The organism is Bartonella sp. OD88NMGDW (assembly GCF_042193775.1).
Taxonomy (GTDB): Bacteria; Pseudomonadota; Alphaproteobacteria; order Rhizobiales; family Rhizobiaceae; genus Bartonella; species Bartonella grahamii.
In genome coordinates this window covers 1-230686 of sequence record NZ_JBHIMA010000001.1, presented here as the reverse complement: position 1 = coordinate 230686, position 230686 = coordinate 1, and the positions used below count along the sequence as shown (strand labels likewise).

Sequence of the window (230686 nt, the reverse complement as noted above, 5' to 3'; positions counted from 1 at the left end):
ATATTGTATCAAATGATACAAAAATTATCCCTAAATAAAGAGTTTATATTCCATAGTAAAAAATCGGGTGGGGTCAATAAAAACTTATTAACTAGCCTCAAGTAGAGTACATTAATTGAAATCAAAATTCTTTCATGATTTTATTTTACTGTACCTGCAATGGGTTTAACTAAATGAATTTTCTTTTGTTTTGTCACAATAAAGTCCAAAATTGTTCAGGCTCTATTCAGTTTGAAATGTGTAAGATGTGAAAAATACGAATTTACACAAGGAGCATCATTATGAAAAAGGTGATCAAGCTAGCGGTATTATCAGCAATGTCAACTGCAACCGTTTTCATGCCGCTAAATACAACGCTTGCGGATATGGCATGGGATGTTACTCACTCTATCACGAGAGAAATAGATGATATGATGAGGAAGATGCGTAAAGAAAGAGATGATGCGACAAGGGAAATGGATAAGGAAATTGATATGTGGCGTTCCAGTTTTTCTAGCTCCCGTTGTTCTGATAGCAAAAATGTCTGTCATTCTGATGATTTCCAAAAGTTTGTTGATGATTTCCGCAAGCGTTCTGAAGAAAACTCTAGAAGATTTGAAGCCAAACATAATAGGACAGAACAACAACAACATCATCATCATTATCATCATTATCATCATGTTGAAAACAAAACATATCATCACATTGAGCGCAAAAAGACAAAACACAGTAATATTCATATAGACAACTCAGGAGATGCTTTAGCAGTGGGTATTCTTGGTACAATTTTAAAAAAACCAGAACAGCCACAAGTGGTTTATCAAATAGTACCAAAAAATCAGGTGATTTATCAAAAAGTTCCGCAAAATCAAAGAGTTTATCAAGTGCAGCAAACGGTGGAATATGAGCCACTCCAGAAATCATTAGAATCTGATTGGCTTAACTATTGCAAGAAAAAATACCGTTCCTTCAACCCTAAAACAGGGACTTTTCGAGACCGTAATGGTTTGGAACACATTTGTTATGCCCCAATAAATTAACTTCTGTTCTACTAAAAAAGTCTTAAATGGCACAAAAAAACGCTTCAAAGCGTTTTTTTGTTTGTTCATATATTAAAATCTTGAAGAAAAGGATTATTTTGGCGCTCATAGCCTATGCTACTTTTAGGACCATGCCCACAGATAAAACAAACATCATCGCCTAAGGGTAAAACTTTTTCTCGAAGAGAGTGCATCAATTTTTCATGAGAACAGAAGGGGAAATCAGTGCGTCCAATAGAACCACGAAAGAGCACATCACCCAAGAGAGCTAAGCGTTCTTTTTCATTGAAATAAATAACATGACCAGGAGAATGTCCTGGGGTGTGAAAAACCTTAAACACATGTCCAGCAAAATGAACGCACTCACCATCTTCTAACCATTGGTCAGGAATACAGATGCATGCATCAGTGATGCCGTAATTTTTTGCGCTTTCGCTCACGGCATCCATCACAGGCTTATCATCGCAATGTGAACCGATAATTTTTACATTAAGCGCCTCTTTCGCTTGCATTGCTGCTCCCACATGATCAAAATGACCATGTGTTATCCAAATAGCCTCAACGATAACGCCATTCTTTTCGATTACGTCTTGAATCCGCGGCCAATCACCACCGGGATCAACGAGAACCCCCGTTTTACATTCACTATCAAAAAGCAAAGTGCAATTTTGTTGGAATGTCGTAACTGGAATAATATGTATATTAAGACTACCCATAATATCCTTTTCAAAAATAACTTTTTTAAATTTATAAATAAAACTTTCTCTCCTTTAAGGTAAAGGTGCTGCTCGACAGCTTTATACAACTTATGTAAACTTGCATTTTGTGTAAACTAAATTTTTATCAAGGTTTTTAAGAATGTCCGATCATGTTCAAGTTTTGTGTGATGACGCACCTCACCTTCTTGTGATTGATGACGACACTCGTATCCGCAATCTTTTATTTCAGTTTCTCATTAAAAATGGATTTCGTGTTTCAGTTTCAGCCAATGCTAATGAAGCAAGACGACTGTTGGCAAGTTTAGATTTTGATCTTCTTATTGTTGATGTCATGATGCCTGGTGAAAACGGTATTGATCTTACTCATTCACTCCGGCAAACAAAGGATGTTCCTATCTTCATGCTAACAGCTTTATCAGAAATAGACAATCGTATCCATGGCTTAGAAGCGGGTGCAGATGATTATCTTGCTAAGCCTTTTGACCCTCGTGAACTTCTTCTTCGTATCAATGCCATTTTACGGCGTGGTTTTCCCCCTCACCAACCCAAAATTGAGCAGATCGTTTTTGGACCTTATATATTTTCAATTTCACGGCGCGAACTCAAAAAAGGGGGAGAAATTATTAAATTAACAGATAAAGAACAAGAAATGATGGTCATTTTTGCCGAAAATGCAGGCAATACAATTCCGCGCCATAAATTCGCGACCGATGACAGCAATATAAGTGAACGTACCATTGATGTACAAATCAACCGCCTTCGTCGTAAAATCGAAAAAAACCCACCACTGCCTATATGGCTCCAAACCGTGCGAGGAATAGGGTATAAACTCTCTATTGAATAGGCACAAGAATGATCAAACCTTTAAGATTTTTTCTTCGATGGTTAACGAAAAAAATGCCTAAACGGCTTTATGCCCGCTCTTTGATCATTATTATCGCTCCTATGGTGCTTCTGCAAACAGTCATTGCTTACGTTTTTATGGAACGCCATTGGCAAATGGTAACCGAGCGTCTTTCAATAGCTGTCGTGCATGACATTTCAGCTATTATCGATATCATTGAAACATATCCGCAACAAGATAACTATGAAGATATCAAGCGTATTGCACAACAACGCATGGGATTAAATATTTCTATCCTGCCCCCTTCCCCTCTTCCCCCTCCAGGACCTAAACCATTTTTCGCAATTCTTGATTATTTTCTGAGTGAAGAAATCACCCGCCAAATTAACCGCTCCTTCTGGATTGATACAGTAGGCGATTCTAATCTTGTTGAAATCCGTATCCACCTTGGTCACAACATCTTACGCGTCTTTGCTCCACGCAGCCAAGCCTACGCTTCCAATACTGCTATTTTTTTAAGCTGGATGGTAGGAACAGCGCTTGTTTTATTGCTGATAGCAATTTACTTTTTGCGCAACCAAATCAAACCCATTCAACAATTGGCTGAAGCAGCAGAAAGCTTTGGACGCGGTCGTCCTTTACCAAAAGGATTTCAACCACAAGGAGCTGATGAAGTCCGTCGTGCTGGCATTGCTTTTTTACGTATGCGAGAACGTATTGAACGCCAAATCGAACAACGCACCATGATGCTCTCAGGAGTAAGTCATGATTTAAGAACCATTCTTACACGCTTTAAACTTCAGCTAGCATTAGTAAATACTGACTTTGATATTAAACCGCTTGAGCAAGATGTAAGTGACATGCAAAATATGTTAGAAGATTATCTTGCTTTTGCTCGTGGTGAAGGAAGTGAAAGTGTCAAGACTTTTGATTTAAATGCTCTTATGCAAAAATTCTCCGCCGATGCTCATCTTCACAAACGTCAATTTTCTTACACCATTGAAGGTCCTACAGAAATACAAGTACGTCCCCGTGCTTTCATACGCTTGGTCAGCAATCTTGTATCAAATGCATTTTGTTATGGCACAACCGTTACACTAACAGCTAACTCTCAACAAGAATCTTTTATATTAATAATCGATGATAATGGACCTGGAATTCATGAAAATATGCGCACAGAAGTTTTTAAGCCATTCTTTCGACTTGATAAAGCGCGAAATCAAGATGCAAGTGGAACAGGACTTGGTCTTTCTATTGCTCAAGACATAGCACGCAGCCATGGTGGCAATATACAATTAGATGAGAGCCCACTCGGAGGATTACGCGCTATTCTTGATATCCCCCTATGAGCAATATTTCAGCAAACCATCTGTAAAAATAACAGACTGTGTATTTTAGGCATTCCCTACAGTTTCAAACAAAGTGTACTGCAGTGCCTTGTAAGCACTTTCTCCCGACAAAGCAACCATCTGAAATGCAACATAATGGCTTTCACAGACTTTAAGTGCATGTATCAACAATGTTTCAACCTGTATATGAGATGGATGCATCCCACCAGCCAAAAGAAGACCTTGCCGATAAATAACTGAACTATTCCTTTGCCAGTAATCAAAATGTCCCAACAACAACTTTTCATTAATTGCTAGCAATAAGCGCTGTATTTCAGCTGTTCGAGCATTTTTAATAAAAAGATCAAACGAACAAGCCAAATGAAGTGCTTCATGCTCTTCCATCCATGAAAAAGCAAGACGATAATTTGCGCGCTTTCCTTCCACACAAACGCTAATTTCATCTTGCGCATCCCGCTCAAACGACCAATCATATTCACAGGCAATCTGTTCGATAAAGTCAACAGGGTGCTCTTTTCTCTCTGTGGCCCAAAATGCAAGCCTCATCACAATCCTCAATCATCTTAAAAACATTGTCAACAGAATATAAACCGCCTAAACTGTAACAATATTTTGCTACAATCAGAACCTTTACAACAAACAAATACACATAAAAACATCGACAGTACACAAACACCCAGAACACAATCGCGCTGTTTAGGGCAACCTGATAGTCATAAAACGAATCATCAAGTCTTTTCAGTGTATTGATACAATTTCATAGCGCCAGCCCCCTGATTCAAAAAAATGTATTTTACCCAAAAAAAAATCAAAAATAGACAAATGCTCCGCTCTAACAGACTCAAGATTAAGCATTTTTTAGTTTCACGCATCATATTGAAAAATTGGGGATATTTTTTTGAAGATTCCTTTTTTAAGAACCTATTGTACTTTTTTGTGTCTGCGTTCTTTTTCAATCATCTTTTTCTAAATCATCAAGGCGCCTTTTCAAATCAGCATTATCAGCATGGATTTTCAGCACCATCTCCTTAAAAGTCTCAAACTCTTCGCGAGAAACAAGATCAAGTTTGTTTGCTATCTTTTCAGCCTGCACACGAAAAGCTGTTCCAGCTTCACGTCGTATACCTTGCGCAACGTCAGCAGCATCTGTTGCTAATTTTGCTAATTCATCAAGAATACGATTTGATCCATTACGCATAACATTTTTCCTTAAATTTTAATTATTGACGCACGCATTATAGCGTATTCTCATAACATTTAGATACTGTAATTTGTTCCTTTTACCCTATATTTTATATACTGTGCCGATTTTTCATGACTATTTTGTTTAAGATTTTTTAATATTCCTTTTATCACCATATTTTTTTTACCGCGATAAACCAGTGGAAATCTATCCCCCTTTCTGACTAGCCTCCCTACTGACTTGACCATTGCGCATTCATCTGTCATTTCTGACCATCAGAGTCACTTCATATTCATCTCGTATAATGTAAGATGCTTAATTCATGAACAATCTTTCTTGTCCAGCCATTGCTTTTCCGTCTTTTCTTGATCCTGTCATTATCCAGCTAGGTCCCATAGCACTTCATTGGTATGGACTTGGTTACGTGGTGGGGATTCTTTTTGCTTGGTGGTATGCGCAAAAATTATTAAAAAAAACATCTCTATGGTATAGAGACCACCCTCCTATGGATAAAGAAAAGATCGGAGATTTTGTTGTCTGGTCTGCCATAAGTGTTGTTGTCGGAGGGCGTTTAGGACAAGTTCTTGTATGGGATCCCATTTACTATTTTAACCATCCAAGTGCTATCATTGCCGTATGGGATGGGGGAATGTCCTTTCATGGCGGACTTATTGGTATTATCATTGCTATGGTCTGGTTTGCCCGCAAAAATCATATTAACATACGAGCCATGTTTGATATCATTGCTGCAGGTGCTCCTATTGGTATCGGCATTGTACGAATTTGCAACTTCATTAACCAAGAGTTATGGGGCAATATTACTACACGTCCTTGGGCTGTTTGTTTTCCTCTCGATCCTCACTATCTACCGCGCCATCCAAGCCAACTTTACGAAGCTTTCATGGAAGGATTTCTTCTCTTCATCATCTTATGCCTTATCATTTTTGCCTTCAAGGCATTAAAGCGCCCTGGAGCTGTTGCAGGAACATTTATTATAGGCTACGCAGTAGCACGCAGCATTTCTGAAGTTTACCGTGCGCCTCAAGAAGATCCAGAATGGTTTTCGACTCTTTTCCATTCTACTGGTTTTACCTATGGCATGGCTTTATCTCTTCCCATGCTTCTTTTAGGGTTTTATCTTCTTCTCCACGCCTTTAAATATAAATCGACAGAAAATGACCAATCTAAAAGAAAAAATTAAAGAAATTATTGCCCTTAATGGACCAATCACTGTTAGCCAATATATGACGTTGGCACTTACCGATCCTCAATTTGGTTATTATCAAACACAAACACCTTTTGGACGTGCTGGTGATTTCATTACAGCACCCGAAATAAGCCAATTATTTGGAGAGATGATTGGGATTTGGACTCTCGCAAGCTGGAACGCTCATGGTTGTCCTCACCCTTTTATCCTCGCTGAAATAGGTCCAGGACGTGGAACTCTCATGGATGATGTTTTGCGTACCATTCAAAAATTATCTACGACAGCATTTAATGCAGCTGAGGTTTTTCTCCTTGAAATAAGTGAAAAACTCGCAAAAGAACAAAAAAAGCGCCTTTGCCCTTATCAAAAACAAATCCATAGCATTGAAAATTTTAATCAAATTCCTTCAAAACCTCTCTTCCTCATAGCTAATGAATTCTTCGATACACTCCCTATCAACCAATATATTAAAGTCAATGGAGAATGGAGAGAACGCTGCATCACAGTCAATCAAGATGGAGATTTCATCTTTATTGCTGCCCCACATAAACTTCCCTCTTCTTGTCTACAAACCTATTGTTCTAAAGTGCCTGACGGAACAATTTTTGAATATTCCCCCTTACGGCATCAATTCATGCAACAAATCAGCCACCATTTAGTACAAGTGACAGGTTCTGCTTTACTTATCGACTATGGTGCTGCTGATCTTGCATTTGGCGATACACTGCAAGCACTGTCAAAACATAGATTCCGTGATATTTTTGATGCCCCTGGTGAACATGATTTAACATCCCATGTTGATTTTTCTTTTTTAAAAAACACAGCCCTTGAACAAGGTTGTTTTGCTGAAATCTTCGAGCAAGGAGATTTTCTTTTAAAAATGGGGCTACTGGAGCGCGCAAAACAGCTTGGAGTTGGCAAAAGTGCTACACTACAAGACAAAATCCGCCAAGACATCGAACGGCTTGCTGGTCAAGATCAAATGGGAAAATTATTTAAAGTTTTACATGTTTGTGATAAAAACATCTCCATACCTCCCCAATTTTGATAACCGGCGCTTTTGTCAATAAGCACATCAGTATCTGAAATATTCATTGACTAAAATAAACATCTCCACCCTCGCTTCCAATAATCTCCATAAGGAACTTTTATGAAATCTATCCCTCATCCCATTCTTGCAAAAAATCTTTCTACTTTACAAACCCATGGGATAGAACATGGTTTTTTTACTCGTCAAGGTGGTGTTTCAAAAAGCCTTTACCAAAGCCTTAATGTTGGCCAAAGCTCAAATGATCACCCTGAACATATTACACAAAACCGCACTTTGGTCGCTCATTATTTTGATGTTGAGATACAAAATTTAGTCACTGTCAATCAAATACACTCTTGTGAAGTCGTTGTCGTTGATAAAGCTTTTATCGGCTCCCCTCCTAAAGCCGATGCTCTCGTTACCACCACACAAGAACTCGTAATCGGCATTCTTACAGCAGATTGCGGACCCATTCTGTTTGCTGATCCACAAGCAGGTGTCATCGCTGCAACTCATGCTGGCTGGCGCGGAAGCTTAAATGGAATTATCGAGAAAACAATTGCTGTTATGGAAAAACAAGGAGCCAAAAGACAATCAATAACAGCAGTCCTTGGACCTTGTATTGGTCCTTGCCACTATGAAGTAACAAGCGAATTTTACGACCAATTTATTGATTGCCACAGTAAATACCAAAAATATTTTATAAAAAAAGACAAAATAAATCACTTTTACTTTAATCTGTGGGCATTCATTATGCATCAACTCATAGAAGCAGGCGTTAATGCTTCTTGTGTAGAGCTTTGCACCTACAAAGATGAACAGCGTTTTTTCTCCTATCGCCGTGCAATACACCGTAGTGAACCTGATTACGGACGGCAAATTTCTACTATTATGCTAAAAAATAAAAGATGATCCCCTTTTATTTTTTAAAACAATACCAAAACTGCAAAACTAAACTTTTTACCCAAATGTAAAAATAAATCCTATTGTACTTTGCTTTGCTTTTTTTACAAAATCATTTACCAGCCCATAAAATATGATAGCATTTGCTCTGAATCATTTTCAATGTTTAGTTATAATGATTGAAAGCAAGATTATACTTCTTTGTTATTTACTCCCCTTCATTCATCTTAAATATGAAACATTCCCCATATTGAAAGCATTTTTTTATAAAGTAATAACCAAAAAGCTTAATCAATACGTATTTCTTTGTCGCATGGAGAAAAAACTTTGCTCTAAAAGCAACAAACTTTTGGAAAAAGAGAAAACATACCGCATAGCTCTTTAACAATAATCGATAAAATTGTAAGGCTTTTGTAATCGTTCTCTTGCAATTTAATAAAAAGAAATTAAAAACCGTGTCGCATTCCCACCATGATGATTTAGAGGTTCTACTATGAAACTTTTCTGCGGAAATTCTAATCCACGCCTAGCTGAAGATGTTGCAAATTATTTGAACATCCCCTTAGGCAAAGCAACTGTAAAGCGCTTTGCTGATCAAGAAATTTTTGTAGAACTGCATGAAAATGTACGTGGACAGGACGTGTTTGTTTTGCAATCTACATCCTATCCTGCCAATGATCATTTGATGGAATTGCTCATCATGATTGATGCGCTTCGCCGTTCTTCGGCACGTCGCATCACAGCTGTTATCCCTTATTTTGGCTATGCACGCCAAGACCGTAAACCTGGTCCGCGTACTCCCATTTCCGCAAAACTTGTTGCCAACCTGATTACTGAAGCAGGGGCCCATCGTGTTTTAACATTAGACCTTCATGCAGGACAAATTCAAGGTTTTTTTGATATCCCTACGGATAATCTTTATGCTGTTCCTGTCATTTCTCGCGATGTCAAAGTGCATTATTCTCTTGAAAATGTTATTGTTGTTTCACCTGATGTGGGTGGTGTTGTACGCGCACGCTCGCTCGCCAAGCGTTTGAACAGCTTGCTTGCTATTGTAGATAAACGTCGTGAACGTCCCGGTGAATCAGAGGTTATGAATATCATTGGAGATGTATCGGGAAAAGATTGCCTTTTGCTTGATGATATTGTTGATTCAGGTGGAACTTTATGCAATGCAGCAAGTGCTCTGCTTAAACATGGTGCCAATAGTGTCACGGCTTATATCACGCACGGTGTTCTTTCTGGTAATGCAATCGAACGAATTACCAATTCAGAGATGAAAGAATTGGTTATTACAGATTCAATTATGCCAACACAAGCTATTGAGAACGCCCATAATATTCGTGTTTTGCCCATTGCCGACCTTATTGGGGAAGCAATAGCAAGGACAGCAGCAGAACAATCGGTTTCCAGCTTATTTGGTTAAAGTGGTTCCTTGGGGTCTCCGGGTGCTGTTTCAACACCAAGATCAGGAAATGCAACAATACGTTGACCACTAAAATGCGTGTGAATAACAATAAGTCCACGCTCTTCAAAGTAGGTTAAAAGTCGGCGTGCACGGCTTAAAGAATGAGTTCCATAAAGACGTGCTAAAAATGCATCCGATGGACATGGCTTTCCCCCTAATGCAGCCTGTGCTACATTCAAGAACACTCCTTGGACATCTTCTTCTAAACTTTCTGATATCTGCAAAATATGTTTCCAATGTTCACTGACAGCCGTTTGTTCATCAACAAAAGCCTGAGCAATAGCCAATTTACGCCGAAACTGTGAAAGATTAAAAGGAACCTTTGACATACCATGGATACGACAACGAACTGAAAAATCTTGATAAAGCACCGCTGTTGAACGATAAAAAGCCTCAGAATCTTCAAGAATTTCCCGAATAATATGTTCTGCTTGGCCGTCACGCTCAACATCAGAAAGTTCAGGAAATAAACTCGGGGTTTCTTCCAACAACTCTTGTTTTTTATGCACTACCTCCTCTAACATCTCGTGCATTGATTTTTCCCTCATCGGCTCTCGTATTTGTTTAAATGGCTTTAAAATTTCCTCTGGTGAAGCAGTAAAAACGAGCTCTTGCACATCATCCCGCTCTGTTGGAAGTGGCATTAATTTAGGGCTAGAAGAGCGTGCCAAAGTTTCAACAGAACCGATAATGATTGGTAAGGGACGTCGTGATAAAGCGGGACCTAAAGCTATAAAATTCCCCCGCTCAAGATCTCTAAACATTTCCGCTTGGCGGCGCTCCATTCCCAAAAGATCAGCAGCGCGCACCATATCAATATCTAAAAAAGTCCGCCCTATTAAAAAGTTTGAAGCTTCAGCAGCAACATTTTTGGCCAACTTAGCCAAACGTTGTGTCGCAATAACACCAGCAAGACCACGTTTACGCCCTCGACACATAAGATTGGTCATAGCACTAAGAGAAATCTTACGTGCTTCATCAGAAACTTCTCCTGCCGCAGTTGGAGCAAACAATTGTGCTTCATCGACAACGACAAGCATAGGATACCAATAATCACGTTCCACATCAAACAGTGCCCCAAGAAAAGCCCCTACAGCACGCATCTGTTGTTCAGTATCCAAACCTTCAAGATTAAATACCACTGAAACCCGATGTTGGCGAATGCGATGAGCAATACGAGTCAATTCTAATTCACTACGTTGAGCCTCTACAATAACATGACCGAATTTATCTGCCAAAGTTACAAAATCGCCTTCTGGATCAATTACACAATGCTGCACCCACTTAGCACTTTGCTCCAAAAGACGGCGTAAAAGATGTGATTTCCCTGAACCGGAATTACCTTGTACAAGAAGACGTGTCGCCAATAATTCTTCCAGATCAAGAAGTGCTGGCATCGATTTATGCAAAGCACGACTCTCTGACATCTCACCCAAGGCAATCTCAACCTTCATAACATCTCCAGTGTTTGATTTTGAACATATCAGTGCCAGCGCATATTGGTTGATTCTCCATCCACACCGTAATTTGTAACATTTCCTCCTTTTTAACGGTAGAAATCATCGATTTTTCCCACAACTCTTGCATCTATGAATAGTTTGAATTATAGAACAAGCTTCTGCGTAGACACCCTTGGAGGCAACGCAGAATGGAGCGATCGCTGTTGGTTAGCGCATATCTTCATATCCATGCAAAAACTATTATTGTTTTTGAAGGATCTCCAATCATGTAAAAAGGACTTAAATTATGAGCAAAAGCTACACTCTTAAGGCCGAAAAACGCGAGCGGGTTGGTAAGGGGTCCTCCCGTGAACTTCGCCGCAACGGTCTTATTCCTGCTGTCATTTATGGTGAAAAACAACCCCCTTTGGCAATAACAGTTCCCTATAAAGAAATTTTCTACAAAATTCATGCCGGTGGTTTTCGTACCACCATTGCAACGATTATTCTTGACAAGCAAAAAATTATGGTTTTGCCAAAAGATTATCAATTAGATCCCGTGCGTGACTTTCCCCTCCATGTAGATTTCTTACGCATTTCAGCAAAATCCGTTGTAGAAGTGAATATTCCTGTCCACTTCCTCAATGAAGATACAGCACCTGGACTTAAAAAGGGTGGTGTCCTCAATATTGTTCGGCACGAAATTGAATGTACTGCTCCAGCAAGTGCTATTCCTGAAGCTATTGAAATTGATCTCGCCAGCTACTCTATTGGTGATTCTATTCACATTTCAGCAGTGCAACTGCCAAAAGATGTGACTCCCATCATCCAAGATCGAGATTTTACCATTGCAACCATTTCAGCTCCTGCTGGCATGGATGTCAGTGATGAAACTTCTGAACAAGAAGACGATGAAGAAAACACGCAAACTTCATAAAACTCAAAAGGCGGGAATTTTTTCCGCCTTAATTTATGAGACATTATCTTACTCATACTTTGACTGAAGATGCACATGTGGCTTATTGCTGGTCTTGGCAATCCTGGTTTACAATATCAAAATAACCGCCATAATATCGGTTTTATGGCTGTTGATGCCATTTATCAGTCCTTCTCTTTTTCTCCATGGTCGAAGAAGTTTCAAGCAGAAATCTCCAATGGTTTCATAAATAATGAGAAAATTTTTCTTATAAAACCGCAAACTTTTATGAATCTTTCTGGTCAAGCTATCGGTGAAGCTTTGCGATTTTATAAATTAGATTTGAAGAATTTGATCATCATTTATGATGAGTTAGACCTGTCACCGGGAAAAGTTCGTATAAAAATTGGTGGAGGAAATAATGGGCATAATGGTATTAAGTCTATTGATGCCCATTGTGGTACTAACTATTGTCGTATACGCATAGGAATTGGTCATCCTGGAAAAAAAGAACTTGTTCATCAGCATGTTCTGGGAAATTTTACCAAATCTGATCAAGAATGGTTATCCCCTCTCTTAGAGGCAATTGCAAAAAATATCGCTCTCCTTATAAAAGATGATAAATCCCTCTTTATGAATGAAATTTCACAAACGATAAAAAACAATCAAAGCCATTGACTTGCGTATCACAGTCGCGTGAAGCATATGGATAAGAACTCTTGAAAAAAGAAAAAAATGCCTCTTATAAACTTTCTCAAAGGCAAAATCTGTTGGCAACGTGAGAAGCTAGAAAACAGAATAAGAATACAAGCTTATGTACACTTTTGAAAAAGAAAGGCTTATCTTCTCTTTTGAGAGAAAGAGAAGATTGAACAGCAAACCAAAAGATTCAAATGGCTCTCTCCAATCTTCTCCCCTAAATTAAAAAAATTCATTTGGCTGAATGGTCGACTGTAGCGGATCATAGCCATTTGATTGTTGACTATAAACTGTAGGAATACTCCTATTGTTTTGTAAGACCACAACACGCGAACCAACGGGAACACGATCATAAAGATCAATAATATCTTGATTAAGCAAACGAATACACCCACTTGAAATAGCACGCCCAATTGACCACGATTCGTGTGAGCCATGAATACGGAAAAGTGTATCTTTCCCATTTTTGAACAAATAAAGTGCCCGCGCACCTAATGGATTATCGGGTCCTGGTGGCATTCCTTTCCCAAGATGACCATAACGTTCTGGTTCTCGAGCCATCATAGCTGCAGTAGGAGCCCAATTTGGCCACCGACGCTTGCGCTGTACAACCCCTTCACCATCAAATGCTAAACCTTCCTTACCGACCCCAATCCCATAACGCAAAGCCTTTCCATTTTCACCAATAAGGTAAAGAAAACACTCTTGCGTATCGATAACCAATGTTCCAGGTGGATAAGATGTATAATAAATCACTTCTTGTCGCCAAAACTTTGGATCAATTGTCGCAAGATCAACAGCAGGTAACAAATAGGTCTCATTCGTTACAGGACCGTACAAAGCCTGTATTTCTGGTGGAATGTATCGAACTTGTTGAAAAGGAACCGATGACATATCTGACTGATGTGTAGCACATCCAGCTAAAGCCAAAAGTGCTGCAATTAAAAAGGCACAACGAGATAACACTCTTCTATTTTCTCCGATTAATTATTTATGCAGATTTGCATATCATGAAAAACTTAGCACATTATTAACATTAATTCGAAGTTTTCTTATCCTTGAGACTAAGGAGAGCATTAAGATAAGAAGAACTAAGGTAAAAAAGCAGATTATCTGTTACTTTAGACTTTTTTCTCACTTATCGCAACACAAAGACTATAACTCTTCTGAAAATATGCTATAAAAAAGAAGCTATCTTGACTATAAAATCAAAAGAAAAGAAAGACTCTCATGGGCTTTAAATGCGGTATTGTCGGATTACCTAATGTTGGGAAATCAACTCTTTTTAATGCATTAACAAAAACAGCCACTGCACAGGCTGCCAATTATCCTTTTTGTACCATTGAACCCAATACCGGTGAAGTTGCTGTTCCAGATTTACGAATGGAAAAAATTGCATCAATCGCTGGTTCAAAAGAAATAATTCCTACACGCATTAACTTCGTCGATATTGCGGGGCTTGTACGAGGAGCTTCAAAAGGCGAAGGTTTAGGAAACAAATTTTTAGCCAATATTCGCGAAGTCGATGCCATTGTCCACGTTTTACGATGTTTTCAAAATGAAGATATTACCCATGTAGAAGGGCGTATTGATCCTGTTTCTGATGCCACAACCGTTGAAACCGAACTCATGCTTGCCGATCTTGAGAGCCTTGAGCGAAGAATCGTACAAATCCGTAAACGTGCAACAGGAAAAGATAAAGAAGCTCTCACAATTTTACCCCTTATGGAAAAAGCATTAAACATACTGCAACAGGGAAACCCTGTCCGGTTATTACTCAAAGATATCTCTTCCGATGAACACCCCATTCTTAAGAGTTTGAATCTTTTAACCTCCAAGCCTGTACTTTATGTTTGTAACGTAAGCGAAAATGACGCCGCTCATGGAAATAGCTTTACCCAAACAGTTGAAAAAATGGCAACAGAGCAAAATGCGCAAAGCATTATCATTTCTGCTTCTATCGAAGCGGAAATCACACAACTGAGTGATGCTGAAGCATCAGAATATCTCAATGCTCTAGGACTCTTCGAACCAAGTTTAAATCGCCTTATTCGTGCTGGCTACTCTTTGCTTGATCTCATTACTTACTTCACCTGTGGGCCTAAGGAAACACGAGCATGGACAATTACGCGTGGTACAAAAGCTCCCCAAGCAGCTGGCGTTATTCACTCAGATTTTGAGCGCGGTTTCATTCGTGCCCAAACCATCAGTTACAATGACTATATTGCTCTGGGTGGAGAAAGTGGTGCAAAAGAAGCAGGAAAAGCCCGCGATGAAGGAAAAGAATACATTGTACAAGATGGCGATGTCATGTTATTTAAACATAATACTTAAATCTTCACTCTGTCTTAATAGTTTATCTTGAAAACTTTGTAATAGGTCCTTGGAATCTTGTAGCAAAAGCTGCCAAGAATTTTTTGAACAAAAAAATGTTGCTAGCATATTATTATGATAGCAACAGTTTTATCCATTAAAGAATGGACATATAAAATTAGCGCGCCCAACGCCCTTCGTATTTAAATGTTGGAGCGTCCTTTAAAGAATCCTTTGTCGCATTTGTAATGAGTTTCCATTTACCATAATCATTTGTCATCTGGATTGTTTCTGGAGAAACGACTACATAACTCTCGCCTATGCCAAGAAAACCACCAACAGCAACAACAAACCCTGCAATATTATTTTCACGCAAAATAATATCTTTTACTTCACCAATATTTTCATCTTCTATATTATAGACATTGGCGCCTATAAGGCTGGAAGCAACAAAATCCGTTGCTAAAGGTGTCACATAACGCACAGACTTATCTACCCCCACCTGTACAATACCCGTAGAAGAGATCATTTCAGGTTTTGAAGGCACTTCAAAAGACTGGGCGTAAGTACTAGAAACCATCAAAATTGACATAAGAGTAGTACATGCAATTTTTTTCATTTTAACATCTCCGTTTTTACTTTGCTTTTACTTTATAAAATCTCAATGCATCATAAACAGATTTGTTCCTTATGCTCTTTATACTCTATACTCTTTCAAGCCTTGTCGCTTTATCATTTTCTCTTTATTTCGTCTTTTGTTTCTTTCTCTAACTCTTCTTCTAAACCACACCAAATACGATTTTTTAAAATATAAACAAGCCCTGCAAAAATGATTAAAAATAAAATAACACGAAAACCGGTTTTTTTACGAATTTCCATATGAGGATCGGCAGCCCACATCAAAAAAGCAGAAACATCGCGCGCGTAATGTTCAATGATTTCTGGAGTTCCATCTTCATAAGCAACCATACCATCACTCAAAGGAGGAGCCATAGTTAAAGAATTCCCGCCAATAAAATAAGGATTATACCAATAACCATCCGCAACTTTTATCTCCTTCGGTGCCTTCTGATATCCTGTTAAAAGAGCTGTAATATAATCTGGACCAGCTGTATCATAATGAGTCAATGCATCAGTAATTAAAGCAGGAAAAGGCAAAGATACACTACGTGCACGTACCATCAATGACAAATCTGGAGGATAAGCACTATTCAAAATAAATCTTGCTTCTTCTTCATGCGCAAAGGGAGAAGGGAAATAATCCGTTGCAACCCCAGCACGTTTAAAAAATTTTCCTTCTCGATTAGGACCATCGCGCACTTCATATTGCCCCGCCAAAGCTTTAATCTGTTCTTGATCATACCCAAGAGCTTTTAAATTGCGAAAAGCCACATATTTTAGCCCATGGCAGCTGGAACAAACTTGTTTATAAACCTTTAACCCACGCCTCAATTGCGCCTTATCATAAAGCCCAAATGGACCTGAAAAACTCCATTCTTGTTTTTTAGGAATCCTTAAAGGAAAAGAAATAAATTCCTCCTCCTGATCAGAGGCATCTCTCGCTAAACTCTGAGCAGAAAAGCTCATAGCAACGATAACAATCAGTCCGACAAAAACATTTACCATAGTCTCTTTTTTTTCTGTTTTAAATCTTGCATAATTGAAGAAGGAAGAGAACAATTTTTTTCAAAGGCTGGCAAAGTAGGCAAAATAACCAAAAAGAATATAAAATAATAAACCGTAGCCAATTGCGTCCATAAAAGGATTTTGTCATTTATTTCTCTTGACCCCAACCAACCAAGGAAAACGACATCAATAACCAACGCCCAAAAGAAAATTTTATAAACAGGTCGATATCTTGCTGAACATATTTTAGAGCGGTCTAACCATGGCACAAAAATTAAAATGCAAATCGAACTGACGAATAAAACAAAGCCCACAAAAGTGGAAGGGAAAATACCAATATCAAAAGTTATAGCACGAAGTATCGCATAAAAAGGCAAAAAATACCATTCTGGAACCACACGAAGAGGTGCTTTTAAAGGATCTGCCACATTATAATTTTCAGCCTGCCCCATATAATCGGGCATATAAAACAAAAACCAGGCAAAGAAGATCAGAAAAACAGTAATAGCAAAAATATCTTTGATAAGCGCATAAGGTGAAAATGGAACCGTTTCCTTATCTGATTGTATAGCAAGACCCGTTGGATTGCCTTGCCCAACACAATGGATTGCCCAAATATGCAGCCCCACAAAAAGAAGCAAAACAAATGATAAAACATAATGGAAAACATAAAAACGATTCAACGTTGGTTGTCCTACGCCATAACCACCCAGAAGTGTCTCATGCAACCATGTCCCCACCAAAGGTATCGTTTTTAAAAGCCCTGCAATCACTGAAGCCGCTGAAATAGACATCATCCCCCAAACAAGCACATAACCAAAAAATGCTATTGCCATCATGATGATATAAATAAAAATACCTGTAACCCACACCATTTCTCGCATATTTTTATAAGAACCATAATAAAGTCCACGTGCCAAATGGATATAAACAGCAATAAAAAAAAACGAAGATCCTACAGAATGCCATGGACGAAAAAGCCAACCAAACTGCCCTTCACGCCGAAATCGTTCACTAGTTTCAAAAGCCAAATGAATATCTGGAACATAATGCATAGCCAAGACAATACCAGTCAAGAGCTGTGATAAAAGCATAATGGTCAAAATACCGCCAAATGTGTAAAAGTAATTAAGATTACGCGGAACAGGAAAAATTATAAATGTATTATAAAAAAAACGAGGAAGAGGAAAACGCTTATCAAACCAACGAGCAAGAGCATTTTTAGGACAATAAGGAGGAAAGCTTGTCATAACCTTATCCTATTTTGAGCAAAGTATCAGAAAGAAATTGGTAAGGTGGAATAGCCAAATTATAGTTAGCTGGACCTGACCGCACTCTTCCAGCAGTATCATAAACAGACCCATGACAAGGACACAACCATCCTCCAAATTTACCCGATTGCCCAAGTGTTACACAGCCTAGATGCGTACAAAGATTAATAACAATAAGCCAATTTTCACGTCCTTTACCTGCTGAACGCGCAAAATCTGTTGCTTCTTTTTCACCTTCAAGATTAGGATTTCGCGCTTGACGGTCTTTTAGAAGACTTAATTTAGTAGCGCGCGCATCAGCAATTTCTTTTGTCGTACGATTTCGAATAACAACAGGCTGTCCTCGCCACTTTACCGTCACCGACATCCCCTCTTCAATACCAGAAAGATCAACCTCAACAGAGGAAGATGCCAAAATAGCTTCATCTGGACGCAACTGACGGATAAAAGGCCACGCAACCGCTCCCATTCCAACTGCTCCTGCAACAGCTGTTACCAAAAACAGAAAATCCCGCCTCGTTTGCTCAACCATGGCCTTAACTTAAAGAGACTATTTGCTAAAACATTCTTCTACCATACCCTCTCCCATTGTACAATGCTTGATCACTGAGTTGCCTCAACCATAACAACATGCCTGTAAAAAACTTCTGCCATTTGTATGGTCTATACAAAAAACTGCTTTATAATGATAATTCATCGTTTTACAGAGTGAATGAAATACTGAAACACCGTAAACTTCTTTCATTTCAAACCTATTCATATTAATCAATCAAAATTACTCCCCCGCCTGTGAAAAATGGAGATAGCGTGTAAATAAACACTCCTAAAGAAAGAAACATAGTCTTGTTATGACCAGGTCTCAGTAAATAAGTTGAGCTTATCGATTATTTCTTTAACACATTTACAGCACCTCTCCCTCCCTCAATTCCAACTGGTTGAATGAGTATTTTTTCCGCTTCTGCTTTTGCATAAAAAGCATATTTTGTTGATTTTCATTAAAATGGATGATCTAACCTTATTAAATATCCCACTTTTCAACATAATGAGCCAATCCATTTCATGTATCGCTCAATATAAAGGAAGTCCCTAATAGGGAGATTCTCTCTTATCCCAAACAAACCTGTGTACATAACTTTTTCCCTGAAATTTAAAGTGAATAAAAATTAAACGTAAAAAAACATGTATTTCTCAAAGCATATTTTTCGAATAAATTGTGGCGCTTCTTTACAAAGTCGAAAGAAAAATCATATTACAGAGAACATGACACTTCATATAGCTCTTTTCCAACCTGATATCGCTGGTAATACTGGAACGATTTTACGTCTCAGCGCTTGTTTTGGTTTACATGTGCACATTATTGAACCCGCAGGCTTTAATCTGTCGGATCGTAATCTCAAACGCGCAGGATTGGATTATCTCGAATATGCTTCCTTAGAACGACACATCGATTGGCAACATTTTATAAGCTCCATGAAACACTTTAACCGCCGTCTGTTGCTTTTAAGTACAAAAGCAAAAACATGCTATACGCAGATATGCTATCAAAAAAATGATGTTTTACTTTTTGGTCGTGAAACAGCTGGGGTTCCCGATTATGTTCATGAAGCTGCCGATTACACATTGAAAATTCCCATGCAACCACAGGCACGCTCTCTAAATCTCGCCATGTGCGTAGCCATAACAACGGGAGAAGCATTACGACAAATTGGTTATCATGAAAGAAACTGTAATCTATAAAAACACAACAATTCCATTAAAATCTTTAGTAGAATATAATGAGTAATTAAAAGCGCATAAAGTTCAATAATACTTTTGGAATAACTTACAGAATGCCTATAAAAACCCATAAATTATCACGAAAACAATATACAACATATAAAGAACAGTTAGAGCGTATAACGCTTATCATTTTCCAACAATCAAGTGCTGATAAAATAAATATTTCTTAGTGCTCATCACATCCATTTCATATCACCACCTATGAATGATTAAATACTCCTCATAGTAAAAATCCATTGGACATCCCCCTCTTTATGCTCATACAAAGTGCAAACCGCTATCATTATTCTTTTTATCCGTTTTCACTTTCAAAATCCTTATCTTTGAAATGGTTCATACGAGACTTTTTTTCTCTCTGTAATCATTTTTCCTCACACGGATTTCCCCACTTGTAATGTGTAAGGCTATAATTTTGATTGATGTAATAAGAACAGGTTTGAAATAACCTTACAATATTCAGAGCTCTTGTTTCACATGACGAATAATGAATTATTATTATAAATCAATTTTTTCTAATAATACATGACGATCCATTAAAAATCCGCTTTCAACCCATATCATTTCTAACTCTTTAAGCTTTTTTCCTAAAAGCACACCTTTAGCAAAACCTTTCTTTATTAAATCGTTACCATTAATGGGAAAAGTTGGAATCTGCCATTTTTTGGCAAGTTGATGAAGCTTGACATAATCCTCTGCTTTTTGCAAAGCATCACTTTTTTCCAGATTATCGAGATGTGATGCAGCGACAGACAACGATAATTGATCTAAAACTGGCTGTCGTCCATGAAAATAAATCAGTTTTTGCACAAAATGATCAGAACTGTTTTGGTTTATTATTTCTAACTCTGCCCATTCTTTTAATCGCGTTCTTTCTTTATGGGAAAAATGCAAGCGCTGTGCCATTTCATGAAGACGTATGGGGTCAGGAGGAAGAAGGCTTTCTAGCCGTAACAATGGATCAACTTTCCAACCAAGAGCGTGTTCTGTCTTCACCAATGCGTGAATTGCATCAATACCCCATCGTTCTGTTTCAGGAAAAATGAGTGCCAAAATTCTGCTTTGTCGCATCCATAACAGAGCACGCGTTGGATCAAACGCCGTAAGAAGCTTTTTCATTTCTGCCCAAATACGTTCAGAAGAAAGTTTTTTTAAACCGTCTTTTAAACGAACACATGCCTTCAATCCTTGTACATCAGGTCGCCCTGCTCCATACCATGCAAAAAAGCGAAAAAAACGTAAAATACGCAAATAATCTTCGCAAATACGATCTTCTGCAATCCCAATAAAACGAACTGTTCGGCTAGCAATATCACTCAAACCTCCCACATCATCATAAAGATTGCCAGCAGCATCACAATAAAGCGCATTTATCGTAAAATCCCGCCGTTCAGCATCTTTTTTCCAATCACGACCAAATGCCACTTTTGCATGACGACCATCTGTTTCAATATCGCAGCGAAGCGTTGTAACCTCATAGGAACATGAATGAGCAACTACTGTTATTGTACCAAAAGTAATCCCTGTAGGAATAGCTTTAAATCCTGCTTCTTCTACACGTGCAATAACCTGTTGCGGCAAACAGGTTGTTGCAATATCAATATCACTAATAGGCTGCCCTAGCAGTTGATTGCGCACTGCTCCCCCTACAATACGCGCCTCTTCTCCCTCCAAAGACAAAACACGAAGAAGTGTTTGGATATCCCTTTGTTGTAACCACGCAACCTGTTTGAAGTCCTGTCTTATGTTCACCCTTTAACCTTTCAAAAAAGTTGTCTTCATTGCTTTAAAGAACTCTCTTCATACAACAAAATTTTTAAGACATCCCTTATAAAACACGTCTATTCCTTCCAAAAAACTTTTCTCTTCTTGTATACGAATATGAAAAAATGGCATATGATACTTCATTTCTTCTCATTTTCTGTTACAAACAATAAGATATCCATTATCATGCAGAGAAAATTACCATTTTTGCGACAAACGCCTTAAGGAAGAAATATGAGTCAACATGATCCATCATCCAATTCTGTAAAAAAGGTCAATATCAATCATGAGGCTCAAGTCATTATTGATGATATTGATACGGCACACAAAGAATTGGATATTTTACAACAAGAAATTGACAAAGTTATTTTTGGGCAAAATCAGGTAATCGAATATGCTTTAATCGCTATTTTTGCTGGTGGTCACGCCCTTCTTGTTGGTGCTCCAGGACTTGCAAAAACACGTCTTGTTGAAACATTGGGAACAGTCTTAGGGCTTGACGAAAAACGCATCCAATTTACTCCTGACTTAATGCCATCGGATATTATTGGTTCTGAAATTATGGATTCCGATAAAGACGGTAAACGTTCTTTTCGATACATTCAAGGTCCTATTTTCACGCAACTTCTCATGGCCGATGAAATCAATCGTGCTTCTCCACGGACACAGTCAGCCCTTTTACAAGCTATGCAAGAATATCATGTTACTGTTGCAGGTAACCGTTATGATTTGCCACAACCTTTTCATGTTCTTGCAACGCAAAATCCTCTCGAACAAGAAGGAACCTATCCACTTCCTGAAGCGCAACTAGATCGCTTTTTGATGCAAATCGATATTGACTATCCTGACCTCACAACAGAGCGACGGATCATTTTAGAAACAACAAAAGAAAAGAAATCAAATGCAAAACCAATTTTATCTGCCAAAAAATTGCAAAAAATTCAAAATATCGTTCGCAAAATGCCTCTTTCAGAAAATGTGATCGAAGCTATTTTAAAAATTGTCCGCTCAACTCGCCCTCATAAAGACAATAGCCTTGCTAATACTTATGTTTCTTGGGGACCTGGTCCACGGGCATCACAAGCCCTTTCACTTTGTGTTCGCGCCCGTGCTCTTTATTATGGACGCTTAGCCCCCTCACTTGATGATGTTGAAGCATTGGCCTATCCCGTATTACAACACCGCATGGCTCTTAATTTTTCTGCCCGTGCTGAAGATATAACCGTAAAAGATATTATCAATAATCTTGTGAAAGATGCTCTTTGAATGGCTATTGGCAAAAAAGTTTTACAAAAGCCTCCATTGTCGCTGGCAAATGAACTCCATAAGGATATTGGCAAAATGCCATATTTCCTTTTACAAGCGCGTCATATCGCTAATACACTGATAACCGGATGGCATGGACAACGTAAACGCGGTAATGGGGAAAACTTTTGGCAATTTCGTCCCTATATGGAAGGAGAATCCATTACCCGCATTGATTGGCGTCGCTCAGCGCGTGATGAAAATACGTATCTCCGCGAACACGAATGGCAAATGACACAAATCGTTTGGCTCTGTCTCGATCAGAGCGCATCAATGCATTACTGTTCGCGCTTTTCTAAAATCTCTAAAGGTAATCATGCCATTATTCTTACCCTTACCCTAGCATCACTTCTTGCTCGCAGTGGCGAACATATTGCTATTCCAAACTTAATGTCCCCCACAATGACATCAAATGTCGTAGAGCGAATAGCCTTTGCTTTAGAAAATCATTCAGATGAAAATTCATTTCCGGATTTTTCAACGATTACACGCTTTTCACATGTCGTTATAATGAGTGATTTTCTCGACTATCCTGAAAAAATCATCCAACATTTAACTGTTTTAACTACAAAACAGGTGACAGCTCATTTAATTGAAATTTCTGATCCCGCAGAAGAAAGCTTTCCCTACACAGGCCACACAGAATTTTTTGATCCTGAAACGAAAGAGAAACATGTTTCCACAAAAGCAGAAGATCTTCGTAAGAACTATTGTAAACTATATCACGCAAGGCGACAAGAATTGGCAAATTTTTGCGCACGCCAAGGATGGTCTTATCATGTTAGTACAACGGATCAACCTTTAACAGAGACCATTTTTTATCTTGCAAATACAATGGGCGGCTCTCCATTGCAAAAAAGGGGGGCGCTTTGAGTTTTTCTGCTCCCTTTCTGTTACTAGGGCTTTTATTCCTACCGGTCATTTGGTGGCTGTTGCGGATAACTCCTCCATCTCCGCGTAAAGAGCTTTTCCCTCCGTTACGCTTCTTACCCAAACCGACTCATCAGCAGGAAACAGCAAAACATACACCTTGGTGGTTGCTCTTGTTGCGTTTAACCATAGCGGCACTTGTTATCATAGCTTTAGCACGCCCCACGTGGAATCAAAAACCAATCAGCTTTTCGGGATCTCAACCCCTTGCACTCATTATTGATAATGGTTGGGCTTCTGTAAAAGAATGGAAAAAGCGCATCTCTATCGCTGAAATGCTCCTTACACAGGCAGAAAAACAGCAAAAAAATATTTACCTTGTTGCAACGGCTGAAAATGATATCTCCAATATAGAGCCCCAACCAGCTAAGATTATAAAACAGCATTTAATGCATTTGCAACCGCGTCCTTGGTCTGTCAACCGTGTGCATGTCTTAAAAAAACTCAGAAAAATAACCAAAGGAAAACCTCTTGATATTGCTTATTTAAGTGATGGATTACAAACAAATGAAGATGAGCAAACTTTTGCTTTGCTTGAAGAATTAAAACCTGAAAAATTCTTATGGTATTTGGCGGATATTTCCGATTTAATCGGTATAACATCCGTAGAAAATAATGATGGAAGTATGGTCGCGCGTATTATCCGCTCAACAACACACGGCAAAACTTCCGCTACACTCAACCTCTACGATTCAAACAATCAACTTCTCGGTCAATTTACGAAAAATTTTTCTGAAGGAGAAACAACAGCTCTTGTCCCTTTTGATGTACCACTTGAACTACGCAATGACATCGCTTGGATAAAAATGAATAATCAAAACCATGCTGCTGCAACTTTCTTGGTAGACAGCCATAATAGGATAAGCCGTGTTGCTCTTCTATCACCCGATACCAATGAAATGGCACAGCCTTTACTTTCTCCATTTTATTACATTATCAAAGCATTACAGGAATATACACAGCTTATAACCGCCGGTGGAAGAGAGCTTTCAACGGATATTGATTATTTGCTTAAACAAAATCCATCTGTTTTCATTATGAGCGACATGGTTAACATGCCTGAAAAAGCAGAAAAAAAACTTTCTGATTTTGTGAATAAAGGGGGAACACTCATCCGCTTTGCAGGAGAAAAACTCAGTAGTGCAGAACATTATGATAGTCTCCTTCCGATACCGCTGCGTCAGGGTCAACGTTTCCTTGGAAGTATTATGTCTTGGACGAAACCACAAAAGCTTGCTCCTTTTGCAAAAAATAGTTTTTTCTTTGATCTCCCTTTTCCAGAAGATGTCTCTGTCTCGCGCCAAATCCTCGCAGAACCAGCCCCAGATCTTTTTGAAAAAACGTGGCTTAGCCTTGCGGATGGAACCCCTCTTATTACCGCAGCAAAACGTGGTAAAGGAACCCTCATTCTCATTCATGTTGCTCCTGACCCAACATGGTCTAATCTTCCTCTTTCTGGCTTTTTTGCACAAATGTTGCAAAAACTAATCACATTAGGGTCTCACGAAAACACCAACCTAACACATAGAGAAAAAAGAACAATGGTACAAAACCCGTGGCGAACCATAGCCGCTGACGGACAATTACAAGTACCGCCCTCTCATGTTGTTCCACTGGTCTTTGACTCTCAAAATCCACCCCATCCTTCCTATAATACTCCCCCAGGACTTTATGGTGTCAAAAGCGATTTTTATGCACTCAATCTCTTAACTCATTCGTCGCACTTGATGAAACAATCATCATTGCCAACTTCTCTTAATAAAAGCCCTTTATCTTACGATACAAAAGAAAAAAATCTTATCGGTCCACTTTTAGGATTAGCCATCTTATTATTCGCCTTTGACAATTTTCTCATTTTATGGATGGGAGATATTTTTTCTTTCATGAAACGGCGTAATATATTTCTCCTCCCTTTTATAAGTCTTATTGCCTTATTTTCATATGATCCAACACTTCATGCACAAACGAAAGAAAATCATCATGATAGTGTACAAGCTGCTGGTGCAACACATCTTGCCTATGTTATAACCAATAATCATGAAATTGATACAACGAGTAAAAGTGGTCTAGAAGCGTTAAGTCAATTTATCGCAGAACGTACAATGCTTACCCCAGGCTCTGTTACAGCACTTGATCTCGATAAAGATGAACTCTCTTTTTATCCTCTTATTTACTGGCCAATTGATGTTAAGAGTCCTATACCTACCCCCAAAAGTCTTGAAAAAATAAATAACTTTATGAAACATGGGGGAACAATTTTATTTGACACACGCGATCAGATAAAGAGTAATCTTAATCTTGAAGGAGATGCCACTCCAGAAACGCAACGATTACGAGATATCTTAAAAGAGTTAAATATTCCATCCATTGAGCCAGCATCAACGGATCATGTTGTTGCACGTTCTTTTTATATTATGCCAGATTTTCCTGGTCTCTACCGTGGTTCACCTTTATGGATTGAATCCTCATCAACAAACAAAAAAAATAAAAATTCTCTTGCTAGCGGTGATAATGTAAGTTCTCTTCTCATCACCGCCAATAACTTTGCCGGGGCTTGGGCACTCGATGAAAAAGGGACATGGAAATATCCCCTTGTTCCCAATGATCCAATGCAACGTCTATGGGCATTTCGTGCAGGTTTAAATATTGTCCTTTATGTTCTTACAGGAAACTATAAAGCGGACCAAGTTCATGTTCCAGCACTCTTGGAACGCTTTAAAAGAGAAAGAAGGCAATGATATCATTTTTCACTTTTCAGCCTTTTTTACCACTCATTTGGATTCTGTTCTTAAGTGGAATATCAATGCTTTTTGTCGTTGTTGGTCTTGTTACGCAACGTCAAGGTTCTTTATTTCGTCTGATGGCATTAAGCGCCCTCATCCTTGCTTTGCTCAATCCAATGATCATAAAAGAACAGCGCGAACCACTGAAAAGCACCGTAGGTATTGTTATTGACCGCAGCAAAAGCCAAACATTTGGAACACGTACAAACGACAGTGATGAAGCGCGCGCGCAATTAACGCAAGCATTAGCGCATTATCCACAATTTGAACCACGCTTTATTGAAGCTGGAAAACTTGCTGATAATCAGTATGCGCCCTCAACGAATTTGTTTGAGGCTTTAAAACAAGCAGTATCTGATGTACCGCCCTCTCGTTATGCAGGAACCATTTTTATCACCGATGGACAAGTGCATGACATTCCTGACCTATCAGACCTTCATCATGAAGCCCCTCTCAATGCCCTGATTACAGGGCACTCAGATGAATTTGATCGCCAAATCAAGTTTATTTCTCCTCCACGCTTTGCCCTTGTCAACAAACCACAAACGCTCTCCATTTTGGTAGAAGATAAAGGGCCAGCCCAAAAAACAATACCACAGAAAGCAAATATTACATTAAGCGTCAATGGGCAAGACATTGGCCATTATTCTGTAACTCCTGGCGTGATTTTTCAAACTGAAATTACCCTTCCTCATGCTGAAAAAAATATTATCCAAGTGATAACCGATCCACACAAAGGTGAACTAAGCTTTGAAAACAACCGCGCCATAACAATCATTGAAGGAATCAGAGAAAATTTACGCGTTCTTCTTATTTCAGGTGCTCCTTATAATGGAGAACGGACATGGCGAGACCTTTTGAAAGGTGACTCCAATATTGATCTTGTTCACTTTACTATTTTACGTCCTCCCACCAAAGCAGATAATACGCCCTTAAGCCAATTATCCTTGGTGGTCTTTCCGACAAGAAAACTCTTTGTTGAAGAGATTAATAACTTTGATCTCATCATCCTTGATGGCTACCAGCACTCTGCTGCTCTACCCTTAATCTATTATGATTATATCGCCCAATATGTACAAAAGGGGGGGGCATTGCTGATGGTAACAGGACCTGAATTTACAAAAAACAACTCACTTGCGAAAACACCTTTAATAAGCATTCTACCGGCATTGCCCAATGGAACTATTATTGAAAAGCCTTTTCGCCCCACATTAACCAAAGAAGGTGAGCGCCATCCTGTCACAAGGGGACTTGCAACACTTAACCTTCCAGCTTCTCAATGGGGGCAATGGTTGCGACAAATTGCTATTCAAAACATAAATAACGGAATCGCCCTCATGAAAGGAGCCGATGAACAACCACTTTTACTTCTCGCGCATGTTGATAAAGGACGTGTAGGCATGTTGCTCTCCGATGAAAGTTGGCTTTGGGCACGAGGTTTCGAAGGCGGCGGTCCTTATGCAGCTCTTTATCGTCGTATTGCCCATTGGCTCATGAAAGAACCAGAGCTTGAGGAAGAAAAATTAAGTGCAACCAGCAGCCATCATCATTTAACAATTCGCCGCCAAACTCTAAAAGACCATCCAGAACCCGCTGAAATAACCTTTCCTTCTGGAAAAAAAGAAAATATCACTCTCACCAAAGAGCAAGAAGGTCTCTTCAGCGCAACCGGGACCACTGATGAAACAGGAATTTTTACCATTAAAAATGGCGATTTAACAATACTTTCTTCTGTAGGGATACTCGATAATCTTGAATTGTTTGACTTAATTTCAACACAAGAAAAACTAGCTCCCATTATTAAGCACACCGGTGGTTACATCGGACGGTTACACCCTGAGGGAAAAGAAAACATTCATCTTCCTCCATTCAAGCTGATTCAATCAAAAATAAACCCGTCTTCTTCCCCAGCACATTCAATTGTTCTGAAAGAAGCGACAGAAACCCGTTTAATTAATACCTTTTATTTTTCGATATTTTCTGGTTTCTTGGCGCTGCTTGCTTGCCTTTTACTGTTGAGCAGCATGTGGTATCGTGAAAGCCGTTGAAAAATCTGAAATTTCATATAATAGTCTTAAAATTCAGCTTATTTTTTTGTGTATTTTCTTGTCTTTTACAATTAGATAAAAACATTGATCTATAATGATAATTTATCATTATTGTCATATTGAGTTATTATTCCCTGTAGGGTTTTTCTTTTTTGTAATACTTTCTATATTAAATTAATTAAAATCACTCGCTTGCACATCATTAAAAGAGATCTGTATGAATAAACACCATTGAAGAAAAGAGTAAAGTACCTCTTATGAATCCTCTTAAAGCAAGGATTTTCACAAAATTGGGAGGGAATAGTATGATGGTTTTACTTTGCACCTTGTATAAATGTAAAATGGTGGCGCATAATAAGCCTTATAAACGAGACTTTTCATAGAATTGAGAACTTTCGTGAAATGCGATCAAGCGCACTGGGAAATATCTCTTCAAAACAAATATATGAATGTACAACACAATGATATTTTATTTGGGATCTTCTTCTTGAATCGTTCTGTTTTGCGTGAAAAAATCTCCCGTTAAAAGCAATACATGGCAGCCAAAAACCGTAAAAATTCCTGATAAATACAATACATTCTTTTGCATTTTATACTGAATAATTAGATTTTTTATGATAATGTGTGGTCGTATGAAAGCTGTTTAAAAGTCTTAAAACTTTATGACCATCATTTTAAAGTCTATCCCATCATAGAAAAAACATATCGGCTACCAAGAATGATATGTTGTATTATGTTGTTCTTTTCATAAAAAATACAATACAGCGTTAATTCTTAAAAGAATTTTCTCATATTTTCAACAAGCTATTTTTCATTTTACAATCCTTCTTGCCTTTAAGTATCAACTTATCTTATGCTTATTATCTAAATCATTTTTAATACTCTACGAGCTTTTATGTTTTATCTTGCCCATATATCGGATGTACATCTTTCCCCTCTCCCGCAACCTTCCCTTTTTGAACTTTCTGGAAAGCGTCTTACCGGTTATCTGAATTGGCAAAGAAAACGTAAGAGTCAAATGGTAACAAATGTCCTAGAAACTTTAATAGATGTCTTGAACAAAAAAAAACCTGATCATCTTGTGATCTCTGGTGATCTTGTTAATCTTGCTCTAGATAAGGAATTTGAACAAGCACATCGTTGGCTACTTAACTTAGGACAACCTCAAGATATTTCCTTGACATTTGGAAATCATGACGCCTATGTCCGCGGTGCTTTCCAAAAAGCATGTACTCTTTTTAAACCTTGGATCACAGGTGATGTCCCTCAAAAAAGCGCCTTTCTTTTTCCTTATATGCGCATTCGCAAAAATGTCGCCATCATAGCAACTTCTTCAGCCATCGCGACACCACCTTTTCAAGCTTCTGGTTATTTTGGTAAAATGCAAGCGCAAACTTTACCGCTCTTTTTAAAGGAAGCAGCACAGCGTAACCTTTTTCGTGTCGTCATGATTCACCATCCCCCCTTTCCCAAGGCAACATCTTGGCATAAAAAACTACGAGATATAAAACGTTTTCTAGACGTTATCAAATATCACGGTTGCGAACTTATTCTTCACGGACATACTCATTTACCCACATTGAATTACATTGAAGGACCAATTAAAAAAATTCCTATTGTTGGTGTTCCTTCCGCATCACAAGCTTTTGGTGATAAAAAACCACCCGCAGGCTTTAATTTATTTTCCATTGAACACTTACAAAATCAATGGCACTGCCAATTGCAACGTTATAGCATTATCAACCCTCAAAACGAGATTGCATGTATTGAAACAATTAATCTTTAAACACCTTCATAGTTGCCAAAACAACCAAAAACGAAAATATTTTTATTTCATATCCCTTTGGAAATCATAATTCTTATTTCCCTTTTTCTCCTTAAAAGACAAAGTTTCACTTTCTCTGTCGATAAATTAATTTCTCTCAGAGAATTCTATCTGCTACCCCTCTTATATGACTGGCTTTACAAGCTCATCGGTCTACTTCCTTCCCGTCCTAAAGGACGAAAACTTCTACCACACCTGATCTATAAATAATCCAGATTCTTGTCGCACAGATTCCACCTGCTAATTGTGCATGTGATTGACTTCACAAAGTTCTACACACAAATCATGCCTTGAATTTTATCATACACTCCTCCAAAAGCATCTAATGCGCAAAATCCTTATACCACTACAGTGATGTATCTTCTATAGAATAATAGAGAACCTCATTCAGATTCTATACCTGAAAATCAATAACTAAAGTATATAATTTTAATAACCAAACATACTTGTAGTTCATGAACAAATGATGTTGATTGATTTATCGTCAATACAGATTTATCGTAAATATATTTGAAATAATCCCCTACTATTTCATTCGACATTTATTATCGTACATTTAAAAGATTTATAAAAATAATAGATTCTATTTCTATAATAGGCATAGTTAATAATGTTTTTTATGTCTCGATAAATTCATAATTTGCTATCTATTTTTTCCTATAAATCACTTTATAATAATCTTTATAGATATTTTATTAATATAAATTATTATTATTAAGTTTTATTGCGGATGTAGTTTTACGTGCTTTAACGATTTTTTGTTATTAAATAAATATCTTACGACAATGAAAAACAGAAACGTCGATTGTATGAGAGGTATTTCAAATAAAACAAAACGCAATTAAGTTGCCAATTCATGTGTTTGTTTTAAAAAAGCATCTTTTAAAGCACCCAAATCCATTTCCCACAGCACCTATGAATAATGTAATGATAAGTCCATTTAGCAGCACCATCTTTACGTTTATGAAAAAGCCAGCTAGTATCAAAATCTCACACTTTGCCAAGTCCCAATGCAGCGACAGCCTTTGGCACTTGAGAAGGTTCATAAGGAGTATTTTTATTCTTTCTTTCATGTTTTTTATCTCACGGCTCTCCCTCCTTTTGACGTGCAAAAGACATGGTTTTCACTGGTTCAACATGGTATAGGTTTAAAATGAGAAAATCTTATGATACTTGGGTCTCTCACTCAACATGAAAAAGTAAATTATATTTATAAATAAACGTATTGTTCGAATAAAATAGTAACTCTTTTGAGTGAAGGATATTTCACTGCACATATCTAAAAAATAAAAGCCTCATTCTAAAATGAGACTTTTGAATTTTTAATTCGGCAAAAACTAAAATTTATAAGCTACACCCACGCGGAAATCGTTTGTCTTGTAGCCCATTTCAAATTTATCATGCACGAACTTCTTCTTACCAAAATCTGAATAACGGTATTCTGCACGCACAATAACATTATCAGCCATTGCAAAATCAACACCACCTCCGAGGGTATAACCAATCATGGTCTTTTTTTCATCATGCAACCAATCAGAAAAATTAACTGCTCTGTTGTTGCTGTCAGCAACTAACCCAAAAATATTCTGAAGTTGCGTATAAGCAATCCCTCCAGAAACATAAGGCATTACACGCTCAATCGCAAAACCAACTCTCACCCGCGTAGCACCAGCCCATTTTTGTTTTAAAGTATGACGTACAGCTTCAATAGGTATTGTCGAATCCTCCTCATGAGAATCTCTTGTTAGATTTGCTTCTTCTGAAGAATCTTCTTCAGTTTGACTTTTTTTGGGTCGATTAATATCTTTTGTACCCTTTTTATCAGACCACATAATATCCGTATCAATACCTATAATAAAACCATTATCGATATCAATATTGGAACCTGCATAAACTCCCCCTATAAAACCAGAAAGTTTAGGTAAATCCTCCTTTCCAATTGGATTCCATATCCCCGTCTCATCTTTTAAATAACTTGCAGTTGTTTTACCTGAAAAGCTACCAATCTGTCCTCCAAGATAAAATCCTGTCCAAGAAAAAGCAGGAGCTGCAATAACAGGAACGGGCTGTTCAGGAGTAACCATATCCGCCGCCTGTACTACAGAAATTGAAATTAAAGAAAAGATAGATGTTGAGACTAAATACTTTGTAATCATAATTGCTCCCCTAAAAGCTAATGTGATACATAAATAATAGCAAATCGTTTCACATTTTTTTTAAAAAATCTATAGCAAAAATGACACATTTACAAAAAAAATAAATTTTATATTTAAAAATAAAAGTAGTTTTAATAAATTATATTATATAAAAAATTAAATATGCTTTATATTTCCATTAATTATTACATATTATTTTTTATGTCTTCATATTAATCATTATTATCCATAATTATACAAATAATTATAATGTCAATTTTTTGAAAAAATGAGATATGTCATCAATAAAGCTTTTTATCATATTGATTTCAATATTTTGGTATTATTAGTGTAATGAGACATAATCTCTATAAGTTTTTATATAAATATGTACGATAAAAACACTCTTGCATATATTTTTGTGTTGAATATCCCTTAATTCATAAATGTATCTGATATACCGCTGCTTAATAAATGCCCCATATGCTTTTATCATACACATGAGATAAGGCTCATAAAGAATATCATTCACAAAACTCGTCACTCATCGCTTTTTGTATAAAGAATGACACATCTAACAGAAATTTTTTTTCATCACACTTGAGAAACCAGTAGAGAACTTCACTCTAACCCTCTCAAGTGTGTAATGAAATAAAAGACAAAAATTAATATATAAAAACGGAATTAATAATTTTTATTATTCTTATAAAATTATTTTAATGTTTCATGATTTTTGTAAAAACTGAACAGACCAATTGCCCAGTTTCTGCAATTAGTTTTTCAACACGAAGCAAATCAGGTTCCCCAACACTATTTAACAAAAGGTCACTTAATCCAGGTGGCATATCATTGGGATCAAGAGAATCATTTAAGCAAAGCCGTATAATTTGACTCAAATTTGTATAAAGATGATAGGCATAATGTAAATCAGCAATACATGACTGATTAAGAAAACTGTCTGGTAAGTGATCTAAAATATCAGCTGTTGTTGCTCCAATTTGAAACTCAATGACATGCGTAATAAGAGAAAATTGAGCAATAAACTCCAAATCCATAATGCCACCAGACATCGTTTTTAAATCCCATTGATTTTTTGGCGGCTTTTCTTTTGCAATCAAGGAACGCATTTCACATACTTCTTTTGCAACTTCCTTCTTATCACGAGAAATAGCAATAATTGCACACACTTCATTTTCTAGCTTTTGTAAAAAATCAGGATCTCCTGCAATGCCTCGAGCCCTTGTTAAAGCAAGATATTCCCATATCCATGCTTCTTGGCGATAATACTTTTTAAAAAATGGAAAAGAAACAGCAACAGGTCCTTTATTGCCTAACGGCCGTAACCTTAAATCAACGACATAAAGAACACCTTGGCTTGTAAGAGTGGATAAAGCAGAAATGAGGCGCTGTGCTAAACGCGTATAATATTGAGAGATATAAAGAGGCTTTTCTCCATCAGATATTTCTGCATCATCATCGTGTTCATAAAGCAAAACGAGGTCAACATCGGAATCTGCTGTTAATTCGCGACTTCCAAGCTTCCCCATACCCAATATGCCAACACGCCCCCCTTTAATACTACCATGAAGACGAGAAAATTCCTCTTGAACGGCAGCAAATGTTTTTGTAATCATAAGATCAGCAAGCGCAGTAAAAGCAAAACCCGCTCTTTCTCCTGTAATTGCACCATTCAAAATTCGAATACCAATTAAAAAACGTTGTTCATCTGCAAAAATTCTTAAATGGTCGAGAATTTCCTCATAAGAAAGAATATTTTCAAGAAAATATTCAAGCCGTTTTTCTAAATACGCTTTTGTTGGTAATTCTGAAAGAATATTCGGATCTAACATTCCATCAAAAACATGGGATCTGCGTGTAATAATTTCTGCAAGACGTGGAGCAGCACCCATAATAAGGACAAGCATATCCAAAAGAGAGGGATTAGACTGTAAAAGACTAAAAAGCTGAATTCCTGAAGGTAAGCCCTGTAAAAAACTATCAAAACGCAACATCGCCTCATCAGCTCGTTTTGTCCCACCAAAAGCTTTCAAAAGAGCTGGTGTTAATTCCGTTAATCTCTCGCGTGCTTCGGCTGATTGCGTTGCTTTATAACGACCACAATGGAGAGTGCGCATAATACGACAAATATCACTTGCTCTTTCAAAGCCTAAACGGCTTAACGTTATTAATGTCTCCGGATCATCTTCTTCACCTGTAAAAACTAAATTACCAATTTCTAAACCAAGTTCTTGCTCATTCTCAAACAGTGCTGCATAATGTTTTTCAACAACCTGAAGTGTTTTTAATAAATCACGGATAAAACTGTTACTGTCTTGATAACCCATTAAATAGGCAACACTCGTGAATTGAGCAATATCATTTGGAAGAAGGTGTGTTTGTTCATCGAAAAGCATCTGAATCCGATGTTCCACATTTCGAAGAAAAGCATAACTTTTTATAAGACTATTTCTTGTTTTCTCACTAATCCAACCAAGCGTGTGAAGTTCTGCTAACATTGCAACTGTCTGACGTCCACGTAATTGAGGAAAACGCCCACCGGCAATAAGCTGTTGTGTCTGAACAAAAAACTCAATCTCACGAATACCACCACGACCTAACTTTATATTATGCCCATAAGCTGCAATTTGACCGTAATTTTTATGCGCATGAATTTGACGTTTGATCGAATGAATATCAGCAATAGCAGCGTAATCTAAATATTTCCGCCACACATAGGGAAAAAGCTCTTTAAGAAAGTTAAAACCTGCCCTCTTATCGCCAGCAACTGGACGTGCTTTAATCATGGCTGCTCGTTCCCAATTTTGTCCACGCCCTTCGTAATACCGCAAGGCAGTCCTTACTGGTAAGGCCAAAGGGGTTGATCCTGGATCTGGACGAAGCCGAAAATCAAGACGAAAAACATATCCTTCCGCAGTGCGTTCTTGAATGATACGGATTAATCGGCGTACCATTTTAGAAAATACGTCAACACTTTCAGAAAGATTACCAATATGAGGTGATGTTTCATCAATGAAAACAATAAGATCAATATCAGAAGAATAATTAAGTTCCCCTGCTCCTAATTTTCCCATCCCTAAAATAATTAAACCACAGTCTTTTTCTGGATTCTCACGGCTTAATAAATTGATCTTACCATGATCATGCGCTTCTCTTAATAGAAAACGCAGCGCTACACTTAATGCTGCTTCGCCCAAACGTGTCAACCAAGCACATGAAACTTCGTAAGTAAAAACACCACTCAAATCAGCTAAAGCAATGAGAACATGCGCTTCTCTTTTTTTGCGCCTTAAAGCAGCCATTAATGAAGTTTCATTTATAGATTCATCCTTATCAATAGCCGTAATATCATCTATAATTTCGCTCAGCCTTGTTTCTATATCAACATTTAATAAAGCACTAAGATATGATGGATTGGCAATTAAAACCTCACGCAAAAAAGGAGATAAGGTCATAACTGAACTGATAAAATCAATCTGCGTTCCACTCTCTAAGATAAGGGAAATAAGAGATTCTAAACCTTCTTCCCTTGCTTGTTCTTCCATGTCTTTTAACCATTGGGAACCACTTTTATCGAGAGGGCATAAAGGGAGAAGCTGTGTTTTTAAAAAAGCTTGTTTCGTCTGCGCTCCCTTGAAAAGCATTTTGCCTTCCTTTCTATTGCTTTATACTTTTAAAATAGTTGTTACGTATGAAAAGAGAAAAGTGAAGAAAAATATCTTTAAGGAAATAACAAAACAGCCCTAAGCCCTGGATTTGCATTTTCAAGTAACAACTCACCCCCGTGAAGCTTCATAACTGCTTTTGCTATACTTAAACCAATCCCAAACCCAGGTTGTGTGCGGCTTTCTTCAAGACGAACAAATCGTTCTGTCACTTTTTCACGTTTATCCTCTGCTATTCCTGGTCCATTATCGCTCACAACAACTAATAAATGTTCATCACGATATTCCATTGATAAGCAAACCTCCGCTTTCCTTTCACCTTTAGACGCATATTTAATGGCATTATCTATAAGGTTAAAAATTGATTGTGCAACAAGCTCACGATTCAACTTAAGCTCTTTATCAAATATATTCCCCAACCGAAGTAAAACACCTGACTCTTCAGCAAAAGGTTCGTAAATCTCAACAGCATCTTCAAGGATCAGTTTCATATTCATCATTTCAAGATGCTCAATCGCACTGCTGGCCTCAATACGTGAAATCATTAAAATCGCATTGAACGTACAAATAAGTTGATCTGATTCTGCAATAACCCTATCAAGGACCTGACGATATTCAAGCTTTGTCTTATTTCCTGAAAGCGCCTCTTCAGCGCGATTTCTAAGACGCGTTAACGGCGTTTTCAGATCATGAGCAATGTTATCTGATACTTGACGTAAACCAATATTTAACTCTTCAATGCGGTCTAACATAACATTAAGATTAGCTGACAATCGATCAAACTCATCCCCTACTCCAGAGACAGGTAAACGCCCACTGAAATCACCATCCATCAAGCGCTGTGATGCAGCCGTTACATGATCAATCCTTTGTAAAGCTCTCCTGCCAACAAAAAACCATATGAGTAAAGCGCCTCCAACCATTGCAGCAAGTGCAATGACCACAGCTTTACGAATAACCACTGCAAAACGTTCTGGCTCATCCAAATCGCGTCCTATAAGAATCTTCATAGCATTAGGTAAATCAACAATAACCGCCAAAGCGCGATGTTCACTTGTTTTGCCATGTTCTCCAAAACGGGAGTATAAAAAAGAGGTAGAAATAAAACCACTCTGATTCAAAAGACCTAATTCAATACGTGCTACATTTCCTGCTAAAATACGCCCCATAGAATCCGTGACAAGATAAAGAAATGCTCCTGGTTGTCTTGAACGATAATCAATAGTGCGCATTAATAAGGATAATCCTCCATAATTATAAGCATTTTCAATATACTTTAATTCTTCATGTAAAGCCTGTTCAGTTTGCTCTGTTAACAATGAAGCAGAAAATGCCGTCATATAAATAGAAAGCCCTGTTGCCACCAATCCAAACAATAAAATGTAAAGTGCTGAAAGCCTTAGCGCCGTCGTGCGCATTATATTAATCAAACGATTCATGCTTTGTTATCTGGTGCTTTCAGCATATATCCAGCTCCACGCACGGTATGGAGAAGGGGAACATCAAAATCTTTTTCAATTTTGGCTCTCAAACGGGAGATATGGACATCAATGACATTCGTTTGTGGATCAAAATGGTAATCCCAAACATTTTCCAAAAGCATAGTGCGTGTAACAACCTGCCCCGCATAGCGCATCAAATATTCAAGTAAACGAAACTCTCGTGGTTGCAATAGAATGTTTCTATCACCCCGTTTTACCGTATGTGCTAGCCGATCAAGCTCAAGATTACCTACACAATAAACAGTTTCTGCTTCTTTAGGATTTTTCCGCCGTTGTAAAACTTCAACACGCGCAAGAAGTTCAGAAAAAGCATAAGGCTTTGTCAAATAATCATCTCCCCCTGCACGCAACCCCGTTACACGATCATTGACTTGCCCTAAAGCAGACAGAATAAGAACCGGTGTTTCATTGCCTTTAGCGCGCAATTCAGCAATAATAGAAAGACCATCACGATGCAAAAGCATTCGATCAACAACCATAACGTCATAATTTTCCGTGGTCGCTAAAGCGTATCCCGTATCCCCATCATAAGCAACATCAACGGAATGCCCTACTTCCAAAAAAGCCTTTTCGAGATAATGCCCCGTCTCATGATCATCTTCAATAACGAGTATCTTCATAAAACGTATCTCCATTACTTTATTATGTTGTAGGACAAATGTTTAATAAACATTTGTCCTACAACTAAAGCCTTATTTTTTCAAAATTGGTAGAGCAACAAAACGATTTTGATCATTTGTTCGCACTTGTAAGAGTATAGCCTTTCGTCCTAACTGCTGAGCATTTTTGATTGTACTAACAATATCAGAGACTCGTTTAACCGGTTTATTATTTACTGTCACAATGATATCACCAGGGCGTATCCCTTTATCTGCAGCATCTGAATCGGTATCGACCTCCGTTACGACAACCCCTACACCATCATCAGAGGGTATAACAATCAGACCATAATCTTCCAATGTTTCATCTAAATCACCCCGTTCATTTGAATATTTTGAAGCCTCTTTCTTACTTTCATCTTCAGACATTGAAGCGAGCTTAACCTTGATACTCTCCTCCTTACCTGATCTCCAAATCCCTATAGTTACCGTTTCTCCTGGTTTAATATTTGCAATACGTTTCGCCAGCTCACGCGTATCAGCAACCTTTTCATTATTCACTGAAATAATTACATCACCCGCTTTAATACCAGCCTTTTCTGCCGGTCCTTTTAACGGATCAGTAACCAAAGCACCTTTGGCTTCTTTCAAACCTATTGAATCGGAAATCTCCTTTGTTACCGGCTGAATCTGAACACCTAACCAACCACGTTGAACTGAACCTTTTTCAATAAGTTGTTGTACAACCTGTTTTACAGTCGCTGCCGGAATAGCAAAAGCAATCCCAACATTTCCTCCAGAAGGAGAAAAAATTGCTGTATTAACCCCAACAACCTTTCCATTAAGATCAAACGTTGGACCACCAGAGTTTCCTCTATTAACAGCAGCATCAATCTGAATAAAATCATCGTACACACCAGTGCCAATATCACGTCCACGTGCAGAAACAATACCTGCTGTCACAGTTCCACCAAGGCCGAATGGGTTCCCAATGGCAACAACCCAATCCCCAACACGAAGCTTTGAATCATCACCAAAATCAACATAGGAAAATTTTCTTTTATCACTCACTTTTAATACGGCAAGGTCGGTTTTGGGGTCTTTCCCAATGAGCTTTGCATTCAATTCTGTACCATCATCAAGAACAACAGTATAACTTGTTCCATCAGAAATCACATGATCATTGGTCACGATGTACCCATCAGACGAAATAAAAAAACCCGATCCAAAAGCAACAGGACGGAGTCTTTGCGATTGGTGGGGAAATTTATTTTTAGGTTTATCAAAATCATAAAACTCTTTAAAAAATCTTTTTAAAGGATGCTGGTCTGGTAATTGATCAAGTCCTGGACCACTAAAAAAGTTGCTAAAGAACCTATCTTCTTTCTTTTTATTGCTCTTTACTTGTACTGCTACAACGGCTGGTTTCACTTGAGCAACAATATCGGCAAATCCCTGTTGTTGTATTAACGAAGTAAATACAGAACTTGCATGAGCCTTTGTTATCCACAAGCTTGATGTACATCCACTAAAAAACAGTGCACTTTCCAATATCGCAGAAAAACTCACTGCGACAAATGTTTTAAAGAAAGCCTTTTTAACCATTTACTCTATGCTCCTATTCAATCATACCTTTATTCCAATTTCGATCACTTATAAAACACCAGACCTTACCATTTTCTGTCTAAATTATTAAAGTTTTGTAAGGTTTCAGTATTCCCTAATATAATTACAATAAGATTGTATGCTCATTGCAGATGATCTGATTTTTTTCTTTTATATAACATCTTTTTTAATGCAATGGCATTTTTGGCTGTTCTTCTTCATTCACATAACTCATTATTTTCTCATGATTGTTCCGTTTGAAGTGGAAAAATATGATACTTGCGCCAATGATGATAATGATCAAAGGCGAAAACCATAAAAACCAAGTTATTTTATTCAATGGTGGCTTCAAGAGAATAAATTCACCATATCGCTCAACAAGAAAGTCAGTGACTTGCTGATTACTATAGCCCATTTTTAGCCTTTCCCGAATTAAAAGCCGTAAATCACGTGCTAAAGCAGCATCTGAATCATCAATTGATTGATTTTGACAAACCGGACAACGTAAATGCGATGAAATATGGCGTGCTCGCGCTTCAAGAATCTTATCCTTTAAAATCTCATCCGGCTCTACTGCTATTGCTAATTGAAAAGGAAACGTTGCAATTAAAAAAAATACAATCCAAAGAATTTTTTTCATCTCAATGTCTTTTCCAAAAATTTAAAGCAGGCATTACCCTATTGTACATACCAATGCGAAACCAATACCCCAGAAGAGAAAGACATCCCCCCATAGCCATCATGAATGCCCCTAACCAAATACATATTACATAAGGCTTCCACCATACATGCACAACAAGACCCCGATTATCGATATGTCCTGGTACAATATATAGCTGCGATAAGCCATGATTTTTCAGACCAACTTCTGTTGTTGATGTATTTTGGCTCGAGTAAAATCGCTTTGAGGCTGTTACATGACCCACAATGTTTTTATTTTCATATATTTTAAAATAAAACTCCATTGCCGAATAATTCGAACCAACATCATCATACACTGCATCAAAATGAAGCGTTTTATCCGCTATCGTCACCCTATCCCCTACGTTCATGATTAAAATACGTTCTTGCCCAAAACTTGCCACACAAACAATACCAAATAATGTAACACCTAATCCCATATGTGCTATTGCTGCACCAAAAGTAGACCATGGCAATCCAAAAAATCTCTTAACGCGTACTGAAAAAGCTCTCTTGCCATATCCACTCTTTCCCCATAGATCCGCTAAACTGCCTAAAAAAACAAACGCTGAAAGCCCAATCCCTAAAACGGCAAAAATATCACGCACAGATGTCGCATAAAATATTATAAAACAGACGATACCAACCAATACAAAAACAAACCATAACCGTTCAAAAACTGCAAGAAAATCACCGCGTTTCCATGCCATCATTGTCCCAAACGGAACAAACAACAACAGCAAAACCATTAGCGGTCCACAGGTAAGGTTAAAAAAAGCAGCCCCTACAGAAATTTTTTGTCCTGTTAATATCTCAATAAAATAAGGATAAAGCGTACCAATCAATACTGTTGCTGTTATTGTTGTTAGTAACAAGTTATTTAAAACAATAAACCCTTCACGTGAAATTGGTTGAAAAAAATTTCCTGTTTTTAAAATAGGGGTGCGCAAAGCAAAAAGAAGAAAAGCCGCTCCTGTAAAAAACAATAAAAGTGCAAGAATTGCTTGCCCCCGTGCTGGATCAACAGCAAAACTATGAACAGAAACTAAAAGCCCCGAACGCACAAGAAAAGTTCCCATCAGAGAAAGGGAAAAAGTAAGCAGCGCTAAAAACAAAGTCCAACTTTTTAATATTTCTCGTTTTTCGAGAACAAGAGCAGAATGTAAAAGAGCCGTTCCTGAAAGCCAAGGCATAAACGAAACATTTTCAACAGGATCCCAAAACCAATACCCCCCCCATCCTAGCTCATAATAAGCCCAATAGGAGCCAACCATAATACCCAATGTCAAAAAACACCAAGAAAGTAAAAGCCACGGACGAATCCCACGCGCCCAAATTCTATCAACACGTCCCATAATCAATGCCGCAACGGCAAAAGAAAAACAAAGTGAAAAACCGACATAACCTAAATAAAGTAGCGGTGGATGAATTGCTAATGCGATATCTTGTAAAAGAGGACTGAGACCATTTCCCTGTAATGCTGGTGGATTCACACGTAAAAATGGGTTGGATACAAAAAGAATAAATAAAAGAAAAGCAGTTGTAATCCAACTTTGGCAAATTAAAACAAGCGTCTTAAAATCTTCTGGCAAATGTTGGCTAAAAAAGGCCATCAATGCGCTAAAAAAAGCAAGACTTAAAACCCATAACAACATAGAGCCTTCGTGGTTGCCCCAAACACCGGTAATTTTATAGAGCATCGGTTTTTCTGAATGAGAATTCTCAACAACGTTCAAAACAGAAAAATCAGATACGACATAAGCATAAATTATCACTAAAAAAGATAAAAGTAGTAATGTAAAAGTGATATATGCTAGAGGAACAGCTGTTTGCATTAACAAACGCTCTCTCCACCAAACACCTAAAGCAGGTAAGAACGCCCCTAATAAGCTTACTGAAAATGCTGCAGCTAAAAAAATATGACCCAGTTCGACAAGCACAATCGAATTATTTCTCCATACTGTAATATTTTTTCAAACGATCAGCTGTTTCTTTAGGCATATAAGTTTCATCATGTTTTGCTAAAATACGCATCCCTATAAAAAAACCCTGTTTATCAAAATGCCCTTCTACAATCACTCCCTGACCTTCACGAAAAAGATCCGGTAAGGCACCGTTGAAAACTACTTTTTCATGTTTTTTGTTATCCGTTACAAAAAAAATAACGCCTCTCTCTCCAACATATTGAACGGTTCCCTTTTCAACAAAGCCACCCAAACGCAAAGGGCGCTCCGTTAAAATATCTTCTCTTGTAATTTCAGAGGGCATTCTAAAAAAACTGACCGCATGACGCATTGCATACACTATGAGACTTGCTGCAATTGTCATAACCAAACAACATAATAATATGATCAGTAAGCGCCTTTTTTTTCGCTGCTCTAAAATAACCTTCCATGAGGCAGAACTCTTTAAAGATTGACTGTTCATAGACACTCTGCGAAAAAAGTTTAAATACGTTATAATTAAGTATCAATATTTTATTTCTTAAGAGCTTTGCACATCTTCTACACAGGTGCAAGATTTCTTTTCTCTGTATGCTCACGCGATAAATCACGTAACTGAATCATCATTTTTTTAACACGTGATTGTCCTGAAAAATTTTCAGGCATTGTATCAAGAAAGCTTTGTAAAAATTGCACTGCCTGCGCAGTTTTTCCTGCTTGATGCAATGCATCGGCCAACAACAAACGTGGATAAAAATCTGTTGGCGCTAAATCTGCTGCTTTTTGAAAAGCATTTTGTGCTTCTTGTGTTATCACTCCCCCTTCATAACCAACCAATGCTAAACCATATCCTACAAGCCTTGGAGCTGTTTCTCCATTCAAACGAAGTGCGTCTAAATAAGTATTCACAGCCTCTTGAAAAAGGCTTTCTTCGAGATACCCTACCGCTAACGCATCTGCTAGCTTGCCATCATGAGGTGCACGGAAAAAAAGCACTTGTAAACGAATAAGCTTTTCTTGCTTACTAAGAGTTTTAGGATCCTTATCCATTAATTCGCTAAAAAAATAACTTTTCACTTCTGGACTGCCTGTCAGACCATAAATATTCCATGTCATAAGAAGAACAAATAAAATACTTAAAGCCTTAAGAATATTTCTTTTTTTATAATGCATATAAAGCTTGTTAAACTCAATCGTATGCTTATGACTTCTATAGCCATCCACGGTTTGAACTTTCCATTCTTTCTTTATATCATCGTCAAAACGTAGTGAAAGAAAAAGAATACTTGCCAGAAAAGTCAGAAAAAATGCTGCAAAAATTAATAAAAGCATATCATTTTTTTCCAATACGCACAGAGAATGACTCGCTTACATTTTACCATCTTCATGAGAAGAGTGATGTGAATTGATAAAAATTCATTTTTTCATGGAAAATATTATAAAATCTATTGTCCATTTTTCTTATATATATCAATTAAACAAAGAAACTCAAAACAATGTCTCCTTACTCTTTATGTATTATCTGAAAATACTGCTTTACAGACTTTATAGACATTTCTTGCTTAAGGAAAAAATGTGTTATTCTCCCATCTTAGGTAATAAAACTTTTGCATACAACCCACCCAAATCAGAACGTGATAAAAAGAGCTTGCCACCATATTCACTGACCATATCTGAAACAATTGCTAGCCCTAAACCTGCCCCTAGTTTACTTTCATTAAACCGCCGCCCTCTTTTTAATGCTTCCTCCATTTTGTCTTCTGTTAAACCAGGGCCATCATCTTCTACAAAGATACTAAAATATTCTGTTTCTTCAACATTTTCTTCTAAACAACAAGAGATCAAAACCTTTGCTCGAGACCACTGAGTAGCATTTTCAATCAAATTCCCTATAATTTCTTCTAAATCTTCCTTCTCTCCAGAAAAAACAATATCATCAACATCCATAATAAATTGAATTTGTTTTTCAGGATTAAGCTTTTTCATAACCCGCACTAAACGTTCAAGCACACTGCGAACAGACGTATGATAGACAATACTATCGCATTGTGCTGCAATCCGCGCACGCTGAAGATAATGATTGATTTGAGCTTGCATTATTTGCGTTTGCTCTCTCAACAAACAAGCCTTTTCTCCGCGCATCTTATCTGTCTCATTCATAATCACGGATAGAGGCGTTTTCAATGAATGAGCAAGATTACCAACCTGTGTGCGAAATCGCTCAATAATACGCTGATTATTATTAATGAGAGCATTCATCTCTTGTACAAGCGGCATTACTTCGCTTACTAAATCCGTATTCACATAGTGAACTTTTCCTTCGCGAATATCATTCAATGCGCGTCGAATAAGCTTCAACGGTTGAAAACTAAAGAAAATAATAGCAATATTAATAAGGACACTCCCGATACCAAAACTCCAAAGAAAAATTTGCAAAGTTCGCTTAAATTCCTTTACCTGGGCATGAGCTTCATCGATATTCCCAACAAGCCGAAAACGTGCAATATGATTTTCATTATCAAGAACAACATCACTCTCAATCACTTGTAGCTTTTGACCATTGTTCCCCTTTATCCGATAAGAGCGAAAGAACTTATTGTCAAAAGGTATATCAACATCACTTGGTGTAAATATCTCGCCTGTTCCCAATGAGGGGGATGTCAATCTTCCTTTTAAATTATGGGATATCGCAACAACTTCCCAATACCATCCTGTTGTTGGATCAGAATAACGAATATCATCAATCCCAGCCCCTCCTCTCAAAGTACCTTCCGATGACACCGTCACTGTTGCAATAAGACTGTAGAGTTGAGCAGAAAGAATACGCTCTAGGCTTTGTTCAGTTGAACGTTTATAAAATAAAATACTTACTGCAGAAATCGATAAAAGAGAAATAACAACCCATAATGTTGATAAGACCATAACACGTAAACTGAGAGATCGAGTAATTACAAAAAAGAACCTCCTACACCAATTATTCTCTTCGAAAGTATTCATTAATCACCTAGCGTTCTCACGCGATACCCCATTCCTCGAATAGTTTCAATCAAATCCACTCCAAGCTTTTTCCGTAACCGACCTACAAAGACTTCCACCGTATTCGAGTCCTTATCAAAATCCTGATCATAAAGATGTTCAGTAAGCTCTGTTCTTGAAATGACCCTATCACAATGATGCATGAGATACGAAAGTAGTCTGAATTCATAAGATGTTAGTTTAATCAACTGACCATCCACAAAAACACGAGACGTCTTCGTATCCAACAAAACATTTCCGCAACATAATGCACTTGTCGCATGTCCCGTAGCGCGACGAATTAATGCCCGTAAACGCGCCATCACTTCCTCCAAATGAAATGGCTTCACAACATAATCGTCAGCCCCAGCATCAATACCGTGCACCTTATCAGACCAACGGTCTCGCGCTGTTAGCATTAAAACAGGCATGGAGTGCCCTTCTTGACGCCATTTTTCAACAACACGAATACCATCAATCTGCGGTAAACCTATATCAAGTATCACCGCGTCGTAAGACTCTGTGCTACCTAAAAAATAAGCCTCTTCACCATCGAAAGCACTATCGGAAACATATCCTGCACGTCTTACAGCTTCTACTAATTGATGGTGAAGATTCCGATCATCTTCAACGATTAAGATACGCATCACAACACCATCTGCCAAAAACTAATCAGCAGGAACAAAAAACTCAACACGACGTAACTTTTCACCATTACGGGCTGGTACAACAACTACAATTGCACACATGTCCTTTCCGTCCTGAACTACCGATTTTGAACGGACGAGAACCCCGCTCTCTTGCGCGGCAACCTTCTTACCTACTTCAGCACACCCAGAAGCTAGAACAGAATCTGCTCCTAAAAAAGCTGCTATTATTACAAACAAGAATTTTTTTTTCATCATAAATATTTCAATAACCCATCTCTTCTTTTCCTTGATAAAGAATAAAAGAAATAATGTTTTTTTTGGGTCGACTTAAAAATCACAAATGGAAATAATTTATCCTCTATCTTACAGAAGAACACATTAATATTATTCCAAATTTTTAAAAACTCAAAATAAAATATTTTTAATAATGAGAATAAAATTTATTCAATAAAATAATAAAATCTTAATACACTATCTTACGAAAAATGAATAATTCTAAAATAAACTCTTTCTCTGTTAGCACTATAGCAAAAAAATACTTCTACTCCATATAATTATTGTAGATTTGTTTGGTTGTATTTCTTTGCCATAGGCTCTCTTTAAATGTTTGATTTTTTTAAAAAAAAGAAAAGGCAACATCGTAAGCCATTTCACAGTCCTGCTCTCATTGAATTAGACGCACGATTAGACACAGCGCTTTATCACATTCGTTCTGCTAACAGTTTTTTCTGGAAAAAGGCAAAAATCGTCTCACAAAATTTTCATCTTCAAGGATGGAAACGTTTTATCGTTGAAGTTCTCGATGAAATACTGACATTAGGGTTGATGGGATTTACTCTTTTCACTATTTTAGGCATTTCTATTTTTGAACTGACCAAAACAGATTGGTCTTCTCCTAAAAACTTTTCCATTCTTTTTCTAGATCGCTATGGAAATTCCATTGGGCACCGTGGTGCATTGCCAGCGATCTCTGTCCCCGTTGAAGAAATGCCTGACACTGTCATTAAAGCGGTTCTTGCTACAGAAGACCGTCGTTTTTTTGATCATTGGGGTATTGATTTTCAAGGACTTACACGGGCAATTTCACAAAATATGCAAGCTAACGGTGTGGTGCAAGGTGGCTCAACTCTCACACAACAATTGGCTAAAAATTTATTCTTAACAAACGAGAGAACCATAACACGTAAAATCAAAGAAGCTTATCTTGCTCTTTGGCTAGAAGCAAATTTTAGCAAAAAACAGATTTTACAACTTTATCTTGACCGGGCCTATATGGGAGGAAATAATTTTGGTATTGCCGCAGCGGCAAAATTTTATTTTGGAAAAAACATACGTCATATATCCTTAAGTGAATCTGCTATGTTAGCAGGACTCTTTAAAGCTCCAACAAAATATGCTCCTCATAGTCATCTCTTTGCGGCTCAAACACGTGCCAATGTAGTCCTTTCTAATCTTGTTAATAGTGGCTTTATGACGAAGAGCCAGATTATCAATGCGCATCGCCACCCTGCTAGGGCACTTCCCCAAATAGAAAATAATCAGGCTGATTATTTTCTTGATTGGGCATTCGAGGAAGTCAAAAAAATGCGTAATCAACTTCCAAGCCATAGTTTAATTATTCAAACGACCCTTGATCCGAATATTCAAAAAGCAGCAGAAGAATCAATTGCATATCATTTACATCAATATGGTCAACAATATCGCGTAACACAAGCTGCCACTGTTATACTCGATAATAACGGTGCCGTATGCGCAATTGTTGGAGGACTAGATTATAAAAAGAGTCAATTTAACAGAGCAACACAAGGCGGACGGCAAACTGGTTCTTCATTCAAACCCTATGTTTACGCAACCGCACTGGAACACGGACTGTCTCCCTCAACAATCGTTCTAGATGCTCCCATCAATTGGGGGGGGTGGACACCAAAAAATAATTCTGGTCGTTATTTGGGGAAAATTGATTTAGCAACAGCTTTAGCTTTTTCCATTAATACAGTCCCTGTGTATCTCACCTATCAATATCTTCACCGCGATACCCAACCCATCATAGATCTCATCAAGAATATGGGGATTAACGCGCATATTTTATCACACAAAACGATGGTTCTTGGCACTTCCAACATGACCCCCATGGATCAAGCTACAGGCTTTAATGTCTTTGCGAATGGCGGGATAGCTGGTAATCGTCATGGGTTTACACAAATCAAAACAATTGATGGTCGTGTCGTGTGGGATCTCGAACATAACGGAAAAAAATTACACCGAGTTCTGAGTGAACAATCAACAGCTTATATGAACCAAATGATGGTGGGTGTCACAACACGAGGGTCTGGTAAGCGTGCTGCTCTGCCTATGACTCTTGTCGCTGGGAAAACTGGAACATCACAATCCTATCGTGATGCTTGGTTTGTTGGCTTTACTGGTAATTATACTGGAGCGGTATGGATGGGAAATGATAACTTTTCACCGATGAATCGTGCTTTTGGGGGTGGAGTCCCTGCCATGATATGGCAACGCATCATGCTTGCTGCACACCAAAATATTATGCTCAAACAACTCTATGGTGTTAAAGATTCTCTTCTTCCTTATCATCCCCCAATACTTTCCTCCCATGTAGATTCTGAATTTTTTCCCCCAACACCCTCTACGCTTTCTCCTGAAACATTGAATATTGTGCGATTGATTAACAAAGATCTGAAAAAACCATCTGCAATTTCTTTGAAGATGAAAACAACTGGAGATTCAACATTTTGAATTCAAGATATTCACTGATGTTTTTTAATATCACCATTTTCTTTTTTATCTTCGCTTTTTCTATTTTATGTGGAAAATTGAGTGTCGATTATGTGCTCAATTCCTTTCATCATTTTGGACTCTTTAGAATTGGAAAATGGAGTGCTTATCCACAAATGGGAACCGCCAATATGGATCCCTATACCCGCGCCCGCACCGCTAAACAAGGCATTGTTTCACTCGGACGTACTGAAGGTATACAATTCCAGATTTGGCAAGATAACCAAGGGCGTCCACTCCACCCTCGCTGTGATTATTTGCTCAAAGGCACCATTCCTGAAACCCGTCTTTTTACCCTTTATACAGCTGACAAATCCCTAAAGCCCTATACTTCATCCAAAGAAATACCTTTTGAACTCCACACGAACGCTATTACTTATGAGCATGATGGCTCATTGCGCATCAATATTTCACCTACACCGCAAGCCGGCAATTGGCTTGCAACAGTTAGTCAAAAAGAATTCGGGCTTATTCTTACCTTATACGATACCCCAATCATCTCTGCAACGGCATTACAAAAGCTTACAATGCCATCAATAGAACAAATTCCATCAGGACAAATAAATTGTGACTAGATTCATTTATATCGCACTTCTTGCAATCATTGGCGCTATTATCGTTCATATTTGCGTTCTCTTTCTCATCCCCTATTGGGCACAAAATAATATATGGACAGCACTTAAAAAATCCGGCGCCCCTTATCAATTTGTTGCTTTTACTCCCGATAATCCTATTCAACAATCTGCTGATCCACTCTTTCTTCTTAAAGTCTGCAGATTTAATCTTGAAAATGGACCTGTTCATTTAAAAGCTTTGAAAACACGACAATTTTGGTCACTCGCTGCTTACACACACAAAGGAATTATTTTCTATAGCCTTAATGACCGAACAGCCCCTGATAATACACTCGATCTTATTATTGGAAAACCAATACAAATAATAGAACTCAAAAAATCAAAACCTAAAATAAATGCTAATTCAGTTTTGGTTGCTAAAAATTTGAATGAAGGTTTTGTCATTTTACGTATTTTTGCCCCTTCTTCACTTGCAAAACAAGAAAGTGAAGCTTTCCTTTCATCTGCGACCTGCCGCATATTTTATGAATAAAAACGGACTAATCTCTCATTTGTACAACACCTTACTTTCTATACAAAATCAACAAAGCATATAAAAATGGTTATCTTTTTTCTCTATTAATCGAATACTCGAATTCAAGTTTGTCTGATTGTAGATCCCTCAATTTTTTATTGAGGTAGAATGAAATCTCTATTGCACATCATCATATCCTATTTGATACGCATTATCTGACAGAAAAAACTCCCCGCAATCAGAAGAGAAAAATCAAGAGTAAAGTTCTAGAAAAATATGCTGTTAACGACTGTAAGCTTGCTATTTGAATTTATTTCTTTTTATTTACAAACGTTTCCATAAAGTTCGCATCAATGACATGATAAACTATAGAAGAAATACTGATTACCTTCCATGAAGTGCGAAAATAATCGCTGGAAACTTATAAGACATTATGCATCCTTGACCTCAAAAATAAGTGCTTTATTTTTCTCTTATAAGCAGAAGCTTTTTGTAAGATAGGCACTCTGAAAAAACTTGGCTTATAGTTTACAATTGAGGGGAAAAAACTTCATGAAGAAGAGATATGTTCGGTTCGTTTCAAGAGCAGCAGTATGGTCCCCTCGATTTGGTGGATTAGCGTTCTTTATTTTATTATTTTCAGTCATTTTACAACGTTTTTCCGTCATTAACGTAACCGACTTCATAATTTTGATCGGAATCTCTACCGGCTGTGTGATTATTTCTCTTTTTCTTGCTTTAAAAGCACTTTACAGCTTATGGGTCTATGGAGCCCTAGGGGGAATGAAAGCTTTAAAAGGGATCATTTATTCGGTAATAACGGCTACACCACTGATGTTATTTTTTGGACTTTGGTTTACCTTACCGGCTCTTTACGATATTTCTACCGATACACAAAGCCCGCCGGCTTTTTTTCGCACAATACGTCCCAGCGATGCTTTACCGCTCAAAAGTGTTTTGACTGAACAAGAAACATTACAGATGTCACAATGGCCAGAACTATCGGGGCGCCGTTATGATGGTTCACCTGACCGTATTCGCGAATCTGTTCTTAATGTTTTAGCAGACTATGATTGGCCTGTTGTGGCTCAACGAGAGTTTAAAGGTGAAGAAAATGCGCTTTATATTGAAACGAGAGCTAAAACTTTTTACCTTGGGTTTATTTCGGATATCGTGATACGCTTAACTGATGAAGGGGATACCACTTTTGTTGATATGCGTTCTGCTTCTCGTTATTTGCCAAGAGATTTGGGAACGAATGCTGCTTTTATTATCGATTTTATGGATGCCCTTGATACGGAAATCGCTTCCCTTCCTCTTTCACAAGACGATGAATAACGATCAAGAGCGAGAGAGAAGACACTTTATTTCACAAAAATTGCTTATTTTTCAATAAATCATGATACATAAGCAAACAATCACTTTTCAAAAACTATAAACTGACAATGCTTATACAAAAGACAATAATCTCAAAACAACTCATTCTTTAAATAATTAAAAAGATTCAAAAATAGGAAATAAAAAACAGAACTCTTGATGACAATACTGATTTAAAGTATCTATCCCAATGTAATCAGTAAAAATTTTTTAAAGATAAATATTATATAAAAATAATAACTTATTTTTTATAAATAACTCTACAAATAACACCTTATAATTATATTTTAAAATAATATAACAAATTGATTTTATATTATTTTAAAATTCCCATATATTTAACTAATAAACTTCCAGAATAATATATTATAAAAAATATAATTGTTGATAATATTATTCTTTTTATACTCCAGTTCTCACCTTTAAATCTATTGAAAAAAAACATGAAAAATCCAAATGCAATTGCTGTCACTAAGGAACTAATAAAAGTATACATGACAAAGAATCCAAAATAAAATATCTATTATCATAAACAAAAATATCCCTGAAATCAGTTTAGCCATAGCTTTAAAGTATGTTTACAATATTAACTGATCTCAGAAATATCTTTATAGCTATTTTCTAAATAAATTAGAAACAGCCTCCCTCTACTTTACGGATGACATTGATTGTACTTATCTATCAAACCGTTAGCAGTTCCTCCTAATCCGCCTCCTACTGCTCTAGGTAGACCAGCTACTGCACCCAAGCCCCTCCTCCTAATTACGGGGGGCTCCCACGAGACCGTCTGTGCCTACTGTTGAGCATAAGAGCCTGCGCTACAATCATCTTCTTCTGGAAAAAGCCAACTGTTTGGATGTGAGTTACTACTTTAATCATTTGATAAGCATGCTATTTAGCAAAAAATCAAATATAATTTGTAAAAATATATAAATTATAATAAATAATAAAATAATGATAATAACGTAATTCTATATTATTTTAAAATTCCTATATATTTAACTAATAAAATTCCAAAATAATATAATATAAAAAACGTAATTGTTGATAATATTTTCCTTTTTATACTCCAGTTCTTACCTTTAGATCTATTGTAAAAAAAAATTGAAAATCCATATATAAACGTTACCAATAAGGCGCCAGTAAAATTATTCATAACAAAAAAATCCAAAATAAAATATCTATTGTCTTAAACAAAAATATCCCTGAAATCAATTACCATAGCTTTAAAGTATGTTTACAATATCACTGATCTCAGAAATATCTTTATCGTTATTTTCTAAATAAATTAGAAACAGTGTTCTTCCACTTTACGGATAGCATTGATTGTACTTATCTTTAAAACCGATAGCAGCTCCTAATAATCCGCCTCCTACTGCTCTAGGTAGACCAGCTACTGCACCCAGCCCCTCCTCCTAATACGGCTCCCACGAGACCGCCTGCACCTGCTGCTTGGGCATGAGCGCCTGCGCTACAACCATCTTATTCTGGAAAAAGCCAACTTTTGGGATGTGAGTTACTACTTTAATCATCTGATGATGCATGCTATTTAGCAAAAAAATCAAATATAATTTGTAAAATGTATAAATTATGATAAATAATAAAATGCTGATAATAACGTAATTCTATATTATTTTAAAATTCCCGTATATTCAATTAATAAATTTGCAGCATAATATAGTATAAAAAACCTAATTGTTGATAATATTTCCATTTTTATACTCCAATTCCCACCTTTAAGCATATTATAAAGAATCATTAAAAATTCGTATATAAACGTTGCCATTAAGGAGCTAGTAAAAGTATTCATAACAAAAAAATCCAAAATAAAATATCTATTATCATATACAAAAATATCCCTGAAATCAGTTTAGCCATAGCTTTAAAGTATGTTTATAATATCACTGATCTCAGAAATATCTTTATTGTTATTTTCTAAATAAATTAGAAACAGTGTTCTTCCACTTTACGGATGGCATTGATTGTACTTATCTATTAAACCTGTAGCAACTCCTCCTAATCCGCCTGTGGCTATTCCACCTGGCCCCCTTAATACACCAATTAATGCTCCTGCGCTTCCCTTTATGGCAGCTGCTTCAACATAATCGATTGTTTCACAACTTGGATTCGGATGGCATTCATTGTACTTATTTATAAAACCGTTAGCAGCTCCTCCTAATCCGCTTGCTACTACACCTGCACCAGTTACGAAACCAGCTGCTGCTCCTATGCCTCCGTGTATGGCAGCTGCTTCAACATAATCGATTGTTTCACAACTTGGTGCCGTATGGCATGCATTGTATTTATCTACCACAGCGTCACCAGCTCCTGCTAGTCCACCTCCTATTGCTCCATTGACAAAGCCAGAACCGACACCTTTCGGTCCAGAAAAAAGACCTCCAACTGCACCAGCAATACCTCCTATTATTTCTCCTATGATGCTGCCTGCACCTGCTGCTTGGGCATGAGCTCCTGGGCTACAATCATCTTCTTCTGGAAAAAGCCAACTTTTTGGATGTGAGTTACTACTTGAATCACCAGCTCCTCCTATTCCGCCGCTTACTGCTCCACCGAGTAAGCCAGAACTGACACCTCCCGGTCCAGCAATACCTCCTATTACGTCTCCTATGATGCCACCTGTACCTGCTGCTTGGGCATGAGCGCCTGTACTATAATCATCTTCTGGAAAAAGCCAACTTTTTGGATGTGAGTTACTACTTGAATCATTTGATGAGCTTGAACTACCCATTTAAATCCTCCTTTTATTATTAAAAATAACTGTATCACAACGATACAGTGGGAATTTCATTATTATTCATTTTATAATAAGTCAAACATAATTTGTATAAATAACAATAAAATACTGTATAAAAAATAAATACATTATGTTTATATTATATTCACACAAAATGTATATTTTGTATAAATATAATACTATTTACAATACTGTTTAAATATGCGACATCAATCGCTCTTTCTCTTAAATAAAATCATAAATTCAAATGAGTCATTCACAAGAAAAACCTGTATCATTCTCTTGGTTTACAAGAACAACAAAGAAATATATCTATTATGTCATCGAACTCAGTTGCGTTGCTGTTGTTTTGCGTTTGCTGGGCTTGGTGAATCCTTTTATTTTTCAAGCGATTATCGACCGTATTCTCCCTTTTCAGCGTATTGAAAGTCTCTATGCTATCGTTGTCTTGATGGTTGCTATCATGCTGTTTAGCACAGCTCTTAGCACTCTATCAGGCTACTTAGGTGCCTATTTAGCCAATCGGCTTACGCTAGAATTTGGACGGCGCATTTACACCCATCTTTTAAGTCTCTCCTTGCCCACTTTACGCCGTTGGCAAGTGGGAGAATTGTTTTCACGTATTGGAGAAGTTGATACAATTCGCGGTTTTTTAACAGGAACCATCGCCACAACTGTGCTAAATGTTCTGTTTGCCATTATTTATATTGCTGCACTCTTTTCCATTAGTCCGAAACTGACCTTCATTGTCCTTATCATTTTACCTTTACAAATGGGTTCTTTAGCGTTGGTCGGTCCCTTCTTGCGCCGCCAATTACGCCGTGCTTTCACTCTGCAAGCTGTCCATAAATCGCGCCTTATTGAAAGTTTTACCAATCTTGAAGCCATTAAAGCACACGTAAAAGAATCTGCTCATACAATACGCATGCAAGAAACTTTAGCCCGTAGTTTAGATCAAAGCCTTACAACCAGTAAATTGCATCTTCTCAATGGAGCCATGAGCCATATTTTTGGTGATCTTTTCACTATTTTTATTATCTTTTTTGGTGCTCAGGCAGTTCTTCAAAACCAGATTACACTAGGGCAACTTATTGCCTTTCATCTCCTCGCTGGAAATGTTTCTGGTCCTATCTTAAGCCTTGCATCCCTATGGGAAGAATGGCAGCATTTGAAAATCTCTCGTCTTCGTTTGGGCGATATTCTTAACTCCCCTTCAGAATGGGAAGAAGAAAAGCCGCCTCTTCAACTCAGCGCTCCTCCTCATCTTGAAGCCAACGATCTCTGTTTTTCTTATGGAGATAAGTCCATTATCAATCATCTTGATGTCTGTTTACAACCTGGGCAACCAATTATGTTACTTGGTCCTTCAGGGTGCGGAAAAACAACCTTGGCGAAGCTCCTTTGTGGACTCTACCCCCCAACAAGCGGAAAGATATTGATTAACGCCCAACCTTTACAGAATTTTGATGTCCGTAGCGTGCGTAAAACAATCGCGTATTTTCCTCAAAATCCTTGCCTTTTTTCCGGAACTATTCTTGAGAATATGCTTCTTGCTAAACCAGATGCCACTAAAGATGAAATCGACGCTGCACTATATGTTAGTGCTTGCCATGATTTGATTGCTCAGTTGCCTTTAGGACTTAATACTCAAGTAGGAGAGCAAGGTGGTTTTTTATCAGGTGGTCAGCGCCAACGCTTGGCTTTAGCTTGTTTCTTTCTGATAAACCCAAGCCTTCTTATTTTGGATGAACCTACTTCCGCATTGGATGACACTGTCAGTGCACAAATTGTTGAGCATTTATATAAACTTTCGCAAGAACATATTGTTCTTGTTATTACCCACAAAAGTGACCTCTTTCCTCAGCATGCAACCGTCTTAAACTTTACTGATTTGGAGGCAAAAAATGGCAGATAAAGCTCCCTATTTGCGCCCTTTGTCACCAACGCTTCATATGGTTGTTGCTGTTTTGGTCACCTTATTTCTCTTTATTGTGATCGGCAGCTTTATCGCAAAAACAGAGATTGTTGCACGAGGACAAGGAAGTGTTATTCCCACCACCTATGTTCAGCTGGTCCAAGCGCAAAATACAGGACGCATTGAGAAAATCCTTGTAAAAGAAGGGCAATTTGTTCATCAAGGTGATCTCCTTATTCAATTAGATCCTCGTGAAGCCCTCAATGAGTGCGCACGTGTTCAAGCAGATATCGCGCAACAAACCCTTCAAGCACAAATCGCAACAGCTATTTTAACAGCTTTGCATGAAAGTGATCCTTTGGATAAAGATTTTGTGACCAAAGGGCTTGCCTATCTGCCAGCTCCTCCTTCTGGCAATCAGACTGCAAGAATAGAAGGGGAAAAACTCATTAGCGCTACCCTTCAATCTCTCCAAGATAAATTAAGAGCGCTAAAAGCACAAGCGGACCGCGTCGAGCGCAGCGGTGCAACACAACATGCGCAATTAGATAGGTTGGAAGATGATCGTCAATTAAGCCAAGGAAAATTAAAAGCTGCAAAAAGCCTAATGGAAACAAAAGTCATTAGCCAAGCCTTTTATTTAGAGCGTTTACATGACTTTAAAAATGTCGAGCATGAAATTTTAACCAATCAAAGACGTTTGGAAGAAAATGCCGCCGAAATAAACACCCTCCGCCAACAACGGAAAAGTCTCATTTCCGATGAAATCGCCCGCTATCGGCAACTTTCGCGTGAAACAGAACTGAATCTTCAAGGATTAAAAGCAAAGCTTGATAGCACTCAATACCATCTTGACCACTTATCACTTTATGCACCTGTTGATGGACGTATCGATGATTTAAGTATCCATACTTTGGGCGGCTTTGTAGAAGCTGGTAAAACTCTCATGCGCATTGTCCCTGGTGCGGGCGGTCTCATTGTTGAAGCGTTTTTTGATAATCGAGATATTGGTTTTTTAGAAAAGGGCCAACGTGCTTACATCAAGTTTTCTGCCTTTCCACCTGAACGTTTCGGTGTTATCCACGGTACAGTCGTTAATGTAGGCGCTACAGCGCGCTATAATAAAGAAATTAATGGTGTCTATGCTGTTTTAATCAAAATTGACCAAGATCACATCACTTTGAATAACAAACATCTTAAATTTATCCCTGGCATGACTGTGACAACGGATGTCATTACCTCAAAACGGCGTCTCATTTCCTATTTCTTTGAACCTATTACCAAAGTTTTAGAACAATCTCTAAAGGAAAGATAATGTCTGTAAATGAAAATTCATCACCATCACTCATAGATCCTCTTACGGCTTTGGGTGCCATGATTGTTTTAATGCTTACATCTCCCTTATACCGCCGCTGGCGAATCTGGGATATTGAACGCAACATAGGACCCGCCTTACAGACTGGGCAATATAAACTCTATAAAAATGAACGTGGAGAATTTTGTGCCTTTATCACTTGGGCTTTTTTAGATGAAAAAAATCATCAATCTATGCTTGAAAAGGGAGAATTTTTATCCGATGCCAATTGGCAGAATGGAAAATACGTATGGTTTATTGATTGTGTAGCACCCTATGGACATGCTGCTGGTATGGTACGTGACATGCAGCGGTATGTGTTTCCTAATCAGCATTATTGCTACGCTGTTCGACGTAATGAAGATGGTGAAATACGAAAAATTGCGCGCTGGTGTTGCTACAGAGCACAAAATCCAGCCAAATAGTTTTTCTAAAGCAAGTGCGGATAAACCATTTCCCCTCCCTCTTATAAAAAAGAAGCTTTTAAAAGAGCTCTTTAAGCGATAGCTATAGTAAAAGAAAGCCTTTCCATATTTAGAGCTAATCCGCTACAAATGGGTATTTTTCAGCTTACCAGACTTGCTATGAATAGCAACAGACGGTTAAGGGGATTGATCCACTCTCAAGCCGAAATTTGATTAACTAATTTTACTAGAATTGGCTGGGGTACCTGGATTCGAACCAGGGAATGCCGGTACCAAAAACCGGTGCCTTACCGCTTGGCTATACCCCAAAAAAACATGCTTTATAGCAACTCTTGCACCTTATAGCGATTCCTGTGATTGGACGCAATATCTGAAAATCAAAGACCTTACTTTTTTATCATAAAGTGCCTGAGTCTTGTATGGCATTGCATCAATACAAATTCGTAGCAGAAACTGATATACGGTTGTGCTTTTAACACAAATAGAAACCATTTATCCACCAATTATTTTGCTCTTTGTATTGATGTCCTAGGAACAGAAAATGAAAATCTTGTAGTTTACTCATGTATCTAATAAATTAGCATATGATTTGCTTTTCTTGATATATTCAAATCTCATCTTGCTTCATTAAGATAAAAGCTGTCACCATTGGGGACCGGTAAAGTATGTGATAGTGCTGCTGTGCTCTTTTATTAAGCGTAAAGATGGTAATGTCCACTGGCTTTTACATTATATTATTCATGGGTAGCGCCATAAAATGAAATCAAGCACATTGAAAAATATCTCCTAAAAAATAACACTTAATATTCTGTTGAAAACACTATGATACACCTATAGGTTAGAAGAGTTTTGCAAAAATTAAAAACATTTTATATGGTATTTGAAAAAATATAGATACAAAAACAAGGAATAATAGCTATTTCCATTTACTTTTTATTCAAAAGATAATGATATTTATTACCCATTCATAGATGTAAAAAATCTTCAGAAGCAATCTTTATATAGACCGAGGACCTTTTGATTAATGAGCATGCATTTCCTAAAAGCTTCTTTTACAAAAAGAGAGACATTAAAACTAATTTCATACAAATAGGTATTCAACATTTGCTTTTAAATTCGGTAAATGGCAAATTAGGCTTATGAAGTAAGCTTAACAATTAGAATCGAGGAGATTTTTAAATGGCTTTTGAATTGCCCCCGTTGCCTTATGATTACGATGCCCTTTCACCTTATATGTCACGCGAAACGCTTGAATATCATCATGATAAGCATCACCTCGCTTATCTTAACAACACCAATAATTTTGTGAAAGAGTTAGGCTTAGAAAATGAAAGCCTTGAAGATATTGTTAAAAAAAGTTTTGGAAAAAATATTGGTTTGTTTAATAATGCAGCACAGTATTACAATCATAACCACTTTTGGCTTTGGATGAAAAAAGATGGTGGTGGCCAAAAACTTCCTGAAAAGTTAGCAAAAGCTATTGACGCTGATCTAGGTGGTTACGACAAATTCCGCGCTGATTTTATTGCTGCTGCTAGTGCCCAATTTGGTTCTGGATGGGCGTGGGTTGCTGTTAAAGATGGCAAGCTTGAAATTATGAAAACGCCTAATGGCGAAAATCCCTTAATTCACAATGCTCGGCCTATTTTAGGTGTCGATGTGTGGGAACATTCCTATTACATTGATTACCGCAATACTCGACCGAAGTACCTCGAATCCTTTGTAGACCATTTAATTAATTGGGACTATGTTTTGAAACTTTATGAAGAATGTGAACTTTAAGCTATCTAGATAATTTTTTAGTGTATGAAAGTCCCTATAAACCAATAAATTATGAGGGACTTTCAAACAAAGATATTATGGATTAGCAACAGTCTTTCCCTGTTATCTTTAGAATATATGCATAGATATAGGCAATTTCTTCTAGCTTTGAAAAACGTCCAGCTGCACCAGCGTGCCCTGAATCCATATTAATACGTAATAAAATTGCATTATCGTCTGTTTTTAAGTCTCGTAATTTTGCCACCCATTTTGCAGGCTCCCAGTAAGTTACACGAGGATCTGTTAATCCTGCCATCACAAGTATAGGGGGATAGTTTTGAGCTTTGACATTATCGTAGGGCGAATAGGAAGCAATAAGCTTATAATCTTCTTCTGATTCAAGAGGATTCCCCCATTCGGCCCATTCTGGAGGTGTGAGTGGCAATGAAGCATCTAACATTGTCGCTAAGACATCAACAAAAGGCACATTCGCTACGATTCCAGCAAAATCCTGTGGAGCTATATTGGCAATGGCTCCCATCAACATGCCCCCTGCTGAACCACCATGAGCAATAAGCCGGTCGTGAGAAGTGAATTTATTGTTTACGAGGTAACGCCCACAAGCAATAAAATCTGTAAATGTATTGTGCTTAAAGAGATGTTTTCCTTTCTCATACCATTCTACTCCCTTTTCTTTTCCTCCGCGAATATGAGCAATCGCGTAAATAAAACCTCTGTTTACTAGAGAAAGTATATTACTATTGAAACTGGCAGGAATAGAGATCCCATAAGCACCATAACCGTAAAGCAGACAAGGCGCACCACCATCAAGAGGAGTGTTTTTGTGATAAAAAAGTGAAATAGGAATCTTCTCACCATCGTCTGCTATTGCTGTAATACGTCGTGTTACATATGCATCTTTATTATGCCCAGAGGGAATTATTTGCGTTTTTAAAAGCATTCGTTTACGACTTTTCATCTCATAATCAAACACTTGATCAGGTGTTGTCATAGACGAATAGGAAAAACGAATAGTTGGACTGTTATATTCTGCAACCCCTTGTAGACCTAAAGAATAAGCCTCTTCAGTAAAAGCAATGGAATTAACTTGTTTAGTGGTACGTTCCATTACCTTTATACGTGGAAGCCCCTCAAACCGTTCGATCCAGACAAGAAAATCTTGATAAGCATCATGGGATAAGATTAGGCACCCAAGCTGATGTGGGACAAACTCAGACCAATTTTCTGATTGTGGGGATGTATATGGCGCTACCATAATTTTGAAATCTTTTGCATTATCTAGATTGGTCAGAATATAGAAGACATCACCACCTGCTGTAAGTGAATATTCAATACCTTTTTGTCGTTTCCGTACACATTGGGGATTAGTAAAAGGCGCCTCAGCAGGAATCAACCAGATCTCTGATGTTTCATGATCATGAATATTAATATAAATAATATCGTTAAGCTTAGAGCCGCTTACATCTAAGAAAAAACTTGGATTGTCTTCGCGAAAAATAAGCTTATCTTGTGATTGATCAGTGTTTAATCGGTGATAATAGAGCTCTGAAGGTCGGTGATTTTTATCCATTTTAGTATAGAAAAAACCTTCAGATTTAGCATCCCATACAATTTGACCAGATGTATCAGTAATTGTGTCCATACAGTCAGACAATGTCTCAAAATTACGAATTTTAGCTGTATAGAATTCTGATCCTTTGTCATCATAGGTCCATACCACATGTATATGGTCAGGAGATTCTTGAACTGAACCAAATTTGAAATATTCTTTGCCTTCTGCCAAGACATCACCATTAAGGTACACGTTTTTTTCTCCGCCATTCCTTGGTGTCCGAAAATAATGTGGTTGTTGGCCTCCGGTAACATAAGAGAATCCGTAAGCAAAAGGACCATGTTTTATAGGAACAGAACTATCATTCTCGTGGATCCTGTTTTTCATTTCGGTAAAAAGCAAATCTCGTAATGGTTTTGTATCAGCCATTTGAGCTGATTGATAAGCATTTTCTTTTTCAAGATAATGTCGAATATTTGGATCAAGACAGTTAGGATCTTTAAAAACATCTTGCCAGTTAGACGCACGTAACCAATGATAGGGATCATCACGAAAAATACCATGATATATTTCCTTATGAGTGATTCTAGATGCTTTGGGAGGAATTGCAAAAGTGCGGGTCATACACAATCCTATATTAAAATATGTTAACAGCTTCGTTTATATGTTAGAATCACAATTATTGATGCAAGTGTAAAAATCTATAAGTTCTATTCACTTGTAAAAATAGCGCCATGATAATTTTTAAAACTAATATCTTTCTGTCCATTACATATCACAGCTATTGTTTTCTAGGGATATAATACCATTTTTATAACGAAAGTGACTGGTAAGACAATTAAACTATGAGAAAAAGAATTGATTTTTTTTGAAACAGTATAATCTTATAACTTTATAGAAAGCAATAAGTATATTTAAAGTGTTTTCGTTTGTGTATAAAACATAAAAATATTATATGTCGTTTTAATGAATAGTTTTATATTATAAGTAATTCCACTGTGTCTTATTTATAATATAGATTGTTATTTATTATTAAATTTAATAAGTATAAATAATAAAAATAAATTTAAAATTTATTAAAAATAAAATTACTCAATTATAAATATTCAAAATAAAAAATACTAATTTATATATTATATTTTTATAATTAGTAATTTTATTTTTACATTATCAAAAAAAATAAATAAATTTTATCCTATATTTTTTTATATTTGTAATGTATTGTATATTATGTATGATATGTTATAGGGTAAAAATATATTTTAGCATGTAATAATTTCGTTTTTCTTATTTTATATTATGACAAAAAAGAGGTATTTATTTGATTTTTTTGTGTTTTGGCAATTTTATAGAATAATTGAATTGACAAAAAAGATTTTTGTACAATATGAAACTCTTGTGCATGAGATCTTTATATCATGAGTATATGCACTATATCTCGATTTTGAATTACTCAATTTTAAATTAAAGGAAACAAGAATGGAACATCGTGCAGTCTTAGAGACTGAAAGCAATTTAGTTATTACATTGGTTGCTGATATTGTTGCTGCCTACGTGAGTAATAATTCTATTCGACCGACTGAAGTGCCAAGTTTAATTGCTGATGTCCATGCTGCTTTTCGTAAAGCAGGAAATCTAGAGTTAACAGAAGTCGAAGTTGAAAAACAAAGGCCTGCCGTTAATCCAAAGCGTTCAGTATTTCCTGATTATCTCATTTGCCTTGAAGATGGAAAGAAATTTAAATCTCTAAAGCGTCATCTCATGACACATTATGGAATGTTGCCAGAGGAATATCGTGAAAAATGGCAGTTAGATAGTTCTTATCCTATGGTGGCGCCTAATTATGCAAAAACACGATCAGCTTTGGCCAAAGAAATGGGTCTTGGACGCAAAAGTAAACGGAAAAAAACTAAATAATCTTATTTTGCGAAAATAATGGTTTTGTGTATAAATTTGATTTTAGTATACATGTTTTGTGTGAAGTTTTTGTATATATAATAATTTCTACCAAGGGGATTATATATAGCTTTCGTTACGAATCCGTTTAATCATTGATTTCAGACCATTTGATCGTTGTGGTGTAAGATTTTCATTTAAACCAAGTTTTTCAAAGAGCTCTTGAGCATCAGAATTGCGAATTTCAGAAGCTTTTTTGCCTGAATAAAAAGCAAGAAGTATGTAAATAAGTCCACGCACAATATGAGCATCGGAATCACCTTGAAACGTCAATATTGGATCTTCTGAGTTATTACGTGAAGATAAAAGCCACACTTGGCTAACACAACCAGGAACTTTGTGAGCATCGTTTCTAGCGCTTTCCGGAAAAGGTGGCAATTCATGACCAAGCTCAATGACATAACGATAACGATCTTCCCAATTATCCAAAAGCGAAAAGTTCTCTATGATATTACCGATTGTTTCCGCCATTATTTTAGTCCTGTTTCGTTTGAATAATCATTCTTAAATACACTTATAAAAAATAAATATTTATTCTTCCTAACATAAATAACACAAAGAACGTTAAAAATCCTTATTTCAAGATAACATTGTATGGCTTTATAAGAACTCTTGTATTGCGATTTTGCAAGAAACATTAGGGGAAATCTCTGATATTATTGTTGTTCCCTAATATGTTGCCTAAATATTCATAAGCAGCTCTCGCACCGTAATATGCGCGTTCACCAAGTGAACTTAAAAATGATTTTCCTACTTTGCAGGTTTCTATATTACGGTCACAAAATGCTCCTAAGTCATTTAAAGCTTTCTTAAAAGCAATAATCACATCGCTCGTTGTTGTCTCATTATTTTTGGGGCTAGAAGAATGGTTACTGTTTGGATCTGCTACAAAAAATGAAATAATGACAAAAATAAAAAATAAAAAAAATGATAATTTGATTAAAAAACGTATCATGGGCAATCAATGTACCGCAGTGGTAAATACAATAAAAGAAGCATTTTATACACTGTTTCTTTATAAACAATTTATAAAATTTGTTTTTTATAAAATTGAGTATTCATTTATTGGATCTATATCATTGGCTTTTTTATAAATATGGCACAATGCCGCTGTATAAAATGGGATACATTGTCTATTCAGTAAAAATTTAACATCCCAATTATACACTTACAGGCTGATCATATTAATGAACATACCATGATAAAAAGTGAGAGATATAACCATGATCGTGCATAAGAGTTAAGAAATGTACCCCCCACATTTATAACCTTTTATTCCACAAGAAAGTGTAGCAATTATTCCACAAGAAAGTGTAGCAATGAGATAAGGATTAAACACAGAGTCCAATTTCTTTTCCATATTGTGTACATACTTATTTTAAATAATAGTTCATCATCTTAGCTTAGTTGAAAAGGCTAAAAAGAGTCAGACTCTGTTATTCTGACTCTAGTAGTGATAAAATATTTATATTATCTATAAAACTTTTACTAGAACATCACCAACATGATCAATATGTCGATCAAAAGATCAAACAATAGCTTCATCTCTTATAACTCCATCTCAATATCTCAAGACAAGTTTTTCTATAACATTGTAAACATCAATTTAATTGATACAAAAGTAGCTCCACTAAAATATAATAACCTTAAGAGACCAGTATTCTCACCAAACCGTTTACAGAAAAGTAACCCTATATATGTAAATTGTAAAGAATATAATGACTCTTATCTTTTTAACGTTATAGAAAAATAGTCTCTAACTTGTTTTTAAATGATAGGCAAACACCTGCGCCAAAAATGAAGAATAACGTGATATTATTATTGAGATGATTATATGTGATAATGCAGTTTGCAAACACTAAAATGCTCTTGAACGTTAATCATTCGATGTTCTCTTTATACATATTGAAAGATTTGTAAAATCTGAAATTAATGAAAATTGATAAGAGCTCTTGTTGATTGATCAACTTATACATTCATAGAATGAAGCTGCTTATTCTAGGAGTTTGAAAGGAAAAAACAATAATGTAAATGCATTTCTCTCTAGCGAAAAGTAAGAACTAATTTGCATTCGTTTCTTTGTGAAACATAAACGCAACTGAAAATAAAAATGATGACAAAAAAACGAAAGACGACCCGAAAAAAAACTGTAAAACACCGTAAATACTCTAGTAGTATTGTTATAACACTTCTTCTTATAATTTTTCATTTTATTTTTTGGATAGCAAAAACTATTTATTTCTATACACGAAAAAATACTTTATTTTTTGTTGGATCTCTTCTTTTTAGCATTAGTTTTTTATTTATTTCATTTAATGCTTTATTTTCGCAAATGACAACGCATCAAAATATTTTAACTCAAATGAAATTTTCCTCCGTTCAAAGTATAGGAAAGAGCTCTACTTTATTGGAAAAAGAAGCAAAATCACAAGAACTCTCTCGTGTAACTTCTCTACATTCTCCAAGTCATCACCATACAAATTCACCTTTACCTCCTCAATCAGCAAGCATGCTGGAAAAGCAAAAAGAACTAGCAAAATTAGGACTTTATGATGGACCTTTAGATGGACTGGAAGGACCTAAAACACGCCGTGCCATCACTTTATGGAAACAACAAGCTGCTCAGAGAATGCAAAAGAATGTTCTATCTAATCCCGCAACAGATGAAATTGCGATATTAATTAAGCAGAGCGAAATAGAAACAAAAAATATGACGCACTTAAAAGAAGCTATTTCAGAGCCTTCTGTCGAAGATATTATACAAGTGCAAAAAGCTTTACATATTTTTGGGAATGAAGAGGTTATTGTCACAGGAATAGAAGATCAAAAGACGATAGAAGCCTTAAAACAATTTCAAAAAATGTTTGATCTTCCTGTAACAGGTAAAATTAATCACACAATTTTAATGAAAATGCGTGAAATTGGTTTATTAAATTGAAGCTAATCATCTATACTATAAAAATAATCTCTTAATTTATAATGATAATTCATCTTTCGCTTGTTTAATGCCCTCAAACATTCCTTCATCTCAAGCCCTCTTATATTCAATCGATCAGAATGGTTTTCTTACACATTACATATTGAGCCATACAACTTGCTGTAAGAAAACCACAACCGATTGCAGAAAAAAGAAATATTGCAAAATAGCAAACGCGGTCGTTCTAGAATTTTTATTGCTTCTGATGATAAAAGGACACGAAATTTTTGTAGTATCACGTAAACCTTTCATATTATCGAGCCACTAATTGTCCATATCTTATCGTCAATTTGATCTTTATAAATATGATGCAAAGAATTTGTGCAAACATCTGTAAGGATAAGTAGACGTAAAGCTAGTTGTATTATGGTTGTTGTTTCGCAAAGTGTCTGATAAAAAATCGGCAATTCTCTCCAATCTATTGCTGGAAAGTTTTGTGTTTTATGACGTTGTTTTCTAAGAGAACGTGTGCTTTTGGTGTCGCCTATAAATTAACATCTAAACCTAACGCAGCAGCATGTTTGAAGCAAATGTTAAGACAGTTTAGTACTTTCTCAACTGCTATAGCTTTTGTATGCCAAATAGGAGGCAAGGGCATTACGTATCTCTGTTTGTATACTCTCTGAAACAGAGAGACAGTCTAATTTGGGAAGAATATGAAATTTTAAGGGGAGAAACCAATTTTCATCTTTGCCATTTCCTTTTAATTCAGCTTTACGACTTTCAAAGACATCTAAAGCAATGTCTTTAAAATAATGGAGATTACCTATTGCCTCATGCTTTTTTTAGCTCGTATCTTTTTGGGCCCACGCCTCCTCACGTAAAACAAAATGTCCTAAACGGAATATATGTGGATTGCCATTCACGGGCTTTCTTAAAAAAACATTTCTAAAGCACCCAAGCCCATTTCGCAACAACGGCCCGTGAATAATAATAGCAACCCCACTTGTGCGCTATCATCTTTATGCTTGTGACGAAGCAAGCCGGGCACCATTACAACACTATACCTACCTTCAATTTGTGACAGCTCTTGACACTTGAGATGATTCATAAGAAGCATATCCTTGCTTTATTTTTATTCACAGACGCTAATTCCGCCTGTAACATGCAAAAAACATGGTTTTGATTGATTCATTATAAAAGAAGTTGAAATGATAAATTATCATTATAAATCAACATATTGTATAACTTTGATATTCCTTCATAAATGTAAAGATGGTAGTGCATAGTAGAGTTTATATACTTTGGGAAGATTTTTATAAACTTACGGGAAATTTTACACAATCCCCATTCCACGAATGTCAATGTGAAATGGGGCATCCACTGAGAAATGTCTATCTCAAACAGCATGATGTGCAAAAAAATGCATTTGTTTGGAGCATTCTATTTTGCGTGAGGAATTCATTCCCCTATAAAAAAGCAAACGTGTAAATTGACTGCACAATAACACATTTCTCTCTATCAAGAGGTTCGTCAATAGAAAGTGTATTAATAATACATCTTTGTCTATCCTGCTTCATATTTTCTCTCATAAACTTCTCAAAAAAACACTTTCTCGTGTAACATAACTTATCGTGCATTTTAGAAGCACTTTATTTCCTTTATTAAAGAAAATAAAAGAATATATAAAAATTTATTTTAGTAATAACTATACAACAAAAAAATATTAACCCATTATACCCTTTTTTGCTATTGCGGCTTGAGCTGCTGCTAAACGAGCAATTGGTACTCGAAAAGGAGAACACGAAACATAATCTAGGTTATTTTCTTCACATAAAGCAATAGAGGCAGGATCGCCTCCATGTTCACCGCAAATTCCCAATTTTATTTTTGCACGCTTTGATCGTCCACGCTGTGCAGCAATGGTAATAAGTTCTCCTACTCCATCACGGTCAATAGACACGAAAGGATCTTGCTCTAAAAGACCTTTTTGAAAATAGGTTGCCAAAAAAGGAGCAGCATCATCACGGGAAATCCCAAAAGTAGTTTGTGTCAAATCGTTTGTTCCAAATGAAAAAAATTCAGCAGTTTCAGCAATTTCATCTGCTCGAAGCGCCGCCCTTGGAAGCTCAATCATCGTCCCAACCATATATTGAATAGTGCTTCCCTTTTCTTTCATCACTTCCTCAGCAACCTGATCAATACGCGCTTTTACAAAATCAAGTTCAGATTTAAGCGCAACAAGTGGCACCATAATTTCAAGCATAACAGGAGATCCAGATTTTTGGGCAGCTTCTGCTGCTGCTTCAAAAATCGCCCGCGCTTGCATTTCTGCAATTTCAGGATAAGTAATAGCTAAACGGCATCCACGTAATCCAAGCATAGGATTAAATTCGTGCAACTGCTGAGCGCGTTCAGCAAGAACTTCAGCAGAAACACCCATAGCTGTTGCAACATCAAGAATTTCTGCTTTCGTTTTAGGTAAAAATTCATGTAATGGTGGATCTAGCAAGCGGATAGTAACAGGTAAACCACACATAATTTCAAATAATTCAATAAAATCTGAACGCTGCATTGGCAAAAGCTTATCTAGTGCTTTACGACGACCATTTTCATCATGGCTTAAAATCATTTCACGCATGGCCACGATACGTTCATCAGAAAAAAACATATGCTCCGTACGGCAAAGACCTATACCCTCAGCCCCAAAAGAGCGCCCCATACGGGCATCAGATGGTGTATCAGCATTAGCGCGAACTCTTATACGTCGCATCCCATCAGCCCATTCCATTAATTTTGCAAAGTCTCCGCAAAGCTGAGGCTGCAACATTGCAACTTTCCCTTTGAAAATTTCTCCACTTCCACCATCAATTGTGATAACATCACCTTTTTTAAAGCTTTCTCCTGAAGCAAACAGCGTATTTGTGTTATAATCAATCCGCACACTGCCAGCACCAGAAATACATGGTTTTCCCATCCCCCGCGCAACAACAGCAGCGTGACTTGTCATACCGCCGCGCGTTGTTAAAATTCCTTCCGCAGCATGCATACCATGAATATCTTCTGGGCTTGTTTCTATACGGACCAAAATAACTTTGCGACCTTCTGCCGACACAGTTTCTGCCTCTTCTGAAGTAAAAACAATTTCACCAGTTGCGGCTCCAGGAGAAGCAGGTAAACCACGTCCTATAACAAAACGTTCTGCTTTGGGATCAAGTGTTGGATGCAAAAGTTGGTCAAGCGACTTTGCATCAATACGCATCACAGCCTCTTCACGGTTTATTAACCCCTCCTCAACCATTTCAATTGCTATCTTGAGAGCCGCACGAGCCGTGCGTTTTCCTGAACGAGTCTGAAGCATCCATAATTTACCTTTTTCAATGGTAAATTCGAGATCTTGCATATCCCGATAATGCTGCTCAAGCTTCTGCGCTATCTGACATAATTTCAAAAAAGCCTCAGGCATAATTTTTTCTAATGACGGCCTATTTGAGCCAGCAACAATACGCGCATTTTCTGTAATATTTTGAGGCGTTCGAATGCCCGCCACAACATCTTCCCCTTGCGCATTAACTAAAAATTCACCATAAAGCTCTTTTTTCCCTGTTGATGGATTGCGTGTAAAAGCAACACCTGTTGCCGAATCTTCACCCATGTTGCCAAAAACCATAGCTTGCACATTAACTGCCGTTCCCCAACTTTCAGGAATATTATGTAAACGGCGATAGGTAACTGCACGTGCTGTCATCCAACTTGAAAAAACGGCTCCAATTGCTCCCCATAACTGCTGTTCAGGATTTTGTGGAAAAGGTTTTCCTAATTTTTCTTCAACATATGCTTTATAAGAAGTAATAATGTTCTTCCAATCATCTGCTGTCATTTCTGTATCAATAGTGTAACCATTGCGTACTTTTGCTTCATCAAGAATTTCTTCAAAATACGAATGATCTAACCCCAAAACAACGTTAGAATACATTTGGATAAAACGCCGATAACTATCATAAGCAAAACGTTCATTATTAGCTTGTAAAGCAATGGCTTTTACAGTCTCATCATTCATGCCAAGGTTAAGCACTGTATCCATCATCCCTGGCATAGAAGCCCTAGCTCCTGAACGAACAGAAAGCAAAAGTGGCTTTTGCTCACTTCCAAATTCACGTCCTGTTTGTTCACCAACGCGTTTTAGTGCTTTCTTAACAGATTCCTGTAGCTCTTCTGGATATGATTTGTCATGGGCATAATAAAAATTACAAACTTCTGTTGTCAGCGTAAATCCGGGTGGTACGGGTAAACCAAGATTACTCATTTCTGCCAAATTAGCCCCTTTACCTCCGAGAAGGTTACGCTCACTTGCACTTCCTTCTGCCTTTCCATCTCCAAAACTATAAACCCATTTTTTCACTGTACAAATCCTCCCATATCAGCATCAAAACATCATTCAACCTAGGCTCACTTAAAAGCAATGATTTGATTCAAAATCGGCTTAACAAAAAATATTGCTTCATAAATGCATACTATTAATCCTTCCAAAAGCGATAATGACAAAAAGTATCACTATCCATCTTCTGGAAGATTAAGATTCATTTTTTAAGAAAACTATCAATCACCGAAAAAAAGTCTTCTACTTTCATGGCACCTTCATATTTACTACCATTAATAAAGAAAGTAGGCGTTGCTGTAACACCAAGCTCTTTACCACGCTCAAAGGATGCATTCACTTCATCTAAAATGGCTTGATTTTTCAAACATGCAGTAAAACTTTCATCTGTAAAACCAGCCATTAAGCCAATTTTTTTCAATGGTGTTAGAGCATCTTTTCCGAAAGCCCATTCATTTTGTTTTTGAAATAAAACTTCTATCAAAGGAAAATAGCGATCTTCTGGTGCACACCGTGCCAACATAAAACCTGCTGTTGCGCGAGGATCAAAAGCATAATCGCGGAAAATCAGTTTTACTTTTCCTGTTTTGATATATTTTTTACGAATTTGAGGAAGTATATCATTATAAAAATGCGCACAATGGGCACATGTCAACGAAGCATACTCAACAATGATGACCGGTGCATCCGCCTCTCCCTCAAAGCGATCCTTTACTTTATCCGATTGGAGAAGCTCTTCCATATCAACAGTTGCCACTGGTTTTGGATCACGCGCTAAAGCAACTGTTACACTGTTTTGTACAATCGTTATGAAGAGAAAAATTATCCCGAAAGATAAAAAAGAACGATATTTTACCATAAATAATACTTTTCTGTTGTTATTAACGAATAAGAATCCAATGCTTTCTCATATATTAAAGAAAAATATATAAAATATCTTTCTATTTATTATTTTTTTCCAAGAAAATGCAACAGCCAAGTTTATAAAGTGATTGGCGCAAGCTTTTATCTTCAATTCCTTCAAGCATTTCTCCCACGCATTTTTTGTCTTGTTCACTCAAAGATGATTTTAGAGGCAAGTGATTCATAAAAACCGACATACTCCTTTGCTCAATCTTGATGCGATCAATAGCAATATAGCCAAAAAATCCGTTAATTCTATGAAGTAACTCCTCTGTTTCATGCATCAATTTTAACGCAGCAAATCCTTCACATGCGACAACAAGTGTTGCTGGCTGAAAAACATCATCTTGATCTGCACGACGTTTCCAAATAATTTTAAGCGGCATTGTATGTTCACTGATATCATAGCCCGCAATTTGTGGCCAATGTTCTATAAGCGCTACATTAAGCCCTGTCCGTTTGCGTAAAACTGGATCAAGTATTTTGTATACCGTCTCAGAAAGAGAATAAAAGATATGTTTTTTAAGTTGTTTTCTCATTTTTAGATCATTGTTCAATCGCTTACTAAATTAAAATCATTTGTTTCATCTAAAAATTATTGCCTCCTCAATTTATGAAATATCAACAAAATAAATAATTTTTTCTTTTGCATTTTATATCTTCCTATGCTTGAAAACAATCATGTATGAAATTTCTTCGCACCTCCTTGCTTGGTACGATCAAAATCACAGACATCTCCCATGGCGGATTACCCCCGAAAAGCAAAAACAAGGTATCCGTCCTGATCCTTATCAAGTTTGGCTTTCTGAAATCATGCTTCAACAAACAACCGTTGAAACAGTTAAGCCTTATTTTAAAAAGTTTCTGAAACTATGGCCTGATCTTTCCTCTTTAGCAAAAGCCTCACAAGATGACATCATGAAAGCATGGGCTGGACTTGGTTATTATTCACGCGCACGTAATCTTAAAAAATGTGCGCAACAACTTGTTGAAAACTACGCAGGACAATTTCCACAATCTGTAAAAGAATTGCGAACTCTAGCCGGTATTGGAGATTATACTGCCGCAGCCATTGCTGCGATTGCTTTTAACCACCCTGTAGCAGTGGTTGATGGTAATGTCGAACGTGTGGTAGCGCGCCTTTTTGCTATCACTTCAATATTACAAAAAGCAAAAGTTGAAATTAAAGAAAAAACACAAAAAATTACTGCTTTAAATCGTCCTGGTGACTTTGCTCAAGCAATGATGGATTTAGGAGCAACAATTTGTACTCCACGCAAACCATCTTGTTATATCTGCCCTCTTCAATGTTTATGTAAAGCAGCAAAGACGCAACAACCGGAATCTTTTCCAGTCAAAGCCCCTAAAAAAGAACGCCCTTTAAAAACAGGTATTGCTTTTGTGGTCCTTAATAAAAAGAGACAAATTTATTTGGAAAAACGACAGACGCAAAAGCTCCTTGGTGGAATGACCCAAATTCCTAACAATATTGGCTTAAACAACGAAAATGGGCTCCAAAACGCACCCTTTACTGCCAATTGGCAATTCAAAGGACAAATTACGCATGTTTTTACTCACTTTTCTCTAAAACTCGATGTTTACTATACTGAGGATGTTCATGAAATGAATTGTGAAAATGGTTGGTGGTGTAACATTCAACATCTTGCCGAAGAAGCACTACCTACTGTTATGAAAAAAGCCATTTCTGTAGCACTTCCCAATTCTTTCAGATTTAAATAACCTTCCCTATTCGTAAAAATGTTTTCTAACAGAGACTTTTGTATCTCTAGCAACCATTTCTTAATCTGTAAAAGAAAAATTTAAAAAAATGAAATAACCAATTTTTCCTACAGATAAGAATTAAGGAGGGATAGAAAAGCTTAGATTTAAATTTCAGGATCTATCCTTTTTTCGCTTATGAAGGAGCAAATCCGTACCATCATTATATTTACCAGTCCCCTAATATTTACCAGTCCCCTAAAACAACCCTTGGCACTTGAAACGGTTCATAAAAGGTACTTTTAATTTTTTCTTTAACAATTTTTATTCACACGCCAACTCCGCTGATGACATGTAAGCAAGTAAATTTCATTGATTCAATATGGAACATGTTTGAAATAAGAAAATTTGACGATATTCGGGGAAACTCAATGTGAGTAACACTAAATTATCTTTATAAATAAATTACATCATACACACTTTACAGATGTACGTATTATCTCAAAAAAGCACTTAATTTTGAACTTCTGAATGAGCCTTTTAATTCTAGTCTTTCATTTTCATAAAATTATATTGAAATTTTACTGTTTTGGAACTCAAATTAGAACATAGAGTGAAAGTTTCTCATTTTAATTTCTTCTACAAGAAGCATAAAAATACTCGCTTGCCGCTTACAAGCGAAATTAGTGTGTCAATAAAAAACATCTAAGAAAGGCATAAAACGGCTCCACCTCCATCTCAATCAAGATCAGGTACATTGGTGATCAATAGAATGAAGCGATCAGCTTAGTTCATAAAACACCCGTTTTTAACATTTGTGAACGTATGATCATTCTTAAATGATCTATGGACTTCAAGCGTCCATTTTCCTCATAATACCAAAAAGTCCAACCATTACAACTCTGCGAATCTTGAGCCTTTCTTCCCATTGCGTGAATTGAACCCGCTTCACCACCATGCATAATCGTACCATCAGCTCTTACAATAGCAGATACTTGCTTCTTGCGATCATAAAGAACTTCTCCGGGATAGAGTAAACCTGCTTCAAGCAAACTGTTGAATGCTACGCGCGGTTCTGCTTTTTTTCTATCCAAAATCGCTAGTTCTGGTTGCGCTAAAGGTTTAACCGATGCAATTCTCTCACATGCTGCATCAATGTAATCTTGCTCGCGTTCAATCCCAACAAAATCACGCCCTAAAAGCTTGGCAACAGCACCTGTTGTTCCCGAACCAAAAAACGGATCAAGAATAACATCACCAGGTTTACTAGAAGCCATAATAATACGCGCTAATAACGCTTGCGGTTTTTGTGTTGGATGTAATTTACGCCCTGAATCATCCTTTAAACGTTCAGCTCCAGTGCAGAGAGGGAAAAGCCAATCTGAACGCATTTGTAGATCTTCATTTGCCGCTTTTAAGGCATCATAATTAAATGTGTACTTTTTATCTTTTTGATCTCGTACGGCCCAAATAAGCGTCTCATGAGCATTTTGAAAACGGCGTCCTCGAAAATTAGGCATCGGATTATTTTTGCGCCAAATAATATCATTAAGCATCCAAAAACCTAAATCTTGTAATGCCGTCCCAACTCGAAAAATATTATGGTAAGATCCGATAACCCAAAGTGTTCCGTTGGGTTTTAATACACGACGACAAGCAAGCAACCATGCGCGGGTAAAAGCATCATACGCAGCAAAACTCTCAAACTGATCCCATGCATCATCAACCGCATCAACAAGCGAATGATCTGGACGGTATAAAGCTCCGTCCAATTGCAAATTATAGGGTGGATCCGCAAAAATCATATCAATGGAATGTTTTGGAAGTTTTTCTAGAACTGAAACACAATCTCCTTTAAAAATTTTATTGCGCCATGGCATCTGTGAGGGGGTACGAAGAAAATCTTTTTGAAGCTGAATAACTGTCATGAAAAACCCAACAAAATTAACTGAATTTGCCCTATAATCAACCAAAATAGTTTATAGGCCCGCATTACCAATCCATATTTACAAAATAGCGTAAACGTATCGTTAAAATTATACAAAATTGATAATTGTTTTTGTTTTTTTAAGTAAAAAAACTTTCATATGAATGAAACCTTATTTTTCTTTTTTTCAATGTACTGTTCCCATATCTTTTATTTCGTAAAAGAATTAAGAATCATTTTCAAAGCAGATTTTTATGAAATAAGATCCTCTCAATATCGTTTTCATAAAAGTTGTCCATCTCGTAACATGTAAAGGAATATCTTATGCCTCAGATAGATCTTATTATTTTTGATTGTGACGGAGTTCTCGTCGACTCTGAATATCTTGCAGCAAAAATTGGATCTCAATTGCTCAAACAAACAGGATATGAAATATCACCCGAAGAATTAAGTGAGCGTTTTGCAGGACTTATCTTTCGCGATATTCTTAAACACGTTGAACAGGAAACAGAAAAACCAATTTCTGCTCATCTCATAGATCAAATGACTAATATTTTTCGTACACAAATAAAAACTAAATTACGGGCTATTGATGATGTAAGAGAAGCTGTAGAAATTATTCAAACACGCTATCCCTACTGTATCTGCTCTAATGCAAAAAGCGTAGATATAAAAGAGATGCTCACCACGGTTGATCTCTATGACCTTTTTGAAGGTAAAATATTTTCAGCACCTGAAGTTGGAACAAAAAGAACGAAACCGGCCCCTGATATTTTCCTTTTTGCCGCACAACAATTACAGGCAGAGCCCCAAAACACTATCGTTATAGAAGATTCACTTCATGGTGTACACGCAGCCATAGCAGCAGGCATGCGTGTCATCGGCTTTACGGGAGGATCACATAGCTATCTTGGTCACTCTAATGCACTTGCAGAAGCTGGCGCAGAAACAGTTATCGCAAAACATGCTCATTTAGGAGAAGTCTTAGAAGCAATGGCAGTATGGCGAGATCTATTATAAAAAATCTCTTGAATATATCAGTTTGTAAACTCTTGTAAGAAGCATTTTTACTCAAATGCCCTTCTCTTCTCGCTACTTCTTTTATAATAACTTCAATAAATGCGTAATTCACAACACGGGTGAATTGTATCTCAATGTGAAGGAAAAAAATATAGCACCTCGTTGAGTAATCATAAGTCAGTTAACCATTGCACGTGCTTTAAAAAAGCAAAAAACAGGGGTGCAAGCTCATAACAATCAAACCCTGCTTATCTATCTCAACTCCGATATCCACTCCCAACCTCAGCAGCCCATCCGGATAAATTATTATATTTGTCAAAAAAGGAATATTACGATGCCTTGCTCGATAAGATATGAAAATTGCTAGCCTTTTTCATCTGATCAAAAAAATCACACACTATAGTAAAATTGTAGGGTATGTGCGTATTGATTATGGAAAAAAATATTAAAATTCCCAGAATCTATGGAACACAAGAGTTTATTGAAAACAATAAAAGTGTCCTTGTTGAGTTAGAATGTCTTATATTTACTCAATCCAAATCTCGTAAACTTGTTGAAGGCTTATTTACTTTACTGCTTAAACAGTATTTAAACAGCATCAATTGGTACAACCTCCCTAAGATTACAAAAGATAAAAAGAATACATTCTTATGAAGATGTGCATTTTATAAAAAACATTTCATAGCAAGTAATTTACAGGCAAAAACATTGATTTATAATCATAATTTATCATTATTCAAATTAAATGAAAAAACCGAATATTGTGAGATTCTCTCATTTCAAATCTGGATATGCTGAATTAAATAAAGAAATAAAAATGCCTCTTAATAAATCATCTCAAGAGGCAAAGATCTGTAGCAACATTAGGAGCGAGCAAAGTGTATGGCGGTGCCATCTTTCTTCTTTGTAAACGTCAAAGATTCTGATGCCCTAAGAATTTTATATCATGGGGCTTTATCATCATATCTATTATTGCAAAATAGGCTTGAGTACCTTGAGACGGATTTCTTAAAAAAGCACATAAATATGAAACATATAATAACCTTAAACAACGTAAAGAGATACCAGTAGTTGCTCAAATTTTTCCGAAAGCACTTACATAGACTTTTTAAATAAGCAATGAAATCAGATCTTTTCAAAAGTAATCCAACTTTAGGAAAGACACCCCTTCTAAAAATAAAAGCGGATTTTCAGTTTGGAAAGAAGAAAATGTTAAAAATATTATCTAATGCCGATCTTTCAGCACTCATAAATGTGTCTGAATTGATATTCTTCTATACACTGCTTTACATCACAGTAATATGCTGTTCACATTGGCGAGACAAAGATAATATCATTTATCTCTATCCAATTCGAGCTCTACTTTATACTATGAGATAATTGTATATTTTTTAGTATCTATAAATGTATTTAAAAAATAATATTAATATCATTTTATAAAAATTATACGATGACCACATGTTATTTATATATAACACATAACAAAACAATTCATAAAATTTTAAAAAATATTTTTGTAATTATTACTGTTACTTTTTTACAATAATGTTTATAAAAAATTATATTTATATTTTTATATGTATTTTTATTATTGACTAAAAATACATATTGAAATATCAAAATTGTATATAGTGTGAGATATATAAACATTATGTATATTTTCTTACATCTATAAATTAAAAATATTTGAGGTAAAGTTATGGTCAAAATATTTAAAAATTATATCTTAAGCATTTTTATAGCGAGCACTTTTTTTATTTCACAAACTGTAAATGTTAATGCAAACTATTTGAAAAACGATACTCCAAAAGAGGAACTTTCTGTTTTCCCAATGGAACAAGTAAAGTATGCAAAATCTGATGTAGTTTCTACGACTTCTTTCTATGTTCCATCTGTAAATTATCAAACAGAAAATGGAACAACAGGTGAAGGGAAAATTGAAAAGGTCGTTGAGCCTATGACTATAGGAGTGGGACTATTGTTTGCTGGATATGCAATGAGCTTTATAGGATCGATAATAAGTTGGATAAAGGACATAGTGTTAATGTTCAAATAATTCAGCCTCGTCTAGAACTCTAGAATAATAGCTTCATTATGAATCTATTATTTGTTGTAAATAATTACATAATGAAGCTTCTCTTGATACAAGAGATAAATGTTGTAGATTATATCCAAATATCCAAAGTATAAATTTACGCATATATATATATTGAATATTATAAAATATTTGAGGTAAATTATGATTAAATTGTTAAAAAATCATATGTTAAGTATTTTCATTATGTCTGCCTTTTTTCTTTCACAGATTGTAAATGTGCATGCAAACTATTTGCAAAATAATACTCATCGTGAGAATATTTTTGTTTCTGCCATAGAGCAGAAAAGACAGGATGCAGTCCATACCGTTTCTCTCTATAGCCCCATTCTAAATCTTGGAGTGGATAATGAAACTACTCTTGAAGGAAAATTTGAAAAGGTCGTTGAACCTCTTACACTTGGAACCTTTGGTGTTGGGATGGCACTTGGATATGCATCAAGTACGATAGGCATGTTTTTAGCATGGATAATAGGTAAAATAATATCGTATTTTAAATCTCGTTAAAATTGAAATTTTATCAGAATAAAACCTTCTCATACGAAATATAAACTATGGATATATTCTGTATTTATCCATTGTTGATGACAAAAAACTAGTGAATTATCACATTAAGAATGAAAAAGCTTTAAATGCTTCTGTTTCTCTCAATGTGCACTAATTCTGCCGATGCATCTATTCAATTTAAATTAAAATAAAAGTAAAAGTATTGGTGATAAATTATGATTAAAGTATTGAAAACTTACATATTAAATATTTTTATAGCAGTTGTTTTTTTGCTTTCACAAGTTATAAATGTTCATGCCAATCATTTGAAAAATGATATTCAATGGGAAACTGTCTCTCTAATAGAACAGGGAAAGAAAAAAGCTATCGATATAGCTTCTCTTTATGTCCCAAGTTTCACTCATGGAGCAAAAAGTGAAACTGCCATTGAAGGAAAATTTGAGAAAGTATTTGAACCAATTACGCTAGGAGTTTTTTCTACAGTAGGAGCTTTGGGTTTTGGATTCTTGACTGGATTTTTTATGTCCATATTTAGCGGGACAATCGGATGGGCAATAGGAAAACTTAAAGGCAAATAATTCAAAGATACTTAGTTATTTTTTTCTATTTAAAATGAGAATACTTTACAGCCTGCTTCACATCATGTAGCAGGCTGTCGTATGTTTTCTATGGATAAAATTTAGGTTACCATACTGTATAGAACAAATATAATATCTATTAGTATACAAAATAATAAATTAAGCTAAACAAAAATTATTCAAAGTATAAATTTGCGCACGAAATGCCATAAAATTACCTTATAAATCTTTCAGTATGAATTTTGATTTATATCATTTCAACATTCATTTTAGCAGATTTAATTGTTACAAAGTATAAGAGCATAAAATAAATATGAATGATTGAGTTTTACAAAAAAAATTCTTCAATAAATACCATTCTATCTATTTGATTTTATTATTTAAGAAGGTGCACAAATGAAGATATATTGCAAAATTTAAGTGAATGAATAATAGAGAAAAAAATTTCGACTTTAACAGATTTTCTGTGAACTTTTGACGTTTATATCTCAAAAATAAAAATGCTTTAGACTATTGCCTTTCATTATTGAGTAAAAAAACTATCCATTTAATAATTTAAATATTATGAAAAACGTGAAATAAATAACTTCACCAATTTTCCAGAAATAAAAAAAGGATAAAATTTATGGAATATATCAGCACGAGAGGTGAAGCTCCTGCTTTAAGCTTTACGGAAACGATCATGACAGGATTGGCAAGTGATGGAGGACTTTATCTGCCAGATAAATTTCCTCAGCTCTCATTTGATGCGTTACGGGCACTTCGTGGCCAATCCTATACAACAATTGCTAAAACTATTTTGTGGCCCTTTGTAAATAACGAAATCGAATATACAGCTTTTGAAAGTATGATCGCTGAATCTTATGCAACCTTTCACCATCCAGCAATCTGTCCGTTACGACAAACTGGAGCAGATGAATTTATCCTTGAACTCTTTCATGGTCCTACTTTAGCTTTTAAAGATGTTGCAATGCAGTTTCTTTCTCGGCTGATGGATTATGTTTTGACTAAAAAAAATAGATCTGCAACGATTATTGCTGCAACATCAGGTGATACAGGAGGGGCTGCGATACAAGCTTTTGCTGGAAAAGAACACTCAGATATTTTTATTTTATTTCCCAAAGGACGTGTATCACCTGTTCAACAACGGCAAATGACAACCAATCAATGTTCAAATGTTCATGCCATTGCCATTGAAGGAAATTTTGATAATTGTCAAGCTCTTGTCAAAGCAATGTTTAATGACCACAATTTTCGTAAAAAAAGAGCGCTTTCAGGTGTTAATTCTATAAATTGGGCACGTATCATGGCGCAAATTGTTTACTATTTTTCATCTGCGCTTTCCTTAGGAGCTCCTGATAGAGCTGTTTCATTTACTGTTCCTACTGGAAATTTTGGTGATATTTTTGCAGGTTATGTTGCAGCCCGTATGGGATTACCCATTGCTCAACTGGTCATCGCAACGAATGATAATGACATCCTTGCACGTACATTGACCAGTGGTATTTACGAAACACAACCAATAGTTCATACAACATCACCTTCTATGGATATTCAGGTCTCTTCTAATTTTGAACGTTTGCTCTTTGAAAGTGGCAATCGTGATCCAATGTGGATTCGCAATGCAATGGACAACTTGAAACAATCAGGACGTTTTACTCTTGATGAAAAGCAACTCAAAAATATTCGTTCCCTATTTTCCGCTGGGAAAAGCAACATGGCTGCAACAGCTCAAACAATTGATAGTGTCTATAAGGAAAGTGGCTATCTTGTTGATCCACATACAGCCGTCGCTCTTCAAGTAGCGCGTAAAAACAAAAAACCGCATATTCCAATGATCGTCCTTGCCACGGCTCATCCAGCTAAATTTCCTGATACTATTAAAAGTGCTTGTGGCCTTCATGCCCCATGGCCATCTCATCTCAATGATGTAATGAAACGCGAAGAACACTTTATAAGTCTTGCTAATGATGAAAAAATAGTAAAAGATTATATTTCTTTAAAATCGCGTGCATCTTATTAAAGTTAGCTGCATTAATTTAAATCAAGAATATTCTAATACCCTTACAATGAGGTATTTAGCTTATTTAATGGAGTTGTAAATACATGGATGTAGATATATGTCGCCTTAGTAATGGCTTGACTATCGCCACACATACAATGCAACAAATTGATAGTGTTGCCCTCGGAATATGGGTTAAAGTGGGCTCACGCAATGAAACCTCCACACAGCATGGTATAGCTCATCTTCTTGAGCATATGGCTTTTAAAGGAACCGAAAACCGCACTGCTTTTCAAATTGCAACCGATATTGAAGATGTTGGCGGTGAAATCAATGCCACAACCAGTATTGAAACAACAGCTTACTTTGCACGTGTACTTAAAAGCGATATCCCACTTGCTATAGACATTTTAGCCGATATTTTAATGCATTCAAAATTTGACGACAATGAACTAGAACGAGAAAAACAAGTAATATTTCAGGAAATTGGTGCCGCTCATGACACTCCTGATGATATTGTTTTTGATCACTTTACAGAAACAGCCTTTCGTCATCAATCCCTTGGACGCTCTATTTTAGGAACAGCTAAAACTATTCAATCATTTACATCTACTGATCTCCATGATTTCATCAATAAACAATATAGTGCAGATCGTATGATTGTCGTTGCTGCAGGAGCTGTAAAACACGAAAGTTTCTTGCGAGAAGTTGAAAGTCGTCTTGGTACTTTTCGCTCCCATTCAACCGCACCTCTTACTAATCTTGCAAATTATGTCGGTGGCGACTTTCGTGAATATCGCGATTTAATGGATACACAAGTTGTTCTAGGGTTTGAAGGGCGTGCTTATCACGCGCGTGATTTTTATGCGGCCCAAATTCTTTCAATCATTCTTGGTGGTGGTATGTCTTCACGTCTTTTTCAAGAGGTAAGAGAGAAACGTGGATTATGCTATTCTATTTATGCTTTTCATTGGGGATTTTCAGATACTGGGCTTTTTGGTGTTCACGCAGCTACCGGACAAGAAGGGCTCAAAGAACTTATTCCCGTGATTCTTGATGAACTTTCCAAGGTCAGTAAAAACATTCACGCCAATGAACTGCAACGAGCACAAACGCAATATCGTGCGAATCTGACAATGTCACAGGAAAATCCCTCTAGTCAAGCACATCTCATTGCTCGCCAAATACTCCTTTATGGTCGACCAATTCCAATATCGGAAACAATTGAACGCCTCAATCTCATCACTCCTAAAAGATTAACTGACTTAGCACATCGTCTTTTTACAAATTCCACTCCAACACTAACTGCTGTCGGACCTGTAGGACCCCTCATAAATTTTGATGATTTAACGTCAACTCTTTCATCCAAGCTAAAGTAAAAAACTTCTTTTCAAAACAGCATCACAATAACATACACATATTTTATCGTAAAATTTACCACAAAAGCTCTTCTCATTAAATAAGTTTTGGAAATATTGGGCAAAGAAGCGTACAAAACTACCCAATTCATACTTCATGTGATAAAGATTCTAATGAGTGAAGGTATATCCGTGAAATCTGGAAATTCATGGTTTAACTTTGCCCTTTTAAAATATAAAACTTCATTCGCTTCAAGTTCCATTGAAGCAAATGGACATGTGGTCTATTTGTATATAAAACCACATAACTTAAGAAAAAGTGATAACAATTTATTATGTAAATAAATTATAAAAGGTGGACGTTTTTTCTCAAAAATCGAAATGAAAGTTAAACATCCTAAAATATTGAGAGTGGGACATTGTGAAGAGTTTGCGTAAAATAATTGACATCATTTTCATTGTAGTCGTTAGTTCTCTTGTCCATCTTACATCAGCACAAGCAATTGAGCCAGTTAAAATTTCTTCTCAGGATGCTGCTCTTGATCTCTCACAAGCAATTGAAATTCACCATACAAACAGCTCTATTTTTCAAACAAGTACAGCGCCAGGACCAGATGGTATTGTTTGGCGTATTGAAGTGCAGGCAAAAAATGAAAAATTTTCCGGAAATTGGGCAGTTTTTTCTCTTGCAAATCCAACAGATGAACAAATCGATCGTCTCATCGTTGCCCCCCACTACCGCATGGCGCGTTCTGGATTTTTTTGGCCAGACCTTGGATCAGCAAGGATTCAATCCATAACGCCAAGCGAAGGTTTTTCCCTCGATCGTCAACTTAGTGCAAACTCTGATATCTTTCGTATTACCCTTAACCCTGGTGCTGTTGTTACATTTGTGGCCGAACTTAACTCTGCAAATCTACCGCAAATCTATTTATGGCAACCTGAAGCTTATAAAGATGCAATTAATTCTTATACGCTTTATCATGGTATTCTTCTTGGGATATCAGGTCTCTTAGCGCTTTTGTTAACTGTACTCTTTGTTGTCCGTGGAACAGGACTGTTTCCTGCAACAGCTGCTGTTGCTTGGGCAGTGCTTTTTTATATTGGTATTGACTTCAACTTTTTAAATAAATTCTTTGCAGTTACACTCACAACACAACCAATCTGGCGTGCTGGTACAGAAGTAGCACTTACTGCTACACTCTTCATTTTTCTTTTTACCTATCTCAGCCTTAACCGCTGGCATTATCATTTTAGTTACGGTGCTATCGCTTGGACCATTGCCTTTTGCAGTCTAGGAGCCTTTGCTATTTATGATCCAATCAGAGCAGCTGGAATTGCGCGTTTGTCTTTTGGCCTTACCGCTGTGCTTGGTATAATATTAATCATCTATTTCTCGATCAGAAGCTATGACCGCGCCATTATGCTTATTCCAACATGGTTGCTCATTAGCTTTTGGTGTGTTGGAGCCTATGCCTGCATAGCTGGATATTTAAACAATGATATTATCCAGCCGGCATTAGCGGGGGGATTAGTGCTCATTGTTCTTCTCATCAGCTTTACTGTCCTGCAACAAACTTTTTCTAATGACGCTTTCCATGAAGGAATATTTTCCGATCTTGAACAACAAGTACTCGCAGCAAAGGGAGCTGGAAATATTATTTGGGATTGGAATATTGAGCGTGACCGTATTGTTGTACATCCAAACATGGCTACCCTTTTTGGTACTGAAATTCATAACCTCAATGGACCTATGCGCAACTGGATTTCAGCCTTGCACCATGATGATCGTGAACGCTTTCAAGGCGTATTAGATATCATTCTTAAAAATAAAAAAGGGCGCATTGATCAAATTTTTCGGCTTTCTTCCGGTGGTGGTTATTATCATTGGTTTTCTCTTCGTGCACGCCCGGCTATGCAAAAAGATGGGAAAATCACACGTGTCATTGGAACCATTGTCAATATTACTAACCACAAAAAATCCGAAGAACGCTTATTGCATGATGCAATCCACGACAGTTTAACCGGCCTTCCTAACCAACAAATTTTCTTTGATAGACTACAAAATTATACCTCTTTGGCGAAAGCAAATATCAAAATTAGACCGACTGTCTTTATGATTGATTTGGACAATTTTCGCAAAATTAATCGCAAATTAGGCATAGCAGTTGGGGATACTGTACTGCTTATAATCGCACGTCGTTTAAACCGTCTCATTAACTTTCAAGACACCTTGTCGCGACTTTCAGCAGACCGCTTTGCAATTATTTTACTCAGTGAAACTGAACCACAAAAAATTGCAGCATTTGCAGATCATTTGCACAAAACAATTTCAGCACCTATTTCACTTTCAGAAAACAAAATAATTCTTTCAACGTCTATCGGATTGGTTACATGGAGTGAAAGCCGATCGACAGCTAAAGATATTTTTAATGACAGTGAATTAGCGATGATTCGCGCAAAACAAATGGGTGGAAACCATATAGAACCTTTTCGTCCTAATTTTCGCACTTTGGGTCTCGAACATAATACTCTGGAAAAAGATGTTCATTATGCCATAAAACGTAATGAGATAAAAATCCTCTACCATCCTATTCTTAATTTATCAGACGGACATATTATTGGTTTTGAAACAATTGTAGAATGGCATCATCCCACTTATGGAAATTTAAATGTCTCTGATTTTATAAAAATCGTAGAAAACGAACAAATTGTTATGAATTTGTCACAATTTATCATCGATAGTGCCATTATCGATCTTATAAATGTACAAGAAAAGTTTTCCCAACAATCTTTCTTTATTTCAATTAATTTACCAAGCGCAGAAATGATTCATCCTCGTTTTATTAGTCAATTGCGCGCCGCTCTGCTTCGTCATCCGCTCCACAAAGGGCGTTTGATGATTGAAATATCTGAATTTGTCTTAAGAAATAATCCTGAACAATCAGCGCACTTTCTCGAACAAATTAAAACACTTGGAATGAATCTCGCACTCGATAATTTTGGAACAGGTTATTCGTCTCTGACCTATCTCGTACGTTATCCATTTGATATGGTTAAACTTGATCGTTCACTTATTTCAATCGACTCCCTTAAGAAGAAAATTGTTCTTAAGTCTATCATTAATATGGCAACAGATCTTAATTTGCAAATTATCGCAGAAGGTGTTGAAAATGAAAAAGAAGCAATCTTCCTCCGTCAAGAAGGCTGTAAATATGTTCAAAGCACACTTGTAACGAAACCGATTGCCATAGAAGAATTAATTACGCTCGTTCAAAGCCATTTCCCTTATAAAATAAAAACATAAGGGATAAAATAACGTGTAAAGTTAAAAAGCTTAGAAAAAACTCTAAGCGTGTCCCATTTCAGAAGCAAGATAAGTTGGATCGATACCCATGCGTGTTAAACTTTTATCATACTTGCAGCTTAAATCACTTTCAAAAAGAAAACTAGGTGATGTAGAACTGATTAGCCAACCATTTGTAGAAATTTCTGCCTCAAGTTGCCCCGCTTTCCATCCAGCATAACCTAACGCTACCAGTGCATGTTGCGGACCTTGTTCGCAACTGATCGCTTTTAATATATCAATAGTCGCAGTAAAACAGACCTTATCTGCAATAAAAACAGTTTCTTCACAAGCATAATCATCTGAATGAAGGACAAAACCACGCGAAGGATCAACAGGACCACCATAGCGAACTGGAAACTGTTTTATTGGTTCAGAAAGACTTTTTTTTTGGCCCCTGTCTATGACTCCCAAGTGAAGCAAAAGATCTGGAAAATCAATATGATGCAATTGATTGAGAATAATGCCCATCGCACCAGCATCAGAATGCGCGCAAATGTAAATAACAGAACGAATAAAGCGTTTGTCATTCATCCCAGGCATTGCTATGAGTAATTGTCCACCTAAAAAGCCATTACACCGCTTCATTAATTTGTTATTCTCCATAATTTACATGGTAAAAGTTTGTTCATTTAGTACACTAGGAAAATAAAAATCCAATGAAAAAAAGTCATGTATTTACAAATTTACAAAATATCGCAACTTTCTTTTATAAAAATCTTTTAGTTACTTTAAGCTTAACATTCATAGTTTTAGAATTACTTAACATTCCTGTAAATGCTCAAAAAGAACAAAAACTCCAGCTTTTCGCAACATCTTGGTATGAATCAGATGGTGGTCGTATCCGATTAGCAATCACCGAACCTTCTCTTTCTGGAATAAGAGAAGGCATTATTGAGATTGTGCTTAAACCAGGATGGAAAACTTACTGGCGTAATCCAGGTAATTCTGGCATGGCACCGTTTTTTAATTTCAACCAACAGGTTTCTTATGAAATCTTTTATCCTACCCCACAGCTTTTTGAAACAGAAAATGATTGGTCATTAGGCTATAAAGATAAAGTAATATTGCCCTTCAATCTTTCTGGTTCAAGCAAAAATTTAAGTGGTGCTTTCACTCTTGGATTATGTAATAAAATCTGTCTTCCATTTACTGTTAACTTTGATTTTTCGCCATCTGCTCTTAAAAATAAACATCTTCCTGCTTCCTTCTTAAAAAATGCCCAAGATTCTTTGCCCCGCATGATGCAGAATGCACTAAAAATAAGTGCCGAAAAAAATAACAGTACCCTTCTTATAAAAATACAAAATAACAACAAGACCACTCCTTCCTCTCTCTTTTTAGATGGAGGAGAAATGCAAATTGGAGCAGCAAAAAAAGTCAGTGATAACGCAGAATATACACTCTTCAGTGCTCCACTCTATTTCGCACCAGAAGAAATAAACCAAAAAATTTTTTATACAGTTTCTTTTAAAGATTACGCCTTAAGTGGAACATTCATATTCCATACGCAGCCAACCCCTCTTGCGACTCCGCGATAAAAGAAAAAACTCTCAAACAGTAATTATACTGGAAAACATCCATTTTCGCGATATTGAGAAATTGCTTTGCGAGCAAGGGCATCTGCGCGTTCATTTTCTGGATGTCCCGCATGTCCTTTTACCCAGTGCCATCTGACTGTATGACAAGAACAAGCATCCTCAAGAGCTTGCCATAGCTCCATATTTTTAACAGGATTTTTTGATGCAGTGCGCCAATTATTCTTTTTCCAATCTTCAATCCACTTAGATATACCGTTACGCACATAAACTGAGTCTGTATAAAGGTCGACCAAACAGGGCTCTTTAAGTGCCTTTAATGCACAAATTGCCGCCATGAGTTCCATTTGATTGTTTGTCGTATGGACCTTACCGCCATAAAGCTCACGTTCATGACCATTCCAGCGTAAAATTGCTCCCCATCCTCCAATTCCAGGATTCCCTGAGCAAGCACCATCTGTATAAATTTCAACGACTTTTTGTTGAGTTGCCATAAAATTTAAAAACCTAATTCACTTAGCGAATTTACATTACTGAAAAAACAAAGCTTGTGCCAATACTCCCATGGATCTTTCTTAATAACAAAGCTATTAGGCGGTGTATTAAACCAATCATAAAGACGTGTGAGTAAGAAACGTAAAGACGCACCACGAGCTAACAAAACAATCTTGTCCAATTCTAAAGGGATCAATGGTCTTATTTTTTGATAATTTTCCAATAACTTACGTGCTTTGGCCAGATTATAAGAATGATCAAGCTCAAAGCACCAAGCATTTAAACAGATCGCTAAATCATAAGCAAAAAAGTCATTACAAGCAAAATAGAAATCTATTATCCCAGAAAGACGATGATTCACAAAAAAGACGTTATCATTAAATAAATCTGCATGAATAATGCCTATTGGTAAATTGAGCGGCCAATTTTCCTGTAAAAAAGCTAATTCTAACTCAATTTTTTGCCCAAATTCTTTTAATAATGCATCTTCTTTTGTTTGACAACGTTGCCACAATACCTGCCAATCCATAACAGAAAGAGTATTTTTACGACTAAGTGTAAAATCCTGTCCTGCTAAATGTAATTGTGCGAGCCCCATCCCCACTTCGCCACAATGATCTATAGTGGGCTGGCGGACCCACTCTCCTTCCAGAAAAGTAATAATAGCAGCAGGGCGTCCTGCTAATTCACAGATCATCATTCCATCATTTTGAATAACAGGTTGAGGGCAAGGCATTCCACGCTGTCCTAAATGCTGCATCAAGCGACAAAAAAAAGGTAAATCATCTTTTGAAATACGCTTTTCATAAAGTGTTAAAATAAATCGCCCTTGTGTTGTCTCTAACAGAAAATTAGAATTTTCAATCCCCTCCTCTATACCTTGATAAGACAAAAGTGACCCTATTGCATAACGTGTTAAAAACACTTTTAAATCATTTGAATGAATATCTGTATAAACGGCCATTATTCTGCTTTCGTTGTAGACATGTCTGTATTCTGATTTTCATTTTTTGCATTATTTGCTTGACCATTGACGAAAGCCATATCTTGCGACGTTAAAATGACGTCACGTAATTCGCGACTCACTAAAAATTTTTCCGTTTCTACTGCTGTTTCAGCTAATTCTATTGTGACATTATAACGCTCACGAAACGCTGAAATAATTTCATCAATAATAATTTCAGGAGCCGAAGCCCCTGCTGAAAGACTGACAATAGAAAGAGCTTTTAGGTTTTCAAAATTAATTTCATCAGCGCGCTGAACTAAAATAGCTTGCCGCGCACCAGACTTTTCGGCAACCTCTACTAAACGTCGTGAATTAGAAGAATTTGGCGCTCCAACAATCAAAAACAAATCACTCCCCTTTGCTGCTGCCTTAACCGCATCTTGTCGATTCGTTGTAGCATAGCAAATTGACTCAGCCGCTGGGGCTGCTAATGTAGGGAAACGTTGTTGTAATATATCGAGAATTCCTGCCGTATCTTCAACAGAAAGCGTTGTTTGTGTAACAAATCCTAATTTATCTGGATCATTGGGGAGATAATGCAAAGCATCTTCTATCGTTTCAATAAGCGTCACAGCCCCTTCTTCAAGCTGTCCCATTGTCCCTATCACCTCAGGATGACCAGCATGACCAATCAATATAACATGACGACCATGACGTTGATGTCGTATCGCTTGTTTATGAACTTTCGAGACCAACGGACATGTTGCATCGAGATAAAACAAATTATAGCATCGTGCTTCTTCTGAAACAGATTTTGGTACACCATGAGCAGAAAAAACAACCGGTTGATTGCGATGTTCTTCTGGAATCTCATCAAGTTCTTCAACAAAAATAGCTCCCCGTTGCTGTAATCCCTCAACCACGTAGCGGTTGTGTACAATTTCATGACGAACATATACTGGAACACCATATTTTTTTAATGCAAGGAGAACAATCTGGATAGCACGATCAACCCCTGCACAAAATCCACGTGGACCACAAAGACGTATCGTTAAAGGGGGAAGTCCAGACATAAATCATCCTTAATCTCTATAGTTTTAGCTATATATTCAAACAACTTATCATTATACACGAATAAGCAATGTAAAAAAACTGGCAATAGCATCTTTTGCATAAGAACACACTCTATCGTGTTTTCTTACGAGATTTTCTTGCAGCAAAGCTCTTTTTAAATTTGCTTTTTCATTTTATTTGCCTAAAGAGCGATAAAATACCAAACAAGAGATTCAATCAAAAGAACTCCAAAGATAGCTGCCAAATAAAGTAACGAAAAGAAAAACAGTTTTTTTGCCATCAAAATAGTTTCATTATGTGTATCAGCTTTCCACAAACGATAGGCAAAATAAACAAAGATAATGCTTAAAATTGTTGAAAAAATACCATAAAAAATTCCGCCAAGACCAGTAAAGCAAGGAGCAGCAGCGCACAATGCCATCAAAATAGTATAAAATAAAATCTGCTTTTTTGTTGAATGTTCACCTCGAACATTAGGCATCATAGGAATACCTGCAGCCTCATAATCAAGGGATGAAAATAAAGAAAGAGCCCAAAAATGAGGGGGGGTCCACATAAAAATGATTAAAAATAATAAAAAGCTATCAATACTCACTGTCCCTGTTGTCACGGACCATCCAATCATTGGTGGGAAAGCCCCAGAAGCACCACCAATAACAATATTTTGTGGTGTGATACGTTTTAACCAAATTGTATAAATAACGACATAAAAGAAAATCGTAAACGCAAGAAAAAATGCTGCAAACCAATTAATGAAGCTCCCCATAACCAATACCGAAAGCATAGAAAGAACTATGCCAAAAATAAATGCTTTTCGGGAACTGATTTTACCCATAGGAATAGGACGCTTTTTGGTCCGTTCCATCACGGCATCAATGTCAGCATCATACCACATATTCAGTGCTCCCGCACCGCCACCACCGATGGCAATACATAAAATCGCTAAAAAACCATACAACGGATTGATAGAAACTGGCGATACAAGCAAACCAACTAGAGCCGTAAAGACCACAAGAGACATAACACGTGGCTTTAATAGTGTGATATAATCACTAATACCGGATTTTGGTGGCGTTGATTTACTATTCACGACCGATAACTCTCCTGAAACTGACATTCCGCTCAAAGCCCTTTTCCATTTCTGTCATTCACAAACCAATATTATCTAGCGTATGGAAATGATCAATTAAGACCAATCGTATTTTTGAGAAAATATGAAATACCTCGTTCGCACGTATCCCCTAAAAATAGATGGAATATTGGCAACAAAAATACATTTTTTCAATCAACATTCTCTCCTACATTACAAATGTATCATAAAAATATATCCTATGGATTAATATATTTGGGTAAATACTGATTTTGTGTTATAGTTTTTATGTGGGGAATTCATTTTTTTATGTAAATCTATGTATGGTTGTATGTGTGTTGAGTCGGGTAGGATTTTCTGTGATACTTTATAAATTACTCAAAAAAACTTTTTTTATTGGTGCTGTTCTTTACACACTTTATAGTAGTTTTATCAATCATGCATTTGCACAAACACCTTATGCGCAAAATGTCCCTGCTCCACAAACCTATGGTGCATGGACAAAAGTTTGTGCTCTACCGCCAGGTACACCTAACATGCAGTGTGAAGTTGTACAAAACGTTCATACACAAGGTCGTCATGATATTACTTTGCGTGTTACATTTTATAAACTTCCTCAAAAGCAAGGTGCTTTGATGCGTGTTTTTGTTCCGATTCGCGTTGAATTACGTCCTGGCGTTGGAATTAAAATTGACGATAAAAATATGGGCAGAATGGAATATCGTCGTTGTCTTGGTGATAATTGTGTTGCTGAAGCCTTTCTTAAAGAAGACATATTGCAGCTCTTTTTAAAAGGAAAAATGGCAACCTATTTTATCTTTACAACTCCTGAACAAGGGATTGGAGGTTTTGTTGACCTTCATGGTCTTGCCGACGCCTATGCAACCTTACCTACATGAATGAAATCGATACACTTTAGACGATTAAAATCTCATCGTATATTTTGAAAGCTTCTTAAATTAGATTAATAAAAATCTTCTAAGTTCCCATAAAAATAGGATAATTCTTATGAAATCGCTGATAGATCATTTTGATATTACTTCCTCTAAAGTGCAATCACTTGTACAAGAAACGCTTCATCATGCTGATGATGGTGAGCTTTACCTTGAGTATACAGAAAGCGAAGCTCTTTTATTTGATAATGGACAGCTTAAAAACGGCTCTTTCCATCAAGATATGGGGTTTGGGCTGCGTGTCGTTGCTGGAGAAGCTACCGGATATGCATATTCTAGTGAATTATCAGCTGCTGCACTCAAACGTGCTAGTGAAGCAGCTAAAGCTATTACCTATAATAATCATGCGGGAACTTATAGCATAGCACCTCAACAAACAAACAAAAAACTTTATCAACCGCATAATCCCCTTGATGCTCCATCATTTGAGGAAAAAAGTGCTCTTTTGCAAAAAATTGATGCCTATTTACGTGCTAAAAATGATAAATTGCATCAAGTGACTGCTTCTCTTTCCGGCTCGCTACAACATGTTGAAATTTTACGTGCAGATGGTTATTTGGTTCGTGATATTCGTCCCCTTGTGCGACTTTCTATATCTGTGGTCGCAGCTGAAGGCAATCGACGTGAAAATGGTTTTTATGGATGTGGAGGGCGACAAGCATTTGACCAATTTATTCATGAAGACAATTGGAAAAAAGCTGCGGATGAAGCCTTACGTATGGCTTTAACAAATTTAGAAGCAGAAGCAGCACCTGCAGGATCTTTTGATGTTGTCTTAGCCAATGGATGGCCTGGCGTTATGCTCCATGAAGCCGTAGGTCATGGTTTAGAAGGTGACTTTAACCGTAAAAAAACATCCGCTTTTGCTGGACTTTTAGGACAACAAGTTGCGGCAAAAGGTGTTACAGTTGTTGATGATGGAACAATTCCACAATGCCGTGGCTCTCTCACTGTCGATGATGAGGGGACCCCTTCAGGATATAACGTTCTCATTGAAGATGGAAAGCTCGTTGGTTTTATGCAAGACAGGCTTAATGCACGGCTTATGGGAGGTAAATCAACTGGAAATGGACGGCGTGAATCTTATGCTTATGCACCAATGCCACGAATGACCAATACAATCATGCTAGGAGGAGATAAAACACCTGAAGAAATCCTTTCTTCACTCAAACATGGTATCTATGCTGTTTCATTTGGTGGAGGACAAGTTGATATTACTTCTGGAAAATTCGTCTTTGAATGTACTGAAGCATACCGAGTAGAAAATGGTAAAATTGTAGCACCAATCAGAGGCGCAACTCTTATTGGAAATGGACCGGATGCTATGAAACGTATTACAATGATTGGTAATGATAGTAAACTTGATAATGGTATCGGTATGTGTGGAAAAGCTGGCCAAAATGTCCCTGTTGGTGTTGGTCAACCTCATCTTCGAATCAATAATATGACAATCGGTGGAACTGCGCTTATAAAAGAATAAGCTTTCTCATTCCTTCCCAATATTGCCTCCTTATCATCTATCACGACCATTTTGTGAGGAGGTTACAATACATTGATTTATAAAGATAATCTATCGTTGTTCATATTAAATTAGAACCTTGAATACCATAAGATTCTCTCATTTCAAATCTGTTCCATATTGAATCAATCAAAATCATTCGTTTGTACGTTACAGATGGGGAGAGTCATATGAATAAAACCTGTACAAGAAAGGACCAAAGATTCCTCTTATGGACCGTCTCAAGTAACAAGAGTTATAGCCACATTGGAAGATGACAAATATAACACTGGCACCGGCTTGTTCAGACACATCTTCTTCTTAATACATTAGTCTTTTGTGTGGGATAATTTGCCTTTTATATTTCATAATAAAAAGTTCAAAATAAAAAACACTTTCTACATTCAGTGCTCTTAATTCAACGAGAAAAAGGTTATTATTATAGATAATTTTTGGAGAGATTTTATAATAATACTCAAGTAAACTTTAAAAAAAATCTTCATGGCATTAAAAAATTTTTAAGCTAAAGCTTCCAACCTTTCTTTTTTTTCTTTTTGCTCAAAACAGCAACAATTTCGACATGTGGTGACCATAAAAATTGATCAATCGGTATGATTTTTTCTACTGTATACCCCCCTGCAACAAGAAGAGATAAATCACGAGCAAATGTAGTAGGATTACAGGAAATTGCCACAACACGTGATACTGTCGTCTTAGCTAATTCACGTACTTGTTGCTCTGCACCAGCACGGGGAGGATCAAAAACAACACTCTCAAAACACTCAAGTTCCTTTACAGAAAGGGGATGTCGGAAAAGATCACGTTTTTCACAAGTGACCGTTTTTAAACCAGTCGCAAAACGTGCTGCTGTATTTAGATTTCTTAATGCATCTTCATTATTTTCTACTGCATGAACATTCATCTTTTTTGCCATACGCAAAGTAAATGTTCCTATCCCTGAAAACAAATCAACAGCATTCTTTGCTTTTTTTAAATGAGTCAAAATAATATTGCCCATTATATTTTCAGCTTCGCAGGTTGCTTGAAGAAAACCACCAGAAGGAAATTCAACACGGACATCTCCAAAGTAAATCTCTGGTTTTTCTCGTTCAACCAAAACTTCACCATCAACAGATAAACGTATAATCCCATATGAAAGAGCAGCACTGATCATTTTCTGACGAAGTGATTCATGGTGTACAATGCAACCGCTTAAAGCAACATCTAAACCATTTTCAACACGTGTTATTGTAACATGAAACCGTTTGGCAGAGCTGCTTAGAAAAGCACAGAGCTCTCTGATATTATGCAACTGAGAAATAAGCTCTGGACAGCTTACTGGACATTCCTCAAGAGCTACAATCTCATGAGAGAGATAACGGTTAAAACCAACTTTTTGCCCCTGTGGGGTCATAGATGCTGTTAGAGTAATCCGCCGTCGGCTATAAGGTTTACATTCTATTAAAGGCGCAACAACATTATTAAGTCCATACTTTTTAAGCGCATCAACAACCAATTGTTGTTTCCATACGCGATAAGCATCCATATGCCAATGCTGAAGAGTACACCCTCCACATTCTCCAAAATGCTGACAAAGAGTATCAATGCGTTCTAATGATTTTTCTTTTAATGCTATACATGTTGCATATTTTCCATGAACAGTAATTTCAGCACACTCTCCTGGTAAAGTAAAAGGAACATAAACGAAGCCGCGAGACGTCCTAGAAGTACCATACCCATTTGCTCCGATATGGTCGATTATGACATTGTCACTCACTCTTGTTTTTCTCCGAATAGTAAATATTCCACGTTGCCATCACCACCTGTAATAGGGGAAGGAATTAAACCTCTTGCGCTCCACCCTGTTTGTGTATTTAACCAAACAAAAAGCGCCTCAGCAGTTTCTTTAGCTATTGATGGATTTAATATTCCCCTCTTACTAAAGTGTTTACGACCAACCTCAAACTGAGGCTTTACCAGTAAAACAGCTTGAGCGCCCTTCTTGGCTAAAGACAAAACGGGAGGCAATGCAAGTTTGAGAGAAATAAAGCTAACATCTGAAACGATAAGATCAATTTCTCGCCCACCTAAATGGTTATGTTGAAAATCTCTAACATTCAAGCCTTCTAATAACGTTATAGCACTGTTGCCCAATAAACGTTTATCAAATTGATGATGCCCAACATCAACGGCAATTACATGAGCCGATCCACGTTCTAAGAGAACTTGTGTAAAACCACCTGTTGATGCACCAACATCAATGGCCGTCACTTTATCTGTTATAATCGGAAATGCATCAAGTGCAGCAATCAATTTTAACGCTGCCCGAGAAACATAATTCTGCGCTGGATCACAAACAGCAATCTCTGCATCACCAAAAACAATTTGCCCAGCTTTAAAAACGATTTCGCCGTTAACTTTAACAGTTTGACGCATGACAGCATCACGTGCGCGTGAACGTGTCGTAAAAAAGTTTTTTTCAACTAAGAGAATATCGAGCCTTTTTCTGGCAGCCATATCATACTCGAATTTTTTATCCTGTTCGAATCTCGCGGCCTAAAGCAGCAAAAACCGTGTTGACAATACCCATAGCATCAAGCCCGATAGTTGAGAGAACTTTTTCTGGTGCACCATGATTCAAATACTCATCAGGAAGTTTTAGTGTACGAACTTTCAAACCATGCTCTAAGAGCCCTTCTTGCGCTAAAAATTGTAATATGTGCGCTCCAAAACCACCGATTGCCCCTTCTTCAATTGTCACCAATACTTCATGCTCACGTGCCAAACGACACATCAAATCCTTATCTAAAGGTTTCGCAAACCGTGCATCTGCAACCGTTGTAGATAATCCTTCAGCCTCTAACGCATCAGCAGCTTGCAACACTTCTGACATCCGCGTTCCAAAACAAACCAAAGCGATCCTATTTCCTTCACGCAGAACACGCCCCTTTCCAATTTCTAATAACTCACCACGTTGCGGTAAATCTATACCAATACCCTCACCACGTGGATAACGAAAAGAAATTGGTCCCTGATCATAAGCTGCAGCTGTACGCACCATATGCATCAGTTCAAGCTCATCAGAAGGTGCCATAACAACAAACCCAGGAAGAGTGGACAAAAAAACAATATCAAAACTTCCAGCATGTGTTGCACCATCTGCCCCCACAAAACCTGCGCGGTCAATAGCAAAACGTACCGGTAATTTTTGAATTGATACATCATGAATAATTTGATCATAAGCACGCTGTAAAAAAGTAGAATAAATTGCAACAAAAGGCTTGTACCCTTCACAAGCAAGTCCTGCCGCAAAAGTTACGGCATGTTGCTCAGCGATACCAACATCAAACATTTTTTCAGGAAATTTTTTCGCAAAAGAATCAAGACCTGTCCCTGTTGGCATCGCTGCTGTTATGCCAACAATCTTATCATCATGGCGAGCTTCTTCTATTAAAGCTTTAGAAAATACCTTGGTATAGGGTAGAATATTACTTGATGCTTTAACCTGTTTTCCTGTCGTGACATCAAAACGATTAACACCATGATATTTATCAGGTGATGCTTCTGCAGGTGGATATCCCTTTCCCTTATGTGTGACAACATGCACCAAAACAGGACCACTAGGATATTCACGAACATTTTTTAAAACAGGCAATAAATGCCCCAAATTGTGCCCATCTATGGGTCCAAGGTAATAAAAGCCAAGCTCATCAAATAAAGTTCCCCCAACCAAAAGTCCACGCGCAAATTCCTCTGAACGACGCGCCTTATCCAAAAAAAACTTTGGCAATTTTTCGCTCAACATCTTTACGCGTTCACGCAAATGACGATAAGAAGGACGAGATACTAATCGTGCAAGATGTGCACTCATAGCACCTGTAGGTGGTGCGATAGACATATCGTTATCATTAAGAACAACAATCAAGCGTGCATCCAAAGCGCCAGCATTATTCATTGCTTCATAAGCCATGCCCGCAGACATTGCACCATCACCGATGACAGCTATGATATTGCGTCTTGTCTCTGCTTTCAAAGCACTTGCCACCGCCATGCCAAGCCCCGCTGAAATAGAAGTAGACGAATGACCCGCTCCAAATGAATCATACACACTTTCTGAACGTTTTGTAAAACCTGATAATCCGCCCTCTTGACGTAATGTGCGAATTTTTTCTCTACGCCCCGTTAAAATCTTGTGTGGATAGGTTTGATGACCAACATCCCAAATAATCCTATCCTCTGGTGTATTAAAAATATAATGTAATGCAACAGTGAGCTCAACAACACCAAGTCCTGCCCCAAGATGACCACCTGTTACAGAAACCGCATCAATTGTTGCGGTCCGCAACTCATCAGCCAACTGTACCAAATCAGACTCAGGCAATGCCCGCAAATCTTGCGGAAAACAAATACGGTCAAGCAATGGTGTTAAAACCTGAGACAAAAAAACCTTCCTATTATCTTAACTCAAGAAAACGCAACGATAAAAATGTATCTTCTCTACTCTTATTTATAGTTTTGCATCTTTTTTACTCAAAAATGTTCTTTTCTATTTGAGATGAGCTATAACTTCCTCATTTTTAACTTATTTTATAAAAAAGAAATCAATCGATTTAATTTTCTATAAAAAAGGTTATTATATCTCCTCGTTTCACAATAAATATCCAAAATATTTAATATTATTTAGCATCAAGTGGTTCTACTCCTTCTGGAGAACCTTCTTCTGAAAGTTGTATTTTTTCAATTTTAGCTTCAGCAACTCTTAAGAGTTTTTCACAATGCTTTTTAAGCGCTTCACCGCGTTCATAAATATCAATGGATTGTTCCAAAGGCACATCGCCACGTTCCAAATTTTCGACAATAACTTCAAGTTGCTGAAGCGCTTGCTCAAAGCTTAAAGTCGTAATATCCCCCTCTTGTATCTCTTTTTTCATATGAACCTCAAAAAATATCTGTTCTGGATATACGAATTCCAAAACCTTCTAAACCTACATAATGATGTTCTTTAGCTGCATAAACAATAACAGAGCCTATTCCTAGATATTTTAAAATTTGTGATCCTAAACCAATTTTGCGCCATTCTTCTTCGCGTTCAATCGCCTGCACATGGTTTTCTGAACTGTCTCTTGCCATATTTTGAATATCAATAGTTGATTGCATAACAGAGCCTTTACGCAAATAAATAAATACGCCACGTTTTTCTTTTTCCATCATACGCCGCATCATCACCATAATATCTGAAGCTTGACAAAAAACGTCATTTATAATGTTTTCATGATGTAAATACACAGGAATATCACCACCCTCACGGACATCACCAAAAACAATTGCAATATGCTGAACGGCTTCCCAAGGGAGTTGATAACTATGAACAATAGCGGGACCTACAGATGTTTCAATAGGCATTTCTCCAACATGCTTGATCAATATTTCCTTACGTTGGCGGTAAGCAATTAAATCTGCAACCGTTATCATATGCAACCGGTGTTCTTGCGCAAATTGCATGATCTGATCGCCATGTTTAACGCTGCCATCATCATTGACCAACTCACCAATAACACCAACTGGTGGCAAACCAGCTAATTTACATAAATCAACAGCGGCCTCCGTGTGACCTGAACGCATGAGCACCCCCCCTTCATGCGCAATCAAAGGAAAAATATGTCCTGGACGGACAAAATCGTGAGCACCAGCATTTGGATTAGAAAGATTACGAACTGCCAATGTGCGGTCATGTGCGGAAATACCCGTCGTTATCCCATGTTTAAAATCCACAGTAACAGTAAATTGCGTCCCATGTGCAGATTTATTATCTGGTACCATAGGAGCAAGATTAAACCGTTGTGCTTCTTTTTTTGGCATAGGTGTACACACAATACCTGTTGTGTGACGAAGAATAAACGCCATCTTTTCTTCTGTACAATGCACTGCAGCAAGAGTTAAATCACCCTCATTTTCACGGTCATCATCATCTGTCACCACAACAATTTCACCGCGTTCAAAAGCTTTAAGTGCAGAAACAATTTTTTTTTCATCATACGCCATTGTTCACCTTCTCAATCACCCAATTTGACCGCGATGTCTTAGATAATGGTCAGCAATAGCACAAGCAACCATCGCTTCACCAACAGGAACGGCACGAATCCCAACACATGGATCATGACGTCCCTTCGTTATAACATCTATATCATGACCATCAACATCAATGGAGCGACGAGGCGTTAAAATTGATGAAGTAGGCTTTACAGCAAAACGTGCAACAATTGGCTGTCCACTCGATATTCCCCCTAAAATACCACCAGCATGATTGGATAAAAAAAGCGGTTTTCCATCATTTCCCATTCGCATTTCATCGGCATTTTCTTCTCCCCTCAAGCGGGCTGCCGCAAAACCATCACCAATTTCCACTCCTTTTACCGCATTAATCGACATAAGTAATGATGTAATATCTTGATCAAGCTTTGCGTAAATAGGGGCTCCTAAACCTGCCGGAACATTTTCTGCAACGATCTCAACAACCGCACCAACAGATGTCCCCTCTTTACGGAGTTTACTGATATAATCACTAAAAATGGGAACCATCTCTGCATCAGCTGTAAAAAAAGGATTATTATCAACCTCTGACCAATCCCAACGATCACGATTAATATTATGAGGACCAATTGCTATCACTGCTCCTCGTACAATCAAACCAGGAACGATTTTACGAGCAAATGCACCCGCTGCAACACGTGCGGCCGTCTCCCGTGCTGAAGCACGTCCCCCACCTCGAAAATCACGAATGCCATATTTAATATCATAAGTATAATCCGCATGTCCTGGACGATACTGATGGGCAATCGAGCTATAATCCTTCGAACGCTGATCTGTGTTTCGAATCAACAGAGAAATTGGTGTACCTGTTGTCACCAATGTCGTCCCATCGTCTTGAACAACAACTCCTGAAAGGATCTCTACTTCATCTGGTTCTCGGCGCTGTGTTGTATACTTTGATTGTCCTGGTTTGCGTTTATCAAGATAAGCTTGAACTTCTGCAAGAGTAAAAATAATTCCAGGTGGACAACCATCAATGACACAACCAAGAGCAGCACCGTGACTTTCACCCCATGTTGTTACACGAAACAAATGACCAAATGTATTATGCGACATGAAAAAAGATCCGTTTCTCTGTCAAATATTACAACGACAACGTATGTTGTGTGCCATACACAAGGTAGCTCTTTGCTCCCAAATACTCTTAGCCACTTTAAATTTGGTCAAATTACTGCTGTCCAATAAAATCCTATAAACCAAACTTTATTCTTTAACGACAGAAATGTCTGGTGCATCAACTGCTTTCATACCTATGATATTATAACCCGAATCGACATGATGGACTTCACCGGTAACAGAACGAGACAAATCTGAAAGAAAATAAAGCGCAGAATCACCAACCTCTTCAATTGTTACCGTACGACGTAATGGAGCATTATATTCATTCCATTTTAAAATATAACGAAAATCACCAATACCTGAAGCCGCTAACGTTTTAATTGGTCCAGCAGATATAGCATTAACACGAATATTTTGAGGACCTAAATCTACCGCTAAATATTTCACGCTCGCTTCAAGAGCTGCTTTGGCAACCCCCATTACATTATAATTGGGAACAACCTTTTCTGCACCATAATAGGTCAGTGTCAAGATTGAACCACCATCTGACATCAATTTCTCTGCACGCTTCGTTAGAGCTGTTAGGGAATAAACCGAAATATTCATGGTCATCATAAAATTTGATTCGCTGATATCAATATAACGACCACTTAACTCATCTTTATCAGAAAAACCAATAGCATGAACTAAAAAATCGAGCTTTCCCCATTTCTTCTCTATTTCTCTAAAGACCGTATCAATAGAGACACTGTCAGAAACATCACAATGTCCACAAACAAATCCCTTTAATTCTTCAGCCAAAGGCTCAACACGCTTTTTCATTGCTTCACCCTGATAGGTAAAAGCAAGCTCTGCCCCTGCGCTACTTGCCGCTTTAGCGATTCCCCAAGCGATGGAGCGATTATTGGCCAACCCCAAAATTAAACCACGCTTACCGTACAATAAACCATTACCCTTAGCCATCAGCACTGCCCCATTGTTACTTAAAATTAATATTATTCATCTGCCTATGACACAGGTCAACTTTTTCTTCAAGTAATTGGTTTAAAATCAAACAAAAACTACGCTTTTATATATAAAAAATTTTAAAATTAATCTTGTTGCATTTGCAAAAACTGTTCTAGCGCGGCATTTTTACCTTCTGGCAACATAATGCGAACATGCACATAAAGATCATCTCTTGTACCATTTTTTAAACGAAGCCCTTTCCCTTTCAACCGTAAAACGCGATCAGAACTTGACCAAGCAGGAATCGTTAAAACCACACGTCCCTCCAATGTCTCAACTTCTTCTTTTGCTCCCAAAACAGCATGTTTAAGAGAAACTGGTAAATCAAGATGGAGTGCTCTTCCTTCAACCCGAAAACGAGGATGTTTTTGAATCTGAATGGTTATCAACGCATCTCCTGCTTGCCCAAGAGGTACCTCTTCTCCCTGACCTTTTAATCGAATAGTCTGTCCGTCTTCAATATAATCTGGAAGTTTAATTTTTAACTTTTTTCCATTTGGAAAAACAGCTTCCACCTTTTCTGCGCCAACCATCTGCTCTAATGTTATAGCAAGATTAGCACGAACATGTGCTCCTTGTTGGGGACGGTTATAGTGTGTGGAATTCGAAAAGCTACCACCTCCTCCAAACAGATCCCGAAAAATATCACTCGCATCAAAACCTGCACCACCTGAAGAGGAAAAATCAAATCCCTTTGCTCTTCCTGAAAAGGGATTTTGTTTATTGCTAAAATTTTCACCAGTACCATAGGCTTGATAAAGCGGTTTTCCTTCCATATCAATTTCACCGCGGTCAAATTGTGCCTTTTTATCCTTATCACCTATAATTTCATAAGCTTGATTAATTTCAGCAAATTTTTCTTTAGCCTTTGTATCATCTTTATTATGGTCTGGATGATACTTCTTTGCTAATCTTCTAAATGCCGATTTAATCTCTTGTGATTTTGCGGTACGTGCCACACCCAGAATCGTGTAGGGATCACGCATATTGCCCTCTTTTCAATTTTTTCGGTTTCAAAATATCAACTGATCCGTTGTTCAATATCCCTTATATCTTCATCAGTCTATTCTAGAGAATAATTTCTTCTTTCCTCTTTATATGTCTATCAATAAACTAAAATACCAGATAAAATGAGACATTTATTTAATATAGCTCATTGTAGTCTATGCTAAAGTAAAAATAATTAAACTACCATAGAAATACACAATAGCATTGGCTTTTTGAAAATAAGAAAAAATAGTACTGTAACTTTTTGATGATAAAGTAAATGAGAAAATGTCTTACCCATGCTCACTGATATTTGGAGAAACTATGAGCAACAAAATACCAACAGATGATCATTTTATGAAAATGCAAAAACCTTTTGAACTTTTCGCAAAGTGGCTTGAAGAAGCAACGATAAGTGAAATAAATGATCCAAATGCTATGGCATTAGCAACAGTTGACGAAACAGGACTCCCTAATGTTCGTATGGTTCTCCTCAAAGACTACAGTCCCCAAGGCTTCGTCTTCTATACCAATTATGAAAGCTGTAAAGGACAAGAAATTTTAAAATCAATGAAAGCATCTTTAGGTTTTCATTGGAAATCGCTCCGTCGTCAGGTCAGAATTAGAGGAATTGTTGAAAAAGTAAGTCAACAGGAAGCCGATGCCTATTTCCAATCGCGACCACGTGGTAGTCGAATTGGTGCATGGGCATCTAAACAATCTCAACCTTTAGACAATCGTTTTGTGCTCGAAAAAGCAATTGCTCAATATACTGCACGTTATGCTCTAGGCAATATTCCACGACCACCTTATTGGTCTGGGTTTCGTGTTAAACCCCTTTCTATAGAGTTCTGGTGCGATCGCCCATTTCGTTTACATGATCGTCTGCTTTTTACACGCGATTGTGTTGAACACAGCGATTGGAAAAGACAAAAACTTTATCCCTAATCCTTCAAACTTCATCGTTATAAAGATTTTTTCTTCCCGACAGTTAAAAAAATATTTTTTATTTGAAAAATTCTAAAATAAGATGATTTAGTTTATTTAAATAGAAGAATTTCATTTTCACTGTAAAAGTTGATTGGTAATATTTTCTACTGTATCGCTTAAAACAGATTAGCAACAAACTTATTTAAAAGAAAATACTGTATTCAGCAGAAACTATGATTTTAGCTAACTTATTTTTAGATCGCAGGATAAAATATCGTCCATATACCCCCAAATACCAAACCAGCAAAAATCACAAAACCAATAAGCGAATTAGATTTGAAAAGCCTGAGGCATTGTGAACTGTCATCTATATCAATGACTTTAATTTGAATAAACATATGGATGCTTGCCGCAAAAATCCCCAAAAAACTAAGAACAGGGACTCCAGCTAAATAAAATGCTAGACTAACGAACACCACAAAACCACCATACAAAAATACTAAAGCACGCTTGGTTCCTTTACCAAAGAGAAGAGCCGTAGAACGGACACCAACAGTAGCATCATCTTCTTTATCTTGATGTGCGTAGATTGTATCGTATCCTATGGTCCACAAGATTGATCCCACATAAAGCAAGATTGGGGCCCAACTTAAACTTCCAAAGACAACAGCCCACCCCATTAATGCCCCCCAATTAAACGCAACGCCTAAAAAAAACTGCGGCCAATATGTTACGCGTTTCATAAAAGGATAAAACGCAACAGCTATCAATGACGAAATACCTAGAAAAAAACTAAACCTATTAAATTGTGATAAAACGACTAAACCAACCAAACATTGCATAAGTATAAAAACTCTGGCTTGAAACCGACTCACATGACCTGTCGGCAATGGACGAGAACGTGTCCTTTCTACCTGAGCATCAATTTTATGGTCAATAAGATCATTCCAAGTACATCCTGCCCCTCGCATAGCAATAGATCCCAGAAAAAAAAGAAAAAGATACCAAACCCAATGAAGAAACATTGATAAAAGAGTATCGTAATGCATGTTATAAGAGAAAAAAGCCATTGTTGTTGACCAAAAACAAGGCCACATCAACAATTGCCATCCGATAGGCCGATCCCAACGCGCCAATTGCGCATAAAACCATAAAGAACAGGGAAGGAAATTGTAGACCCATTGTTTGGAAGATGCGTCCATAACCCGTCCCTGACTCTCACAGGATTGAACATGCGCGATATTTTTATTTTTTTTCATCAAATGATTTACCTTTGGTCTTGCGATAGAGACATTTCATTCTTATGAGAAAGAGATGAGATTAATCATCTTTTATGAGAGGAGCAAGCAATGAATATTCTTCTTATTGGCTCAGGTGGACGAGAACATGCTTTAGCATGGAAAATAGCAGCATCACCACTGCTAACAAAGTTATATTGTGCTCCTGGAAACCCTGCAACAACAGAATTTGGTGAAAATATTAATTTAAACATTGATGACCATCCCCTTGTTATTGATTTTTGTAAAAAACATTCTATTGATCTTGTGATTGTAGGACCAGAAGCACCATTGGTTGCGGGTATAACAGACTCTCTTAATAGCGCTAACATCTGTGTATTTGGTCCTACTCAAAAAGCTGCTCAACTAGAAGGTTCAAAAGCTTTTACAAAAGATTTATGTCGTAAGAATAACATTCCTACAGGAAGTTACCAATGCTTTAATGATGCTTCTAAAGCTAAAGCTTACATTCATCAACAAGGTGTTCCCATTGTTATTAAAGCTGATGGCTTAGCAGCTGGCAAAGGTGTCGTGGTTGCAACAACTATGGAAGAAGCATTTAACGCAGTCGATGCCTGCTTCAAAAGTGCATTTGGAGATGCAGGAAACAAAATTGTTGTAGAATCTTTTCTTGAAGGTGAAGAAGCAAGCTTCTTCTGCCTTTGTGATGGTAAAATTGCTCTTCCTTTTGGATCTGCCCAAGATCATAAACGTGTAGGTGATGGGGATATTGGAGCAAACACCGGTGGTATGGGTGCTTATTCACCAGCGCCCATCATGACCCAAGAAATAGTGAATCGTACCCTCAAAGAAATTGTTGAACCAGCTTTAAAAAGCATGAAAGAAATGGGCGCCCCCTTTAAAGGTATTCTCTTCGTCGGATTAATGATAACGCAAAAAGGACCCGAATTAATTGAATTTAACGTACGATTCGGTGATCCTGAATGTCAAGTTTTAATGATGCGTCTCAAAGATGACATTTTGCCAATTTTTCTTGCTGCAGCTCAAGGAAAACTTGAACATAAGCCTCTTCGGTGGTCTGAAAAAACTGCTCTCACCGTTGTTATGGCTGCCAATGGTTATCCAGACTCTCCCCAAAAAGGTACTGTCATCCGTAACGTTGATAAAGTAAACACTCTTCCCGATGTGAAAGTTTTTCAAGCTGGTACAGTATTGCGTGATGGAGAACTCATTGCAAATGGTGGACGTGTTCTCAATATAACAGCAACAGGAAAAACGATTACGCATGCACAAAAACGTGCTTATGAAGCTGTTGATTGTATTGATTGGCCAGAAGGTTTTGTTCGTCGTGATATCGGATGGAGAGCCATTGCGCGAGAAAACTAAATCCTTTGAATATTCTTTTTTACGATTTGATTATTTTATATAAGAGCATGATACACAAATTTTCTTACTGTTTTACGTTGATCATAATTTTGAAAAAATGAGTGTGCTTTCGTTTGAACAATCAAATATTGTAAATAGGATATCTACTCATGATAAAATAGGAAATTTCTCTGAATATGACACTGTCATATAAACTGATCATTTTACTGTTGTATTTACTTTAAACGCATTTTCTCATCACTTTTATAAATACTTTCTTTATTATAAAATCTTGACGAAAAACATATATACTATCATTTCTTTTATTTATCGCGTTTTTTAATGAAATTCCGCTTTTACGAAAAATAAAATGCCAAAAAAAAGATACTGATGTTATTCACGTACAGATTCTTAAACAATACCCCTCATGCTCGTCACTCCCATTTTACGATACTACCTGCAAATAGTATAAATCCATACTGCCATCTTTCTTGAATAAAGATAAAAACCGATACCATCATTGTATTTTCCAACTCTCAATATTACGATAACCCTTTCTATCTAAATGCTTTTGATTATAAGAGAGAGAGATGAAATAAGAATATTTTGTAATATTTAAAGCTCTCATTCAACATGGAGAAATGATTTATAAAAAAAATCAAAAACACTTCCAGCAATCTTCTGGTGTTTTAACGATGTGGCAAAAACCAAAAATTACACCGCCAAAAAGACGGTTTCTATTGTTATGAAAGTCGTTTTACCTCTCCGAGAAAAGCGTTTAACATAACCGATTCCTGCTGCAAATATATGGTGTCAAAAAATTCTCATTTACAATCATTGACTTCCTCTTTGCCTTAAAGAACCAAAAGTCACACCAAATCCCATCTGGAAACATCTGGATTCTCATTGAGCAGGTTCCTCTTGGTTCCCACTCATATGCTTCACTTACACAAAGACCGACATTTAAGAATATTCGCCATGTCCTCTAAAAATACTTCATGTATGAAGTTTACATGCCTTATATTACCGCCCAAACAACGATGTTTTACGGCACAACAAGATAAATGCTTACGGTAGTACAAAAATGAATGCATATTAATATTACTGGAGTGCAACTCGATTCGCAATCACCAAACGCAAGCCTAACGGATTGCTATAACGAAGTAAGAAACGCTTTTGTTTAGAATGTGCTGTTGTACCAAAAAAACGATGTAAATCAGAACGATCTTTTACAACCAGAATGCGATTATCTTCATTGATCATAAGCATGGGGAGGCCATAAGTATCCGCCCATAATCGCCAATCCAGAAGAACATTATTCAAATCTCTGGAAACCAAAAGCGGTATACAAGCTTCCTCATCAGCATGAAGTAATTCTAATGCAACAGCTCTTTCTCCTGAACGCGTTTTTACGGTACGTGCTGCAATTCCTTGGAAATGATAAGGCGGTATTAAATGCGATAAGCTTGAAGGCATATCCGTTTTAAAAGAAACACCACGCTCATTTAACGAACAAATAACCTGATTACCCGTTTTGGATGAAAAATATGTCGTCGTTTGTGGCAAATGGCACGGATCTAACCGAAATTCAAGCACCGCTTTTGCCTGATTAAAGCATTGATTAGCCATATACATATCCCAATTTATCTTAAATAACATACACCCTTTAGCAGCTTTTTCTCATTGGATTATTAAAAGTTTGAATAAAAAACAACTGGTTTCTTTTTTGGTTATTAAAATCTAAACAAAAATACATGATCACTATTCTTGAATTATAATACTTTTCCGGGATTCATTATCCCTAAAGGATCGAGCGTTTTTTTAATCCCTTGCATAATATCCAATGCAACAGGCGATTTAAAAGAACGAAGTTCTTCGCGCTTAAGCTGACCAATTCCATGCTCAGCAGAAAATGCACCTCTATAGTCCATTACTAAACTATGAATGCGATGATTCATTTTTGACCATAACTGCAAGAACACCGTTGTATCAGCTCCTACAGGTTGTGTAATATTATAATGTAAATTTCCATCGCCCATGTGTCCAAAACAAATCACCCGTGCTCCTGGAGAAATATCTTCAACAATAAGCGCTGCCTCAGCAATAAAATCAGGAATAGAAGCAAGTGGAACCGCAATATCATGCTTAATGGACCCTCCTGCTAACTTTTGTGCATAGGATATACTTTCCCGCAACTGCCAAAAAAAATCTTGCTGTTTTAAAGATTGTGCAACAATTGCATCTTCTATCACCGCACTCTTTAAAGCTTCTTCTAAAATAATACTCAGTACTGATAACGCCTCATCATCGCCTTGCAATGATGAAATGTTCATTAATACATACCATTCATGCTCCCGCTGAAGAGGAGGCTTCTCACACATCTTATAATCTAAAGCCATTTGCAAACTGAGATTTCCCATGAGCTCAAAACCTGTCAACATCCCTCCTCCATATTCTTGAGCCAGAGATAAAAACTCTAAAGCCTTCGCCGGACTATATAATCCCACCAAAGCAACAGCTTTTCCTTTTATTTTTGGAAACATCTTCAAAACGGCTGCGGTTATAACACCCAATGTGCCTTCTGCACCAATAAAAAGATTTTTCAAATCGTAACCACTATTGTCTTTTTTAACAAAACGCAAATCATCTAAAATACGGCCATCTGGTAAAACAACTTCCAAACCAAGACAAAGATCACGCATATTGCCATAGGCTAAAACAGCTGTCCCTCCAGCATTCGACGAAAGATTTCCTCCTACTTGACAAGAACCTTCAGATGCCAAAGAAAGAGGGAAAAAACGACCTGATTCATCCACTTTTTTCTGTAAATCCTGTAAAATAACACCAGCCTCTACAACAACAAAATTTCCCTCAATATTTATAGTTCTAATCTTATTTAATCGTTCCATGGATAAAAGAACGCTCCCTCCTCTTTCATCTGGTTGTTGTCCCCCCACAAGCCCTGTATTTCCACCCTGTGGCACAATCGGTGTGCGTGTTTTGCTCGCTAGCTGCATAATCAATGAGACCTGTGCGCAAGAAGATGGACGTAAAAGTAAAGGTGTTTTTCCATGAAAAAGCCCACGCTCTTCAAGCAAATATGGTGCAATCAACGCTTGATCTGTTATAGCATGCTTAGCACCAACAATTTCTCTAAAACCCTCAATTAATTTCTGCTCCATGTTTGTTTCTCCTTTGGAGCCGCAGCCCGTATAAGACGATCATTGATCGCCTCCCCTAATCCGTATGATGGAATAGGTTCTACTGCGATACATCTCACTTTAAATGAATCTAATTCCTTCATATATTGAAATAAATGAAAGGCTGCCTCTTCCAACTTTCCATCTTCGCTAAGATTTAAAATAGAAACGGCATTTTCAGCCCCCATAACGCGCTTTGAACCAAATGCTAAAAGCGCTTCACCATTTTCCACCTTTTCTACATTCAAACGAATCGTGGCATTGGGAGCATAATGCGACTTTAACATCCCTGGAGCTTCAATTGCCGCCCTTTGATCTATCCGTTTTAAAGACTTCCCCACAATTTCTTCAATTTTATCAGCCGCAAGCCCCCCTGGACGCAAAAGATAAATATTTTCATCACAAATCTTAATAATCGTTGATTCAAGCCCTATTTTAGCAGGTCCTCCGTCCAATATCAAAGGAACAGATTCCCCCAAAGATGCAAAAACAGCCTCAGCTGAAGTAGGGCTAAGACGCCCCGACTGATTCGCACTAGGAGCAGCAAGTGGTCGGCCAAAATGTTGTACTACTTCCGCAAAACGACTGTCTGGAAAACGAACAGCCAAGGTATTCAAACCAGAGGTTGTTAAAGGATGGATATTATGCTGTTCCTTTAAAGGCAAAACCAATGTCAAAGGCCCTGGCCAAAATTCCTCCATTAATTGGCGTGAAAGAAAGTCAATTTTAACATAACGTTCCGCCATTTCGATGCCGCTGACATGCGCAATAAGAGGATTAATTTGCGGACGACTCTTTGTAGAAAAAATAGAATAAATTGCCCTCCCATTGGTTGCATCGCCCGCTAATCCATAAACAGTTTCCGTTGGTAATGCTACTAACTTCCCTTGTTCAAGAAGCGCTATTGCCTCTCTTATCGAAGCACTATTAAGTGGTAGAATCGTCATGACACACCATTTCTATAACACTCTTTTAGTGGTGCAAAACTATAACGATGTAATCCTATAATTGGTCCATATTTATCAAGAGCTGTACGATGCGCTAGTGTTGCATAACCTACATGCTTCTCTAAACCATACCCTTTATAAACTTGTCCTGCACACTCCATCATCCGATCACGCGTTACTTTCGCAATAATAGATGCGGCTGCAATTGAAACCGAACGCTGATCGCCCTTAATCAATGCCATTGCAGGACAGGACAACTCAGAAGGAATATCACGTCCATCAACAAGGACATAGTGGGCTGGAATGGCTAACCCCATAATACAGCGACGCATTGCCTCTAAAGTTGCTTTTCTAATATTAGATTGATCAATTGTACGAGCACAAAGACTAGCGATTGAAACCGCTAATGCACTTTGCAAAATTTCATGATAAAGTCTATTTCGTTGGAGAAAAGAAAGTTTTTTTGAATCATTTAACCCATTAGGAATATGGTCTTTATCCAAGATAACTGCTGCCGTTACCACAGGTCCAGCGAGAGGCCCCCGTCCTACTTCATCAACACCTGCTATATGAAAAAAACCCTGTTTTTGCAAATCCAATTCGCACGAAAAATTTGGTTGAAGCGGAACATTAAACATCTTTGATAAATCACAAATACAACAAACATACATCTATTTCTGTAGCCTAATCATTTTTTGCAAGCATTACAGTTTTAAATGGCTCTCCAAACATTCTGCAAATTCTTGCACAAAAGATAAAAAACACATTTCTTTGGTTACCCTTTTTCATTGTGTATAATAAAATCATGACGAAATAAACGCTTTTATATTTATTTATCAGATATTTCCTAAAGTCATGATCGGTTTTACAAACCAATTTGGGTGCATTGATTTGATAAAAAGAGCTGCTTGTTGCGCTGTTTGTTTATTTTTAAAAATGCCAAAGCAAGTTGCTCCCGTTCCAGACATGCGGGAAAAAAGAGCGCCACATTCATCTAATACAGATAACACTTCAGCTAACTGAGGTGCTATTTTTAATGCAGAAGAAAAAAGATCATTACGCGTTTCTTGTAAAGCTTCAACCAATGAATCAACACTCTTTAAAGCGTCTGTATTAATTTTTAAAGAAGGATTATGACGCTTCTCTAACGCTTTAAAAACAGTTTGTGTTGAAATCTCTTGTCCATGATTAACCAATACTATTGCAAGAGAACAGGCTCCCTTTAGTTGTATCATCTCTTGACCAATTCCTTTGACCAAAAGCGGCTGCTGATATTCTAATGCATAAAGACACATGGGAACATCAGCACCAAGAACTAAGCTCATTTTTGCTAATTCTTGGTAAGAGCAATCAAGATTCCACTGTTGACGCAACATGCTTATAACCCCAGCTGCATCACCTGAACCACCACCAATGCCTGAAGCAACAGGTAATGTTTTTACAAGCCGAAAAAAAGCAGGTTGAGCACATTCAGAAAAAGTATTATGCATAAAATCCCGTGCGCGAATAACCAAATTATCTAAATGAGACACAAGGCCTTTTGCAAACGGTCCCGTCAAAACAAACTGATTATTTTCGCAAGGTGCATAGTGTAAACAATCACCGCTAAGACTAAAATAAACCAAGCTTTCTATTAAATGATACCCATCAGCACGTTGCCCCACAACATGTAGAGCTAAATTCAATTTAATAGGTGTAAATAAATAGGAATGTCTTTTGGACGAAGCTTGTACATTTGATATCATATGACGTAATATCCACCTACACAGGGTTCTTTTACAAACTCCTCCCTTTTATCCATATTTTTTATTAGCACAAGCACTATAAACAGTTTGGAATATTCTTAATCGTTTTCTAAACAAACAATAAATATGAAGAGCACTCATACAAAATAAACGACATGTTCTCATTCGTATCATTTCAAGCCTTTTTTCTTCTAAAATCTGTTTTTAGATAAAAATCCCTCTGGCTTGAATGATCCTTTCCATTACAAACCATAACGCTGCCAAAGTGCTCGCTCTTCTGCTGCCATCAATGCACTGTCAACGACTGTATAAACCGTATGTGCCGTCACTCCTGAAGGCGTTTTAGGTCCTAAGAAACTTTTTGGAGGCATAATAAGTCGAAGTTTTGCATCATTACCAAAGCGCTCCTTAATAACAGAACGTACATCATTTAATCCATCAACCAGACCAAGCTCAACGCTTTGTTTTCCACTCCAAAACATTCCTGTAAAGAGATTCGAATCATCTGATAATTTTTCAGCACGCCGTTCTTTAACCAAATCGATAAAAGTTTGATGCACTTCAAGTTGGAGAGATTTCAAATGCTCGATATCCGCCTTTTTTTCTGGCTGAAATGGATCTAATGTAACTTTGTTCTTTCCTGCCGTGTATACACGCCGTTCGATACCAATTTTCTTCAAAAGCTCCGGAAAACCAAAAGAAGCTGAAACCACTCCAATGGAACCAACAATTGAAGAAGGATCTGCAAAAATTTCATCCCCCGCACAAGCAATCATATAACCACCGGATGCTGCAATATCTTCAATAAACACAAGAACCTTTTTATTTTTTTCTTCTGCTAAGTCACGAATACGCTTGAAGATAAAACGCGATTGTACAGGTGAACCACCAGGAGAATTAATAATAAGTGCAACAGCCGGTGACTTTTTGTGTGCGAAAGCCTTCTCTAAAAGATTTGCACACCTACTGAGGGAAAGGGTCCGGGATATAGATGCTGATGAATCCATAATTGCTCCTTGAAGGCGCACCACAGGAATTTCAAGTTTATCGGAAGAAAAACGGCGTGGAATAAAACTTTTAATAAAATCCATCAAAACAAAATCTCCTTATAAATTAAGAACAATTAAATAGGCAAGGACAACAAAAAGGAACAACGTGATACCATCCAAAAGCGCCAATCAATCCCCACATTACAACCAGAAATATAACTTCACCCAAAAGCTAAACCTCCCTAATGACAAAGTGTAGACTTTAAATAATAAACTAAAAAACACAAGATACTATTAGAAAAGTTCCCACAAGCTTATATATCCATTATTAATTGCATCAACTCGGGGTGAAAAAGTATGGTCATTACCTTCATGTATAATCAATGCCGGTAAAATAGATAAAGCTGCTCGGCTTCCTCGTTTTGCGTAAAATAAAAGACGAATTGCTGCTGTTTTCGCACGTGCATGCACAGGAATTATACAAATACCACCAAAACGCCCTTCTAAAGCACGCAAAATATCTGTCAGCGATTGTGGACGTGCAATAAGCCCTAAGTATCCACCTGGCTTAACAATGGCTGCTGCACTCCGCAACCAGTTATCAAACATCGCTTCAGACATAACATGTGCTTCAGATTTTTGTTTATCAGGTGTCTTGCGATCAGTAGGATTATTAAAAGGTGGATTCATAATCGCAAAATCAAAGCTATTATCTATCAAACCTGCTTTTATACGGGCATTCCCTTTGAAGGTAACATCTGCTTCTAGCAAACAAACTCGGCTAGAAAATTGTTTATTTTGTTTTAGCATAAGCGTTTTTTGAGCGTAAGATACCATAAAAGCTGAACGTTCAACTAAGGTAACATGAACTTTCAGACAACGCGAAGCAACAGCCAACCCTGCAGCTCCAGCGCCTGCACCTAAATCAACAACCTTGCCCTTTAAATTACTTGGAACCAAACCAGCTAACAACATCGCATCCATTCCAGAACGATGACCATATTTATGGGGTTGAACCAAATAAAATTTCCCGCGGTGAAAACTGTCAATTGTTTCACCACTCTGATTCGTTGTTTTATCCATTTAAAAGCCTAATGCTCACCTTTATAAACTGCATTTTTGCCATTCAGCTGCTATTTTAAATTTTTTATTATTTCATAACAATAAGATTACACTCGCTAAAGAACATTTCTTGCCAACAACATTCCAAGCTAACACTTTTAAATGACATCAAAAGCTTGAGTCAAAACCAAACCCCCTTTATGCTAGTAAATAAAGTAAATTTTATATATGTCCATTGCAATACTCTAGGAGTAAACACATTGAGCGCAGCTATCAAACCAGAACAAATAAGAAATAATCAAATTTCTCTTCAATCTCTTGTCAACCTTACTCAAAAAGATATGGAGCGCGTAAATCAATTTATTCTCTCTATGGCAAAATCAGAGGTTGAGATGATCCCTGAAATTTCTAACCATCTTATTTTATCAGGTGGAAAGCGATTACGTCCAATGATTACGCTCGCTTCTGCTCATATGTTCGGTTATCAAAGTGACGGGCATATAAAACTCGCAACAGCTGTTGAATTTATGCATACAGCCACATTACTACACGATGATGTGATTGATGAAAGTAATTTGCGACGTGGAAAATCCACGGCACGGATGATTTGGGGAAATCAAGCAAGTGTACTTGTTGGTGATTTCCTGTTGGGTCAGGCTTTTAAAATGATGGTCGATGTCGGTTCCATAGAAGCGCTCTCTGTCCTAGCGAATGCTGCTGCAATTATTGCTGAAGGAGAAGTTATGCAACTTTCTGCTGCAAAAAATATCAAAACCAGCCCTTCAGACTATCTCAAAATCATCAATGCCAAAACAGCCGCCCTTTTTTCAGCAGCCGCTGAAGTAGGACCGATTGTTGCTGGCTATGGACATAAAGAGCGTTCTTCATTACGTGAATATGGAACATCTTTAGGTTTAGCTTTCCAATTGATTGATGATGCACTTGACTATAGCGGTAGTGCTCAAAACTTAGGAAAAAATATAGGGGATGATTTTAGAGAAGGAAAAATAACAATGCCTGTTATTATCGCATATGAACGTGGAAATATAGTAGAAAAAAATTTCTGGAAACAAGCACTTGAAGATGGCAATAACAATAATGAAGCCTTCGCACACGCGCAACACTTAATAGAAAAGTATGATAGTATCACAGATACAATAGAACAAGCACGCATCTACGGAAAACATGCAATTGATGCTCTTGTTCCCATGAACGAAAATCTTGCTTACAATGCTCTCGTTGAAACTGTTGAATTTTGTATTGCGCGCGTAAACTGAATTCTTTGCAAGAATCACAGTATTTCTCAATAAAGTAATGAGATATGACCTATAAACAACACCATCGATTAATTATCTTGAAAAGGATTAGCTCCATGTGCTCTGCAACGGTATCCCGACTTTTTACCCTCTTTATCGTGGGTATCATGCTGATGCCATTCCCCACCTACAGTAAAATAAGCACCGCAATTCATACAAGCTCATTTACAGGTGCTTATTTAGCTGGAAGGGTTGCAAATCATGAAAATAAAACAGAACTTGCTATCAATTACTTTAAACAAGCACTCGTTTATCAACCTGATAACATTGAAACACAAAAAGAGCTCCTTGAAGCTATGCTCTCGGTCGGAAACTTTAAAGAAGCTGTCCAACAAGCCCAAAAACTCAAAGAGCAAGATGTTATAACTCCCTTTGTTTCCTTAACTTTGTCAGTAGAAAGTCTCATCAAAAAAGACTATAAGAATGCCAATTTTCTTCTGCAATCAAAAGAACCTCCGAAATCCAATAATCCAATACCTGAACTCATCGGTGCTTGGATTAAATTTGGATCTGGACAAAAATCTCAGGCAATCGCTGATCTTAAGAAACTCAAAGGTCCCGTCTGGTATGACCTTTTTATATCTTATCATCTAGCACTTATGAGCGATCTCGCAGAACAGCCAAAGGATGCAAAAAAATATTTCATTAAAGCACTTAGTAACAAACAGGGGACTCTTATCGCTCCCAATACCTATGAACGTATTATCATAGCCTATGCCTCATTCCAATTGCGCCATAATATGCGTAACCAAGCTCTTCAAACAATCCAACATGGCGAACAAATGTTGTCAGGTCGAGAAGTCCTTAAAAACTTTCGAGAAAAAATTGAAAAAAATTCTTTCTTAGAGAGAGTTATTAAAACACCTCAACAAGGAGCAGCCGAGGTATTATATAATTTTGGAACTGCCCTCAACCACAAAAACTCAGGACGAATCGCGCGTATTTTTAAGCAATTATCTTTCGCCTTATACCCTCAAAATGACGCAACACTGTTTCAGCTCGCACACATCTCTGCTAAATTGAGTGATCCTCATCAAGCAATTAAACTTTATCGCGCATTATCCCCTAAATCTGCTTATTATAAAGATGGACAACTTCATCTTGCATTCCTTCTTGCCAATAACAACAATTACAAAGAAGCAATAAAATTACTCACATTGTTAAATGAAAAATTTCCCAATGATCGTAATATTTTGATAACGCTCGTTGCTTTTTATATGCAGGACAATAAATTTCTTGAGGCCATTAAAACTCTAGACACCGCTATTGCCCAGATAAAAAACTTTCAGCAGGACGATTGGAAACTCTTTTATCAGCGTGGTATTGCTTTTGAACGTTTAAAGCAATGGCCAAAAGCAGAAATTGACTTGAGAAAATCACTTGATTTTTTTCCAAACCAACCGCAGGTTCTTAATTATTTAGCCTATTCCCTTGTAGAACGTGGTGAAAAGCTTGAAGAATCGCTCCGTATGCTGCAAAAAGCTTCTGCTTTGCAAGCTCACAACAGTCATATTCTCGATTCTTTAGGATGGGCTTATTATAAACTAAAAGAATATAATAAAGCAGTGCAAATATTAGAAAATGCTGTCAGATTACAACCAGAGGACCCAACACTGAATGATCATTTAGGGGATGCCTATTGGAAAGTTGGGCGTAAACGTGAAGCAATCTTTCAATGGAACCACGCAATTGATGGAAAACCAGAAAATTCTGAACAAATTCAAGAAAAGTTGAAATTTGGTTTGCAATAAACGACGCTTAACCATAAACCACATGAAATAATAAACAGAGAAACTAAAATTATTTTGGTTTTTTGTTTAGTCCAATATAAAGAGTATAAAGCGTGAAACTGCCTGAACATCTTAACCCCAAACGTTCTTTTCAGGGACTAATCTTAACTTTGCAAAATTATTGGGCACACTATGGATGTGCAATTTTGCAACCTTACGATATGGAAGTCGGAGCTGGGACTTTTCATCCCGCAACAACATTACGCTCTCTAGGTCCACGTCCTTGGCAAGTTGCTTATGTCCAACCCTCTCGACGTCCAACAGATGGCCGATATGGTAAGAATCCAAATCGTTTACAACACTATTATCAATTCCAAGTGCTTCTCAAACCCTCTCCGCTCAATCTACAAGAACTTTATATAAAGTCGCTACAAGCTATCGGGCTTGATACAAAACTGCATGATATTCGCTTTGTTGAAGATGATTGGGAAAGTCCCACCCTTGGTGCTTGGGGACTTGGATGGGAATGCTGGTGCGATGGGATGGAAGTCTCTCAATTTACTTATTTTCAACAAGTTTGTGGCATTGAATGCGCTCCAGTTTCAGGGGAACTCACATACGGTCTTGAGCGTCTAGCGATGTATATCCAAGGGGTTGATAACGTCTATGACCTTAACTTTAATGGTTTGGAGGGAGAAAACAAAATAAGTTATAGAGATATTTTTTTACAGGCAGAACAGGAATACTCATATTACAACTTCGAATTTGCTGATACAAAACTGCTACATCAGCACTTTATCGATGCAGAACGCGAATGCAGCGCACTTCTTGATGCTGGAAAACCAAATAAAGAAAATATATTACATCGCTGTGTTTTTCCTGCCTATGATCAATGTATTAAAGCGAGCCATATCTTTAATCTTTTGCAAGCACGTGGCGTTATTTCTGTAACCGAACGACAAAACTACATTCTTCGCGTTCGTGATCTCGCGCGCCGTTGTGGGGAAGCCTTCTTACTCACAGAAGCTGGACAAATATATACTGGAGAAGCCTAATGTCTGATCTTCTTCTTGAACTTTTCAGTGAAGAAATACCCGCACGTATGCAACGAAAAGCTGCTGCTGATCTCAAAAAATCTGTTACAGATCAACTTGTGAATGCTGGATTGATCTATGAAGCTGCTCGTGAATATTGGACACCTCGTCGGCTAACATTGGACATACGCGGACTTTCAATACGCTCAAAAGATATCCATGAAGAACGAAGAGGTCCTAGTATAAAATCACCACAGCATGTAATTGATGGTTTTCTACGTGCAACAGGATTAAACGATATTTCTGAAGCACATATTGGACATGATGATAAAAAAGGTCATTTTTATATTGCTAAAATTGTTAAAAAAGGTCGAGCTGCAGAAGAAATTATTGCCGATATTTTACCGAATATTATCCGCAACTTTCCGTGGCCGAAATCTATGCGTTGGGGAAAAGATTCAGCACAAAATGGTGCTCTGAAGTGGATTCGACCTTTACAAAACATTCTTTGCGTCTTCGGACCAGAAATTGGTGAAACACATGTTATTCCGTTTACAATTGGTTCTCTTAAAAGCAATAATTTAACTTATGGTCATCGTTTCTTAAGTGATGGAAAGCCATTTCAAGTGCGCCGCTTTGATGATTATGTTACTCAACTTGAAACCCATAAAGTCATTCTGGATGCCGAGAGACGAAAGAATATTATTTTAGCTGATGCCCAAAATCTCTGCTTTGCCAACGGTTTAGAACTAGTTCAAGACAATCCCCTCCTAGAAGAAGTTGCTGGTCTTGTTGAATGGCCTGTTATCCTGATGGGTGATTTTGACCAATCATTCCTTGATATTCCTCCAGAAATTATTCGCTTGACCATTCGAGCTAATCAAAAATGTTTTGTTACCCGTAAACAAGGAGAAAAAGTAAAACTTTCTCATCATTTTATTCTCGTTTCTAATATTCTTTCAAATGATGAAGGCAAAGAAATTTCAAAAGGAAATAGTAAGGTTGTCCGTGCCCGTCTTTCTGATGCACTTTATTTTTGGCAAACCGATCAGCGTGATTTGCCTGATATTCAACAATTAGAATCTTCTATAAAAAAATTTGATCTTGATATAAAAAAACCTCTCGATCAAAGAATGGCGCGACTTGATCATTTGAATGTAACTTTTCATGCTAAATTAGGTACGCAAGGTGCAAGAGTAGAACGCATTGCTACACTCGCACAAGAAATTGCACCTTTAATACAGACAGATCCTCTTTTAGCAAAACGTGCAGCAATCCTTGCAAAAGCTGATTTGCAAACAGAAATTGTCGGAGAGTTTCCTGAACTACAAGGGGTTATGGGGCAAAAATATGCCCTTCTTCAAGGGGAAGATCCTCGCGTAGCTGTAGCAATCGAGGACCATTATAAACCTCAAGGACCAACAGATCGTCTTCCACAAGAACCGCTTGCTATAACCGTTATGCTCGCCGACAAAATTGACATGCTCGTTGGCTTTTGGCTCATTAATGAAAAACCAACGGGCTCAAAAGATCCCTATGCGTTAAGACGAGCAGCATTGGGAGTTATTAGGCTTGTACTTTCGCGAGATTGGAAAATCAATCTTATGCCACTGTTTCAGTTCGCAATGAATCTTTTCTTACAACAAAAAAATAAATATGAGATTTCTCAAAGAGAAAATTCACAATTACAGAATCTACTTCCAGAAAAAACAAAATATATTTTATCAGACCTGTTATTCTTTTTTCATGACCGTTTAAAAATCTATCTAAAAGAGGAAGGTGCTCGTTATGACGCTCTTGAAGCGATTTTAAATAAAGATTCTGATGATTTTTTATTGGTTGCACGTCGTGTCGAATCGCTTATCGCTTTTATCAATACCCATGATGGAATGAACTTTGTAGCCTCTGTAAAACGTACTGCCAATATTCTTGAAAATGAATTTCAAAAAAGCACGGCAATAGCGAATGAAATTAATCCTGAGCTCTTTGTCGAGAAAGAAGAAAAGCAGCTCTATCATGCAATCTGTGAAGTAGAAAAACAAGCTCTTGCTCCCATCAATGCGACAAATTTATCATTTGCACTCAGTGTGCTAGCGCCACTTGGGAAATTGATTGATATATTTTTTGAAAAGGTATTGGTGAATGATAAAAAACCTGATGTTCGTGCTAACCGTCTTGCTCTTCTCAAACGTACTCACATTGTTACACAATCGGTTGCGGATTTTTCAAAACTTGTCATTTAGAATCAAAATGTCCTATTAACTGGTAAAAATAATGAAGATAAATTTTTCTTTTTTATGACTTTTATTAATTAATCTTGAGAAAATTATGCAACCAAAGAGGCCATTTTTATCTCTCAAATATCATTAATTAAGATATGTTTTCATTTTGATAAATGATTCTTTCTCAAGAGACTCTTTAATAAGTTCATCTGCCTTGTTAGAATCTAATTCCTTTGCAATAAGGATACGTGCTGTAGAAATTGCCAAATCAATAGCCGATGAAGAAACCATGCGTATCGCATCCGCTTCTGCTTGAGCGATTTTTTGCTCTGCCAATTTATTGCGGTTTTTTACATATTCTTCTGCTTTTGTACGAGCCTCAGCAATAACAGATTCAACTTCATGTTTTGCTGCTGCAATAATTTCTTGCGCGTCTTTTTCTGCTTCTGCATGTTTGCGTTGATATTCAGCCAATATTTCCTGTGCTTCTTCACGAAGACGCAGAGCCTCATCCAGCTCATCTTTGATACGCTTCGCGCGTGCATCAAGATGGTGTATAAGCTTCTGTGGAATTTGGAAATAGACTAAAAGAGCTAAAAAAAGAACTAACCCAACAAATGCCCAAAAAGTATCAGTCATTTTTCTCTTCCTCAATAATCCGCAGCTTTAACAACTGAACGAACAGCCTCTTTGCTAATATCAACGTCAATCAATTTTTTCACAATTTCAAGAGCTACTTCTTCAGCAATAGAACCAACATTTTGCATCGCTTTATCCCGAATTTTTGCTATCTGTTTTTCAGCATCTGCGAGTTTTTTTTCTAAACTCTCTTCAATTTCTTTTCGTTCAAGCTCTGCTTTTTCTTTTAATTCTTCACTAGCCACCTGCGCTATAGCATGCGCTTTCAAACGCGCTTCTGCTAATTTCCGCTCATAAGTTTCAACAACAATGTCTGCTTCCTGCTTCATGCGCATTGCCTGATCTAAATCAGATGCGATTCGATCTCGCCGTGTTTCAATAACACCACCAATACGTGGTACAATTACACGAGAGATAAAAAGATAAAAAAGTCCGAAAGAAATTGCCAACCAGAAAAAATGCGAACCAAAATGTACAAAATCAAAAGGTGGAAACACACGATTTGCATGCTCTGCCACCTTTTTAACATGTTCTATCGACGTTTCAGTGTTCTGTGCATAAGCGCTTGAAACAAACATCTTCTTTCACCCTTTAAATAGCTTATTAAAGCCCTCTATAACCGATGATAACTGACTGGCATCTCTCTCTGGTTAAGAGCTAAAAGGGTAAACCTTTCCTCGTGCAAGAACAGATATACCCTTTTGATGATGATTAAACCCCAAAAAGAAGTAGTAAAGCAATGAGCAGTGAAAAAATTCCCAAAGCTTCTGTTACAGCAAAACCAAAGACGAGACGTCCAAACTGACTATCTGCCGCTGATGGATTTCGTAATGCACCAGAAAGATAGCTACCAAAAATATTACCAAGTCCTAAAGCTGTTCCAGCCATACCAAAGCAAGCAAGACCAGCGCCAATATATTTTGCTGCAAGCACCATTTCCATGTTATTCTCCTTTAAAGCGAAATTGCATTATTCGACGGAAAACCGCCAATTCTATTAATGTCCTGGATGAATTGCATCATTAAGATACATACAAGTTAAAACCGTAAAGACGTAAGCCTGAAGAAATGCGACCAAAAACTCAAGAGCAGTAATTGCTACAGTCATAATAAGCGGTAAAATCGAACCACCCACACCTACGAGTCCTACCCCAATCATTGAAACAACAAACCCAGAAAACACTTTAAGCGTAATATGACCAGCAAGCATATTCGCAAAAAGACGAAGAGAAAGACTAATTGGACGGGAGAGAAAAGAAATAACCTCAATCATTGTCACCAAAGGCAAAACCACAACAGGAACTCCACTGGGAACGAACAGTTTCAAAAAACTGACCCCATGCTTATAAAAGCCATAACCAATCACCGTCAAAATTACCACCATTGCTAACGAAAACGTGATCATGATTTGAGACGTAACCGTATAAAAATAAGGAAAGAGACCAATAAAGTTAGCAACCAAAATAAAAGTAAACAGAGAAAAAACTAAAGGAAAAAACTGCATTCCCTGCACACCAGATGATTCCCGCAGAGTCGATGCTACAAATTCATATGCCATTTCCGAAAGAGACTGCATCCGCGTTGGAACCAATCCACGACTCGATGATGAAATAAAGAGAAAAATAGAAGTTATAACAACCGTGAGGACTGTAAACAATGATACATTTGTAAACGATAAATCCATATTTCCTATGGAAATCTTAATCAGCCTTGAAATCTCAAACTGATGAATAGGATCTGGAGCGTGCGCTGTCACTTCAACCTCATTTATCGGACCTCTCATTGGCCCCTTTATCTTGTTTATCTTGGCGCGATACGCCTTTTTTTCCCAATTGACTGGAGGAAACATACCCCACAGACCGAAGAATACTCACTATACCAGCAGCAAATCCAAAGAAGAGGAAAAATACCAATCCCCAAGGATACGAACCTGCTAACTTGTCAAACCCCAACCCCAAAACAACACCAACTATAACACTCGCCAGAAACTCACTGGAAAGCTTAATTGCATCTGCCATCCCTCCTTGTGATTTTTCCCGCTTATTCTTATGCTCCCGCTTCTTTAATGCCTGCTTGCGCACTAAAGCTACGCTTAAGTTCCTACTACGACATTCCAAATCCTCTGAATGAAGACATTCTCCTTGCTTTTCCTCTTCAGCCTCCTTACGGCTTATAACGGGTCTCTCGCCCACCGCCATCATTGGCTCCTTAATTAAAAGCAAAGTAAGAATGCATTTCATAAAACCGTGTGCATCATATTGTTCCCGAATTTATTCGTCAAGATACTAAAAAAAATCTATCACAAATTATCGTATAAATTTTATTGTATAAATAACGTATTTTTCAATTTACATGCTTTCTTAAAAAGATATTCTGAGCACCTAAACCGACTTCACGACAGCTCCCATGAATAATATAAAACTCATAGAATAGCCTTTTTTACACTTAACAAAAGGCGTAAACTGACACCATCTTATTTTCTGGCTCCAAATTTTATATCAATCCTAGTTTTGAAAGAGAACATAAAAAACTAAAAAACATTATGAGAGCGTTGTTTTGCTCCTTTTATTCAAATAAACTTGCACTTTTTATTTTATGAAAATGATAATAATCAATGGTTTTTATATGATCCTATTCGCAAAGTATTTTACATATGCCATCACAGAACCCATCACTCAATGAGCTTGAGGGTATTAAGAGAGGTTTCTTTAAATACGAGATATTAATAAATCTAAAATTTTAAATAGATCACCATACCACTTTATACAATTTTAATCCACTTTTTTGAATTTTGCCCTTTATGATTGAATATCGGTAGATTCAGCAAATATTTTTTCTTTTTATTTAAACAAACTATTGTGAGCAAAAGCGCTTATTCATAGCCTTTATTTTTATGAAGCGATAATTTAATGCTTCTTTTCAAACGAGCATCATAACTATATTCCCCTACCCTCATATTGCATCTATTCTTGCATTTAAATAACCCATTAAGAGGATGATGTACTCTTTCTTAAATACCCCCTATCACACTCTTCTCATAACATACAAATAAATGATCTTTATCAAGATGAGAGAACTCTATTCAATAGCGCTCATGGTAAATGATTATCAATAAAATTAAAACTTTAGCAAATAAAAATTTTTTCTTTTATGAAAAGAAAGATCATTGAAAAAACTTATTTTTAAGATTCTTAAGTATAGATTTCATTCACTTAAAAAATTAAAGAGTTATCATTTCTTTTTGGAACGTGTCGCAAAAGGATTATCAGAGGCTCGTAATGATATGCGAACGGGTATACCAGACATATCAAATGTTTCACGTAACCCATTGACAAGATAGCGCAAATAGGACTGGGGCATACTTTGGGGGCGCGAGCAAGAAATCATAAATCCAGGAGGACGTGTCTTAACCTGTGTGATGTATTTAACCTTAAGTCGACGTCCAGAAACCGCAGGAGGTGGATGATGAGCCACAACAGTTCCAAGCCATTGGTTCAATTTAGCCGTCGAAATGCGACGATTCCATACACGGTGCATCATCATGACATTTTCCATCAGTTTATCGATCCCTTGACCATATTGTCCTGATAAAGGAACAGCTCTCAAACCACGAACTTGAGGAAGAAATCGCGCACATTTTTCATGCAAATCAATCAATGTGGTCTGACTATTTTCAATAAGGTCCCACTTATTGAAAGCAATAACTGGAACACGCCCTTCACGAATCACAAGATCAGCAATTTGTAAATCCTGCTTTTCAAAAGGTATCGTTGCATCAAAAACAATGACCACCACTTCTGCAAAACGAATAGCACGCAAAGTATCTGCAACAGATAATTTTTCTAATTTTTCCTGAATTTTCGATTTTCGACGTAAACCTGCAGTATCAAAAAGTTTAATATGACGACCACGCCATTCCCAATCTACAGAAATAGAATCACGCGTAAGTCCTGCTTCTGGTCCTGTTAACAAGCGCTCTTGTTTCAACATACTATTGATAAGAGTCGATTTTCCTGTATTTGGACGCCCCGCAATTGCAATCCTAATGGGCTTACTTTCATCGTAAATAAGCTCCTCTTCTTCCAAATCGTTTACATCATCACCAACAGATGCAGGCTGTATCGTAATATCTTCTTCTTTGTTGTTGCCAAAAGCATGCTCTGACCCCACAGCATCTATAATTGCATCACGCAGATCACTAAGTCCCAAACCATGTTCAGCCGATATTGGGCACGGCTCCCCCAAACCTAATGACCACGCCTCATACTCTCCTCCTGTTGCCGCTCTTGACTCAGACTTATTAGCAACAAGCACAATTGGCTTTCCTGATTTGCGAACCAATGAAGCAAAATTTAAATCACTTGGTGTTATCCCGCTCTTTGCATCAAATACAAATAAAATAAGATCCGCTTCATCAATCGCAGCTTTTGTATGAGAACGCATTCGCCCCTCAAGTGTATGATCACCTGCTTCTTCCAGCCCAGCTGTATCAATCACATCAAAACGTAGATCTTGAAGTTTTGCCGCATGAATACGTCGATCACGTGTTACACCAGGCTTATCATCAACCAAAGCCAATTTTTGCCCAACCAAACGATTAAATAGTGTTGACTTCCCAACATTAGGACGACCAACGATAGCAATGGTAAGGCTCATCGATTTATTCCTTATTTGCCTTGCCCTCAGCTTGTATCAGCTCAAGCATTATTCGAGCCCGATCTGTTATTTTTGAACCCGAAGCACCTTTTTCAGAAATTTTCTTAAAATAATAAACCGCCTCATCCATTTTATCCGCCTTATAAGCAGCTAAACCTAAAGCCTCTCTTGCAGACATATGCATAGGATCGGTATCACTTGTCATATCTTTGATACGCTTTTCAACATCAGCTAACGTCCCTGTATCAACTAGGATATAAGCCGCCCGAATTTTTGCAACTTTCTGCAAAATCTCTGGTGCTTTCTCATCCGCTGCAACAGAATCAAAGATCTCCACTGACTTAATAATGTCACCCTTCTCCATGAGTAAAGAAGCCTCACGTAAACGAGCAAGAAAAGGATACCCTCCAAAATGAGAGGTTTTAACAGTTTCTAATTGCTTTATCGCTTTATCAAAATGACGTGTATCCGCAAAATCAAGACTTTTTACAAATGCATCACCAATATAACCGGCTTTCTTTATTTGCTGATAATGGTAAATTTGATAAGCAACTATCATGAGTATAAAAAGAATAGCTGCTCCAATAATTGAAAAACCATACCGTCTCCAAAAAGCAAGCGCCTTTTCCTGACGAAATTCTGCATTCACTTCAGCAATAAAACTATCATACGACATATATCATACCTTGAAAAAAGTTACTTTATCTGTGCTTTTACGCATAAATGGACCAAGATGGTAGTCCTAATTAACTAAAAATATTTAAATTGCTCGTTTATTTATTTTAAATCAACATGTAGCCAAATAAATCGGATTTTTGCAACAGTCTTAATCGAAAATGATGTAAACGCCCTGTTTGTTCACATTACAGCTTTTACATATATTGTCTTGAGTCTTATAAAAAATTCACTGTTTTAATATTTATCATGATTGCCTATCATCTCAAGCGGATTTTCTCCACATTATATAGAGAGATAATCTTTTAAAGTCTTCAACGCAATCGTTGATAGTATTGGATTATAGAATTATAATAGAAAAGACAATTCTTTTAAAAACTTGAACAAAAAATAAATTTCCACGAATACCTACTAAAACCAAATAGATAAATCTTATCTGTATCAAAAATACCGAAGTGCCATAATAAAGTGTGGTATAATTTCAAATCTTCAGTTAAAGCTCTTTATACAAAATGTATCCCTTCAACTTATCTTCATACGATTAACAACCTTTTGTAATTGATCCTTAAAGTTTCTAAAAATATCCTATTGTAAGGGCCAAACCCACATAAGCATTGGAACAGCAATAATAACGATCAACACCGCCAATGGAGCACCCAAACGTGGATAATCACTAAAACGATATCCTCCTGGTGCCATCACGAGCATATTACTTTGATGTCCAATAGGTGTAAGAAACTCACAGCCTGCACCAATTGCAACAGCCATCAAAAAAGCTTCAGGCTTATAATGAAGGGAATGAGCAAAACTTGACGCAATTGGTGCTACCATCATCACTGTTGCTGCATTATTCAAAAATGGCGTGACCAACATAGCTGTCACCAACATAAGTGCTAAGGCACCAGATGGCGGAAAAAATATTGCCAATTGGCTCAGCCATTGACCAATGAGATCTGTACATCCTGTTTTCTCTAACGCTTCACTCACTGGAATAAGAGCCGCTAATAGTACCAATATTGGGCCATCTAATGCCTGATACAGATCACGCGCAGGCAAAACGCGAAAGATAACCATTGCAGCAGCAGCAGAAAAGAAAGAAAAAGCAACTGGAACAATATGAAAAGCTGTAAAAATAATGGCTATAAATAAAACAGCTAAAGAGATGAAACCATGTCGTAAATTTCCAAACACAATATTTCGTTTTGCTAGGGGCAAGCATTTCAATTCTCTTAATAAATTTGGAATAACTGCATCCTGTCCTTGCAAAACAATCACATCGCCAAGATGAAAAATAATATCATCGAGTCTTCCCCGCACCCTTTCATGTTGACGACTTAACGCAAGCAAATTTACATTATAGCGATCAAATAGAGAAAACTCTTTCGCACTAATACCAATAAGAGGTGAATTATGGGTAATGACTGCTTCAATAATATCAATGTCACTGTCCTTATCACCTGCAGCGATAGTTCGCCCTTTAGAAAACTCTAAACGAGCAGAGTTCATCACGCTATCTAACCCTGTATGCGACCCTTCCAGCAAAATAATATCATTTTCAGACAAAACAAAATCTGGTAATGGCGAAATAGATACTTTGTTTCGGATGATTTGAATCACCATAACGTCACCACTTGATGGCTTAACCAAATCAACAATATTTTTCCCTATAATCGGTGAATTTATTGGAATATGCACTTCTGCAACATAATTACGAATATCAATGGCATCATCAAATGATGCACCTGAACGCACACGCACAGGCAAAAGCCAATAAAAACAGACCAAATATACAACACCAGCCGTCGCAATAACCGCACCAACTGGTGTAAAATCAAACATAGTAAAAGGTGTTCCTGCTAAACGTTCTTGCATCGCTGAAATAACAACATTGGGAGATGTTCCTATCTGTGTCATAAGCCCCCCCAACAAAGAACCAAAGGCCATGGGCATCAAAAAGACAGAAGGAGAAACCTGAGAACGACGTGCAAACTGAAAAGCTATCGGAAGCATAATCGCCAAAGCACCAATGTTTTTAACAAACATTGATAATACGACAACAGAAAGAACTAAAAAAGCTAATTGAAGACGCACAGATTTCACGTCTGGCCATATCCGTTGAATAATAAATTCCATTATACCAGAGCGCGATACGGCCGTACTGACAACAAACACACTCCCCACGATAATAACAATATCATTACTAAAACCGCCAAAAGCTTCCTTCGGACTGACAAGACCAAGAGCACAAGCTATTAATAACGTACAAATAGCAACAAGATCATAACGAAATCGATCCCAAATAAAAACAACCATCATGAGACCAATGATCGAAAAAGCCATTATTTGATTTTCTGTCATAACACTCACCTCTCCCCATTAAATTATAATGTACAAAAACATATCTTTTATGTTTTAAATATTCCTATAAACAGCAGCAAGATAAAAGCAGACATCGGAATATTTTAGGATAATCTTAAAGTGATAAAAAATTATGATGCGCATAAACTTACCTCTCCTTATTATGCGTTCTTTTCTATAAAGTGCTAAACTCAAAGAAAATTGATAAAAGTTGATCAAGCTATATTGCAAAAAAGATGAGAATAACTCTAATATAGAGAGTAGATAATTGTTGAAACTGGTACACGCTATATTTAAACCTTTGTCGTTGCTTAAAAGAATTTATCTTCACTCTCAATTCAAAGAGTGATAAAAATGAAAGAAGAAAGAATGGTCAATCTTAATAGTGGGTATCAAAGTAACCTCAGATATTGGCTCACTTGTATTATTGGATTTGTTGCTATCTTGGCAATTATAATTGTTGGTGGATTTTATATCGCAAAACCCTATCTTGACAGTTTTGTAAAACAAGAAATAGCCCGTCGTGGTATAAAAGCCCTAACATCTGAAGTAAGCATTCTAGGTAGAGTCAATTTGAAGAATGTGACATTACCCGTCCCAGCTGGTACATCACTTAGAATTGGTGCCATTTCTGCCCGTCCTCCCCTTTCCTTTATTCCCGGAACTTTTACATTTTATAATGTTGATTTAAAGCATAATAATATTCATGTGCAAATTCCCCAAATTTCTCTTCGGAGTGTATCCTTAAAAGAAAAAGATAGAACGATAACATCACGGCTTTTACAATCAATGATGCGTATTGAGCTTTCCTCAATTATTGCTCCCAATATACAACTTTCTATAGAAAATAAAAATAACCGAATAGAAACGGTTGAAGTCAAGAATTTCCAGCTTTCTGATTTTAAAAATGGCCATATCCGTTCAGTTAGTATTAAAAATATGGATCTTAAAACAGTTGCAGTAAATGGTGCCAAACAGATGCAGCTTATGGCTAAAAGTGATACAATAAAAGCTCATGATATCGACATCAACTATGCCTATTCTATCATTTTTGGAAAAAACGACGCTCTTAACCAAGATAAAGCCGTTACTGGCCCCATTTCTCTGAATAATGTAAGTATCGATGTGTTTGAAGAAGCGGGAAAAAGTAGTTCTTTCTTCCTCGGACAGTTTAAAACATCTGGTTTAAAAATGAAGCCGCTTGAACAAACTCCTGAAAAATTAATCAAAGCTTATCTTAATGCAAGAAAAGAGAATAATAAAATCGCTGAAAAAATAGCACAAAATGGTCTTCTTCTAAACATACTGCTCGCCATTACCTCAGCGGATGCCAAAGTTGATAATGTCACCGTTGATATACCGCAGTTGAAAGCAACACTCGAATCACTCCAATTTAAACCAACCTTGTGGAAACAACCTATCCCCAAAAAGCTTTTTCTTTCTCTCAATAACCTTTCCGTTCTACCTAAAAAAATGAATGAAAAAGACTTAGAGTTCTTCAAAAATCTGAACTTTGAGCGCTTTGACATTTCAGGAAAAATTGATATTTCTTACGATGAAAAAAAACGTATGCTCCTTCTTGATGCAATGTCTTTCAATATGAAAGACGTTGGATCTGGTAACATATCGGCTAAGGTTATTGATGTTGATGAAAAGCTTTTTTCTGGTCAGCAAAATGTAATGATTGCTGCTTCTCAAGACTTTGGCATCAATGAAATTGATGTGCAATATAGGGATGCAGGTTTCATTGATAAGCTTTTTTCTTATCTTGCGCAAAATCTTAATGACAGCCAACATGATCTTAAAAAGGAACTCTATGACGATTTCTATCTAATGATGACGCAGACCCCAAAAATGCTGCTAAAAAATCATGACGAAGCAGAAAAAATTTCAAAATCCTTAGGGGAATTTGCTAAAAATCCACAAACATTGATTGTTAAAATTAAAGCAAAAGATAATAAAGGGCTCACAATGGTTGATCTCGAATCAGCTCTACAAAATGATCTATCCAAGGCTTTAAACAAAGTACATCTCACTATTAAAAATGAAGCATCACCTTAAACATTTTGTGCTTTAAATATGATGATCTTGTCTATAAATTAAGAACTTTATTCCTCTTTTTGCTTTTATATGATACAGAAGGTATCATATAAAGTCATTTACACAGAGAATATAGAATCCTAAAATTGTCGATGCTTGGAGTTGTTCATGTCTGATTTATCTTCAAATCGCCTGCCTAATCGCGCTTCTCGTGTCACCAATCAAGCGCTTTCTGCGATCGAGCGTTTTCTCCATATTGAAGCTCTTAGTGGTATTGTTCTTTTATTAGCTGCTGCTGCTGCACTTATTTTTGCCAATTCTAAATATGCTGCTTTCTATGAATCTTTTTGGCATACACCTCTTGGCTTTAATTTGGGTCATTTCACTCTTTCATGGGATTTACATTTCTGGGTTAATGATGCTCTTATGACTATTTTCTTTCTCGTCGCAGGAATGGAAATTCGACGCGAAATTCATGAAGGTGCTCTTGCCGATTTTAAACAGGCAATCTTACCAATTGTTGCCGCAATAGGAGGCGTTTGTGTTCCCGCAATTATTTACTTTATCTTCAACTTTAACGAGGGGCATATACGCGGTTGGGCTGTGCCAACAGCAACAGATATTGCCTTTGCTCTAGGTATTCTTGCTCTTCTTGGAAAAAAAATTCCTTCTAATCTTCATATTATTCTTCTATCATTAGCGATTATTGATGATATTATCGCTGTTCTTATTATTGCTTTTTTCTACTCAACAAACATTGATCCTAGCGGTTTAATGATTGCAGGAGCAGGTATTACTTTAGTGCTATTTTTTCAGTGGATCGGGCTTGCATCAGCATGGCTTTACATTTTACCTGGTGCAATCATTTGGTGGGGTTTAATGGTAACAGGTGTTCACCCATCACTTGCTGGTGTAATCTTAGGGATGATGACTCCCGTTCTTCCTACCCGTACTCTTGTAGCGCCACTCACCATGCTCAGTAACGCTATGCAAATTCTTCAAGAAAAAAATACAAAAACAGATCTGCATCATATTTCAACCGCATTGAAAAAAATGCGCAAAGGACAACGGGCCATGATTGCTCCAGTAACACGCGTTCAAAAAGCGTTGCATCCATGGGTTGCATACGGTATCATGCCAATCTTTGCCTTCGCAAATGCAGGAGTAAGTTTTGCAAACTTTGATCTTTCTTCTGACAAATCATTCTTGATTGTTTTGGGTGTTGTCATTGGTCTTTTCGTTGGTAAGCCTCTTGGTATTATCACAGCCAGTTATATAGCCGTAAAATCAGGGCTATGCCGCCTACCCCCTCATATGACATGGACAGGCGTTTTACTCATTGGTTTTTTAGCAGGAATTGGCTTTACAATGTCTATCTTTGTTTCAATGCTCGCTTTTAAAGATATTGTTCTGCTTGATGCTGCAAAAATTGGGGTCCTTTGTGGCTCTGGTTTATCTGCTCTTATCGGTCTGGGATATGGATTTATTTATATTAAGCGCAATAAAGGAATTTCCCGTAGCTCCTGACGAGCTAATTGAAAATACATTTTTATGCAAAACTTTTAAAAAGTAATTTTGCTCATTTGTTGGATTCGGACAATATTTAATGTGAAATCCGTTGTCTCACCTCATCTTTACACTTATGAAGGAGAAATTTAACATCATCATACTATTTACTAACCTCTAATGTCGCAATACCTTTGACACTTAAGAAGATTCATAAGAAATATTTTTATTCCTTTCTTCAATAATCTTTTATTCATACACCAACTCCACTCGTGATATACACAGGAATGATTTTAATTGTTTCAATATAAAAGGCTTCGTGGTTTCAGAGAAGCTGCCTTTCGTCGGAAAAATTATTCACTATAAATAAAAATTTAATTGTTATAAATCAATATCTTATGTTAAATTATAAGAAACAGATAAGAATAAACAAAATTCCGTAATCAGTTAAGTAATTCCATGGCTTATTTTTCCCAATAAACCACCCTTCTCGTTACTGATTTTATTGCTGGTATTTTAAACAACTTTAATTTTTATCTTCTTAAAAGGCACATTATTTTTGGTAAAAATATTTCTTTAAAACAAGCGCGTAAATTGGCAATATAATAGCGTTTTTGTTTTACGTGAAAGGCATATACGATTTATTTAACGTAATAAACAAAAACGTGAACCAATATGTAATATCCATTATTTAAAAGATATTTCTGTCAATACCTTTGAAAGTTGTAAAGCAGAATTAAAAGGAAATTGTAAAATGGAAACTGGTTTTCACTTTTATGGCTTTATATTCTCCCCCAATTAGCTTTTATCTCCATTTCAGAGATTCCCCCAACAAGTATACGCAACATCCTTGTTCCTATCTGGCATACAAAAACAGGAGTTGCTCGTAGTCCCCTTATTCGTCTCAATATATATCGTCCAACATGCATCTACGCTGACATTAGATATTGATACAGGTAACAAAAAACAAAAGATTTATTTGGAATAACAACGTTATAAAATCACTACTCGATTGACAATGGAGTGGAAAAATATCCTCGTTTTTTATCATAAACACATCGCTTGTCTCACTCCATGAAAGAATTAAACTTGAAGCATGCTTCCATAGGGAGCACTCTCGTTTACGTAATTAACTCGCGGGAAAAAATTAGTCATTTAGACTATTCTAAAACATACGATCAGGAGAAAAATAGAGCGTATATACCGCTGCTCTCCCCTTTTCCCGCTCTTAGTTGATATTTATTTTCTTTTTGTTTACGGAGTTAGCTCTATATTTCTTGATACCATAAAATACTCTTTACAGATAATTTAAAAAACAATATTTCCGAGACTTTCGAATTATACAACGCTACATTAAATATAATAAGAGTAAAATAATATTTATAAAAATATCTTTATTGGGAATAAACGTATTAATTACTGCACTTTGATAACATATCTTATATTCACTTCAAATGGATATCCCCATTCGAATGCATTATGCTATTAAAAAGTAATTACAAAACAAGAGAATACGTTTCGCATTCATATACTGAATAAAAACAAATTGTGGGAAAAATATGTAAACATGATAAGAAACTAGCACGATATACGGCATAAATGAAAGAATGTATTTCATGCGTAATTGGCAGTATGACAAAGAAAATACTTGTAATAGAGTAGTTAAGAGAAGAAAGTTAACCTAAAGAATATACGGAGGTATCGAAAACTCTAAAAATCTTAATCATAATTCAAAAAAAGACAAATAGACATAAGAAAAAATTTAAGTAATGAAAGCAACACGCTATAACATTATCATTTAATTTTGATCTATCGTTACATGATTTTATGAAAAGTGCTTCTGAAGAGCTCTATAAGCCACAAACGCATAAGATATAGTAATTTTATAACTTATAGCGCAACATAAATATTGTCTATAGAGATATATTTTTTATTGCCTCATAATACAGAAAAAATTAAATTTACAAGATATATATAAAGCCATAAACAACCATTTGAGACAAGCTAAATATCTCTAGAAAATACATCTTCAATTCTATTTTTAGTAATGCCGTCACTAATCCAATAAGCTCAAATTTCTCTAAGATTTATAACATTAAATCTGTATTCACGAGGCTGTCCCTCATGCAACATGCATCCTTTGAATAAACGCAGTGCATTATTCCTTCTTCTATTAAAGCTTATTGTAAAGACTTCTCCATCCCTATCTATAGGCTCTAAAACGTTTATAAACGGCATATTTTATATCCATTCTTAAACAGTTTTATCCAAACATCTTTCTCTTGTAATGTATAAGCAACCATTTTTAAATTCATCATGAACAAGTTTAAAATAAGAGAGTTTTGCTGTATTAAATATTCTATTTAAGTTAAAAATATAAATTATCCTTAACAAAAATTATTAATATATATTAAAGCTTTATGTTATTGAAACTTTGTTGAAACTAAAAAATGCTTATCCCTTATCAAGTGCATAAACAGCATGTAATGTTCTAACCGCAAGTTCAGTGTAAGCACTATCAATCAAAATAGAAATTTTAATTTCTGAGGTCGTAATTGCTTGAATGTTAATACCCTTTTCAGCCAAAGCCTTAAATGCTGTAGCGGCAACACCTGCATGGCTACGCATTCCAATACCAATCACAGATACCTTGGCAAGATCACTTTCAAATTGGAGAACATCAAATCCAATTTCTTTGCGATTCTTCTCAAGAAGTGCAACAGCTTTTTCTACATCTGATGATGGTACAGTAAAAGTCATATCCGTTTTTGAGCCATCTTCAGAAATATTTTGCACAATCATATCAACATTAATGCGCTCTTCAGCCAAGGGACCAAAAATTGCTGCCGAAATCCCTGGACGATCGGCAAGCCGACGAAGGGAAATTTGCGCTTCATCCTTAGCAAAAGCAATACCAGTAACATTTTGTTGTTCCACGATTTCATCCTCATCGCAAATAAGTGTTCCAGAAGAACTCTTTGGATCCTCCATGCCTAACGCATCAGGATCCTCAAAACTTGAACGCACAAAGGTACGAACCTTATGAACCATTGCCAATTCAACAGAACGAACCTGTAAAACCTTTGCACCAAGAGAAGCCATTTCCAGCATTTCTTCAAAAGCTACTTTTGGTAAACGACGCGCTTTCGGTTCTATACGTGGATCCGTTGTATAAACACCATCTACATCCGTATAAATATCACAGCGATCAGCTTGTACAGCCGCGGCTATAGCAACAGCACTTGTATCTGATCCCCCACGCCCTAAGGTAGAAATCCGGTTATCTGGAGCTAACCCTTGAAAACCAGCAATAACAGCAACCTGACCTTCCTGAAAACACTCGATTAAAAAAGATCCATCAATATCAGTAATACGTGCACGTCCATGCGCATTGTCTGTATGAATGGGAATTTGCCAACCAAGCCATGAACGTGCATTCACACCCATTTCTTGAAGTGTCAAAGCCAACAAACCTGAAGTAACCTGTTCACCAGAAGCAACCACAACATCATATTCACGAGCATCTCTATGCTTGGAGGAAGCATCACACGTCCACTGAACAAGCTCATTGGTTTTACCAGCCATCGCAGATACGACAACTGCAACCTCATTGCCTGCATCAATCTCTCTTTTGACATGCCGTGCAACATTATGAATACATTCAATATTTGCTACAGATGTTCCACCGAATTTCATGACAATGCGCGCCATTAATAACACTCTTACCTTTACATCTCTTATCTCAAACGGTAATGAGAATTAGATGCTGTATCAACTAACCATTTTCTCGACATAGCGAATATCTATCATTTGTGCAAGTTTCATTATGATTATATTAATTTCTCTTGACTTTGTATAAAATCTACTGGACTTGATCATTAAAAATAAAAGGCAGGCAACATGATAGATGAAACACAAACAACTATTGATCAAAGTGAAATTGATCATTTTTCACGTATTGCTACAGAATGGTGGAATCCACAAGGAAAATTTCGACCTCTTCACCAATTTAACCCAACGCGCCTTGCTTACATCAGAGAAAAAATTTGTTTAGAGTTTAATCGTGACCCTTGTTCATTTACGCCCTTTGACAATTTGAAAATTCTTGATATTGGCTGTGGAGGAGGCTTGTTATCTGAACCAATGGCACGTCTTGGCGCTATGGTCGTAGGCGTTGATGCTGCACAAACAAATATTGAAGTCGCAAAAACCCATGCAGCTCAAAATGATCTTTCCATTGATTACCGCACGATGACAGCAGAAGCTCTTGCCAATGAAGGAGAAAAGTTTGATATTATCCTTAATATGGAAGTTGTTGAACATGTCGCTGATGTTAATCTCTTCATAGCAGCTACAGCAAAAATGTTGAAACCACAAGGGTTAATGTTTGTCTCAACACTCAACCGCACGTGGAAATCATGGGGGCTTGCTATTGTAGGTGCTGAATATATTCTACGTTGGCTTCCTAAAGGAACACATGATTATAAAAAATTCCTAAAACCTCTAGAACTTAAAAATTTCTTATCAAAAAACGCTCTGACTGTCATTGATGAGATAGGTATTACTTATAACCCATTAAATGACAGCTGGAATCGCTCAAAAGACATGAGCGTTAACTATCTCCTTCTCGCAAAACGGTCTTAAGGATATGTAATTTACAAATATTATACGCCTTGTAATAAAGAATTGAGCTTTCCCTCAGCCTCTAAAGCATAAAGATCATCACAACCGCCAACGTGATAATCACCTATAAAAATTTGTGGAAATGTATTACGTCCATTTGCACGCTGTACCATTTCTTGGCGAAGGGATGTGGAAGCATCAATATCTGTATACTTTACGCCTTTTTTATTAAGCAAATCACGTGCTTTTGTGCAATAAGGGCAGTTAGGGCGTGTATAAATTATTATCTCTTTCATAGTATTATCCTCCAATATTTTTTAATAATATTCACTTTAAATTCCTCTTACGAGGAGGGAAAAATAGAATCTTCTTTGAGAACACGCGAAAATGTTAGCACATCAACCTGCCGTGCACCTGCATATTTTAATGCAGCAGCTGCTGCTGTAACTGTTGCACCCGTTGTAAATACATCATCAATCAGCAAAACAGAACATCCTTTGAGATATTTTTTAACCTTATGCGAAACCTTAAAAGCATTTTTTACGTTAAGTTTTCTTTCTCTTGAAGAAAGACTAACCTGCGGACGGGTATGCCGACAACGAACAAGCCAACTTGGTTTTAAAAGCTTTTTTTGTGATGCTGCAATATAACGTGCAAGCTCAGCAGATTGATTATAACGCCTCTCCCAAAAACGACGAAAATGCAATGGAATGGGAATAATAACATCACAATCATCAATAACCTCGCGTCCAGCAAACATCATCCAATTGGCCATAAATGATGCCAATTCTATATGATCACCATATTTTAAGCGCGTTACTAAAGTTCGTGCAAGCCCTTTATGAACAATGACTGAGCGAACACGTGAAAAAGGATGAGTATTACGGAGTGCTTCACCACTAAGAAAACCATCCCCCATATCACAAACAAAGGGAGTCCCCATAACAGGACAATAAGGTTTTGTGATAAATTGAAGGTCTTTCCAACATTCGGAGCAAATCGTGCCATAAGTAGAAACATTTTGCTTACATCCAGGACAAATTGGTGGATAAAGCACAGTTTTCAAGCGTTCAATGAACTTACTTAGTATATCCCCACTACTTAACGCCGCTTCTCGAAAATACAACATTATAAATTTAGGCTTTTACAAGTTTCCCTCAGAACAAAAGTTCCTTTGTATTTCCTCAATTTATAATTTTAATTCCTTTAAAAACTCTTACCTTCTATAAATTTATTTTTCTTTTATATTATAAACTTGACAGAGCTTGCACAAATAATGAACCTTTTCAAAATATATTCTTCCATAGATCGAAAGTGTTCCACAATATGTCGCATCCTTTAATTTTTGATCATAACCGCATTGAACAATTCCGAAAACGTGCCTTTCAAAAAGCAAAAAAAGGATACGACTTTTTACTCTCTCACATGGCAGAAGATCTCTATAAACGTCTTAGCACTGTTGATCGCCTCTTTACATTAGCTCTCGATTTACACAGCCATACAGACCTTGCTGCGCAAGCTTTAATGAAATCTGGAAAAGTTTGTTCTATAGAACGTATTGAGACCGATACGCTTTACCAAAGCCATGATAAAAAATTTCATTTACGTCATCGAGAATTTCTTGATTTACCTCAAAGTTACTGTGACCTTATTATTTCACTTCTTTCATTACAATTGACCAATGATACCCCTGGTGTTCTAAGCCAGATAAAAAATACCCTTAAACCAGATGGCTTATTTCTTGCTGTTATGGCAGGAGCTGGTACATTAAGAGAATTGCGGGAAAGCCTGCTGCAAGCTGAAAGTGAAATTTATGGTGGAGCAAGCCCTAGAATCTATCCTTTTGCCGACATTCGTGATGCAGGCGCTCTCTTACAGCGTGTTGGCTTTGCTCTGCCTGTAGCAGACGTTGAAGATATCACAATACGTTATAATACAATGTTTGACCTTATGCACGATCTTAAAGCTATGGGAATGCAAAATGCACTCATCAATCGTTCACGACGCCCTGTATCTAAACGTTTTTTTCTCCGCGCAGCTGAAATCTATGCACAACGATTTAGTGATCCTGATGGACGTATTCGTGCACATTTTTCTTTCATCTGGCTCTCTGGTTGGGCTCCTCATCCCCATCAACAAAAACCCCTACAACCTGGTTCAGCGCAAATATCTCTTACAGATGTTTTACAGCCCAAAAAAATATAATCTAAAATTATTTTTTAAAAATACTTTTATCTGTTGTCCGTAATATTTGACTGGTAACCGTTCCAGCTATCATTGAATCGCTCACGTTTAGAGCAGTACGTCCCATATCAATTAGCGGTTCGATAGAGATAAGTACAGCAACCAAAGTAACAGGAAGCCCCATAATTGGTAACACAATCAATGCAGCGAAAATAGCGCCTCCCCCCACACCAGCAACACCAATAGAACTCAACGTCACGACCCCAATAAGCGTAGCAATCCAAGTAGGATCAAGAGGATTAATACCCATAGACGGTGCAATCATGGTCGCAAGCATCGCTGGATAAAGACCAGCACAACCATTTTGTCCAATTGTTGCCCCAAAAGAAGCTGCAAAACTCGCAATGGATTGTGGTACACCTATCCACTGTGTTTGCGCTTCAATATTTAAAGGAATACTTGCAGCACTTGAACGACTGCTAAAAGCAAATGTTAAAACCGGTAAAACCTTTTTGAAAAAACGAAAGGGATTAACCCCAGAAATACCAAGCAATACACCATGAATTCCAAAAATTAAAATAATACCGACATAAGATGCAATGATAAAAACCAGTAAATTTAAAATATCTGCAATACGCGATGTTCCTCCTACTTTCGTCATAAGTGCAAAAATACCATAAGGCGTCAAAGCAATCACAATACGGACTAACCGCATAATCCAAGCTTGTCCCACTTGAATAAATAAAAGCGCTTTTTCTCCTTTTTCTGGCTCATCTTTCTTTAAAAGAAGAACCGCTGCACCTAAAAATGACGCAAAAATAACAACACTGATAATTGACGTACGTTTGGCTCCACTCAACTCAGCAAATGGATTTTTAGGAATCATAGACAAAATCATCTTTGGTATATTCATATCTCCAAGTTTAGAAATATGACCTTCAAGAAGAGCAGAAACATTTTGCCCTTCATGCACCAAACCATCAGTTGTTAATCCAAAAAAATTAACCACAAGCACACCAACCAATGCTGAAAGAGCCGTTGTAAAAAGCAATATTGAAATTGTTATTATACTCATCTTTCCAACAGCATAAACAGAATGTAAATGAGCAACTGCTGAAACAATAGAGATAAAAACCAGTGGCATAACAATCATTTGCAACAATAAGATATAGCCCTCACCAACAATGTTAAACCATTCAACGGATTTCAATAAAGTGCTTTCACCCTCTCCATAAACAAACTGCAAAACACTTCCAAAAATCAAGCCAAGGATAAGCCCTAGCATAACACGTAGTGAAAGACTCCATTGCATTCTCTTACTTTGAGAAACCAACAATAAAAAAATAACAAATAGAAATAAATTGACGAAAAAATTAAATGTCATTGTCTATGCTCACTTACTATTATTATGGTTGACATAAATAATCTGCATAATTCAAAATCAATGCATGATATTTAAAATTAACATAAAGCTTACCAGGATTTTACAAAATCATTATTTTTTTAATTTATCGATTAAAAGAGAACTTTTTATCTACTAATAACTGTTTAAAGAAAATAAATAAAATTATTTTCCTATTCTTTAAATTTACGCTCTCATAAAATAGTTAAAAAAGAGAAATATAAACAACATTCATTGCGTCTTAATACTGAATAATTCCAGCATATCTTATCCTATCAATATCCTTACCTCTCTCTTTTTCTATTTGAACTGAAGCGAGCTTTCCAAGAAAGGATGAATTAACAATCGAACATTCATGACTTTTCTAGAAAATACACCAACAAGCTACTTTTGCTAATTTTATGGACTGTACTCTCAACAGCTTTGACCAGCATTTCAAATATAATTATTTTATTGAAAAGACCTTTCATACATTCTTTCTTTGCTCTCAATGAAAGCTTTTTTATTTTTCGAAATTCTTTTTATAGTCATAAAAAAGACTTTGAACGCCACAATACCTATTGAATGACAAAATATTGATTTATAAAAATAATTTACTGTTTTGCATATTAAATGAGAGTCCCGAATAACGTAAGATTCTCTTATTTCAAACCTGTTTATCTTGAATCAATCAAAATCACTTGCTTGCACGTCACAAGCAGGGCTGGCGTGTAAATAAAAAATGTATAAGAAAGGAGTAGAAATACTTCTTATGAAACGTCTTAATTCAAGAGCTATCACAACATTGGAGGGCGGAGCTTGGGCAGAAAATATAAATAATATGATTGCTTTTTATAATAGTGCAGTAAAATGTTTTAATGATACCTATCTATATGCTGATCGAACAACACGTGCACGTACCGTAGATAATTTTATCACTTTAGATGTAAAAAAGATAAGTTGTAGTTATAATGTTAAGCAAGAACTAATCAGAGGAAGGGTTTTTGAATTTGAAGAGACATGTCTCACGCAAAGTTCGTATCGTCCTTTTACACGACTATGGCTTTATTATAATCGTATCTTCAATGACGGAGTTGATCAGATACCACATGTATTCCCTATGGGGCAAGCAGTAGAAAATAGAGTCATAGAAATTACAAGCATAGGAGCACGAAGCTGTTTTTCTGTGTTGATAGCTAAGAATTTACCTAATCTAGATGCAATAGATACAGGCCAATGCTTTCCACAGTATCTTTATAAAAATGTTGAATCTTCTATAACTGATCATGATGAGAAACAATCCCATTTGTTTACAAATTCAATAAAGGAAAGAAAAACATCTGGTTTACAGAGGCGTGATGCCATCACTGATAAAGGATTAACGCATTTTAAGCTGCTTATCCTAGTGAGACCATAACTAAAGATGATCTATTCTATTAAGCTTACGGATTATTGCATTCAAAAGATTACCGTACTCGCTATGCTCATAATTTATGCAAAGAATTGCCTCGTATCCCCTGTGTAAAAAGCGCTGAAGATTTCAGGATATTGTGGACAACAGAGTGTGAGTTTGATCACTTGCACATAAATTATGAAAGTGTGGAGCCTTATCTTGTGACCTTTAAAAAGGATAAATCTACTGTTATTTACAACAGCAATATCATCATGAAAAACATCCCTCTTGAAGCTTATGAGTATATCGTTAATGGCAACCCCACTCTTGAATGGGTTATGGAGCGTCAATGTGTAAAGATAGATAAAAAGAGTGGCATCGTTAATGATGCCAATCGCTATGCTATTGGAACCATTGGTAACCCTGCTTATCCATTAGAGTTGTTTCAAAGGATCATACTATAAGTTTAGAAACAATGAAAATTGTTAAAAAACTACCAAAATTAGAAGTGTGAGAAACCGAATAGACTTATGAGGTTAACACACCTCATAAAGATCTCTTGTGTATTGCTTTAAAACGGCAGTCTATAACTTTAACCATCTTATTAAGTTTATTACCTACAATCTTAAAAGGATAGTTTATATGTGTTATTCTAAAGACAAGGCTTTGCACTTTTAGACACTGTTATTTGGATTGCTTTTAAAAGATTATATCATAATCTAAAATGATAGCTTTATTGTTTTCAAAAGCTCTGTTGAAAAAGAGCTATATGTATTCATTTTACTTATAGATTTTGAAGGTGTCTAAAATCCTCAAAATCTTCAAGAACCTCAAAACTAATAACCATAATGGTCTTAATAGCATTTTTTATGACTAGAACCTATCTTTTGAAATGGCTTTAAAGGATCACATGCTTATCATAAGATATATTTAATCACTCACTAAAATGATCTATTTTGTCGGTTCAATTTACTGACAGAAAAATGACAAAAGTCTATTAAAAGGGAGTTTTCTGACCTCTATAATTATCAGTCTCTCTTTAGATGTCTTTATAACAGGCAATAAAGCGCATTATCATCTTTATTATTTATATTATGAAAATGAAAAATGATGCCACGACTATAAAAAATATAATAGCTATAGAGCATGCGTGAAAAAACAGGTTTTCATAATCACAATGCAAATGAACGCGTTGGTTATAAAGAACGCGGTGCCTATTAAAGTTGTTCAAATTAGAGCCCCTTATAAACAAAATCTACAAAAATCATTAAAATCATTTAGTAAAAAACTGATACGTTATAAAGCTAAAAATACGCATGATGAGAGCGTTTATAAATATTATTAATGTTATAGATAATAAATAACGCAATTGTTTAATAAATTACACAATATATCTTTAAAATACATAATAAAAAATAATCAAGTAATAAGCACATAAACAATATTTACACATAATATATTTAAAAAATATAAAATTGTAAAATATTTATTTACAATAAATACGTATCGTGTTACATAAATTCTAGATATATTAGTTTATATGTTACGAAAAAGCATTTTCCATACCTTTAAAATACTGACTGTCTTTTATGTTTTTGTTAGTATATGAGTACTTTGTCGGATGTAGCTATGCCATACAATACCCTTTTATGGGAAATGCAACGCCACTCGTAATCTACATATCATTCAATATAATTTGAAACACAATACCAACAAAAATATCACATATACCATTGATATAACCAAATTAAATGATATCAACCGTCGTAATAGCCCCGTATTCAATACCGACCTATTTATCGAAGATAAGGAGTTAAATCACTCATGAAACGTACCGTAACATTTATTGTTTTATCTTCTCTATTGATCGTTTTGTTCGCTGTATTAATATCACTTGGATATACCAAAGTAAATGATCTCGATCCGTACAACGAACTTTATCAGTCATACCTCAAATAACAACTATAGAGATTCAGAATATCGCTAAAAAGAGGAAATAGTAAAAGAATAAATTATCTGTATAGAGAAAATGATCTCCTGTAATTTTCCTACCCGTTTTTAAAATACATCTATTGCCTTCATGATGAGTGTATAACTATATCGTATAATGGTACAAAAAGGTATAAAAGCCCCTTGAGATCTGGCTACTAAAAAATGGAAGAAGAAAAATTTAAAAGTGCACTAGATATGTTTAACTAACAAAAAAGTTTTTGTTGCCCGTCTCTACAAAAACCGAAATTTTTTATTTTTATTCCATACTTTACTCTTGTAACAAAAGAATAACACATATTGCTATAATATAATCAAATACATGGAGTGAGAATAATAAGACATAAAGAAATATTCATATTAGCAACATAATTTCAAGAAATTATCCATTAAAAATGATTTTTGGTATATTTCCTCCTTTAAACGCAAATTATATTTTTTTATCCCTTTTAAAAGTGAAAAATATTATTTTCAAACCTATTCATAAGTGGGATGAGCCACGTGAATAAAAATGTTTTATAATAAGCTTAAGTATATCTTTTATGAGCTATCTTTAGCACAAAGGTACAGCATTAAGATTACGGAAATATCGTGATATAATTGAGTATAAAAATCACACTGCCTAAGAGATTTTTGTATTGTACCCTTTATGAGAAATGTTAAAAGCAAGGCAGGATAAGCTCTCTAGAGCAAATGAGTGAATGAGCCACCACGGTGATATGCATTTTTTAAAAAGTAGGAAGCCTCTTTTCTTCAAATTTAATAGGCACATTCTAAAAATAAAGGTTCTACAGATTCATTCCAAATAGAATAGTAGTGAGACAAAAATTTTTCAGCATCTGTTTGTCCCATTGCAACAACCTCTTCTAAAGGATTAAGAAAATTTGTTTCATCAAAACCATTCGTATCATACTGTTTGCGATTTTTTAAGCCTTTGCGGGCAATAGCAAGAGCTTGTCGTGCTAACTCTAAAAGAATAGTTTGACGAAAAGGAGTTCTTAACCCTTCTTTAGGAACGCGTTGGCGCACATCTAAAACTTCTTCAAAACACCAATCTTTTGTCAAAGCTTCTGCCTCATTAAGTGCTTCCCTATCATACAGAAGCCCGACCCAAAAAGCCGACAACGCACAAATGCGCTTCCAAGAACCGCAATCAGCTCCTCTCATTTCTAAAAATCTTTTTAAGCGGACTTCAGGAAATAACGTCGATAAGTGATTAATCCAATCTCCCATGTTTGGAATTGAATTTGCAACTTGTCCTTTTAATGCTCCATTCATAAACTGACGAAATGTTATATGTGTACAATCATAATAACGACCATCCCGCACAACAAAATACATTGGAACATCAAGAGCCCATTCAACATAATCAGCAAAACCAAAACGCTCAGAAAATATAAAGGGAAGAACGCCTGTCCTCTGATTATCCGTATTACGCCAAATTTCAGAACGCCACGACAAAAAGCCATTTGGGCGTCCTTCTGTAAAAGGTGAACTTGCAAATAATGCTGTTGCAATGGACTGTAATTTCATGGACACTTGCATTTTTCGCCGCATATCACTTTCAGATGAAAAATCAAGATTAACCTGAACTGTTGATGTGCGATACATCATATTAAGACCATTATGCCCCACTTTAGGCATATAATCAGTCATAATCTGGTAACGTGATTTAGGCATTCGCGGCGTTTCAGCTAAAGTCCACTTTGGACTAGCTCCAAGACCTAGAAAACCTATACCCAATGGTTCTGCAATTTTTTTGAGAAGAGTTAAATGCTCCATCAACTCGTGATATGTATGGCCTACTGATTTTAATGGTGCACCAGATAATTCAAATTGTCCTCCAGGTTCCAAAGAAATGGCTCCCTGATTAACTGATCCTACGAGCCCAATAATATTCTCATCATCTAAAATAGGTTTCCATCCTAAGGCACTTTGCATCCTCTCTAAAAGCGCTCGGATTCCCCTCTCTCCTTCATATGGAACAGGGTGAAAACCATCTTTATAAAACGGAAATTTTTCATGTTCTGTACCAATACGCCAATCATCTTCTGCTTTATACCCCCCTTGGAAATAACTAACCAAGGAATCTAAGTTATAAATTTCACTTTCATCAGTTATATCAAGCGCCATAACTTATCGTATCCTATCATTGGTATCATCATCTTAAATGAATTGTTTAGAATGATTTTACAGATTTCTCAATCCATTGCCCAATCCCCCACGGTAGCATTAAGAAGAGCCAAAGCAGCAACAGCGGCAGTGTCAGCGCGTAAAATACGCGGACCTAATGATATTGGAACCACAAAAGGATGTTTTTTTAAAAAGCTCCGCTCTTCTTCACTAAAGCCACCTTCCGGTCCAATAAGAATACCAGGTGTTGTAACGTCACGCTTTTTAAAAGAAGGTAATGGATTATGCGATTTATGCTCTTCATCACAAAAGAATAAAGGCTGTGTCTCATCCCATCGTGCTAAAAGTTCTGCTAATGATAGAGCAGATACGCATTCAGGGAGAGATAAAATACCACACTGTTCAGAAGCTTCAATAACATTGGCTTCCATACGCGCCATATTGATACGCGTAACCTGCGTATGATGCGTTATAACAGGCTGCAAAACCGATACCCCCATTTCAACAGCTTTCTGCACCATATAATCCAACCGCGCGTTTTTGAGTGGAGCAAAACAATAGATAAGACTGGAATGCGTCGTTTGTAATCTTTCTTGATGGATAAGCTGAACCACAACAAATTTTTTCTTAACAATGATAAGTTTAGCAAGCCACTCACCATCCTGTCCATTAAAAAGTAAAATTTCTGCTCCTTCTTTCATACGCAAAACATGCACAAGATAAGAAGCTTGTGCCCCCTCTATCTTTATTTCTTCATTCAGAGCCAATGTCTGTCGTATAAATAATCTTTTAAGTTTATAATTTATGCGCATAAAAATTTTGCCAATGCTCACTATCGTCATCGAGAAAATAAAGAAAAATATATAGCAAAAAGAAAAAATTATATCTATAGAACTATAATATATTAAAGAATTATAGAGTTTTTTTAGCTTTATGAGATAATAATAGGAACTTATAGATCCTTAAGTGATTCTACTTTCATAAAAGTTTAAATAATGCACCATTCATCTTTGCATTCAGTCATTGATGCATCCGTGGAGGAAAAATATGTCTGCTAAAAAAGCTACAATTATTACGATTACAACCCTCTTAGCCTTTATTTTGATTACAGTGGGAATTGGTTCTGTTGGAGCAGATGGGAAGCATACAATTACCAAAGATGGCTATGGTATTTCTTCTGGGATTCAGTAAGCACTGGCCGACATCCCTCTTAAAAATTTAATGTTTTTTAGAAACTTTTCTAAGAACTTGCATCAATATTATGAATTTCTTGTATTTGAAAGATTCCATAAGAAGGATTTTTATTTCTCTCTTTAATCATTTATCTGTATCAACCACACTTATGACAGAGAGAACGATTTTTACTGCTTCATCACGAACGGATTTAAAATGAGAAAATCTTCCGATAGTGAGACCTCTGATTTAAATTTAAAAGACAATTTTAAGTTACAAAAAGATGGATTACCATTATAAGATAGAATGTTATATAGATAAAAAACAATTCTCAATCTGCGTCAATGTCTTTTGTAACCCAAAAGTTACCATGATTTTGTCCTTTAGAGCTTAGAGAAAATGTAAAAGGCCATGCAAGGCTATTAGCGAGACATTGGACATCTTTACATAAAGTTTCTGATCTATAATTTTTGCGTAGTTGTGCCTGTAATATCAATTCATTCTGCTTCCCTTGCGTAATAGCAGTTGCAACGGTTCCTTGAATGGATAAGCTCGAGTCTGCTGTACGCATTAATGACTCTGTCACCTTCATCATACCTTCTGAAAAGCTTGTCTGAATATCCCAGTGATCAAATGTTGTTGAAAAAGTATCATTAGTCATTAAAAGAAATTGTTGTTTATTTAAAAGTCTTGTTTGTAATTCGTTCAAATCATACCCTAAGAGCCGACCAGAAGACATCTTCAGTGTTAATTCACCCTGCATTTTTGTAAAAATTTCTCGCCAAGAATCAGCAAGTGTTCGTACCGTTGCAGTAAAATTCGTTTTGCTTTGTATAAATGGAATAAATCCCAAGGTTTCTAAAGTCTCCTGCATATCAATAGAAGCACCTGAAATATTTCCTCCTATACGCACTTTCTGTCCAGCTGGCGTAACTTCAATATTACTTTGCACGGATCCACCAAAAATATTCGCATGTCCAAGATCAAAAATACCATGCCCATTTCTTATTTGTATTGCAGCAGCTAAATTTGTGAGTGAAATATTTCCTATTTTAGCTTGTGGCGCAGAAAGTCGTATATCCACGCCAATACGATGAAAAATTGTCATATCAAAGAAGGAATTTTTCTTTTTACCTGAAAAAAACATTGAACCCAAGAGGCTAAGATCTAGGTTATCAAAGGCTAACGAACCCATAACATTTGGTACATAATCTTGAAAATCGAATTTTAAAGCTCCTCGCGCATTGGCTTTCCCCATCGTAAATGTAACATTGTTCATTTGAATATGCATTGGCTGCGCTAAAAAATGAGATTCCCATACAATGGGTATTTTTAATTTATATCCCCAAAACTGATTTCCACCAACCCAAGACAATGTCTGATTCCATCCCGGAGAACGCATCGATACTTTTCCGTCAAAAATATAATATTCAGATAACCGAGCCTTTCCTGTAAAAGTTATTCCCCCACGTACAGAATTGAGACTTGCCCTAATATGACTTTTTCCTCCTGCAAGAAGCAGCAATGCTTGAGAAGCATCAATTGATAACTTTGTAAATTCTCCGCGCCAACGCGCATCTGCACGTAACCGTACTTCCCGAGTCGATTCCGGCCAATCTAAAGTCGCATTTAATCCTGTTATTTTTTCTGCTAATCCTGAAAAACTATCGTGATACACAAGAACACCATTTTTAATGACAATCCGCCCAAAAGGTTGTTTTAAAAGGTGCTCTATTTCTGGATGTTCAGGATTATGTTTTAATATTTCACGCGTATTGCGTATTGCCAACCCTAATGCACCTTGTGAGCGAGAAAACCGATCAAAAAAATCTGCTATTGTTTTAACAGGCTTTTCCATAACAAATTGAGGACGCATAATCCGCGTCTCTGAAAAAGAAACATGTCCCCAAAGAAGATCGACGACAGAAAGATCAACTTCTATTGATTCAGCTTCCATTAATGGCCCAACATCATCCATTTTAGATGTTAAAGTAACACCAGAAAGAAATGCTTTAGGATAAGGAAAAAGATGTAACCGCGGTGGATCACGCAATTGCACATTGTAACCGGTCCATGCACTCAAATCCTGCGCTAAACGAATGCGAATCGCATCTGTAGAGATAAGATAAGGTAAAACGAGAATCCCCACTCCAAATAAAAAGATAATTGTAATAAAAATTCCGCTCAAAAATTTTATTATTCTGATGCGCACAATATCCCTCTATATTTATCCCCCTATAACAGATTAAAAACAAACTTAAATGATCAAAAAAAGTTTTTATAACCCTATAATTCACTATATCCACTTTGTATCTTAATTATTTTTGTTCTTTATCCAAAATTTATTCAAACAGCAATGTTGCTGCTTCTTTATAAAGCAATTATTTAAAAATCTTCAAAACTATAAATCCACAACATTATAAAACCATTCTTACTGTTCTCATATGAATATTGCTATAAAACTCTATCGTATTATTAGAAAATGCTTTACAAAAAAACAAACAGCCTTACCGAAAGGATCTCTGAATGAATAATATTATCGATGGAAAAAAACTTGCTGAAGAGATTATTGCGAAAGTTAAGGCCGAAACAACAAAGCTCCGCCATCACTATAATATACAACCTAGTATCGCTGTTATTATTGTTGGAGATGATCCCGCAAGTCAAGTATATGTCACCTCAAAAAATAAAAAAGCCGAAGAATGTGGGTTTCTTTCAATCAAACATGTCATTTCCAAAGAAACACAAGAACAAGAACTCCTTCAACTTATTGCAACATTAAATTCTGATCCAAAAATTCATGGTATTTTGGTACAGCTGCCTCTCCCTGCTCATATGAATACAAATCGCATAACACAAGCCGTTGCTTTCCAAAAAGATGTTGATGGTTTTCATTATATTAATGTAGGAAAACTCGCGGCAAATGCACTTGAAGATGCGATTATTCCCTGCACACCAGCTGGTGCCATGATGATGATCGAACAACACTGTGGGCAAGATTTATCTGGACTTGATGCTGTCGTTGTTGGACGCTCTAATATTGTTGGAAAACCTATGGCTGCCCTTTTAACAGCAGCCAATGCCACTGTGACAATTGCCCATAGTCGTACCCGTGACCTTGATGATGTTTGTCGAAGCGCTGATATTTTAGTCGCAGCTGTAGGCCGCCCACAAATGATTAAAAAAGACTGGATCAAAAATGGTGCAATTGTTATTGATGTCGGTATTAACCGCGTTGCTGCACCAGAAAAAGGTGTAGGGAAAACACGTCTTGTTGGTGATGTCGATTTTGAAAACGTAAAAGAAAAAGCTGCCGCGATCACCCCTGTTCCAGGAGGCGTTGGACCAATGACAATTGCCATGCTTATGGTTAATACACTCAAAGCCGCCGCGCGATCACACAATCTGCCTATGCCAAAATTCTAAGAATTATAACAATTCCTTGTATATGGTTTTATTGTACATGATTAAGCTTGTTTATTTTTGCATTTTTCATGTCATAAAAACAGATGCTCCTTGATCTGCACGATTAACGGATTGACGAAAAACATGAAAAAGTTCGCGTCCAAAACCGTGTTCGTTTTTTGAAAGATCAGGAGGTATGATTTTTCGTACGTTAAATTTTGCTAAATCCTCCAAAAGAGTTAATTTACCCTCATGAGCATCAAGAAAAACAATATCACCATCTTGCAAACGTGCAATGGGACCATTATCCACTGCTTCCGGTGTCACATGAATGGCAGCAGGAATTTTTCCTGACGCCCCTGACATACGCCCATCGGTTATCAATGCTACCTTTTGACCGCGATCTTGTAAAACGCCTAAAATGGTCGTTAATTTATGAAGCTCTGGCATACCATTGGCTTTTGGTCCTTGATAGCGAATGACAGCGATAAAATCTTTATCATACAACACTCCAGATTTAAAAGATTTTTGTAGTTCTTCTTGATCATTAAAAACAAAGACTGGTGCTTTAATCTGCCAATACTCTGGTTTAACAGAGGAAACTTTTATAATAGCTGTTCCCAAATCTCCCGATAAAACACGAAGACCACCGTCAGGCTGAAATGGCTTTCTCCACCCTGCTAACACCTTATGATCACCACTTTCCTTGAGAGCCGCTTCACGCACCACATGACCATCAGCAGAAAGCTTTGCTTCAATTGCATAAGCATTGAGATCTTTACCAAAAACCGTTGAAACATCTTCATGTACTAAACCTGCATCGATAAGCTCGCGAATAATAAATCCCATCCCCCCAGCAGCATAAAAATGATTGATATCCGCTAAACCATTAGGATAAATGCGCGCTAAAAGAGGCACATGGCAAGAAATTTCTGCAATATCATGCCATGTCAATTTAATACCGCAAACAGCAGCCATAGCAATCAAATGAATCGTATGATTGGTAGAACCTCCTGTTGCATTTAATCCTACAATGGCATTCACGAAAGAACGCTCATCAATGATCATACCAAGTGGACTATAATGATCACCAAGATCTGTCATTTCAAGTACACGTTTCGTAGCTTCTTTTGTTAAAGCATCACGCAACGGTGTATTCGCATTAACAAAAGAAGCTCCCGGCATATGAAGCCCCATCATCTCCAGTATCACCTGATTAGAGTTAGCGGTTCCATAAAATGTACATGTTCCTGGTCCATGATAAGAACGAGCTTCTGATGCTAGAAGTGTTTGGCGATCTATTTTATTTTCCGCGTAAAGTTGACGTATCTTCGCTTTTTCATCATTACCTTGACCACTTGTCATAGGACCAGCTGGTATAAAAATTCCTGGTAAATGACCAAATGTTAGTGCACCAATCAATAAACCTGGTACAATTTTATCACATACTCCAAGATACAATGCTGCATCAAAGACATCGTGTGATAAGCTTATAGCTGTCGCCATTGCAATTACTTCACGCGAAAAAAGGGAAAGCTCCATCCCCGCATTTCCCTGCGTAACACCATCGCACATCGCGGGAACACCACCTGCAACCTGCGCAACACCACCAACCATACGGGCCGACTCTCTAATTAAGTGAGGAAATTTTTCAAAAGGTTGATGAGCTGAAAGTAAATCGTTATATGCCGTGATAATGCCAATATTCCCAACGATATTTCCCTTCAAACGCTCTTTATCTATTGCACCACAAGCAGCAAAGCCATGCGCCTGATTGGCACATCCTAAAAAACTTCGTTTGGGGCGATGAACTTGTGCTTTTGCAATACGATCTAAGTAAGTTTCTCGTGTTGATCGAGAACGTTCATAAATCCTTCGTGTAACTGTGGCAATTGTCTTGGAAAGTGCCATATTTCTCTCCCCCTTTCATTGTTGCTGCCCCTCATTCATTGAGAGAGATTACGTTTTTATTCACCTTGTGTCGCATATTTTGATTCACTTATTTCATTTTCTGCAGGCGACCAATAAACCTGAACGAGATGAGGGGAATTACGCAAAATTGCCCGAATAGGCATTTCTATTTCAGACCCGTCTTGACAAGCTTTTTCAAAACAATCGCGTTTCTGAAAACCTTCGATATGGAGAATAATACAACGAGACTGCATAATAACTGGCAAAGTTAGTGAGAGTCTTGGCTCAACAGCACTCTTAGCATGAAGGGGCAAAACAAGTGCTTGTGTTCGCAGATCAAGCGCTTGCTTTAAACGATCAGCATCAGGAAAAAAAGAAGCCGTATGTCCATCACCCCCCATTCCTAAAACAACAACATCAAAGGGTTTAGGCAAAGTATTAATACGACTCGCCGCTGAAAAAGCTGAAAGTTCAGCAGTAATCGCTTTATGATAAAGCCCTACAAAACGCGCTTTTTCGGCAAAATTTTGTAACAAATGACACCGTACCATATGCTCATTTGAACGTTCATCGTGTGTAGGAACGAAACGTTCATCGACCAAAGTAATAATGATATTTTTCCAATCAATATCCGCTTTTGACAAATAATGAAAAAACAATTCTGGTGTTTTACCACCAGACACCGCTAAAACTGCTCTCTTACGCTCAAGAACAGATACACTAAGCTCTGCGGCTACTCGATCTGCTAATGCCAAGGCTAAAGTCTGAGGGGTTTCAAAATCTAAACGGTCAATATTCATTCTATACATACTTATTGCTCTAAACTAAATTGTTCCATATACGCCCATCACGTTCCATGAGAATCGCCGAAGCAGATGGCCCCCACGAACCAGCGTTATAACTGTGAAAAGGCTGTTTTATTTCTTCCCACCCCTCAATGATTGGATCAATCCAACGCCAAGCAGCCTCAACTTCATCACGGCGCATAAACAGCGTTTGATCTCCACGAATAACATCCATTAATAAACGTTCATAAGCATCAGGATTACGTTCAGAAAATGCGGAAGCAAAACTCATATCTAATGGAATGTGACGAAACCGCATACCGCCGTAACTTGGATCCTTAATCATCAACCATTGTTTTACACCCTCATCAGGTTGGAGACGAATCACAAGCCGATTAGAAAAAATTTCATCTAAATCCACATTAAAAATATTATAAGGAATAGGTTTAAAAACCACAACAACTTCAGACATTCGCGTGAACATGCGCTTACCTGTTCGTAAATAAAAAGGCGTATTAGCCCAACGCCAGTTATCAATCTTAACCTTAAGCGCTACAAATGTTTCAGTCTTACTCACTCTTCCCAGATCATCAAAATAAGACTCTACAGATATACCATTTGATAGACCAGAAAGATACTGCCCACGTACAGTATGCTGCCCTACATTATGTACATCAAGCGGTGTTAAAGAATGTAAAATTTTAAGTTTTTCATCACGTACAGCATTAGCACTGTTGGTAAATGGTATTTCCATAGCAACTAAACAAAGTAATTGTAGCATATGGTTTTGCACCATATCGCGTAGAGCACCAGTGCTTTCATAATATTCTGTACGCCCCTCTAACCCTAAAGATTCAGCAACGGTTATTTGAACATGATCAATATAGTTGGAGTTCCATAGCGGTTCATAAAGTGTATTAACAAACCGCAATGCCATTAAATTTTGAACAGTTTCCTTCCCAAGATAATGATCAATACGAAAGATCTGCTCTTCATTAAAGGCGCTTGCAAATGCATCATTAAGTGAAACAGCTGTTTTTACATCGCAACCAATTGGTTTTTCAATGATAATCCGTGTTTGTGGTGTCACCAAATCATTTTTTCCCAACTTCATCGCAATATCAGCAAAAAGTGACGAACTAACAGCCAAATAAAAAGCTCGAATATTCGCTGAATCTTGTGACAGAAGGAGAGCTAAATCCTCCCACCCTCGATTTGAGGAAACATCAACAGAAACGTAAGTTAAACGTGCAAGAAAACGATTGAGTTCTGTTGAATTGAGATCTTTTGGATGGATATGTTTTTCTAAAGAAGTGCGGACAAAATTTTGATATTCTTCATGACTTAAGGAAGTGCGGGAAGCCCCAATAATACGTGTTGGCTCACTGAATTGACCAACACACTGACAATGATACAAAGCCGGCAAAAGCTTGCGCGACGCCAAATCACCATTGCCACCAAAAACAATACAATCAAAGGAAGAAACTGGAATAATTTTACGCACCATGAACTTGTTTATTTTTCTATTCGATTATGAAATCCCATATCACTTATAAAAGCTTCCATTATTAAAGCAGACAGATACTAAATAAGCCATTAATTTTCTTCATTTCAAGCAATGTTTCCATTAAAGGCGATCCATTAAAGAAAACCAACGCATTGCTAAAAATATAAGCGGATAACGCAAAACTCCTCCCCCCGGAAAAGATGAAATCTTTAAGTCTTGGAAATAGGAAAAACGTTCATATTTTCCAGTCAACCATTCTGCGTATAATTTTCCTATGAAAGGAGCCAGCATAACGCCATGCCCTGAATAACCACCACAATAAGTCATCCTTGAGAAAAGTTGTCGAACATAGGGCATGCGCTCAACTGTGATGGCAACCGTTGCTCCCCAACAATGGCTTAAATTGATAGAATGTAATTGAGGATAAATTTCAGCAATTTGCCGTTTTATACGTTCATCTAAATTCAAAGGATGTTTATTATCATAACTTTCTACGCCACCAAATAAGAGACGATTATCAATGCTTTTGCGAAAATAGCGAACCATAAAACGGGAATCATCAACCGATTCCCCGCCTGCGAGAATTGAACTGTGCTTTGGTAATGGGTCCGTTGCTCCAATATAAGAACGAATAGAAACAATATTTTTTTCAATAAAACGCTCCAGACCAAGTTTATACCCATTTGTTGCAAGTAAAACATGCTCTGCTGTTACACTGCCTTTTTCTGTTATCACTTTCCAATGGGCTCCCTTGCGCTTTACTGTCGTTACTTGTGACTTCTCATAAAGCTTAGCACCAGCATCTTTAGCTTTTTTTGCCAATCCAACAATCAATTTTAAGGGATTTATATGGCCGGTATCCGCATCATAAATACCACCACAATAAAAAGACGATCCAAGTCGCCTAGATGTTTCTGCCCTATCCATAAAAGTAAGCGCATGATAGCCATAACGCTGCATCACCTCAATATGCCGTTGATAAGAAAGAAGCTCACGCCTTTTATGTGTCACAGAAAGCTGTCCTCCTATCAAATCACACGAACAATTAGGCATCGCGCATAAAGATAAAATATCTCTTTTAGCTTCTTCTGCTAAATCAAACAGAGCCTTACTTCGCTCAAAACCATACTTTTTTTCTAATGTTTCTACCCATTGCCGTTGCCCTGTTCCCAGCTGTCCACCATTGCGCCCTGAAGCACCATCACCAAAACGTGATGCTTCAAATAAAACAACATCTACTCCAGCCTTGACTAAATGATAAGCAGCCGACAGACCCGTAAATCCGCCTCCAATAATGACCACATCACACTGTCTGTTTTCACAAAAAGAAGGATAAGAGGGACGTTCTTTTAAAGTATCTTCATACCAAGAAATTCCTGGAGAAATTGAATTATAATCAATCATCGTCATAAAATTTAAACATTCAGCAGAAGATATTCACGCTCCCACGGACTAATTACTTCCATAAAAGTTTCAAACTCTTGTCGTTTGATTGCAGCATAAGTACTGACAAACACATCCCCTAAAATAGCACGTATTGCTGTATCTTGTTCAAACAAATTGACTGCCTCAATGAGTCCACGCGGTAACTCAATATTATCAGCGTTTACATTATTTGTCGCTGGCTCATCCGGCTCAATTTTTTGTTGCAAACCAATAAGACCACACGCTAAAGAAGCTGCAAGGGCTAAATAAGGATTCGCATCTGATGAAGGAAGTCTATTCTCAACACGCCGCGCTTGAGGAGCAGAACGGGGAACTCGAAAAGCTGTAGTACGATTATCATATCCCCATCGCAAATTAACAGGAGCCGAATTATCAGGGACAAGACGTCGATAAGAATTCACATAAGGCGCAAGCATCACAAGTACCCCTGGCATATGTTTTTGCAATCCACCAATAAAATGGCGAAAACAGATACTTTCTTCACCATTTTCCTGTGTAAAAATATTCATACCGGTTTTCTTATCAACAACCGATTGGTGAATATGCATAGCAGAACTCGGCTGCCCTTGAATGGGTTTTGCCATAAAAGTTGCATACATATTATGTTTTAGAGCTGCTTCACGAATTGTTCGTTTGAACATAAAAACTTGATCCGCTAATTCAATAGGATCACCATGACGTAAGTTAATTTCAAACTGACCTGCTCCTTCTTCATGAATGAGAGTATCAATTTCCAATCCTTGTGCCTCTGAAAATTGATAAATATCATCAATCAAATCATCAAACTCATTAACACCAGCAATGGAATACCCCTGTCCACCACCAATTGAACGCCCAGAACGACCAACCGGTGGAACTAACGGATAATCAGGATCGGGATTTTTCTGTACTAAATAAAACTCAATTTCTGGTGAAACAACAGGGCTTAAACCCATTTTTGTATAAAAATGAACCACCGTTCGTAAAACATTGCGTGGTGTGTAATCCACAATCTGACCATTTTGATACACAAGATCACAAATCACCTGTGCTGTGGGAGCATCTTCCCATGGAACAATGCTTAACGTAGAAAGATCAGGTTCAAGGCGTAAATCACCATCTGCTTTAGGATATTCAAAACCATGACCATCTTCAGGATAATCCCCTGAAATTGTTGCCATAAAAACGGCTGAAGGCAATGCCAATGATGTTTCCGATGTAAATTTTTTAGAAAGCATCATCTTGCCCCGTGGTACCCCTGCTTGATCAGGCGTAATACATTCAATATCCTCTACCTTACGGAAAGCAAGCCATTGTGAAACTTGTTCCCAATTGTGCACACCACGTAAACTTTTGAGAAAACGAGAGACAGGTTTAAAATTTTTACTTTTCGTTTGTTTACCATTTTTTACAGCCATAACATACCAACTTTACAAACAATCAAGTTCTATTCTTATAGTATCAGCCTCTGCATAAACGACACGAAAAAAAATTATCAACTGATATTTTTGAAGAATACTATAAGATCTATCAAGGTAAAAGAACTTTACGCTCAACAAGCTATCCTATCACCATAGTGAAAAAGTTGATATTGCACGCGATACATCGGTGCGAACCTTCTCCTTAATATAAAACAGCGAGAAATACCATGGTGGACGTAACCTAATTCCGATTCAAATAATCATATATAAGAAAACATTGGCGAGAATAATAAAGGCGAGATATTTAATTTTCTTTTGGCCGTAGCAATGCTTAATTAAAAGAAAAGAAACTTTTCTTTTAATATGAAGCAAGTTTTGTAACTCTATTGTTATTCACATAGAAGAAAACAGCCTAGGATAGTGAGTAGCTATGCCTTTACAACTAATGCTTACAAACACTCACCACGCCGTAATATGCGTAAATGTATTTTCAGGATAAGACATACGCTCAGCATTTCCGACATGAAACTTAACCATCCCCTGCATAATAGAGCTATCAACCTTGTTCTGAGCGGATACCTATAGACTCTGCACTTATATAAATTCCCACCGCTTGACATTGCACTTCGCACACAATATTTAGAGCTGAAAATACAGTAGAGCATACCAAATCCAATAGATAGGATTTTTTGCTAATTGCGCCATGCGTGATCCAATATTTGATAGTCTCCAGCCCACTAGGAGATGTGTTATTTATATCTAAAAAGCCCCAAAAATCAGGATATGAGAACACAATAATATCAATTTCCTTTGAACTAACGTCCTTCATCGTCGATCTTCCACCGTCATAAAATCTTTTTTGTATCAGTTGCTTTCACATACTTTGACTTATGACCTAGTGATACTGTGCAGATTGAGTACACATCCCCAAAGCCTAGATTGTAATTAAGTTCGTACCACTCTGCTCTTTTATAAAATAAATAACCATAATCTTCAGATATAATACGCCTAGATTCAATAATTACCGTAAGCTTATGTAAATCATAACCCAATTGTGATAATGCCTCATAAATTTTACGAGGGTATTCGTCATTGATCGTCACGGCATAGCAGAACGCTGTGGAAGTCGGATATCCCCCGCCTAGACTGATAAAACTTTTTTGATCCTTCAATGCGTAAATATCCTTTCCAACCTTAGTTAAGGTGGATACTATTAACTCAGTCGAATTCAAATTAGAGCCCATATGCAAAGGCACCACATTAAGCCTAATCCTATTGGATTCTAGCAAAGATAATGCGGCACGTAACTCCGCCGCAGTCATATCAAAACGCGATCTATCCCCGTTTGCCAGTACATGGCACAATCTCAATGAGATTTTAGGCAATATGTCAAAATGGCGGGCAAGAGCGATGATGTCATGTAATTCGATAATATTATCACACTGGACATTTATATGTTTTCTAATAGATAATTCTATCTCTTCTCGAAGTTTTACAGGGATATTAAAAAATATATCTCTACCTTTAAAACCATCTTTTTGCGCTAATGATATTTCATAACCAGACGCAAATTCCAAGTCCCAGCAACATAACAATGATGCCCCGCACGTCCATTAAAACACCTTGCTTTTTCTCGCTCTAGGCATTCATAGCCCGACCACGTAAAACAGGATACCAATTACAATATCAGACCATAAGGCTGCAAGAGAAAGTTCTTTTATATTTTTATCTTTATATTGCCTCTTAAACAAGCTCGCCTGTTCATATAATAAGTTATATGTATAATACATATAACTTATTAAAAAAGGAGGATTCATTATGTTCCGTGAAAATCTTTGGTAATACACTCGGGTGATTGGGTCACCAGTCGCCCGTCAATAGTACAGTGCAAGTTAAGAAATTGGGGGAGGTAATCTGTGCAACTCGTGGATCATCCTTTTGTAAAATTCGATCAACTCAAGCCGATTTACAACTTCACATATCCGTTATTTCGCACTATTTCAAATGAATTTTACGATTACCTAGACTTTAATAAACTAGCGCAAAGTAAGCAGATTCCACAAGCGCGTACCATTTCTCTTTATTTGCATATTCCCTTTTGCGAAACCATCTGTTCCTTCTGTCCCTTTCAGAAAGGGGCCTACAAGCACGTTAAGCAAATCGAATCTTATATGTCAGCGCTTACCACAGAGAACAGAACCAAAGGAAATTTCATTCGCTCGCTTAGAGGGACCATCCGCAGCATCTATATAGGGGGCGGCACACCGTCGCTTTTGTCCACAGATAATATCCGACACATCGGAAAAGTATTGCATGCCGAATTTGAGCTCTCTTCCTTAACCGAGTTTACACTGGAAAGCGAACCGAAGAGCGTCACACGTGATAAACTTTATGCTGCCCGTGAGATCGGCGTTAACCGGATCAGCTTCGGTATACAGAGTTTCATTGAGCGTTTCCGATCATTGTTTAACCTCACCTCAACACGTGAACAAATCAACAATACCGTGGCTTGGTCACAAGAGATCATTGGACATGTCGGTTTCGACCTACTATATGGCATGCACAGCCAGCAAACTGAAGAACTATTATACGATTTGAAGCAAGCCAGCGAGCTTCATCCTGAAACCATCAACCTCTATGCAATCAACAATCTGGCTATCACGTCGCAACTGCATAAGTCTTACGCACAAAAAGGGCTAAAGCCATCCAGCCTACAGCATCGACAGATGCTTCGCTTATTTAGCGACATCGTTATGCGCAGCTGCGGCTATGCGCCGTGTAATGGGCATTCCTATATCAAAATTGCCAATAACACTCCTCTAACGCTCGCTAAAACGAGTTCAGCTAATTATTTCCGCTATCACAAATATTTGCATGGTTATCATGACGATTATGTGGTTGGCTTCGGGGCGTCAGCAATGTCGATTCTCGGCTCACTCGTCACACGAGCCAATCCTAGTCGAAGCGGATACATTACCGACATACAACTTAAAGGCAAATCCAAAGTATACTACAATTGGGTATCAGCGGAGCAACAAGCCTCCAAGGCTTTGTGTATGCGGCTACCTTATAACGGCTATGCCAAAAAAGAAAGAATTGACTGGACCGCACTCCCCTCTTTCGTTTACAATAACCTACAACAGCTCATAGGCGCAGGTCTCGTCGCAGAAAGTGATAACGATCTCCAGCTGACTCAGCGTGGTTGGCAATGGTATTCCAACCTTATGTATTTTCTTCTACCTCAGGAAAATAGGAATATCTTGGACGGCTATGTCGCAAACATGCTGAATACAACCGCCGTACTTGATGGACCAGCGGAAACCTGTGTGGCATCTTAAGGAGAAAAGAATGTTCACGCTTTTTGCCAATAAGAACATACGCTATTTTTGCCTAACTGTTAGTCTGCTCGCCTTACTCAGCGGTGCTTTGCGTACTGCCATCCCGCTATTAGCAAGACAATCTGGATATGGCGTAGTCGGAGTAAGTTGGGCGCAAGGTCTCTTCTCATTAGCGTGGCCAATTTTCGGCATCCTTGCAGGCGCTTTACTTGATCACTGCGACAAAATAAAACTTGCCACCTCGGCTCTCTTCATCTTCATGCTACTGCATATTGTACTGTTCGTACTGCTCATGATACAGATTGCTCCAGCCGAACAAATTTTCTTCTATGCAACCATTGCTGGATTCATCGTCGTTTCTGCCGAAGCTTATATAATGACGATTCCACCACTTATCATGGAGGGAGAGCGATTGATGACCTTCTACTCAATTGTCTTGTTTTTAGATTTCGGGGTCTCCTATTTTCTTGCCCCTGTTATAACAAGCAGCATTTTAGCGCATAGCACACTGCTATTTCTTGGCCTGTTAATCGTGCTTTTTATCACATTGATTTTTACTGCTCGCCGTGCTGTTCCGACATCGCCAACACCTGATAAAGAAAACATCACTTTCCGTTATATCATTGCCGGCTTTCGTTTCATTTTTTCAAATCGGCATCTTACCTCCCTTACATTACTCACATTCTTTCTATCGGTGGTATTTGGAGCATTCCTAACCTCGTTCATCTTCTTCGTTACCGACAGTCGGTATCTGGGCCTACATAGCAGCCAATATGGCGTGATGTTTGCAGCCTACGCGCTTGGTACAATGGCAGGTGCCCTATTTGCACCACATATACGCTATGCACCGGTGCGCCTAGCTGTTCTCACTGACGGGTTAGGAACGGTTATCTTGCTGCTGGTTCCAGCCTTTTCAAAAAGTGCTGTCGTCGTATGGGGCGTCACCTTTATCGCTGGCGTTGGAGCAAGCTTATGGTTTATTGGTGTTACCGCCTTCAGGCAGCGCCTCACACCAAAGCAACTTCTCGGGCGAGCTAATTCTGCTTTTCGGGTGATCGGCTATGCTGGAATGCCGGTCGGAAGCTTTTTGGTCGGCGTCCTTGGTTCTTTTATATCATTGCAGTTTGCTGCCGCCTTTATCGCTGGACTACTATTGGTGGCTATCGCGATAACGCTTCCATTTCTTTGGCAGGCTGATCATATAGACACACCCAACCCTGCCACGAGGTAACAGCTGCCTTTTAAAAAAGACACGGTCAAAAAAGGCACACATACCCTATTACGCAATCGATTGACCTGTTCTTTGGACGAGGAAATTATAACCGTAATGGCTGATAGAGCCAGCGACACTAATGGAAGCAGCCAAACAAGCGTTAAAGGCAAAATAGCCCCTTTACGTTGCATTGGGCGATGATCTCAACGCCTATATGAAGGATGTAGAGAGCTTATAGCGTACGGAGCGCAATTCTTAACTAAAAACTCCGCCCTAGCAATGCCCACTTATACTCCAGTTAATCCGTCACCCGCTGAATATCAAATGCCTCACCCCTTTACTGCTCCTCAAAATACATTTTGCTGCACTTACGCGCCGTATTCTTCCTTTGGAATTAAAAGAGCAGCCCTCTTTTCCTAATTTAGAATCTCTGCCTACACAACGCAGCAACAGATGCGACCATATATGCAATCACGCCTTAGGATCTGCATAGTAGAAAGCTTAGTTCGAGAGATTCATAAAGCCTATATCCCAATAAATTTTCCACCCAATCCACCTTTTAAAAGGGCGACTTTATATAAACCGTTAGAGCAAGCTATGAAATCCTTAGGTGTATTAGAAATAATTGGCGGTTTTTCCCTCAGACCAATGTTGATTGACTTTTACTCGTGCATATACGCAAGCGGTGCTACTCTTTTCTCAAATAGAAAGGACATAACCGTTACCATCTGGCCTATTATTGTTTGAAAATAAAGAAAAAGTATCAGTGCGACTGATGATATTGAAGAGCTATCTCATTATGTGGCTGTACTTAATTACGGCATTGGGAAGCTAGACACGCAATCACCCATTTCTGCGTGCCTTCTGCATGATATTCATAAGATTTTATTACGCGGTAAACGCGGTACGTCCAAAAGCCTTGGTGAATTTCGCAAAGCACAAAATTAGCTTGGCGGTACGCAACTAAAGACAGCGTCATTCGTGCCGCCCATTCCTACCACAGCCCCCCCACTCTCTCTACCACCATCCCCCGCTTAGAATCGCGCCAACTCATCACCGGTGCCTCGTTAAACACCACACCAGTCTCAAGGGCGGTAAAATGCGCCTTGCCGCATTTAATCTTCAGCATTTCTTTAAGGCGCAAATCAAACTCGCTATTCGTTCCTTTTGATTCCAGTACAAAATAAAGCTTTTGCACGCCATCTCACTCTAAAACACCCAAAAATCCGGCGTGTAAGAGCCTATGAGCACCACGATTTTAAAGCTCCTTGGCAATTTAAAAAATAATTTTATTTCGGAGGCATTATCATTAATTTTGCGCAAATTCTTTCTCAATATTACTCTTATAAACCACATGATCATATACACTCTTCTCACTCACCAGAACTGTACGCTCTAAATTCGCCGAAATTTAGCTACTTGCAAAACATTCTTGCACACTATAGTCTTGGCCAGCTAGTTTTAAATATTTAATACCAGCAATAGTAAGATTGACATACGCTTTATCGAGGATTTCCTCCGCGCACTCTAAAAAAGCTTGCGTTTTTTTTGCAAAATCTAATACGCGCCTACTATTTAGCAAAACATCAATATCATAAGCATCTCTACTAAAAACGATGGACAGCTATTAATTTCAACTCAATCCATATAAGATGACCCACACACTATTTTTTCTTGTGTCTTTATGTAAGTCATAGGCAAGTCCCTATTCAACTGTATTTTCACTTTCAAACCTCCTCGTCTTTTATTAACTTTTTATCAGTATAAAGCCAGGCCAAATTAAGCGGAATAATTAAACATATACAAAGCAAGGTGAAACAAAAAGCTGCTTCTATACAAACATTGTTTGCCAACCAACCAATCAGCACAAGCGCTAAAATACCAAAAATACGTGCAAGAAAACTAACAATGGATAAAACCGTATTTGCATTCTTTTGTTGAATATGTTTAAAAAATTCTGCTTCAAACTGCGTTACGGGGACAGAAAAAAAACTGTGAAATATGGTGAATAAAATAATGGGGGCCCAGCTGTTTGCAATGAGAAGCAGAGCAAGCATCACAACAGCACTCAGGACGAGTGAGCACAAAGTTATCGCCATAGGAGCATATTTTTGCATAAGATATTTAATTACAAAGCGATTAAATAAGTATTTTACGAGAGTATAAGACACAAAGCACAGGCCAAGAATAAGAATTTTAGTCTTTCCTGTTGCATTGTCTAATACTCCTGTTTGTCCCAAAATAAAAGGTTGCCAAAAATGAAATATTGGCTGCAATGCAGCAACAATAAAACCACATATCAATATATAATATAACCCGATTTTTGAGGTAACTAAATAAGCAAAAGCTTCTGTTGCATGCAACAAAGAACCTGAGTCTATTGACTGACTACTCGAAACGGATGCAATAGCTATCCCCGTCACCCGACTAAACAAGAATACAAGTACGAGAAACCCGAAAGAACAAAAATAATATGCTGACTGATAATTATCCATACACAAAACAATAAGAACACCTAGCGCACCAGCAACCGTATTCATGAATGCCGTTAGTTCCCGCTTATAGGCATTTACTTGGTGGTAGATCAAACTACCCTTGTAACCACCGCCGTCGATTAAGCCTTTAATCCATGTGCTATCAGCGCCAGAACATAAAGCAAAGCCTAAAGCATAAATAATTTCTGCCGGAATTAAGACAGAAAGATTAGGCGCGTAGATACATAAAAAGAAGAAGAGCGAAAAAAAGAAACATGATAGGATAACATTTTGTTTAACGCCGATTTTATCTCCTAAAATCCCACAAGGCACTTCAAAAATACAAATAGCGACGCTAAATACAATTTGCAATAAAGCTAACTGTGTTATACTAACGCCCATAGACAAGAAAAAAAAAGCATGGAAGGAACCTGTAATCAGCCGAACCCCGCTCATTGCCGCACAGCCATAGAGCAATTTTTTAACTTCATAATCTATTGTCATTAATATATCCAAAAGCTCTAAAGCTGGCAGCTTTATATATTTTAAAACCTCAATTCAGAAGGGAGCTTCGAGCAGCTATTTTCTGCTCATTTGCTCGGGCTTTGAGCGCAGTAACATCACCCCGCTTAATTTGATTTTTTTCAGTGGTTTATACATATTTTTAGTTTTCATAACTTTACCTCCTGTATTAGAAGTGTGGATTATAGCTACCTTTTGTCAATTTATTATTTTGATATCAAAAGTTTTGCTGTACTCCCCGCGCCAAGGTTTAAGTATTTCATTCACCAATCATTCTGCAACAACCACCGCAGCACTTGGAAACTCATGCGCCGCTTCGGGCAAAGTACGCTTATATTCACGCCAATTTGTCACCGGCTGTGCACCACACTTGAAACCCATCTCAAGCGCTGCAAAATGCGCAAAATAAAGCTTTTGTGCGCCCTCATGCTCTAATACCGACCAATCTGGTGTATAGGAGCCAATTAGCGTTGCAATTTTAAAACTCCTTGGCAATTAAAAAATAATCTTACATCAGGATCATTATCGAGATTTTGCGCAAACTCTTTCTCAATACGGCTCTCACAAATCACATGATCATAAACACTTTTCTCGTTGACCACCGCCAGCCATTGATTGCCTTTTACGATCTAATTTTACAGATGTGGGATCAATCTTATTACGATGCGCACATTCAGCGATTATTTTATCCTCTGCATTAGAGTCAAAAACACGAACAATACGCGGCAGTTTCGGTAATAAATCCAGCCGCTCACTCAACCTACACGAAACGGTATTTCCTATCATCTTTGATCATATTCTACACCCTTATTATTTAAAAATCTATACATTCCATCAGCAAGACATTAACAACGAGCCTGTACATCTTTGCTGTTAAGTCTCCATGTATGGACTTCATCCTCAAAATCATCTTTAGCCGAAGCAACTTGACATTGCGGTGCTTTTATAACACTCACTCCGCCTCAAACATAGGGTTGCGTTTTATTAAATAACCCACACGCATATAATTAAAGATAGAAACAATTAAGCTGGCACTAATCATGCCAAACCAATAGCCAATAAAGCCATATTTTAAAAAATGTGCCATGAGCGCGCCCCCAAATAAGCCTATCCCCCAATAACTTATTGTTACAACAATGGTTGACCAAAACGTATCAAGCAAGCCCACAAGTATGCCATTGAGCATAGCTCCTAAAGTGCCAAAAGCAAAAGACAATAAAACAAACGGAAGCAACTCCCAAGAAAAAACAATAACGCGGACTGAAGAAATATCAAAGATGGTTGTAAGAATAAATTCATAAGAGAAATAAACAACCCCTGATAAAAACAAAACATAAGCGACAGCAAAAACTGTAACACTCATACGCAACTGTTTTAGAGCCATATGATTCCCATCTGCTCTATACCACGCTGCTATTGTTGCGGCTGCGCTGGAAATTCCCAAAGCTACCACAGAAATAAGCATATCGAGACGCATTCCTATCGTATGAGCAGCCAAAGCTTGAACCCCATAAGCCGTAATCATGAAGGCAATGACCGAAGGAAAGCCTTCCGCAATAAAAATACGTACACCAATGGGGAGCCCTACGCGCAGCAATTGTATTATTCGTGAAATCTCTAACTTTGGTCTCAAATAATTAAAGTGGAAGGAATGAAAAGTAGAATTGCGAGATAGAATTATTGCCACTGCAATAACAATCAAAATACGGATCAAACTACTCGCAATTCCAGCACCAAAGACACCGAAGCCGCTTGCAGGACCTATACCAAAAATAAGCAGCCAAGAGATAAGAAAATTCACGAGGATAGCGGTAAGCATAATCCAAGTTAAGGGCTTAGGATTACCAATTGCGGACAGTAATCCGCGGCTATTCACATAAAGATAAAAAAACACCACTCCTATCGCAGCGCCCCTGTTATATTCCTGCGCTATATGAGCAATTGCCTCATCTTGACCAAGAAGACACAAAATATTCCTCGTATTGAGTAAAATAATAGCACTCACCATTCCAATCAAAAGGGAAAGCCATATTCCTTGATCAAACCATGCCTTCAATGCATATTTATCTTGTTTGCGAAAACTTTCCGCAAGTTTTGGTGTAACCGCAGTAATAATCCCTAGTCCCAACAACATAACAAAACTAAACATACTCAGAGCCAACATTGTACCACTTAAGGCTTGAACGCCTAAATGTGCTACAAGCGCTGCATCTGTGAAGGAAATCATCATTTGAGAGATAAACCCAACAGCCAGTGGCATGCCAAGAGAGAGCAATTGCTTCATCACAACAAACATTGTGAAATACCCTTCCATATTGAAGGGGGTATTAAGCCTAGATCTTTTAAACAAAACTGATTGATTTTTTCCGTCAAGTCTTTCCACCGCAAACCTTGTGTAAAGGATGCATAATGAGAACTCATTAAGCTAAGAGGAGATGCCCAGTTCTTAAAGGAGAAGCCAATGCACCTTTGTTCGTTTTTTGGACTTCATGCCATGCATGTTTTGTACAACATTATGCCCCCAAGCACAGCATCATAAATATCATGCCAAGTCTCAACCAGAAGAGGGCTGATTTCCGACGCGTCAAACAACAAAGCTTAGGTAATTGCAACTTCCATAAACACTCTCCACGAATATTAATCTATCTTATTGTTGCTTTAAAAATAGATCCTATCAAGACCTTCACACTTTTAAATTCGTAAAATTTATTTCAAAAAAATATAACGCATTAGCCACAGGCCACTTATTCTCCCCACTTCATTCCGCGGCAACGAGTTCAGTACTTTTGGCGCCCCTGCCACCCCCGTCCGTCGCCGACACCCCACGCTTATATTCACGCCAATTTGTCACCGGCTGGTCATTAAATGCAACGCTCGTTTGCAGTGCAGCAAAATGCGCTTTGCCGCATTTAATTTTCAGCATTTCTTTAAGACGCAAATCAAACTCGCTGTTTGCCCCTTTTGTTTCCAGCACAAAGTAAAGCTTTTGTTCGCCATCACGCTCTAAAAAGACCGCCCAATCAGGTGTATAAGAACCAATGGGTGTGGCTATTTTAAAACTTCTTGGCAATTTAAAAAACAACCTGACTTCAGGATCATTTTCAAGACTTTGTGCAAACTCTTTCTCCACACTGCTTTCATAAACCACATGATCATACACACTCTTCTCACTCACAACAGCTGTACGCTCTAAATTTGCCACAAGTTCTTCACTGGTAAAAAGCTCTTGCACACTATATTCTTGCCCTACCAACTTTAAATATTTAATGCCATCAATTGTAAGATTAACATGGGTTTTATTGAGTATCTCTTCTATGCGCTCTAAAAAAGCTTGTGGATTTTTCACAAACTCATGCTCACGCCCACTCTTTGTCAAAATACCAATAATTGTCTTTGCGGTTAATTTCAGCTTTAAGGTCAAATAATGTACAATATCCGGCAGTGCACACGAGATATAATTAAGCGCACTCTGCTTTAATAACTTCTCTTCATAGGTCACACCAGCACTATCCAGTTCTATTTCTGCTGTCTGATAAACCAAATGCGCGGGCGCAACTGGCGCCATTTTTTCCACTGCATCCACTGCTTTGGCAATAAACTCTGTGCGATCAAGCTTTGCACGATAAGTGGTCTTTTTATTGATCTTCTCCCACAAGGACAAAAACTCGGGCGAAGCCACTGTTTGCTTTTTAAGCTTAACCCGCACCTCGCGCGTAGCATTACGAATAATCGGCATGGCTTGGATCGCCTCTAGCGCCTGCATCACAGCCCGCTTTTGCCCTTTACTAAAACGTTCACTTAAATCCAATGTCCCCGCTGCCCATTGCGCTTTTAATGTATCTGTAATTTTTCCTTCTGATGTAAGCAAGGCTTTTTCACGCAACTCAGCCAATACATCAGCAGCCTCTTGCGAAGACATAAACTTTGTTTCCGTCACAGCTGTCACATACGTCAGATCTTGCAGCGTCTCAACATTAATAAGTGCGCCCGCATCAATTTTTTTCACAATTTCTTGACGCAATTCGCGTGGCATTTCCTCCGCCCCTATAACTTCAAATTCATTCGCTACCAAATCTTGATTTGCTTTAACCATACCCGCCTCGTCAATCAAATCTTTTGCAACAAGCGTTTTAATAATTTTTTGTGCTTGTGACACTTCCACTTTAGCGGCTATATATTTTACATCTTCATAAACACAGCCAACCAACTCCTCCATCTGCAATGTACCAAATTTATAACCAATATCCGCCTCTAATTCTTTTTGCAATGTACTCACAAACTCAGCAAAGCTTTCATTCACCATGACATGCAGCACATTTATATCTTTATCTTCCACCCGCTCACCTTGTTGGTTTACACACAAACGCAAACCGCGACCAATCTTTTGCCGCGCGGTAAAATTCGATTTTTGCTCAATCAACATACACACTTGAAACACATTCGGATTATCCCAGCCTTCTCTTAATGCCGAATGCGAAAAGATAAAACGCAAGGGGCATGCAAAAGATAATAACCACTCCTTATCGCGCATAATCGTGTTATAAGTGTCATCATCAGCTTGGCTGTCGCCCTTTGTATCCTTATACACGCCTTTCTTGTCTTGCGAGAAATAACCGCCGTGTACGTTTCGAACATTTTGCGCAAACTTAGTTCGCAAGGAGGCATATTTCTTTTTCGCCCACAGCTCTTCATAACATTCTTCAAACATACGCTCATAAAGTGCTGGCTCTTCATCATTGCTACGATATTTAGCCACCTCATCAATAAAAAAAAGTGATAAAACTTTAATACCTAAAGGCGCAAGCCGCAATTCTTTATCTAAATGTGTTTCTATAGTGCGATAAATTTGCGCGCGTTTAAGCTCTACTATATTCACATCACCAAGCGCGTGGCCAAACTTGACAATTTCAGTATCAGAAAACTCAACGGCTTCATCCCCCGCCATGCAATTGATACCCGAAACAATATACCCCCTATAAAGCTCACGCCCGCCCGTAACGCGATACAGATCATCGCCTTGTCTCACTGTAACTGTTTTGCGGCTCACAGTGCCATTCTTTCCCGCAATATCCAACTCTAAGCGCGCCTTAAAGCCATGTTTGTGTGATACGGATTTCAAGGCAATATAGGGACGGTTAAAATCTTGCTCTATCTGATTAGAAGAAACACAAATTTGCTTTACCAGTCCTTTTTGATAAGCATCAACAGGTGTTAAACGATATAAAAGATTAATCTCATCTTTATGCGTGGCACTATAGCGGAAAACACAAAGCGGGTTAAGGCTCGCAATAGCCTCCTTCGCTTTTGCTGTATTATCCACCGATTGCGGTTCATCTATGATCACAATCGGTTTTGTATCTTGGATATAACGCATAGCACTTTCGCCATTCAGTCTATCTTGCGGAAGGTTGATAATATTTTCTGCTTTTTTAAATGCATCAATATTGATAATCATAATTTCAATATTGGTAGAGCTTGCAAATTGACGAATTTGCGAAAGATCTTTTGAATTATAAATAAAATAACGATAGGGCAGATTATCAAACTCTGCTTGAAAATGCTCTCTTGTTACCTGAAGTGATTTATATACCCCTTCGCGAATAGCAACACTTGGTACGACAATAATAAATTTGGTAAAGCCATAGCGTTGATTTAACTCAAAAATCGTCTTGCTATAAACATAAGTTTTGCCTGTTCCCGTTTCCATCTCAATAGAAAACTGCTTTTGCTCTAGCGTCTCACTCGCCAAGAGTTTATTGTTCTGTTGCACCTCTTGTAGATTTGCTAATATGCTTTCATCACTAATTAATAATTGATTACCACAACCAAATTCATTTAACGCTAATTGTCCTTGTTCTAAATGCAAGAAAATAGAAGAATTCCGTCGTGGTTGGCCTTTAAATAAATCAATGACGCTTTTAACCGCATCATTTTGAAATTCTTGTTGTTTAAATTTAAGTTTCATATCGCCGCCCCAATCGTCTCTCTATAGTTTAAATTTTATCAAAACTTACTTCATTGTCTTTAAAGATAAAATCGCAATTAATAAGCGCCTCATCACTTTTAAAGGCCGCATCAAGCGCTACGATTTTTACGGGCAAATACTTTATCATCTCTTCCGCATCTTCGGGTTCAAAGGGCGGGTCTATAGCTATAATTACCAAGACATCGCCTTCGCTCTCGCCTATATAATAGAATTTTTTGCCATTGATTGGTAAAGGATAAATTTTTAAATCCAGTGGCCAACCATATTTAAGTATGATTTCGAAGATAATATCTTGATGAGAGCGCTCGGGATTCACCCCCTGCAAAATATGATCCAAGCGCATTTGCAATTTTTCTTTAACATCAAGTGCATTCGGATCAATCGGGCTATCGTCCCATATGGAAAAGTTGGAACTATCGAGCTCTAGAACGCGAAATCCGGTGTCTAGAGGCTGCTCGCTTGTGAGTTCTGCTTCATGCTTTTGCTTGATTTGTGTACCAGCGCGGCGAATACGTTCGCTACCTATATCGCAGATAGTTTTATAACCAGCTTTATAGGCTTCGCTCTTTTCATCACATAATTCAGGCAATTGCACCATGATGAATTTGCGATTACCACCATCTTCGGCATTCAAAGCCATCACTGCATGCGCTGTTGTACTAGAGCCAGCGAAAAAATCGAGAATGATGTCGTTGTCACTGGTCGTCTGTTCAATCAATTGCTTTATAAGACTCACACCCTTGGGATGATCAAAAAATTGGCCGCCTAAAAGTTCTCGTAATTGTTTGGTCGCTATAAAATTCATATCTGTTTCAAGCATTGTACTAAATGGTTTAGTTTGAGATTTAACTTCTGTTTGATGACGTTTATAAGTAGGCGTACCTTGTCCGTTTTTTGGGAAGATCACCTTGCCTTCTTTGATGATGTTTGCCATTCGTCCTTTTTCATAAGCCCATACACGATTGGGATTACACTGGTAAACTACACCCGTTTGTGGATCAGTAATCGGGTAATTAAGATTTGGCCGCTCTGATGCTGTCTTATTACACGTCAGATCACCTTGCGTCCAAGGCCCGCGCGGGTCATTATCGGGGTTGGTATAATTTGCAAAACTCTTTTGTACTCCACTAAAAACAGTGTGCCTGCGACTATAACACAAAATGTAATCATGGTCTGTACTTACATTGTTTTGCGCATCATTAGCACCAGTGCGTTTCCTCCACACCAGCTGCGCAACAAAATTCTCTTCGCCAAACACTTCATCACATACTTTGCGCAAATTATGAACTTCATGATCATCTATTGAGATAAAAATCACCCCATCGTCACGCAATAAAGTCTGTGCCAAACGCAAGCGCGGATAGATCATATTGAGCCACGCAGTGTGAAACCGCCCCATTGTCTCAGGATTCGATTTTGTCGTTTGGCTCGTCACTTCCTTATATCGCGCCAATGGGTCTTTAAAATCATCACCATAGATAAAATCATTCCCCGTATTATAGGGCGGGTCTATATAGATCATCTTCACTTGGCCAAAATAAGCCCGCTGGATAAGTTTTAACACTTCAAGATTATCGCCCTTAATATAAAGATTATGTGTATTATCAAAGTTTACGCTCTCCTCGCGCTTCGGGCGCAATGTCGCAAATGAAGGCTTTTGAGCAAGCTTTAAACTTGCTCCTTTGCCCTTCCATTCAAATTTGAACTTCTCAAAATCATTATCAATATATTCGCCGCATAGATTAAGAAGCTGATCTATATTGAGCTTTCCCTCAGCAAAACATTGCGGAAAGGCTGCTTTTAACTTTTCTATGTCTGGATTAACTGGACTTTGACTCATGCCCTCTATTTTATCTTCACCTGCTATTATACTCATCTTTGCGCTTCTCCGTTACGCTTAGTATAAAATATGTCTATGAATATTTCTTTTGTACGTCGCAATTCCTTTTATCCTATTTATTTCTGTATCCTCTGCAAATTTACTTCCATGCAAAGTGTCGTATAAGCAGTTCTCTTTATTTTTTAAAGTTTCTTGTGCTTGTTTTATTTCTTTTTGCTTACGCAAGTCAGCTAGATCAATTCGCATTACCACATGCGGCGATTTTATATTTTTTCTTGTGTGCTATTATGGCACTTACAAACATTATCAGTAAGCTTATCAATTGGCACAAGCACATCCAAAATATGTCTATCTTTTAGCCTTGTCCTATTTCTGACAAATCGAAGAGCTGTATCGTCAATTTGACGACATGCCACCATAGGTAATTTTAAAATTGCGTCACATGTGGCTTAGTCAAGCACATACAAGTACTATCACTGTCAACTAAAACATAAATTTCTTCATCATTTATTTCGATGCAATAAAAACCAATTTCTCAAGGGATTATGTCGGCATCCACTTCTAGTTCTCCCTTGTCCGTGCAAGCAAGATTTGCTAAAATACCTTTTACGGAGGGTAAAAACACCCTCAAACGTCCGACAACATGTTGAAAATCTTCCCCATGCTATAAAACGCTTTACCTTTATAGGTTTTATACTGTGCGTCAGATTCATAATAAAATATAGCTCTTATCATTTTGTCCCTGAATGATTTGGCCTTACCAATCATATAATTAGGATCGCAAACCATGCTTCTACAATCTGCCATAGGAATGTATTAATCTCTTGCACTCACTCCTTAAATATATTGCGGCATGATTTTTACATTATCAACAACGTTGGTATTCATTGCCAACCTTCATGACAATAAGCTTTAACAAAGCTTTCGCCTGCTTCTTTTTGTCATCCAGTGAGTTAAACTCCTAAGCCTTCTTCGGTGAATTTACGTCTATATATAGCGCCGCGTATTGGTTTTATCGCTTGTTTAAGCACCTTTCTTGTCCCCTGTCATCCTCTCATCCACGCCTTAAAAGGACAAAAAATAAATGGCCATTCCAATTGATGTCGGTAATATGCTTGGCAATAGCTTTCAAGCTTTTGTAAATCTTTCCCTCATATTGATAGCCTTTTGGCACCACAAGCACATGATGCGTTTGTCCTAAATAATCGTCACTGAAATAAGTGTGTCATAAGGCTTTGGACTCCTACATTGACGTATACTTTACAGTGGCTATTTCTTGCTCTAATTGTTTACAACTCATTGTCTAATCCTCTCAACACATGAATGTTCTATTTCCTCGATTAGTCAGAAATAGTGTGTGTTCACAAAGTTAGACCAAAATGCAATTATGTCGAAAAATAACCAACGCTCAGCGCAAAAAAACAATTTATTCTTTTGCATTGGATAGCTCACCCCCCTCCACGCTTAGAACCAATAAACCTAAGCTTATTGATCACGTTTTTCTGTATACCTCAATCGATCAAACACAATTTAAATAAACTCCTCAATAATGACGGTATCTGCTAACTATACGCCTAAGCTTGTTACTGCTATAAGTCTACCGCGCACCCAAAACGAGAAATTTATATCCTATTGAAAAAAATAATAAATTTAGAAGATCCCTTCTTAAACTAAGTCTCGACTAAATAAGATGGTTTGGGCATTTTTAGCAAAAAGAGAGAAAAATTCACTGTCTCAAGGAACTTGAGCTACGTTATCGATCATATGCAAAAAAGGCTGAGAAGTGCAGATTTCTTAAAGAAACAAAAGAAATGAGAATAGTTTTATAAAGGAAAATGGTACTGCACGCGATACATCGGTGCTAACGTTCTCTTTAAAAACACACAGATAATTACAACTAGCTTCAAAAAACAGCCTTACCAATGAAGTACTCGCTAGAGGGTTGCGTGCACAACACAATAATGACACACTGATTCCCGCAAGCGTGCTTCACATATTGTACGCATAGCCTGTACAGAGTCTACCGCTCCTAAATACTCAGACGTAATGCTATTGGATCGTACAGTGACCGCAGTTGCACCCTTAAACACCAGTTCCTACCATATCATAATGCTTGATAAAAGCATCGTGCCATCATAGCAACCGCTTTGCATATGGGTTCCACAACATAGTTCTACAAATTGTTGACGCATTGCCAAGCTAACAGTTTTCTTGCCCACCTACGCCAATGAGACCATCACTATCCTCTTTTTGAATCGTAAAACAAAATGATTTCCCATGAGCGATAAACCATCTGCTCAAAGTCCAGCTAGCTCAAACTCATAGCATTCTAAACCTTTAGGCTCGCTCTTCCCCCAAGGGGGCATAGTCAGATATATCACTTCCCTCACCTCTTCACGCGCTGGGATAAAAAAATCTGAAACTACGAGGCAACGCTGCATTTGTATGCAGCGTTGTTGTTAGGAATAAGCTTCTATTGAGATAGTTCTAATGGGAAGCACCCACAGCTAATGGTATAGGGATTAATTTGGATTCTTTCGAAATGCTATATATAAATTTAATGTGCCGCCCCACAACACACCACCAGTAAACCCACTTAAAAGACCAAAAAGAAGGTTAAAATCAAATGCATATTTCAAATCAGGTACAACCTTGAGAAAAACAATCAATGTGAATTTGATGACAAAAGCGATAAGAATAAATGTCAGCGTCAACGGCGTACCAGGCAGAATAATGAAATCCGTTCCCTCTTTGATTTTTAAACGCGGAGTGGCACGCCAGAGCAACCAGCCAACGCCAAAGCCGATCATCAGCCCTGCCAACATTGAGATTGCTCCCCAGCGCGGGAACGCCAGCTGGTTAATCACATCGCTTGCGCCCAAAAAAAGAAAGACTAACGGCAAGAGAAAAAGGCGGTAAACCTTCATTTCCCTATCTTTCAATGCGATTATTCCCCTCGCGATGAGAAAAATAAGCAAAATCCAAGCCCATAAAGGGGTTCCGGTCAGAATGTTAAACAATGACATATTATGCTCCATGATGTTTGATGCGATAAAAATATTATATGATGTTAGGAAGATATTTAGAAAAAAGAATACCAACCCAAATTAAACCCATAGTGATCAACCAAAGCTGGGGGGAGCATGTAAAAAAAGCCCCTAGAAGACCATTGGCAAAAAAGATGATGACCCAAATCCATGTAATATATTTATTGATGAGATAAAAGAGGATATGTTTGCGTTTTTCTTCAGAAACACCAGCAGGAGCATAAAAAATGGTAAAGGGTTTCTTTACCAGCAAGCTCATCAATGAAACCAGAGCAAGTGACAGATAGCAAAAAACTGTGGGGTAGTTCAGTAAAAGTGTAGACCATCCAGCGAAATAATTAACAAACAGGACAATAAATGCCAGAATGTTCGTAATCATCACGGGTTCTCCCTGTCGGATAAATTTAATATTCAGAGCAATAATTAATAATAAAAGCACAGTCAAGATGAGAGAGCATTCGACCAGAGTTAAAACGTTTCCATTTATAACCTAGGAGTAAATACTCCACGGAATAAAAGAGATTATTATGTTAAACATGGCGCATCCTCCTTTTTATATTTGATAGAAAACTTACCGCAAGTGCTTCGTTTTTTAGTTTCCGTATGAATATAAAAAACGCCACCCGGTTCACCCTCTGTATCCTGTTTAATGGTCAACTGATAGGTATCTCCCGGATAAACTGCTTCAATGAACTTTACTTTTTTCAGCGCAACAGATGCGATATTTGTCGCCCTACCCTGCGTGGCCAAAGCCAGAACCATCTCAATCAATAGTGAACCAGGACATACGGCGCGGGAGGGGAAATGTTCCTCAAAAAGCGGGTGATGCGCATTAAATGAAAAAGTACAAGAATCTCCGGTTACGGAGGAAATCTTACATAAATCGCCTAGTAATGGAAGAGCGGCTTTCTCAGAACACGAGCTAGGGAAGAAGACCTTACTGACAATGATGATTGCCTGCGCAATAACGGCCTTTCCATTGTCATATGTGCTGGCCTTACAGTGAATACGGTAGGCCTCATTAATGCGTTCAATATGTCCTTCAACGCATAACCGATCGCTATCAAAATGGGTGGTAGAGAAAAACTGTTCAACCATAACAGGGAGATAGCGATAAGTGAGATCCGAGTTTTTAGCCACCATGGTGGCGAATCGAACTGAAAACTGATGCAAGGCTTCGAGTAACAAGCCCTGCTTCAAATAGTTATGGGCTAACTCCCAGTGAGAAATATCGATTTGCCCGCAAGCACGCATCGGTGCGGTTAAGGTGATACTCTGACATATACCCAAGAAATTTGGCTCGGTGCGATGCTTTATAGCCATAATTGGGAGACCTTTTTATATTTTTCTCTTAAATCCTTTGATGATAAACCGAAGGAATGAGCGCTAAACCGCGCTTGATAGTGCGCGAGAAGTATCGGCATACGACAAACGAAAAAAGCCAACAATCCCAGCTCATGAGAAGCCCGATATTTACTCATGATGCTTGCAATTAGAAAATCGACATTGGGTTGCAGTCCTGTATTGTCTGAAATAGATCGCACAAGCGAACTGAAGGGGCGCATAGGCACCTGAAAGCGTGAAAAAAAGAAATCAACCCGGACATCCCATTGCATAATCGGATGACCAAACCCTAGCCAGAGTTTATCTTTGCAATAATGCGTTACCGCCGCCTCAAAATTCCCGGCTTCAATCTCATGGAGGACACTAGAAAGTCGCATGATAGCATATTTTTAGGCTCCCATATGCGCGTGGCCAGTAGCACACCCTCCCCCCAATTAGTGCAGAAATGACGTCGCTCTTGGTACTGGACGCGTTACGTCGGTGCTAACCTTCTCTATTTTTTGCAGAACAGAAAGCGCGTATCAGGCTCTCTAGCCATACTTAGAGTACGCAAAGTTATTCATCACTCTACAACACTTTAAGCGCGCAATTTTATGTTTTGTATTAAAGGATTTTTGCTTTCAAAATATACGAACAATATCACACAAAGTAGAATAAACAAGCTGCCCCCAACATTAAACCAAACCTTCTCTGTAACCATCACTGTTGCACCGAAACAGTTAACAATAGCGTGGACAAAAAAAGGCGCACACGCATAAAATTTAGAGCGCGTAACAACACCACGATACGCCAAGCATGTATTGAAAATATGCATAAGTATGACGCTCATTAAAGCACACAAAAAAATACTCGCTTGCGTCCAGGAATAAAAAATTACATATTCACCGGCTAATAACCTAGATCGAATAGGCCAGCCATTATAAACAAGGAAAGGCCCTAGCGCCTTATAAACTAATTCGCATAAACCCCAGCCTATGCCAATATTCAGCGGCAAACGCCACAAAAAACTAGGCGAGCACCGATAAAACTTAGTAACTAACCAACGACGTATGGCTTCTTCTGCTACAACAAAAAAAACCGTAAATGTTAAAAATAAAAAAACAAGCGCCAGCCCCTGCTCTGCACGACTCTTGGTTTCAACAATACTCATCATATAAAGCGTTTTTATTACAGATTGCTCCCAAAAAGCAATAAGCCCGCCAGCAATGCAGCTAGCAACAAACCATCCCACAGCACCAGCGACAACCAATTTGAACTTCAGAAAATGATGAAACACACATAGAAGAAAAACAACGCCAAGCACTTGCAGTAAACGTAAGGCATCAAGTTTATGTTCTGTTTCCGAGTAACGCCATACTAACAGAACAATCACCCCAAAAACTATGCCGCTCAACAGCACATTTATCCAACTAAACGTAGAGCGAAAAAAATTATAAATGACAGCGCCATAAATAAGGCCTGCGAGAAGCGAAGTAATAAATAAAACCAACATTATTATGCCCCCTCATTTACTACAACGTAACTGCTATTTTTCTTCATGGATAATCTGTCTTGCACAAAATCATAAATTTGCCGCATAAGAGCAAACATAAGAATAGTAGCGATTGTATAATGCCCAATTGCAAGAAGTTCTGGCTCAGCGGCCTGCCATGAAAAGCGCGCCCAAGCCGCCAAGCATTGTAAAAGCAGGATAAGAACAAAAAAACGCCATTTCTTGTCAAGGCAAACCACAAGCATTAAGAAAGTTGATAAAAGATTCAGACCTATAATAAACGCATAATATATTACCGTCTCAAGTAAAGAAAGTAAGGCGTCCCTATCAAGACTAAAGGCCCCTTTTAGGATTTTCACAGCTTCTGGTAGAGATGTAAGCAGTACAAGCCCTATAGCAGCCCCCCAAATCCCCATTCCCACGCCCAGTCCTGCCTCTACACCATTGCCATTATCTTCTGCCACCCAATGAGAGAGCAAAAAAAACTGCATAATCGCCATGCCTATAGGGAATAGACCAACAGCAAAAACAATATTAGGCGTACTATAAGCAGAAAAATCTAAAATCAAACTGCCTATCATACTCATAAAGCCGTATAGAAAAAAAATCAAAAGCACATAACAACCAGCGCTTGACCCAATAATCGCCTTCGTGCCTTTAAACGTTTTAACCAAAGAGAATAACCAGCGGTACCCCAATATAAGCGAAAGCGCCAAAACATAATAAGGAAAATAACTCGTAGCGCCATAAACATAAAGAAAAACAAGACACAAAACAACGAGCAAGAAAACCAAATGTTCAACCAATGTTTTTTTCTTCATCAAAGGAAAAATAATCAGCACCAGACAAAAAACGGCGCCGATAACAGATAATGTCAATTTGTCAAGCATTATTGCAAACCTCAAAAATAGAATTTATTAATATTGCATAGCCTGAAGAAATGTCAAACATAAACAAAAGACCAACCGCAAAATGAATTACAAAAGGCAGATAGAAATAGACCTTGCGCTTATCTTGGAAACCAAGATACATAAAACGCGTATTTACAACATGCATCAATACAATCATGCCCGCGGCAATAAGATAGCTGATCGCTTGTGGACAAGATTCAAATGCGACATAGCCCACCATTTGTGGCGCCCTATCAACACGGTAATTCAAGTAAAGAAAAAGAGCTGGGAGGGTCTTATAGCATAAGTCTAGAACACCCCCACAGCCCAGCCCGAAATAAAGGACCTCACGCGCAGCTAATTCTGGCTTATATACGCGAAGCAACCACAAACGCAAAAGCTCTGCAGTTAAAACTGATATCAAAAGGATAAAAAAGGGATAGTTTGCAGCAACCAAACTCATGTAATGCACCACCTGCTGCTGGCTATTATTAGCAGCAGACAAAGCAGGCAATGGCAACAAAGAACTCAAATATATAAAACCTGCCCCAATACACAAGGTAGCAACTGCACCACAGAACCCAAGAACTAAATATTTATATAAGTAGTGCTCGTGCAGAATTAAAAGAATGCCAAAATAACATACCAAAAGCAAAGATAAGTCTGGAAGCCCACTTTCACTATGTGGATAAGCGAAGATGATAGCACAGGAAAGGCCAGCTAGCCCCCCCAAAAAAATGACACGCTCGCCCAACAAGCCATTGTTTTTAAGGAGACAAGGGCTGGAACTTATCCCAAAACTAAGCAGCATTCCAAAAATTAAGTCAGACATATAATTTCCTTAAAGCGCCTTGCCCTCCCAAGCATACCAAGATATTATTGCGGGAGAAAAACTCCCTGCTAAGAGGCTGATAGTGTACCCCTTAGCAAGGCCTTTACCTTGTTAAAAAAGCCAGGTCAAACAACAATTTCACCACTTAGAAGCGAACACAATCCCAACCAGCTTTAGCAATACTCGCGGATGCACCACGGACCCCGCCTACTATTGCTCTAGAAACTGCCCCTCCTGGGGTGGCTGCTCTAGGCTTTAGGATAACCCAAAGAACTATAGCCTCCTGTCTTCTCACTCAGTTTTCTTTTTAAACGGGTTAATCACGCTAAGCTTCACATTCTTTGATTTAATGTAACGCGCGCACACATAAACAACAAACATCAAACAAATCCAACTTCTAACCATTCCATAGTCATCATCTGTATGAACAAACGCTACATAATAAGAAACAAAGAGGCTAAAAAACAGCTCTGCAAGAACATCAAGGAGCAACCAATAATATTTCTTTGTAGTAACAAAGAGAACCATCAAAAATGTCAAAAAAACTTGGCCCGTTAGAATAGCGAAACCAAACACCGCATAATCAAACATTTTTTTCACTGCCTCCCTGTTTGCAAAACCTATCTGTTGATAGATTTCTCGAAGGTCTGATAAAAGCAGTGATGACACAAAAAAGATGCCTATGGCAAACCCACAGCCAATACAAATGCTTAAATCTAGCACTGACATAGATTTTTCCTTCAAAGCTTTAGCAATTAGGACATAGCGAGCCCCCCCTATCATCAACGGAATAATGAAAAGCAGATAAATATAGCCCGAAAGCTGCAGATCAAAAAAATCTAACAGAAGGTCATCACTCATAACAATAAAACCAGCTGCGATGAAAAAAATGGGGCAACTTGCGATAATGGCCAAACTAAAGCATTTTATATTGTTTACTATATTGGGTATAAATTCAATGCAAAAAGAAAGAAAGAACATAATTATAATAACAGGAGGAGATGTTATGGGCACACCGACTATATACTCAAAGGCATACATGAGGGGAGGGGTAACCAATGCCGCCACTATGAATGCAACCATGCTCCTGTATAACATGCTTTTTCCATTAATAGCAATAGTTTTGAAGAATAGATACATGACAAACAATAGACAAAAATAAACGAGCACTATACTAAACTCGCCCATAGCTCCTCCTGTACAATATTTCAAACATAAAGGTGGCACCTTTTACAGTACCACCATTCTAGGCTTTAGGATAACCCAAAGAACTACATCAAAAGCGCATCAACATCCCACACCTGAATGAGCAATAGATCGACCCCAAGATTGTATGCCACACTGGGCAGCAGCCACACCATAACCAACATAACCGCCTATGGTGCCTCCGAACCTATCGCCTACAGATAGCCCCAAGCTTGCTGCGGCCATGCCAGTATTAAAATTAAGCGTTGCCACTCCTACGCCAACACCAACCCCAAGGCCAATCCCAGCACCATACTTGTTACCAAACGCAAAACCAGAGTTATATTTGCTACTAAAATTATCGGCACTGCAATAATCGTACGAACTATTTAAAAATCTCATTTATTTTCTCCAATTTAGTGTATAAATAAATTCCCCCAAGGTTACTTATGTCCCCGCGCCAAAATGGCCTACCCATAATCAACCACCGAAACACCCCTGGAGATATGAATGCATTTTCATGCAAGTTCGCATTTATAATATATAGTTGACAAAATCAAGGATATTGTGTCAAAAATATGGCATATTTTAGTAAATTTATGCTTACTTATTTTATGTGTTTAAACTTAATAGTTTATATTATGAGCAATAATAATGAAAGTTAAATAAGATTCTCTTGGTTTACAAAATATACTAAAAGTATGTAAATATACTGATAGAGATATTTATTGTTGCAATTGCAATCAGAATTATAGATTTAGTTAACCCGTTTATATTTCAAGCGATTATTGATCGTATCATTCCGTTTTGGACAAAATTTGAGAAAAATCATCCGCGCAAGGTCTCTGCTCCGTGACAGCTCACACGCAAAAAAGCCCGCCAAGCACGGCTTTTAACCGCCTCACAAAACGCCAAAAATAAGAATTAGAAAAGTTGTAACAAGACAAATGGTACGGTTGGTGGGATTTGAACCTACGACCTCTGGTGCCACAAACCAGCGCTCTAACCAACTGAGCTACAACCGCATAAAAAGCAAATGTATCATAACTGTTCACGATTTCGTAAACATTTATTCTCCGCTTATGTGACATAAGGAAGATCAACAAAGTTTGCAAGCCCCTTTAAAAAAATCTCGCAATTTTTTGTGAAGAAAAAAGCGTTTTTTTACAAAGAACATTTTGCCCAATGCTCAAGACTATGATCACGATAGTCTTTTATGTTATCAACACCGTCTTGTTGCATCATCTGCAAAATCTCTTGCAGAATAGTTATAGCAAGATTTGGACCTTCATAAACCATCCCACTATATAATTGAATTAAATCTGCACCAGCTTTTACTTTTTCCAAAGCGGTTTGTGCATCCTTTACACCGCCAACACCAATAATTGCAATGTCCTTCCCTAATTTTTTACGCATTTTTGCAAGCACAATAGTAGAACGCTCAAAAAGTGGACGTCCAGAAAGCCCCCCCTCTTCATTACTGAGGTGACTATTGCTAAGACCTTGGCGTGCAAGAGTTGTATTAGAAACAATCAGTCCATTAAAATCAGAAAGTTTTATTTCTTCAGCAACATCATCTAATTCTTTCTCTGATAAATCGGGTGCAATTTTTAAAAAAATAGGAATGGAGAATCCATGCTTGTTCTCTTGCTCATTTCGCGCTTGCGAAACTGCACTCAACAAAAGATGCAAACTGTCATGGGCCTGTAAATCACGTAAACCTGGTGTATTGGGAGAAGAAATATTAACCGTAAAATAATCAGCAACATCATAAAAATGAGCAATACCAACAGTATAATCATCAATCTTATCGACCGTATCCTTATTGGCTCCAATGTTGACTCCTACAACACCAGTTTTTTTACGCGCACGCAATCTGTTGTAAACAACTTGATGTCCATCATTATTAAAGCCCATTCTATTAATAATCGCTTCATCTTCTTTTAAACGAAAAAGCCGTGGTTTAGGATTTCCAATCTGAGGCTTTGGTGTCACTGTCCCAATTTCAGTAAAACCAAATCCTAAACGAAAAATACCATCCACAACCTCTGCATTTTTATCAAATCCCGCTGCTAAACCAATAAAATTTTCAAACTCAAGACCAGAAACAGTTACACACAAACGTTTATCGATAACCTTTTGACAGCCATTTAATCCACTTTTCAGCCCGAGAATCGCTAAACTGTGTGCTTGCTCTGGATCCAACATAAATAAGGCAGAACGGCCAATACAACGAAAAAAACTCATCAATCCTTCTCCACAACATAAAAATGATCCATCGCACCTCACCTATATCTTTTAACACAAAAGATCACCAATCAAAGAGAGCATATTATCCAAATAACATTTCCCTTCTAGAAGAAAATTCATTACACAATAGCCATACATGTTTATTTGATGTATACTGTGTAAAAAATTTTTATTCTTAAAAAACGTTTCTCTTTTTCGACATTTTTTAAAGATTAAAATGTGAATCCTAATCTTATAGAATGCAGCATGAATTGAAACATCAATGGCTCTTCACCATAGCCATGGTTTTGTGACATCTCATGCAGTAAAGCTCATAATTCTCTTAAAAATGCACGCAAATTATCCCTATTCCCACAGTTCCTTTGTGTGATATTGTTGCCAATAGAAACAGAGCTTGCTCTATAAAGCTATTTTTCCTAGCATTTATAGAATACATAGTTCATAAAATTATCTAAATTCATACTATTGTTGCGCTATTTATTAGCAACAGGGTATTCAATCATTTGTACTCTATTGATAAAATTTTAAAGAAACTGCATTGTTTGCTTTGCCATTTCTGATGCGCTAAATATAATTCTGCATCTATAAGTGCTCTGTCTAACATATATTTTAAGTAATGACAGTTGATCATTGAACTCCCACCTATCATACCAACGATTTCCAAACCAAAATGATCTTGCAAACCCTAGAGCTCTGCTATTTATAAACTAATACAATCTTCCAGTAGATGAAATGTGTTTCTTCCATCAGAATTATCGCCATTTTAGCTCATGCACCCCAGTAAAAATAGCTTTTAGATAAGCCATAATGCCCTCCTAATTGCCATTATCGCTTACTAAATTAAGAGGAACTAAATTATAAGTTTTCTCCTGCCTCATCTATCCATTTCTTCCATCAATACTGAAATATATTTTTTATTTAAAAATTATCTTTTTATAACAATATGTTATACCAATATATGCACTTCATCTGAGAAGTGTCCTGATAGCTCAACTTTCAACGCTGCTCATTTTGTGGTATTCTGTGAAAATCTTTTTTTTAATGTTATCATAAAAATCTTGAGGCAATTATATAAATTAAGTTACGGTTTTCTACTTTCTGTTGAAAAAAGCAGATATAGTTTTTATCAAAAAAGCTTTTCTCTCAGAAAGGTTCTATGTACATTCAAATAGAGCCCTAATGCTCGTTATTAAACCTTATAAAGTTCTTTGAAAATAACATTAATATTGTAATATAATCCTAAAAATAAAATCTGCCCTTTCCTTTTTCATCAAAAGCGGTAAGTAAATTACCGTATATCGCTTACATAAAGGGGAAAACGCAATGCTTAAAGAATTCAAAGAATTTGCCCTAAAAGGTAATATGATTGATCTTGCTATCGGTGTGATTATAGGAGGTGCTTTTGGTAACTTGGTTAACTCAATTGTCAATGATATTTTTATGCCAATCATTGGGCTGATTACAGGTGGAATTGATTTTTCTAATATGTTTATTCAACTTGCTGGCGAAAAACAAGCAACATTGAGTGCCGCCAAAGCAACTGGAGCAACCATTAGCTATGGACACTTTATTACTTTACTTATCAATTTTCTCATTATCGCTTGGGTTCTTTTTTTATTCGTTAAAGCTATGAATAAAATCCGTAGAAAAGAAGAAGAAAGCCCAAAAAAAACGTCTTCAGAAGAACAACTTTTAATAGAAATTAGAGATCTTTTGGCTAAGAAAAAATAATTTTATGCAAGATTTACATCATGGAACACGAGGAAAAAACATTTCCACAGTTGTTCCATGATTGGGTTTTGAGAACAATAAAAATTGTCCCCCTCTTTCTTCCACCATTGCTTTACACATTGGGAGGCCTAAACCTGTTCCTATAAAAGCGCTATCACCAGATCGGCCATCTTTGCGCTCTACTTGACCATAAGGCTGCAGTGCCTTTATAATCTCTTCTTCGTTCATCCCTATACCATTATCACTCACTGAAATTTTTACACGTTCTTTTCTATAAGAAACGTGAACAATGATCTGTCCACCCAAAGGTGTAAAACGAATAGCATTGGAAAGAAGATTCCATACAATCTGGCGAAACACTTGTTGTGATACAGGAATAAATGGAACATGAGGTGGAGCAACAATACGCATGATAATGCCGTTCTGATTGGCTTGAGTTTCAAGAAAAGCTATCGTCGCACGTAAACAAGATATCACATCAAATGTTTCAGAAATAATGGAAGAATCAATCTGGTTATTGGAAACAGAATAATTTATCTTCGAGCACTCTAGTAATTGATTAATCAGCAATAATATATGTTTTCCAGAGGAAATAATATCGCGTAAATATCCACGATAGCGCTCATTTTCTATCGAACCAAAACGGCCTTCTCTCATAATTTCTGCAAAACCAATAAGAGCATTCAAAGGTGTTCGTATTTCATGAACAACCCCAACAATTTTATCCTCTTCTGCTTTTTTTCCTCCTGATGGAACTATTTGTGCCCTATCACGCAACATAACAGCATAATTGCCTTGCTGTGCCAAAAATACAATCGTTATCAAAACGGTTATATTTTTATGATTTTTCGTCATTAAATCAGCTGTTTCTCTGCGATTTAAAACCTGATTTTTCCCCTCCACACGGATTGATTTAAAATATTTTTCAACAAAAAATCGGCTTTGCAAAGTAAATAATGAAGAGAGTGGCTGTCCTCGTAGTTCATTTATTTCATAACCCATTAATGCTAAGGCTGCCCTACTTGCTGATTGAATAAAGCCCTCTTCATTCAACCATAAAACACCATCTGTTGCTGTATCCAACAATGATAAAACTGCTGCGGGCTCTTTTACGAGAGCTTGTTCTATAGCATTTACCGGCAATGTTTGTGTATATGGTAACTGAATAGCTGTTTCTTCAACTAATTTTTTTTCTTTTACCGATGAATTCAATTCATCACGTAATTTCTCTGCAATTTCATGAAAAGCTGAACGTTCTATCTCCGTAAGACATGGCATTTCTGTTTCCAGCTTTTCATCTATTTTTTCTTGGACTTCTTTTCGTATTTTTAAAACACCAAAGCCACGAAACCCCTTAAGCTGCTTTTTAACATCAAAAATTGGCAAAGCCGACAACTCAACATCAAGCCATTGTAAGCAACCATCAACAGGCCATTGAACAATCTCTTTACTCCAAGGCATAGCAGCTTCAATAAAATGACTGAGAACCAGATATCGATCATCATTAAATTGATGAGCAAGCTCATGAAAGCTACATCCTAAAATAGAGGAAGAGAGAGGACCAACAACTTCAGCTAGCTCTTTTGAGACTTCACAAAATAAACCATTATGATCGATTTCCCACGTAAAAGGCCGAGGCAAAAGCTCTGGTGTAAAACGAAAAGCTCCTTGCTGACATTTTAATTCATTTGTATTTAACTTCAATTCATCTGCTTTTAATGGCATAACTAAAACTAAAAAGTGTTGGATTTACTCTCAAATAAATAATGCTAATTTGTTTACAATTACCTGTTCTGGTTAAAATAACTTGATATCTCATATCAATTGTCTGTAGCAAAATTTTGACTGTTTCATCAACAAAACAAGAATAAAAGAATCCTCCAACTCCTGTTGCTTATTCACCCATTATTGTAACAAACTTGTTACAATAATGGTAACATCTCCCTCGCATAAATAGTACTCAAAAAGAATACACTTATTTTACGCATTCATGTGCCTGTTTTAAAAAGATATCCCCCAAGCTCCCCAAGCTTATTTTACGACGGCATCCGTAAATGGTAGAATGTAAAGGCCCGCATAACAGATAGCAAGGCATTGTACATTACATTTTTATGCTTATAAAAGAGCTGGTTAGGACCATCATTATACTAATTTTAACCCCTAATGTCACCAATAGTTCTTGGCATTTGAAGGCGTTCATAAGCGGCATTTTTATTTCTTTTTTTTAACTTTTTACCCCTACATTCATTACGATACGCAAGAAAATCGTTTTATTTGTTTCAACAGAAACAGATTTGAAATAAAAAAATCTTACGATATTTGAAACTTTCATTCAATATTTATAATGATAAATTATTATTATAAATCAATAAATTGCATTATAAAAATAGAAATTAAAATTTCTTTTTCAAATAAAGTTTCTCGTAAGAACACCTTTCTTGTACCAATAATATCAAATAATAACAAATTTAGCATAGTGCTTTAAAACACCCAATGCAACAAAACTTGCATATTAGATACTCTTCTTATGATGCTCTCCATAATCCCCAAAAGACCTTTCTTTCATCAGAACCGCTATAGAAGAGAAAACAAAAAAATATACCACTGCATTATTTAACCAAAGAATTTTTCTGCAATCAGAAAAGAGAACAAAAATCATCTGTTCTCATATAAAGATTTGTTTAATTTCTTTACATCCCAGATCATCTAGAAATGTTAAAAATACCTCCCCTTTTGGTATCAGCAGTCAAAAGATCACTTTTGTTTTATTACTCTTCATTCAATTTTTTAATATTATTATAAATACATGGTCACATCTGCTTTAAAAAATAAAACAAGCATTCGCTATTTAAATAATGTCTGTCAAACATTTTAAAAATCGCACATTTTAATGTGCTTTTTTATTTCCCTGTATTGAGTAAAATTTCACGTTTTCCCACATGATTAGCGGCTCCAACAATGCCGTTTTCTTCCATCCTCTCAACAAGAGAAGCTGCTTTATTATAGCCGATTGAAAGTCGGCGCTGAATATAAGATGTTGAACATTTTTTATCACGCATAACAATCTTTACAGCTTGATTATAAAGCTCCTCTCCCTCTTCATCAAAATTTTCTTCCTCAGAAACTTCAACCGTTGAATCGGCAGAAGCATCCTCTTTGTTATCATCTTCGTTATCTGTGACGGTTGCTAAATAATCAGGTTTTCCTTGCAGTTTAAGATGTGCAACAATGGATTCAACTTCTTCATCAGAGACAAAAGGTCCATGAACGCGTACAATACGCCCCCCACCCGCCATATGAAGCATATCTCCTTGACCTAAAAGCGTTTCAGCACCTTGTTCACCTAGGATCGTACGACTGTCAATTTTTGATGTCACTTGAAAAGAAATGCGGGTAGGAAAGTTCGCTTTAATTGTCCCTGTGATAACATCAACAGAAGGGCGCTGCGTTGCCATAATAAGATGAATACCAGCCGCACGCGCCATTTGTGCTAGGCGCTGAATGGCATTCTCTATTTCTTTCCCTGCCACCATCATGAGATCAGCCATCTCATCAACAATCACAACAATATAAGGAAGCTGCGTAAGATCCATGGCTTCTTCATGATAAAGCATTTCCCCTGTTTCCTTATCAAAACCCGACTGTACAGTACACATGATCGTTTCACCTTTTTGAGCCGCAAGTGCAACACGTGCATTAAAACCATCAATATTACGTACACCTAACTTAGCCATTTTGCGATAACGCTCTTCCATTTCACGAACCGCCCATTTTAAAGCTGTTACCGCTTTTTTAGGATCTGTTACAACAGGTGTTAAAAGATGTGGAATGCCATCATAAACAGAGAGCTCTAGCATTTTAGGATCAACCATGATCAAACGACACTGTTTTGGTGTCATACGATAAAGAATCGACAAAATCATTGTATTAATTGCTACAGACTTACCTGATCCTGTTGTTCCTGCAACCAATAAATGAGGCATTTTTGCTAATTCTACAATGACCGGCTCACCACTAATCCCTTTCCCCAAAGCAAGAGCAAGTTTAAATTCACTTTCACGAAAAGAACGTGTTTGAATTAATTCCCGTAGATAAACGGTTTCACGAACCGCATTGGGTAACTCAATCCCTATAACATTCCGTCCAGGAATGACAGCAACGCGTGTAGAAATAGCAGACATAGAACGCGCAATATCATCAGAAAGATTAATAACGCGCGATGATTTTACACCCGCAGCAGGCTCAAATTCATACATTGTAACCACTGGCCCTGGATGTACATGGATAACTTCACCCTTAATGCCAAAATCTTCCAAAACACTTTCCAAAAACCCAGCACCGCGTTCCAATGTTTCCTGAGGAATCATCGTACCTTCATGAAAAACAGGTTCCTGTAATAAATTGATCGGAGGAAACTCATAAGCATCACTGTCAATAGATTGAATATTTTGCATAAAAGCAGAATCATAATTGCTTAATGGCACGCGGGCAGATTGCAATATTTTCGTTTTACCGTTTGTTTGCATCACAGACAAATCTTTTAAATTTGGTGTGACATTCTTTGTTATGCAGTCGACAATATTATTATTGGTTTTTTTCGTCTCTATATTAGACTCAGCGTCGCTTAGTGCCACAGTATCGTTTAACGCCCTTGCATTACTTAACGTATGAGCGGAATCTTCAACAGAAAGCTTAGAATGACATTCTTTAGTAATATCATTATTCGTATGCATTAAATCAGAAATTTGCTCAACGCCTCGCATCCTTTCCGCTAGAGATTCTGATGTAATTGAATCATAGAGTTGCGGAAAGCGGTATTCGAGAACACGGTAAAGAGCAGTTATTGACTCATCAAAGATAGAAGGAATATCGGATGTAATTTCATTTGTCGTGTCAATCGATGTTTGATCCTCTTTTGAAGTTTGAGTATCCATATGTTCAAATATCAAAGATACGCATTCAAAAAATGCATCATCGGAAAGATGCCAAGCAGGATTCATTTTTTGTAGCATATTTTCTACTGGTAATTTATGCTCTTGTTTACCCTCCTCAAGTGGGATATTTTCTGATGGTATACGAGTAACTTGTCGTGACAACTGCTTCAAAACTGTTGAATGACAAACCGACGTTTTATTTTCTATTGATTGAGGATTAATGACTTTTTTTGTCGATGAAACGCTTGTTGTTTTCTTGTTACAACGTGCAATATCTGTATCTGTAATTTTTTTTTGATCTTGCTTCGTAAAAATTTTAAACTGCTTTGCAAAAACTGGATCTGTTTCTATACGACGACGCAAAATCTCAACTTCTGGGGTTCGCGTGAAACGGACATTTTTTCCGAGGGTAAATGCCTTTTTCCATACTTCCGGATAAGGAAATATCTCCGTAATCTTAACAGATAAATCTTCTCTTGATGCACCTTTCGTACCATCATCAGAAAAAGAAGGCGTAGAAATAGATTTTGTTTTCGAATTATGCATGGCACCCAACAAATTTATAGCAATGAGAAAAATAACCTTTTCAAAAAGAATTCGTAGAAACTATCATACGAAGGTTAATAACCTTTTGCTGATGGTTACTTTTTAATGAAAAAAATAATGCCATAATGCATATTCATAATCCCCCTTCTGCATATTTACGATATAAATTGCTCAGTTTATGGTGTCATAGAGCTCGTATTTCATTTTTTTTGAAGAAAACTTCATGATAAAAAAGCTTCAAGAAAATTGTCTATGCCTCTCTTTCTCTCCCTTTTCATAAAAGAAACTAGTCTCAATAATACAATAAGCATTGCTCTATTGAATTCTCCATGCTCAATTATCACGATATAATCTAATTTCTCGCGTTTTTATAAGATTACCCTTGTTATCCTCGTTTAAAAAGGCTTAGACTAAGACAATCATAATTACATAAATACAAATAGAAAAAAGGGAGTGAATTATGTTTAATAAACGGAAATTTTATATCAATGGTCTATGGGATGAGCCAAGCATTCCTCACGATTTTGACGTCATTAATCCATCAACAGAGGAGGCTTGTGCTGTCATTAGCCTTGGAAGTACAAAAGATGCCGATAAAGCAATTAATGCGGCTAAAGAAGCGTTTCAAAAATGGAAAACAACGTCACCAAATGAGCGTCTTGGATTTGTTGAAAAAATTCTAGAGATCTACGAAAAACGTTCCAAAGACATGGCAAAAACCATTTCAATGGAAATGGGAGCACCGATTGATATGGCGCTTAATGCGCAAACTGCAACCGGAAGTTCCCATATTCGCAATTTTATCGAAGCTTATAAAGAGTTTTCGTTCCAAGAAACTTTAATAAAGGGAAATGAGCAAGCAATCCTTCACTACGATCCTATCGGCGTCGTAGGATTAATTACACCATGGAATTGGCCCATGAATCAAGTAACTCTTAAAGTTATTCCTGCTCTCTTGGCTGGCTGTACCATGGTGTTAAAGCCCTCTGAAATTGCGCCTCTTTCTGCTATGCTTTTTGCTGAATTTTTAGATGAAGCCGCACTTCCAGCCGGTGTTTTTAATTTAATCAATGGTGATGGTGCGACTGTCGGCTCTTACCTCTCTGCACATCCAGATTTAGAAATGATCAGCTTTACTGGTTCAACTAGAGCAGGAAAAGATATTTCTAAAAATGCCAGCGCTACTTTAAAAAGAGTCTGTCTGGAACTTGGAGGAAAAGGAGCGAATATTATCTTTGCTGATGCCGACTCAGATGCTATTCAACGTGGTGCACGACATTGCTTTTATAATAGTGGACAAAGTTGTAATGCACCGACTCGTATGCTTGTGGAACAGAGCATCTATGACAAAGCCATAAAAATAGCCAAAGATATTGCAGAAACAACAAAAATAGGACCAAACTGCCAAGAAGGAAATCATATTGGACCCGTTGTTTCAAAAAAACAATATGATAAAATTCAAGATCTTATCCAATCGGGAATTGATGAAGGTGCAACTCTTGTTGCAGGCGGGACTGGTTTACCAAAAGGAATGGAACGCGGTTATTATGTCCGTCCAACAGTCTTTGCTGATGTAAAACCTCATATGCGTATTTTTAAAGAAGAAATCTTTGGTCCAGTTCTCTCGATTCTTTCTTTTAGTACAGAAGAAGAAGCCGTCGCTTTAGCGAATGAGACTGAGTATGGTCTTACAAACTATATTCAATCGCAAGATCGCAACAAATGTCGTCGTATTGCGGCACAAGTACGCTCTGGTATGGTAGAAGTTAATGGACATGGATTACCCAGTGGAAGCTATTTTGGAGGTGTAAAATTTTCTGGACGCGCCCGTGAAGGGGGACATTGGGGAATTAAAGAATTTCTCGATAGTAAAGCAATTTCGTACTGGTAAAATCTTATTAAAAACTTAATAGGAATCGTATGGTAATACAAAAAATAACGGATGAAGGTGCTCTTGGGCAACGTCTTGATCAGTGGCTCGCAAAACAATATCATAATGTGTTCTCACGTTCGCGTTTGCAAACCCTCATCCGTGAAGGCTATCTTAAAATTGATGGTCAATTCATAAAGGAACCAAAAACAAAATTAAGACCTAAGCAAATAATTGAATTGGCAATGCCTGACCTTCGTGATGCAGAACCTAGTGCTGAAGCTATTGCATTGGACATCCTTTTTGAAGATGATCATATCATTGTTATTAACAAACCAGCAGGTCTTGTTGTTCATCCTGGCAATGGAAATTGGACCGGTACGTTGGTTAATGCCCTTATCTATCACTGCGGTAATAGTTTATCTGGTATAGGTGGTGTTAAACGCCCTGGCATTGTCCATCGTCTCGATAAAAATACAAGTGGTGTTATGGTGGTTGCAAAAAATGATCTGGCTCATAAAAGTCTCAGTGCTCAATTTTCTGATCATGGACGTACCTGTGCATTAGACCGACGCTATCATGCCTTGATTTGGGGGACACCTCACCGCAATGTTTGGACAATTGATGCATCACTTGGCCGTTCGCCCCATAACCGAACAAAGCAAGCTGTTATCCATAACCAAAACCCTTATGCTCGTCATGCTGTTACACATTTTTCTTTGCTAGAAAAATATGGCTCTCATGCAGACTCAACATCTTTTGCTAGCCTTCTGGAATGTCGCTTGGAAACTGGACGCACCCATCAAATCCGCGTTCATATGGCTCATATTGGGCATCCACTCATAGGCGATACAGTTTATGGCAACGCTTTTAAAACAAAATCAAACGCATTCAACCCCACTATTAGAAATGCAATCGATCAATTCAACAGACAGGCACTTCATGCCGCAAGTCTCACTTTTGAACACCCTTCTACCGGTAAAGTTATGTCGTTTTCCACACCACTACCTCAAGATATGGCTAAACTTATTAAGCATTTTAAAAAAATGAATTGAAACTTTTCTCCTTCTCAAGATTTCACAATAAAATATCTTTTTTTGAACAAAATTGAAAAATATGCTAAAGTGAATGCACGCAGGTATTACTATCTGAAACATCGAATTTGCCTTATCAGGGAATTCAGACAAAAGGAGGGTGCTATTATGGCCCATATGAATTTGTTATCAGTAACCACAGGCGATGGTGGATTAAACCGTTATTTGGAAGAGGTGCGTCGTTTTCCAATGCTTGATCCAAAAGAAGAATATATGTTAGCTCAACGTTATCGTGAGCATAATGATTTAAAAGCAGCGCATAGGCTGGTAACCAGTCATTTGCGTCTTGTAGCTAAAATCGCGATGGGGTATCGCGGCTATGGACTTCCCATTGGGGAAGTCATTTCAGAAGGCAATGTTGGACTCATGCAAGCTGTTAAGCGTTTTGAGCCAGAACGTGGTTTTCGTCTTGCAACCTATGCAATATGGTGGATTAAAGCATCAATTCAAGAATATGTATTGCGATCTTGGAGTTTGGTGAAGATGGGGACAACAGCTAATCAAAAGCGCTTGTTTTTTAACCTTCGTAAATTAAAAAGTAAACTTCAAGCACTTGATAACGGTGATCTCAATGCAGAACAAGTAAAAGAAATTGCAACTCAGTTGCATGTCTCAGAAGATGAAGTTATATCAATGAACCGCCGACTTGGTGGTGACACTTCACTCAACGCACCCCTTCGTACAAAAGAAGGGGAAAACAGCGAGTTGCAAGATTGGTTGGTGGATGAATCTAACGATCAAGAACAAATTTTAATTGAAAAAAGTGAATTGGAAAATCGTCGTTCCATGCTTATAAATGCCATGGACAATCTCAATGAACGTGAAAAACGTATATTCAAAGCACGTCGTTTAAACGATATACCATTAACTCTAGAAGAACTCTCTGGTGAATTTAACATTAGTCGAGAACGAGTAAGGCAAATTGAAATGCGTGCATTTGAAAAAGTGCAAAATTCTATCAGAGATTCCGCTTTATCTCAAAGTCAAGTATAAGACTCTAGAATTAGGTATGAAGCCAATTGTTTGCGCATTTTTAAAGTAGAAATGAGAAAAGCATGTATTGGCTTTGTACTTGTAAATTAGTCTGTAGAATCCTTTGAGTTATAGTATACAATTTTATTGAGCGTGTTTGATATAACTAATAAAAATCGATATCGAGAAATAACCTTTTATTTTATTTGCATCTATGTTTTGTTTTTTTGATCAAGAACTGTTAACTTATCTTGTTGTGCAAGCCATTGTCCAATAACTTTATTGAAAATAGACTCACCTGTTGGTCCCTTTGCAAAGGTTAATTCATTTATACGTCCGTTTTTATCCGTTAACACTAAACGCATCCAATCTAATTCTCGCATCAATTGCAAATTTCGATCAAGAAATGGATGATCACCACTCAATGCAACAAGAAAAAAATCATCATTAATTTTTGTAGAAATAGTTCTTACTAAAGGCTGCCCTATAGATTGTTCACTTGCTTTAAAGGTTAATGCTTGAACACTGCTTATAGCTTTACCTGAGAATTTATCAGAAAGAATAAAAATAAGATCCATAATATATGCAGCAGGAAATGACCGGTCGGTATTGCGACGTAAAATTAACCGTAATGATAACCCTTCATCGGGAATTGTTATATCACCTTGTATGGCTGTTTCTTCTGGAGCCCCCTTCACATAAGACTCCTTTATAAGCGTCCAGCAAACACTTCCGGTTGCTATCTTTTCTGCATCATAATTTGTACGTGCTTGATAAAAAACAGCTTCACCTAATTTATCAAGCGATTGCAAATTGCTGGAAACAACGGTTGAGATTCCCTCTTCATCTGAAGAATCTGTCGCTTGTTTTAAACCGACATCAATTTCACTCCCATCCTCTAATAAACGTTGTGTTAACTTTCTCTTAACCGAAAGTGCCTTTGGTACTTCGTGAGAAACTTGAAGATTTTCTCCTAACACCTGATGATCATTTGATACAAATACACGCCCACCAATAAAAAAAATACCAATAGTTAAAACAGCAAAACTAACAACAGAAACAGCACTTATCACAATACGCCTTTGCACCAATGATTTATTAGCACGACGTAAAGCCTGAGAAAAAATATGCGAAACAATATGAGGATTATCTTCTTGCGACGAAGAAATCTTTAACGCACAGCTATTAACATGCTGAGAAGATACATCAGCCTCCATATTAACAGGCTCTGCATCTGGTATATCTGATACCCAAGGCTCATCAAATAACTTGCTATCCTTTGGATGTGTAACAAAATCCTGCTTTCTTTTTATGTCTACCACTGAAAATTCATTATTCTTTGGTAATATAGTTTTTTTTGTATATTTCTTATCTTCATTTACATTTGTGGGATTCCACCCAATAACTAAAGAAAGCAACTTCTTTTCAACTGCTAAATATTCTTCTTCAACAGTTGCAATAGCACTCTGAAGAATCTTTCTTTGTTCATCGGCTATTGCTTGTGGTATTTTTGCTGTTACAAATTGATATTCTAGTGTTTCGATAGCCCGTTTATAAATCCGCTTACGCACTTGTGGTGTAACATTATTTTGTGCATTAATTGCCTTTTTTAAGATTCCAACGAAATCTACCATTTCCTCTATAATCTCTCTTAAACTAAGCAAAGAAACCCTAGCACTCAGGCTAAAACAGCTTTATTTTAGGCTCATAAGTTTATTGTCATTTATATTGGTACAACTATTGTCATAGTGTAAAATGAATATGAAAAATAAACAATGTCATTTTACACCTTTCTTTCACGCACTCTTAAAAACTCTTTTTGTTAAAAGATATAGAAGTGAACAAAAGATCTATATGGAAACCTAAAAATAATAATCAATTTGCAAAAGGATCTGTAATAAGAATAGTATCTTCACGTTCTGGACTCGTAGATAATAAAGCCACTTTTGTGTTAATCAGTTCTTCAATATAGCGTATATATTTAACAGCCTGCATTGGTAAATCTTCCCACCTCAATGCATGGGCTGTTTTTTCCTTCCAACCTTCTAATGTTTCATAAACAGGCTTCACACGGGCTTGGGCTCCCATGGAAGAAGGTAAATAATCAATCCTTCTACCATCAAGCTCGTAACCAATACAAACTTTTATTTCATCCAAACCATCCAAAACATCAAGTTTTGTCAATGCTATACCTTGAACACCGCAAACTACTACCATCTGACGGACTAAGACAGCATCAAACCAACCACATCGACGCTTTCGACCCGTTACAACACCAAATTCATGCCCACGCACTCCCAGAAATTCACCAATATCATTTATCTGCTCTGTAGGAAAAGGCCCTTCTCCAACACGTGTGGTATACGCTTTTGCAATACCCAAAACATAATGAATTGCACTAGGTCCCATCCCTGAACCTGTACATGCCTGCCCAGAAACTGTATTCGATGATGTTACGTAAGGATAAGTTCCAAAATCATTATCGAGTAAAGCACCTTGCGCACCTTCAAAAAGAATGTGTTTCCCTCCTCTATAACCTTCATCTAAAAGACGCCACGTACAATCCATAAAGGGCAAAACTTTATCCGCAACTTGCATCAATTCATCATAAAGCGCTTGAGAATCAATCTCTTCCCCCCCCATCCCACGACGCAAAGCATTATGATGCCTCAAAAGCCGCTCAATCTTAGCCATAAGTGTATCTTTTTCTGCTAAATCCATCACTCGGATAGCACGACGTCCCACCTTATCTTCATAAGCCGGTCCAATACCACGCTTTGTTGTACCAATCTTTAAACCAGATAAACCGCTTTCTCGAATTGCATCAAGATCACGATGCAAAGAAAGAATCAAAGGAGCATTTTCAGCAATACGTAAAATTTCCGGTGTAATTTCCACGCCCTGATCACGTAGCTTTTTCAACTCTGCTACAAAATGATGGGGATCAACTACAACACCATTCCCAATAATTGATAATTTGCCACGCACTAAACCAGACGGTAAAAGTGATAATTTATAACTAGCTCCATCAATAACCAATGTGTGGCCAGCATTATGCCCCCCCTGATATCTCACCACGATATCTGCTCTCTCAGACAACCAATCTACAATTTTACCTTTGCCTTCATCACCCCATTGTGTACCGACAACAACTACATTGGCCATAACTTTCTCCGTCGTGTTTGGTCAAAAAACCAGCATTCAAAAACAAATACTTCTTTATAACGAAACCTTAGAGCAAGTGCGACTCCTCATTTCAGATTTTTCTCAATCTTCAAGTGATTAAATTTTCAAATTTATGATAATAAAGATAAGGAAATACCAAAATATTTTAAATCTGTCATTTTTGCTACAAAAAGTAAAAAATTAGAGATTTTAATTTGTGCGTATCCAACACCTGACAGAGCATTCATTCCTCCTCTTAATCTTTTACAATTCATGTAATATTTAGAGGCTGTTTGTCTGATACAAGAATACGAAAGATTATCATGATCTCTCGTATTCTTTTTCTGTTTAAAAACACGTTGTGAAAATCACCAGTAATTATTTAAAGCTGTGCTTTTTCAACTTGGAACGCCCACTCAAGCCATTGTGTTAAAATTTCAAGATCGGAAGCCTCAATTGTTATACCCGCCCAAATTCGAAGCCCCGGAGGAGCATCGCGATACGAACCAATATCATAAGCAACTCCTTCCTCATCAAGACGTTTCACAACCGCTTTTATGAAAGATACTCGCTTTTCCGTATCCAAAGCAGTAATCACTGGATCCACAATATCTAAACAAATAGCGGTGTTAGAACGCACTTCAGGATCTTTTGCCAAATATTCTAGCCATGGTGTTTTGCGAACAAAAGCATCAAGTACAGAAAAGTTTTTCTCCACCCGTGCTCTTAATGCCGCTGAACCTCCTAGAGATTTTGCCCACTTCAACCCATCAAGAAAATCCTCAACACAAAGCATAGAAGGTGTATTGATTATCTTTCCTTTAAAAATATCTTCGTTCAATTTTCCATTTTTTGTCATATAGAAAAGTTGAGGGATAGGCCAAGCTGGAACATGATTCTCAAGCCTCTCAACAGCACGAGGACTTAAAATCACCATACCATGCGCAGCCTCACCTCCCAAAACTTTCTGCCATGAAAAAGTAACAACATCTAATTTTGAAAAATCAAGATATTGCGCAAAAGCTGCAGATGTTGCATCACAAATGGTCAATCCAGCCCGCTTATGGGGAATGAAATCTGCATTAGGAATACGCACACCAGAAGTTGTCCCATTCCATGTAAAAACAACATCACGATCAAAGTCAAGTTGTGTTAAATCTGGTATTTCACCATAAGGAGCTTCAAAACGACGTACATCAGAAAGCTTTAATTGCTCGACAACATCTTTATTCCACCCAAATCCAAAACTTTCCCACGCCGCCATATCAATGCCACGCTCACCTAATAGAGACCATAGAGCAGCCTCAACAGCACCGGTATCTGAACCAGGCATAATTCCTATACGATGATCAGAAGGAACCTCAAGAATCTCACGGGTTAAATTAATAACTTCAGCAAGTTTTAATTCTGCTTCTCTAGATCTATGCGAACGCCCAACTAATGCATTTTTAAGAACATCAAGAGTCCAACCAGGCCGTTTGCTACAAGGACCTGAAGAAAAATTAGTATTATTGGGACGACTGCTTGGTTTTTGTAACATTATCATTATTTCTCCCCTTTTAGATGTTTTTCTTTCTTTATAAAGAAAAACAAATTATTATAAAGACTAATCAATAATCTTTTTAGAAAAAAGTCAAAAATATTTTCTATTATTTCGTATGCTTAAAATTCACGGAAACTTTATAAAAAAATCTTTCTTAATCATGCTTCTCGATTGATTCTTTTATTTTTTTGTATCATCACCACGATAAGACAGCATTCTACTAACAATACACTAACGCGTCCAATATGCCTATCAAATTTATTTTATGATAAAGATTCATTGATAACTCTCTAGAATAGGGAGATAAACTTATTAAAAAATCAATTATTTTTCTTTTGATGACTGGACAGAGAAAATTTTAATGTTATAACCGCAAACGCTTTATATTTTTTATGAAGCATGCCCAGATAGCTCAGTTGGTAGAGCAGCGGACTGAAAATCCGCGTGTCCGTGGTTCGAATCCGCGTCTGGGCACCACTTTTTGTGTTTAACATATTGAAATATATAGCTTTTTTCTTTAAATAGCCATTTTCAGACCACCTTTTAGACCACCTTCTACAGTTTATATAATTTTACCTAATTTGTTCTTATTTGCTCCTTATTTTTCTTTGGAGTGAAGGCTAAGATCTCCTTTTTTCTCCATCTCACTGCTCTCCCTAGCTTATATGGCTCCGGAAACAACCCCTGAAGCACCCAATTGCGAATCGTTGTTGTGGATACACTAAAAAGCTGTGCACACTCACGTGTCGTTACATATCTATCTCCATCATCAAATATCATCTCATTACCTTTCTCTTTTTTATGTTAATTAATCCCCTCCTCGTCCTATAGGACGAGGAGATGAAATCAATTGTTCAAAACTAAGCCGCTTTCGTGACAGGCTTCTGCAAACTCGGATCATAAGCTCGCAACAAAGAATCCATTCTATGGGGCAGCTCTGAATCTCCAAAATCCGTTAAAACTGCTAGAATCTTTGTAATATTTGGAATTTCATCTTGAAGTTTTAAAATCAAAGCTTTTTCTACTATGCTCATGATGTCAACCAAGTCACTACAGTCTTTGTCATCTACGTATTCACAATTGACAAACTGAGACAACGCTATCCACAAATCACATAAAAAGTCTATACTGGTATTCATTGCACACCCCCAAAGATTTGTTCTCTCAAACAAGCCAATCCTCTAGATGTAATTTTTGTTGAAGGCAGCACCTTTTCTGTACCATCCGGTCTTTGAATGGTAATAGCGGGACAATCCATAAATCCTTTCTTGATCTTGTCCTGATAAGGTAACAGAGGCGCCCCTGGAGCCCGTCGATACACCCAATCATGTTTACGCAAGTAATTGGTTAAGTCCTTTGGGCGCACCTCCAACATCTTCGCTGCTTCGATAAGACCGAATAAACCATCAGAGCGTTTTAAACCTTCCAAAGCTTCTGCTTTAGGCTTGAGTGTACTCACCTCATTTCTTAAGTCTTCTAATTGATTGATACTCTCTAAAAGGAGCTGTTTAATCGTAAGAGGATTTTCCAAAGCATTGGCAAGATTTATTTGTGGTGTTGCTACTTGTCTTTCCAATTCTTGCCAGCGGTCAATAATCTTTGCTCGTAAAGCAGTGCTGTAACCCGAAACAAGAATTAAACACTCACGTTTGGGAAGATTGTAGCAAGGAAGAGTACGACCTGTTGAATCTCTGTAGAATCCTGCAAATTCACTCAGCTCAATTTTGAGCTCAGTGAGTATTTGCCGAATATCCCGCATAACATTCCGATGTTCTTTACCACATAATTCTGCAATTTCACGACTCGACATAGTCTGAGTGGTAGCACTATTAGCAGTGCTTTCTTTAATTTCTATAAGAGTGTTCATAATGAACTCCTATCGATTAGAGGTTTTTCATTGACATCCAATAAAGGATGCCGGGTGCTGAAAAACACGGTCGATAGTCCGTCGTTACGCTTTCCCCATAAAGGGTATTGTATAGCGTAACCACACCCGACAAAGCCATTATATGCGTGTAACATACAATGAGTCAAAGCCTTTAATGTGCGGAGAAAAGATTGTTTCGGTAATCTATCCGCTATCGATTCAAGGTGTTTTTCAAGCACCTGATTCGACAATAGACATAGTGATATTATTTTGTCAATTAAAAAATTTGAAAATTGACGCAAATAGATTATATCGATTTCATCAGTAAATTCGTATTTCTTTTTCATTATTGCATTCCTTAATTAATGCATGGTTTGTCTTTTAAGCTCTTGAGACAGCACACCAATTCCTTTTGCTGTGATTTTTGCGCAAGGAATGACTTTTTCTATTCCACTTGCGGTTTGAAGTGTGATGGTTGGACAATCCATAAGTTTCTTTTGGATTTTGTCTTGATAAGGAAGCAAATTTCCACCTGCTGCTCGTCTGTAAACCCAACCTTTTTCTTGTAAAAATTGAATGAATTGTTTTGGTTGCATCTCGAGTATTTTAGCAGTTTCTGTAAGACCAAAGAGTCCATTATGACGCTGTAAGCTTTCAAGAGCCATGGCTTTTGGTGTTAAATCTTCAATGATGGTGTCTTTTTGATCTATTTGACCTTGTAGGTAATTCAAAAAGCCAATCATAGCCTTTGGACTTGAATAGTCGATTTGTGGTATTACTGCTTGCTTTTCCAATTCTTGCCAACGGTCTATAATCCTAGCACGTAATGTCATGCTGTAACCCGAAACTAAAATGAGGCATTCACGTTTAGGAAGGTTGTAACAAGGGAGAGTGCGACCAGTTGAATCTTTGTAAAAACCTACAAATTCACTCAGCCCAAATTTGGGCTCAGTACTTTTAGAGTGCAACTCTTCAAGCATTTGCTTAATATCACGCATAACGTGTTTATGTTGTTTACTACACAATTCTGCAATTTCACGACTAGACATGGTTGGAATTGTTGTGTTTTGAAAATTGCTTTCAGATGTTGTAATAAAGTTTCGCATCATCACCCCCTTAATTAAGAAAAACATAAGTTTTGGTATAATATTCTGCCTAAGTTTCTATGGCGTTCTGCTTTAGCGATTTTCCTTGCTGCGTGAATTTTGAAGTAATGATTATCGGTTTTATCTGTTTCTATTTCAGATTTTGGACAAATCTTCTGTCTGTTCCATTCTTGTTTTGTAAAAACAAAATCCACGCCTTCTTTTAGATCAAACTTTTCAACACAATCGTTAAACCAAGTGGAAAAATCTTGTTTCAAATGTAAGTGCCTATGCATCACATGGGCTTTGACCATTTTGGCATAACCAATTTTGTTGTCTACCTCGTTTTCAGGTATGAGATATCCTTCACTATCATTATCATGTGTGTTCATAAGTTTACTCTAATCAATTATTGATGGGAAAAGGGGAGGCGCTTTTAAAAGCGCCCTTTAGAATTTTTAAAGCACATCACAAGCACGCAAACGGTGTTGTTGTTCGTAAGTACCGTAAATCTCATCATTATATTTTTCGTCTGCGATCTCGTCTAAAAGTCTATTGTAAACATCACTTTCGCATATAAAGTAATGAACCTCACTATCTTCATCGAGACGTTCGATATTTTCTTTTACATATGCTTCTGCAATTTCTTCAGAGATATCTTCACAATTATTCTCAGAAGGATTGATGCGAAAGATTTGGATTGCATCATCTACCTCATCAACAATGCTTAGAATTTGGCTTGCATCAAGTGGTCCAGACTCTGCAATGTGTTGATCTTTATCGTAGGCAACTAATAAAATTTCATCAGAATTTATAAGAATTGGATTTTCCATAATTTCTCCTCCCTAACGCCTCTTGGCAATTGTTTGTGCGTGGTTTATGGATATATTAGTACATTATGCACTAAAGATAGTCAAGTACATAATGTACTATTTTTTTAAAAAATAAAAAAAAGACGAATCACGGCACAATTTAGAGAATCAAAATTTTGCTGTTTACTGATAAAAATCAAGCAAACTTGCTTCAATCTGTTGATAGCAATCTAATCGATAACGTGAACAGAGAATCGTATTGTGTTTACATATCAAGAATAGTGCGCCGTACACGACCTATTATAGAGATAGCGCCTTCAAGTTTTGGAGCCTTTATTGTTTTGTCGTATGAAGCGGGCTGAAAAGGAGGATCATCATTAGGTCTGTATCGTTTATATGTCGCTTGTCCAGATTCATCTGCAATTACATAGCAGGCATTAGGCACAAGTTTTTTGTCTCGCATATTTACAAATATTATAGAATCTGGAGGGCTAATTTTATTCATAGATGCGCCATCTACACGTAAAGCAATCCATTCACCGGCAGGAAGATTAACAGCCTCTGTCATAGGATAATCTGAAAAATCCATTATCCCATCTTGCTCGCTTAGTTCTCCAGCGCTAATCCATGAAACGAGAGGAATACTTATATTGAGGTTAGGACTTTCTTGAGGAGACTCGCCATACAAAATCCACCCCGGATCTACATTAAATACTTGTCCATAGAGCTCGGCTATTTGGCGCGAAATACCACGATTTCCATTTTCGTGACTAATTAGGGTATTTTGATTAAGAGCTGGTACAGCGCGCGCAGCTTCGCTTGGTGTTGCATATCCAGCATTCTTACGCGCTATTTTAAGTCTATCTTTTGGCAAATAAGTCATTTGTACATTATCCACTATTTTTTTAATTCATTGTGTACGATTTTATCTTGATTAAAAGTTGTACGTAATGTACTATTTGTGTCATGGTTAATGATTTTTATGTCAAAAGTTTGATTGAATCTTGGGGATCTATACGCCAATTTGCAAAAGAAATTGGTTGTAGCTATGAGGCTGCGCGTAAAATGCGTGATCGCAATAGTATTTCTCCAAAATACTGGAATATAATTATTCAGTTGTCTAAAGCTAAGGGTCTATCTTGGGTTACACTAGATTGGTTCCTACATAATTATGGGAGTAAATCCCATAGAGTTATTCGTCCAATGACAAAACGAAGAAAAGATACGCTTCATCTGGTGAAGAAAATTAGTACAGCAAATGCATCACAAACAGTAATATCTTCTCATAGTGCTGCTCATACAGAAAATAACAAACATCAACAGCAGCATTCACACTCTTAAAGAAGAAAGATCAGAGATGATAGATGTCCCACAGATCACTATAAGCAAAGTCCAGTTGATTGATCTTGTTAATAATATTGGAGAGGCAACCATATATTATGGTGTCCGTTCGACTCAAGATGCATCTTTTGAAACAAGAATAGATCCCTCATCAACAGGTTATTTTGTCTATATGCTGTATAGTATCTTTGCGCGTGATGATAGAAATTATTTTCCATTATTGCCGTACGATGATTTTAATCAATGGTTTTCATCTGCGTTTACGCAAGCTTTTACAACTTGGTTTGATAATTATTTTTCTCAAGAGTTGTTATCTTTTTATCGCTTAAATGAGCTGATCTTGTTTATGATCTTAGTCAAAGATAAGCTTGATCTCTTAAGGCTTGATCTCTTAAGGGATGAAGTTATCAAAAAAAGAAATCAAATTAATAAATCATAGCATAAAAACGTTTTCCTAAGTAAATTAATCCAATTTTTTAAAGTCTATGAGGTCGGTTTGTGTCGTTACAGTCATTGTTGTTTCTGGTTTCAATGGGGATGTATGAGTAATGATTAAAGTAACTTGGGCTTTTATATCTTCTTCACGCGCTGCTACAAAAATAAGGATTCCTGTGTACTTATCTTCTAAGGGAGCTATAGAAATATTAACATCAATTTCTTGTCCCGTTCGAAAATCCTTTGCTTTCTCACAGTATCCGGATGATATTGTGTGTAACGTTGGTCTGGCATCAGGATTAACATATGATGCTTGCATTTGCCACAATCTTGTTTCCGGTTTGTATCTAATGCCATATCCAAGAATAAAGCGAGAACCATCTTTTAGCTTTATATTTAAAACGTGGATGACAGTTTGTGCATTGTTTTTTATTTTTAAACAAAGAAGCGTCCACTTGCCTTTTGTTGGAAAATGTGGGCCAGTTGTATATATGGAAGGTGGCGTTCCTAAATCCTCTACTCTTTTGTTATCTAACAAAAATTTAATATGTTCTTCTGACCATTTGGCAATATCTTTTGTCGATATCGCTTGCTCTTTAAGGGCTATCGTCTGTTCTTGGCTTTCTGCAAATTGCTTGCTTACCCATTCTCTATCTTCTTCTCGTTTTTTTGCAGCTTTTTCTAAATCATCTTTCCGGATTTTGGCTGCTTCTTTACGGTCTTTATTTCTTAAAATAAGCGCTACTGAAAGCGACACAGCAAATGACACAAAACCTGTAAGAAATATCTTTATCCATTCTTGCATCTTTCCCCTCCCCACTTTTTTAGAATCATTGGGAGGTTACTTTTTCACAAACATTTTTGCAAGACAGGCAATCACAACGCGCTCTGTCATAACGCACGCATAAACACACAGCAACCTTAAGGGGGGATTATGATCACTAACGCACAAACCATTTTATGTCTTGATCTAGGGACCAAGACAGGCTGGGCGATATGCGGTGCGGATGGTCACATCATTAGTGGTGTCATGAATTTCCACCCCCGATATTTTGAAGTCGGTGGAATGCATTATTTACGCTTTAAGAGATGTCTATCAGAAATAAAACAGACAGTAGACAGCATTAACGCGGTGTATTTTGAAGAAGTGAGGCGTCATAATAGTACTGATGCAGTGCATATTTACGGTGACTTGTTATCAACCTTAACGACGTGGTGTGAACATCATCAGATACCGTATGAAGGCATTCCTGTTGGCACAATTAAGAAAGCAACAACAGGAAAAGGAAACGCATCAAAAGTAAAAATGATTAAGGCGGTGTATGCAAAAGGACATACGCCTAAAGACGACAACGAAGCAGATGCTTTAGCAATTTTATATTTAATGAAAGAAGGGGGTATATATGTCCAGTAAATTACCGTGGACGAGGCTGTTTGCAGATAGGTGGATTCTTGATCTTGCTTGTTTATCTCCCATTGAATGCAATGTTTATATAAAATTGCGTTTGCAAATGCTTTATACTGGAGAGCCGCTTTTAAATAACACAAAGGTCTGGGCTAATTACACTGGTTGTTCAGTAAAAATGTTTATGAAAGCGTTAGAAGTTTTAATAAGCACGGGTCATATCGAACGTTTAGACGATGGGTGTTTATGGAGTTTAAAAGTTGAAGAAGAACTCAATAACTCTAATGAAAGCTTAGATAAGGTATCGAAGACATCTCGGTCAAAGAAGTTATCAGAGAGAGCAAAGAAAGCAGCGCAGGCAAGATGGGATAAACATACAAATGATGCTTGTGATGATGCTAAAGCCATTGAAAATACTGATAAAAACAATGCTAAAGCCATGCTTAACGATGCTAAAGTTATTAAGCATGATGCTAACAGTATGCTTAAGGATGCTAAGCATGATGCTTACGACATGCTTAATGATGCCTATATATATAACATAAACAATAACACTAACATTAACAGTTATAATAAAAAAACTAAAACTATCGTTTTAGCAAAAAAAGAAATTGGTTCTGAAGATTTAGAAACAATCGATTTGGTTGACGAGCCAACAGAGGTTGCTGCTGTTGAGACCACATCAGAGCAAATCACAACATCATCAGACAACCAACCTCCAATTCACGAGCAAGAGAACGTTCCCAAAAAAGCAAAACGAGCGCAAGCTAATCGCGGTTGTCGATTGCCTGCGGATTTTGAACCCGATTACGATTTTGCCATTGCAGAGGGCTTGCCTCCAGAGCGCGTCAAAGTCGAAATTGCAAAGTTTCGAGATTATTGGCGTTCAAAAGCCGGAGCAAATGCAACCAAAATCGATTGGCAAGCAACATGGCGTAACTGGGTACGCAGGGCTATCGAGGGTTTAGAAAAAACGAAAAACACGAACAACAATGGTGGAAACAATGGAAATTACACTCAAAAGCAAAAAAGCATTGGGGAGCGTATCGCAGACAGTCTCCTTGATATCGGAAATCGAGGGTACTTTGAAGCACATTCATGCGATGATACCCCCGAGAGGTCCATTTATTTTGAAGGAAGGCAGCCAATTAACGAAACAGCAGGAATCGATTGCTTTAGAGGCTGGTGATCAATTGCAAGAGCTCTTTGCAGTGAAAGCAGGTAAAGAGGATATAGCAAAAGCTATTCGCATGCTGTCGTGTGGTTTGAAAATAGCACAACAATCAGACCATGAGGGAATGGCGTTGACCTATGGAATGGTTTTGGAAAATGTCTCTGCATGGTCACTGATGACAGTGGTCAAACGGATTTTATGTGATGAAATAAATTGTTTATCCGATACGTTTTTTCCGAGCACGCGTGAATTTGTGAGGTTGTGTCGTGATTTGGAAAACGATCTTTTGAGAAAAGCCAATTTTGTACGCAATGCTGTTTTGAGATTCCGTGAAAAGGAGTTGAAAGAACAAGCAGAGAAAGAGCATTCAAGCCCCCTTACGGTTATTCACAAGCAAAAACTTGAAGAGACTCTAAATGGCATTGGTGGGATAATGAAACGCTTTAGTCCACAGCAAAATAGTGAAAAGTGCTGATCATTTTACGATTAGATATGCATTTAAATCGACAAAAAGGTACCTTAAAAAGCGATTTAAAGATTTTACGATGAAAAACATATCCGTAATATAAAACGCTCTGTACGGTCAAATTTTAGGTAAATAGACCAATTGGTAAAATTAGGATTAAAGCATGTTCATTTTTAAACATTTATTCTTAAAAAACCGTAAACAACCAATGCAAAAAGAGTTTGTTGCAACAGCTGTTGGTTATGTTCCTTGGGGGGACGGAGCAGAGGAGTATTTTTACAACCTCTACGAATATGAAGACGGCACAAGAGAATGTGAAAAGTTTGATGGCGGACAGTATTACAAAACACCTAAGAATGCCGATTTTAGTACCAAAGCGCAAGTAAAAGCATGGGTTTACGGTGGGAATATTCCGAAAAGCATTCTCAATTACGAACCTCTTATAGATGAGATCAATAAAGAGATCAAAAAATTATCGGAAGCTTCTGAAAAAACAATGATTAGATGCTAACTCATATCAGGAACAACTTGACAAATTTTTAAAAGCTATTAGGTTACGAGGCAGGCTTAAAACACCTGTAACCAATCGGTTCAACAGTATCCCGAAAGATCTGTTGCCCTTCATTTTATTATTCCAGGGTCTTCACATGTATGTCCAAGGGTAACCTAAAGATGTGAAGGACTGAATTGGTTCGGTTGTTTTAGCCCTGGATACTTAAACTTTTAAAACAAAGGAACCAATATTATGAACACACTCATTAAAATATCAGAAAAAATTATTGAACAAGAAATTGTGCAAACGGTCAATGCGCGTGAGTTACACGCATTCATGGAAATAGGAAAACGTTTCGCTACTTGGATTACAGATCGTATTAATCAATATACATTTGAAGAAGGTAAAGATTTCATAAAAACACAAGATTTGCGGTTCCCAAAATTGGGAAGCGCAAAATCTAGAGCTGTTACAGCAATAGAATATCATCTCACTCTAGACATGGCGAAAGAGCTCTCAATGGTTGAACGCAATGAGAAAGGACGTCAAGCACGCCGTTACTTTATTGAGTGTGAAAAGAAACTGAGAAACCAATCTGTTGATTATGATCGTGATACGCGCTTTGATTTGCCAAGCTATTGGGAAGGTATGAACGCTGGTGAAAAAGTTTTATATCTTTTAGGTCCAATTCATGTGCGTCTTCTTGATGCCTTCAGAGTAGATGAAGAAAACAGAAAATATAAAGCTCTCATTAAAGAAGCAAAACAGGTTCTAGCAAGGTCTGCCGTAAAAGCAGCTTAGATTTAAAAACATAACTCCCCATTTTAAAAGTGGGGAGGAAGTTAAGCCGCATTTTTGATTGTGATAACAACTTGCTTGCCAAGAACACTCAGTGCTTGCTCTAATGTTTGAAGCTTAGTTGGATAATTTGGATCAAGAATGCGTCTTGCTTCTGTTTCTTTTTTACCCAAACGATTAGCCAATTCTGTTTTTGTGATATTCGCTTCATTAAAGGCTTCTACCACTGCAAGTTTAAGAGCATTCCACGCATCTACCGTGACCTCTACAAGGTCTTTATATTGCTGTGGTACTGGTAAAGGTAAACCGCGCATAGGATAGCTCCGTAATGCTAACCCTAAAGCTTCAACAGCATTCTCTAATGCCTCAGTTCTATTTTCTCCAGCTGTTATTGCTTCTGGTACATCTGGAAAGGTTACAATAAAACCACCATCTGGATCAGATTCCAGTTTTGCTTGATAAGTGTACTCCATGTTTAGGTCTCCTCGCCATGATCAAAATGCTTTTGAAACGAAAAATTAAAGCCGTTGAGAGAGTAACTCATACCCCCAACTGCTTTTTTATTATTTTCACGTAAAGTGGGGTCAATTCACCAGATTTTATAACGGTTGTCTTATCTCCAAAAGTTACCAAATAATGTGACCCTTTACCTGCATCAGGAGCTTCACTGTAATGAATGCCTCTTTTTCTGGCTTCTTTACGTAACTCTCTAGCAGTGCTTCTCGTTTCATTTAGCCTCCCCTTTCTGCATAAAATGAATATCGCACAAAAAGGTTCGATAGTCAACAATAAATCGAACAAAAAAGTTTGATACAGACTCTTAATGAAAGAATATTTATTGAAAAGTTAAAAGTAGAAATAAGAAAGCCGTGCCATTTGTGTGACATGTTTTTTTTGATGAATAATTTGTCAAATAATATTATAATGTAATACATTAAAAAACTGTTATTAATAAACTGAAATAATTGAATAAATACGCAAATTATGCTAAGATTTTTTATGTATAAATTGATAATCTAATGGGGCTACAAATATGCTAAATAAAGTGACGTTAATCGGGCGCCTTGGTGCTAATCCCGAAAGCAAAACAATGAATTCTGGAACAGAAATAGTCAATTTTAGTATAGCGACTTCTGAGAGCTATACAGATAAAAAAACCAATCAAAAAGTAGAGAAAACAGAATGGCATTCCGTGGTGATTTTTAATCCGCATTTAGCAAAAATTGCACTTCAATATCTAAACAAAGGTTCAAAGGTTTACATAGAAGGAAAATTACAGACACGCAAATGGCAAGATAAAAATGGGCATGACCGTTACACAACAGAGATTGTCTTACCACAATTCAAAGGCGAGTTGTATTTGCTTGATGCAAAGAAAGATCAATCAGCATCCCCTACCCCTTCACCTATTACTTCTCAAAATTATGCTATCGCTTCAGGTGCTCAAGATTATAGAACAGCTCTTAACGATAGCGTCCCATTCTGATTGAAAAAATATGGCTAAAAGAAAAAAACATGCAAAACGTGGTCGTCCTCGAATTAAAGGATGTATCAGAGAACCAAATGGACGCATCTCACGAGCAAAAACACCGCATGAACCCATGGATAAATTGGCAATTGAAATGCGTGCCAAACGCTTCTGTTTGACCATAGAAGAGGCTAAAAATCCGCTTTCCGGCACCTATATCGGGCGGCTTTATTTGCAAGGCGAAATAAATCAAGACCAATATGATGCTGCGCAAAAATATCTTGAAGTGAAAAACAATTACCTATGTGCAAAAGCATTGCCTAATGCAATTTATGATGAAATGCCTACAACTTCTGATAACGGAGCAAGAGAGAAATGGGTACAGAAGGCAACAGAACATCTTTTAGCTGTAAAAGATGTTGTTCAAGAAGCCCAATGTTTACACCGTCAATATAACCTTCATGCCGCATTACAGTATCTTGTTATAGAAGATCAATCACTACCACACCTTGTGCTTTCATTGCGCATTGCTCTTAATGCGCTTTATAAACATTTTACGCAAAACCGGTAGTTTTCAAGCGGCGTCTTGGATATTAATGGCAACCTCTTTTCCAAGAGCAATGAGAGTGGATTCCAAGGCATCTAATTTGGTTGCGTGGTTTAAATCCAACAATCGGTCAATTTGTGTTGGATGAAGTTTTAAAAGACGTACGAGATCAGCTTTGCGTAAGTTTTTTTCAATCATAGCGTTATGTATTGCAATTTTTAAAGTCACCAATGAAGATACTTCAACAAAAGGATAGGCAATATCACGATGTCCAAAGGGAATAGGTTCACGATCTTGAAAACGCCCCATAATGACTGTTAAAAGTGCATTTTTAGCCTGTTCCAAAGCCTCTTTTTCATCGTTACCATAGGTAATAAATTCCTGAAAGTCTTTAGAGACGACTAGAAGAGTATCATTGTCATCTTTGATAAATTTGATTGCATATTTCATTTACACCTCCATATTCAGGCTTATTTTAGGTCAAGATCTTTAAGAATCTTCTGGACTAATCCTGTTCCTAATTCTTTTCGCGTACCATGCATAGGTAAAACGGACTTTTTAGAACCGCGCTTTACAAGCAAATGTCCACCTTTCCCTGAAGTAAAACTGCAACCATGCTTTATAAGATATCTTTTCAATTCTTGACTATTCATTATAATAATATAACATCTAAAATGTTTCAATACAACATAAATGTTGCATTAAAGGAAAATAAAGGACATCTTTTAAAACACTATATTTAGGTAAAAAAATAAAAAAATACAATATATTGATTTTTTTGTTGACATGATGTGAAAAATCATATTTAATGACGCTACTGCACTAGTCTTATTGTGTCTAAAATTCAAAAATATCCCCTAAAAATTCAGTAAAATGTGAACTTGAAACGTGGCTAGAAAGTCCTGTTTTCTCGGTAATTCTAGCTAATCAATTTTTCACAGAATAAAAATCAATATTTGACTAATGATGTCATTAATTATGACTCAAAAGGAGCAATGATGAAAGCTGTCATCACTAAGCCAATGTGTGTTGTTGGAGACAATAAAAGCACTGTTCGCTTTGAACCATCAACACCCAATAATCCATTTGTTGAAGTTTCTAATCAAGTCTACGCACGTCTCAAGCGCGCTAATGCTGCAAAACTTTTTGTTGAAGTCAAGACAACAGCAAAACCTGACAAGGCGGTTGAACAAATTAAACAGATAGAACCAGAAGCCGTACAAACATCGTCTGAGCCAGTGACAGAGGAAATTCCACTCGAAAAACCAAAAGCACCTAAAACTTCCAAGTCATCAACACCTACCCCCAAAAAGGCTTAGAAGTTGAAATTAATTATCCACCAAAAATGGTATCTTCAACAGGTAAAAGATACCTTCACAAACCTTCAAGCACCACGCCTTAATTGGGCTCTGCGTAATGCTCTAAACACTGCAGCAAAACAAGTTGAACGCTTTACTGAAAAGCAAGTTGCAGACATCTCATCAGCCCAAATAAAGCGTATAAGAAGAGGTGTTTATATTAAAGAAAAGGCGACAGCAAGGTTTCTTGAGACAGATATCATTGGTTCTGGAACACCAATACCTCTTAAATTTTTTAAAGCAAAAGAAACAAAACGCGGCGTAACTTACACACTGTTTGGAAAGAAAGAAATCTTACCCCATGCTTTTATCAAAGGTGGGAGTTTTCCAAAGCGCGTTGAATTAAAAAAGCTGAATGGGAATGTGTTTCAAAGAGCCGATGGAGATCAATTCCCCATTGCAAAACAAAAAGGACCCTCCATTGCTGGGGTGATGTCCAAGCCAGAAATTGCAAGTGCTATTGTAAAAAAAGCCAATGAAAGACTAATTAAAAACATACAGTACCAACTTGCTCGTCAAGAATATGCCGCCAAGATGAAAGCTAAATAATGTTCTTAAGCTATGTCAACACACTACTCACTTTAATTGTAATTTTTAAAGCAGATTATCACTTGCGCTTTGGTTTTTCCCAGAAAAAAATCAATAAAATCAATGCAAAAGGTACTTCCCAGCGGGTTGGGTCTGTTGCGGGGCAGGCTAGCGCGAACTATCGCTAGCGACAGAATTTTCAAATTGACTGTACATTGTACACTTAACTCATTGATAAATAATTATTTAAATATGTACACTGTACAGTATGTGAAAAGTTTTCTTAGCAAAAAGTAATTTTTATTACTTGACAATTCTACAGTAATAGGTATCTTCGAATCAGGTGCCTAGAAAACACCTTACAATACCAAGCGGATTAGTTGCCGAAATAACTAGTCTTCTAAACATTAAAGATTTTGACTCATTATATGTGGTGGCATATAAAGGTCTTGTCGGGTGTAGTTATGCTATACAATACCCTTTATGGGAAAGGCGTAACGACGGACTTGGTACCGTGTTTTCTAGCACCCGGCACTCTTTTAAGAGTGTCAATAGAAAACCTCTATTACCAAGGAGTTCATCATGAACACACTTATAGAAACTAATCAAAGCACTACTAATAGTGCTAATACTCAAACTATGTCTAGCATTGAAATTGCGGGGGTATGTAGTAAGAAGCATAAGAATGTTATGCGCGACATTAAACAAATATTTAGCGAGCTCAAATTTGAGCCGGCTAAGTTTTTAAGCAGTTACATTGATGAACAAGGAAAAACACGCCCTTGCTATCATCTCCCTAAACGTGAATGTTTAATCCTCGTTTCGGGTTACAGCACAGCATTACGAGCAAAAATTATAGATCGTTGGCAGGCACTGGAAACACAAGTAGTCACACCACAGATTGATTACTCGAGTCCTCAAGCAATGATAGGCTTTTTAAATCATCTACAAAGCCAAATAGAGCAGAAAGATCATGTTATCGCTGAATTAGCACCAAAAGCAAAAGCTTTGGAAGGTTTAAAGCGTTCTGATGGTTTGTTTGGCTTAATTGAAGCAGCAAAAATGTTAGAGGTGCGACCAAAGGATTTAACGGATTACTTGCGTAAACATGATTGGGTGTATCGACGGGCTCCAGGGGCGCCTCTGTTACCTTATCAGGACAAGATCAAGAAAGGATTCATGGATTGCCCTGCTATTACCATTCAAAGACCGGATGGTACAGAAAAGGTGCTGCCTTCAACAAAAATCACATCTAGAGGATTAGCTTGTTTGAGAGAACAAATCCATGGAGGTGTACAATGAACACCAGTATCGACTTCTTATGCGATTTATGGATAGCTTTATATCAGTTTTCTAATGATGAAAATATTAATGAAAAAGAGTGTACAGCTCTGATTGACATCATGGGGGTGGTAGAAAAAGCTTTGATTTTCAAACTTCAAGATGAGGTGCCAAATATACTTAAAATCTTAACAGTTCTAACAGATTTTGGCGATTCAGAGTTTCCTACAGTTATGTTACCTTTATTGAAAGCTTACGAACCAAATTTGGAGCCTCCCATTAAAAAGGTTGCTTAAGTAAAACACATCTCCCCTCCCCGTTCTCAAAATGGGGAGGTGGTTTAAAGATCAAGTTTTGAATGGGAGCCCAGACGCACTAAAATCAATCGATCTTGACCAATCAAGCGATAAATCAATACTAAGTCAGGTCGAATATGGCAATCTCGATAATTGCTCCAATTCCCAGTCAATGCATGGTCATGATATCGAGGTTCTAAAGGCTGGTCATTTGCTAATGCTGCAATGATTTGGCGCAAATCAGTATCTAAAAGATGCCGATACCGTCCTTTCATTTCACGCTTGAAATCACGTTTGAAGATAGTGGTACGTTCAATCGTCCGCATAGAGATCGTCAAATAATTCATCTACGGAATGAAACTTTTTTAAGTTACCTTCCTCTAGTTCTGCAAAAGCCGCTATAGTTTCCGCATTAGGTTGAAACAAGAAGGACGGAATAGCTTTATCTTGTGCAATACGCGTCATCAATACTCTCACAACATCACTTACTGATAAACCTGAAGCTTGAATAACTTGATTAGCGATATTTTGAATTTCTTCTGGTACACGCGCCTGAACCATACGACTAGCAGCCATGATGAGCTCTCCTCTTGTAACTGTATTTCAATGTAATACAATTGAAGTTTAATTTCAACTATAAAGCACATTTTTTAGAGTGGCGAGATCGTTTGGCTTAACAACCACTTGCTTTTTTTAAGACTTCACCCATACGTGTTCGCCAATCTTTTCCTTGTTTTTTAAAAGAGGCAATAACATTTGGGTCGAGACGGAGAGTAACCGCTTGTTTGGGAGATTCAACGGGTGGACGCCCGCGTTTACGGCGTTCTTCTGTTACATACTTAAAAAAGGAGGCTGGTAAAACGTCTTTAGCTGGCTTTAAGCGTGCAAGTTCTTCATCTGTTAGTGGTGGGGAATCCACAGCGTCCCAATCTTCTTTTGTATAGCCACATCCTGTTTCAAAGGTTTTTTTGATAGTCATTGAAAACCTCTCTTTCTTTTTTATTCGCTTGACGAAAACTGATAATGGATATCGCTTCATTGCCAAGCTTTGCAAAAACAATAACTGTTGTGTCATCAGCAAAATGTCCAATAGCCTTCATGCGGTTTGAATGGGTTGCATCAATAAAAGCATGTTCCCAGTCAAAGTAAATAACATCGGCAAAATCAAGCTTATGTTTATCAATGTTTAAAGCTCTTTTTGGTTCATCCCACACTATCTTCATATATTTTATGTACACGAAAAATAAAACCTTGTCAATAATTAAAGTGTACAATAATTCGTATATACCATTCAAAATGGAGCAACTATGAATAAGAAAACGCGTAAGGGTCTATCGGTTCGTGCGTTTGCGAAGAAGATGGGTGTTTCACATAATGCGGTGGTTTCACGGATAAAGACAGGTAAATTTGATGCGGCTCTTTTTGAAGATGGTTCTGTCAATGAAGCGCTTGCAACAGCTATCTGGAATGAGAATCCAACAAAGCGCCCTATCCCATTTTTAGCGCCTGATGGAAAGGTGCGGACAAAGATTAAACAAGCCTCCACAGATGGAGCCAACGAATACAAGATAAAACTGGAGCGAATGCAAGTTGCGCTAGCAAAAGAAAAGATTGCTCTGGAAAAGTTACGCGAAACAACTGTTGATCGTGAAGAAGTGAGAAAAGAAGCATGGAACTTTGGAAGAGCGCATCGAGATACAATGCTCAATTTTGCCTATCGCTTTGGTACTGAAATTGCGGCGCAAGTGGGATGTGATGCTGCGAGCCTTATTGGAGCTATCGATCATCATATGCGCAAAGCTTTAATGGAAAATATCGTCCCTGTTTCTTTTCACGATCCCAACATTTTAGAAGAGAATCCAGAACATGATAAGTGATGCTTCGCCCTCGTCCTCTGGTGCTGGGCTCTTTTTTTGCTATGCGAATGAAGGACGCCGTCCTGACCCGCCTTATACTGTTTCCCAGTGGGCTGATAAAAATCGTTATTTGAGCACAGTTACGAGTGCTGAGCCTGGATTATGGAGGACTATACGTACCCCCTATTTACGAGAGATCATGGATAATCTTTCTGTTTATGATCCGACTGAAACAACAGTTGTGATGAAGGGGGCTCAGATTGGAATGTCGGAAGCAGCATTGAACTTTTGTGGTTATGCCATTCATCATAGTCCAGGACCTGCCCTTTATGTGATGCCGACAGTTGAGACCGCTAAGAAACTGTCAAAGTCTCGTCTTGATCCGATGATTTCAGCTAGCCCTGCTTTAAGTGAACGCATTGCTCCTGCTCGTGCACGAGACAGTGGAAATACAATGTTTTCAAAGGAATTTTATGGGGGAACATTGATGATTACCGGAGCAAATAGTGCTGCTGGATTGCGTTCTTCTCCTATTCGCTATTTGGTTTTGGATGAAGTCGATGCTTACCCATTGAATGTCGATAATGAAGGCGATCCTGTAACAATTGCTGAAAAACGAACCTCTGCTTTTATTCAACGTAAAATTTTTAAATTGTCCACGCCGACACACCGTGACACAAGCCGTATCGCCAAGGATTTTGTGCTAGGAGACCAGCGATATTACAACGTGCCTTGTGATGCATGTGGTGTTCTACAGCCCATTGTTTGGTCACAAATCAAGTGGCCAAAAGGCGCCCCCGAAAAAGCTGTGTTTGTTTGTGCCCATTGTGGTCATGAACATGCCGAACATCGTAAGTCCACCTTAATGGCAGAAGAAAACGGTGCTTGCTGGATCGCAACACAGGAGTCAAGTAAGCCTCGTCTACGTTCTTACCATATTTCAGCGCTTTATTCGCCATGGCTGACTTGGGGCGATTGTGCGCGCGAATTTTTAAGAGCCAAAGAAGACCCTGCTCTTTTGCAAGTTTTTATTAATACAGTTCTTGGAGAGCCATGGGAAGACAGAACAGGCGAAGTTGTTGATCCTGATAGCCTCTATGCAAAACGCGAAGATTATCCATTGGCACCAGAACAAGCCGTGTTGTTAACAGCGGGTATTGATGTGCAAAATGACCGCTTGGAACTTGAAGTGGTTGGATGGGGACGCAGTGAAGAAAGCTGGCATATTGATTATCACGTCATTCCTGGTGATCCCTCTTCTTTTGAAGTATGGGACCAATTGGATGAATATCTTACAAGACGCTGGCCGCATCTAGGTTACAAAGACGGCATCAAGATAACGGCTGCTTGTATTGATACCGGTGGTGGACATACACAGGCAGTTTATAATTATGTTCGCCCGCGTGAGGGGCGACGTATCTGGGGGATTAAGGGACAAGCGGGATGGCGTGCGGTATGGCCACGCCGCCCAAGTAGAAACAACAAAGGACAGATCAATCTCTATATTGTTGGTGTTGACGCAGCAAAAGATATTATCACGGCACGGTTTAAAAAATCCGGTCCTGAAGCATCGGGTGCTGGTGCAACACACTTTCACAAAAGCCTTGATCGGGAATATTTTGACCAGCTAACCGCTGAAAGAAAAGTCATCAAATATTTTAAAGGCTTCAAGCGCATTGAATGGCAAAAAAGCGAAAAGGCAAGAAATGAAGCCTTGGACTGTAGGGTCTATGCTTATGCTGCTTTACAAGGTCTGATTTCGGCAGGAATAAACCTTAATCGAGAAGTCGATATCTTAGAAGAGCGTCTGGAAAAACTTAAAATTGAGGGCTCTTTAGAGCAGCCAACACCAAGACATGCCCCCTCTCCTGCTCCAAAAAGATCTCAGACAGCACAACCTCAAAAGAAGCCATTCAGAACAATGATGAATCCTTATATGCGAGGGGATTGGAGGTAATTTGTGGGTGAAACTTTAGAACCAATTAACAGCAAAACTGACAGACTGGAAAGTTTAAAAAGGCGGCGTGAGCAAATTGAAGAGGCTCTTTATTCGGGTGCACAATCGGTGCGCCATGGCGATAAGCAAGTAAGCAACCGTTCTGTTGAGGAACTGCGCAGAGCGCTTGAGATGCTGAACACACAAATAGCCAACCTTGAAGGACGCAAGCGTTCACGCGTTTTCTATTTTAATATATCACGAGGCTATTAATGGCTGGTTTTTTCAATAAACTCACGGGCTTTTTTACAATTTCTCGTCAACACAATCCCCATTTTGAAGCGGCAAGCAAAAGCCGCCGTATGGGTGGTTTTGACCCCGCAAAAAAACATATCAATAAAGCCATTGAGGAATGCGGTGATACCATTGTTGCCCGTTCAAGATGGCTTTATGACAATGAAGCTCTTTATGGGTCTGCAACAGAAGAATGGGTCTCCGCGGCTGTTAGTGATGGGATTAAACCTTATCCTCGTATTGAAGGCTTTCAAGAAGAAAAGAAAAAGCTTTTAGACTTATGGTGGCAATGGGTTGATGAAGCGGACTATGATGAAGATGCCAATTTTTATGGGCTGCAAGCAACCATTGCACGAGAGGTCTTTTTAACCGGAGAATGCTTTGTAAGATTACATTATGTTGACCTCTACGGGCGCTCTGGTGTGCCTCTTCAGTTGCAAGTTTATCCCACTGAAATGCTGGATCTCACTTATAATGGACCGGCTGAGATTGAAGGCAATTACATTCGTATGGGAATTGAATTTAATGCCAGTGGCAAGCGTGTTGCTTATCATTTCTGGGAACATCACCCCTATGATGATGTCCCTGCAAATATGGCATTTGAGAGCCAAGAGCGCGTGCGTGTCCCCGCTGAAATGGTCCTGCACATCAAAGAGCGCCGTATTGCCGGACAATTGCGCGGTTCTCCCAAAATAACGCGCTGTATGACAAAGATCTTTCAACTGGAATCCTATGACGACGCAGAACTCGATAGAAAAAGGACGGCGGCTCTTTTTGCGGCTTTTGTCAAGGACAATTCACCAAACGTCGAAAAATTATCCGATAATCGTGATAAAAACAACGTTGAAGAAGAATACAAAGCACCTGTCATTGCGCCCGGTGCATCTCTTTATTTAGGAGAGAATAAAGAGGTTACATTCTCAAATCCTGTTGAGGTTGGTGGCTCTTATGAGGCTTTTCAATTTCGCAATATCTTGAAAATTTGTGCAGCACTTAATATGCCTTATGCCGTTGTGACTGGAGACGTTACGCGCGGCAATTTTTCAAATGTGCGTACCTCTATCATTCAGTTTAGACGGCACGTCAAACAATGGCGTGAACATATCATTGCCTTTCAGTTTAATCGCATTATATGGGAGCGTTTTGTTGAAATGGCAGTGCTTGTCAAATGCGTCAATTTGCCAGGGTGGGAAGAAAATCCCTTGCCATGGCTTCAATGTGAAAGCTTTGCGCCCCCGCTTGAAATGATTGATCCAAACAAGGATATCTCAGCGGAAAAAGAAGAAATCCGTGCAGGCTTGAAAACACGACGCATGGCACTTGCCGAGCGCGGCTTTGATATCGACAGCATTCATGCCGAACTGCAAGAAGAGCACACAGATGCTCGTGCGCGCGGCTTATCTTTTGACACGGATATGGCGGCGCCCTCTGGTAACAATCAAGTAATTGATACCGCAGATTCAGAACCTTCTGAGACTTATGAAAGCAACCAAGGCAGTGAGGCACATACAAATGGTGAATAATCTCGACATGCCGTTTTTGGCATCACGGCTTTTTGGTGTTCCTCATATGCTTGCATCGACAAAGCTTGATATCATTTTGAATGCTCTTGCGCCGCGTCTTTTTGAGGGAGAAAAGTTTCCCCCTGGGGCATTTGGACAAGGGGATACGGAAGCTTTAAGACCACCAGAAACTTACGTGGTGCAAAACAATGTTGCTATCCTACCAGTTCATGGCACGCTTGTGCGCCGTGGTGCATGGCTTGGGGCTTTATCGGGATTAACCTCTTATGAAGGTTTAAGGGCTTCTTTTCGTGAAGCCATTGCACAACCTGATGTTCGCGCTGTCTTACTTGATATTGACAGCGGCGGTGGAGAAGCCGGTGGTGTCTTTGATTTGGTTGAAGAGTTTCAAACACTCTCAAAACAATACAATAAACCCATTTGGGCACATGCCAATGAGTTTGCCTGTTCTGCAGCTTATGCCATTGCCTGCTCTGCTTCTCAAATATGGGTAGCTCGCACGGGTGTTGTGGGCTCGATTGGGGTTGTTTGTGCTCATCTTGACCAGTCCCGTGCAGATGAAAAACACGGGCATAAATGGACCTTTGTCTTTGAAGGTGATCACAAAGTTCATGGCAATCCTCACGAACCCTTGAGCGATACAGCACAGATAAAAATGCAAGCCGATTGCGCCCTGCTCTACGAGATGTTTGTTGATTTGGTGGCGCAAAACAGACGCTTAAATGCTGATGCAATTCGTGACACAAAAGCAGAAACTTTTATAGGCAACCAAGCGATCACGCTTGGATTAGCAGATGCGCAGGGGACCCTTGCGCAAGCTTTGGAAGCCTTAACGGATTCCATATCACAAAACCCAACATCAACAGAAAAAGAAGGACAAAACACATGGCACGCACACAATACCGCGCTGAAGAAGAGGATGACGAAAAGATCGTCGACATCATCAATGACGAGGAAGAGGACGAAGACGATAGTGACGTCGACAAAAACGCCGAAGACTTCGACGATGAAGAAGAAAACGAAGATGAGGATGAAGACAATGAAAACAAGCGCGAAGATATGAAAGCCGTGCTTGAAAAAGAAAGAAAGCGCGCAAAAGCACTAACAACCCTTGAAAGGCAAGCAAAGCACTTAGGCGTTTCTTTTGACGCAGCAAAAGCTATTCAAAACGGTATGAGTCTCGAGAAAGCACGCCAATGTGTGTTGACAGCAGCTAGCTCTCAAAGCGCGTCTTTAAAAGTCTCGCCTTATACCCCTCATAGTGATGGGACGAGCAAGGCAAAGATTCACGCAAAATGGGAAGCAGCTTGGAGGGCAGTGAAATGACGAATATTATTTATGACGACGTACGCAATGGCGCTTATCTTGGACCCTACGACCCCGATATGTCAAACGAAGAAGTGGTGTTTGCATCAGGAGCATTCATTGAAGCAGGAACTGTCATGGGGAAGATAACCGCAACGGAACACTATGTCCCCCTTAATCCAGCAGCATCAGATGGCAGTCAAACACCGGCAGGGATTTCTTTTGCCACTATTGACGCAACAGGCGCCGATCAACGCGCCGTGATTACAGTACGCTTATGCACTGTAAAAGCTTCTGAACTGCTATGGCCAGATGCCATCACGGATGAGCAAAAGAAAGCAGCCATTCAGTCTTTAGAAGACAAAAACAACATTCTATTGCGATAGGAGAATGCGCACATGGATATGAACTTTTTTAAACATGATGCTTTCTCAAGCATCACAATGATGAAAGCCATCGAAAACTATGAGTTTCAACCGGGGCTTATTAGTTCTCTTGATCTTTTTGAGGAAGTGGAAACAAGCACCACAGTGGTTGGTATTGAACGGCGTGATAATACATTTTCGCTTATTCAAACCAGTGAACGCGGGGCACCTTTGGCAGAAGGTGATAGAGAGGGTCGTAATCTTCGATTTTTCAAAACAACACGGATTGCCAAAAGTGATACGGTGAAATCAGAAGAAATCCAAAACCGGCGTGAATTTGGCGCAGAAGATCAGTTAGAGACAGCAATGAAATATATTGCCAAAAAACAAAAGAAACTGATTTCTGAAATTGAATTGACATGGGAGAATATGCAACTCGGCGCCGTTCAAGGCGTTGTTCTTGATGCTGATGGCTCCGTGATTGTCGATTGGTACAAAGAATGGGAAATCACACCACCAAAGCCCATTGACTTTAAACTGAATACAGAAACAACCAATGTTGCTGACCATGTTGACCAAGTCATTATGAGGATGATTGAGGCTTCAAAAGGAGCATTTTCTGATCGTTCACGGATTATTGGGCTTTGTGGAAATGAATTCTTTTCCAAATTGAAAAACCATAAAACAATTCGTGAAACTTATCTCAACACAGCCTTAGCACAGACACTCAATAGCGCCGGAGGTATTGCAACACCAAGCGCTCTTGGCTCGGGCAGCTTTGGCAGTTTTGACTTTGCAGGTGTCACTTTCATTAATTACCGGAGTATTCACAACTATAATATAAGTGCGAAGGCTGGAACAAAGCGCGCCATAGGCATTAAGCCTGATGAATGTCAATTCTTTCCTGTTGATGCGCCTGGTGTCTTCCAAAAAACCTTTGCACCAGGTGAAAGCTTGGATTTTGCCAACACCGTTGGAAAGCCTCTCTACACCATGTTGATCATTGATCACGACCGTAATGCATGGGTAAAACCGGAGGTCTACAGCTATCCGCTTTACATTTGCACACGCCCTGAAATGCTGTTTAAAGCCGTGATTGGAGCGAAATAACATGCGATGGCACGGGCTGCTAAACCAAATGGTTAAAGATGTGCGCAACACTTTTGGGCAGCCCATCATCTACACGCGAAAGGACAATCAGCAATCTTTTCGGATTACAGCGATTTACGGCATTAAGCATTCAGAATCGGACGCCGGTGGCAGAATCCCCACCACAATTCCAAGAAAGGAACTTGATCTTTGTATCAATGACATCGGGGGTTTACCACCAAAACCTCAAGATAGTATTGTGGTCCTCTCTCCTGAAAACAGCAAAGCGCCCTCTTCTCAAGAGCACTTCACTGTCACAGATGTCCAAGCCTCAGAATCTAGTATGTATAAGCTTATTCTGCGTAATGAATCTTCATCTAAAAAGCAATTTTGATTATATTTCTGAGATGCAGAAGGGGAATAAATTATCCCCCTTCTGTGTTTCACCTACTTATTGGAATACGCCAAGCCTTTCGCCCATAGTGTTTTGCGTAAAGTTTTTGACCTGTATAAGGACATCTACGCCATGTACGAAAAACGTACGTTTTTTTGTCTTTATTTCTCATAAAGACTCCTTTTTCGGTGGATGAACCTAGACAGGAAACATTTACAATGATACAATTCCGCATGTCGTTGCAGGTTGCATTTTTCTGTTTCCTGTCTGGTTTTACGTCAGCTAACCGAAACCTGACGTAAACTCTTTATGGGTTTGAGCTGCAACTCAAACCCATTATTGTTGTGATTTAAAATAATTTGTCATGTAATTTATCCTAATCTCTGCTGCTTGTAATGAAACTCCATAGAAATTAGCTACCTCTCTTGGAGTCTTAAATCTTGACATTCCTGAACGTGGCATTAAAAGCTCAGCAGCAAATTGGTTAGCTTGTTTTTCTGCACTGCGATAGACAGGTATTTCATGAGAATTGACTACGCGTTGAAAAGGTAAATTTGTATGTAAAAAAAGATGACCAAGTTCATGAGCAACTGTAAATCTTGCGCGACCATTATCATCGTACGCATCTTTATAAATATCCTCTCTTAAAACAATGAATTTGCCTTGCGGGTCTGTTAAACCACCCACATTTCCAAGTTCTTCCTCATCTGCGATATGTAAACAATATCCTGGTCTCATAGTAGGCAAAATGTATTCAGCAAAATCCATAACTGGGAAAGCTTGGTAATCTAACAATTTCAGTTCTTTTCGAAGTAAATCAGTAAAAAAACCAATTTTCTCCCAACTATAAGGAGGAACTTCGTAATCAATACTTTTCTTCACCTTCTACTTACCTTTTTTTTCTTTTATCTGTTTCATTAATTTTTTCATTTTTTCTACATCTTCTGGAGAAATGTTATCTATAACTCTAGCAAACATACCAACAAGTTCACCTGTGGATGAATTAGAAGACTTTATTGTAAAACTTTTGCGGCAAGCATCAGCCTCTTTTCTTAAGAGAGAAGCCATATCTTGATCTAAATCGTATAATTCTATGATCTTTTCTTCCATACCAACAGGTACAGATTTTTTGCCAATCTCAACAGAAGATAAAAATGCTACAGATATATCTAATTTTTTAGCCATATCTAAAAGGCGTTCTGCATGATCAATACGGAGTTTCCGTAAGGTTTTACCAAAGGATGTAAGCATCAAATAGAACTCCAAAGGACGGATAATTAATCTTAATAAGTTGAATATATTTTATCTTAAGGTATAAATCAACTCTTTTTTTACAATAATTACAAATTGCCAATAGCAAAAATTTAAAAATTATCGAAAGTGGCTTGACATTATAGTAGGAGTATGAATAATCGAATCAGGTGCCTCAAAAACACCTTAAACCATAAGCGGATTGGTTACCGAAATAATCAGTCTTCTATACATTAAAGACTTTGACTCATTATATGCTACATGCGTATAATAATATTGTCGGGTGTGGTTACGCTATACAATACCCTTGCGGGGAAAGTGTAACGACGGACTTATGGCCGTGTTTTTGAGCACCCGGCACTCTTCTTGGAGTGTCAATCAAAAACATCTAACCATAAGGAATTCATTATGAATACTCTTATAGAAATTAGAGAACAGGTTATCGATCAGGAAACTGTTCAAACTGTTAACGCTCGTGATTTGCATGCGTTTTTAGAAGTAGGTAAAGATTTCTCTACTTGGATTAAATATCGCATCAACAAATATAATTTATTAGAAAATCAGGATTATTTAGTTTTCACCAATTTTGGGGAAAACCTCCAAGGTGGTCGTCCCTCTAAAGATTATCATCTAACTTTAAGTGTAGCAAAAGAGCTTTCTATGCTTGAGAATAATAAGAAAGGTAGAGAGGCTCGTTTATACTTTATCAAATGCGAACGGCTTTTGAAACAAGTAGTGACACCACAAGTTGACTACTCCAAACCCGAAGCATTACTTGGTGTTTTGAATCACTTACAAAGTCAAATCGAGCAAAAGGATAACACCATTGCTAAATTGACTCCAAAAGCAGAAGCTTTGGAAGGTTTAAAACGCTCTGATGGTTTGTTTGGTTTGATAGAAGCAGCAAAGATGTTGGAAGTACGACCAAAGGATTTAACGGATTACTTGCGTAAACATGATTGGGTGTATCGCCGTGCTCCAGGGGCGCCTCTGTTACCTTATCAGGACAAGATCAAGAAAGGCTTTATGGATTGTCCCGCTATTACCATTCAAAGACCGGATGGTACAGAAAAGGTCCTGCCTTCAACAAAAATCACATCTAGAGGATTAGCTTGTTTGAGAGAACAAATCCATGGAGGTGTACAATGAAGGTAGATACCAACTTCTTATGTGATTTGTGGATAGCATTGTTTCAGTTTTCCAATCATCACAGCATTGGAGATGAGGATTGCACTGCCATAATTGAGATTATGGGCATGGTGGAAAAAGCTTTAGTTTTAAAGCTTCAAAATGAATTGCCCAATTGTACAAAAATATTGGCAGTTCTTACAGATTTTGGCGATTCAGAATTACCGCATAGCATGAATCCGTTATTGCAAGCTTATGCTCCTACTTTGGAAAACCCGATTGCAAAAGTCGCTTAGACCTACAACATAATTTTATCTCCTCGCCTTTGAAGACGAGGAGGTGGTTAAACCCTACATTCAAATTTATTGATTTTGGCAAATTCGTCTGCTTTTTTAGTTTGTAATATACTAACGTCATAAGCAGCTTGCATGTTAAGCCAAAATTCAGCAGTAGTATCAAAAAAATAGGCTAATCTGAGAGCAGTATCGGGAGTCACTGGACTATTTTCAGCAACAATACGTTCTATTCTCGTGCGTGGAACATTTAATGCTTTTGCAAGAGCATAAGCAGAGAGGGCATATTCTTTTAAATATTCCTCTCGTAAAATTTCTCCGGGATGAATAGCAATATAATTTTTCATCTCGACCTCCTACAGATCAATGATAATCTACGATTTCAACTTCACTTGCCATGTGACAAAGGTATTGGAAGTTGTTCTCCATTATGTTGCATGTCCTCAACAACTTCTGAAACAAGGTCCATAATACCTTTTAAAGCTTTCTCTGCTTGAGCATCTAACCATGAAAGGGATGGGAATTCTGCACACAACCCAACATATTCCTCATCTTCTTGCGACCACAAAACACGATAGGTATAATGATTATTGTTCATGTTCATCCTTTCTTATATCCTCTACAGAGGATATTGGTCAATTACGATGGCTTTTTCGTAAATCTCGTTCGATGAGATGTCGAACATAGCGTGTGTAAGGGATAGCTTGATTTTTAGCTTTTTCCTTTAAAGCCTTCATAAGTGCTTGAGGTAAGCGAATATTCATAGAGGCTTCTTTAGGTAAGAATTCAAAATGAACAGGCTTAAAACCAGTTAAGTCATAATCAGTAAGGTCTGCAGTATCAACAAAGTTTTCTGCTTCTTCATCCGTCTTAAAAACGGGCATTTGTTTTAATTTAGAGGTTTTCATAAAAATCAATCTCCTTTTGGTGCATATAACGAGCGCTAATAGGACGTACAAACAATTCGTTCTTTATTGTTCTTAAGGTAAAAACTAAAAAAATATATCGTTCATTATAGCTTCGTCCAATGGCTCTGAAACGCTCTTCTTTAATATTGGGGTCATGCTTTATGACGAGATTTCCAGGTTTAGTGAATAAATACTCAATTTCTTTTTTAGAAACTCCATGTTTGGCACATTTTGGCCAGTTACCATCATCCCAATTTATGCCATGAACTTTGATGTTTGCTACCATAACGTATGTATATCAAAATGTATCCACAAATACAATAAAAATGATTAAAATCAATCTGTTTAAACAGGAACACTCATGCATCCGAGAGAAACGATAAGAGAAACATTTGTTACGTTGATCAAAGCAGCAAAGACGGCAGCTGGTGACAATGTTTTCAATATGCGTGATTTCAACTTCTCCCCTGAGAACACGCCTGCAATTAATATCTCAACACAAAGTGAAACGATTGAAGATGGCTATGATTATGGAATAAGGCGGCGTGTTTTAACGCTAGATGTTGAATGTTATGCGACATGTGAAGATGGAGCACGTTTTGTTGACCAATTGGCATGGGAAGTTGAGGAGGTTTTCTACGCTAATCCCAATCTCAATAACACAGTTGAGACATGCCGCCTGCAAAATATTGCTTTTGCCTTTGGTGATAATGGCGCCCTAGCGCTCCATGGTGCGATTTTAACCTTTGAAGTCATTTATGTGACAAATATCCCCAACATGGATGAAGAAGAAGGCAGTGTAACAGCAAAACTCGTTGAACCTTTCTTAAGCTTTGAACCAGAAACAGGCGTGAGAAATAAAGATAAATACCATAAAATTGAAGGTGGACATGTTAGAGCGGCGCGATAAAGAAATCACAGATCTAAAGAGACGTGTGGCCAATATGGTTGTGGTGGGAAAAATTAGCCATGTCGACCATAAAAACGCACGCTATCGGATAAAAAGTGGCAATCTTGTCAGTGACTGGATTCCAGATACACAAGCCCGCGCCGGTAAAACACGCTCTTATGAAGGGCGTGATATCGGAGAGCAAGTGATTGTTGTCTCGTCATCCGGAGATTTATCACAAGGGGTGATTGTTGGTTCACTTCATACCGATGCTAATCAAGCAGCCGATAAAGGCAGCATTCACCGAACTATATATCCTGATGGAACCAGCCTTGAATATGATGATGAACAAAACACTTATGGAATTCACATCAAATCCGGCGGAAAATTTATCCTGACAATCGCTGATGGTGTGTCACTAAAAGGTGATGGTGGCAAGCTAGAGCTTACCGCACCGGAAGGCATAAAGATTGTTTCAAAAAGCGATATAAATTTAAACGCAAAAGGCGGCATCTCTTTGAAGGCTGGTGATGGCATTTCACTGAATTCGAATGATAGTCTCTCTCTTCATTCTGGGAATAATGTTTCCATTCACTCAAGTGGACTAAAGCATAACGGTACCAATGTAGGAGCAACACATGTTCATGGTGGTGTTTCCCCTGGTGGCTCGATGACAGGAGGTCCCAATTGAACAGTGGAATGGACCGTACAACAGGAAAGCCATTAACCGGAATTGATCATTTACGCCAATCAATCCTTGATATTTTGTCAACGCGGATTGGTTCGCGTGTAATGCGGCGTGACTATGGTTCACGCGTTGCTGAACTCATTGATGCACCGGTTAATAATGCTTTTGCTGTTGCCCTTTATGCTGCTGTTGCTGAGGCTTTAGACAAGTGGGAACCGCGTTTTAAATTGAAAAAAATTGATTTTAAAATGGTTGATGCTGGACAAGTTTCTTTGTCCTTTGAAGGTATTTATTTGCCATCCGGCAAGCCCATTACCATGGAAGGATTACTGATAAAATGAATGGAGTACTTGCAAAACCGGAAATCATCACAGAACTTTCTTTTGAGGAAATACGCGCTGCTGCTCTTGCCCATTTAAAAGAGCTTTTGCCGGAATATACCATTCTTGAAAGTGATCCGGCTGTAAAAGTCATTGAGGCTTTTAGCTATCGAGAGTTGCTTTTAAGACAGCGTATTAACGAAGCGGCACGCAACAACATTCTTGATTTTGCAACCGGTGAATCTCTTGATGCTTTGGGAAACTGGCATGGTCTTGCCCGCATGGAGGGTGAAAGTGACGAGAGATATCGTGAACGCATAGAGCTTCATGCCCGTGGTGGCAATGGTAGCGGGACAGAGCCCTATTACAAGCTTATAGCCTTAACAGCAGATAGTCGTGTTAAGGATGCGATTGTTTACCGTAAAGGCAAAGACCCAACCATCTATGTTGCTCTTTTTGGCAACAATGAAGAAGGAACGGCCTCTGAAGATCTCATACAAACAGTCTCAGAAGCTCTTCACAGAAAAAATATCATCATGACCAATGATACAATCATTGTTCACGCTGCTGTCAAAAAAGTTCTGGATTTAGAGGCAGATGTTTGGCTGTTACCAGAAACATCTTTGAAAATTCTTACAACAATGGAAACAAATTTAAGAGCAGCATGGAGACAAGAACAAGCCATTGGTCGTGAATTAAGTTTGTCGTGGTGGATTTCAAAATTAATGATTGCTGGTGTCCAGAAAGTGATCGCCATTACACCAACACAAGACAGTATGGTTTGTGATGAAGAAGTTTTATCGATTGGAAAAATCACCTTAAACTTCAAAGGGCGTGCGCGCTAATGGTTGGTTCCCTCCTTCCCACAAACGCAACAGAATTTGAAAAGCGCCTTGCCGATGCTTGTGATTTTCATCAAGATGTTGATGGTTCTGTTTTGGGGATTTCACGTTCTAAACTGATCACACGCCCTCCCCGTTTCTTACCGTGGCTCATTGAAGAATACGGGCTTGGAGAGCTTACGCCTTATGTTCCAAACCTCTATGATTTGATTGATCAGGGTCTTGCATGGCAAAATATTCGCGGCTCCCTTGCGGCAATAGAGATGGGGCTTGAATGGCTAGGGAT

The 230686-nt window shown here is 37.6% G+C and carries 204 protein-coding genes, 3 tRNA genes and 3 pseudogenes; 87 read left to right on the top strand and 123 right to left on the bottom strand.

Features of this window, described 5'->3' with window-relative positions; translation table 11 throughout:
• Positions 1-281 precede the first annotated feature (281 nt).
• Positions 282-1019: a BA14K family protein gene (locus ACFIJR_RS01050; protein ID WP_375651561.1), complete on the top strand. Its 738-nt coding sequence runs from the start codon at positions 282-284 to the stop codon at positions 1017-1019.
• 65 nt (positions 1020-1084) lie between these two features.
• Here the strand turns inward: ACFIJR_RS01050 and ACFIJR_RS01045 are convergent, their stop codons facing one another.
• Positions 1085-1735, bottom strand: a complete 651-nt coding sequence (locus ACFIJR_RS01045) for an MBL fold metallo-hydrolase (RefSeq protein ID WP_375625798.1) — start codon at positions 1733-1735, stop codon at positions 1085-1087.
• A 142-nt stretch (positions 1736-1877) separates the two neighbouring features.
• Between ACFIJR_RS01045 and ACFIJR_RS01040 the strand changes: the two genes are divergently transcribed.
• Positions 1878-2582, top strand: coding sequence for a response regulator (locus ACFIJR_RS01040; RefSeq protein ID WP_375625796.1), 705 nt, complete (start codon positions 1878-1880; stop codon positions 2580-2582).
• An 8-nt stretch (positions 2583-2590) separates the two neighbouring features.
• Entirely contained in the window at positions 2591-3931 is a 1341-nt protein-coding gene (locus ACFIJR_RS01035) for an ATP-binding protein (RefSeq protein WP_375625794.1), read from the top strand.
• Between the two features lie 45 nt (positions 3932-3976).
• Here the strand turns inward: ACFIJR_RS01035 and ACFIJR_RS01030 are convergent, their stop codons facing one another.
• Both ACFIJR_RS01030 and ACFIJR_RS01025 read right to left on the bottom strand, forming a co-directional pair.
• Entirely contained in the window at positions 3977-4477 is a 501-nt protein-coding gene (locus tag ACFIJR_RS01030; RefSeq protein WP_375653250.1) for a YbjN domain-containing protein, read from the bottom strand.
• A 406-nt stretch (positions 4478-4883) separates the two neighbouring features.
• Positions 4884-5129 carry an accessory factor UbiK family protein gene (locus ACFIJR_RS01025; RefSeq protein WP_273724124.1) on the bottom strand — a complete coding sequence of 82 codons (246 nt, stop codon included), beginning with the start codon at positions 5127-5129 and terminating at the stop codon, positions 4884-4886.
• Positions 5130-5436: 307 nt separating this feature from the next.
• Here ACFIJR_RS01025 and lgt point away from each other — a divergent pair, with 307 nt between their 5' ends.
• From lgt to ACFIJR_RS01005, 4 genes are all read left to right on the top strand, one after another.
• Positions 5437-6315, top strand: coding sequence for a prolipoprotein diacylglyceryl transferase (gene lgt, locus ACFIJR_RS01020; RefSeq protein WP_375625788.1), 879 nt, complete (start codon positions 5437-5439; stop codon positions 6313-6315).
• On the top strand, positions 6290-7369 hold the full coding sequence (locus ACFIJR_RS01015; protein WP_375653247.1) for a class I SAM-dependent methyltransferase: 1080 nt from the start codon (positions 6290-6292) through the stop codon (positions 7367-7369). The genes lgt and ACFIJR_RS01015 overlap by 26 nt, the downstream gene beginning before the upstream one ends.
• Positions 7370-7471: 102 nt before the next feature.
• Entirely contained in the window at positions 7472-8263 is a 792-nt protein-coding gene (gene pgeF, locus ACFIJR_RS01010; RefSeq protein ID WP_375653245.1) for a peptidoglycan editing factor PgeF, read from the top strand.
• A 484-nt stretch (positions 8264-8747) separates the two neighbouring features.
• Positions 8748-9680 (top strand): ribose-phosphate pyrophosphokinase, encoded by a 933-nt coding sequence (locus ACFIJR_RS01005; protein ID WP_375648326.1) that lies wholly within the window; start codon positions 8748-8750, stop codon positions 9678-9680.
• Here the strand turns inward: ACFIJR_RS01005 and ACFIJR_RS01000 are convergent.
• The gene (locus ACFIJR_RS01000) at positions 9677-11176 is read right to left on the bottom strand and encodes a helicase HerA domain-containing protein (RefSeq protein ID WP_375625076.1); all 1500 of its coding nucleotides are present in this window, start codon (positions 11174-11176) and stop codon (positions 9677-9679) included. The two genes, ACFIJR_RS01005 and ACFIJR_RS01000, sit on opposite strands and share 4 nt — an antisense overlap.
• A 292-nt stretch (positions 11177-11468) precedes the next feature.
• Here ACFIJR_RS01000 and ACFIJR_RS00995 point away from each other — a divergent pair, with 292 nt between their 5' ends.
• Positions 11469-12098, top strand: coding sequence for a 50S ribosomal protein L25/general stress protein Ctc (locus tag ACFIJR_RS00995; protein WP_375653241.1), 630 nt, complete (start codon positions 11469-11471; stop codon positions 12096-12098).
• 75 nt (positions 12099-12173) lie between these two features.
• Positions 12174-12755, top strand: a complete 582-nt coding sequence (gene pth, locus ACFIJR_RS00990; protein ID WP_375653239.1) for an aminoacyl-tRNA hydrolase — start codon at positions 12174-12176, stop codon at positions 12753-12755.
• A gap of 243 nt (positions 12756-12998) precedes the next feature.
• On the opposite strand, the gene ACFIJR_RS00985 is transcribed toward pth, so the two are convergent.
• Positions 12999-13742 carry a L,D-transpeptidase gene (locus ACFIJR_RS00985; RefSeq protein ID WP_375648323.1) on the bottom strand — a complete coding sequence of 248 codons (744 nt, stop codon included), beginning with the start codon at positions 13740-13742 and terminating at the stop codon, positions 12999-13001.
• 264 nt (positions 13743-14006) lie between these two features.
• Between ACFIJR_RS00985 and ychF the strand changes: the two genes are divergently transcribed.
• Complete coding sequence (gene ychF / locus ACFIJR_RS00980) at positions 14007-15110, top strand: redox-regulated ATPase YchF (RefSeq protein WP_375648322.1); 1104 nt, start codon at positions 14007-14009, stop codon at positions 15108-15110.
• A 157-nt stretch (positions 15111-15267) separates the two neighbouring features.
• On the opposite strand, the gene ACFIJR_RS00975 is transcribed toward ychF, so the two are convergent.
• The 4 genes from ACFIJR_RS00975 to petA form a co-directional block, all read right to left on the bottom strand.
• Positions 15268-15708, bottom strand: a complete 441-nt coding sequence (locus tag ACFIJR_RS00975; protein ID WP_375625080.1) for a PRC-barrel domain-containing protein — start codon at positions 15706-15708, stop codon at positions 15268-15270.
• 113 nt (positions 15709-15821) lie between these two features.
• On the bottom strand, positions 15822-16715 hold the full coding sequence (locus ACFIJR_RS00970) for a cytochrome c1 (RefSeq protein ID WP_375651566.1): 894 nt from the start codon (positions 16713-16715) through the stop codon (positions 15822-15824).
• Entirely contained in the window at positions 16709-17965 is a 1257-nt protein-coding gene (locus ACFIJR_RS00965; RefSeq protein ID WP_375625773.1) for a cytochrome bc complex cytochrome b subunit, read from the bottom strand. The genes ACFIJR_RS00970 and ACFIJR_RS00965 overlap by 7 nt, the downstream gene beginning before the upstream one ends.
• A 4-nt stretch (positions 17966-17969) precedes the next feature.
• Entirely contained in the window at positions 17970-18518 is a 549-nt protein-coding gene (gene petA, locus ACFIJR_RS00960) for a ubiquinol-cytochrome c reductase iron-sulfur subunit (RefSeq protein WP_375625083.1), read from the bottom strand.
• Positions 18519-19246: 728 nt separating this feature from the next.
• On the opposite strand from petA, the gene ACFIJR_RS00955 reads away from it, so the two are divergent.
• On the top strand, positions 19247-19723 hold the full coding sequence (locus ACFIJR_RS00955) for a tRNA (cytidine(34)-2'-O)-methyltransferase (protein WP_012754878.1): 477 nt from the start codon (positions 19247-19249) through the stop codon (positions 19721-19723).
• A gap of 537 nt (positions 19724-20260) precedes the next feature.
• Here ACFIJR_RS00955 and ACFIJR_RS00950 read toward each other — a convergent pair.
• Positions 20261-21514 carry a CCA tRNA nucleotidyltransferase gene (locus ACFIJR_RS00950; RefSeq protein ID WP_375625770.1) on the bottom strand — a complete coding sequence of 418 codons (1254 nt, stop codon included), beginning with the start codon at positions 21512-21514 and terminating at the stop codon, positions 20261-20263.
• Between the two features lie 246 nt (positions 21515-21760).
• On the opposite strand from ACFIJR_RS00950, the gene ACFIJR_RS00945 reads away from it, so the two are divergent.
• From ACFIJR_RS00945 to ACFIJR_RS00925, 5 genes are all read left to right on the top strand, one after another.
• Complete coding sequence (locus ACFIJR_RS00945; protein ID WP_375625768.1) at positions 21761-22792, top strand: AAA family ATPase; 1032 nt, start codon at positions 21761-21763, stop codon at positions 22790-22792.
• Positions 22793-23704, top strand: coding sequence for a DUF58 domain-containing protein (locus ACFIJR_RS00940; protein WP_375625766.1), 912 nt, complete (start codon positions 22793-22795; stop codon positions 23702-23704). It abuts the gene before it with no gap.
• The gene (locus tag ACFIJR_RS00935; protein WP_375625764.1) at positions 23701-26499 is read left to right on the top strand and encodes a DUF4159 domain-containing protein; all 2799 of its coding nucleotides are present in this window, start codon (positions 23701-23703) and stop codon (positions 26497-26499) included. Before ACFIJR_RS00940 ends, ACFIJR_RS00935 begins: the two co-directional genes overlap by 4 nt.
• Entirely contained in the window at positions 26496-28592 is a 2097-nt protein-coding gene (locus tag ACFIJR_RS00930) for a glutamine amidotransferase (protein ID WP_375625762.1), read from the top strand. Before ACFIJR_RS00935 ends, ACFIJR_RS00930 begins: the two co-directional genes overlap by 4 nt.
• Positions 28593-29487: 895 nt before the next feature.
• On the top strand, positions 29488-30378 hold the full coding sequence (locus tag ACFIJR_RS00925) for a metallophosphoesterase family protein (protein ID WP_375625089.1): 891 nt from the start codon (positions 29488-29490) through the stop codon (positions 30376-30378).
• Between the two features lie 1376 nt (positions 30379-31754).
• On the opposite strand, the gene ACFIJR_RS00920 is transcribed toward ACFIJR_RS00925, so the two are convergent.
• From ACFIJR_RS00920 to ACFIJR_RS00865, 12 genes are all read right to left on the bottom strand, one after another.
• Positions 31755-32573 (bottom strand): outer membrane protein, encoded by an 819-nt coding sequence (locus tag ACFIJR_RS00920; RefSeq protein ID WP_375625090.1) that lies wholly within the window; start codon positions 32571-32573, stop codon positions 31755-31757.
• Positions 32574-33268: 695 nt separating this feature from the next.
• Positions 33269-36214, bottom strand: coding sequence for a bifunctional [glutamine synthetase] adenylyltransferase/[glutamine synthetase]-adenylyl-L-tyrosine phosphorylase (locus ACFIJR_RS00915; RefSeq protein ID WP_375625091.1), 2946 nt, complete (start codon positions 36212-36214; stop codon positions 33269-33271).
• 77 nt (positions 36215-36291) lie between these two features.
• Positions 36292-37674, bottom strand: coding sequence for an ATP-binding protein (locus ACFIJR_RS00910; RefSeq protein WP_375653235.1), 1383 nt, complete (start codon positions 37672-37674; stop codon positions 36292-36294).
• Positions 37671-38357 carry a response regulator transcription factor gene (locus ACFIJR_RS00905; protein ID WP_012754868.1) on the bottom strand — a complete coding sequence of 229 codons (687 nt, stop codon included), beginning with the start codon at positions 38355-38357 and terminating at the stop codon, positions 37671-37673. Before ACFIJR_RS00905 ends, ACFIJR_RS00910 begins: the two co-directional genes overlap by 4 nt.
• 72 nt (positions 38358-38429) lie before the next feature.
• A complete protein-coding gene (locus ACFIJR_RS00900) occupies positions 38430-39941 on the bottom strand; it encodes a Do family serine endopeptidase (RefSeq protein WP_375625755.1) in 1512 nt (503 codons plus the stop codon).
• A gap of 187 nt (positions 39942-40128) precedes the next feature.
• Positions 40129-40581, bottom strand: a complete 453-nt coding sequence (locus ACFIJR_RS00895) for a cytochrome c-type biogenesis protein CcmH (RefSeq protein WP_375625753.1) — start codon at positions 40579-40581, stop codon at positions 40129-40131.
• A 1-nt stretch (position 40582) separates the two neighbouring features.
• Positions 40583-42562, bottom strand: a complete 1980-nt coding sequence (locus tag ACFIJR_RS00890; protein WP_375653233.1) for a heme lyase CcmF/NrfE family subunit — start codon at positions 42560-42562, stop codon at positions 40583-40585.
• Between the two features lie 7 nt (positions 42563-42569).
• Positions 42570-43049: a cytochrome c maturation protein CcmE gene (ccmE, locus tag ACFIJR_RS00885; RefSeq protein ID WP_375625097.1), complete on the bottom strand. Its 480-nt coding sequence runs from the start codon at positions 43047-43049 to the stop codon at positions 42570-42572.
• 77 nt (positions 43050-43126) lie between these two features.
• A complete protein-coding gene (locus ACFIJR_RS00880; RefSeq protein WP_375625749.1) occupies positions 43127-43897 on the bottom strand; it encodes a tetratricopeptide repeat protein in 771 nt (256 codons plus the stop codon).
• Between the two features lie 246 nt (positions 43898-44143).
• Positions 44144-45562: an ATP-binding protein gene (locus ACFIJR_RS00875; protein WP_375625099.1), complete on the bottom strand. Its 1419-nt coding sequence runs from the start codon at positions 45560-45562 to the stop codon at positions 44144-44146.
• Positions 45562-46227 carry a response regulator transcription factor gene (locus ACFIJR_RS00870; protein ID WP_375653230.1) on the bottom strand — a complete coding sequence of 222 codons (666 nt, stop codon included), beginning with the start codon at positions 46225-46227 and terminating at the stop codon, positions 45562-45564. Before ACFIJR_RS00870 ends, ACFIJR_RS00875 begins: the two co-directional genes overlap by 1 nt.
• Positions 46228-46248: 21 nt before the next feature.
• Positions 46249-46485, bottom strand: a complete 237-nt coding sequence (locus tag ACFIJR_RS00865) for a hypothetical protein (RefSeq protein WP_375625100.1) — start codon at positions 46483-46485, stop codon at positions 46249-46251.
• Between the two features lie 348 nt (positions 46486-46833).
• Between ACFIJR_RS00865 and ACFIJR_RS00860 the strand changes: the two genes are divergently transcribed.
• The 4 genes from ACFIJR_RS00860 to ACFIJR_RS00845 all read left to right on the top strand — a co-directional run bounded on the left by ACFIJR_RS00860 (position 46834) and on the right by ACFIJR_RS00845 (position 51450).
• Entirely contained in the window at positions 46834-48984 is a 2151-nt protein-coding gene (locus ACFIJR_RS00860) for a transglycosylase domain-containing protein (RefSeq protein ID WP_375625746.1), read from the top strand.
• A 17-nt stretch (positions 48985-49001) separates the two neighbouring features.
• Positions 49002-49598 (top strand): DUF1214 domain-containing protein, encoded by a 597-nt coding sequence (locus ACFIJR_RS00855; RefSeq protein WP_375651574.1) that lies wholly within the window; start codon positions 49002-49004, stop codon positions 49596-49598.
• Entirely contained in the window at positions 49591-50130 is a 540-nt protein-coding gene (locus tag ACFIJR_RS00850) for a hypothetical protein (protein ID WP_375653227.1), read from the top strand. Before ACFIJR_RS00855 ends, ACFIJR_RS00850 begins: the two co-directional genes overlap by 8 nt.
• A gap of 534 nt (positions 50131-50664) precedes the next feature.
• On the top strand, positions 50665-51450 hold the full coding sequence (locus ACFIJR_RS00845) for a DUF1499 domain-containing protein (protein WP_375651575.1): 786 nt from the start codon (positions 50665-50667) through the stop codon (positions 51448-51450).
• 2005 nt (positions 51451-53455) lie between these two features.
• Here the strand turns inward: ACFIJR_RS00845 and ACFIJR_RS00840 are convergent.
• Positions 53456-54238 (bottom strand): hypothetical protein, encoded by a 783-nt coding sequence (locus ACFIJR_RS00840; protein WP_375653224.1) that lies wholly within the window; start codon positions 54236-54238, stop codon positions 53456-53458.
• Positions 54239-54491: 253 nt separating this feature from the next.
• On the opposite strand from ACFIJR_RS00840, the gene ACFIJR_RS00835 reads away from it, so the two are divergent.
• The 3 genes from ACFIJR_RS00835 to ACFIJR_RS00825 are packed head-to-tail and all read left to right on the top strand — an operon-like array spanning position 54492 to position 57938.
• Positions 54492-56159 carry a peptidase domain-containing ABC transporter gene (locus ACFIJR_RS00835; protein ID WP_375653222.1) on the top strand — a complete coding sequence of 556 codons (1668 nt, stop codon included), beginning with the start codon at positions 54492-54494 and terminating at the stop codon, positions 56157-56159.
• The gene (locus ACFIJR_RS00830; protein WP_375653219.1) at positions 56149-57474 is read left to right on the top strand and encodes an HlyD family type I secretion periplasmic adaptor subunit; all 1326 of its coding nucleotides are present in this window, start codon (positions 56149-56151) and stop codon (positions 57472-57474) included. The genes ACFIJR_RS00835 and ACFIJR_RS00830 overlap by 11 nt, the downstream gene beginning before the upstream one ends.
• Positions 57474-57938, top strand: coding sequence for a toxin-activating lysine-acyltransferase (locus tag ACFIJR_RS00825; RefSeq protein ID WP_375648832.1), 465 nt, complete (start codon positions 57474-57476; stop codon positions 57936-57938). Before ACFIJR_RS00830 ends, ACFIJR_RS00825 begins: the two co-directional genes overlap by 1 nt.
• 233 nt (positions 57939-58171) lie before the next feature.
• Here ACFIJR_RS00825 and ACFIJR_RS00820 read toward each other — a convergent pair.
• Positions 58172-58246 (bottom strand) — tRNA-Gln (locus tag ACFIJR_RS00820).
• Between the two features lie 871 nt (positions 58247-59117).
• Here ACFIJR_RS00820 and ACFIJR_RS00815 point away from each other — a divergent pair.
• Positions 59118-59720, top strand: coding sequence for a superoxide dismutase (locus tag ACFIJR_RS00815; protein WP_375625105.1), 603 nt, complete (start codon positions 59118-59120; stop codon positions 59718-59720).
• A gap of 82 nt (positions 59721-59802) precedes the next feature.
• Here ACFIJR_RS00815 and ACFIJR_RS00810 read toward each other — a convergent pair whose 3' ends face one another.
• On the bottom strand, positions 59803-61896 hold the full coding sequence (locus tag ACFIJR_RS00810; RefSeq protein ID WP_375648835.1) for a S9 family peptidase: 2094 nt from the start codon (positions 61894-61896) through the stop codon (positions 59803-59805).
• 855 nt (positions 61897-62751) lie between these two features.
• On the opposite strand from ACFIJR_RS00810, the gene ACFIJR_RS00805 reads away from it, so the two are divergent.
• Positions 62752-63189 carry a MucR family transcriptional regulator gene (locus ACFIJR_RS00805; RefSeq protein ID WP_012754848.1) on the top strand — a complete coding sequence of 146 codons (438 nt, stop codon included), beginning with the start codon at positions 62752-62754 and terminating at the stop codon, positions 63187-63189.
• Positions 63190-63288: 99 nt separating this feature from the next.
• Here ACFIJR_RS00805 and ACFIJR_RS00800 read toward each other — a convergent pair whose 3' ends face one another.
• Both ACFIJR_RS00800 and ACFIJR_RS00795 read right to left on the bottom strand, forming a co-directional pair.
• On the bottom strand, positions 63289-63699 hold the full coding sequence (locus ACFIJR_RS00800) for a SufE family protein (RefSeq protein ID WP_273724544.1): 411 nt from the start codon (positions 63697-63699) through the stop codon (positions 63289-63291).
• Between the two features lie 166 nt (positions 63700-63865).
• Positions 63866-64183, bottom strand: a complete 318-nt coding sequence (locus tag ACFIJR_RS00795) for a DUF5330 domain-containing protein (RefSeq protein WP_375625729.1) — start codon at positions 64181-64183, stop codon at positions 63866-63868.
• Positions 64184-65341: 1158 nt separating this feature from the next.
• On the opposite strand from ACFIJR_RS00795, the gene ACFIJR_RS00790 reads away from it, so the two are divergent.
• A complete protein-coding gene (locus tag ACFIJR_RS00790) occupies positions 65342-66166 on the top strand; it encodes a peptidoglycan-binding protein (protein WP_375653324.1) in 825 nt (274 codons plus the stop codon).
• Positions 66167-67871: 1705 nt separating this feature from the next.
• On the opposite strand, the gene ppdK is transcribed toward ACFIJR_RS00790, so the two are convergent.
• The 3 genes from ppdK to ACFIJR_RS00775 form a co-directional block, all read right to left on the bottom strand.
• Complete coding sequence (gene ppdK, locus ACFIJR_RS00785) at positions 67872-70547, bottom strand: pyruvate, phosphate dikinase (RefSeq protein ID WP_375648092.1); 2676 nt, start codon at positions 70545-70547, stop codon at positions 67872-67874.
• 178 nt (positions 70548-70725) lie between these two features.
• On the bottom strand, positions 70726-71382 hold the full coding sequence (locus ACFIJR_RS00780; protein WP_375625108.1) for a DsbA family protein: 657 nt from the start codon (positions 71380-71382) through the stop codon (positions 70726-70728).
• Between the two features lie 82 nt (positions 71383-71464).
• Complete coding sequence (locus ACFIJR_RS00775) at positions 71465-71965, bottom strand: DUF721 domain-containing protein (protein ID WP_375625109.1); 501 nt, start codon at positions 71963-71965, stop codon at positions 71465-71467.
• A 142-nt stretch (positions 71966-72107) separates the two neighbouring features.
• On the opposite strand from ACFIJR_RS00775, the gene mutY reads away from it, so the two are divergent.
• Entirely contained in the window at positions 72108-73166 is a 1059-nt protein-coding gene (gene mutY / locus ACFIJR_RS00770; protein WP_375653216.1) for an A/G-specific adenine glycosylase, read from the top strand.
• Positions 73167-73936: 770 nt separating this feature from the next.
• On the opposite strand, the gene ACFIJR_RS00765 is transcribed toward mutY, so the two are convergent.
• The gene (locus ACFIJR_RS00765; protein WP_375625970.1) at positions 73937-75025 is read right to left on the bottom strand and encodes a site-specific DNA-methyltransferase; all 1089 of its coding nucleotides are present in this window, start codon (positions 75023-75025) and stop codon (positions 73937-73939) included.
• A 371-nt stretch (positions 75026-75396) separates the two neighbouring features.
• On the opposite strand from ACFIJR_RS00765, the gene ACFIJR_RS00760 reads away from it, so the two are divergent.
• From ACFIJR_RS00760 to ACFIJR_RS00730, 7 genes are all read left to right on the top strand, one after another.
• Positions 75397-76092 carry an HAD family hydrolase gene (locus ACFIJR_RS00760; protein ID WP_375625723.1) on the top strand — a complete coding sequence of 232 codons (696 nt, stop codon included), beginning with the start codon at positions 75397-75399 and terminating at the stop codon, positions 76090-76092.
• A gap of 1699 nt (positions 76093-77791) precedes the next feature.
• Complete coding sequence (locus ACFIJR_RS00755; protein ID WP_375625721.1) at positions 77792-78148, top strand: hypothetical protein; 357 nt, start codon at positions 77792-77794, stop codon at positions 78146-78148.
• Positions 78149-78331: 183 nt separating this feature from the next.
• Entirely contained in the window at positions 78332-78694 is a 363-nt protein-coding gene (locus tag ACFIJR_RS00750) for a hypothetical protein (RefSeq protein ID WP_375653213.1), read from the top strand.
• 215 nt (positions 78695-78909) lie between these two features.
• On the top strand, positions 78910-79272 hold the full coding sequence (locus tag ACFIJR_RS00745; protein WP_375625717.1) for a hypothetical protein: 363 nt from the start codon (positions 78910-78912) through the stop codon (positions 79270-79272).
• A 625-nt stretch (positions 79273-79897) separates the two neighbouring features.
• Entirely contained in the window at positions 79898-81295 is a 1398-nt protein-coding gene (gene thrC / locus ACFIJR_RS00740) for a threonine synthase (protein WP_375625715.1), read from the top strand.
• Positions 81296-81378: 83 nt separating this feature from the next.
• Positions 81379-82653, top strand: coding sequence for a pitrilysin family protein (locus ACFIJR_RS00735; protein WP_012754834.1), 1275 nt, complete (start codon positions 81379-81381; stop codon positions 82651-82653).
• Positions 82654-83053: 400 nt separating this feature from the next.
• Entirely contained in the window at positions 83054-85939 is a 2886-nt protein-coding gene (locus ACFIJR_RS00730) for an EAL domain-containing protein (protein WP_375651582.1), read from the top strand.
• Between the two features lie 42 nt (positions 85940-85981).
• Here ACFIJR_RS00730 and ACFIJR_RS00725 read toward each other — a convergent pair whose 3' ends face one another.
• Positions 85982-86566, bottom strand: coding sequence for a YqgE/AlgH family protein (locus ACFIJR_RS00725; RefSeq protein ID WP_375625118.1), 585 nt, complete (start codon positions 86564-86566; stop codon positions 85982-85984).
• Positions 86567-86637: 71 nt separating this feature from the next.
• On the opposite strand from ACFIJR_RS00725, the gene ACFIJR_RS00720 reads away from it, so the two are divergent.
• A complete protein-coding gene (locus ACFIJR_RS00720; protein ID WP_375625119.1) occupies positions 86638-87519 on the top strand; it encodes a protein-disulfide reductase DsbD domain-containing protein in 882 nt (293 codons plus the stop codon).
• Positions 87520-87542: 23 nt separating this feature from the next.
• On the opposite strand, the gene rnhA is transcribed toward ACFIJR_RS00720, so the two are convergent.
• The 4 genes from rnhA to cyoE all read right to left on the bottom strand — a co-directional run bounded on the left by rnhA (position 87543) and on the right by cyoE (position 91148).
• Positions 87543-88010: a ribonuclease HI gene (gene rnhA, locus ACFIJR_RS00715; RefSeq protein WP_375653210.1), complete on the bottom strand. Its 468-nt coding sequence runs from the start codon at positions 88008-88010 to the stop codon at positions 87543-87545.
• Between the two features lie 5 nt (positions 88011-88015).
• Positions 88016-88975 (bottom strand): homoserine kinase, encoded by a 960-nt coding sequence (locus tag ACFIJR_RS00710; RefSeq protein WP_375653207.1) that lies wholly within the window; start codon positions 88973-88975, stop codon positions 88016-88018.
• Positions 88975-90030, bottom strand: coding sequence for a 4-hydroxy-3-methylbut-2-enyl diphosphate reductase (ispH, locus tag ACFIJR_RS00705; protein ID WP_375625122.1), 1056 nt, complete (start codon positions 90028-90030; stop codon positions 88975-88977). The genes ACFIJR_RS00710 and ispH overlap by 1 nt, the downstream gene beginning before the upstream one ends.
• A 182-nt stretch (positions 90031-90212) precedes the next feature.
• Positions 90213-91148 (bottom strand): heme o synthase, encoded by a 936-nt coding sequence (cyoE, locus tag ACFIJR_RS00700; protein ID WP_375625705.1) that lies wholly within the window; start codon positions 91146-91148, stop codon positions 90213-90215.
• 296 nt (positions 91149-91444) lie between these two features.
• On the opposite strand from cyoE, the gene ACFIJR_RS00695 reads away from it, so the two are divergent.
• Together ACFIJR_RS00695 and tldD are read left to right on the top strand one after the other, a co-directional pair.
• The gene (locus tag ACFIJR_RS00695) at positions 91445-92020 is read left to right on the top strand and encodes an invasion associated locus B family protein (protein ID WP_375625703.1); all 576 of its coding nucleotides are present in this window, start codon (positions 91445-91447) and stop codon (positions 92018-92020) included.
• 109 nt (positions 92021-92129) lie between these two features.
• Positions 92130-93554 carry a metalloprotease TldD gene (gene tldD, locus ACFIJR_RS00690; protein WP_375625125.1) on the top strand — a complete coding sequence of 475 codons (1425 nt, stop codon included), beginning with the start codon at positions 92130-92132 and terminating at the stop codon, positions 93552-93554.
• 541 nt (positions 93555-94095) lie between these two features.
• Here the strand turns inward: tldD and ACFIJR_RS00685 are convergent.
• From ACFIJR_RS00685 to ACFIJR_RS00650, 8 genes are all read right to left on the bottom strand, one after another.
• Entirely contained in the window at positions 94096-95349 is a 1254-nt protein-coding gene (locus ACFIJR_RS00685; RefSeq protein ID WP_375625700.1) for a class I SAM-dependent RNA methyltransferase, read from the bottom strand.
• Entirely contained in the window at positions 95346-96089 is a 744-nt protein-coding gene (locus ACFIJR_RS00680) for a TlyA family RNA methyltransferase (RefSeq protein WP_375625127.1), read from the bottom strand. Before ACFIJR_RS00680 ends, ACFIJR_RS00685 begins: the two co-directional genes overlap by 4 nt.
• Positions 96090-96105: 16 nt before the next feature.
• Positions 96106-98013: a 1-deoxy-D-xylulose-5-phosphate synthase gene (dxs, locus tag ACFIJR_RS00675; protein ID WP_375625698.1), complete on the bottom strand. Its 1908-nt coding sequence runs from the start codon at positions 98011-98013 to the stop codon at positions 96106-96108.
• 235 nt (positions 98014-98248) lie between these two features.
• On the bottom strand, positions 98249-98503 hold the full coding sequence (locus ACFIJR_RS00670; RefSeq protein WP_375625129.1) for an exodeoxyribonuclease VII small subunit: 255 nt from the start codon (positions 98501-98503) through the stop codon (positions 98249-98251).
• Between the two features lie 7 nt (positions 98504-98510).
• On the bottom strand, positions 98511-99614 hold the full coding sequence (ribB, locus tag ACFIJR_RS00665; protein WP_375625130.1) for a 3,4-dihydroxy-2-butanone-4-phosphate synthase: 1104 nt from the start codon (positions 99612-99614) through the stop codon (positions 98511-98513).
• 15 nt (positions 99615-99629) lie between these two features.
• On the bottom strand, positions 99630-100718 hold the full coding sequence (gene aroC / locus ACFIJR_RS00660) for a chorismate synthase (protein WP_375651584.1): 1089 nt from the start codon (positions 100716-100718) through the stop codon (positions 99630-99632).
• 147 nt (positions 100719-100865) lie between these two features.
• Positions 100866-101684: an enoyl-ACP reductase FabI gene (gene fabI, locus ACFIJR_RS00655; RefSeq protein ID WP_375625132.1), complete on the bottom strand. Its 819-nt coding sequence runs from the start codon at positions 101682-101684 to the stop codon at positions 100866-100868.
• Between the two features lie 128 nt (positions 101685-101812).
• Positions 101813-102715, bottom strand: a complete 903-nt coding sequence (locus ACFIJR_RS00650; protein ID WP_273787903.1) for a J domain-containing protein — start codon at positions 102713-102715, stop codon at positions 101813-101815.
• A gap of 325 nt (positions 102716-103040) precedes the next feature.
• Here ACFIJR_RS00650 and pdxH point away from each other — a divergent pair, with 325 nt between their 5' ends.
• Positions 103041-103664, top strand: coding sequence for a pyridoxamine 5'-phosphate oxidase (gene pdxH / locus ACFIJR_RS00645; RefSeq protein ID WP_273787902.1), 624 nt, complete (start codon positions 103041-103043; stop codon positions 103662-103664).
• A 236-nt stretch (positions 103665-103900) separates the two neighbouring features.
• Here pdxH and ubiA read toward each other — a convergent pair whose 3' ends face one another.
• On the bottom strand, positions 103901-104905 hold the full coding sequence (gene ubiA / locus ACFIJR_RS00640; RefSeq protein ID WP_375651585.1) for a 4-hydroxybenzoate octaprenyltransferase: 1005 nt from the start codon (positions 104903-104905) through the stop codon (positions 103901-103903).
• Positions 104906-104995: 90 nt separating this feature from the next.
• On the opposite strand from ubiA, the gene purD reads away from it, so the two are divergent.
• Positions 104996-106270 carry a phosphoribosylamine--glycine ligase gene (purD, locus tag ACFIJR_RS00635; RefSeq protein ID WP_375625135.1) on the top strand — a complete coding sequence of 425 codons (1275 nt, stop codon included), beginning with the start codon at positions 104996-104998 and terminating at the stop codon, positions 106268-106270.
• 1080 nt (positions 106271-107350) lie between these two features.
• On the opposite strand, the gene ACFIJR_RS00630 is transcribed toward purD, so the two are convergent.
• From ACFIJR_RS00630 to ACFIJR_RS00600, 7 genes are all read right to left on the bottom strand, one after another.
• Positions 107351-107878: a DUF6101 family protein gene (locus ACFIJR_RS00630; RefSeq protein WP_273787899.1), complete on the bottom strand. Its 528-nt coding sequence runs from the start codon at positions 107876-107878 to the stop codon at positions 107351-107353.
• Positions 107879-108021: 143 nt separating this feature from the next.
• Complete coding sequence (locus tag ACFIJR_RS00625; protein WP_375625136.1) at positions 108022-109431, bottom strand: FAD-binding oxidoreductase; 1410 nt, start codon at positions 109429-109431, stop codon at positions 108022-108024.
• A complete protein-coding gene (locus ACFIJR_RS00620; RefSeq protein WP_375625137.1) occupies positions 109416-110396 on the bottom strand; it encodes an L-threonylcarbamoyladenylate synthase in 981 nt (326 codons plus the stop codon). The genes ACFIJR_RS00625 and ACFIJR_RS00620 overlap by 16 nt, the downstream gene beginning before the upstream one ends.
• Positions 110393-111067 (bottom strand): ribonuclease HII, encoded by a 675-nt coding sequence (locus ACFIJR_RS00615; RefSeq protein ID WP_375651587.1) that lies wholly within the window; start codon positions 111065-111067, stop codon positions 110393-110395. The genes ACFIJR_RS00620 and ACFIJR_RS00615 overlap by 4 nt, the downstream gene beginning before the upstream one ends.
• A 165-nt stretch (positions 111068-111232) precedes the next feature.
• Positions 111233-112141, bottom strand: a complete 909-nt coding sequence (locus tag ACFIJR_RS00610; protein ID WP_375625139.1) for a 4-(cytidine 5'-diphospho)-2-C-methyl-D-erythritol kinase — start codon at positions 112139-112141, stop codon at positions 111233-111235.
• Between the two features lie 242 nt (positions 112142-112383).
• Positions 112384-113232, bottom strand: a complete 849-nt coding sequence (locus ACFIJR_RS00605; protein ID WP_012754808.1) for a S49 family peptidase — start codon at positions 113230-113232, stop codon at positions 112384-112386.
• 192 nt (positions 113233-113424) lie between these two features.
• Positions 113425-114213: a tRNA1(Val) (adenine(37)-N6)-methyltransferase gene (locus tag ACFIJR_RS00600; RefSeq protein ID WP_375648114.1), complete on the bottom strand. Its 789-nt coding sequence runs from the start codon at positions 114211-114213 to the stop codon at positions 113425-113427.
• A 179-nt stretch (positions 114214-114392) separates the two neighbouring features.
• On the opposite strand from ACFIJR_RS00600, the gene ACFIJR_RS00595 reads away from it, so the two are divergent.
• The 4 genes from ACFIJR_RS00595 to glyS all read left to right on the top strand — a co-directional run bounded on the left by ACFIJR_RS00595 (position 114393) and on the right by glyS (position 120515).
• Positions 114393-115469, top strand: a complete 1077-nt coding sequence (locus tag ACFIJR_RS00595; RefSeq protein WP_375625680.1) for a polyprenyl synthetase family protein — start codon at positions 114393-114395, stop codon at positions 115467-115469.
• A gap of 95 nt (positions 115470-115564) precedes the next feature.
• A complete protein-coding gene (locus ACFIJR_RS00590; RefSeq protein ID WP_375625142.1) occupies positions 115565-117259 on the top strand; it encodes a tetratricopeptide repeat protein in 1695 nt (564 codons plus the stop codon).
• Positions 117260-117351: 92 nt separating this feature from the next.
• Entirely contained in the window at positions 117352-118293 is a 942-nt protein-coding gene (locus ACFIJR_RS00585) for a glycine--tRNA ligase subunit alpha (protein WP_375625678.1), read from the top strand.
• Positions 118293-120515 carry a glycine--tRNA ligase subunit beta gene (gene glyS / locus ACFIJR_RS00580; protein ID WP_375648116.1) on the top strand — a complete coding sequence of 741 codons (2223 nt, stop codon included), beginning with the start codon at positions 118293-118295 and terminating at the stop codon, positions 120513-120515. Before ACFIJR_RS00585 ends, glyS begins: the two co-directional genes overlap by 1 nt.
• Before the next feature lie 123 nt (positions 120516-120638).
• On the opposite strand, the gene ACFIJR_RS00575 is transcribed toward glyS, so the two are convergent.
• The 8 genes from ACFIJR_RS00575 to ACFIJR_RS00540 form a co-directional block, all read right to left on the bottom strand.
• Complete coding sequence (locus tag ACFIJR_RS00575; RefSeq protein WP_375625676.1) at positions 120639-121133, bottom strand: F0F1 ATP synthase subunit B; 495 nt, start codon at positions 121131-121133, stop codon at positions 120639-120641.
• Between the two features lie 11 nt (positions 121134-121144).
• A complete protein-coding gene (locus ACFIJR_RS00570; protein ID WP_375625674.1) occupies positions 121145-121711 on the bottom strand; it encodes a F0F1 ATP synthase subunit B in 567 nt (188 codons plus the stop codon).
• A 133-nt stretch (positions 121712-121844) separates the two neighbouring features.
• The gene (locus ACFIJR_RS00565; protein ID WP_005773968.1) at positions 121845-122075 is read right to left on the bottom strand and encodes a F0F1 ATP synthase subunit C; all 231 of its coding nucleotides are present in this window, start codon (positions 122073-122075) and stop codon (positions 121845-121847) included.
• A 54-nt stretch (positions 122076-122129) separates the two neighbouring features.
• Complete coding sequence (locus ACFIJR_RS00560) at positions 122130-122888, bottom strand: F0F1 ATP synthase subunit A (protein WP_375625192.1); 759 nt, start codon at positions 122886-122888, stop codon at positions 122130-122132.
• A 7-nt stretch (positions 122889-122895) separates the two neighbouring features.
• Positions 122896-123330, bottom strand: coding sequence for an AtpZ/AtpI family protein (locus ACFIJR_RS00555; RefSeq protein ID WP_375625147.1), 435 nt, complete (start codon positions 123328-123330; stop codon positions 122896-122898).
• Between the two features lie 1033 nt (positions 123331-124363).
• Entirely contained in the window at positions 124364-125788 is a 1425-nt protein-coding gene (der, locus tag ACFIJR_RS00550) for a ribosome biogenesis GTPase Der (protein ID WP_375651589.1), read from the bottom strand.
• A gap of 4 nt (positions 125789-125792) precedes the next feature.
• The gene (locus tag ACFIJR_RS00545; RefSeq protein WP_375625149.1) at positions 125793-126464 is read right to left on the bottom strand and encodes a tetratricopeptide repeat protein; all 672 of its coding nucleotides are present in this window, start codon (positions 126462-126464) and stop codon (positions 125793-125795) included.
• A 584-nt stretch (positions 126465-127048) separates the two neighbouring features.
• On the bottom strand, positions 127049-128821 hold the full coding sequence (locus tag ACFIJR_RS00540) for an SLC13 family permease (protein WP_375625671.1): 1773 nt from the start codon (positions 128819-128821) through the stop codon (positions 127049-127051).
• Positions 128822-129175: 354 nt separating this feature from the next.
• On the opposite strand from ACFIJR_RS00540, the gene ACFIJR_RS00535 reads away from it, so the two are divergent.
• Both ACFIJR_RS00535 and nhaA read left to right on the top strand, forming a co-directional pair.
• Positions 129176-130882 carry a hypothetical protein gene (locus ACFIJR_RS00535; RefSeq protein ID WP_375653201.1) on the top strand — a complete coding sequence of 569 codons (1707 nt, stop codon included), beginning with the start codon at positions 129176-129178 and terminating at the stop codon, positions 130880-130882.
• Between the two features lie 147 nt (positions 130883-131029).
• The gene (gene nhaA, locus ACFIJR_RS00530; RefSeq protein ID WP_375625667.1) at positions 131030-132388 is read left to right on the top strand and encodes a Na+/H+ antiporter NhaA; all 1359 of its coding nucleotides are present in this window, start codon (positions 131030-131032) and stop codon (positions 132386-132388) included.
• 2433 nt (positions 132389-134821) lie between these two features.
• On the opposite strand, the gene ACFIJR_RS00525 is transcribed toward nhaA, so the two are convergent.
• Positions 134822-136078 carry an aspartate kinase gene (locus ACFIJR_RS00525; protein ID WP_375625153.1) on the bottom strand — a complete coding sequence of 419 codons (1257 nt, stop codon included), beginning with the start codon at positions 136076-136078 and terminating at the stop codon, positions 134822-134824.
• 189 nt (positions 136079-136267) lie between these two features.
• On the opposite strand from ACFIJR_RS00525, the gene ubiG reads away from it, so the two are divergent.
• Positions 136268-137011: a bifunctional 2-polyprenyl-6-hydroxyphenol methylase/3-demethylubiquinol 3-O-methyltransferase UbiG gene (gene ubiG / locus ACFIJR_RS00520; RefSeq protein ID WP_375625154.1), complete on the top strand. Its 744-nt coding sequence runs from the start codon at positions 136268-136270 to the stop codon at positions 137009-137011.
• A 20-nt stretch (positions 137012-137031) separates the two neighbouring features.
• Here ubiG and grxC read toward each other — a convergent pair whose 3' ends face one another.
• Both grxC and ACFIJR_RS00510 read right to left on the bottom strand, forming a co-directional pair.
• The gene (grxC, locus tag ACFIJR_RS00515) at positions 137032-137286 is read right to left on the bottom strand and encodes a glutaredoxin 3 (RefSeq protein ID WP_273787883.1); all 255 of its coding nucleotides are present in this window, start codon (positions 137284-137286) and stop codon (positions 137032-137034) included.
• Between the two features lie 47 nt (positions 137287-137333).
• Positions 137334-138119 (bottom strand): ComF family protein, encoded by a 786-nt coding sequence (locus ACFIJR_RS00510; RefSeq protein ID WP_375625155.1) that lies wholly within the window; start codon positions 138117-138119, stop codon positions 137334-137336.
• 197 nt (positions 138120-138316) lie between these two features.
• On the opposite strand from ACFIJR_RS00510, the gene ACFIJR_RS00505 reads away from it, so the two are divergent.
• Positions 138317-139195 carry a methyltransferase gene (locus ACFIJR_RS00505; RefSeq protein ID WP_375625658.1) on the top strand — a complete coding sequence of 293 codons (879 nt, stop codon included), beginning with the start codon at positions 138317-138319 and terminating at the stop codon, positions 139193-139195.
• 7 nt (positions 139196-139202) lie between these two features.
• On the opposite strand, the gene ACFIJR_RS00500 is transcribed toward ACFIJR_RS00505, so the two are convergent.
• Entirely contained in the window at positions 139203-140558 is a 1356-nt protein-coding gene (locus ACFIJR_RS00500) for an L-cystine transporter (RefSeq protein WP_375625157.1), read from the bottom strand.
• Positions 140559-141378: 820 nt separating this feature from the next.
• Between ACFIJR_RS00500 and ACFIJR_RS00495 the strand changes: the two are divergent.
• A pseudogene (locus tag ACFIJR_RS00495) lies at positions 141379-142462 on the top strand (type ISP restriction/modification enzyme); the annotation flags it as partial.
• Between the two features lie 2234 nt (positions 142463-144696).
• Here the strand turns inward: ACFIJR_RS00495 and ACFIJR_RS00490 are convergent.
• Both ACFIJR_RS00490 and ACFIJR_RS00485 read right to left on the bottom strand, forming a co-directional pair.
• On the bottom strand, positions 144697-146070 hold the full coding sequence (locus ACFIJR_RS00490; RefSeq protein WP_273787880.1) for a glutamate--cysteine ligase: 1374 nt from the start codon (positions 146068-146070) through the stop codon (positions 144697-144699).
• Between the two features lie 68 nt (positions 146071-146138).
• Positions 146139-146882: a 16S rRNA (uracil(1498)-N(3))-methyltransferase gene (locus ACFIJR_RS00485; RefSeq protein WP_375625159.1), complete on the bottom strand. Its 744-nt coding sequence runs from the start codon at positions 146880-146882 to the stop codon at positions 146139-146141.
• Positions 146883-147117: 235 nt separating this feature from the next.
• On the opposite strand from ACFIJR_RS00485, the gene ACFIJR_RS00480 reads away from it, so the two are divergent.
• On the top strand, positions 147118-147261 hold the full coding sequence (locus tag ACFIJR_RS00480) for a hypothetical protein (RefSeq protein WP_012754785.1): 144 nt from the start codon (positions 147118-147120) through the stop codon (positions 147259-147261).
• A 313-nt stretch (positions 147262-147574) separates the two neighbouring features.
• On the opposite strand, the gene ACFIJR_RS00475 is transcribed toward ACFIJR_RS00480, so the two are convergent.
• Positions 147575-149455, bottom strand: a complete 1881-nt coding sequence (locus ACFIJR_RS00475; protein WP_375625160.1) for an AsmA family protein — start codon at positions 149453-149455, stop codon at positions 147575-147577.
• A gap of 314 nt (positions 149456-149769) precedes the next feature.
• Here ACFIJR_RS00475 and folD point away from each other — a divergent pair, with 314 nt between their 5' ends.
• The gene (gene folD / locus ACFIJR_RS00470; RefSeq protein ID WP_375625161.1) at positions 149770-150669 is read left to right on the top strand and encodes a bifunctional methylenetetrahydrofolate dehydrogenase/methenyltetrahydrofolate cyclohydrolase FolD; all 900 of its coding nucleotides are present in this window, start codon (positions 149770-149772) and stop codon (positions 150667-150669) included.
• Between the two features lie 66 nt (positions 150670-150735).
• Here the strand turns inward: folD and edd are convergent, their stop codons facing one another.
• The 7 genes from edd to ACFIJR_RS00435 all read right to left on the bottom strand — a co-directional run bounded on the left by edd (position 150736) and on the right by ACFIJR_RS00435 (position 159274).
• Positions 150736-152559: a phosphogluconate dehydratase gene (edd, locus tag ACFIJR_RS00465; protein ID WP_375625652.1), complete on the bottom strand. Its 1824-nt coding sequence runs from the start codon at positions 152557-152559 to the stop codon at positions 150736-150738.
• 56 nt (positions 152560-152615) lie between these two features.
• Entirely contained in the window at positions 152616-153368 is a 753-nt protein-coding gene (pgl, locus tag ACFIJR_RS00460; protein WP_375625650.1) for a 6-phosphogluconolactonase, read from the bottom strand.
• Between the two features lie 10 nt (positions 153369-153378).
• On the bottom strand, positions 153379-154851 hold the full coding sequence (zwf, locus tag ACFIJR_RS00455; RefSeq protein ID WP_375625648.1) for a glucose-6-phosphate dehydrogenase: 1473 nt from the start codon (positions 154849-154851) through the stop codon (positions 153379-153381).
• A gap of 120 nt (positions 154852-154971) precedes the next feature.
• A complete protein-coding gene (locus ACFIJR_RS00450) occupies positions 154972-156255 on the bottom strand; it encodes an NAD(P)/FAD-dependent oxidoreductase (protein WP_375625193.1) in 1284 nt (427 codons plus the stop codon).
• 11 nt (positions 156256-156266) lie between these two features.
• Positions 156267-157694 (bottom strand): glutamine synthetase family protein, encoded by a 1428-nt coding sequence (locus tag ACFIJR_RS00445; protein ID WP_375625165.1) that lies wholly within the window; start codon positions 157692-157694, stop codon positions 156267-156269.
• A 559-nt stretch (positions 157695-158253) separates the two neighbouring features.
• Positions 158254-158526, bottom strand: coding sequence for a hypothetical protein (locus ACFIJR_RS00440; RefSeq protein ID WP_375625166.1), 273 nt, complete (start codon positions 158524-158526; stop codon positions 158254-158256).
• 16 nt (positions 158527-158542) lie between these two features.
• The gene (locus tag ACFIJR_RS00435) at positions 158543-159274 is read right to left on the bottom strand and encodes a hypothetical protein (RefSeq protein WP_375625646.1); all 732 of its coding nucleotides are present in this window, start codon (positions 159272-159274) and stop codon (positions 158543-158545) included.
• Positions 159275-159613: 339 nt separating this feature from the next.
• On the opposite strand from ACFIJR_RS00435, the gene ACFIJR_RS00430 reads away from it, so the two are divergent.
• The 3 genes from ACFIJR_RS00430 (at position 159614) to ACFIJR_RS00420 (ending at position 163196) form a co-directional block, all read left to right on the top strand.
• Complete coding sequence (locus tag ACFIJR_RS00430; protein WP_375625644.1) at positions 159614-161035, top strand: coproporphyrinogen-III oxidase family protein; 1422 nt, start codon at positions 159614-159616, stop codon at positions 161033-161035.
• 10 nt (positions 161036-161045) lie between these two features.
• Positions 161046-162266, top strand: a complete 1221-nt coding sequence (locus tag ACFIJR_RS00425) for an MFS transporter (protein ID WP_375653197.1) — start codon at positions 161046-161048, stop codon at positions 162264-162266.
• A gap of 783 nt (positions 162267-163049) precedes the next feature.
• Positions 163050-163196, top strand: a complete 147-nt coding sequence (locus tag ACFIJR_RS00420) for a hypothetical protein (RefSeq protein WP_375625169.1) — start codon at positions 163050-163052, stop codon at positions 163194-163196.
• A 46-nt stretch (positions 163197-163242) separates the two neighbouring features.
• Here ACFIJR_RS00420 and ACFIJR_RS00415 read toward each other — a convergent pair whose 3' ends face one another.
• The 23 genes and pseudogenes from ACFIJR_RS00415 to ACFIJR_RS00305 all read right to left on the bottom strand — a co-directional run bounded on the left by ACFIJR_RS00415 (position 163243) and on the right by ACFIJR_RS00305 (position 184107).
• Positions 163243-163446, bottom strand: coding sequence for a hypothetical protein (locus tag ACFIJR_RS00415; protein ID WP_375625170.1), 204 nt, complete (start codon positions 163444-163446; stop codon positions 163243-163245).
• Positions 163447-163457: 11 nt separating this feature from the next.
• The gene (locus tag ACFIJR_RS00410) at positions 163458-163604 is read right to left on the bottom strand and encodes a hypothetical protein (RefSeq protein WP_375625967.1); all 147 of its coding nucleotides are present in this window, start codon (positions 163602-163604) and stop codon (positions 163458-163460) included.
• Positions 163605-163975: 371 nt separating this feature from the next.
• Positions 163976-165226 (bottom strand): MFS transporter, encoded by a 1251-nt coding sequence (locus ACFIJR_RS00405; RefSeq protein WP_375653195.1) that lies wholly within the window; start codon positions 165224-165226, stop codon positions 163976-163978.
• 288 nt (positions 165227-165514) lie between these two features.
• Positions 165515-165739 carry a hypothetical protein gene (locus ACFIJR_RS00400; RefSeq protein WP_375653192.1) on the bottom strand — a complete coding sequence of 75 codons (225 nt, stop codon included), beginning with the start codon at positions 165737-165739 and terminating at the stop codon, positions 165515-165517.
• Entirely contained in the window at positions 165709-165816 is a 108-nt protein-coding gene (locus ACFIJR_RS00395; protein ID WP_375653190.1) for a hypothetical protein, read from the bottom strand. Before ACFIJR_RS00395 ends, ACFIJR_RS00400 begins: the two co-directional genes overlap by 31 nt.
• Before the next feature lie 4 nt (positions 165817-165820).
• Positions 165821-166030 carry a hypothetical protein gene (locus ACFIJR_RS00390; RefSeq protein ID WP_375653188.1) on the bottom strand — a complete coding sequence of 70 codons (210 nt, stop codon included), beginning with the start codon at positions 166028-166030 and terminating at the stop codon, positions 165821-165823.
• Positions 166031-166196: 166 nt separating this feature from the next.
• A complete protein-coding gene (locus ACFIJR_RS00385; RefSeq protein WP_375648488.1) occupies positions 166197-167540 on the bottom strand; it encodes an MATE family efflux transporter in 1344 nt (447 codons plus the stop codon).
• Positions 167541-168002: 462 nt separating this feature from the next.
• Positions 168003-171209, bottom strand: coding sequence for a DEAD/DEAH box helicase family protein (locus ACFIJR_RS00380; RefSeq protein ID WP_375653184.1), 3207 nt, complete (start codon positions 171207-171209; stop codon positions 168003-168005).
• A gap of 28 nt (positions 171210-171237) precedes the next feature.
• Positions 171238-173106 (bottom strand): site-specific DNA-methyltransferase, encoded by a 1869-nt coding sequence (locus tag ACFIJR_RS00375; protein WP_375651598.1) that lies wholly within the window; start codon positions 173104-173106, stop codon positions 171238-171240.
• 1018 nt (positions 173107-174124) lie between these two features.
• Positions 174125-174268 (bottom strand): annotated as a pseudogene (locus ACFIJR_RS00370) (DUF2924 domain-containing protein); the annotation flags it as partial.
• Between the two features lie 898 nt (positions 174269-175166).
• The gene (locus ACFIJR_RS00365; protein WP_375653182.1) at positions 175167-175289 is read right to left on the bottom strand and encodes a hypothetical protein; all 123 of its coding nucleotides are present in this window, start codon (positions 175287-175289) and stop codon (positions 175167-175169) included.
• A 303-nt stretch (positions 175290-175592) separates the two neighbouring features.
• Positions 175593-176096 carry a hypothetical protein gene (locus tag ACFIJR_RS00360; protein WP_375625177.1) on the bottom strand — a complete coding sequence of 168 codons (504 nt, stop codon included), beginning with the start codon at positions 176094-176096 and terminating at the stop codon, positions 175593-175595.
• A gap of 34 nt (positions 176097-176130) precedes the next feature.
• Positions 176131-176496, bottom strand: coding sequence for a hypothetical protein (locus ACFIJR_RS00355; protein ID WP_375651599.1), 366 nt, complete (start codon positions 176494-176496; stop codon positions 176131-176133).
• 146 nt (positions 176497-176642) lie between these two features.
• Complete coding sequence (locus ACFIJR_RS00350; protein ID WP_375653179.1) at positions 176643-177440, bottom strand: beta-hydroxyacyl-ACP dehydratase; 798 nt, start codon at positions 177438-177440, stop codon at positions 176643-176645.
• Positions 177431-177838 (bottom strand): hypothetical protein, encoded by a 408-nt coding sequence (locus tag ACFIJR_RS00345; RefSeq protein ID WP_375653177.1) that lies wholly within the window; start codon positions 177836-177838, stop codon positions 177431-177433. The genes ACFIJR_RS00350 and ACFIJR_RS00345 overlap by 10 nt, the downstream gene beginning before the upstream one ends.
• A 200-nt stretch (positions 177839-178038) precedes the next feature.
• On the bottom strand, positions 178039-178953 hold the full coding sequence (locus ACFIJR_RS00340) for a hypothetical protein (protein ID WP_375653174.1): 915 nt from the start codon (positions 178951-178953) through the stop codon (positions 178039-178041).
• A gap of 2 nt (positions 178954-178955) precedes the next feature.
• Positions 178956-179843 carry a hypothetical protein gene (locus ACFIJR_RS00335; protein ID WP_375653172.1) on the bottom strand — a complete coding sequence of 296 codons (888 nt, stop codon included), beginning with the start codon at positions 179841-179843 and terminating at the stop codon, positions 178956-178958.
• The gene (locus ACFIJR_RS00330; protein ID WP_375651604.1) at positions 179836-180675 is read right to left on the bottom strand and encodes a hypothetical protein; all 840 of its coding nucleotides are present in this window, start codon (positions 180673-180675) and stop codon (positions 179836-179838) included. The genes ACFIJR_RS00335 and ACFIJR_RS00330 overlap by 8 nt, the downstream gene beginning before the upstream one ends.
• 145 nt (positions 180676-180820) lie before the next feature.
• The gene (locus tag ACFIJR_RS00325; RefSeq protein ID WP_375651605.1) at positions 180821-180970 is read right to left on the bottom strand and encodes a hypothetical protein; all 150 of its coding nucleotides are present in this window, start codon (positions 180968-180970) and stop codon (positions 180821-180823) included.
• A complete protein-coding gene (locus ACFIJR_RS00320; RefSeq protein WP_375653169.1) occupies positions 180967-181887 on the bottom strand; it encodes a hypothetical protein in 921 nt (306 codons plus the stop codon). Before ACFIJR_RS00320 ends, ACFIJR_RS00325 begins: the two co-directional genes overlap by 4 nt.
• 75 nt (positions 181888-181962) lie before the next feature.
• Complete coding sequence (locus tag ACFIJR_RS00315; protein WP_375651607.1) at positions 181963-182262, bottom strand: hypothetical protein; 300 nt, start codon at positions 182260-182262, stop codon at positions 181963-181965.
• 546 nt (positions 182263-182808) lie between these two features.
• Positions 182809-182885: transfer RNA gene (locus tag ACFIJR_RS00310), tRNA-His, on the bottom strand.
• Between the two features lie 139 nt (positions 182886-183024).
• Positions 183025-184107, bottom strand: coding sequence for a quinone-dependent dihydroorotate dehydrogenase (locus ACFIJR_RS00305; RefSeq protein ID WP_375653166.1), 1083 nt, complete (start codon positions 184105-184107; stop codon positions 183025-183027).
• 1326 nt (positions 184108-185433) lie between these two features.
• Between ACFIJR_RS00305 and mscL the strand changes: the two genes are divergently transcribed.
• Entirely contained in the window at positions 185434-185841 is a 408-nt protein-coding gene (mscL, locus tag ACFIJR_RS00300; protein WP_375625612.1) for a large conductance mechanosensitive channel protein MscL, read from the top strand.
• An 18-nt stretch (positions 185842-185859) separates the two neighbouring features.
• On the opposite strand, the gene ACFIJR_RS00295 is transcribed toward mscL, so the two are convergent.
• Positions 185860-187566 carry an ATP-binding protein gene (locus ACFIJR_RS00295; RefSeq protein WP_375653164.1) on the bottom strand — a complete coding sequence of 569 codons (1707 nt, stop codon included), beginning with the start codon at positions 187564-187566 and terminating at the stop codon, positions 185860-185862.
• 1175 nt (positions 187567-188741) lie between these two features.
• Positions 188742-191321, bottom strand: coding sequence for a DNA translocase FtsK (locus ACFIJR_RS00290; RefSeq protein WP_375653162.1), 2580 nt, complete (start codon positions 191319-191321; stop codon positions 188742-188744).
• Between the two features lie 460 nt (positions 191322-191781).
• On the opposite strand from ACFIJR_RS00290, the gene ACFIJR_RS00285 reads away from it, so the two are divergent.
• The 3 genes from ACFIJR_RS00285 (at position 191782) to rpoH (ending at position 195278) form a co-directional block, all read left to right on the top strand.
• Positions 191782-193212 carry an aldehyde dehydrogenase family protein gene (locus tag ACFIJR_RS00285; RefSeq protein WP_375625606.1) on the top strand — a complete coding sequence of 477 codons (1431 nt, stop codon included), beginning with the start codon at positions 191782-191784 and terminating at the stop codon, positions 193210-193212.
• A gap of 29 nt (positions 193213-193241) precedes the next feature.
• Positions 193242-194246, top strand: coding sequence for an RluA family pseudouridine synthase (locus tag ACFIJR_RS00280; protein ID WP_375653159.1), 1005 nt, complete (start codon positions 193242-193244; stop codon positions 194244-194246).
• 147 nt (positions 194247-194393) lie between these two features.
• Positions 194394-195278: an RNA polymerase sigma factor RpoH gene (gene rpoH, locus ACFIJR_RS00275; protein WP_375653157.1), complete on the top strand. Its 885-nt coding sequence runs from the start codon at positions 194394-194396 to the stop codon at positions 195276-195278.
• 191 nt (positions 195279-195469) lie between these two features.
• Here rpoH and ACFIJR_RS00270 read toward each other — a convergent pair whose 3' ends face one another.
• The 3 genes from ACFIJR_RS00270 to ACFIJR_RS00260 all read right to left on the bottom strand — a co-directional run bounded on the left by ACFIJR_RS00270 (position 195470) and on the right by ACFIJR_RS00260 (position 199968).
• Entirely contained in the window at positions 195470-196891 is a 1422-nt protein-coding gene (locus tag ACFIJR_RS00270; protein ID WP_375653155.1) for a hypothetical protein, read from the bottom strand.
• Between the two features lie 241 nt (positions 196892-197132).
• On the bottom strand, positions 197133-198422 hold the full coding sequence (locus tag ACFIJR_RS00265) for an adenylosuccinate synthase (protein ID WP_375625600.1): 1290 nt from the start codon (positions 198420-198422) through the stop codon (positions 197133-197135).
• A gap of 382 nt (positions 198423-198804) precedes the next feature.
• Positions 198805-199968 carry a phosphoserine transaminase gene (locus ACFIJR_RS00260; RefSeq protein WP_375653152.1) on the bottom strand — a complete coding sequence of 388 codons (1164 nt, stop codon included), beginning with the start codon at positions 199966-199968 and terminating at the stop codon, positions 198805-198807.
• Between the two features lie 398 nt (positions 199969-200366).
• Here ACFIJR_RS00260 and ACFIJR_RS00255 point away from each other — a divergent pair.
• Positions 200367-200442 (top strand) — tRNA-Phe (locus ACFIJR_RS00255).
• 99 nt (positions 200443-200541) lie between these two features.
• On the opposite strand, the gene ACFIJR_RS00250 is transcribed toward ACFIJR_RS00255, so the two are convergent.
• The 7 genes from ACFIJR_RS00250 to ACFIJR_RS00220 form a co-directional block, all read right to left on the bottom strand.
• Positions 200542-200745, bottom strand: coding sequence for an AlpA family transcriptional regulator (locus ACFIJR_RS00250; protein ID WP_005865986.1), 204 nt, complete (start codon positions 200743-200745; stop codon positions 200542-200544).
• 80 nt (positions 200746-200825) lie between these two features.
• The gene (locus ACFIJR_RS00245; RefSeq protein ID WP_375646213.1) at positions 200826-201104 is read right to left on the bottom strand and encodes a hypothetical protein; all 279 of its coding nucleotides are present in this window, start codon (positions 201102-201104) and stop codon (positions 200826-200828) included.
• Positions 201101-201832, bottom strand: a complete 732-nt coding sequence (locus ACFIJR_RS00240; protein WP_375646218.1) for a phage antirepressor KilAC domain-containing protein — start codon at positions 201830-201832, stop codon at positions 201101-201103. The genes ACFIJR_RS00245 and ACFIJR_RS00240 overlap by 4 nt, the downstream gene beginning before the upstream one ends.
• Before the next feature lie 362 nt (positions 201833-202194).
• On the bottom strand, positions 202195-202938 hold the full coding sequence (locus ACFIJR_RS00235) for a Rha family transcriptional regulator (RefSeq protein WP_375653322.1): 744 nt from the start codon (positions 202936-202938) through the stop codon (positions 202195-202197).
• Positions 202939-202952: 14 nt separating this feature from the next.
• Complete coding sequence (locus tag ACFIJR_RS00230; protein WP_375649761.1) at positions 202953-203309, bottom strand: antA/AntB antirepressor family protein; 357 nt, start codon at positions 203307-203309, stop codon at positions 202953-202955.
• 66 nt (positions 203310-203375) lie between these two features.
• Positions 203376-203750, bottom strand: a complete 375-nt coding sequence (locus ACFIJR_RS00225) for a hypothetical protein (RefSeq protein WP_375653149.1) — start codon at positions 203748-203750, stop codon at positions 203376-203378.
• Positions 203751-203994: 244 nt separating this feature from the next.
• Positions 203995-204612 (bottom strand): S24 family peptidase, encoded by a 618-nt coding sequence (locus ACFIJR_RS00220; protein WP_375627036.1) that lies wholly within the window; start codon positions 204610-204612, stop codon positions 203995-203997.
• An 83-nt stretch (positions 204613-204695) separates the two neighbouring features.
• On the opposite strand from ACFIJR_RS00220, the gene ACFIJR_RS00215 reads away from it, so the two are divergent.
• Both ACFIJR_RS00215 and ACFIJR_RS00210 read left to right on the top strand, forming a co-directional pair.
• Positions 204696-205070: a hypothetical protein gene (locus tag ACFIJR_RS00215; protein WP_375627509.1), complete on the top strand. Its 375-nt coding sequence runs from the start codon at positions 204696-204698 to the stop codon at positions 205068-205070.
• 16 nt (positions 205071-205086) lie between these two features.
• Complete coding sequence (locus ACFIJR_RS00210; protein WP_375624052.1) at positions 205087-205509, top strand: hypothetical protein; 423 nt, start codon at positions 205087-205089, stop codon at positions 205507-205509.
• 24 nt (positions 205510-205533) lie between these two features.
• Here the strand turns inward: ACFIJR_RS00210 and ACFIJR_RS00205 are convergent, their stop codons facing one another.
• A complete protein-coding gene (locus ACFIJR_RS00205; protein WP_375627507.1) occupies positions 205534-206310 on the bottom strand; it encodes a hypothetical protein in 777 nt (258 codons plus the stop codon).
• A gap of 129 nt (positions 206311-206439) precedes the next feature.
• On the opposite strand from ACFIJR_RS00205, the gene ACFIJR_RS00200 reads away from it, so the two are divergent.
• From ACFIJR_RS00200 to ACFIJR_RS00180, 5 genes are all read left to right on the top strand, one after another.
• Positions 206440-206919 carry a crossover junction endodeoxyribonuclease RuvC gene (locus ACFIJR_RS00200; RefSeq protein ID WP_375653146.1) on the top strand — a complete coding sequence of 160 codons (480 nt, stop codon included), beginning with the start codon at positions 206440-206442 and terminating at the stop codon, positions 206917-206919.
• A complete protein-coding gene (locus tag ACFIJR_RS00195; protein WP_375653144.1) occupies positions 206909-208099 on the top strand; it encodes a hypothetical protein in 1191 nt (396 codons plus the stop codon). The genes ACFIJR_RS00200 and ACFIJR_RS00195 overlap by 11 nt, the downstream gene beginning before the upstream one ends.
• Complete coding sequence (locus ACFIJR_RS00190; RefSeq protein WP_375653142.1) at positions 208041-208559, top strand: hypothetical protein; 519 nt, start codon at positions 208041-208043, stop codon at positions 208557-208559. Before ACFIJR_RS00195 ends, ACFIJR_RS00190 begins: the two co-directional genes overlap by 59 nt.
• A gap of 154 nt (positions 208560-208713) precedes the next feature.
• Positions 208714-209061, top strand: coding sequence for a hypothetical protein (locus tag ACFIJR_RS00185; RefSeq protein WP_375652042.1), 348 nt, complete (start codon positions 208714-208716; stop codon positions 209059-209061).
• Positions 209062-209295: 234 nt separating this feature from the next.
• A complete protein-coding gene (locus tag ACFIJR_RS00180; RefSeq protein ID WP_375627533.1) occupies positions 209296-209844 on the top strand; it encodes an antA/AntB antirepressor family protein in 549 nt (182 codons plus the stop codon).
• 41 nt (positions 209845-209885) lie between these two features.
• On the opposite strand, the gene ACFIJR_RS00175 is transcribed toward ACFIJR_RS00180, so the two are convergent.
• Positions 209886-210314, bottom strand: coding sequence for a type II toxin-antitoxin system HicB family antitoxin (locus ACFIJR_RS00175; protein ID WP_375626922.1), 429 nt, complete (start codon positions 210312-210314; stop codon positions 209886-209888).
• 560 nt (positions 210315-210874) lie between these two features.
• Between ACFIJR_RS00175 and ssb the strand changes: the two genes are divergently transcribed.
• Positions 210875-211327, top strand: a complete 453-nt coding sequence (gene ssb, locus ACFIJR_RS00170) for a single-stranded DNA-binding protein (RefSeq protein ID WP_375653139.1) — start codon at positions 210875-210877, stop codon at positions 211325-211327.
• 10 nt (positions 211328-211337) lie between these two features.
• On the top strand, positions 211338-211880 hold the full coding sequence (locus ACFIJR_RS00165) for a hypothetical protein (RefSeq protein WP_375653137.1): 543 nt from the start codon (positions 211338-211340) through the stop codon (positions 211878-211880).
• A gap of 3 nt (positions 211881-211883) precedes the next feature.
• Here the strand turns inward: ACFIJR_RS00165 and ACFIJR_RS00160 are convergent, their stop codons facing one another.
• Positions 211884-212306, bottom strand: a complete 423-nt coding sequence (locus tag ACFIJR_RS00160) for a type II toxin-antitoxin system HicB family antitoxin (protein WP_375649820.1) — start codon at positions 212304-212306, stop codon at positions 211884-211886.
• A 20-nt stretch (positions 212307-212326) separates the two neighbouring features.
• Entirely contained in the window at positions 212327-212509 is a 183-nt protein-coding gene (locus tag ACFIJR_RS00155) for a type II toxin-antitoxin system HicA family toxin (protein ID WP_006589116.1), read from the bottom strand.
• A gap of 345 nt (positions 212510-212854) precedes the next feature.
• Here ACFIJR_RS00155 and ACFIJR_RS00150 point away from each other — a divergent pair, with 345 nt between their 5' ends.
• From ACFIJR_RS00150 to ACFIJR_RS00135, 4 genes are all read left to right on the top strand, one after another.
• On the top strand, positions 212855-213175 hold the full coding sequence (locus tag ACFIJR_RS00150; RefSeq protein WP_375653320.1) for a hypothetical protein: 321 nt from the start codon (positions 212855-212857) through the stop codon (positions 213173-213175).
• Positions 213176-213178: 3 nt separating this feature from the next.
• Positions 213179-213763 (top strand): hypothetical protein, encoded by a 585-nt coding sequence (locus ACFIJR_RS00145; protein ID WP_375652205.1) that lies wholly within the window; start codon positions 213179-213181, stop codon positions 213761-213763.
• A gap of 561 nt (positions 213764-214324) precedes the next feature.
• Complete coding sequence (locus tag ACFIJR_RS00140) at positions 214325-215044, top strand: Rha family transcriptional regulator (RefSeq protein WP_375652066.1); 720 nt, start codon at positions 214325-214327, stop codon at positions 215042-215044.
• On the top strand, positions 215041-215319 hold the full coding sequence (locus tag ACFIJR_RS00135; RefSeq protein ID WP_375652067.1) for a hypothetical protein: 279 nt from the start codon (positions 215041-215043) through the stop codon (positions 215317-215319). The genes ACFIJR_RS00140 and ACFIJR_RS00135 overlap by 4 nt, the downstream gene beginning before the upstream one ends.
• Positions 215320-215363: 44 nt before the next feature.
• Here ACFIJR_RS00135 and ACFIJR_RS00130 read toward each other — a convergent pair whose 3' ends face one another.
• The 4 genes from ACFIJR_RS00130 to ACFIJR_RS00115 form a co-directional block, all read right to left on the bottom strand.
• A complete protein-coding gene (locus tag ACFIJR_RS00130; RefSeq protein WP_208438264.1) occupies positions 215364-215645 on the bottom strand; it encodes a type II toxin-antitoxin system YafQ family toxin in 282 nt (93 codons plus the stop codon).
• Complete coding sequence (locus ACFIJR_RS00125) at positions 215632-215895, bottom strand: type II toxin-antitoxin system RelB/DinJ family antitoxin (RefSeq protein ID WP_004861501.1); 264 nt, start codon at positions 215893-215895, stop codon at positions 215632-215634. The genes ACFIJR_RS00130 and ACFIJR_RS00125 overlap by 14 nt, the downstream gene beginning before the upstream one ends.
• A gap of 97 nt (positions 215896-215992) precedes the next feature.
• On the bottom strand, positions 215993-216298 hold the full coding sequence (locus ACFIJR_RS00120; RefSeq protein ID WP_375618924.1) for a BrnA antitoxin family protein: 306 nt from the start codon (positions 216296-216298) through the stop codon (positions 215993-215995).
• Positions 216276-216542, bottom strand: a complete 267-nt coding sequence (locus ACFIJR_RS00115) for a BrnT family toxin (protein ID WP_375627060.1) — start codon at positions 216540-216542, stop codon at positions 216276-216278. Before ACFIJR_RS00115 ends, ACFIJR_RS00120 begins: the two co-directional genes overlap by 23 nt.
• An 84-nt stretch (positions 216543-216626) precedes the next feature.
• Between ACFIJR_RS00115 and ACFIJR_RS00110 the strand changes: the two genes are divergently transcribed.
• The 9 genes from ACFIJR_RS00110 to ACFIJR_RS00070 are packed head-to-tail and all read left to right on the top strand — an operon-like array spanning position 216627 to position 224081.
• Positions 216627-217196, top strand: a complete 570-nt coding sequence (locus ACFIJR_RS00110; protein ID WP_375653132.1) for a hypothetical protein — start codon at positions 216627-216629, stop codon at positions 217194-217196.
• The gene (locus ACFIJR_RS00105) at positions 217186-219132 is read left to right on the top strand and encodes a phage terminase large subunit family protein (protein WP_375653129.1); all 1947 of its coding nucleotides are present in this window, start codon (positions 217186-217188) and stop codon (positions 219130-219132) included. Before ACFIJR_RS00110 ends, ACFIJR_RS00105 begins: the two co-directional genes overlap by 11 nt.
• 3 nt (positions 219133-219135) lie before the next feature.
• Positions 219136-219384, top strand: coding sequence for a phage head-tail joining protein (locus tag ACFIJR_RS00100; protein WP_375653127.1), 249 nt, complete (start codon positions 219136-219138; stop codon positions 219382-219384).
• Positions 219384-220928 carry a phage portal protein gene (locus tag ACFIJR_RS00095; RefSeq protein ID WP_375652071.1) on the top strand — a complete coding sequence of 515 codons (1545 nt, stop codon included), beginning with the start codon at positions 219384-219386 and terminating at the stop codon, positions 220926-220928. Before ACFIJR_RS00100 ends, ACFIJR_RS00095 begins: the two co-directional genes overlap by 1 nt.
• Entirely contained in the window at positions 220918-221991 is a 1074-nt protein-coding gene (locus ACFIJR_RS00090; RefSeq protein WP_375653125.1) for a S49 family peptidase, read from the top strand. The genes ACFIJR_RS00095 and ACFIJR_RS00090 overlap by 11 nt, the downstream gene beginning before the upstream one ends.
• Positions 221988-222254, top strand: a complete 267-nt coding sequence (locus ACFIJR_RS00085) for a hypothetical protein (protein WP_041581352.1) — start codon at positions 221988-221990, stop codon at positions 222252-222254. The genes ACFIJR_RS00090 and ACFIJR_RS00085 overlap by 4 nt, the downstream gene beginning before the upstream one ends.
• Entirely contained in the window at positions 222251-222619 is a 369-nt protein-coding gene (locus ACFIJR_RS00080) for a head decoration protein (protein ID WP_375627492.1), read from the top strand. Before ACFIJR_RS00085 ends, ACFIJR_RS00080 begins: the two co-directional genes overlap by 4 nt.
• A 12-nt stretch (positions 222620-222631) precedes the next feature.
• A complete protein-coding gene (locus tag ACFIJR_RS00075) occupies positions 222632-223708 on the top strand; it encodes a major capsid protein (protein WP_375627493.1) in 1077 nt (358 codons plus the stop codon).
• A 1-nt stretch (position 223709) separates the two neighbouring features.
• Complete coding sequence (locus ACFIJR_RS00070; protein WP_375652159.1) at positions 223710-224081, top strand: hypothetical protein; 372 nt, start codon at positions 223710-223712, stop codon at positions 224079-224081.
• A 336-nt stretch (positions 224082-224417) separates the two neighbouring features.
• Here the strand turns inward: ACFIJR_RS00070 and ACFIJR_RS00065 are convergent, their stop codons facing one another.
• Positions 224418-224963, bottom strand: a complete 546-nt coding sequence (locus ACFIJR_RS00065) for an ImmA/IrrE family metallo-endopeptidase (RefSeq protein ID WP_375627494.1) — start codon at positions 224961-224963, stop codon at positions 224418-224420.
• A gap of 3 nt (positions 224964-224966) precedes the next feature.
• Positions 224967-225332 carry a helix-turn-helix domain-containing protein gene (locus ACFIJR_RS00060; RefSeq protein ID WP_375652158.1) on the bottom strand — a complete coding sequence of 122 codons (366 nt, stop codon included), beginning with the start codon at positions 225330-225332 and terminating at the stop codon, positions 224967-224969.
• A 408-nt stretch (positions 225333-225740) separates the two neighbouring features.
• Between ACFIJR_RS00060 and ACFIJR_RS00055 the strand changes: the two genes are divergently transcribed.
• Positions 225741-226481 (top strand): antA/AntB antirepressor family protein, encoded by a 741-nt coding sequence (locus ACFIJR_RS00055; protein ID WP_375653123.1) that lies wholly within the window; start codon positions 225741-225743, stop codon positions 226479-226481.
• Positions 226478-226756 (top strand): hypothetical protein, encoded by a 279-nt coding sequence (locus tag ACFIJR_RS00050; protein WP_375652124.1) that lies wholly within the window; start codon positions 226478-226480, stop codon positions 226754-226756. Before ACFIJR_RS00055 ends, ACFIJR_RS00050 begins: the two co-directional genes overlap by 4 nt.
• Positions 226757-226803: 47 nt before the next feature.
• Here the strand turns inward: ACFIJR_RS00050 and ACFIJR_RS00045 are convergent, their stop codons facing one another.
• The 4 genes and pseudogenes from ACFIJR_RS00045 to ACFIJR_RS00030 form a co-directional block, all read right to left on the bottom strand.
• Complete coding sequence (locus ACFIJR_RS00045; protein ID WP_375652125.1) at positions 226804-227100, bottom strand: HigA family addiction module antitoxin; 297 nt, start codon at positions 227098-227100, stop codon at positions 226804-226806.
• A gap of 44 nt (positions 227101-227144) precedes the next feature.
• Positions 227145-227351 (bottom strand): annotated as a pseudogene (locus ACFIJR_RS00040) (toxin-antitoxin system HicB family antitoxin); the annotation flags it as partial.
• Between the two features lie 37 nt (positions 227352-227388).
• On the bottom strand, positions 227389-227661 hold the full coding sequence (locus ACFIJR_RS00035) for a CopG family antitoxin (RefSeq protein ID WP_012754724.1): 273 nt from the start codon (positions 227659-227661) through the stop codon (positions 227389-227391).
• A complete protein-coding gene (locus tag ACFIJR_RS00030; RefSeq protein WP_375627496.1) occupies positions 227648-227947 on the bottom strand; it encodes a BrnT family toxin in 300 nt (99 codons plus the stop codon). Before ACFIJR_RS00030 ends, ACFIJR_RS00035 begins: the two co-directional genes overlap by 14 nt.
• A gap of 75 nt (positions 227948-228022) precedes the next feature.
• Between ACFIJR_RS00030 and ACFIJR_RS00025 the strand changes: the two genes are divergently transcribed.
• The 5 genes from ACFIJR_RS00025 to ACFIJR_RS00005 all read left to right on the top strand — a co-directional run.
• Complete coding sequence (locus ACFIJR_RS00025; RefSeq protein WP_375653119.1) at positions 228023-228571, top strand: hypothetical protein; 549 nt, start codon at positions 228023-228025, stop codon at positions 228569-228571.
• Positions 228552-229241: a phage baseplate assembly protein V gene (locus ACFIJR_RS00020; RefSeq protein WP_375653117.1), complete on the top strand. Its 690-nt coding sequence runs from the start codon at positions 228552-228554 to the stop codon at positions 229239-229241. The genes ACFIJR_RS00025 and ACFIJR_RS00020 overlap by 20 nt, the downstream gene beginning before the upstream one ends.
• Entirely contained in the window at positions 229238-229579 is a 342-nt protein-coding gene (locus ACFIJR_RS00015; protein WP_004856773.1) for a GPW/gp25 family protein, read from the top strand. The genes ACFIJR_RS00020 and ACFIJR_RS00015 overlap by 4 nt, the downstream gene beginning before the upstream one ends.
• Complete coding sequence (locus tag ACFIJR_RS00010) at positions 229576-230403, top strand: baseplate J/gp47 family protein (protein WP_375626976.1); 828 nt, start codon at positions 229576-229578, stop codon at positions 230401-230403. Before ACFIJR_RS00015 ends, ACFIJR_RS00010 begins: the two co-directional genes overlap by 4 nt.
• On the top strand, positions 230403-230686 hold a 284-nt coding region (locus ACFIJR_RS00005), incomplete at its 3' end, for a phage tail protein (RefSeq protein ID WP_375653114.1). The genes ACFIJR_RS00010 and ACFIJR_RS00005, both read left to right, overlap by 1 nt.

What these genes read in the sequence shown, in the direction of transcription:
- ACFIJR_RS00485 (WP_375625159.1), bottom strand. Translation starts at nt 146,882, where the DNA reads ATGCGCATAAATTATAAACTTAAAAGATTATTTATACGACAGACATTG.
- ribB (WP_375625130.1), bottom strand. Translation starts at nt 99,614, where the DNA reads ATGGCGTATGATGAAAAAAAAATTGTTTCTGCACTTAAAGCTTTTGAA.
- ACFIJR_RS00510 (WP_375625155.1), bottom strand. Translation starts at nt 138,119, where the DNA reads ATGTTGTATTTTCGAGAAGCGGCGTTAAGTAGTGGGGATATACTAAGT.
- ACFIJR_RS00115 (WP_375627060.1), bottom strand. Translation starts at nt 216,542, where the DNA reads ATGAAGATAGTGTGGGATGAACCAAAAAGAGCTTTAAACATTGATAAA.
- ACFIJR_RS00375 (WP_375651598.1), bottom strand. Translation starts at nt 173,106, where the DNA reads ATGAGTATAATAGCAGGTGAAGATAAAATAGAGGGCATGAGTCAAAGT.
- ACFIJR_RS00920 (WP_375625090.1), bottom strand. Translation starts at nt 32,573, where the DNA reads ATGATTACAAAGTATTTAGTCTCAACATCTATCTTTTCTTTAATTTCA.
- ACFIJR_RS00220 (WP_375627036.1), bottom strand. Translation starts at nt 204,612, where the DNA reads ATGACTTATTTGCCAAAAGATAGACTTAAAATAGCGCGTAAGAATGCT.
- ACFIJR_RS00860 (WP_375625746.1), top strand. Translation starts at nt 46,834, where the DNA reads ATGTTTGATTTTTTTAAAAAAAAGAAAAGGCAACATCGTAAGCCATTT.
- fabI (WP_375625132.1), bottom strand. Translation starts at nt 101,684, where the DNA reads ATGGCTAAGGGTAATGGTTTATTGTACGGTAAGCGTGGTTTAATTTTG.
- ACFIJR_RS00405 (WP_375653195.1), bottom strand. Translation starts at nt 165,226, where the DNA reads ATGACAATAGATTATGAAGTTAAAAAATTGCTCTATGGCTGTGCGGCA.
- ACFIJR_RS00780 (WP_375625108.1), bottom strand. Translation starts at nt 71,382, where the DNA reads ATGGTAAAATATCGTTCTTTTTTATCTTTCGGGATAATTTTTCTCTTC.
- pth (WP_375653239.1), top strand. Translation starts at nt 12,174, where the DNA reads ATGTGGCTTATTGCTGGTCTTGGCAATCCTGGTTTACAATATCAAAAT.
- ACFIJR_RS01040 (WP_375625796.1), top strand. Translation starts at nt 1,878, where the DNA reads ATGTCCGATCATGTTCAAGTTTTGTGTGATGACGCACCTCACCTTCTT.
- ACFIJR_RS00760 (WP_375625723.1), top strand. Translation starts at nt 75,397, where the DNA reads ATGCCTCAGATAGATCTTATTATTTTTGATTGTGACGGAGTTCTCGTC.
- mscL (WP_375625612.1), top strand. Translation starts at nt 185,434, where the DNA reads ATGCTTAAAGAATTCAAAGAATTTGCCCTAAAAGGTAATATGATTGAT.
- ACFIJR_RS00210 (WP_375624052.1), top strand. Translation starts at nt 205,087, where the DNA reads ATGATAGATGTCCCACAGATCACTATAAGCAAAGTCCAGTTGATTGAT.
- ACFIJR_RS00280 (WP_375653159.1), top strand. Translation starts at nt 193,242, where the DNA reads ATGGTAATACAAAAAATAACGGATGAAGGTGCTCTTGGGCAACGTCTT.
- ACFIJR_RS00270 (WP_375653155.1), bottom strand. Translation starts at nt 196,891, where the DNA reads ATGGTAGATTTCGTTGGAATCTTAAAAAAGGCAATTAATGCACAAAAT.
- ACFIJR_RS00440 (WP_375625166.1), bottom strand. Translation starts at nt 158,526, where the DNA reads ATGAAGGACGTTAGTTCAAAGGAAATTGATATTATTGTGTTCTCATAT.
- ACFIJR_RS00535 (WP_375653201.1), top strand. Translation starts at nt 129,176, where the DNA reads ATGAAAGAAGAAAGAATGGTCAATCTTAATAGTGGGTATCAAAGTAAC.
- zwf (WP_375625648.1), bottom strand. Translation starts at nt 154,851, where the DNA reads ATGGTGCGTAAAATTATTCCAGTTTCTTCCTTTGATTGTATTGTTTTT.
- ubiG (WP_375625154.1), top strand. Translation starts at nt 136,268, where the DNA reads ATGATAGATGAAACACAAACAACTATTGATCAAAGTGAAATTGATCAT.
- ACFIJR_RS00680 (WP_375625127.1), bottom strand. Translation starts at nt 96,089, where the DNA reads ATGGCTGCCAGAAAAAGGCTCGATATTCTCTTAGTTGAAAAAAACTTT.
- ACFIJR_RS00650 (WP_273787903.1), bottom strand. Translation starts at nt 102,715, where the DNA reads ATGCGTGATCCCTACACGATTCTGGGTGTGGCACGTACCGCAAAATCA.
- ACFIJR_RS00750 (WP_375653213.1), top strand. Translation starts at nt 78,332, where the DNA reads ATGATTAAATTGTTAAAAAATCATATGTTAAGTATTTTCATTATGTCT.
- ACFIJR_RS01045 (WP_375625798.1), bottom strand. Translation starts at nt 1,735, where the DNA reads ATGGGTAGTCTTAATATACATATTATTCCAGTTACGACATTCCAACAA.
- ACFIJR_RS01015 (WP_375653247.1), top strand. Translation starts at nt 6,290, where the DNA reads ATGACCAATCTAAAAGAAAAAATTAAAGAAATTATTGCCCTTAATGGA.
- ACFIJR_RS00610 (WP_375625139.1), bottom strand. Translation starts at nt 112,141, where the DNA reads ATGATATCAAATGTACAAGCTTCGTCCAAAAGACATTCCTATTTATTT.
- ACFIJR_RS00345 (WP_375653177.1), bottom strand. Translation starts at nt 177,838, where the DNA reads ATGCGACTTTCTAGTGTCCTCCATGAGATTGAAGCCGGGAATTTTGAG.
- ACFIJR_RS00290 (WP_375653162.1), bottom strand. Translation starts at nt 191,321, where the DNA reads ATGCATAATTCGAAAACAAAATCTATTTCTACGCCTTCTTTTTCTGAT.
- ACFIJR_RS00910 (WP_375653235.1), bottom strand. Translation starts at nt 37,674, where the DNA reads ATGAATCGTTTGATTAATATAATGCGCACGACGGCGCTAAGGCTTTCA.
- ACFIJR_RS00745 (WP_375625717.1), top strand. Translation starts at nt 78,910, where the DNA reads ATGATTAAAGTATTGAAAACTTACATATTAAATATTTTTATAGCAGTT.
- lgt (WP_375625788.1), top strand. Translation starts at nt 5,437, where the DNA reads ATGAACAATCTTTCTTGTCCAGCCATTGCTTTTCCGTCTTTTCTTGAT.
- ACFIJR_RS00505 (WP_375625658.1), top strand. Translation starts at nt 138,317, where the DNA reads ATGTCGCATCCTTTAATTTTTGATCATAACCGCATTGAACAATTCCGA.
- ACFIJR_RS00970 (WP_375651566.1), bottom strand. Translation starts at nt 16,715, where the DNA reads ATGGTAAATGTTTTTGTCGGACTGATTGTTATCGTTGCTATGAGCTTT.
- ACFIJR_RS00240 (WP_375646218.1), bottom strand. Translation starts at nt 201,832, where the DNA reads ATGAACACTCTTATAGAAATTAAAGAAAGCACTGCTAATAGTGCTACC.
- ACFIJR_RS00710 (WP_375653207.1), bottom strand. Translation starts at nt 88,975, where the DNA reads ATGGCCGTTTATACAGATATTCATTCAAATGATTTAAAAGTGTTTTTA.
- ACFIJR_RS00605 (WP_012754808.1), bottom strand. Translation starts at nt 113,232, where the DNA reads ATGGATTTTATTAAAAGTTTTATTCCACGCCGTTTTTCTTCCGATAAA.
- ACFIJR_RS00450 (WP_375625193.1), bottom strand. Translation starts at nt 156,255, where the DNA reads ATGATTGATTATAATTCAATTTCTCCAGGAATTTCTTGGTATGAAGAT.
- ACFIJR_RS00095 (WP_375652071.1), top strand. Translation starts at nt 219,384, where the DNA reads ATGGCTGGTTTTTTCAATAAACTCACGGGCTTTTTTACAATTTCTCGT.
- ACFIJR_RS00175 (WP_375626922.1), bottom strand. Translation starts at nt 210,314, where the DNA reads ATGGAGTACACTTATCAAGCAAAACTGGAATCTGATCCAGATGGTGGT.
- ACFIJR_RS00035 (WP_012754724.1), bottom strand. Translation starts at nt 227,661, where the DNA reads ATGAAAACCTCTAAATTAAAACAAATGCCCGTTTTTAAGACGGATGAA.
- ACFIJR_RS00830 (WP_375653219.1), top strand. Translation starts at nt 56,149, where the DNA reads ATGGCAGATAAAGCTCCCTATTTGCGCCCTTTGTCACCAACGCTTCAT.
- ACFIJR_RS00110 (WP_375653132.1), top strand. Translation starts at nt 216,627, where the DNA reads ATGAATAAGAAAACGCGTAAGGGTCTATCGGTTCGTGCGTTTGCGAAG.
- ispH (WP_375625122.1), bottom strand. Translation starts at nt 90,030, where the DNA reads ATGTCTGGACTTCCCCCTTTAACGATACGTCTTTGTGGTCCACGTGGA.
- ACFIJR_RS00425 (WP_375653197.1), top strand. Translation starts at nt 161,046, where the DNA reads ATGTTCACGCTTTTTGCCAATAAGAACATACGCTATTTTTGCCTAACT.
- ACFIJR_RS00125 (WP_004861501.1), bottom strand. Translation starts at nt 215,895, where the DNA reads ATGGCTGCTAGTCGTATGGTTCAGGCGCGTGTACCAGAAGAAATTCAA.
- ACFIJR_RS00130 (WP_208438264.1), bottom strand. Translation starts at nt 215,645, where the DNA reads ATGCGGACGATTGAACGTACCACTATCTTCAAACGTGATTTCAAGCGT.
- rnhA (WP_375653210.1), bottom strand. Translation starts at nt 88,010, where the DNA reads ATGGCAACTCAACAAAAAGTCGTTGAAATTTATACAGATGGTGCTTGC.
- ACFIJR_RS00595 (WP_375625680.1), top strand. Translation starts at nt 114,393, where the DNA reads ATGCTAGTAAATAAAGTAAATTTTATATATGTCCATTGCAATACTCTA.
- mutY (WP_375653216.1), top strand. Translation starts at nt 72,108, where the DNA reads ATGTATGAAATTTCTTCGCACCTCCTTGCTTGGTACGATCAAAATCAC.
- ACFIJR_RS00180 (WP_375627533.1), top strand. Translation starts at nt 209,296, where the DNA reads ATGAACACACTCATTAAAATATCAGAAAAAATTATTGAACAAGAAATT.
- ACFIJR_RS00975 (WP_375625080.1), bottom strand. Translation starts at nt 15,708, where the DNA reads ATGAAAAAAATTGCATGTACTACTCTTATGTCAATTTTGATGGTTTCT.
- ACFIJR_RS00225 (WP_375653149.1), bottom strand. Translation starts at nt 203,750, where the DNA reads ATGGAAAATCCAATTCTTATAAATTCTGATGAAATTTTATTAGTTGCC.
- ACFIJR_RS00625 (WP_375625136.1), bottom strand. Translation starts at nt 109,431, where the DNA reads ATGGAGCAGAAATTAATTGAGGGTTTTAGAGAAATTGTTGGTGCTAAG.
- ACFIJR_RS00720 (WP_375625119.1), top strand. Translation starts at nt 86,638, where the DNA reads ATGAAAAAAAGTCATGTATTTACAAATTTACAAAATATCGCAACTTTC.
- ACFIJR_RS00805 (WP_012754848.1), top strand. Translation starts at nt 62,752, where the DNA reads ATGGAACATCGTGCAGTCTTAGAGACTGAAAGCAATTTAGTTATTACA.
- ACFIJR_RS00010 (WP_375626976.1), top strand. Translation starts at nt 229,576, where the DNA reads ATGAATGGAGTACTTGCAAAACCGGAAATCATCACAGAACTTTCTTTT.
- ACFIJR_RS00245 (WP_375646213.1), bottom strand. Translation starts at nt 201,104, where the DNA reads ATGAATACCAGTATAGACTTTTTATGTGATTTGTGGATAGCGTTGTCT.
- ACFIJR_RS00295 (WP_375653164.1), bottom strand. Translation starts at nt 187,566, where the DNA reads ATGCCATTAAAAGCAGATGAATTGAAGTTAAATACAAATGAATTAAAA.
- ACFIJR_RS00160 (WP_375649820.1), bottom strand. Translation starts at nt 212,306, where the DNA reads ATGAAATATGCAATCAAATTTATCAAAGATGACAATGATACTCTTCTA.
- ACFIJR_RS00085 (WP_041581352.1), top strand. Translation starts at nt 221,988, where the DNA reads ATGAAAGCCGTGCTTGAAAAAGAAAGAAAGCGCGCAAAAGCACTAACA.
- ACFIJR_RS00590 (WP_375625142.1), top strand. Translation starts at nt 115,565, where the DNA reads ATGTGCTCTGCAACGGTATCCCGACTTTTTACCCTCTTTATCGTGGGT.
- ACFIJR_RS00815 (WP_375625105.1), top strand. Translation starts at nt 59,118, where the DNA reads ATGGCTTTTGAATTGCCCCCGTTGCCTTATGATTACGATGCCCTTTCA.
- ACFIJR_RS00800 (WP_273724544.1), bottom strand. Translation starts at nt 63,699, where the DNA reads ATGGCGGAAACAATCGGTAATATCATAGAGAACTTTTCGCTTTTGGAT.
- ACFIJR_RS00900 (WP_375625755.1), bottom strand. Translation starts at nt 39,941, where the DNA reads ATGGTTAAAAAGGCTTTCTTTAAAACATTTGTCGCAGTGAGTTTTTCT.
- ACFIJR_RS01005 (WP_375648326.1), top strand. Translation starts at nt 8,748, where the DNA reads ATGAAACTTTTCTGCGGAAATTCTAATCCACGCCTAGCTGAAGATGTT.
- ACFIJR_RS00845 (WP_375651575.1), top strand. Translation starts at nt 50,665, where the DNA reads ATGAAGAAGAGATATGTTCGGTTCGTTTCAAGAGCAGCAGTATGGTCC.
- ACFIJR_RS00725 (WP_375625118.1), bottom strand. Translation starts at nt 86,566, where the DNA reads ATGAAGCGGTGTAATGGCTTTTTAGGTGGACAATTACTCATAGCAATG.
- edd (WP_375625652.1), bottom strand. Translation starts at nt 152,559, where the DNA reads ATGGCACTTTCCAAGACAATTGCCACAGTTACACGAAGGATTTATGAA.
- ACFIJR_RS00215 (WP_375627509.1), top strand. Translation starts at nt 204,696, where the DNA reads ATGGTTAATGATTTTTATGTCAAAAGTTTGATTGAATCTTGGGGATCT.
- ACFIJR_RS00600 (WP_375648114.1), bottom strand. Translation starts at nt 114,213, where the DNA reads ATGGATAAAACAACGAATCAGAGTGGTGAAACAATTGACAGTTTTCAC.
- ACFIJR_RS00140 (WP_375652066.1), top strand. Translation starts at nt 214,325, where the DNA reads ATGAACACACTTATAGAAACTAATCAAAGCACTACTAATAGTGCTAAT.
- ACFIJR_RS00775 (WP_375625109.1), bottom strand. Translation starts at nt 71,965, where the DNA reads ATGAGAAAACAACTTAAAAAACATATCTTTTATTCTCTTTCTGAGACG.
- ACFIJR_RS00385 (WP_375648488.1), bottom strand. Translation starts at nt 167,540, where the DNA reads ATGTTTGTTGTGATGAAGCAATTGCTCTCTCTTGGCATGCCACTGGCT.
- ACFIJR_RS01030 (WP_375653250.1), bottom strand. Translation starts at nt 4,477, where the DNA reads ATGAGGCTTGCATTTTGGGCCACAGAGAGAAAAGAGCACCCTGTTGAC.
- ACFIJR_RS00765 (WP_375625970.1), bottom strand. Translation starts at nt 75,025, where the DNA reads ATGCCATGGCGCAATAAAATTTTTAAAGGAGATTGTGTTTCAGTTCTA.
- rpoH (WP_375653157.1), top strand. Translation starts at nt 194,394, where the DNA reads ATGGCCCATATGAATTTGTTATCAGTAACCACAGGCGATGGTGGATTA.
- ychF (WP_375648322.1), top strand. Translation starts at nt 14,007, where the DNA reads ATGGGCTTTAAATGCGGTATTGTCGGATTACCTAATGTTGGGAAATCA.
- ACFIJR_RS00390 (WP_375653188.1), bottom strand. Translation starts at nt 166,030, where the DNA reads ATGATAGGAAATACCGTTTCGTGTAGGTTGAGTGAGCGGCTGGATTTA.
- ACFIJR_RS00670 (WP_375625129.1), bottom strand. Translation starts at nt 98,503, where the DNA reads ATGAAAAAAGAGATACAAGAGGGGGATATTACGACTTTAAGCTTTGAG.
- ACFIJR_RS00925 (WP_375625089.1), top strand. Translation starts at nt 29,488, where the DNA reads ATGTTTTATCTTGCCCATATATCGGATGTACATCTTTCCCCTCTCCCG.
- ACFIJR_RS00880 (WP_375625749.1), bottom strand. Translation starts at nt 43,897, where the DNA reads ATGCTTTTATTAATTTTTGCAGCATTTTTTCTGACTTTTCTGGCAAGT.
- ACFIJR_RS00080 (WP_375627492.1), top strand. Translation starts at nt 222,251, where the DNA reads ATGACGAATATTATTTATGACGACGTACGCAATGGCGCTTATCTTGGA.
- ACFIJR_RS00945 (WP_375625768.1), top strand. Translation starts at nt 21,761, where the DNA reads ATGAGTCAACATGATCCATCATCCAATTCTGTAAAAAAGGTCAATATC.
- ACFIJR_RS00825 (WP_375648832.1), top strand. Translation starts at nt 57,474, where the DNA reads ATGTCTGTAAATGAAAATTCATCACCATCACTCATAGATCCTCTTACG.
- ACFIJR_RS00070 (WP_375652159.1), top strand. Translation starts at nt 223,710, where the DNA reads ATGCGATGGCACGGGCTGCTAAACCAAATGGTTAAAGATGTGCGCAAC.
- ACFIJR_RS00575 (WP_375625676.1), bottom strand. Translation starts at nt 121,133, where the DNA reads ATGACTGATACTTTTTGGGCATTTGTTGGGTTAGTTCTTTTTTTAGCT.
- ACFIJR_RS00135 (WP_375652067.1), top strand. Translation starts at nt 215,041, where the DNA reads ATGAACACCAGTATCGACTTCTTATGCGATTTATGGATAGCTTTATAT.
- ACFIJR_RS00315 (WP_375651607.1), bottom strand. Translation starts at nt 182,262, where the DNA reads ATGAGATTTTTAAATAGTTCGTACGATTATTGCAGTGCCGATAATTTT.
- ACFIJR_RS00055 (WP_375653123.1), top strand. Translation starts at nt 225,741, where the DNA reads ATGAATACTCTTATAGAAATTAGAGAACAGGTTATCGATCAGGAAACT.
- ACFIJR_RS00810 (WP_375648835.1), bottom strand. Translation starts at nt 61,896, where the DNA reads ATGACCCGCACTTTTGCAATTCCTCCCAAAGCATCTAGAATCACTCAT.
- ACFIJR_RS00030 (WP_375627496.1), bottom strand. Translation starts at nt 227,947, where the DNA reads ATGGTAGCAAACATCAAAGTTCATGGCATAAATTGGGATGATGGTAAC.
- ACFIJR_RS00930 (WP_375625762.1), top strand. Translation starts at nt 26,496, where the DNA reads ATGATATCATTTTTCACTTTTCAGCCTTTTTTACCACTCATTTGGATT.
- ACFIJR_RS00630 (WP_273787899.1), bottom strand. Translation starts at nt 107,878, where the DNA reads ATGGCTAATCAATGCTTTAATCAGGCAAAAGCGGTGCTTGAATTTCGG.
- ACFIJR_RS00875 (WP_375625099.1), bottom strand. Translation starts at nt 45,562, where the DNA reads ATGAATACTTTCGAAGAGAATAATTGGTGTAGGAGGTTCTTTTTTGTA.
- ACFIJR_RS00285 (WP_375625606.1), top strand. Translation starts at nt 191,782, where the DNA reads ATGTTTAATAAACGGAAATTTTATATCAATGGTCTATGGGATGAGCCA.
- ACFIJR_RS00305 (WP_375653166.1), bottom strand. Translation starts at nt 184,107, where the DNA reads ATGAGTTTTTTTCGTTGTATTGGCCGTTCTGCCTTATTTATGTTGGAT.
- ACFIJR_RS00955 (WP_012754878.1), top strand. Translation starts at nt 19,247, where the DNA reads ATGACACTTCATATAGCTCTTTTCCAACCTGATATCGCTGGTAATACT.
- ACFIJR_RS00500 (WP_375625157.1), bottom strand. Translation starts at nt 140,558, where the DNA reads ATGACATTTAATTTTTTCGTCAATTTATTTCTATTTGTTATTTTTTTA.
- ACFIJR_RS01000 (WP_375625076.1), bottom strand. Translation starts at nt 11,176, where the DNA reads ATGAAGGTTGAGATTGCCTTGGGTGAGATGTCAGAGAGTCGTGCTTTG.
- ACFIJR_RS00200 (WP_375653146.1), top strand. Translation starts at nt 206,440, where the DNA reads ATGATCACTAACGCACAAACCATTTTATGTCTTGATCTAGGGACCAAG.
- ACFIJR_RS00330 (WP_375651604.1), bottom strand. Translation starts at nt 180,675, where the DNA reads ATGTCTGACTTAATTTTTGGAATGCTGCTTAGTTTTGGGATAAGTTCC.
- thrC (WP_375625715.1), top strand. Translation starts at nt 79,898, where the DNA reads ATGGAATATATCAGCACGAGAGGTGAAGCTCCTGCTTTAAGCTTTACG.
- ACFIJR_RS00790 (WP_375653324.1), top strand. Translation starts at nt 65,342, where the DNA reads ATGACAAAAAAACGAAAGACGACCCGAAAAAAAACTGTAAAACACCGT.
- ACFIJR_RS00940 (WP_375625766.1), top strand. Translation starts at nt 22,793, where the DNA reads ATGGCTATTGGCAAAAAAGTTTTACAAAAGCCTCCATTGTCGCTGGCA.
- ACFIJR_RS00260 (WP_375653152.1), bottom strand. Translation starts at nt 199,968, where the DNA reads ATGATAATGTTACAAAAACCAAGCAGTCGTCCCAATAATACTAATTTT.
- ACFIJR_RS00895 (WP_375625753.1), bottom strand. Translation starts at nt 40,581, where the DNA reads ATGAAAAAAATTCTTTGGATTGTATTTTTTTTAATTGCAACGTTTCCT.
- ACFIJR_RS00480 (WP_012754785.1), top strand. Translation starts at nt 147,118, where the DNA reads ATGTCTGCTAAAAAAGCTACAATTATTACGATTACAACCCTCTTAGCC.
- nhaA (WP_375625667.1), top strand. Translation starts at nt 131,030, where the DNA reads ATGTCTGATTTATCTTCAAATCGCCTGCCTAATCGCGCTTCTCGTGTC.
- ACFIJR_RS00840 (WP_375653224.1), bottom strand. Translation starts at nt 54,238, where the DNA reads ATGGGTAGTTCAAGCTCATCAAATGATTCAAGTAGTAACTCACATCCA.
- ACFIJR_RS00090 (WP_375653125.1), top strand. Translation starts at nt 220,918, where the DNA reads ATGGTGAATAATCTCGACATGCCGTTTTTGGCATCACGGCTTTTTGGT.
- ACFIJR_RS00230 (WP_375649761.1), bottom strand. Translation starts at nt 203,309, where the DNA reads ATGAACACACATGATAATGATAGTGAAGGATATCTCATACCTGAAAAC.
- der (WP_375651589.1), bottom strand. Translation starts at nt 125,788, where the DNA reads ATGAGCCTTACCATTGCTATCGTTGGTCGTCCTAATGTTGGGAAGTCA.
- ACFIJR_RS00025 (WP_375653119.1), top strand. Translation starts at nt 228,023, where the DNA reads ATGCATCCGAGAGAAACGATAAGAGAAACATTTGTTACGTTGATCAAA.
- ACFIJR_RS00355 (WP_375651599.1), bottom strand. Translation starts at nt 176,496, where the DNA reads ATGATTACGAACATTCTGGCATTTATTGTCCTGTTTGTTAATTATTTC.
- ACFIJR_RS00335 (WP_375653172.1), bottom strand. Translation starts at nt 179,843, where the DNA reads ATGCTTGACAAATTGACATTATCTGTTATCGGCGCCGTTTTTTGTCTG.
- ACFIJR_RS00555 (WP_375625147.1), bottom strand. Translation starts at nt 123,330, where the DNA reads ATGGCGGTGGGCGAGAGACCCGTTATAAGCCGTAAGGAGGCTGAAGAG.
- ACFIJR_RS00695 (WP_375625703.1), top strand. Translation starts at nt 91,445, where the DNA reads ATGGTTGTATGTGTGTTGAGTCGGGTAGGATTTTCTGTGATACTTTAT.
- ACFIJR_RS01035 (WP_375625794.1), top strand. Translation starts at nt 2,591, where the DNA reads ATGATCAAACCTTTAAGATTTTTTCTTCGATGGTTAACGAAAAAAATG.
- ACFIJR_RS00340 (WP_375653174.1), bottom strand. Translation starts at nt 178,953, where the DNA reads ATGTTGGTTTTATTTATTACTTCGCTTCTCGCAGGCCTTATTTATGGC.
- ACFIJR_RS00360 (WP_375625177.1), bottom strand. Translation starts at nt 176,096, where the DNA reads ATGTCATTGTTTAACATTCTGACCGGAACCCCTTTATGGGCTTGGATT.
- ACFIJR_RS00835 (WP_375653222.1), top strand. Translation starts at nt 54,492, where the DNA reads ATGAGTCATTCACAAGAAAAACCTGTATCATTCTCTTGGTTTACAAGA.
- ACFIJR_RS00195 (WP_375653144.1), top strand. Translation starts at nt 206,909, where the DNA reads ATGTCCAGTAAATTACCGTGGACGAGGCTGTTTGCAGATAGGTGGATT.
- ACFIJR_RS00615 (WP_375651587.1), bottom strand. Translation starts at nt 111,067, where the DNA reads ATGTATGTTTGTTGTATTTGTGATTTATCAAAGATGTTTAATGTTCCG.
- tldD (WP_375625125.1), top strand. Translation starts at nt 92,130, where the DNA reads ATGAAATCGCTGATAGATCATTTTGATATTACTTCCTCTAAAGTGCAA.
- ACFIJR_RS00570 (WP_375625674.1), bottom strand. Translation starts at nt 121,711, where the DNA reads ATGTTTGTTTCAAGCGCTTATGCACAGAACACTGAAACGTCGATAGAA.
- pgl (WP_375625650.1), bottom strand. Translation starts at nt 153,368, where the DNA reads ATGTATAGAATGAATATTGACCGTTTAGATTTTGAAACCCCTCAGACT.
- ACFIJR_RS00995 (WP_375653241.1), top strand. Translation starts at nt 11,469, where the DNA reads ATGAGCAAAAGCTACACTCTTAAGGCCGAAAAACGCGAGCGGGTTGGT.
- pgeF (WP_375653245.1), top strand. Translation starts at nt 7,472, where the DNA reads ATGAAATCTATCCCTCATCCCATTCTTGCAAAAAATCTTTCTACTTTA.
- ACFIJR_RS00380 (WP_375653184.1), bottom strand. Translation starts at nt 171,209, where the DNA reads ATGAAACTTAAATTTAAACAACAAGAATTTCAAAATGATGCGGTTAAA.
- ssb (WP_375653139.1), top strand. Translation starts at nt 210,875, where the DNA reads ATGCTAAATAAAGTGACGTTAATCGGGCGCCTTGGTGCTAATCCCGAA.
- ACFIJR_RS00870 (WP_375653230.1), bottom strand. Translation starts at nt 46,227, where the DNA reads ATGCGTATCTTAATCGTTGAAGATGATCGGAATCTTCACCATCAATTA.
- grxC (WP_273787883.1), bottom strand. Translation starts at nt 137,286, where the DNA reads ATGAAAGAGATAATAATTTATACACGCCCTAACTGCCCTTATTGCACA.
- ACFIJR_RS00250 (WP_005865986.1), bottom strand. Translation starts at nt 200,745, where the DNA reads ATGATATTTGATGATGGAGATAGATATGTAACGACACGTGAGTGTGCA.
- ACFIJR_RS01025 (WP_273724124.1), bottom strand. Translation starts at nt 5,129, where the DNA reads ATGCGTAATGGATCAAATCGTATTCTTGATGAATTAGCAAAATTAGCA.
- ACFIJR_RS01050 (WP_375651561.1), top strand. Translation starts at nt 282, where the DNA reads ATGAAAAAGGTGATCAAGCTAGCGGTATTATCAGCAATGTCAACTGCA.
- ACFIJR_RS00965 (WP_375625773.1), bottom strand. Translation starts at nt 17,965, where the DNA reads ATGACAAGCTTTCCTCCTTATTGTCCTAAAAATGCTCTTGCTCGTTGG.
- folD (WP_375625161.1), top strand. Translation starts at nt 149,770, where the DNA reads ATGAATAATATTATCGATGGAAAAAAACTTGCTGAAGAGATTATTGCG.
- ACFIJR_RS00620 (WP_375625137.1), bottom strand. Translation starts at nt 110,396, where the DNA reads ATGACGATTCTACCACTTAATAGTGCTTCGATAAGAGAGGCAATAGCG.
- ACFIJR_RS00205 (WP_375627507.1), bottom strand. Translation starts at nt 206,310, where the DNA reads ATGCAAGAATGGATAAAGATATTTCTTACAGGTTTTGTGTCATTTGCT.
- ACFIJR_RS00445 (WP_375625165.1), bottom strand. Translation starts at nt 157,694, where the DNA reads ATGGCTGTAAAAAATGGTAAACAAACGAAAAGTAAAAATTTTAAACCT.
- ACFIJR_RS00235 (WP_375653322.1), bottom strand. Translation starts at nt 202,938, where the DNA reads ATGCGAAACTTTATTACAACATCTGAAAGCAATTTTCAAAACACAACA.
- ACFIJR_RS00075 (WP_375627493.1), top strand. Translation starts at nt 222,632, where the DNA reads ATGGATATGAACTTTTTTAAACATGATGCTTTCTCAAGCATCACAATG.
- ACFIJR_RS00545 (WP_375625149.1), bottom strand. Translation starts at nt 126,464, where the DNA reads ATGTCGTATGATAGTTTTATTGCTGAAGTGAATGCAGAATTTCGTCAG.
- ACFIJR_RS00150 (WP_375653320.1), top strand. Translation starts at nt 212,855, where the DNA reads ATGAAAGCTGTCATCACTAAGCCAATGTGTGTTGTTGGAGACAATAAA.
- ACFIJR_RS00155 (WP_006589116.1), bottom strand. Translation starts at nt 212,509, where the DNA reads ATGAATAGTCAAGAATTGAAAAGATATCTTATAAAGCATGGTTGCAGT.
- ACFIJR_RS00165 (WP_375653137.1), top strand. Translation starts at nt 211,338, where the DNA reads ATGGCTAAAAGAAAAAAACATGCAAAACGTGGTCGTCCTCGAATTAAA.
- ACFIJR_RS00905 (WP_012754868.1), bottom strand. Translation starts at nt 38,357, where the DNA reads ATGAAGATACTCGTTATTGAAGATGATCATGAGACGGGGCATTATCTC.
- ACFIJR_RS00525 (WP_375625153.1), bottom strand. Translation starts at nt 136,078, where the DNA reads ATGGCGCGCATTGTCATGAAATTCGGTGGAACATCTGTAGCAAATATT.
- ACFIJR_RS00185 (WP_375652042.1), top strand. Translation starts at nt 208,714, where the DNA reads ATGTTCATTTTTAAACATTTATTCTTAAAAAACCGTAAACAACCAATG.
- ACFIJR_RS00050 (WP_375652124.1), top strand. Translation starts at nt 226,478, where the DNA reads ATGAAGGTAGATACCAACTTCTTATGTGATTTGTGGATAGCATTGTTT.
- cyoE (WP_375625705.1), bottom strand. Translation starts at nt 91,148, where the DNA reads ATGTCAGTTTCAGGAGAGTTATCGGTCGTGAATAGTAAATCAACGCCA.
- glyS (WP_375648116.1), top strand. Translation starts at nt 118,293, where the DNA reads ATGTCTGATCTTCTTCTTGAACTTTTCAGTGAAGAAATACCCGCACGT.
- ACFIJR_RS00060 (WP_375652158.1), bottom strand. Translation starts at nt 225,332, where the DNA reads ATGCTTACATCCTTTGGTAAAACCTTACGGAAACTCCGTATTGATCAT.
- ACFIJR_RS00755 (WP_375625721.1), top strand. Translation starts at nt 77,792, where the DNA reads ATGGTCAAAATATTTAAAAATTATATCTTAAGCATTTTTATAGCGAGC.
- ACFIJR_RS00735 (WP_012754834.1), top strand. Translation starts at nt 81,379, where the DNA reads ATGGATGTAGATATATGTCGCCTTAGTAATGGCTTGACTATCGCCACA.
- ACFIJR_RS00540 (WP_375625671.1), bottom strand. Translation starts at nt 128,821, where the DNA reads ATGACAGAAAATCAAATAATGGCTTTTTCGATCATTGGTCTCATGATG.
- purD (WP_375625135.1), top strand. Translation starts at nt 104,996, where the DNA reads ATGAATATTCTTCTTATTGGCTCAGGTGGACGAGAACATGCTTTAGCA.
- ubiA (WP_375651585.1), bottom strand. Translation starts at nt 104,905, where the DNA reads ATGAAAAAAAATAAAAATATCGCGCATGTTCAATCCTGTGAGAGTCAG.
- ACFIJR_RS00410 (WP_375625967.1), bottom strand. Translation starts at nt 163,604, where the DNA reads ATGTGGTTTATAAGAGTAATATTGAGAAAGAATTTGCGCAAAATTAAT.
- aroC (WP_375651584.1), bottom strand. Translation starts at nt 100,718, where the DNA reads ATGTCGCATAATACATTTGGTCATTTGTTTCGTGTAACAACATGGGGT.
- ACFIJR_RS00795 (WP_375625729.1), bottom strand. Translation starts at nt 64,183, where the DNA reads ATGATACGTTTTTTAATCAAATTATCATTTTTTTTATTTTTTATTTTT.
- pdxH (WP_273787902.1), top strand. Translation starts at nt 103,041, where the DNA reads ATGAGCAACAAAATACCAACAGATGATCATTTTATGAAAATGCAAAAA.
- ACFIJR_RS00855 (WP_375651574.1), top strand. Translation starts at nt 49,002, where the DNA reads ATGTTTTTTAATATCACCATTTTCTTTTTTATCTTCGCTTTTTCTATT.
- petA (WP_375625083.1), bottom strand. Translation starts at nt 18,518, where the DNA reads ATGGTTGAGCAAACGAGGCGGGATTTTCTGTTTTTGGTAACAGCTGTT.
- ccmE (WP_375625097.1), bottom strand. Translation starts at nt 43,049, where the DNA reads ATGAACAGTCAATCTTTAAAGAGTTCTGCCTCATGGAAGGTTATTTTA.
- ACFIJR_RS00915 (WP_375625091.1), bottom strand. Translation starts at nt 36,214, where the DNA reads ATGCTTTTCAAGGGAGCGCAGACGAAACAAGCTTTTTTAAAAACACAG.
- ACFIJR_RS00105 (WP_375653129.1), top strand. Translation starts at nt 217,186, where the DNA reads ATGATAAGTGATGCTTCGCCCTCGTCCTCTGGTGCTGGGCTCTTTTTT.
- ACFIJR_RS00265 (WP_375625600.1), bottom strand. Translation starts at nt 198,422, where the DNA reads ATGGCCAATGTAGTTGTTGTCGGTACACAATGGGGTGATGAAGGCAAA.
- ACFIJR_RS00020 (WP_375653117.1), top strand. Translation starts at nt 228,552, where the DNA reads ATGTTAGAGCGGCGCGATAAAGAAATCACAGATCTAAAGAGACGTGTG.
- ACFIJR_RS00045 (WP_375652125.1), bottom strand. Translation starts at nt 227,100, where the DNA reads ATGAAAAATTATATTGCTATTCATCCCGGAGAAATTTTACGAGAGGAA.
- ACFIJR_RS00565 (WP_005773968.1), bottom strand. Translation starts at nt 122,075, where the DNA reads ATGGAAATGGTGCTTGCAGCAAAATATATTGGCGCTGGTCTTGCTTGC.
- ACFIJR_RS00350 (WP_375653179.1), bottom strand. Translation starts at nt 177,440, where the DNA reads ATGGCTATAAAGCATCGCACCGAGCCAAATTTCTTGGGTATATGTCAG.
- ACFIJR_RS00120 (WP_375618924.1), bottom strand. Translation starts at nt 216,298, where the DNA reads ATGACTATCAAAAAAACCTTTGAAACAGGATGTGGCTATACAAAAGAA.
- ACFIJR_RS00865 (WP_375625100.1), bottom strand. Translation starts at nt 46,485, where the DNA reads ATGATGAAAAAAAAATTCTTGTTTGTAATAATAGCAGCTTTTTTAGGA.
- ACFIJR_RS00490 (WP_273787880.1), bottom strand. Translation starts at nt 146,070, where the DNA reads ATGGCGCTTGATATAACTGATGAAAGTGAAATTTATAACTTAGATTCC.